Genomic DNA, 230,686 nt, shown 5'->3' with positions numbered 1-230,686 from the left:
AGCTCATGCGTCATATGGATCAGCACGTTGCGCTTGGCACCTATGCGCGCAATCAGGTCCAGCGATTCACTGACACTGACATGGGTGGGATGTGGCGTTTCGCGCAGGCAATCAATCAGCAATACATCCACGTCTTGCAGCCATTCATAAGAGGATTCCGGAATGGCGGAAACATCAGTCATATAGACCAGATTTCCGATGCGATAGGCGTAGATACGTATCTTGCCGTGCATGACCGGGATGGGGATGACCTGCACGCCTGCGGCTTCAAAAGGCGTTTCCACAACATGAGCGGCCAGCACAGGTAGGTCCCAGTAATGGCTGGGGTCGCGCAAGGTATAGCCAAATTTGTCCTGGATATGGCTGATGGCTTCCGGATAGCTGTAAAGCGGGATCTGGCAGCGATTGATCTGGCAGAAAGCCCGCAAGTCATCAATGCCATGCAGGTGATCGGCATGGGTGTGGGTGTAGAGCACGGCATCGACCCGGTGCATGTGCTCACGCAGCGCCTGCTGGCGTAGATCCGGCGAAGTATCGATCAGGATCACGCGACCATCGTCCAGCGTCAGCATGCTGGAACAACGGCTGCGTTTATTGCGCGTGTCACTGGAAACACAGGTAGCGCAGGTGCAGCCCAGGGCTGGCGTGCCTGCACTCGAACCGGCGCCCAGTATGGTCAGTTGCATGGCTGCGCGTGTTTAAACAGGGTGAAAAAGTTGCGGGTAGTGGCATCCATGACCGCTTGCAATGGAATATCCCGCAGACGCGCGATTTCTTCAGCCACATGCCGCACATAGGCCGGCTGGTTGGTTTTGCCACGGAAAGGGATAGGCGCCAGGTAAGGCGAATCGGTTTCCACCAGCATGGAGGCCAGCGGCACTTTCTGCGCGACTTCTTTTAATGCCACGGCATTCTTGAAAGTGACAATGCCTGAAAACGAGATGTAAAAACCCATGTCTATGGCCGCCTGCGCGACTTCCCAGCTTTCGGTAAAACAATGCATGACGCCGCCGACCTCAGCAGCGCCCTCTTCATGCATAATGCGTAGCGTATCTTCCGCCGCATTGCGGGTATGGATGATCAGCGGTTTCCCAGTGGCCTTGGCAGCGCGGATATGGGTACGGAAACGTTCACGCTGCCAATCCAGATTGCCGGTAAGCCGAAAATAATCCAGGCCTGTTTCGCCAATCGCGACCACGCGCGGGTTATCTGCCAGTGCAATCAATTGTGCCACGCCAGGCTCCTGGATATCTTCGTAATCCGGATGCACACCGACGGAGGCAAAAATATTCGGGTACTGTTCCGCAATCGCCAATACTTCAGGGAATTTGTCCAGCGTGACGGACACACATAGCGCATGTCCGACCTCATTGGTCAGCATGTCGGCCCGCAGTTGATCCATATTCTGGACCAGCTCGGGAAAGTTGATATGGCAATGCGAATCTACAAGCATAAAAGGTCCGTGAGTGGTGCTATCGAGGGCTGCTCTGTGTATGAAAGGCTAAATCGTATGCGTAGGCCGGCTGGACTTCAAAGCAGCGCCTAGGATAGTCTCGATACGCTTTTTCGCCTCCACACCGCCATCTTTATCGCTGAACTGTATGCCTATGCCTTGTGGTTTATTATTTACCGCTTGCGGCGTGATCCAGATCACCTTACCCACGATTTTCAGTTTGTGCGGGTCATCCAGCAAAGTCAGCAACATAAACACTTCTTCACCCATTTTAAAAGGCTTGCTGGTCGGGATAAACAAGCCGCCGCCTTTGACAAACGGCATATAAGCCGCAAACAAGGCTGCCTTTTCACGGATCGCCAATGACAGTACCCCGGGTTTGGCCGGTCCGGCAGGGCTAATCGTCGCTGGTGGTTGTGTGTCTGTCATGCATGGGCTCCTGGGGTCTCTCGGCCTGTCTGTTCGTCAGTGCCGGTTAGCCAAACATTTTCTTGTATTGGAGCAATAACTGCTCCAATTGCAGCTCCTGATTCAACGGGTGCTGTGCGGTCATTTTAAAACGATTCAATTGTTGTTGAAATGCCAGCAGGCGCGCTAACTCCAGTTTGGATGCAAGTGTTTGTAAAGTCGCAGATTCCGCCGGGTGGTAACGCAAAGGCAGCTGATGTCTGGAAAGCCATAAATCCAGCAACCATTTTTGTAACACCTGGATAGCGGCAGCCATGCCCTGCTTGATCAGCACACCCCCAGCCAGTGCAATATCCATCGCCGCTCCGCGCGCAAGATGCGGGCTCCATTGCTGATACCAGCCATACCAGTCAAGGTCATCCTGCAACACCGTGGTTGGCGCGCCCCCACTGTAGTGCCACACCCAGTCCGCCTGTGCGATTGACTGCGCTTGCAACCACTGCAAGCCTTGTTCATGGCTAGGTACCGGCATATCTACTTGCATGCAGCGGCTTAAAATGGTTGGCAACAAGGCCTGGCGCTGATGCGATACCAGCAAAAATTGTGTGCGCTGCGGCGGTTCTTCCAGCAGTTTCAATAAAGCGTTGGAAGCCGCCACGTTCATGGCTTCCAGCGGATGGATCAGCACCACGCGCATGCCGCCTACCTGGTGACTGGTCAGGGCCAGGTAATCATGCAAGGCACGAATCTGGTCAATGACGATCTGCTGCCGCTTGCGGGTTTTCTTTTTGGCGCTGTCTGCCACATCATCATCTTCGGGCGTGATTTCCCGGAAATCAGGATGCGCCCCCTCTGACAACCAGTGACACGACTGGCATTGCCCGCAGGCGATGCCGTTGTGTTGCGGCTGCGCGCACAGCAGGCCTGCCGCCAGCGTCTGCGCAAATGCAAGCTTTCCTATCCCGGTTTTGCCGTGAAACAGCAAGGCGTGATGGCGACCTTCACCTGCATGCACCCAATGGGCATACAGCGATTCCTGCCATGGATATATATTATTAATCATAGTGATAGAATAATTTCTTCAACTGATTTCTTCACTTCTTCCAGTGTCCGGTTTGCATCAATCACGCGGAAACGCTGGGGATATTCTGCCGCGCGCGCCAAATATTGGGCACGTAATTTGGCGAAGAATTCAGCACCTTGCGCTTCAAATTTGTCAGGCGTGCGCGCACCTGCCAGCCGTTGCAGGCTGACTTCTACCGGCACATCAAACAGCAGGGTGATATCCGGCTGCAAACTGCCTTGCACCCAGGTTTCCAGCGCCTGCATTTTGGCGAGTGGCAATCCGCGTGCACCACATTGATAAGCATAAGAAGCATCGGTAAAGCGGTCTGACAACACAATGGCGTCGCGTGCCAGTGCGGGCAAAATCACCTGCTGCAAATGCTCTGCCCGTGCAGCAAACATCAGCAGTGATTCTGTTTCTACATGCATCTCCTGATGCAATAGCAACTCGCGCAAAGCTTCGCCCAAAGGCGTGCCGCCGGGCTCGCGCGTAGAGACGATCTCACGACCGGAGGACGCCAGCAATGCCAGTATGGTGGGAATATGCGTGCTTTTTCCCGCTCCGTCCATGCCTTCCAGAGTGATAAACAAACCTGCCATTACTTACATTCCCGCATCATTGTTCTTGTGATCATTACCGTTGAGGTTTAATTAGTGTTTCTTTAATTGATAGGCGCGCACAGCCTTGTTGTGTTCTTCCAGCGTGCTGGTGAACACATGCCTGCCCTGCCCGTTGGCCACAAAATACAGCGCCTTGGTATTGGCGGGGTGCAACGCCGCCTGGATAGAAGCCAGACCAGGCAAGGCGATTGGTGTCGGCGGCAGACCACTGCGAGTATAAGTGTTATACGGCGTATCGGTGAGTAAATCGCGTCGCGTGATATTGCCATGATACCGGCTACCCATGCCATAAATCACGGTGGGATCGGTTTGCAGGCGCATGCCCAGCCGTAAACGATTCACAAACACCCCGGCTATTTGTGGGCGTTCGATTTCAACACCGGTTTCTTTTTCTACAATAGAAGCCATCACCAATGCCTCATACGGGGTTTTATAAGGCAAGCCAGACTGGCGGCTTTCCCACGCGGCTGCCAGGTATTTCTGCATCTTCTGGTAAGCGCGTTTATACATATCGACATCGCTGCTTTGGCTATCGATAAAATAGGTGTCGGGAAAAAACCAGCCCTCAGGCGCAGTCGCTTCACCACTGACCAGTTGCATTAACTCCAGGTCTGAAAGATTGAGGGTTTCGTGCCTGATCCCCGGCATCTGCGCCAGCTTCTGGCGGAAATCGGCAAAGGTTTTACCTTCTGTCAGCTGCAATTTGAACTGGTCAAACGTACCATGCTTCAACAAGTCTATCAGCCCCAGCACTTGCAGCGGTGCGTTGAAGGCATAATCGCCTGCCTGTAGCCGGCTGCCGCTACCCGTCAGTTTTACCACCAGCAAAAAACTGTAAGGTTCTTTTAATACGCCGGACGAAACCAGCTGGTCAGCGATCCCGCGCACACTGGCACCGGCCGGGATCTGCATGCCTATGGTTTCGGAAACCATGGGCAATGGCCTGATCATATAAATCACTATCCAGAGCGCCAGAGCCAGTCCGGATAACCCCAGAATCGCCAGCCCGTATTTAACACTTTTCTTGAACATCATGCCTGATCAACGATTTTCTAATGCGTCACATACTGCAACTGTGACCTGAGTTCTTTCGCCCAGTGATTGGTCGCAACTGCCTGGTCGTCAATGTGCGATATCTGCAACACGCCATAGACGCTGTTCACAATAACGATAGCCTCTGCATTCAGCACATCGTCCATCGTCAAGGTGGTCAGCAGGACTGTCTGGCGTTGCGTTTTATACCAATCCAGGATTTTTTGCCGCATCACACCGGCTACACCACAACTCTCCAGCACTGGCGTCATGACTACGCCCTCTTTGCGGATAAACAGGTTGCCGCTCACTGCCTCGATCACATGATCATCGTAATCGCGCAGCAAACCGTCAAAAAAACGCGGGTCTTTCAGTTCGGCGCGCGCGAGGACGTTTTCCAGGCGATTTAAATGCTTGATACCCGCCAGTAAAGGCTGATGCGCCAGACGCGTCTGGCAGGTATACAGCGCGACCCCGTTAGCATAAATCTCGGGCGGATACTTGGGTAACGGGCTTTGTATCAGCACCCGCGTGGGTTCGCTCACCGCCGGTGGCGCATAGCCTCTTGCACCTTCGCCACGCGTAATGATGATCTTGAGGATACTGAACTGCGTCTCCTCTTCGCTGGCCGAGGCCATAAAGTACTTGAATTCCTGCATCAGCAACTCGGCTGAGGGGCAAACGATCTGGATTTTGCTGCAGTCGGCCACCAGGGTTTGATAATGCAAAGGCCAATCCTGTAACTCGCCATTTAGCAAACGCAGGGTGCGGAAAACACCGTCGCCGTAGGCAAAGCCGCGATTCGTGGGGGCAATGCCGTTCACCAGTTTGCCGTTTACACAATAGCGGACAGTCGTCATGTTGAGAGAAGAAAATAGATGTGCCTGAACAAGGCTGAAACCTTACCATAAAACCGCTGCAACCACGCAGCCTAAGGCAGAAATCGGCCACAGAAAATCTGCGGGAAACCCTGGTTACAGATTTCGTACAAAGAATAAAACAATTTTCTAAAGTTTAATGTAAGGATGCCGTTAACAGGTTAAGCGGTATTGTATCTGCACTTTAACCGGAGGCATGCATGTCACTTCCCAGCATCCAGACAAACCTGGCGGCAATGATCAACAAGGCTTACAGCGCGGACAACAGTGCAGCCACGGCAACGGCCAGCACAGCGGCCGCTAAAAGTACGGAAAAAGAACCTGCGCTTGCCAAAACAGCCAAAGATGAGAATCCGGCTTCGTCCAGCGCACAAGTCACGCTAGGCCAATCCGGCAACACGACAGAGATCTATACCGCGCAAGGCCTGTTACAGCAAATGCGGCAAATCCAGCTGAGTAATTCCATGCTGCTGTTTGGTCATAATGCAGAAGACAATGAAGACAGCAATGGCTTACTGGGCATGATGAGCGGTGGTGCTGAAGGGGATAGTAGCAACGAAAACTGGACAGACACAATCAGCAAAAACCCTGAGCAAGCCGCGGTGATGATCGAAAAAGCCAAAAACGCTTCTATTAAAACCATGTTGGGTAATTAAGCCTGATAAAACTGGCCTGATAAAACCAGGTATTAAAACTTGGTAGTTAAACCAGATTTAAAGCAAAACCCTGAACCTAGCAAAACCTTTGTAAAAGCTTGTATTCCGGCGCCTACAGCCGCCCTACTCTGTCGCCTTCACAAAATCACCTTTTACCTTATCTGCCAGCAAAGCCAGTAAATCTGCCGATTTAACTGCCAGCGCATACCCAAGCACGCCGCTGCCGATCACCACTTTTTCATATTGTTCGACACTATTATCCACCAGTACGCGTAAATCCTCTGGCAAGGCAATCGGCGGCACCGCACCCACCACATAGCCGGTTGCCTCATGCACTTCGTCATACTCTGCCATACGGCATTTGCGCTCATTCAGATGTGAGCGCAATAAAGCCCAGTCTGCACGTCCGCCTCCGGCGACCGCCAGCAGGCTAAAACCGCTGTTTTCACCTTTGAATACCACGCTGCGTACCACAGAGTGTGGCTGCAAGCCTTGTGCGGCCAGCAACTCCTCCAGACTGCGGATGGTTTTTTTATCTTCACTCAAGGGGATTTCTATGACTTGATAATGATAGCCATGCTGTTTGAGTAGATCAGTGACAGGAGAGGTAATCTGTATTTGCATGTCAAACTCTTCGTGATGTAATGAATAGCAGAATCTGATTGATTATACAGCGCATCTTTGCACATGAAATAGCATTCCGGAGAGCAGGCCCGGTGCCTGGTTTAAAAGGCAGCAGCTTCTATCCATCATGATAGAAGCTGCGGATAGGCTGATTAAAACCAGGACTACCAGGTATACCTCAATGATGCACGAGCCGTGCGACTGACGCCGATATAGCAGCTATGCGCGGCAAAACAGGAAGCCACGTATTCTTTATCGAACAGGTTATTCACCGTGACATCAAACTTCCACCCTTTTAACGCCAGCGGGCTTTGGCCCAAGTCATAGCGCAAAGCCGCATCGAACAAGGTATAACCAGGCACTTCGAACACATTAGTTCCCGCGCGGTCACCCTGGGTCTCACCAATGTAGCGTGTACCTAACCCTAAACCGACACCGCTAAATGTACCAGTACGCACTGTGTAATCCGCCCACAAAGATGCGCTATGCCGCGGAATCTGAGCCCGACGCGTGCCTATACTGGTGTTATTGCTTTTGGTCACCTCATCATCAAGAAAAGTGTAGGCAGCGGTCAGGCTTAAGCCGTTATCAAAACTGGCTTTCTCTTCGATTTCCAGACCACGGGTACGCACCTCTCCCACCTGAACACTGAAGCCAAGGTTGTTAGGGTCATTGGTGGTCATGTTCTGTTGTGTCAGATCAAATACGGCTAATGTCAAAAGCTGGTTGCTATCGGCAGGCTGGTATTTAATACCCAACTCGTATTGTTCTCCTTCCATTGGAATAAAGCGGGCGCCACCGAAAGCTGTGCCACTGATAGGTTCAAAAGATTGCGCATAGCTGACATAGGGTGCGACACCATTAGAAAAGTTATAGATCGCGCCCAGGCGGCCCGTAAAGGCATGACTACGCTGGGTGGTGGTTGCGTTGGTTTGACGGTCATCAATCGTGCTTTGCGCATCGTCGTAGCGGCCACCGGCCAATAAAGAGAGCGCGCCTATCTTCATTTGATTTTGCAGATAAGTGCCGATCTGTTGTTCGACAGTATCATTATTCTGCGAGATGGCTTGCGTGGGTATTGCCCGGTGGTAGACCGGGTTAAATAAATCGATGGTCGGTACACCCACAGTGCCGAAACGTAGTAATGATTCTTTAGAGGTGCGGCGATAATCTACACCTGCAAGCAAGGTATGCTGAACCGGGCCTGTTTCTGTTTTCCATTGCAACTGGTTATCTATCGCCAGGTTACCGGCATCCTCTTTGGCACTGAAAGCACTCCGGTTCAACGTACGTCGATCAGCGTTCAGCGAGCGTCTGTATAACCATTCAGAGTCCAGCTGGTTATGCGTATAACGCAGGTTTTGCCGGACGGTTAATGCATCACTGAAGGCATGGCTGAACAAATAGCCGAATGACCATGTCTGCCTGTCCCAGAATTCATAGCCAGGATCGCCTATCCTGAGATTGGGGGAGACCCGGCCATTGGGATTACTAAACAAGCCACTGGCAGGGACAACACTCAGGATGGTGGCATTGATATCATCGCGTTGATAATGCGCCAACAACGTGAGTGACGTTTTATCATTTGCCCAGGTCAGTGATGGCGCCAGCAATTGGCGCTTGCGGTCGCTGTGGTCTTGCTGGCTATCGCCATCCAGCGCAAGTCCGGTGACGCGGACTAATACATTGTCTCCCCATGCCCCGCCAACATCGAAAGCGCCATTGATATGGTCGCGATTGCCGGTGCCAAGGCGCACTTCATTGAGCATGCCTTCTCGCGGGCGTTTGCTGACCATATTGACGATGCCACCAGGCTGGGTTTGACCAAACAGCACCGAGGCAGGCCCTTTCAACACCTCTACGCGCTCGAATAGATACGGGTCGAGATTACCGCCGGCAAACCCGGTACCGTTTAGCCTCAAACCATCCAGATATTCATTGAAAGACAGGCCAGCGGTACCATTGCCGCCAAACCCACGGATCTGGACCGCATTGCCGCCAAACAAGGTCGTTTCGCCTTGTGAGCCTGAAAACACGCCTGCGGTATACGCAGCCGCCTGCCCAATATCGCGCACACCACGCGCATCCATCTCATCATTGGTGACGACACTCATAGCCTGCGGTGTTTCTATGATAGGCGTATCGGTTTTGGTGGCTGTGGCATTGCGTTTGGCAACGAAACCTCGTACCGGGCTGGTAGCCGTCTCCTGTTCGGCTTGTGATTGAACCGCCACTTCGGGCAATACTGCTGGATGGTCACGTGATTCGATGGCTGGCTTTTCTATACTATAACCACCAACGGCGTTCCTCGCAGCCACCAGCCCTGAGCCGGAAAGCAATACAGCAAAGCCCTCTTCAACGGTGTAACTGCCTTTTAAGCCTTTGCTGGTTTTACCATCGGCTAATTCAGCATTGGCTGCTAACAAGATTCCCGACTCAGCGGCAAACTCACTCACGACCTTCGTCAGCGGCCCAGGCTGGATGTTATAAGCTCTTTTTGTATTCACTACCGTTTCAGCAAATGTGTTGGTGATCCCCGCATAGTTAAATGCGGTAAAAGTCAGCCCAATGAATAATGTGTGAATGATTTTTCTAATCGGTTTTAAAGCGTGTGCCTGCATGAGTTTCCCTTTGTTATAGATACAGTGTTTTTGTATTCAATAACTAAACCGACCGGATTTTAAAAAGGGGAACTAAAAAGAAGATTATTTTTTAATCAACTGTAATTCAGTGCTGCTGACCTGCTTGAGAGACACTGGCAGCGTCACTGTCAGTGAAGTGAGGATAAGGTCTGTATTATTGAGGGGAAAGGCCCCCATGATGCGTAAATGTGCCACCTCAGGGGCAACAGTCAACTGCCCGGTACGGTAGCGGGATAACTCGCGAACAAAATCATCCAGCCTGCGATCATCAACCAGCAGAATTCCCCGAGTCCAGGCTTCACGCGCTTTTTCGGCAGGCTGTACCGCTTTCAGGGTTTGTGCATCGAACTCAAACTGCTCTCCCGCTTTCAGGCCTTGTATCTGGCCCGACTTATCTGCCTCTATCGAAACCGCCCCTTCATATACCGCCACATGCGTTGTATATTCATCCAGCCTGACGGTAAACCGTGTACCAATCGCAGTGATGCGGCCATGTGGTGTATCAACGACCAACGGCCGATAAAATGTGGCGGACTCTTTGGCGGTGGCGACCAGCAGCTCGCCTTTGCGCAGCGTGATACGGCGTAATGCCAGGCTGTAACTGACGTCCGCCTGACTATTCGTATTCAGCCAAAGTTTACTGCCCTCTACCAGCGTGAATAGCCTGGTTTGACCAATGTCCACCTGATATTGCTCATGCGTAGCGGTGACATCGGTGAGCCAGTCTCGCCAGGGACTATAGCGTTTAACCATCCAGCCGGAAATGATCGCAGTCCCGGCAAAGCCTAATAACTTAAGCATTTGTCGACGGGAATGGCTAGCGCTTTCTAAAAGAGCGGATTTGGCCGCCTGTGAAGTCTGCGACTCAATCAGCCCTTTGAATGAAGCATCGATGGATTCAACTTCAGCCCAGGCCGCCTGGTGGGCTGGATCCGCACGTAACCATATTTGCCATTCCGCATGATCCGCTTGTTGAGCGCCCTCACTGCGCAGCACTGCATACCACTCTGCGGCCTGCTCTAGCGCTGTGTCTTCTATGTCTGGTAGATGTAATGCGCGCTTCACAATGAAAGGGATTTCAGTTGAACTTTATACTTTAAACACAGCAACATTGCGGTTGCCATGTATTTTTTCACCATACGCTCAGACACCGTCAGAGTCTCAGCGATCTGCTTATAGGTCAACCCATCGATCTGGGCCAGCAAGAAGGTTTTACGCACATTGAATGGCAATTTCTCCAGCATGGCATCGATTTCAATCAATGTTTCCAGCAGGATGGCCTGCACCTCAAGTGAAGGCGTTCCCTCACTATCTTGCGATATCAGTGCCTCAAGGTAATTTTTTTCTAGCGTGCGCCGGCGCCAATGGTCGATCAATAAGCCTTTAGCGATATGCAGCAAATAGAAACGCGGCGTTGTGAATTGTTGTTGCTCAACTTGTTTAATGAGCACACGTACAAAAGTGTCCTGGGCTAAATCAGCGGCCTGGAAATGACATCCGAGTCGTTTACAGAACCATTGATGCAACCATAGGTGATGCCCATGGTAAAGCCTGTCAAATTCAGCAGATTGCTCGGGATTGAGCATCTATTTACACCAGATTAAATGATAATGATTCTTAATTGTACACCAAACCCACAAGCAAATGATGCCCCTACCCAAGGCTGGCAGGCGTTCTTACACTTGTTTACTGGTAATCGGTGTACTTGGCGTTACTGCCCTTGCATTTATCTACCGGATATTTTTGTGCATTCAAATCAATTTTGGCATTCGCCGCAGCAATCAGGTCTATGCCACAGACTTCGGCGATACGCATTAAATACACCAGGGTATCGGCCAGTTCGTGCCCGACTTTTTCTTTGGTGGCTGCATCCAGCTGACGGCTTTCCTGTTCGGTCATCCACTGGAAATGCTCTACCACTTCAGCCGCTTCTACGATCATGGACATGGCCAGGTTTTTTGGCGAATGGAATTGCGCCCAGTCGCGCTCTTCAACAAAATTGTTTATCCGCGTACGCAGCTCATGAATGGAATCTGGCATGTTTCACCTATCGAAAAAGTTAAGCCTGCGCGTTGCAGGCCTGATACAACCTACTCTGGCTGTTTACCTGCTGCTGGTTCAGGTTTATCGCGGCGGTTACTGCCCGCCACCATTTTGATTTCAAATAAACGGCATTCCAGCGGGCCGTTAAACAAGGGCGTTTTTTTGCTGGGGCTCAGGCGCATCAATTTAGGCATGCGCAAGTCATTGGTCAGAAAATAAGTATTCCAGCCGCTGAACTGCTGCTTGAGTGTGACGGCCATTTGCGGGTATAGCTCGGCCAAGGTTTCATCTTCACCGATGCGCACGCCGTATGGTGGGTTAGCGACCAGCACGCCGCTGTCGGCTGGCGGGGTGAGTTTGGTAAATTCAATATGGCTAAGTTGCACGGCTTCGCTCCAGCCAGCCATTTCCAGGTTTTGCTTGGTCACGCGTACGGCGCGCAAATCCATATCTGAGCCATAAATCTTCTGGAAACTGACAGGTTTTACGGCTTTGTCTGCTGTATTACGGATTTTCTTGAAGGTGTCTGACTCGAAGTTTTTGAGTTTTTCAAAACCAAAATTGCGGTTCAGGCCAGGTGCGATATTCAGCGCCATCATGACGGCTTCCTGCAAAAAGGTACCGCTGCCACACATGGGGTCCAGCAAAGGCTGCCCTGGTTGCCAGCCTGCGAGTTTTAAAATCCCGGCGGCCAGGTTCTCGCGCAAAGGCGCTTCAATGGTGTTTTTACGGTTGCCACGCTGGTAGAGCGGGTTACCAGAAGTATCGACATACAGCAGAAAACGGTCGCTGGTTAAATAGACATGCACCCTGACATCCGGCTCGCGGGTATCGATATTGGGGCGGCTACCCACTGCCTGGCGGAATTTATCGCAGATCGCATCTTTTACCCTGAGCGTAATGAATTCCAGGCTTTTCAACGGGCTGCGCACAGCGGTGACTTTCACCATCATGCTGTATTTCACGTTAAACCAGTTTGGCCAGTTGACCTTGAGCGCGCCCTGGTAAATATCTTCTTCGATGGCGTATTGGCCATTGCCAACCTGCATGAGGACACGGGTCGCTACGCGCGAGTGCAGGTTGATCTGGTAACACACACCCAGGTCACCGCTAAAGCTGGCACCGCCATCAGTAGGTTTGATGTCATTGGCGCCGCTGAGCTTGAGCTCTTCGACGAGTAGTGTTTCCAACCCGCGCGGGCAGGTGGCAAAATAATGGTTACGCATGTTTTCTCTGATTTTCTAGTTGAATATCAACTTAAATAGTTGAGCAAAGTGGGCGGCTATTCGCCAGCCGCTGTATTAATCTCTGCCCAAGGTAAAACTTTTACCGTCATTTGGGTTTGCACCCTGCAGGCGGTCAATTAAATCCAGGAACTGGATCGCATGTGTTTGCATGGCTTCCTGCGCACGTTTGCGCAAGGTGATCAGATCTGGCATGGCCAGTTCAGGCTTAAAGCCAAAGACAATGATATTACCCGGCTTGCCGGTGGGCATCATCAGCACGCGCTGGTCAAAGGTTTGCTCTATGCGCTGCATGTAGATATCAAACTTTTTGTCCGAGCCCCATAAGTTAATGGCGAACAGGCCATCTGGCGTCAGCGCTTCTGCACAGTCATCAAAAAACGCCTGTGTGCAAAAATCAGGTGGCAAGCCGTTGCTGCCAAATGCATCCATCATCAGCCAGTCACACCCACCCAGATGTTGCTGGATATAGGCGATACCATCGCCTTCGACGATGGTCAGGCGCTCGTCATCGTCTGGCACAAAGAAATGACTGCGCGCGACCTGGATGACCTGCGGATTGAGTTCGATCACAGTCTGGTGTATCTGCGGGCAGGCTTTCCATACGTATTTGGCAATTGAGCCGCCGCCCAGCCCTACCAGTATGGTATTGCGGATATCCGGCTTGAACAACAAACTGCTCATCATGCCCCAGGAATAAGCCAGCACCAGCGCAAACGGGTCTTTTACCTTCATGCTGCTTTGTATCGTTGGCGAGCCCAGATGCATGGAGCGCACGCCATCGACTTCGGTGACTTCGACCATTTCCAGGTCAGAAATGGCTTTATGGATCTTACGGTTGAACTTGAACATTATGCGTTTTCCACCACATCCACCGGCGTATCGCCAATGTCTGCGTCTATTGCATCCGGCACGGTTTCTTCAATCACTCGCAGGAACTTGCATTCCAGTTCCATCAGCAATGTATCGATTTTTTGCACGGACAATTGCACCTTGCTGCCGGGCTTGAGGACTGGCAGGGCATGCACTTTAGTCATATACGGCAAGCCATTCAGGCGCACCAGGTTTTCACGCCAGACGGTCGCTTCTACTTCCTGGATGCTTTCCTGGACAAGGTATTGCAGGCACCAGTAGCGTTCCATGCGTGTCTGGAACTCGTTATAGGCATTATAGGTTTGATCAAAATGGCGCATATGGCCGACGATTTCATCGCCATGGGCGGCATATACCGGCGCTTGCATGGTCAGCACACTAATGATCTGGCGCTGGTTGATCAGATCCACCGCGCGGCGTAACGGCGAAGTACACCATGCATATTGCGCCACACCCAGGCCCTGATGGCCTTCGGCTTTGGTGGTCATATACACCTTGCCGCCGTTTTGTGCGCGGTAAATGCCCGACACCTCATGTTCGGCCAGCAATAAGCCCCACTGGCTATTGGCGGCGATCATCAGCTCGGCGACCAGTTTATCCATAGGGGAACCGCGCTGGCGGTTGATGATATTGACAATGCCATCAGTGACGTAGAAATTGTAATCCACCGGTTGCGGCTTGGTCGGGTCGTATTTGCCACGCGCCTTCTCCAGGCTTTCCGCAAAGTGGAACAGGAATACCAGCGGTTGCCACAACGGGTGGCCGCTATCTGTTTCCAGCGTGGTTTCGTTAAAGTAAGGCTCCAGCGTGTCGTGCCGCAGGTTATGCGCAATCTGCACGCGCTCTAAACGGCTATGCTGTTGCACGATACTCAAATCTGCCGCCACTTCAAGGTACAGTGATAAAGCAGGCTTGGTTTCACCGGCATCCAGGCTGAACGGGCGGATGGCGGTTTCCGGCAACATGGTGATTTTATGGCCGGGCATATACACGGTAGACAGCCGTTTCATCACTTCATCATCCAGCGCCTCGCGCGGCGTGATGCCCAGGGCAGGCGCGGCAATATGGATGCCGACCTGGGTATTGCCATTTGGCAGCGGCGTCACCGATAACGCATCATCGATTTCTGTGGTGGTACTGTCATCAATACTAAACGCCTGCACCTCAGATAACGGCAAATCGTCCGGCAATGCTGCCAGTGCAAACTCAGGGAAAGCCGTGCCATGCGCAAAATACTCACGCAAAAAAGCGCCCAGGTGATAATCATGGATGGAAGGAATCGCCCCTGCCTCATGCAGCACCTGCACTGGTAGCTTTTTCAGCTCGGCAGCAGCTTGCTCCAGCGCTTTCCACTCCATGGCATTTTTATCAGGTGCGTAGAGCAACTGGTCCAGTTTGGCTGACACACTGTCAGGCAATTGTTTAGCAGTGAGTTGCGCAGTCATCAGATGCATCAACTCGGTTTGCTGGCGTTTTTTTTCTACGCCTGCCAGTGCCGCTTTTAATGTTTCCTCCGGTGCGGCCTTGTACTGCCCTTTACCCTTGCGGTAAAAATACATGGGCGCGCCGTGTAGCTTGATGGCGATTGCCGCGGCTTGCTGCCGGCTGGGTTTGCCGCCGTAGTATTCTTCAGCCAGTGTTTCAAATCCAAACTCAGCCTCACCGCTGCATTCCCACAAGAAATCGGTGTCCAGCGTTTCCGCTTCGGCTTCTGCAGCTTCAAGAAACCCCGACAGGCTGCCTTCAAACCGCATCAGTACATTGGCGGTTTTGATTTTGCTGCGTTTGCCGCTGCTGGCCTCGACTTGCATGCTGCTGTCAGCCTCGGACATAATGGAAGCGACCTTGAAGCCACCGTCTTCTTCGTAAAAAACATTCATTGCGGGAGATTTGAGTGTGGATGACACACGGATAGAATTCAAAACGCTATTTTACCCGAGAAGCATGCACTTTTCTGGCAGAGATTGAACTTTAGCCCTGGCCATTGACTAAATGAAGCCTGACCCCAACTAAGCATAGCCATGCATACCAATTAAGCATGCCATAAACGCAGTAAGTCTCTAGAATACAAATGATGAAACCACTTGTTTTTGATAATCGCTTTATACGCGAGCTACCCGGTGACCGTATCACTGACAATTTCACGCGCCAGGTCAGTGACTGTTTGTGGTCAGCCGTCCAGCCAACGCCAGTTAAACAGCCCACCTTGCTTGCATATAGCCCGGAAGTCGCGGCCATGCTGGGCCTGAGCGATGCGGATATGCATGACCCGGAGATGATACAGACACTGGGCGGTAACGGAGCGCTGCAAGGCATGTTTACCTACGCCACGCGTTACGGTGGCCACCAGTTCGGGCACTGGGCTGGCCAGCTCGGCGATGGCCGTGCCATCTACCTGGGCGAACTCGTGCATCAGCAACAGCGCTTTGAACTGCAACTCAAAGGCGCTGGCGAAACACCCTACTCACGCACGGCAGATGGTCGCGCAGTGTTACGCTCCAGCCTGCGCGAGTTTCTGTGTTCCGAAGCCATGCATTACCTTGGCATCCCCACCACCAGGGCATTAAGCCTGGTGACTACCGGCGACCCTGTGGTACGCGATATGTTCTACGATGGCAACCCTGTGTTCGAGCCCGGTGCCATTGTTTGCCGGGTGGCGCCATCGTTTATCCGCTTTGGCCATTTTGAGATACTCGCCAGCCGCGACGAATTACCGTTACTCAAGCGCTTTATCGGCTTTACCATAGACAGGGATTATGCCGACTGGTGGCCCAGCACCGGCTTGCTGCTGGATGTAGACAATCCCGGACAAGGCATGATAGAAGCCTGGTTTAGTGAGGTGTGCGCGCGCACCGCCATCATGGTGGCGCACTGGATGCGCGTGGGTTTTGTGCATGGCGTGATGAATACCGACAATATGTCTATCCTGGGCCTGACCATCGATTATGGCCCTTATGGCTGGGTAGACAACTTTGACCCAAGCTGGACGCCGAACACCACCGATGCGCAAGGCCGCCGTTATTGCTATGGCCGCCAGCCGGATATCGCGCGCTGGAATCTTGAACGGCTGGCAGAAGCGTTGGCAACGGTACTCCCGGAAACCAATGGCTTGTCACAAGGATTAAGCCATTTTGATACGGTGTACTTTGACGCCCTGACAAGCGCATTAGCAGACAAATTTGGCCTGGATAGCTGGCAGGCAGGCGATGGCGAGTTGATCAACGATATTTTTGAGTTGATGCAGCGGGCCGAGGTCGATCAAACCCTGTTTTTCACCCATCTCAAGCAGCTGGATATTGCGCACCCGCAACTTTCGGTGCTGGAAGAAGCCTTTTACACCGAACAGGGTTTAAAACAGTTTGGCGAAGATATACAGACCTGGTTGCAGCGCTATAGCCAGCGTGTACAGCAATCTAACTTGTCTGCGGAACAACGTCAGCAGCGCATGGCCACCAGCAACCCGGTATATGTATTACGTAATTACCTGGCGCAGGAAGCGATTGACCTCGCCACGCAAGGCGACAACTCACGGCTGCTCACCCTGCTTGAAGTGTTGCGCCATCCATACACCGAGCAGGCCGGAATGGCCGCATTTGCAAAAAAACGTCCGGACTGGGCCCGCCATAAAGCCGGTTGCTCCATGCTGTCGTGTAGCTCATAATTAATACTATGCTGACCGCCGAACAATTAATGACTGACGCAGGCCTGCGTCCTACCAAAGCCAGAACTGCCGTTTTAAACACGCTGCTACACTCCACCACTGCACTGAGCCACACCGATATTCTCGCGGCGCTGCAAGGGGTAGAGATAGACCGTGTCACCGTCTATCGCGTGTTGGACTGGTTACTGGAAAACACCCTGATCCATAAAATATCCAGCGATGACCGTGCCTGGAAATTCCAGCTCAATGCACCCAAACGCAATTTCCGCAGCGTAGACACCGGGCGCAAGGACCACCTTGGCCTGTTAAATAACCACGGTCATGCACATCTGCACTGCCAGCAATGCGGCACCGTCTTGTGCATCCACGAGTTGGCGGCCCATATCCCACAATCACTGTTTGATACTTACCAGGTATCGAATATCGAGATCAGTCTCAAAGGACTGTGCCTGGATTGTCAGAAGTCTTAGTGTTATCAATTTGGTAATCCCCAATTTTTCACCCTCCTTGTTGAAATAACTATAAATTGCAACTTAGTTGCAATTAAAATAACATTCACTTAGAATGCAACAAAATTGCATTGCAACAAAGTTGCACCATAATGTTAACCACCGCTCAACTCCTCTCCATGCCAGAAGACGCCTATATGAACCAGGCGCAACTGGCATTTTTCAAACAACTGCTTGAATGGCAGCTGGACACACTACAAGCCAATCTGTTGCTGACCAGTGTGCACCTCCACGACCACCAGGAAACCCCGGACCCGGCCGACAGAGCCACCCAGGAAGAAACCCACGGCCTGGAACTGCGGGCGCGCGAGCGTGAACGCAAGCATATTAAAACCATACACGCAGCGCTGGTACGCATCGCCCAGGGCCAATACGGCTATTGCGAAGAAACCGGCGAGCCGATTGGCCTGGCGCGGCTGATCGCCAGGCCTTCCACCAGGTTATGCCTGGAAGCACAAGAACGTCACGAGCGCCGCGAACGCCAATTCAATCATTAAGCCAGCAAGAAGGAACATCCCATGAAAAAACTCCCTGTCACAGTCCTCTCCGGTTTTCTCGGTGCTGGCAAAACCACCCTGCTCAACCATATCCTCAATAACCGCGAAGGCAAACGGGTAGCAGTGATCGTCAATGATATGTCCGAGGTGAATATAGACGCGCAACTGGTGCGTAACGGTGGCGCCGAACTATCACGCCAGGAAGAAAAACTGGTGGAGATGAGCAATGGCTGCATCTGCTGCACCCTGCGTGAAGACCTGCTGGTCGAAATCACGCGGCTGGCAAAAGAAAACCGTTTTGATTACCTGCTGATAGAGACTACGGGTATTTCAGAGCCCTTACCTATTGCGGAAACATTCACTTTTGCCGATGAGGATGGCACGTCACTCGCAGATGTTGCACAGCTGGACACCATGGTCACCGTTGTCGATGGCTATAACTTCTTTAAAGACTATAGCTCACAGGCACTGCTCAGTGACCGTGGCGAATCCCTGGGGGATGAAGATGAACGCACTGTGGTTGATTTACTGGTAGAGCAGATCGAGTTTTGCGATGTATTGGTGCTGAATAAAACTGATCTGATGACGCTGGATGAGATATCTCAATTACAGGGCATCCTCAAAGCACTCAATCCGCGTGCACAGATTCTGCACAGCAGTTTTGGCAAAGTGCCGCTCAACCGCATCATGAATACCGGTCTGTTTGATTTTGACCAGGCCGCCGAAGCGCCAGGCTGGTTACAGGAACTGCGTGGTGAACATGTTCCCGAGACTGAAGAGTATGGCATTTCCAGCTTTGTGTACCGCGCGCGCCAGCCTTTCCATCCACAACGCTTATGGCAATGGCTGAATACCGAATGGCCAGGCGTGGTGCGTTCCAAAGGCCGTTACTGGATCGCTTCACAACCAGAATTCTGTGCCATGTGGTCGCAGGCAGGCGCCGTCACCAGAACCGATCTGGCGGGCATATGGTGGGCGGCAACGCCCAGCCATGACTGGCCACAAGATGCCGAAAGCCTGCAATACATACGCTCACGCATGCAAGCCCCGTATGGTGACCGTCAGCAGGAGTTAGTCATCATAGGCATGGGCATGGATCAGGCCGCACTGACGGCAAGATTCGATGCCTGCCTGTTGACCGAGGCTGAAGCTGGTATGGGTATGCAGGCATGGCGTACATTGCCTGACCCTTTTCCACGCTGGTCTGGCAGCCCGCAAGAAGCCGCACCCCTGCTAGCCGAGGCGACAGTTTAAGCCATGTTTATGACCGCGCAAATGCCTGCTGAAGTAACGACAAATATGGCAGCCATGTCTGTAGAAAAACTTAATTTCGACCCTATGGCGCTACTGTCTATCTTTGAGCCATCGCAACAAGTCACAATCGTTGCCAGGCCTGAGCAAGCGCAGTTAACCAGCTATTTGCAACAAGTTAGCCAGCGACTGGGCGCCGGGTACAGGATGACACTGCGACAAGCCCAGATCAGCCCCGCCCGGCTCGATGCGGAGATACGCTTGCCGGATGCCGCAGGTAAAGAGGCTTTGCTAACAGATATCAGTGCACTGGCCAACCTTTATGCGGAACTGATGGATTGCCCTAAGGTGGGTATCCGGCTGGAAGTATTATCACGCGCCATGTGCCCTAAATTCCATATTGACCGCACCGGCATCCGCCTGCTGTGTACCTATCTTGGGCCAGGCACCGAATGGCTGGAGGAAGCATTTTGTGATAGAAACGCACTCGCCAGCGCCTATTCAACCCAGGAGAATTTTAACCAGGCGCTGATCATGCACCCAAAAGGCATACGCCAGGCGCCCGAGCAGGCACTGGTGCTCCTCAAAGGCAGCTTGTGGCAAGGCAATCAACAGGCTGGTGCTATTCATCGATCGCCACATATGCCGGTCACTTCTACCCGCGTTGTTCTGGCATTAGATGCCATCTGGTAAATCTATGGTATGCATAACACCACAAAAAATGCTCACAAAAGTGACAGCAGACTTCATAAAAGCTTCACACGGTCCATGTGGTGTTTTTTTGTCTTTGAAATACAGGTTTTATAGTGAGAAAGCCAAATGGACACATTTATAATGATTATTAATCACTTTAAAAACTTGACCTTAAGAAATGACAATGCATCGCTTAGGCAAAACCAGAAAAGCCATGTCGCTCTAATTAAATAAATACTCATATACCCAGGGAAGAGAATCATGATGCAACAAAAAAAGATTGCCAGCCTGCTGGCACTCCTGTTGTTACCCGCTGTGTCGGCCTATGCCGAAGAAACAATCGCATTAGAAAAAGCCAGCGAAAGCAGCAAACAAAAGAATAAAGCAAAAGAAACCGTGAGTGTTGAGCTGGATAGCGTCATTATCATGGGCAAGAAAGAGCAAGTCTCCGCCACCGATAAAAGCCTGGCCGGCTCTGTCGATGTCATCACGCGTGATGAACTGGAATATGAGCATGTGACTGACACCCTGGAGTTGTTCAGCAAAACGCCGGGCGTAGTGCTGTCGCGCTACAGCCAGGGCATTGTGAATACTGAAATCTCTATCCGCGGCTTTAGTGGCGATGGCGAAACACCGAACGCCAAATTGCTGGTAGATGGTATTCCTTCCAACCTGTTTTCTGGCTTGAGCGAGCTGGATTACCTGTTTCCGACAAATATCCAGAACATACAGGTATTCAAAGGCACCAGTGATGCGACCACCGGCCTGTTTGCCACGGCTGGTAATTACAAGGTTGAAACGCGTAAAGATGCCGGCAGGCAATTGCAATTTGGCTATGGCAGCTTCAATACCCGTGAGATGCAGGGTTACTTTGGTGATAAGCAGCATAATTTCACCCAGAATTATGCGGTCGGCTATCGAAAAGGCAATGGTTTCCGTGACCATACCGAAAATGAAAAAATCGCCTTATCCGGCCGCTGGCAGCTGGATTTTGATCAATCCACCCTGGCTTTGAGTGCCAAATATGGCAAATACAACTCCCCTGAAGCGCCGGGCTATATGCCTAAGGCACAGGCGCGGACTAATCGTACAGGCGTCGCACCTAATGCATTAAATGACAGTGGTGAAAAAGAAACCAAGCACCTTAGCTTGCACTATGACTATTTCTTTAATGATGACGTGGACCTGAGCGTAAAAACCTATTGGCAGAATTTCGACCGTGAACGCAATGTACGTTTTGTCGGTTCGCCCAATGTAGAAAACCGCCTGGACGAGCAGACATCCACCGGGCTGATTGCAAAATTAAACTGGAAGATCAACCCGCAATGGGGCTTTGAAACGGGCTATGATATTGAACATCAGGCAGTCAGCCAGTTTAACCAAAGGGTGAATGCAGTCGGGGTGAACGTCATTCGTACCAAAGCTGATTACGATTTCACTGCGCAAGGCATTTATGCCAAATTGGAAAACACGCCAGTTGACTGGCTGCGGTGGAACTTTGCCCTGCGTGCAGACCGGCTGACTGCAAAAGCGAATGAGCCGATTATTATTGGCACGAATGCAAACCCGACCAGGCAGATCAATACAGACCTGTTTGACTCACCCACCATTGTGCAGCCCAAGTTTAATGCATTTGCCAACCTGAGCGCGCAGCAAACCCTGTTTGCCAATGCCGGCCGCAGTTTTCAGACCCTGACGGGGATTAACCTGAACCAGTTCGATGCTGCTACTGGTGCACGTACCCCTGTGGACGTTGCCGTCAATGATGGCTGGGAGCTTGGGCTGAAAAGTGCATGGCACAGCGCCTTGAATACCCGTGTTTCATACTGGCAGCAAAAGGCCAAAGATGAGTTTATCAATATTGATGGTTTCCGCCGTCCTTTAGGCTCCACCCTCAGACAAGGGCTGGATGCCAGCTTCGACTATCAGTTAAATGACTACTTCAGTTTCTGGGGCAATGTGTCTAAGGTGTATGCCAAGATCGAAGAGCCCAACCCCCAGAATCCAGGATTCAAAGGGCATAGCATACGCGGCATCCCGGACCATACTGCTTCGTTAGGATTGCAGTTTACGCCTCACTCCGACTGGATCGCCCGCTTGCATATCGACCGGCAAGGCGCGTATTACGTCAACGAAAGCAATAACGGCGGCAAATATGGCGCTTATACGCTGACCAGTGCCAATATCGATTACAAAACCAACTGGGGGCGCGTCAGCTTGCTGGCAAACAATATTTTCGATAAATACTATGAATATGTATATGACTTCACCAGCACCGGGGCTTTAAACCAGCTCAATTTCGCACCGGGTGCTGGCCGTAACTTTATGCTCACCGCAACAGTGGATTTCAAATGACCGCATTACTCTCGATACAACAACTCAGCCTGCGTTTTGCCGGGCGTGAAATACTTAATCAGCTTGATTTTAGTTTACCGGCGGGAGAAGTCGTCTCGGTACTGGGCAGTAACGGCGCAGGCAAGTCTACCCTGCTCAAAAGCATACTCGGCTTGCATACTGCTGCACATCAGACAGGCACTATCCAGATTGCAGGGGTAGACCTTGAACAGTCACGCCACCAGGCGCTCTCGCAGTTGGCTTATGTGCCTGAGCAACCGGCGGTCTATGGCCATTTGTCAGCGCTTGAAAATATCCGTTACTTCCTCAGCCTGGGGGCTATCAACCAAACTGCAGATATCGATATCTGCCTGACCATGGCGGGCTTGCCGCAGCATGCGTGGCATCGGCCTTGTAGTGAATACTCCAAAGGCATGAAGCAAAAAGTGATGCTGGCATTTGCACTGGCGAAACAGGCCAAACTGTTACTGCTGGATGAGCCTAACTCCGGGCTGGATCCGCAGGCCACAGAAGAATTGAACCAGCTGATCGTGCAATGCAAAGCACGCGGCATGGGCATACTGGTGGTGACGCACGACGTGTTATCCGCAATGGCGTTTTCAGATCGCTTGCTGATGCTGGCAAACGGGCAGTTACAGCCAGTCACCATAGATCAGTCGTCACTGACACTGGATAGCCTCAAGCGACTGTATCAGGGGCAGGCATGACTTCACTCGTCTGGAAAATCGCCTGCAACGAATGGCAACGGTTGTGGCGCGCGCGTATTCCGGCGCTATTGATGCTGATATTGCTTGCGCTATGGGCCATTGCGGCCCTCGCCGCCCATCACCACTGGCAAGACCATGCCAATACGGTGGCAGAAGTCACGCAACGCAGCCAGCAGGACTGGCAATCACAACCTGACCGCCACCCGCACCGGGTCTCCCATTATGGTGATTTCGTGCCCAAGCCCTTGCACCCGCTCAGCGTCATCGAACCTGGCATCCTTGATCAGTCAGGGCACCTGGTTTACCTGGAAGCACATCGGCTGAACAGCGCCAATTTCAACCCGGCCACCGAGGCAACCAGCCTGGGCCGCTTCCCGCTGATCACCCCGGCCATGATCGTGCAATGGTGGATGCCACTGTTTTTGATCATGATCGCCTATGCCACTATCACCGCCGAAAAAATCACCGGCATACTGGCATTCATGCGCGGCAACGGCACGCCGGTGTGGATGATTGCAGCAGGCAAATGGCTGTCGTTGTTCCTGCCACTGTTTACGCTGCTGTGCCTGCAAGCGGCGCTGACGCTGGCGTGGAGCTGGGGCAGTGAGCAGGCCTTGTTACGCTTATCGCTGATGCTATTGGCGCAGGCGATGTATATCGCGGGCTGGTGCCTGCTGGTGATTGTGGTGTCGTGGTTCAGCCGCCAATTGCATGGCGCCTTGCTGACCCTGCTGCTGTGCTGGGTATGCGTGTGTATTATTTTTCCGCGTGGATTGGCTAACCTGGCACAGATGACCTACCCGACCCAGCCACGCACCGAGGCTGAACATCACGCAGAAGTCAAACTGAAGACTCTGGGCGACAGCCACAACCCGGACGACCCGCATTTTGCGGCGTTTAAAGCCGGCATCCTCAAAAAATACCAAGTTACAAACGTTGAGGATCTACCAGTCAACTACCACGGCCTGCTGATGCAGGAAGGCGAACGCCTGACCACTGCCGTTTACCGCGAGCAGCAAGCCCTGCACGATGCACAACTCAACCGGCAAAATGCCAGCATACGGCACTGGCTGTGGCTCACACCGGCCCTGGCACTGCAATATGTGCAGATGGCCAGCAGTGGCAACGACCTGGCGCATCACCAGGCGTTTATCCGGCAAGCAGAAAGCCGTCGTTACCAGTTGATTCAATACCTGAACCAGATCCATACCTTGAAAGTCAGCCAGCACGACGATAAAAACACGCGCGTCTCTGCCGACTTCTGGAAGAAAGCCCCGCGCCCTGCCATTACCCTGGCGCCAGTAGCAGTCAGCCGCCACAGTATTGCAGCGGCGCTACTGGTATTGCTGGCCTGGATACTGATCCCGGGTGTATTGCTGATGAAAGTAGCCCAACGCACATGAAACAAGAAATCCTTTTATTACTCAAGCAACGCAGCATACTGATACTGCTATTGCTGAACCTGTTGCTGACCGGTTTTAGCTTATTGAATGGATGGCAGAATATCAGCCATATCCAGTCGCAAATCAATCACGCCAAACAGGAGGAAACACTGCGCAAGCAGGATTACCTCAAGCAGCACAGCCAGCATGACGCCATGGATGTAGGCGAAGTCGGCTACTACGTGTTCCATAATGTTTACCACACCCCGGACGAATGGAGTTTTATCGCACTGGGTAACCAGCTGGTGACACCTTATGTGCAACGCATACGTTTGCTAGGTTTGCAGGGGCAGCTTTATGATGGTGAATCGCACCATCCTGAATATGTCATGCTCGGCGGTTTCGATTATGCATTCTGGCTGGTGTTTTTTGCGCCCCTGCTGTGTATCGCGCTGCTGCATGACCTCAAAGCCAGTGAGCATCAGGCGCAAAGACTGCTGTTTTTACAAAGCCTGACCGCCCAGCCAGCACGCTTCTGGGCTCAGCGCGTGTTCTCACGCTGGCTGCTGATCGCATTGACCTTCTCGTTGCCAGTCATTCTGTTTACGGCCAGTCAGGGCCTTTCGCTGGCGCCATTGCTACAGGTGCTGGCCATTACGCTGCTGTATACCTTACTCTGGACAGCGCTTTGTGCGGCTTTCAGCCTGCGCAGGCGTGCACTCAATGCCAACCTGAACGCGCTTGCTTTAACCAGCCTCTGGTTACTGTCCTGTATCGTGCTACCTAACCTGGCGCAGCTATGGTTACATCATTGTTACCCGGTGCAGGACGGCAGCCAGATCGCCTTGCAGCACCGGCAGGCAGTACATGGTGCCTGGGATCTGCCTAAAACCGACACGTTGACACCGTTTTATGCGCTGTATCCGCAATGGAAAGATACACCGCCAGTCACCGAGCGCTTCCACTGGAAATGGTATTACGCGTTCCAGCATATGGCCGATGTGAAACTGGCGACACAAGTCGCCGCACGTGAAGAAGCGCTCAGGCAAAGAGACCGGTCGACCGGCTTGCTAGGCTACTTTTTGCCGGCAGTATGGGTGCAACGCAGCCTGGAAGACATCTCGCACAGCAATGTCTCCGACCTGCTAGCGCATAGACAACGCATCACGGCTTTCCACACACGATTGCGGCATGATGCCTACCCATATTTGTTTGAGGAAAAACCATTTACGGCTGAATCCTTTAGTCAGCTGCCTGCGTTTGAAGATGCAAGCGAAGAGCCGAAAAATCCATTCTAAGCCTGCACAAACTACGTAAAATCATGAGCCGTTTTTACGTGATCGCCTCAGGGTCATTTTGAAACACCGGCGTATAGTGGGAGTCATACAAGTACATCACTGAGATGCACTTAATCACCAAAAGGAGATCATCATGTGGACTAAACCAGCTGCTACTGAAATGCGTTTTGGCTTTGAAGTGACCATGTACGTCATGAACAAATAATTCAGCGCTTGTATTTGAAACAAGTTTAAGCTGAATAAAAAACCCGCCGATGGCGGGTTTTTTGTTGCATTCCATTACTGCGACTTTCAGCTTATGCGCCCTTTATTGCACCTCTTATTGCGTCTTTTGTTGAAACCTAGTGTGCAGGATAGACAGAGCATCCCCGGAACCTTATGTCAAACCGGCTTACTAAAAAACAATGGCTTGCCAATGCGATATTCGCTAGTACAATTTAACCAAGGCATTCCATCACCTGTTTATATTCACGGAGTCATCCATGCAAGTAAAAAAACTCTCTGTTACACCATTCATTACTTCTTCTGTCATGGCAGCACTGATCATGGCTACGCTGATGGTCGCAACCTATAGCCAATCAGCCTCTGCGCGTAGCATTTTGCCAGAACAAAACGATGCCGCTGCGGCGCGTGATGCGGTCGGCGATTCCATGAGCAAGCTGGAAGACCTGAATAAGCGCATCAAATCCCAAGAAGCAGTAGTCGCCAAAGAGCAGGAAAGACTGCAGCAATACCAGACTGAAAAAGCACAGACAGAACAAGACCTCGAATCGAGAAAAGCCATATTCGAGCAAAAATCAAAAGTACTGGATGAGGCCTGGAAAAGTCGCAGTAACTATTAAAAACTCAGCTTGGCTTTACCCTTGTGAGTCTTTCAAACCCACCCTAATCCAATCATCCATTCACCCTGGATAGACCCAAACCATTTATGTAAATTAATTGATTTGGGTCAATACCTGCTTTACCTGACGCTCCTACAATGCCATCAAGTTCAATGCACTAGATGGAGTGATCACAATGAAAAAAACCGCAATCAGTTTAATGCTGGCAGCCTTGTTGCCGGCCATGAATAGTCATGCCGAACAAGGCGACTGGGTCGTGCGCCTGCGCGCCACCAATATCAGCCCTAACGAAAGCAGCCGCTTGGGCAGCACCGTCAACAAGGCAGTGGGTGCCAGCGTAATGACGCCAAGTGCAGACCTGAAAGTCGACAGCAACACGATCCCGGAGCTAGATATTAGTTACTACTGGACTAAAAACATCGCTACCGAACTGATACTGGCGCTGGGCAGCAAACATGATGTGAAAATCAGTGGCGACAGCGCTGGCGTGGTTGGCAACCAGCATCTGGGTAGCATTGATGCGCTGCCGCCCACATTGACAGCACAATGGCACTTTAACCCCGACCAGACCTTTGATCCTTATGTAGGTGCCGGGATCAATGCGACATTTATGCTGGACCGCAATCTGCGTTTCACCTCTGGTGCAACTGCTGGCGAAAAAATAAAAATCGACCGTAGTAGCATTGGCCCTGCCCTGCAGGCGGGTATAGATATCAACCTCAAAGATGGTTGGTTATTGAATGCGGATGTGAAATACCTCTGGATTGATACCGACGTTGAAATGAAGAGTGCAACTACTGGTAACCGCTGGGCTAAAATCGACTCGCTGGATGTGAATCCATGGGTACTGAGTATCGGCGTCGGCAAACGCTTCTAATTCAAGTCTCTTCCCTGGGGCGTTGTAGCTCCATTTGGCCTCTGATACTTTGCGGTATCAGAGGTTTTTTTACGCAGCGCGCATCAGCTACTCAGGTTGAAGCGCGCGGCAAGGCTGGTCAGATTCAGCTGCTCAAGTAACTGCTGCCCGCGCTCCAGCGCACTGCGTTTACGCTGGCCGGTGAATTTGGCAATGATCAATTCGTTTTTCATGGAATGTTCCCAGCCCACCAGTTCTGTCACTGTCACCTGATAGCCATGCGCTTCCAGCTCCAGGCAGCGCAACACATTGGTGACATGGCTGCCGAATTCACGGGTATGGATAGGGTGCCGCCAGAGCTCACCCAACAGTGTTTTCGCCAGTGACTCGGCCTTGTGCGAGCGCATGGTCTCGGCGACCTCTGCTTGGCAGCAAGGCACCAGCACCATATATTGCGCCTGTTTTTGCAGGCCAAACTGGATAGCGTCGTCGGTAGCGGTATTACAGGCATGCAATGCGGTGACAATATCCACTTTGTCGGGCAGTTGCTGTGAATGCATGGCGTCCGCCACGCTCAAGGGCTCAAACTGCATGCGGTCAAAGCCGCACTCGCTGGCTAACTGCCGCGATTTTTCTATCAGCTCGGCGCGGTTTTCTATCCCTATCACCTGGCCGCCAGCATGCTGTTTCAGCAATAAATCATACAGAATAAAGCCCAGGTATGATTTACCGGCGCCATGATCCACCAGAACCGGATCAGGTTGCGAAGTCATCACAGTCTGCATCAACGGTTCTATGAAGTTGACCAGGTGATACACCTGCTTGAGTTTACGGCGGCTATCCTGATTGAGTTTACCGTCCCGTGTCAGGATATGCAGTGCTTGTAATAATGGAATGGATTGGCCCGGTTTTACCTCGGGCGGCAATATCGTTTTGACCATGCGTCCTACTGCTTTAAAATAGCAATATGCTAGTGTAGCAGCATAGACGTGTGGCTTGCATCTGTCGTTTACCGCTTTTACTTTTCGGGAACTCCTCCGTTTTTTTGCTGACTACCCTATCAGATAGCTGAATCTTAAGCGCTACGCGCTTTCAGGTTTTATTGAACCTTTTAGCAATGTATACAGTTTTTAATACGTCGAATGTTGTACGTATTCAAATTTAATAAGGGAGTATCAATGTTTTTCAATGTAGTGAGCAAGGCCCTTAATAAAAGTCGATTCAAACCCCTTCTGTACAGCTTAGCTGCGTTCATCACATGTTCTTCAGGCACCGCGTTTGCAGACAGTGTCTGGCTCAAAAATGGAGACAAGATCACCGGCACCCTGGTGGTCAAGATCACAGATAAAGTGGTGATAAATACCAGCTATGCCGGCGAAATCAAATTGAATTGGGCAGATATTCAAAGCATAGACGCCGAAAAATCCTACACCATGATGCTGTCTGACCAGACTGTCGTGACTGGTTACTTGAAACATGGCGAGAACGGGCAGGCCATTCTGGATGAAGATGGTAAAACAGAGTTAATCGATACCGAACTGGCAGAAATCCAATACATCAACCCGACCAAAGACCTGATAGGCGAAGGCTATGTCTGGACGGGTAACCTGAACCTGGGCGGCACTTTCAACAACGGCAATAGCAAAAACCGCAATATGCAGTTTAACGGCGAATCGATTACCCGTGGCCTGGAAGACAGGTATACGGTGCAAGGCTACGCCTATTGGGCGCAAGATAACGATGAGCAAACGCAGAATAACCTGCGCGTACGCGGCCAGTACGATCACTTCTTCACTAAAAAATGGTTTACTTACCTAAACACCATCCAGGAAAAAGACCGTTTCCGTGATATCAGATTGCGCAGCACCTACGGTGTCGGTACCGGTTACCAGATATTCGAAGGTGAAAAACTGAACCTGTCGCTGGAAGGCGGTGTGTCCTGGATCAAACAGGATTACTATGACGAAACCGACGAGAACCATGGCGCCTTGCGTTGGGCGGTCAACTATAACCAATACCTGTTTGATTCATTTGTGCAGGCCTTCCATAGACACGAGGTGTTATACACCCCGCGCGCGCCATCGCAAATCCTGCTTTATAGCTCTACCGGCTTACGCTTCCCCTTTATCCTGGGCCTGAGCGCGACCACCCAGCTTGATTACAACCTGGATAGTCGTCCGGCGGATGATAGAAGAAAAGGCGACACCCGCGCCCTGTTCACATTGGGATATACCTGGAAGTAAGTTTCAACACTATTGCTAAATTTAGCGCGTTAGGCGCTTGAATGTTAAAATGGCCAATCATCGCGTTGGCCATTGCAACATTCGCAATCAGAAAACATGTGCCGCAGCGATAGTTGAAGTACGGCACTGCACGTAAAACCGTATTTTTTTGATTGAAAGATGGAGCAAAAATATGGCGATACAATGGTACCCGGGACACATGACCTCAGCCCGCAAAAAGGCAGAGGAAACCCTGGAGCATATCGATATTGTGATTGAAGTACTGGATGCACGCGTGCCTGCGGCCAGCCACAACCCCATGATTGAAGACATGCGCAACTTCCGTCAGCGCCCCAACCTAAAAATACTAAACAAGGCTGATCTGGCCGACCCGCAGATCACCCAGGCCTGGCTGAATTATTTTAACAGCCAGCCCAATACCAAAGCAGTAGCGCTTTCATGCAAAAAAGCCGGTGACGCTAAAAAGATACCAGGCTTGTGTCGTCAACTGGCACCACACCGTGGCTCACCGCTCAAACCTTTACGCATGATGATCATGGGCATTCCCAACGTCGGCAAATCCACCCTGATGAACGCCCTGCTCAACCGTCGCGCGGCTAAAGTCGGTGATGAGCCCGCGGTGACAAAAAGCCAGCAACGCTTTGACCTCGGCGATAACCAGAGCATTACCGATACGCCAGGCATGATGTGGCCCAAGATAGAACATGAATCAGATGGTTATATGCTGGCAGCCAGCCATGCCATTGGCCGTAATGCCGTGATTGATGAAGATGTGGCGGAGTTCCTGGGTAATTTGCTGTTGAAACAATACCCGGCACTCATCAACACCCGTTATAAACTCGATGCCATGAAGCTGGATGTACAACAGATAGATGGTATAGACCTGTTGCAGGCGATCGCCAAGCGCAGGGCTTACAAGCGTAATGACGGGCAATGGGATATGGAGCGTACGGCGATGGCGTTTCTGACCGATTATCGCGGTGGCGCGATCGGCAGGGTGAGCCTGGAATCGCCGAAAAGCCGTGCAGAGATGATCGCCCTGGCAGCTGAAAAACCTAAAACTGCCAATGAACAGCCAGAAACGACCACAGAAGCAGATGCGCCCTAATCTGGCCTAAAACGTCTCACGATGAAAACTACTGCAGTTAAGCAATCACGCTCGCATTGCGTTTAGCCGGTTTACCAATCGCAGGCGGTTGCGTCATCAATAACTCAATATTGCTCGCTACCCGGTTACGTCCATTCTGTTTGGCTTTATAAAGATTCTGGTCCGCCGCAGCAAACATGGCGTCCAATACATAACCTACCGTTTCAGAGCTCACGGCACCGACACTGACCGTACATTTAATGGCATGGGTCTCATCACTCATGCTTTCTACGCCGGCGATGCTGACAGGCGTGACTTCAATCGTCCTGCGGATACGCTCGGCCAGCACCATGGCCTCCTGCTCACCGGTATTGGGCAGCAAAATACAAAACTCCTCACCGCCGTAACGCCCGATCACATCGCCACCGCGTAAAGCCCCGCGTATATTCCCGGCGCAGGACTTCAGCACCACGTCACCCACCAGATGGCCGTAGACATCATTGACCTTTTTAAAGTAATCCAGATCGACGATCAGCATGCCCATAGGCAAGCTGATCCGCTGTGAAACCGCTTGCATGCGATTGGCTGCTTCCTGCAAGCCACGACGGTTCAAGACACCGGTTAAGCCATCCAGGGTGGCGATTGCCTGCAATCCGGCCTGGGTGCGTACATTCATCACCAGCAACAGCAGGCTGGTGACCGTAGTGAGAACCAGCATAATCGCGGTGGTCAGATAAGCATGTACCGGCCAATGGATAAATGTGACCAGCGCCATCTCATCGGCTAGTGCGACTTCAATCGCAAAGACTGCCAGCATCAGGCTGATGCCGCCAAACAGGCTACAGCACAGCCAGAAGACTTGCGCGACAAAGTCTTTGCCATGGCCGGCCAGGCTACGACTGCCATAAGAGAACACCCAGACCAGCACAAGCAGATTAGAAAGAATGACCCATTTGTCGGCCGCATGCATATTCAGCATGACGGCATTACAGGCAAGCAATGTCGTCATCACCAGCAAGGTTCGATAGCGATAGACACGGTAGCCACGCAGCATGCGTATGCCATTGACATAGATGCTGACGCCCAAGGCAAACATAGTCATTGAAGTCGCGACATACACACTGCGCTGGCTATGATCAGACATAATCAGCGGGATAAAATAGATGCCAAGACCCAGGCCCATCATCAGCAGGCCGCGCACCCAATGCATAATCAATGATTTTTGCTGGTAAGCGCCAAAAATCAACAGGACCATAACCAAAGTAAAGGTGAGGCCGATTGATGATAGAATGACACTATTGAGATCTAGCACAGGGAAGGTCAATGTTTTAGTTTACCTGATAAGGCATAATACTATGGTATCGCGACTATACCCATATAAGTTAAGGGGTTAAATAGTCCATACAGGCTAATTCCCCTCCTTTAATTGTCTCCAGCAAACAGTAGAAGTTCCATGCAGCATCTCTTGAATCCTCCTCAGCGTGAAGCCATTCACTACCTCGACGGGCCATTATTGGTACTGGCAGGTGCTGGCAGTGGCAAAACCCGCGTCATTACGCAAAAAATCTCCTATCTGGTGAACGAAGCCAATTACAAGGCCAGCCAGATAGCTGCCATCACCTTCACCAATAAAGCCGCCAGAGAAATGCATGAGCGCGTGACGTCATTGCTGGAGGGCAAAGCGGGCAAAGGGCTGACTGTCACCACTTTTCACTCGCTGGGCCTGCAGATGCTGCGCCAGGAATCCGCCCTGCTCGGTTATAAACCGCAGTTCTCCATCCTCGACTCCTCTGACAGCTTCAAGATCCTCAGCGACATCCTGGCGACGACAGACAAGCAATTGTTACGCAAGACGCAATGGCAGATCTCCGGCTGGAAAAACGCCTTTATCAACCCCGACCAGGCAAAAGCGCAGGCCGATGAAGAGCTGACCCATGCCGCGGCACGCGTGTATCAGCTGTACCAGCAGACGCTGCGCGCTTACCAGGCAGTCGATTTTGATGACCTGATCAAAGTGCCGGTGGAGCTATTTGACCAGCACAGCGAAACGCTGGATAAATGGCAACGCAAACTGCAATATCTGCTGATCGATGAATATCAGGATACCAACGCCTGCCAGTACCGCCTGATCAAGCAACTGACCGGTGTACGAGGCCAGTTCACCGCCGTGGGCGACGATGACCAAGCCATTTACGGCTGGCGCGGCGCTGACGTAGAAAACCTGCGTCAGCTGACCAAAGATTTCTCCAAACTCAAAGTCATCAAACTGGAGCAGAACTACCGCTCCACCGTGCGCATACTGCGTGCAGCCAACAGCGTGATCGCCAACAACCCAAAATTGTTTGAGAAAAAACTCTGGAGCGACCTTGGTACCGGTGAGCTGATCCATGTAACCGCCACGCAAAGCGAAGAGCACGAAGCCGAAACCGTGTTGATGAAGCTACAAGCACACAAATTCGAACATAGAACCACCTACAAAGATTACGCCGTGCTTTACCGCAGTAACCACCAGGCACGCGTGATCGAAAAATTCCTGCGCAACCAGAAAATCCCCTATACGATTTCTGGCGGGCAATCATTTTTTGATAAAACCGAAATCAAGGACATCACCAGTTACTTACGCCTGATCGCCAACGAAGATGATGACCCGGCGTTTATCCGCGCCGCCACCACGCCGAAAAAAGGCATAGGCAACACCACCCTTGAAAGACTGGGCGAATACGCCAGCGCGCACAAACTGTCATTGTTCGCAGCTGCCTTTGAAGGGGGCTTCCAGCACGATGTCGGCGCCAAACAACTGGACGACCTGCTCACTTTTTGCCGTTATATCCAAAACCTGCAAGGCCGTGCCACCAAAGATCCGGCCAATGAAGTGCTGAACGACCTGCTGAACGCCATCCAGTACGAAACCTATCTGTACGACGGCGAAGAAGCACGCGCGGCAGAATCACGCTGGAGCAACGTCCTCGAGTTCGTCTCCTGGCTCAGCAAAAAAGGCGAAGCCTCGACTGAATTCGGCAACGAGTCTCCCGGCAAAAACCTGCTGGAGCTCACGCAATTGGTCGCCCTCATCACCATGCTGGAAGGTAAAGATGGCGAAGAACAGGACGCAGTCAAACTCTCCACCCTGCACGCCTCAAAAGGTCTTGAATACGGCCACGTATTCCTGATCGGCTGCGAAGACGGCATCTTGCCGCACCGTGAATCGATCGATAACGACCAGATCGAAGAAGAACGCCGACTCATGTACGTAGGCATCACCCGGGCACAAAAATCCCTGAATATCACCTGGTGCAAAAAACGTAAACGCGCCGGCGAAATGCAAGCCTGCGAACCTAGCCGTTTTATCGCAGAGCTGCCTAAGGACGACGTCAAACACTTCGGCAATCCGTTTAATAGCAACGGCGAACCAGCCAGCAAAGATTATGGCAAAAGCAAGATGGCGAATATCAAGGCGATGCTGAATAAAAGCCAGGCGAGTTAGCAAACTGCTGGCAGTGTAAAGTTATTTACATGAAGTGGCATCAACCTTATGTATAATTCCAGCTATCAGGCATTTGGTTAAGTTCAGATATCAATCCTTAACAGATTCTCCATTAATAATTATTAAAATGAACAAAATAGCAATCATTGGGCTGGGGTATGTCGGCCTTCCACTGGCGGTTGAGTTTGGTAAATTACGTCCTGTGGTGGGTTTTGATATTAACTCTCATAGAGTGGATGAATTAAGCAACGCAAAAGACAGCACGCTTGAAGTTTCCCCTGACCAATTAAAAGAAGCCACGCTGCTTGAGTACACGACCGATCAGTCCAGGCTGAAAGAATGCTCGATTTTCATCGTCACTGTCCCCACACCGATTGACAGTGCAAATCGGCCAGACCTGAGGCCGCTTGAGAAAGCCAGCGAGACGGTAGCAAAAGCTTTATCCAAAGGCAGTATCGTTATTTACGAATCTACTGTTTATCCTGGATGTACCGAAGAAGTCTGCGTGCCCATTTTGGAAAGATTTTCCGGGTTAACTTTTAACCAGGACTTTTACTGTGGTTACAGCCCTGAACGTATTAACCCGGGCGACAAGGTTAATACCCTTACAAAAATCAAAAAAATCACCAGTGGCTCAACGCCAGAGATATCAGAAAAGGTCGATGCGCTTTATCGCTCGATTATTACCGCTGGCACCTACCCTGCTACCTCTATTAAAGTAGCTGAAGCGGCCAAAGTGATTGAAAATACACAACGCGACTTAAATATCGCGCTGGTCAACGAGTTATCAGTCATTTTTAATCGCCTGGAAATAGATACCTTAGAAGTGCTTGAGGCTGCAGGCAGCAAATGGAATTTCTTGCCTTTTAAACCCGGTATGGTTGGCGGACACTGTATTGGTGTTGACCCTTATTATCTCACGCACAAAGCCGAGCAAATTGGTTATAACCCGCAAGTCATTCTTGCGGGCAGAAGAATCAATGACAATATGGCAAGATATGCTGCCAGAAATGTCATCAAACTGATGGTAAAGAATGGCATTGACGTTTCAAAAAGTAAAATAGCAGTATTAGGCATTACATTTAAAGAAAATTGCCCGGATATCCGCAATAGCAAAGTGATTGACCTGATCAGGGAACTGGAATCATGGGGCGTTGAAGTCATTGTGACTGATCCATGGGCAGACGCTCAAGAAGTAACCCATGAATATGGCATTCAGCTAACCGCGTACGATGAGCTCAAGGATGTCGACAGCGTGATTGTAGCGGTCGGCCACAACGAGTACCGTAAACTTGAGCCCGCTCAATTAAGAAACCTGTGCAGACAGGATAATCCGGTGTTAGGTGATATTAAAGGACTTTATTCGAAGGAACTGAGCCAGCGCTCAGGCTTCACTCTCTTCAGACTATAGTTAAAGCCAATATGCATACTCCCATCATTGATAGAAAAATCCGTTTTGCTTTAGTTGGCTGTGGCCGCATTTCAAAAAACCACTTTGATTCCATCAAGCAATTGTCAGCCCAAGCTGAATTAGTGGACATATGCGACATTGACCCGGTTGCACTCAAAGCTGCAGCTAAGCAAACAGGTGCGAACCCTCATCTCAACTTGCACGCCATGTTAGCAACTACAACGGCGGATATCGTTATATTGACTACGCCTAGCGGTTTGCATGCTGACCAGGCGGTCATATGCGCAGCAGCAGGCAAACATGTCATTACCGAAAAACCCATGGCTACCCGCTGGGAAGACGGCAAGCGCATGGTCAGAGCCTGCGATGAAGCTGGCGTTCGCCTGTTTGTTGTCAAACAGAACCGACGCAATGCGACCTTGCAGCTATTGAAAAAAGCATTAGAAAAGCAGCGTTTTGGCAAAATCTACATGGTGAATGTCAATGTGTTCTGGACACGTCCGCAATCTTATTATGACCAAGGCGGCTGGCGTGGCAAATGGGAATCTGATGGCGGTGCTTTTATGAACCAGGCCAGCCATTATGTCGACTTATTGCAATGGCTGATTGGCCCGCTCGAAAGCCTGCATGCGTACACGGCAACCCTTGAAAGAAAGATTGATGCAGAAGACACTGGCGTGCTCAGCCTGAAATGGCGCTCAGGCGCGATGGGGTCGATGAATGTGACCATGCTCACCTATCCTAAGAACTTTGAAGGTTCGATCACCATTCTGGGTGAAAAAGGTACCGTCCGTGTGGGTGGCGTTGCAGTCAATGAAATCCAGCATTGGGAGTTTGCCGAACCTGATCCTGAAGATGCAAAAACCCATGACAGCAACTATCAAACCACGTCAGTGTACGGCCTAGGTCATCCTATGTATTACGAGAATGTCGTCAAAGTCATGCGCGGTGAAGCAGCGCCGGAAACCGATGGCAGAGCTGGGTTGCAATCGCTTGAAGTGTTGATTGCTACTTACCTTTCAGCCCGTGACGGCAAACGTGTCGGCTTCCCTCTGGATTACTAAACCATGGCCGTTTCTATTCATGCAACAGCCATTGTTGATGAAGGTGCCAGCATAGGTGAAGGCACGTCCATCTGGCACTGGGTGCATATTTGTAGCCAGGCTCAGATTGGCAGTCACTGCTCATTAGGCCAAAACGTCTTTGTCGGCAATAAAGTAGTCATTGGCAACAATGTCAAAATCCAGAATAACGTCTCGGTATACGATAATGTCACGCTGGAAGATGACGTATTTTGTGGCCCAAGCATGGTCTTCACCAATGTCTACAACCCACGCTCATTTATTTCCAGAAAAGATGAATACCGCAACACTTTGGTCAAACGTGGCGCAACCATAGGTGCAAACGCGACTATTGTTTGTGGCGCCACCATAGGCGCTTACGCATTCATAGGCGCGGGTGCTGTCATTAAAGATAATGTCGCGGATTATGCATTGATGGTAGGCGTCCCCGCCAAACAAATCGGCTGGATGAGCAAACATGGCGAACGCATTCCCCTGCCCATGTCCGGCCATAGCGAATACACCTGCCCCCATACCGGTGAGCGATACAAGCTCAACGGCAACAACCTTGAATGTACTGAAAAATGACCATTCCGTTTATTGATCTCAAAACACAATATCGCGCGCTGGAAACTCAAATCCAGGCAAGGATCAACCGTGTTCTCGAGCATGGTCAATACATCATGGGCCCGGAAGTCCGCGAGCTGGAAGAAAAGCTGGAAGCATTCACAGGGGCCAAACACTGCATTACTGTCGCTTCTGGCACAGAAGCGTTGTTGATCAGCCTGATGGCATTGAATATTCAGCCAGGTGATGAAATCATCACCACCCCATTCACGTTTGTAGCAACCGCAGAAGTCATCGTGTTGCTTGGCGCCATACCCGTTTTCGTCGATATCGAACCAGACACCTGCAATATAAACGCATCCCTTATTGAAGCCCGCATCACGCCAAAAACCAAAGCCATCATGCCAGTTTCCCTGTATGGGCAACCAGCAGATATGGATGAGATCAATCAGATTGCCGAAAGATATCAACTACCTGTCATTGAAGACGCCGCACAAAGTTTCGGCGCTACATACAAAGGAAGAAAAAGCGGTAATCTATCAACCATAGGTTGCACCAGCTTCTTCCCGAGCAAACCATTGGGCTGCTACGGTGACGGTGGCGCGATTTTCACCAATGATGATGCACTTGCCCAGGCCATGCGTGAAATCCGCGTACACGGCCAATCCAAACGCTACGTGCATACCAGAGTCGGTGTGGGCGGCAGAATGGATACGTTGCAATGTGCGATAGTCCTCGCAAAACTGGAGCGATTTGATTGGGAGATCGAGCAACGCCAACAAATAGGCCAACGTTACAATGAACTCTTAAGTGACAAAGTCCGCCTGGTCACCCAGCGCCCTGACCGCACCACTGTTTATGCGCAATACACTGTGTTTACAGATGCAAGGGAGCAACTGCAGGCAACGCTGAACGAACAAGGCATACCAACCGCCGTGCATTACCCTATTCCCCTAAACGAACAGCCCGCCTATAAAAACCTGTGCTCTCAAGAGCCTACGCCAGTGGCGAATAAAGTGGCCCAGCAAGTGATGAGCCTGCCAATGTCGCCAGATCTGGACAGTGACACTCAGAACACCATTGCCAATGCGCTATTAAAAGCATTACCAGTTTTAAATGCTTAAAACCTTGTTCAGGTCGCGTGTATTTGGCAACACGGCAATTTATACACTAGCAAATGTGCTCAATGGTGCAATTCCATTCTTGCTTTTGCCAGTATTGACACGTGTGTTTACACCCGAGGAGTATGGATTAGTCACATTAATTAGCCTTTTGATTTCAATTTTGGGAGCATTTACAGGCTTAAGTATTCATGGTGCGGTGAGTGTCAATTTTTTCAACAAATCTATCGACCATCCGCGCTTTGTTGGCTCATGCGTACAGATTTTAATTGGTAGCACATCCCTAACCCTTTTAGTCGCCTATTTGTTTTCCAACCAAATATCACACTTTTTTCATATCCCGAAAAACTGGCTATTAATAGCAACCGTTGCTTCGGCAGCACAATTCATTATCAACATCAGATTAACCTTATGGCAAGTTAAAGAGAAAGCTTTGCATTACAGTGTTGCGCAGGTTTCGCAAACTGTTTTTAATATTTCACTTTCACTTGCATTAGTATTTTGGTTGTTCCTGGGTTGGGAGGGACGCGCCCTTGGCATAGTACTGTCATCATTGTTTTTTTGTTTTCTAGCATTATTGTCAATGCACAATGACAAAGCCATCATCTGGCAGGGTGATCGCTTATATACCAAGAAAGCATTGCTTTTTGGCGTACCTCTCATTCCCCATGTGATTGGCGGGTTAGTAATGGCGATGTCTGACAGATTTTTTATAGCGAAACTTTTGGATACGAGTCAGGTTGGAATTTTCACAGTGGCGCTTCAAGTATCATTGATTATTAATTTTATTGTTGACGGACTGCTTAAGTCTTACTCACCTGAGCTAATGAGACAATTACAAACGAATAATGAAACAGAAAAATTGGGTATCGTTAAAAAAACATATTTAATTTTTGGTTTTTTGTTTCTGATAAGCAGCATCTACATTTTTGCATTGCCTCTTGTATTACCATTTATCGTCGGTGACAAGTTCAATGCATCTATTACCTATGTACCATGGTTAGTCTATGCGGGCATGTTTTCAGGACTGTATTATTTGGTTGGACTTTATATTGTGTTCGTTGGAAAAACGCACCTATTATCAATCATAACGTTGACAGTAAGCCTGATACATTGCGTATTGCTGTATGTGTTGATTAACGTAAATGGTTTGATAGGTGCAGCTCAGGCAGCCTTAATATCCTCTGTATTAATGTTTGTTTTTACCTGGTTGTTTTCATCCCATGTTTATCCGATGAAATGGCTTTACTTTGTTCCGGCGAGGGTTAATCATGAATAAAGTACTTATCATAGGGGACTCGCTCTCTATGGTCAGGCCAGACCAAGATATCAAACATGAAGATATATATGCCTACCTTCTCCAGCAAGAGTTGAATAACGATGGCTATAACTATTTCGTCTTGAATGCTTCTTGCAGAGCAAACTCCTCTCAGAATGCAGTCTCAACAAACTTTTTATGTGAAACGCTAGATTCGATAAAGCCAGATTTGATTGTATATTTCCTAGGGATTGTCGATTGCATGCCTAGACTGTTTGGTCGTTACCAGCGACTCTTAATCCGCGCGATGATGTCGGTTAAATTGCTGAGAATTCTGGGGAAATTAATCATTTCATATCATTCCAGGAATAGGTATTTATTCACTCAACGGAAACTGATTCAATTTGTTCCTATAGATTCGTGGAAAGAGAATCTGGAGAAATTTGTTGAGAAAACCTCTTGTAAAATAGTTTTCGTCAATATTCCTCATCCAGGGAAGCAACTGCAAACAAGGAATTTTGAGATTGAAAAAATCATTAAAGACTACAACAATTGCCTGAACGTTATTGCCGAGAATAACAATGCTATAGTTTTAAACTTTTACAATGAAACATTCAAAAGACCCGATCTTCTTCTGGATGATGGATATCACATTACCAAGAATGCTCATCAATGGCTTACTAAAGAGTTACTAAACATAATCAAGCCAGAAACTAAAAATAATCTTAAAACACAAGCAGAAATCTAGAGATACTTATGATTCCATATGGCCGACAAAATATCAGTGAAGAAGACATCTCTGCTGTCGTAGAGGTGCTTCGCTCCGAATGGCTAACTCAAGGACCTGGAATTGCTCATTTTGAAGCAGCAGTGGCGAATCATTGCCAGGCTAAATATGCAATTGCAGTCAGCAATGCTACAGCAGCACTACATATTTCCTGCCTGGCACTGGATGTCAAAGCCGGAGATATCGTATGGACAAGTCCAAATACGTTTGTTGCTAGTGCAAACTGCGCAAGATACTGCGAGGCTGATGTCGATTTTGTCGATATTGACCCGATCACGCTCAACATGAGCGTCAGTGCGCTTCAAGCTAAACTTGAGGCTGCTGAGAAAACTGGCAAATTACCTAAAGTGGTCATCCCGGTACACTTTTCCGGTCTGCCTTGCGATATGAAAGCAATCCATGCATTATCAAAAAAATATGGCTTTCGTATTATTGAAGATGCATCTCATGCAATTGGTGCGCAATATGAAGGTAAACCTGTCGGCGCTAGCGAGTATAGCGACATTACCGTTTTCAGCTTTCACCCAGTCAAAATCATAACGACCGCTGAAGGCGGCATGGCTCTCACTAATCAACCAGAACTGGCTGACCGCCTGGCACGCTTGCGAAGCCATGGGATCGCCCAAAGAAAAGAGCATTTAATTAAACCGGCAGAAGGTGCTTGGGAATATCAGCAGTTAGAACTTGGTTTTAATTACAGGATGACAAATCTACAGGCGGCTCTAGGATATAGCCAGCTGCAAAGACTTACAGAGTTTGTATTAAAGAGAAGAGAGCTTGCTCGGCATTACCACACGCTTATTGAAGGCCTTCCAGTGACCAGGCCTGCGCAATCAGAGAACTCTTCCTGGCACCTTTATCCTATAAGAGTCGAAAAGAACAAAAGAAAGAACATGTTCGATGCTTTTAGACAAGCTGATATCTGGGTTCAGGTACATTACATACCAGTACATACACAACCCTATTATCAAGCGTTAGGTTTTAAGTGGGGAGACTTCCCCAATGCTGAAGAATACTTTCATCAAGCAATTAGCATTCCTCTATTTTTTGATTTGTCACATGATGACCAAGAGTTAATCGTGTCTTTCCTTAAAAACAACCTGTATTAAAGCTCAATCTGCTCTAGCGTTTTTAAATAGAAAATATATGAACAAAAAAACACTACCTCTGATTTTTGAATGTGCAAATGCACATGGCGGAGATTATGCATTATTGGAAAAAACCATTCACGAATTCGGTAATGTTAAATACGATGAAAAATACATAAAATTTCAACCATTCCATCCTGACAGAATAGCGACATCAGATTACGAATGGTACAACGTTTATCAAGAGCTATTACTGACAGCTGAAAAGTGGCGCGATCTCATTCAACTATCAAGCAAATACTTCACAGGGATTTTATTAGACATTTTTGACACCTATGGCGTAGAGATCTTTGCGAACAATACTGAACTGCTAAGAGGTATCAAGCTGCAGGCATCAGTATTAGATAATCAGGAAGTGATTTCATCCATTCAAGGGATTAACCTTTCAGGTAAGTTACTGATATTAAATATTTCAGGCTTTGAAATCTCTCAAATTGAATCAATCATCGAACAATTTAATTTAATTGCCCCAGATGCAGAGATTGTGCTTCAAATCGGATATCAGGCATATCCAACTAAAATAGAAGACTCGGGATTACAAAAAATATCCATCATCAAAGCGGCCTTTCCTCAATACAGGATTTGCCTTGCAGATCATGTCGATGCTGAAAGTGAGTGGGCTACGATTTTACCGCTATTAGGCATTTCTTCAGGATGCTCCATCATTGAGAAGCACATTACCCTGGATAGAAGCAGCGCTAAATATGATAAATTCTCTGCTCTGCATTTAGCAGAAATGCAAACGCTAGCTGATAGACTTACTTCGTCTGAAAGTATCTTGCACGGTTTATTTATCAGTGAAACTGAAGAAAACTATCTTAAAAAGACAGTTCAGATCCCTGTTTTGAAACACGATTTGGCAGCTGGTAGTCTTTTATCCAAAGCGGATATTATTTTCAGACGGACGCCTTTGACCGGTATCACATTTAAACAAATCACAGATATCCAATTTGATAAAAAAGTGACAAGTTTGAATTTAGAGGCTGGAGATGTCATTCAGTCATCTAATTTTAAACCGGCAAAAGTTGCGGCTATAGTCGCTTGCAGAATGAAATCTACGCGCTTGAAAGATAAAGCCATCTTGCCGATTCATGGCACTCCTTCGGTAGAACGCTGTTTAAAAAATGTCTCACGGATAAAAGATGTTCAGGAAGTCATACTCGCCACATCGACGATTGAAGAAGATAACGTCCTTTCCAACTACACTCTCGGTCAGAAAGTTAAATTCTGGCAAGGAGATCCTGACGATGTCATACACAGGTATCTAGGTGCATGCGACCTTTATGATATTGATGTCATCGTAAGGGTGACCGCAGATTGCCCTGTTGTCTCTTCAGAAATCGCAGAATACTTGCTAACACAGCACTTCCAGACCGGTGCCGACTATACGGCTGCCAAAAATTTTGCCGTGGGTACAGCGTGCGAGATTTATAATACGGAAGCACTGAGGCGAGTCATAAGCTATTTAGGCAGCGCGCAATACTCGGAATACATGACCTGGTATATGCAAAATAATCCGGATATTTTTAAAGTAGAATTGGTTGATTTACCTGAGCAACTGGTCAGGGATTACAGATTGACGCTGGACTACCCGGAAGATCTTGAGCTTTTTGAAAAACTATTTGAGCAGCTCGACTCTGAAAACAAGGAAGCAACCCTTGAGAACGTTTTCAGTATATTAGATAAAAATAAAGAATTAGCGGCATTAAATGCACATCTAGTTTTAAAATATAAGACTGATCAGGATTTAATCAACAAATTAAATCAGGTTACAAAAATACAAAAAACCTGAATCGGTACATTCAACTCCATTAAGCTAAATTAGGGATAACGATATTTAAATGAAAGAAAACGAAAAATTTTCGACAGAGCAAGAAGCGTTCTGGGCTGGCAGCTTCGGCTCCGATTACATATCTCGTAACCAGGGAGAAATGTTACTGGCGTCTAATCTGAAATTCTTTAGTAATGCACTTGCAAGAGTAGCCGACATCGGCACCTGTATCGAATTTGGTGCCAATATTGGCATGAATTTACGGGCGCTCAAGCTGCTCTACCCCAAAACACAGCTGAATGCGATTGAAATTAATCCGGATGCTGCTAAAGAGCTTTCGCAAGTGATAGGCGAATCAAATGTGTTTGAAGGATCTATATTTGAATATCCGGCAACGCAAAAATTTGACCTTGCTTTGATTAAAGGTGTGCTTATCCATATTAATCCAGAGATGTTAAGCAAGGTCTATCAAAAGCTATATGACGCTTCAAACAGATACATACTGGTATGCGAGTATTACAACCCATCACCCGTGAGCATTAACTACAGAGGCCATACAGACCGTCTGTTCAAGCGTGATTTTGCGGGGGAGATGCTAGACACTTTTAGTGACCTTAAACTCATTGATTACGGATTCTCGTATAAACGTGACCCATCCTTCCCGCAAGATGATATCACTTGGTTTTTGATGGAAAAAAAGGGTTGATATGCTGAAATACTGCGTACGTTGCGTGATGCCGCACACTAAGCCGGACCTTCATATTGATGAAGAAGGTATATGTAATGCATGTCGCTCAATTGAAAAAAGAAAAGAAGTTGACTGGGACCAAAGGCACCAGGAACTACTGACAGTACTCGAGAAATACCGCAAGAATGGTACTAACTGGGATTGTATCGTGCCGGTGAGCGGTGGCAAAGACAGCACTTATCAGGTTATCCGCATGCTTCAATTGGGGCTTAACCCATTGTGCGTGACCTCTACCACCTGTGACCTGTCAGAGATCGGTCGAAAAAACATAGAGAACATAAAAAAACTCGGCGTAGATTATGTGGAGTTCTCCCCTAACCCGCTGGTCAGGGCGAAACTGAATAAAATCGGGCTGGTTGAAGTGGGCGATATCTCCTGGCCTGAGCATGTAGGTATTTTCACCATTCCAGTTCGCGCAGCCGTTCAATACAACGTGCCATTCATTGTCTGGGGAGAAAACCCTCAAAATGAATACGGTGGCCCTGCCGCAGCATCGGATAACAATACCTTGACCAGACGCTGGCTTGAGGAGTTTGGCGGCCTGCTTGGCATGCGTGTGGCCGATCTGACTGAAAGCTATGGCATTGAAGCAAGACACCTACTGCCCTATCAATATCCTAGTGATGAAGAATTGCAACGCGTGGGCGTGACCGGGTTGTTCCTCGGGCACTATTTACCGTGGGATGGGTTATCCAACGCATTGATTGCCCAGGCCAATGGATTCGTCACTTTTGATCAGCCGGTTGAAGGCAGTATGGTTAATTACGAGAATTTAGATAATCACCAAACCGGTATCCATGACTATTTTAAATACCTGAAATTCGGTTTTTCACGCGCAACCGACATTGCCTGCCTGCATGTGAGGCGCAACCGGATCACCCGCCAGGATGCAATTGAGATTGTGAAAACTCGGGACGGTAAATTCCCATGGACATACCTCGGCAAGCCGATTGAGAAAATTCTGGAACCATTGGATATGTCGGTCGATGAATTCATCAAAATTTGTGACAAGTTCACAAACAAAAAGATTTTTAAGAAAGATGCTTCAGGCAGCTTGATTAAAGACAAATATGGCAACCTTGAGAAAATCAATTACGACAACGCATGAAAGTCGCGATTATAAATTACGGGATGGGCAATTTAGGTTCCGTACGCCGCTCTTTTGAGGAGGCTGGTGCAGACGTAGTCATTGCAAATCACCCATCTACCTTATACGAAGTGAATAGAATTGTTTTGCCTGGCGTGGGGGCTTTCCCTGAAGGAATGTCGCACCTGAATAAAGGGGGCTGGGTTGAAGCCTTGCAAGAAACGGTATTGCAACAAAAAAAACCTTTGCTGGGAATTTGCCTGGGCATGCAGATGCTGGCAGATAGTGGCGATGAAGGGGTAGAAACGCCAGGATTGGGCTTCATTGCAGGCTCAGTAAAAAGAATTGATCAGCTGGGCTGTGATCAACGCGTGCCTCATATGGGTTGGAATGAAGTGCACTATCATGATGCGAAGCATGCATTACTCCAGCATATTCCGGATAGCTCAGACTTTTACTTTGTGCATAGCTATGCTTTTGAAACCAAACATGCTGAAGATTTGTTGGCGACAACGCAATATGGCAGCGACCTGACAGCCATCGTCGCCAAAAACAATGTATTTGGCTGCCAGTTTCATCCTGAAAAGAGTTCCAAGGCTGGCAGGCAATTGCTTAAAAACTTTATGGCGTATGCATCATGTTAAAAGTAAGAGTCATCCCAACCTTGCTATGGAAGGATTTTGGCCTGGTAAAAGGCGTTGGCTTCGATAGCTGGCGCCGGGTGGGTTCGGTATTACCGGCTATCAAAGTTTACAACTCCAGAGATGTGGATGAGCTGATTGTGGTGGACATCACCGCATCCCATGAGAAAAATGCGCCTGACCACGAGTCAGTAGCAGATTTTGCTGAAGAATGTTTTGTACCCCTGACAGTTGGCGGAGGAATCACGCGGCTGGATGAAGTACTGCACTTACTGCATGCGGGGGCTGATAAAGTTTCAATGAATACAAGCGCTTATACAGACCCCAGCCTGATTGATCAAGTTGCAGGAAAGTTTGGTGCACAATGCGTGGTCGCAAGCATCGATGTCAAACTTGATGCGAATGGCGTTTACAAATGTTTTAGCCATGCCGGCTCCATTGATACAGGCAAAGACCCGGTGACCTGGGCGCGTGAACTGGTTGATCGTGGCGCAGGTGAGATACTGCTTACCTCGATTGACAGGGATGGCACAATGCAAGGGTATGACCTGGCGCTCACCGAACAGGTGACACGGGCGGTCAATGTGCCTGTGATCGCATCCGGCGGTGCTGGCAATTATCAGCATATGATTGATATCGTCACGCAGGCAGGTGCTTCAGCTGTGGCTGCTGCCAGCATTTTTCATTTCACTGAACAGACACCCGCTGGAGCAAAACAGGCAATGAAAGCAGCAGGTATTGCTATCAGAGAAAACTTTGTGAGCTACCCCTAAGTGAAGATCCTGTTTCGTACCGATGCATCTGCCGAGATAGGCACCGGGCATGTCATGCGCTGCAGCACATTGGCTGAAGAGCTGCATGCGCAAGGTGCTGCTGTACATTTTGTATGCCGGCGCTTGCCAGACGATCTGCAAAGCATGTTGCTGGACAAAGGCTTTACTGTCTCGCTATTGGACGAGATTCCAGAGAGCTCAGAAAAAGACGACGCGCTATTACCTCACTCTCATTGGCTTGATATCTCGCAATCTGCAGACGCCTCGGCTACTTTAAATGTCATTCAAGGTGATCATTTCGACTGGATTATTGTAGATCATTACGCGCTGGACAAGACTTGGGAAGCAGCGATGCGACCCGTGACCCATAAAATCATGGTCATTGATGACCTCGCAGACCGGGAACATGCGTGCAATCTCTTGTTTGACCAGAATTTCCATCTAGATCAACACCACAGGTATCAGCATTTGGTACCTAAAGATTGCCGCATGCTGATAGGCCCTGAATATGCACTGCTAAGAAATGAGTTTAAAACATGCAGAATGCAAGCAGGCATTCGCAGTGATAGCGTAAAATCCATATTGGTTTTTTTTGGTGGTGTCGATCAGTTCGACTTCACCAGTAAAGCGGTCTTGGCATTAGCAAACATACGTGATGCAGATTTAACGGTAGATGTTGTCATTGGTGCTCAGCATCCTGCGCGCGAAGCTTTAATCGCATCATGCGCCGCTCACGGCTTTAATCTGCACATACAGACCAGTCACATGGCAGAATTAATGCTTAAGGCTGACCTGTCGATTGGTGCAGGTGGTGGTGCAGTATGGGAGCGTGCATGTCTGAAGTTGCCAACGATCAGTATCGCAATTGCAGAGCACCAAGTCAGCCAATTAAATGATCTGTCTCAAACCGGTATGATTTATTCGTTTGACAGTCATGATGTGACACCACTTAAAATACAAAAACATGTGGAAGCCTTAATAGAAAACCAGGCGCTGCGTCACCTGCTTTCAGTCAACTCAGCCGCACTGGTAGATGGGGCAGGCGCAACAAAAGTAGCACGCATTTTACTCACAGCGACACATTTGGATATGCGTCTTGCGACGATTGCAGATGAGCAGGATTTGTACGAGTGGAGAAACCATCCAACAATCAGAGCAGTTTCTTTTAACCAACAAGCGATTACCCTGGAGCAGCATACACAATGGTTTAGAAGTACACTTTCTAACCCGCAAAGGCTATTACTGATTGGTGAGCTGAAAGAAAAGCCGGTCGGTGTTGTAAGATTCGATATTGATGGAGACTCAGCCGAAGTTTCCATTTATTTAATACAAGAAAATCATCATAAAGGCTTGGGGCAATCACTCCTGAGCAGCGCTGAGCAATGGTTGAAGGCAAACAAGAAAAATATTTCAGTGATCAAGGCCAACGTCATTGAAGAGAACAGCATTTCACAGCGATTTTTTACGCAAGCTGGTTACAAGCCTGTCTCCAGAAGCTATGAGAAAGTACTTTAAAACATGAAACAAGCTATTTCGATCGGCCATCACGCTATTGGAGCCGGGCACGCCCCATTTGTGATTGCAGAAATGTCAGGCAATCATAACCAGTCTTTGGATCGCGCCCTTCAGATCGTTGAAGCCGCCGCAAAAACCGGGGCACATGCGCTTAAAATCCAGACTTACACGCCTGACACCATGACGCTGGATTTAGATGAAAGAGAATTTCATATTGCGGATGCTGGCAGCTTATGGAATGGCACATCCTTATACAAGCTTTATGGTGAAGCTTATACGCCGTGGGAATGGCACAAGCCTATTTTTGACAAAGCAGCCGAGCTGGGCATGCTTGCCTTTAGCACACCGTTTGACGAGACCTCTGTAGATTTCCTCGAATCACTCAATGTGCCCTGCTACAAAATTGCTTCATTCGAAAATACTGACCTGCCCTTAATCCGCAAAGTGGCAGCGACCGGAAAACCGTTGATCATCTCGACAGGCATGGCCTCGATTGCCGAGTTAGACGACACGGTGCGCGCAGCACGAGAGTCTGGCTGCGAGCAATTGATCTTATTGAAGTGCACCAGTACTTATCCTGCCACACCTGAGAACACCAACATTCTTACCATTCCACATCTCAGAACACTGTTCGATTGTGAAATCGGGCTGTCAGACCATACCATGGGTGTCGGTGTATCAGTGGCCAGTGTCGCCCTCGGTGCCACGGTAGTTGAGAAGCATTTTACGCTCGACCGCTCAGAAGGCGGGGTCGACAGCGCTTTCTCGATGGAACCGGCTGAAATGGCGCAATTAGTGGTCGAAACTAAACGCGCCTGGCAAGCCCTTGGCAAAGTCAGTTATGGCGTCACGCATGCAGAAAAAAAATCGCTGCAATTCCGCCGTACACTTTATATTGTGGAAGACATGAAAGCTGGTGATGTGCTTTCCCCAACGAATTTAAGAGCTATCAGGCCGGGGCTGGGCCTGGCACCAAAATATTTATCTGTATTTTTAGGCAAGACATTAACCAAAGACTGTCCAAGAGGGACTCCGCTAAGCTGGGATCTTATCTAATCAGCCATGATAAGTTTGCAAGATATTCTTGAAGTCGAGAATGACTCGACCTTGCTTGATGTCAAGTGCCCTCAGACCGGGCTTTTATTATGGCCGCTAGTTCGCCAGGAAGTCATCCAATGGGTGATTTCCGAACAGGTATATAAAACCGCTGCTTTGATCAACCTGTCGCCACACGTACAGAGCCGGACAAAAGCCATGAGCGCACTACTGAAAGCCGCGTGGCACAACCTGACATCCCCTTCTAAACCCAGCCCTATCCTGTTGATGGCAACCGGTGCTGGCCTGATCACAAAAAATGGCCAGCTGTTTAATCGGCTTAGCGATTATTTTGCATTGCAACATCATGAAAGTACGCTGGTGATTGAAGATTTATTCAACTGGAACTGGCCCGAAAACAGGGCGAACAACAAGGTGATGTACCACACACCGACCCAGGTAAAAGTGTCCATATATTCAAACTTGAAAGTGACGCACAAGCATGTGTCGCTGGCAAAACAGTTGCTTGATATATTTACATTGAATCTCAAGCATCAACTTGGCATCATGTTGCCAGAAAACGTTTATCAGCTGGTACAACGCAGATTATCGAAAAAAATCGCCATTTTGCCTGTCAGAAAACAGTTTTACCAAAAACTCTTGGGTAAGCTGAAACCGACCTTGCTGGTAAAGGAGGAAGCTTGTTATGGCCATTCCGGTGTCATTAACCATACAGCAAGGGAAATGGGCATTTACGTGGCTGAATACCAGCATGGTGCCATCAATGCCGGACACGATGCCTATAACCATGCTGCCAGACTGATCACTGACAGGGACTATCAGTCGCTATTGCCAAACGCCCTGTTAAGTTATGGGGAATGGTGGCATCAATATATCAACCTGCCTGTTGAAAAGACAGTGATAGGCAATCCGCACAGATCAGAAAGACTTGCCGTAACCTCTGTCGGGCAAATGAATAAAAATGAAATCCTGGTGCTGGGTGATGGGGTCGAGACTGGAATGTACCTTGAGCTCGCGGTTTTTTTATCCAAAAACCTGCCCGCATTCAAAGTCGTTTTCAGACCGCACCCCTTAGAACGGCAGAAGCTGGCTGAAATATTGTCATCGACTAGCCTGGATAAACTCACAATAGACTCGCGTCTGGATATCTACGATTCGTTTAGAAGCGCACATGTAGTCATTAATGAAGTTTCAACCGGCCTGTTTGAGGCTGTTGGATTGGTAGACCGCGTATTGATCTGGGATACAGCAAAATCCAGATTCTACTTTCCGCATCATCCTTTTGAGTCGTTTACTGATAAAGAAGACCTGCTTTCAAAAATACGACAGCCGGATCAAGGGCTTGTCGCCCCGGCCCAGGCTGAAAAGATATGGGCAAGTGGCTGGAAAGAGAACTACCAGCACTTTGCCAGGGAGCACTTGATAAATGTATAGGGATTTCGTTTGATAGCCATCATAGATTACGGTATGGGCAATGTTGGCTCCGTATTTAATATGTTACGCAAACTGCGTAGCCAGGTCATTATTACCAGCAAGCCTGAAGAAATCGAGGCAGCTGACAAGCTGATTTTGCCTGGTGTAGGGCACTTTGACCGTGGCATGGCCAATTTAAAGGCTTCCGGTTTAATTGAACTGCTCAATGCGCAGGTATTAGAACAACAGAAACCGGTCATGGGAATTTGCCTCGGCATGCAGATGATGACCAGAGGAAGCGAAGAAGGCAGTTTACCTGGCCTGGGATGGGTGTCTGCTGATACGCGCAAGTTTTTACCTGTTGATAACCTCAAGATTCCGCACATGGGCTGGAACCATATCGCTGCCCAACCAGATCGAAAATTATTTGACTCTGCTACACCGGAACCAGCGCGTTTTTATTTTGTACACAGCTATTATGTGCAAGCCGACAGTCATCACGATGTGGCAGCTTATTGCCATTACAGCCATGACTTTGTCGCTGCATTTGAAGTCAATAATATTATGGGGGTGCAATTTCACCCTGAAAAAAGCCATATGTTCGGGATGAACCTGTTCAGAAAGTTTGTCGCGTTATGAACGGCTTGTTTAACCGTGTCATCCCTTGCCTGCTATTACAGGATGGCGGGCTGGTTAAAACCAGGCAATTTGGCCATCCCAAATATGTGGGCGACCCGATCAATGCGGTGCGGATATTTAATGATAAATATGTCGATGAATTGATATTCCTGGATATTCGTGCCTCCCGTTTAAATCTTGAACCTGATTACGACTTGATTGAACGCATCGCAGGTGAGTGCTTTATGCCACTTTGCTATGGTGGCGGTGTAAAAACTCTGGCGCAGGCAAAAAAACTGGTCGCACTCGGCGTTGAAAAAATTGCTGTGAACAGTGCGTTCATACACGATCCGCAATTGATTCAACAGCTAGTTTGTGAATTGGGTGCGCAAAGTGTAGTTGGCGCCATCGACATTAAACGTAACTTTTGGGGCCATGAGCGTGTCTATGACGCCAGCCGTCAACGCCTGACAGCACTTGAACCTGAAACACATCTCAAACAGCTCATCGCCGCAGGTGTTGGTGAGATTCTGATCAACGATGTTGAGCGTGACGGCATGTTCACTGGCTACAATATTGAACGACTGCAACACCTTTCCCAAATCAGCAGCGTGCCCCTAGTGGCTTGTGGCGGAGCGCAAAGCCTGGATGACATGCAACAAGCTTTTGACAACGGCGCATCTGCTGCGGCAGCGGGCAGTATGTTTGTATTTTATGGGCCACATCGTGCAGTGCTGATTACTTACCCGGAATACGCCCAGATCAAAAAACTGTTTGCAGGAAACGCTTTATGACTAGACCATTACAAGAATGCACCCGCTGTGTAATGGATGAAAGTGCTTCAGAGATCACTTTTGACCAGGCTGGCCAATGCAACTACTGCACCGAGACATTAATCAAGCTGAAAAACTTTCAGCCTGCCAGCAAAGAAGCACTGCAGGACAAATTTAACCAGCTGATCGCCGATATCAAACAGGCCGGCAAAGGCAAGCCTTATGACTGCATTATCGGTGTTAGCGGCGGCGCTGACAGTGCTTATGCTTTATACATCGCAAAACGCAATGGTTTGCGGCCGCTGGCAGTACATATGGATAACGGCTGGAACTCAGAACTAGCTGTCAATAACATCGAGAACCTGGTGAGAAAACTGGGCGTGGATTTATATACACACGTCATCAACTGGCATGAATACCGCGCCTTGCAACAGGCTTTTTTTGACGCAGATGTGATTGATATTGAATTGCTTTATGACAATGCCATGCTCGCAGTTAATTACCGTCTGGCAGCTAAATACGGAATTAAACACATCCTCGCGGGCACAAATACCACGACTGAAGGCATGAGAATGCCCAAAGGTTGGAACTGGTTCAAGTTTGATCAAACCAACATCAAAGCCATCGCCAAAAAATCCAATGCAAAACTAAACAGTATGCCTACTCTAAGCGTATTGAGTTACGCCTGGTATCGATTTGTGCGTGGCATCCAATGGCTGGATTTCCTGGATTATATTGATTACCACAAACCAACATGCCTAGCAGAGATACAAGAAGAAATCGGCTATCGGCCCTACCCTTATAAACATTATGAATCTATCTTCACCCGCTTCTACCAAGGCTACCTTTTGCCTCAGAAATTCGGGGTTGATAAAAGACGCTTGCATCTTTCCACCCTTATCTGCTCAGGGCAAATGACAAGGGCGAAGGCCACAGAGCTTCTTGCACACTCCCCCTATCCGGATGAAGATGATCTGAAATCAGATATCGATTATTTTCTGAAAAAAATGAAATGGTCTGAGCAAGATCTGGCAGACTATTTAACCAGGCCAGCGAAATCACACGCTGATTACGCTTCAGAATACCTGCAAGCTCAAAAATTAAAAAAAATATATCTAACTTTTACTAATGTACTTAAGGGAAAGAAATGAGTGAATCATCAATACTGCTTAAAAGCGATATCAAGTTTTTTATTAAAAATTTTCTGAAAAAAACACTGGGTATACAAATAAAAAAAGTACGCAAAGAGGATGCACGGATCAAAAGCAAAGTGTCAGTCAGCGCAATTAAAAAACTGATCAGGGACAAAGGATTCGCTGTTTCAGATGGGCAGGCTTCCTGGTTTTATACCGCTTACGAAAGAGGCGATCTGGATCCGCTAACAAACTTTGCCATGACATTCCTGGAAACAAACATCGATAAAAAATCGCCCATCCTGATCACAGGTTGCGGTACCGGGATCATGGCATTCCATCTCGCAGATGCTGGTTACACGAACATTGCAGGATTTGATTATCTGCATGAATGCGTCGAGGTCGCCCAGCAAGTTTCCATCATGGGCAATTACAACATCACTTTTTATCAGGATGATGGTTTTAATCCTAAAGACACTGGTCAAAAGTATGATGCCATCACGGCCTTGCATTGGGTGTTTTCTGCCTGGATGGGCAATTATGGCAATAAAAAGCTAGCTGCTGAAAAAGTAGCATCTGCCGACTTCAGAGAAGAGTTACTGACTGATTTCTTGCAAAAATATTCGACCTTATTAAATACAAATGGTGTCTTGATTCTGGAGTTGACCGATGCAGTGAGCGATTACCGCATTCCAACTGATCATTATTTGGGCGAATTATCAAAAGACATTTATCCGATAAGACACTCGCCAGAACAAGTTGAAAAATGTGCTGCGGTAGCCGGCTTGTCAGTCATATCGAAAAATCTGAGTGTTTTGTATGGCCATCACCCAAGAGCACAATACATTCTTAGAAAACTATAAGCTTTCGTAATGCGAGTTTTATATCTGCATCCCGCTGGCGCATTCGGAGGGGCTTCTAAAAGCCTGATCGAGTTGTATGTGGCGGCAAAAAAACTGGGGAATATCGAGGCCGTCGTACTGACACCAAGTGGAACGGCTGCAACCGCTTTTGAAAAGGCGGGTATGCAGGTGGTAGAAACCATAGGCTTATCGCAATTTGATCACACCAGATATGGATACTATCGCCATTTAAGATGGTTAATTCTACTGCGTGAATTACTTTATTTTCCAGTCACCTTGGTCGCTTTACTCAGGTTGAGCAGGACGCAAGCGAATTTCGACCTTATCCATGTGAACGAAATCACATTATTGCCAACAGCACTGCTGGCAAATTGGGTGTTTAAACTGCCTATGATTTTTCATGTACGTTCTGTACAACACCCGGATCAAACAAGCTGGCGTACACGCCAGGTATTCAAACTACTGAGCAAATTTGCCAGCACAGTGATTTGTATCGATGAAACCGTACGTGCATCTGTGCCCAACTGGCTGAAAACCACGGTCATTCATAACGGTATCAGCATTGACTCCGGGCTTGGTCAGCCTCGTACTCACACAGAGATTATCAACGTCGGTATGGCAGGTGTCTTGTTGCGCTCCAAAGGCGTGTATGAATTTTTACAGGCAGCAGATATTCTCGTTAACGATAGGCAAAGAAAAGTCCACTTTACGATTGCTGGTGAAAATGCAAGAGATACGTCCGGTTTAAAACAGTGGATGCTCAAAAAACTTGGCTTTTATGAAGATGTACTTGCACAAGCCAAAGAGTTTGTCAGGGAAAATGGCCTTGAACAGCACGTGACTTTCAAAGGCTTTCTGCCAGATATTCGAAAGTTTTACCCTGGTATGGATGTGATTTGCTTTCCTTCGCACTTGAATGCCTGTGGCAGGCCTGTGTTTGAAGCAGCGCTTTTTGGAATCCCGAGTATTGTAGCAATCCAGCATCCACTAGAAGATGCCATTATTCATGGTGTTACCGGTTTGGCAATTGATCATCCATCTCCAGTATTGTTAGCAGATGCAATTGATACCCTGGTGCTTGACCAGGACTTTAGAGATTCATTAGGCCAGCAGGCACGAGATTGGGCACTTACCCATTTTTCTATTGAAAGTAGCGCAGCGCATCTCCTTAACATCTATTATTATATTTTAAAAAAAATAAAATAACTTCCACTTCTCTTAGCGCTTACTTTGCCCCCCCCCCCTACTCTGCTAAAATATAATTGGCGGCAAAATAGTTTCTGAGCTGATCTCACAGCGATGCTCTGATAACAAAAAAAACAGGAAATCACGAAAAAGATGATCCTGCCAAAAAAAACCAATCAATCGCGATGCTAAAAACCTCTTACTTCCCACTCGCACTCATGTCCAGCAACCTGGCCATGACCGGCCTTTTAATTGTTTGCGGCCTTGCAGGCTTAAACGAACTTGCAGCGGACATTGCGATTACCCAAGCCGTTACCCTTGCGTTATTTAGTGCATTTTCAGCCAATGCCAGAAATCTGATTTTAAAAAGCAGCTCGCCATTAGCAGCAAACCAGTTACTTTACTATCGGCTTATTTTTTTACTGCCTCTGCTAGCCCTTGCCTACTGGCTTTCATCAATCTCCAATGTAAATGCGTTTATTGCGCTTATTTTGCTGTTACGCAGGTCAATTGAATGGTTGGATGAAATATTCCTTTCAGAAATGGAACGGCTCAATCATAAAAAAGTAGCTTTCCAATATTTTGTGATGCAATCGCTACTGCTGGCTTTCGCATTGGTTTGGTTACTTACCAACATGCCCTTCCCTTTATTTGGCATATTGCTTTGGGCAATTTCGCCACTTGGCTTAAGCGGGCGTTTTTATTTACGCATGCCAAATACCGGCCTGGATCAGCTGTACAGCATCGTCAGAAGAATCTCACCGCATATTGGTTCAACTGCCGTGATTGGCATCACTGTTTATGTCTTCCGGCTGCTGATGATTGATTTGCTAGGCAAGCCTGTCGCAGGTGATTTGTTTGTGGCATTTGCTATCGGGGGTATTTTGGGGTCCGTCATTGCCAACGCATTTGGCCCAACGATGGTCTTTGCGCAACAGGCAAACAATCATATTCAATACCCAACATTGTTAAAAATATTGATGACTGTATTTTTCATCATGGGTACATGCCTGATTTTCACATCGCCCATGCTCGTGCTTTTTAATAAAACACCATTATTCTGGCAAGCGGTAGGCTTATCCATGATAGGAGCCGTCCCTATGGTCATTGCACAGTTGACCAGACATCGGCTATTACAAACGCACGACGACCATGACTTATTTGGTCCGGACGTTTTAATGAACGTTTTTTTGGTCGCTATCATGCCACTGGTTTACTACCTGCTGGGTATTCAGTGCATGGCAGCCATGTACTTGTTCAGCTCGGTATTGGCCTGGTTGTTTTATAAAAGCTATGAGTCTTATGAGCTCGGCCATCTGGCACATTGGAGAAAAACCTTTGCGCAGATGACGCCGCTACTTGTGTGTTTACTGGTCTTGCCGGTTTTCTTTCAGTTTGGTTCCGGCATTTTCACTGCGCCAGATCTCTTTTTCGATAGCAATCGTTCCATCTCAAGGCTGCCATTTCCTTTTTCTATCATGGCTAACTTTGCGATTTTATTGGGTATTGGCGCTTTCTCGCGTGCCAGGGTCTCCCTGCTATTTATCTTTGTTTCTTTCGTGCTGATGACGGTTGCCGTTGTTATCAGCACGCCTGCAGCCACACTTGCTCAAGAATCCAAGTTTATTCAAATTGCACAGTTTACGTTGCCGATGTTTGCGCTTATTTCCGGTCAATTTTTTGAAGAGAACAAAAATCAGTCTGTATTCACTTTCGAAAAGATATTTTTTTACACAATCTTACTTGTGGTTTCTTTGCAGCTTGCATGCACTTTATTAGCAGGGTCAGCAACGTTATTGCCATCGCTGAAAATATTCAGTATCTATCAATACCTACACTATGTCCCTGTCATGTTCATTATCAGTTACACCTTTATTTTCGAACGGTTATGGCGTGATGCGTTCAAGCCTGTCTTGTTGCTGTTGTTATGGGCATTACTGGCACTATATTCGGTCATGACAGGCTCACTTTTCATTGTCGCGACCTATATCGTTTGCATGCTGTCTTATGTGGTTTTCTTCGGGAAATTGAAACAACACAAACCGTTAAAAGTATTTTTAGGCATGATTTTCATCACTATCACTGCTTTTACTTACCACCAGCATTCCAACTTGACGAAAAACGTTGATTTAGCCGCAGGCCCAGTAAGCATGATCACCAAAGTGCAGTATGGATGGGATCAGAAATCAGATGGATGGGGAAGTCATTTAGAGGCAATATATCAACATCCTCAAACATTTTTAGTAGGTCATTCACATATTTCAGCGCGCGGAAGCGCCGCCAGCCCTCACAACTACTACCTGGATTTCATTTATAATTTTGGCGTGGTGGGGCTATTGCCATTATTCGCGCTGATCGTATTTACCGTTTACAAAACGTGGACTGAATACAGGCAAGTCATTTGCAACTCACACCTCTTGTACCCGTTGTTATCGATTGTATTTCTTCTGTTTATTGAAAATACCTTCTACATGGGGTTAAAGCAACCTTACCCCGGTATACTCAGTTTTTTTCTGTGGGGCATTTACCTTAGTCGCATAGATCAACCTAAAAAAAGAATAAAATCAATCGTATGAACTTATCATTAATATTTAACAACTTTCAAAACACGTTTCAATACTTCCGTGAAGAAGTCACTGCACTTCAGCCTGACTTTAACAGACCATTATTTAACATTTCAAGATATTTCCAGTGAAGAAATTAATAGGGAAATATGTGAAAAAAACAAATAATAAAATTGTTTTGTATTTAGTAGCAATAGGATTGTTTTCGCCAATTTTCTTTCAATTGGCGAGTGGGGTCTTTTACTCGGATGACTATAATTATTCAAGTCTTGGGAAGTTAACATTACTACCAATTCCATTTTCAATAATTATTTGTTACAGCGCATTGATATACTTTAGAAAGTTCATTGAAGTAAGAGAGTCGTTATTAGTACTTTTTTTTACGGTAATTACAATGGTATTTGCGACGGTAATTTTATCCTTAAAAGAAGACAGCTATAACCTGTCTAAATTTGTGCTACTGCTACAATTTGTTTTACCTATGTTTGCACTAGTTGTGGGACAACAATATGGCAGTAAAGTCGAGGCAATGAATATTTTAGGAGTTGTATTTTTTTGTATACTTGCTGCAATTGTTCCGCTGCAGCTGCTATCAACTATCACTAGTAGTTCAGAAGTTCTGTCCCCATCCATATTTATCTTTAGTATTTATCAACACCTACAATATGTGCCGGTAATTTTTGTCAGCATGTTTTTGTTTGTTATTTTTATTAGCGATCAGATCCCAAAAATACGAAGATTAATTCCAGTTTTAGCAATTCTTATGGGGGTTTATGCAGGTCTGTCTGCATCATTGCTTGCGATTAGTTTATTGGTTACTTTACCACTTGGCTATATTCTCTATAAATGCATTAGAAATGATAAATGTTTTTTTGCAATAAATACTTTTTTTATGATCATATTAGGTTTATCCATATTTATTGCTTATACAACTGTCCCAGAGTTGTTACGAAGTAAATTTATTGATCCGAATGAGTCAGTTACTCAAGATGCTGGAGTACCCGTCAATGTAACTGCAAGAGTTTTTTATTGGAAGTTTTATTTTTCTAATATTTTTTCAAATACATCTTCCCTATTTTTAGGGCATTTGGAAACTCCTAATAGAAACATATACCCCAGCGCTCACAATTATTATTTAGACTTCATCTATAACTTTGGAGCTTTAGCGTTATTACCTTTACTTGGATTGATAAGTTACACCGCTTTAAAAACCATCCAAAAAATGCATTACATTTGGCAAAAGCCAGAGTTACTCTGTTTGGTATTAATTATTTTTTTTCTATTGTTTATAGACAACTCATTGAAGGTGGGCTTACGTCAACCGTATCCGGGTATCGTTTCTTTTTTTATGTGGGGTGTATTGTTAGCATTTATTACTGATAAAAAACGCCTCCCAAACTCATACCCTAATGCCGAAGATAACTTTCATCATATCGAAAACTAATTAAAAAGTTTTACTACTTAAGTTACTCAATTATAGTAAAAAATAAAATGAATCTCACCTACGCATCTTTAGCAGACAACAAATTATCAAAACCGCTTATTTATCTTTTTTGGGCGGCTATATTTCTACTCTATGTCATCAGTGCAGCCAAATACACAGGGCAAGCACATGTCTATTTGATATTTAGCATCACCTCTAACCTGTTGCTTTATTTTGGTTTTAGAAAGAATGCTGTTTTTTTCGATACTTTTATCGGGATTTTTTTCTGGATAGGGTTTTGGCTTAAATGCGCCATCAGGCTTATTTCTACCAACGGCGTGTTTTATGTGCCGGTTGGTAATTTTGATGGTTCAGCAGCGGCTTTCGATCAGGGACTACTTGTCAGCAGTGTCGCTTTTTTAGGGCTGCTGGTTGCAAGCCTGCTGAGAGAGCATTTTTTATTCAATTACCCGGAAAAAATCGATGCTGTAAAAACTGGTTTATTTGATTTTTACATTCGTTATCGCAAGTCAATCTGGGTTGCTTTTTTAGTACTGATTTTATTTATTGGAGCCAGTAATGTGTATCTTGGGATTTATCAGAGAGGGGGCATCACCAAAACAGTTTTGCCCTTTGGCCTGAATGGAGTATATAAATGGCTGCTTTTATTTGGCTTGGCATCTATTTCAGCAGTCATACTTTGGCTCGAATTCCAAATCAAAAAATCAACGTCTATCACCGTTATTTTGTTAGCCTTAATTGAAGCATTCATTTCAAATGTCTCTCTTTTAAGCAGAGGAATGATTTTAAATTCATCTGCATTATTATATGGCATTCTAAAATGCTTAAAATTTGACACCATTACATTTAAATTGCGCCATATCATTCTCACGTTTTTTGTTTTTTCATTTCTTTTCATTAGTTCTGTTTATCTAGTCAACTTCTTAAGGGCTTCTCTTTTTAATGACTCTTACACTGATGAAGAGGTCGTTCAAGAGATGCACTCCAGTACGACACCGCTGTTTATCGACAGATGGGTAGGTATGGAAGGAGTATTGTCAGTTTCTAGTTACCCCAAGCTAGGCTGGCCTTTATGGAAAGAAGCCGTGAATGAAGTTTATAACGAAAACCAGACCAGCTTTTATGACAACAACTTCATTGAGTCCTCTTACGTAAAAACCGATAAAAGCAAGCACCACTTTATCTCACTACCTGGCATCGTCGCCTTTTTCTTCTATCCAGGGTCATTTGTGTTTCTGTTCTTTGCCATGCTGACTGTCGGTTTTGGTGCTGCTCTGATTGAATATGCTACTTATCAGCTTGGCGGAAAAAATGTGATTCTTTGTTCACTGTTTGCGCAGGTGATCGCATTCCGGTTCGCAAGTTTTGGCTATGTGCCCAAGCAGTCCTATTTACTGTTTGGCTCATTAGCATTAAATATCCTGCTCATCTTCATTGCCAATAAATACCTCTCAACGAGAAGCAAAAGCCATTCAAAATGAAAGTGCTGATCGTCTCTCAATACTTCTGGCCTGAAAGCTTCAGAATCAATGAAGTAGCTCGCGATTTGCAGCAATCAGGCCATGAGGTTGAAGTACTGACAGGAAAGCCTAACTACCCTGAAGGGATTTTTTATCAGGGATATAGCGGTGCTAGGCCGGTGGAAGAGTTATGGAATGATATTCCTGTTCATCGGCTGCCTATGATTGCGAGGGGCAAAAATAACAAGTACAAACTTGTCCTGAATTATCTTTCGTTTATTTTCTCAGGCCTGTTGTTAGGCCCATTTATGCTGCGTAAAAAGCAGTTTGATGTCATTTTCGTTTACGCGCCCTCGCCTATTTTTCAGGTGATTCCTGCCTCATTTATCGGGTGGTTGAAAAAAATACCGGTGGTATTGTGGGTGCAGGATTTGTGGCCGCAAAGTGTCTCAGCCACCGGGCATATTGAATCGAAACTTGCCTTGAAATTGCTTGAGAAAGCAGTCTCGTTTGCTTATCAGCATACTGATTTATTGTTGGCGCAGTCCAAGGCATTTATTCCGCAAATCAAGCGGCTCAGCCCACCAGACCCACCGGTGAAGTATTTGCCTAACTCTGTCGACGACTCATTCCTAAGTCCTGTGGCTGAATATCAGGCATCCATCCAGGCACTGGAGACAGGCTTCAATGTGATGTTTGCAGGCAACATCGGTTCTGCACAGGCGATTGAAACCATTGTCGATGCCGCCGAGAAACTCAAATTAAATGCAGAGATCAAGTTTGTCATCCTTGGCCGTGGTAGCAAACTGGATTGGTTGCAAGCGCAGATTAGTAGCAGGAATCTGTATAACATTGTGCTTGCGGGCCATCATCCGGTGGAAGCCATGCCACATTTACTAAGGCAAGCCTCTGTCTTGCTGGTGACTCTGGCCAAACAGCCAATTTTTGAATTGACCATCCCCAGCAAGATACAGGCGTACCTAGCTTCTGGCAAACCGGTGATCGCCTGCCTGGATGGCGAAGGTGCGCGTGTCATCCGGGAAGCGCAAGCCGGGTTGACCGTGCCGGCAGAAAATGTAGATTTGCTGGTAGAGGCGATCATGCAACTGTATGAAACGCAGCAGAATGATTTAGAACAAATGGGGCTAAATGGGCAAAACTATTTTAAAATGCATTTTCAGCATCATTTAGTCATGAATTCGCTTATCAGTCATCTGCAAGAAGCGATACAACAAAAACAGGGGCGTTAACTTGAGAGTTTTAATACTCGGGATCAGTGGCATGTTGGGCAGTGCCATGTTCCGTTTTTTTTCTGAAAAAGACACGCATGAGGTCTGGGGTACAGTCCGTAACAAAAGCAGCCTGCGTTTCTTTCGTGAGAAAGACCACGCCAATATCATCAGCGATGTGGACGTGCTTAACCACCACACGCTGGTAACCATTTTAGCGCAGGTGAAACCAGACTATGTCATCAACTGTATCGGGCTGGTCAAACAATTAGCTGAAGTCGATGACCCGCTCATCACCTTACCGGTAAATGCTTTGCTACCTCATCATCTGGCAAAGTTATGTGCTTTGGGCGGCGCCAAGCTGCTACAGATCAGCACTGATTGTGTTTTTTCCGGAAGCAAAGGCAATTACTCTGAAAATGATGTTTCCGATGCCACTGACCTATACGGCAAGTCAAAATTCATAGGTGAACTGGCGTATGCGCATACCGTCACAGTCAGGACCTCTATCATAGGGCATGAGTTGCAAAGCAAGCATAGCCTAGTTGACTGGTTTTTATCCCAGAAGGAAACCTGCAAGGGCTACACAAAAGCCATTTTTTCTGGCTTGCCAACCATCACACTGGCTGAAATCATTCATGATGATATTCTGCCGAACACCCAACTCACCGGTGTGTATCATGTAGCTTCAAATCCTGTTTCAAAATTTGAGTTACTGTCACTTATCGCACTACAATATGATCAAAAAACGGCCATTGTCGAAGATAACAGTATCGTCATTGACCGCTCTTTAAACGCTGACAAGTTCAAGCTGGCGACAGGCTATGAGGCCCCTTCCTGGCCCATCCTCATAAAACAATTACATCAATACTATCAATCTTTAGGAAATCATCGTGTTTGATAACAAAGTGCTCATGATCACCGGTGGTACCGGCTCCTTTGGTAACACCGTACTGAAACGATTCTTGTCTACAGATGTACGCGAAATCCGTATCTTTAGCCGTGATGAGAAAAAACAGGAAGACATGCGCATTGCGTTGAACAACAGCAAGCTCAAGTTCTATATTGGCGATGTGCGTGACTACCACAGCATTTCGCAAGCCATGCAGGGCGTGGACTATGTATTTCATGCCGCAGCATTAAAACAAGTACCTTCTTGTGAGTTTTACCCGATGGAAGCGGTGAAAACCAATGTATTGGGGACTGAAAATGTGATGAATGCCGCGGTTGCCAATCACGTAAACCGCGTGGTGGTGTTAAGTACAGACAAGGCAGTCTACCCGATTAATGCCATGGGTATTTCCAAAGCGATGGCCGAGAAGCTGGTGGTTGCCAAGGCTCGCCTGCAGCCAGAAAATAGCACTGTATTTTGTTCAACGCGCTATGGTAATGTCATGGCCTCGCGTGGTTCGGTGATCCCGCTGTTCGTTTCACAGCTTAAATCCGGCCAGCCATTGACGATCACAGACCCGAATATGACGCGGTTCCTGATGTCACTGGAAGATTCTGTTGACTTGGTGTTATATGCATTTGAACATGGCACGCAGGGAGATATTTTTGTGCAAAAAGCACCTGCTTCTACAGTGCAAGATCTGGCCGTTGCATTAAAAGAAATATTCAATCAGGCGGGCGATATACGCCTGATAGGCACGCGTCACGGTGAAAAACTGTATGAGTCCCTGATCTCGAGGGAAGAAATGGCGCATGCGCAGGATATGGGTGGTTATTATCGCATCCCTGCTGATAACCGCGATCTGAACTATGCCAAATACTTTAGCGAGGGTGAAGAAAAGATCGCTGAATTTGACGACTATACCTCGCACAACACGCAAAGATTGAATGTTGAGCAAGTCAAAACACTATTGCTCAAGCTGGATTACATACAGGAAGAACTGAATGCTTAAGGTAATGACTATTGTTGGCACGCGCCCGGAACTCATCAAGATGAGCCGGGTGATTGCCACGTTTGACAAGCATACCAGGCATATTCTGGTACATACCGGCCAGAATTACGACTACGAGCTCAACCAGGTATTTTTTGATGACTTAAGCATACGCAAGCCAGACTACTTTTTAGAAGCGGTGGGTGAAAACGCAGCGCAAACGATTGCTCGCGTGATCGAAAAAGCCGATGAAGTGTTTGCGCTGGAACAGCCTGATGCCGTGATGTTATATGGCGACACCAACTCCTGCCTGGCCGTGATCGCAGCCAAGCGCCGTAAAATCCCGGTTTTTCATATGGAAGCAGGTAACCGCTGCTTTGACCAGCGCGTACCAGAAGAACTGAACCGTAAAGTACTCGATCACCTGAGCGATATCAATATGGTGCTCACAGAACACGCACGCAGGTATTTGCTGGCAGAAGGTATTCATCCGGAAACCATTATCAAAACCGGCTCACACATGCGTGAGGTGCTTGATCACTACATGCCCAAGATCGCAGCTTCTGATGTATTAACTACGATGAAATTGGCATCCAGGCGGTTTTTTATTGTCAGTGCCCATCGTGAAGAAAATGTGGATAGCACGCAGAACCTGACTGACTTGCTCGAAACACTGAATGCGGTTGCTGAAACGTATGATATTCCGGTGATCGTCTCCACCCATCCCAGAACGCAAAAACGCCTGGATGCCCTGGGCGAGCAAACGATACACCCTCACATACAGTTTATGAAACCGTTTGGTTTCTGTGACTACATCAAACTGCAAATGGAAGCTTTGTGCGTGATCTCCGACAGCGGTACGATTACCGAAGAAGCTTCGCTGCTCAACCTGCCAGCCATCACGATCAGAAATGCACACGAACGCCCCGAAGGCATGGATGTCGGTACCCTGATCATGAGTGGCCTGAAAAAAGAGCGCGTGCTGGATGCCATAAAAGTTACTATCGACCATCACGATGCCGGTCATCGCACCGTGCATCCGGTCACTGATTATGAAAACCAGTTCGTGTCCACGCAAGTGCTGAAAGTCGTGCTGAGTTACGTCGACTATATCAATAGAACCGTGTGGTCAAAACCCCAAGTCTGATACATGAAGTTATTGATCACAGGTACAAGTGGATTTGTTGGCCAGTTTTTACAAAAAACATTAGCCGGGCAAGCACATCATGCAGTTACGCTAAGCCGCGGAACCACTGAAGACTTGCTAAAAGCTGAATCTTACCCAGGCGTTTATCAGCAAGTGGACACCCTGATTCACCTGGCCGGTCGTGCGCATGTGATGCACGAGACAGCTGAAGATATTTACCAGGCATATGCTGCCGTGAATATTGATTACACGCTTAAAGTCGCTGAACTGGCAAGGCGCTTAAAGATCAAGCGCTTTGTGTTTCTGAGTTCGGTAAAAGTGAATGGCGAGGCCTCCAGCCAACCGTTTACTGAAGCAGATACGCCAGCGCCACTGGATGCTTATGGCCAGACAAAGCTGGAAGCGGAAACTGCGCTAAAAGCATTCTGTGCAGCGAATGATATGGAATTAGTGATCATTCGCCCTCCCCTGATTTACGGGCCAGGCGTGAAAGCCAACTTCAGGCAATTAATTAAACTCTGTTTGCTACCGCTGCCCTTGCCATTTGCTGCGGTCCATAACAAAAGAAGCTTTATCAGCCTGGATAATCTGGCCGACTTTATTGTTTTGTGTAGCTGGCACCCCAAGGCGGCTGGTCAGACCTTTCTCATTTCAGATGGCGAAGATCTGTCTACAGCGACATTGATTAAAACCATACGGCAGGCTAGCAAGAAACATTCACTGCTTATCCCTTTACCGGCTGGGCTGCTGACGGTGCTATTCAAACTGATAGGCAAATCCAGCCTGGCGCTGCGATTAATGGGTTCGTTGCAGGTGGATATCACTAAAGCGAAAACATTGCTAGGGTGGCAGCCAAAAATCAGTTTCCATGAAGGTATTGTGCGGACATTAAAAGAATAACCATGTTGAAGAGACTACTCGATATTGTTCTGACGCTTAGCGGAGTCATTGTGTTACTTCCGTTTATGATTATCACTTATCTGCTGGTGAAACTGACTTCTGCCGGACCGGCTTTGTACTGGAGCCAGCGTGTCGGTCGCCAAAACCAGCTGTTCCTGATGCCAAAATTCCGCTCCATGCGCATAGGCACACCTCAAATCGCCACACACTTAATGAATCAAATAGCCAACCCTGATGCGTTTTTGACGCCTGTCGGTAGTTTTATCCGCAAGACCAGCCTGGATGAATTGCCACAGCTATGGAGTGTGCTAAAAGGGGATATGTCTGTTGTCGGCCCACGTCCGGCCCTGTTTAACCAGGATGACTTGATCAGCCTGCGCACAGAAAAGAACGTGCATACCCTGAAACCAGGGATTACCGGCTGGGCACAAATCAATGGCCGTGACGAGATTCCTATCCCTGCAAAAGTGACGCTGGATGCTTATTATCTTACGCATCAATCCCTGTGGCTGGATTTTAAAATCATCCTGTTGACCATACTCAAAGTGTTAAGACGTGATAACATCACTCATTAATTTCTAATAATAAACGTTTAAATGCTCAAACTCCCTGTTCGATTTTTATCCGGGCTTGCCTACCTGCACGATGGGCTGGCATTGGCGTTGGCGTGGTGGATAGCGTTTTTATTTCGCTTTAACTTTGAAGTCCCGGGTGCGTACCAAGGCTATTTTTTAGAGAGCCTGCCTGGCGTCTTTCTTTTTTATAGCATCTGTTTTTATGTGCTGGGGCTTTACCGTGGCCTCTGGCGCTTTGCCAGCCTGCCTGATTTGAAGCGTATCGTGCGCGCGATTGCTTTTGGTGCCCTGCTCACGGCCAGTTTTGCTTTAGTGGCACATCCGTCTATCATCATTCCAAGATCAGTGCTGTTCATACACCCGATGTTACTGGTGATCATGATGGGCGGCAGTCGCTTCCTCTATCGCTCGTGGAAAGAAAGACGTTTATTCAACACTGTCGCCGCACAAGGTAAGCCAGTCATCGTCATTGGTGTGGAAGACAGCTCGCTTAATCTGATTAAAGAATTAAGCAAAAGCCCGGAATGGCGCGTGGTGGCGATGATAGACCCGAATGGCAAGCTGGTTGGCCGTGAGATCATGCATACCAAAGTGGAAGGCAGTTTGCAGGATATTCCACAAATTGCAGAACGCCATGGTTCATTGCATTGCATGATCGCGATGCCTGGCAGCCGCCACGAGAAACGCCGCCAGGCGGTCGAGGCAGCCCGTCAGGTCGAAGGCATGGAGGTGTTGACCTTGCCGGCGATGTCAGACCTGATCAGTGGCCGTGTCAGTTTGTCGCAGATCCGCAAGATCGATGTCGAGGATTTGCTGGGACGTGATGTCGTACAACTGGATACGCATGAGCTGAGCGCCATGCTGGCGAATAAAGTAGTGCTGGTTTCAGGGGCTGCGGGTTCTATCGGTTCAGAGCTATGTCGGCAGATTTTAAGCTTCCATCCGACACAGCTTGTATGCCTGGATATTTCAGAATATGCACTTTATACCTTGCAACAAGAATTCAGCCAGTGGACGACGGATACAGAGCTGGTTTATGTCGTCGCCGATGTAAAGAACCGCGTACGCATCCAGCGGGTCCTACAAAACCATCGGCCAGATGTGGTACTGCATGCCGGCGCATATAAACATGTGCCTATGATGGAGCATTTCAATGTGGTCGAAGCGTTACAGAACAATGCTTATGGCACCTATCAGATCGCATCAGCATGTCAGGCAGCCAGGGTGCCTACGTTCGTACAAGTTTCAACCGATAAGGCCGTTAACCCGACCAATGTGATGGGCGCTAGTAAACGCCTGGCCGAGCTGATTTGCCAGAGCTTGCAGCATAGTGAAAAATCGGTGACCCGCTTTATTACCGTGCGCTTTGGCAATGTGCTAGGTAGCAGTGGCAGTGTGATCCCTAAGTTCCGCGAACAGATCGCGCACGGCGGCCCAATTACCATTACTCATCCGGAAATCACGCGTTACTTCATGTCTATCCCTGAGGCGGCACAATTAGTGTTGCAAGCGGCCACCATGGGCAACGGCGGTGAAGTATTCGTGCTCGATATGGGCACGCCGGTCAAAATCATAGACCTGGCGCGCGACATGATTAAGTTGTCCGGACTGCAGGAGCATGATATCCGGATTGAGTTCACCGGTTTGCGCCCGGGCGAAAAACTATACGAAGAGCTGCTGGCGGACGATGAAAACACGTTGCCTACCAGTCACGAAAAATTGCGCATCGCGCAGGCGCGTACGGCTGATAGTGTTTGGTTAGCCAACCTGCTTGAATGGTTGACCAATAGCCCGCATTTAGCTGAATCACAGCTTAAACAGGATTTACAGCGCTGGGTAGAAGAGTATCAGCCTGATACACGTCCGGCACCAAGCATTTCCTTGCGCGGCGAAACCCTGTCTCTAGATACCCTGCCGTCCCCTTCGCAGCAGATTCACTGATAGCGCACACTCCCAACAGGTTAACCTGGCCGTTGGGAGATACTTGGTTGAGCCAAGCCTACTTTTGACAGCGAATAAACAAGACCGGCAATAACATCATTAAAGAATGGGTTAATGGCACATCAACCTAATCCCACCTGCCGATAAGCCGCGATTGCTTGCCTAAAAAGCATATCGAGCGCGCTATGCCCCCATATACTTTTTTATTTACGCATTAAGCGTAGTCTATGGTTTGATGTCGTTTACAATGTCGGACCCACTCAACAACCTCTGCACCAACGCCCTTTATGCCTCATATTACGCTTGATAATGCTAGCTTAGCATTCGGTCATCATGCCTTGCTTGCCCAAGCTTCATTTCAATTAGACCCCGGCGAACGCGTCGGTTTGATTGGCCGCAATGGTGCAGGTAAATCAAGTTTACTTAAAGCGATTGCGGGCACTATCAAACTGGATGAGGGAACCGTATGGCGGGCTCCTAGCGTACGCGTCGTCTATGTGCCGCAAGAACCCGAACTGGACGATAAGCACACCGTATTTGAAGCGGTCGCAGAAGGCCTGGGCAGCTTGCAGCAAACCATCATAGACTACCACCAGGTCACCCATGACATGGGTATGCCCGACGCAAACATTGAAGCGCTGATGGAACACATGCAAGCATTGCAGCATGAAATGGATGCGCAAAATGGCTGGGTAGCGCAATCACGTGTCGAGACCGTGCTCAGCCGCCTGAAACTGGATGCCGATGTATTGGTCTCCACACTGTCTGGTGGCTGGCGTAAACGCGTTGCACTCGGGCGTGCCCTGGTAGCAGAGCCAGAAGTGCTATTACTGGATGAACCGACCAACCACCTGGACCTGGAAGCCATCGAGTGGCTGGAAGATTTGTTATTGGGGTTTAATGGCAGTGTGTTGTTCATTACCCATGACCGCCGTTTCCTGGACAAGCTCGCCACACGCATCACCGAACTGGACCGTGGCAATCTGACCGACTTTGTCGGCAACTTTTCGCAATATCAGATTAAAAAAGAAGAGCTGCTCGCGGTTGAAGAAACCCATGCGGCTAAATTTGATAAGTTTCTGGCACAGGAAGAAGTCTGGATCCGCCAGGGGATCAAGGCGCGTCGTACACGTAATGAAGGCCGCGTGCGGAGACTGGAAGCGCTACGCCTGGACCGCGCAGCCAGACGTGAGCGTCAGGGCGATGTCAAACTCAACCTGGACGCGGGCGAACGTAGTGGAAAGCTGGTAGCAGAGCTTGATCGTGTTTATAAATCCTATGGCGATAAAGCATTGATCAAAGGCTTCAGCACCCGTATTTTACGTGGCGATAAAATTGGTTTACTCGGCCCGAACGGTATCGGTAAATCGACGCTATTGAAACTTATTCTGGGCGACATTGAAGCAGATAGTGGCGACATCCAGCGCGGCACAAAAGTGAATGTGGCCTATTTTGACCAGATGCGGGAGCAGCTGGATGAAGAAGCCACATTGGCTGACACCATCAGCCCGGGTTCAGACTTTGTGGAAATCGGTAATGAGCGTAAACATGTCATCAGCTACCTGGAAGACTTCCTGTTTCCACCACAACGCTCACGTTCACCAGTAAAATCCCTTTCCGGTGGCGAACGCAACCGTTTACTATTGGCACGCCTGTTTGCCCGCCCTGCCAACGTACTTGTGCTGGATGAGCCGACCAATGACCTGGATATTGATACCCTGGAGTTGCTGGAGAATCTGTTACAGGATTACACAGGCACCCTGTTCCTCGTCAGCCATGACCGTGCTTTCCTGGAAAACACCGTTACACAAGTGATTGCTTTTGAAGGACAAGGCAAGTTAACCGAATTCGGTGGTGGATACGATGACTGGTTAAGATTCAGCCAGGATAGGAGTAGCAAAACACCTCCTACGCCTAAAGCACCGGCCGCGCCCACATCACCGCCCCCTACGGCAACCACGCGGAAAACCTTGAGTTTCAAGGAGCAACGTGAACTGGAGACCTTGCCGGGAGAGATTGAAGTACTAGAACAGGAACAAGCCGCGATTCAAGCACAATTTGCGCAAGGCGATATTTATAAACAGGCGCCAGACCAGGCAAAAGTGTTGCAGGATAGACTCAGTGAGATTGAAGCATTGATATTGCAGAAACTGGAACGCTGGGAAGCGCTGGAAAAACAGCAGTAACCCAGCACGATACGCGCGAAATCCGCACGGAATCAATTGCTTAGCGGATCTAAACCACGCAATCTGTATTAAAAAAGCCGAATCGATTTGATTCGGCTTTTTTGATTAAACGGGAAACACTTACACAGAGAAGCTGGCGCGTGCGCTGTTGCCACCACGTGACTGGCCATTTTTGCCATACAGTTGTGTGCTATTCGTCGTATTGCCTTGCAACACATCTAGTTTTTCCTGGTTGCGCTGGAAGTGCTTATTGATCAGTACACCATTCAGGCGATTAAGCTCTTTTGCTTGCGCCAACTGTTTCTGGAAATTGATCCAGGCATCATCCATCACTGGGCTGGAACGTAATTCCAGCCATTTGGACATCCCGTTTTCATTTGCCTCAAAGCCTGCCGCCGCCAGCGCTGCATAGCGTTGGTTGGCAGCTTCGCCCAAGGATTGCAACAGTTCCACCCGTTTGTCTACCATCTGTTCAATGGTATCAAGGTCAGCAGAAACCAATGCCGTTTGCTCGTTATGCAAATCCTGAATCAACTCGGCCACAAGGGTGGCATCGGCTTCAAAACTAATGGCCGGAACTGAAGTGCGATTTGCATTACTCATAACGTCATCCTTTATTCGGTTGTATCAAATCTTTAACGGTTTGCAGTAAACCATCCGCCACTTTGGCAGTGTCTACCGAGAAATCACCACGCGCAATCGCTGCTTTAATCTCTTCCACTTTATTGGTGTCAAAGACTTCACCGTTAGCCAGACCGGCTTCCAGTGATTGCAACTGCACCGAAGCCGCTGACAAGGTCACATTATCTGACGATGCGTTGGACGAAGTAGCAGATGCTTTTTCGCTGCTTTTGCTGTTGCTGCTTTTATCTAATACCGGTTTATCAACGGTACCAAGTTTCTTAATGGAGTCTGAAATATTCATGCCGTGCCTCTGTCTCTGTCTATCTGGTTGTAAGGGTCTTTAAACCCTCAATTGTTAACAGTACTAACGACATAGTTTAAGCGAACTTTAGGGCTTAATATACTTTTTATCTCAAGTTTATGATCAATAAGCATTTTTCGACTCTAAAAACCCTGAATACTGTTGCTGGCTAAAAACGCACATCCACTTTACCGGAAGCTTGCGCCACGCCTTTAATCACCTGGCCACTGCTGACTTTCACATCGACCACCTGTCCGACATTCGCCGTTTGCATGGCGGTACCATCTGCCGAGATGACGAATCCCTCACCACGGCTGTTTAACTGCACCATCTGGCCCTGCATAATTACTGGCATCGCTTTGAGCAGCTCAGGTCTTAATACAGTGCCCAATGGCATATTCAACGAAGCTTTTTTACCTTCCAGCATAGCTAGGTCAGTGATGATGCCTGCGGGCAGTTTGGTTAAATCACCGGTCTGCATCACGATATCTGATGTCTGCACAGGTGAGCCCTGGCTGACAGGTAACGCGGTCACTGCAAATTCGCCCCAAACCTGCACATCAGCTTGTACGTATAAGGTCCATGGCTTGGTGGCTGATTGCAAACAGCGCACACCAATATGGGTTTTGCCCCATAAGCGCGCGCCTTGTACGGTAAACCCTTCCATCAAATCACACTCAGCAATGCGGATACGGTTATCTAACGGCTGGATTTCAATATTCACTTTGCCTGGATAGCCCTGCGTCTGACTCTGTACATACTGCATCACCGCCTGGTAGACACGCGATTGCATATCACTTGCAGCAGGCGCTACTACACGCTGGTTAGCCGCAACTGCATTGTTAGGCACACGATCAGCCGCCTGCACATGACAGGCAAAAAGCCAGATCAGGCATGGGATCACTGCAGCAAAAATGGTAGGCAGACGAGGTTTCATGGAGTCTTATTCTACGCATGGCAGGCAGAAGTCATTCATGAAATAAAGGCTATTTACCCCTCTTAATTCAAGAATCGTTATTGTCATCGCCGCGTACACTAAGCACAGCTAGTAAAAGTCATGTGTGCGTGAAAGCAGGCCCGCTTAACTGGGTTAACGACGGCAGATGGCAAAACTTTAAGAGTTTTTTCGGGAACACCCGGGAAAGGAAAGACGATGATCAACAAACTGGATGCCGCGCTGAGTTTTCACCAGACGGCGCTGCGCGTGCGCAATCAGCGTCAGGAATTGCTTGCTTCTAATATTGCCAATGCCGATACACCGCAATACAAGGCACGCGACATCGATTTTAAAGCGACCATGCAGTCGGCATTGCAGCAAAGCGCAGGCGGAAAGTCTGCGCAGCAACCTGCAGGCCTGTTACAACAAACCAACAGCGGGCATATGAATGCCGCTGGCGGCAACGGCAACCTGGGTTCTAGCGATGTGCTGTTCCGCTCTGTACTGCAAGGTTCAGTCGATGGGAACACGGTAGATATGGACGTCGAGCGTAATGCCTATGTAGATAATGGCATCCGTTATGAGGCCAGCCTCACCATGATGTCTGGCCAGATCAAGAAAATGCTGTCAGCGATCACCGGCCAGTAAGTTAAAGGAGCAAGCATATGTCTTTATTCAATGTATTCAAGATTTCCGGCTCGGCCATGAGTGCGCAATCGCTGCGACTCAATACCGTAGCCAGCAACCTGGCCAACGCGGATAGCGTAGTCAGCTCGGACGGCAAACCTTACCAGGCCAAACAAGTGGTGTTTAAAGCGGTGCAGGACGCAGCCAGCAACACCAGCACGGTACAGGTAGACCGTGTGATTGAAGATACCAAGCCTGGCAAGATGGTCTACGACCCCAAGAATCCGATGGCTAACAGCGATGGTTACCTGACCATGCCTAACGTGAATGTCACGGAAGAAATGGTGAACATGATTTCCGCATCCCGCGCTTACCAGAACAACGTGGAAACCATGAATGCTGCCAAGTCCATGCTGCTCAAAACACTCAATATCGGTCAATAACCTTATATAAGGATTTTTCAACATGACAACCGTCAATACAAACAATCAGGTATCGCAGGACATTCTTGATGCGGTCAACAAAAAAAGTAATTCTAAAGGCAGCAATGTCGATGAAGCACAAGACCGCTTCATGACACTACTGGTCACGCAGATGAAAAACCAGGACCCGCTCAACCCGATGGATAACGCGCAGGTGACCAGCCAGATGGCGCAACTGAACACGGTGACCGGTATTAACAAATTGAATGAAACCATGGGCAGCCTGATCAGCAGCGTACAGCTGGGCCAGTCTTACCAGGCGACCAGCATGATAGGCCATAGCGTATTGGTGTCAGGCAATAGCCTGAGCCATACCGACAAAGGCGGCTATTTTGGTGTGAATGTGCCTAATGGTGCAGACACGGTCTCGGTGAACATCAAAGATGGCGCAGGCCAGGTCGTGCGCACACTGAGCTTCGGCAAACAGGATGTAGGCGTGAATGCCCTGAGCTGGGATGGCAAGGCCACCGATGGCACTGTTGCACCAAGTGGCGACTACACCTATGAGATCACCGCCAAGATCGGCGATGCCACCACCACCGCCACCGCACTCAGCCTGGCGCAGGTACAAAGTGTGTCTAACAGCAGCAGCGGTATCAAACTGAATCTGAGTAACAACTCGGCAGTCGCAGTTTCTGACGTCGTCGAAATCTTCTAATCGATATTTTAATTTTTATTTGCAGCATACAGTCTTTCTCCAGGAGATCACATCATGAGTTTTCAACAAGGTCTAAGTGGTTTGAACGCAGCTTCCAAACAATTGGAAGTCATTGGTAACAACGTATCCAACGCCAACACCGTCGGTTTTAAACAGTCACGCGCCGAGTTTTCCGATATGTTCGCCGCTTCGCTGATCGGCAGTGGTGCGGCACAAATCGGTATTGGTACCAAGCTGGCCAATGTGGCGCAGCAATTTACGCAAGGCAACATCACTGCGACCAACAATACATTGGATATTGCGATCAACGGCGGCGGTTTCTTCCGTTTGAGCAACAACGGTGCGGTGTCTTATACCCGTAACGGCCAGTTCCAGCTCGATAAAAACGGCTTTATCCAGACCAGTGATGGCAACCGCCTGATGGGTAACCCTGCAGATAGCATGAATGGTTCATCCCCGGTCGAACTGCAAATCGATACCAGCGACTTGAAACCAGTGACGACCACCGAAATCACCGGCCAATTCAACCTGAACTCCGAAAGCCCGATCATCGATCAAACAGTGCGCCCTTTTGATCCGCAAGACCCGCAAAGCTATACCAACGCGACAGCCATTAAAGTCTATGATGACCTTGGCAATGCACATAACATCCAAAGTTATTTCGTGAAAACTGCAGCCAATAGCTGGCGTTTATACACCACTGCTGATGGCACCAATATCACCCCTAACCCTGTTCCGGTCATGAACTTCTCCGGTACCGGTGTGTATGACACTGCGACCTCCACTGTGGGCAACATCACTTTCACACCAACCACAGGTTCAGGCCCGGTCACTGTAGCCATGGATTATTCCAACAGCTCGCAATACGGTGCGACTTTCAGCGTGAACAAGCAAAGTCAGGATGGCTACACTTCTGGCCGTATCGCCAGCTTTAGCGTGGGCGATGACGGTGTGATCCTCGGCCGTTATACCAACAATGAAACCAAGCAACTGGGTCGTGTTGTGCTGGCTAACTTTGCCAACCCCAATGGATTGAAATCTTTGGGTGGTAACCAATGGCAAGCGACTAACGAATCCGGCGCTGAATTGATAGGCTCACCGGGCAGCAGCACCATGGGTGTCTTGCAATCGTCTGCCCTGGAAGACTCTAACGTCGACCTGACTGGCGAGCTGGTGAACATGATCACCGCCCAACGTATTTACCAGGCCAATGCGCAAACGATCAAGACCCAGGATCAGGTCTTACAGACCCTGGTCAACCTGAGATAACGCTTTAACTTGAGCTAGCTAGCGCACTAACTTGAGCTAGCTGGCTTAACCCTGAATCTTAATATTGAATGACTGAGGAGCTGGTATGGATCGCCTGATTTACACTGCAATGACAGGGGCCAAACATATTCTGGAACAACAGGCCACGACTGCCCATAACCTGGCAAACGCGACCACCACCGGCTTTAAGGCACAGGTAGACAGTTTCAGAGCGGTGCCGGTACTCGGCGACGGCCTGCCTACACGCGCTTTTGTCGTGGATGCCACGGTAGGCACCGACTACAAATCGGGTGCTATCCAGCAGACCGGACGTGATCTGGATGTCGCCATCACCGGCGAAGGCTGGATCGCGGTGCAGCGTGCCGATGGTTCCGAAGGTTACACCCGCAACGGTGCATTGAAGATCAATGAGAACGGCCAGCTGCAAACCTCTACCGGACTCAATGTCATGGGCGACGGTGGCCCGATCAGCATTCCGCCTGACTCGGCCATTGCGATAGGCAAAGACGGCACCATTTCAACCGTCAGCAATTTAACCACGCCTAGCCCAAGCACCATCATCGCCAGGATCAAACTGACCAACCCGCCGCCAGCCAGCATGAAGCGTGCTGACGATGGTGTATTTGTCACGGCAAATGGCCAGGCAGCGCCGGCTGACGCCAATGTCACCGTCGCCGGTGGCGCATTGGAGAGCAGCAATGTCAACGTGGTGGAAACCATGGTCAATATGATCAGCCTGGCACGTGGTTTTGAAATGCAAATGAAGATGCTGGAAAACGCTCAAAACAACGCCGGAAAAGCCGATCAACTCTTCAGTTTGAATGGCTAAGGTCTGTATTACTATTTAAGTATGAAAAAGGGGAATACCCGAAGGAGTAAAGCATGATACGTTCATTATGGATTTCAAAAACCGGTCTGGATGCGCAACAAACGCAGATGGATGTGATTTCACATAACCTGGCCAACGTCAGTACCAGCGGCTTCAAAAAATCACGCGCTGTCTTTGAAGACCTGCTCTACCAGAACATCCGCCAGCCTGGCGCGCAATCCTCACAGCAAACCCAGTTACCTAGCGGTTTGCAACTGGGTACCGGCGTTAAACCAGTGGCGACAGAACGTATTTTTACCCAGGGTAACCTGCAACAAACAGATAACAGTAAGGATGTCGCGATCCAGGGCAATGGCTTCTTCCAGATCCTGATGCCGGATGGCAGTACTGCGTATACGCGCGACGGCTCTTTCCAGATGGATAGCCAGGGTCAGCTGGTGACTTCCAGCGGTTTCCCTGTGCAACCTTCGATCACTATTCCTGCCAACGCGCAAACACTGTCGATAGGCCGTGACGGCGTGGTATCGATCACAACCGCGGATTCAACGGCATCGACACAGATCGGCCAAATCCAGCTGGCGACTTTCATTAACCCGACCGGTCTGCAATCAAAAGGTGAAAACCTGTATGTAGAGACTACGGCTTCTGGCAACCCGAATACCAATACGCCAGGCTCCAACGGCGCAGGCTTATTGCAACAGAACTATCTGGAAACATCCAACGTAAACGTTGTCGAAGAACTGGTGAGCATGATTCAAACCCAGCGTGCCTATGAGATCAACAGCAAGGCCATTACAACCTCGGACCAGATGCTGCAAAAACTGTCACAGATGTAATCTTTGTTTGAAGGCTATCATTATTATGAATAGATTGGTTACCAGCTTATTGTTTTGTTTAGCGCTCTCACAGTTGCTGGGCGGCTGCGCAGTCACGCCTTCTACCATCGTACAAAAACCGGAAACACCACGCACCACCCTGGGACGCCCTGACGCACGCACCGAAGGCGCCATTTTCAATACTGCTGGTTATCGCCCTTTGTTTGAAGACCGCAGACCACGTTATGTCGGTGATATCCTGACGGTGCGCATCACCGAAAACACCACGGCCAACAAGGCTTCTGACAATGGCCAGAGCAAGGATGGTTCAGTTGGCGCTTCCATCACCGGCCTGTTTGGTCATAACGTACCCAAATCAGCCTTTAACGCCAGCTCCGGCCTGTCATTCAAAGACAAAGCCAGTGCCGATGCCAGCAATAACTTCAGTGGTTCTGTCACCGCGACCGTGGTCGACGTATTACCTAACGGTTACCTGGTCATCAGTGGCGAAAAACAGATCGGCTTTGATAAAGCCACCGAGTATGTCAGGTTCTCCGGTGTGGTTAACCCGGATACCATCACCCTGGGCAACGAAGTGCTTTCTACCAAAGTGGCCGATACACGTGTCGAGTATAGATCCGCCAGCAAAATGGATGCTGCCGAGGCCTTCTCCATCTTCGCCCGCTTTTTTCTTAGCATGATCCCGTTATAGGAGAGTTGAACATGCCACGCCTGTTTAACACATTCACCCGCACTGCCACGCAGCTACTTAACCTGATACTGGTATCAGGTTTGGTGCTATCCGCGCCATTAGCGCACGCAGAGCGTATCAAAGATATCAGCAATATCCAGGGCGTACGCGCCAACCAGTTGATCGGTTATGGTTTAGTGGTAGGCCTGGATGGCACTGGTGACATGACCACGCAAACACCGTTTACCGTACAAAGTATCATCAGCATGATGAACCAGATGGGCATCACTTTGCCGCCTGGTACCAACCTGCAATTGAAAAACGTGGCTGCCGTCATGGTGACCAGCTCCCTGCCCGCTTTCGCACAACCAGGCCAAACCCTGGATGTGACGGTATCATCCATGGGTAACGCCAAGAGTTTGCGCGGCGGTACTTTACTGATGACACCACTAAAAGGTGCGGATGGACAAATTTATGCCATGGGCCAGGGCAACCTTGTGGTTGGCGGCGTAGGTGCTGCAGCCAATGGCAGTTCTACACAGATCAATCACCTGAGCGTAGGCCGTATTTCAGATGGTGCGACCGTTGAACGCGCCCTGCCCAACACCCTGCTCAACCAGGACCTGGTTAAACTCGAATTGAAAGAAAGTGACTTTTCCACTGCCAATAATGTGGTGGAAGCCATCAACAAGAAATTTGGCGCTATGACTGCACAGGCTGAAAGCGGCCGCGTGATCCAGGTGCGTCCACCGGAAACCATGAGCCGCGTCTCTTTCCTGGCTAACCTGGAAACCATTAACGTGGCACTGGCGGCAACACCTGCCAAGATCATCATGAATGCACGTACCGGTTCAGTCGTCATGAACAAGGCAGTGACACTGGATAGCTGCGCAGTTTCTCATGGCAACCTGTCTGTGGTGGTCAATACTTCACCAGTAATCAGCCAGCCTGGCCCATTCTCGAATGGCCAGACCGTATCCACTGCGATTTCTGAGATCAATATCAATAAGGAACCTGGCAAAGTACTCAAGTTGAACAATGGTGCCAACCTGGCAGATGTGGTGAAAGCGTTGAACTCGATTGGCACCACGCCACAAGATTTGCTGGCGATTCTGCAGGCGATGAAAGCAGCAGGTGCGCTGAACGCCGAGCTAGAGGTCATCTAAGCGAGATCGCCATGCAACCACGTGTCGATCCCAACAGCCTGGCCATTGATGGCAGCGCACTCAACGGCCTGAAGAACGCCAAAAGCGATTCCCCGGAAGCCATCCGTGCCGTCGCCCGCCAGTTTGAAGGCGTGCTGATGAACATGATGCTGAAAAGCATGCGCGACACCGTGCCGCAAGATGGCATCACTGATAATGAACAAAGCAAAATGTTCATGGGCATGCTCGATCAGCAGCTCACTACGCAACTCAGCCAGAAGGGCATGGGCCTGACCGAAGTATTGGTCAGGCAATTGAGCAAATTCAGCCCTAAACCCGCTGAAGAGGCTGACAAGGCAAAAACATCATTGCAAGACACAAAAAACAACCTGGTGAACGGCCTGTCATCAAGCAACCCATCTTCAGGCAAAGCGGTGCTCATGCAAGCCGCTCAAAAAATCCGCGAAGCTTACCAGCAATGGGAAGCGACTACCCCTGACAACACGACAACAGATAATGATACCGCCTGGGCGCGCGGCATCCCTGAATTGCCACCACTAATGGAAGAAGCGCAGGCAAATGTGAAGAATTTCACCTTGCCACAAGCTGCACCGTTAACGACAGCCATGAGTGAAGTCGCCAGCAAAACACAGCAGTTTATCCAGCGTATGCTGCCACATGCACAAGCAGCCAGTAGCGGTTCAGGCATTCCGGCCAAATTCATGATTGGTCAGGCAGCACTTGAAAGCGGCTGGGGAAAACATGAAATCAAGACCACCAACGGCGTGAATAGTCATAACCTGTTCGGCATCAAAGCGGATGCCAGCTGGAAAGGCAAAGTAGCGAATAGTGTCACCACCGAATACGTCAATGGCGTTAAAGAAACACGGGTAGAGAAATTCCGTGCCTATGACAGTTACAGCGATGCATTTAAAGATTATGCCAAGCTGATCTCACAAAACCCGCGCTATGAACAAGCCATGAACAATACCCACGACGCCAGTGCTTATGCGCATGCGCTGCAACGTGCCGGCTACGCCACTGACCCGCAATACGGCAAAAAACTGACCCAGGTGATCAAGAACCTGCAAAGTTAATATTAAAGTAATTTGAAAAACTGCCGTTAGGCTTATTAATTGTAACTTTACATTGGTGTCAACCGTTCTGCAGGACCAAGACACATAAGGGCTTTCACGTATGTCCAACATATTAAATATCGGCAAAAGTGCTTTAAATGCAGCCCAGATCGGGATTTCAACCACTGGGCACAACATTGCTAACGCATCCACCCCTGGCTATACCCGGCAGGTGATCGTGCAATCAGCCTCACAAGCGCAGAACTTTGGCTATGGCTTTGTCGGCCAGGGCACGGACATTACCGCCATTACGCGTGTATACAACGACACCTTAGCCAAACAATTACTGAGTACGACCTCTACCAGCAGCGCCAGCACAGCCTATTACAACAGTATTAATGAAATCAACGGCTTGCTGTCTGATTCCAATGCCGGTCTAAGCCCGGTCATGACCAAGTTTTTCAGCGCAATCAGCGCGGCAGCAGCCAACCCGTCAGATGTCGCCACACGGCAAACCGTCATTTCCTCGGCAAACTCACTGCTGAACCGCTTTTCAGCAGTCAACAGCCGCCTGGATGATATCCGCCAGAGCCTGAATACGCAGGTCTCGGCGAGCGTGAACACCATCAATAGCTATGCTACCCAGATCTCGCAATTGAACCTGGTGATTGACAAGGCGATGAGTACTACCGGCAATCCGCCTAATGACCTGATGGATCAGCGTGATCTCTTGCTTACCAAGCTGAGCGAACAAGTCAAAACGACAGTGGTGAAGCAAAGCAATGGTAACTACGATGTATTTATCGGCAATGGCATGCCTTTGGTGGTCGGTGACGACACTTATCCACTATATGCACAATCGAGCTATACCTCGCCAAACCGGCTTGAGATCGCTTATGGCGATAAAAGCAATCCAAAAATCATTGATAGCGCCACCCTGGCTGGCGGCGCATTGGGCGGCATTCTGGCTTTCAGGAATGAGACGCTGGATACAGTACAAAACCAGATAGGCCAGTTGGCGATCACGCTGGCGACACAGTTCAATGAAATGCAGCAAAATGGTTACGACCTGAACGGTAATGCCGGTGTTGCCATGTTCAACATCCCGCAACCGCAGACCACCAGCAGCACTAATAACGTAGATAAATCCAAACTGGCCAGCGCGACATTTGTGCCGGGACAATCGCAGCAGCTGACCAGTAGCGACTACACGCTGAAATATACCGGTGGTCAATACAATATTATCCGCAACAGCGATAAAACCGTGACCAGTTCGGCGACCCTGCCTGTCACTGTCGATGGTATTGAGTTTAATGTGAATACATCGACACCGGCTGAAGGTGACGAGTACATGATCCGCCCTACCCAGGGTGCGGCGGGCAGAATCACACTGGCATTTGATGATGTTGAAAAACTGGCACTGGCCGAACGCGTGGATGCCAATGGCAACGTGGTCGCTTTTAAAGGCCCGGGTGACAATACCAACGGTTTGCGGCTAGCCAAGCTACAAGACGCAGCAAGTGTGCGTTTGCTGGGCAGTAATGCCAACCGCTCCTACGCGCAGGCGTTTGCCTTGATGGTCAGCGCCGTCGGCACCAAAACCAACGAGATGATGGTCACCAGCAAAGCAGATGCTTCTGCGCTTGAAGGTGCTACCAGCGCGATGCAGTCTGAATCCGGCGTCAACATTGATGAAGAAGCCGCCAACTTGTTGCGCTACCAGCAAGCCTACCAGGCTGCTGGCAAAATGATGCAAATCGCCAGCCAGCTGTTTGATGTTCTGTTGCAGCTTGGCCAGTAATATTCTGAAGGATAGTGAATCATGAGAATCAGCACCAATTCAATTTACCAGACCGGCACCAATCGCCTGATGGATTTGCAGAACGACCTGAGCAAACTCAACGAGCAGATCTCTTCTGGCAAAAAAGTGCGTACCCCGGCAGATGATCCGGTCGCCGCAGCGCGTATTCTCGAACTGACGAACTCCCAGAACCTGAATGACACTTATGCCGCCACGCGCAATGTAGCCAAAACCTCGCTGGAAACCTACGAAACCAATATGACCAGTATTACCAATGTGATACTGGACGCACAGTCATCTCTAGTGGCTGCCGGTAACGGTGCCTACAACGACCAGCAGCGCTTGAATATCGCCAGTGAGCTGCAAGGCCGTCTGGATAGCTTGATCGGTCTGGCGAATACAAAGGATGCACAAGGTAATTATATGTACGCCGGTCACAAGACCAGCACAGTGCCATTTGTCTTGAACACCGTGACAGGTGATATGGATTATCAGGGTGATAGCTCAAAACGCGCCCTGCAAGTGGATGTACAACGGCAGATGCCGGTGACTTACACTGGCAATGAGCTGTTCCAGGCCAATGGCAATGATCTGTTTGCCACCCTGAAAGACATGGTCGCCTTGCTAAAAACACCTATTACCGACGCCACCACCCAAAAAACGTTTAGTGATGGGCTGGCGAGCACCATCACCAAAGTACAGGGCGTGCTGGACCAGGTATTGAACGTACGTGCAGACCTGGGCAGTAAATTGAATGAAGTCGACACCCTGGACGTGACGGGCAGTGACATGGATCTGCAATACACATCCTCCATCTCAAAACTGCAGGATCTGGATTACACCGAAGCACTCTCAGACTTGTCTAAGAGAAGCACGATTCTGGAAGCTGCACAAAAATCCTATGTGCAGACCTCGCAGCTTTCCTTATTCGCATTCATTTAAGACGCTGCTTTCACAAGTGCATCACAATAAAAAAGACCCTGACGGGTCTTTTTTACTTAGTGCTTTTTAACGTACTCTAGATTGCCTAGATTTTCTGGCTACCAAACCTGCAACCATGATCAAACCGCCAAACATCATGCCATAAGTACTTGGTTCTGGTACCGCTGTCACACTTACGTTATCCAACAATGCACCTATGTTATCACCACCACCATTTTGAAAGGCTAAGGTTGTTGCAGTCAGCGTGGTAAATGTAAACGATTTAGCAAGAAAACCATCACCACTAGCTACGGTATAGTTCCAGGTATTTCCACCAAAGCTAACGACAACGTCATTAGAATCGCCTCTTTGGCTTCCAGCCAAGTCAAAATTGATCACATAGCTGCCCGGACCAAAAATAATACTTGTCGCTATTTGACCACCACTATTAGTAGACCCGTCTAAATCAAGATACTTACCTTGAACACCAGAGAACCAGTCATAAGCAGTACCTGCGCCGATGATATCCACCGAACCACTAATGACATTCCAACCACCAAAACTAGCAGCGGCCGGAATTGCTTCGCCATAAGAATTAAAATCATCTGAAAAAACGACTGTTGCTGAGGCTGAACCAATGCCAATGGCATTGATAGCTGCAGCCAAGACTAACGTTGAAAGTACTTTCATCACATCTCCCCGAAAGAATACTACCTAGTGAAATACCAGCAGTCATCTTGCAAACACATCGCTGGTAGTACTGACAGGTGCCCCATTCTTAACTGAGCGATTGCCGAAACGGACTAATGCCTGACAGGTTGACTATATTGACACACATTATATTTGTTTGCTAGTACCCAAATTGACTACTACTGGCATCAGCATACGAGCAGGCTCCAAGCCTCAATAACAGCGCCATTCAGACAGGTTAATCCGGATCGGATAAGGGTTTGCTAAGGGAAGAAAATGCGAAGCAACGTGTGAGTTAAGAGCGCTAGCGTATCACTTGCAGCATCAGTTGCTGCGCATCTATCAGCCAGCGATTCACCGGGTTCACTAATGAAGGCAGGCTTAACAAAGTCATCACCAGGCCAACAGAAATAGTGATGGGAAAGCCGATACCAAAGATATTGAACTGCGGGGCGGCTTTGGTGAGTATGCCCAGCGCCATGTTGGTGATCAACAGGCTGGCCACTACAGGTAATGACAATAACAAGCCCTGCGAAAAGATATGTCCACCCAGTTCGGCGATCACCTGGCTATTCAGTTGCCAGTGATCCAGCAAAATAGGCATGGTTTCAAAACTCTGTAACATCACCGCCACCACAATCAAATGCCCATCCAGGCTCATAAACACCAGCAGCGCCAGCATGGTCACAAATTGCGCCACAGCCATGGTCTGCCCTTCGGTTTGTGGATCATAAAAGCTGGCAAAACCAAGCCCCATGCTCATGCCCATCATAAAACCTGCCAGCTCCACCGCCGTGAACATCAGCCGCATGACAAAGCCCATGCTGATGCCTATGACCACTTGCGCCAGTAATGAAAGCAGGCCTTGCCAGGACATGACATCTATCGCAGGGACTTGTATGGATGGCAGGATCGCCAGCGTAATCACAAAACCTATGCCCAACTTCATGCGGTTGGGAATGGAAGGATGGCTAAATAAGGGGACGACTGAAACACAGGCCAGGATGCGGGTCAACGGCCACAGCAACTGCACTATCCATTGTTGCAGGTCAGAAGCGTGAATGGTCAGCATGGTGTGATGCGATCGCGAGATAATGCGGCGATTAAACGGACAAAAGCTTAATTGACCAGCTGTGGGATCATGCTGAACACATGGTGCATGTAATCTACCAGTGTCATCAGCATCCAGTGACCAGCAAGTAACAGCATCGCCATCACACCCACCAGTTTTGGGATAAAAGACAGGGTTTGTTCGTTGATCTGTGTCGCAGCCTGGAAAATACTGACGATCAGGCCTATCGCCAGTGCAGTGCCTAAAATCGGCGCAGCGACCAACAGGGTGGTCTGCATGGCTTCACTGCCTATGGTTAATACTTGTTCCGGACTCATGGTTGCTCCTTTAATCTTAATCGGTGACAGTGTCAAAACGCATCATTAGTACGTCATCACATGACAAAACTCTGGGCCAATGACCCCAGGATCAGTTGCCAGCCATCCACCAGCACAAACAGCATCAGCTTGAAAGGCAAGGACACAATCGCCGGAGAAACCATCATCATGCCCATGGCCATCAGGATACTGGCTACCACCATATCAATGATCAGGAAGGGAATGTAAATGGCAAAACCAATCTGGAAAGCGGTTTTCAATTCACTGGTCATAAAAGCAGGTACCAGGATGCGCAATGGCACTTCATCCGGTGTATTGATTGCCTGCGTATGCGCCATATTGGCAAACATGGCGAGGTCACTTTCACGGGTTTGTTTGAGCATAAACCCTTTCAGAGGCAAGGCGCCACGATCGAGCGCTTCCTGCATGGTGATTTTGCTTTCAGACAAAGGCTGGTATGCATCGACATAAATTTTGTCGAATACCGGGCCCATGACAAAAAAGGTGATAAACAGGGCCAGCCCGATCAGTATCTGGTTAGACGGGGCTGACTGCGTGCCCAGAGCCTGGCGCAATAAAGACAGCACGATCACGATGCGGGTGAAACCGGTCATCATTAAAATCGCGGCCGGAATAAAGGTCAGCGAAGTCAGCAGGATCAGGGTTTGCAGGCTGAGGGTGTAATCCTGGCCACCGCCTGCCGCTGGGGTGACTGAGCCTATGGATAAGCCCTCTGCCGCCCAGGAATGCGCTGGCCAAAGCCAGATCAACCCGACCAGCAAGGGAAATAAAATGAATTTCAACACAGAGATTACACGCATTTATCAGCACACCCGGAGTTTAGTCATGCCGCCAATACCGGGCATGATTCAAAAGATGTAGATAGTGTACGCTGGACCAACCTGTTTCAAAGGTTGGAAATGAGCGACTCAAGGCTTGTTTTTGAAGGATTTGACCGTGTGTTGCATGGCTTGCTGTAATCGGACGGCGAAAGAAGCTTGCGGATCAACAGGCGAAGTTGCTGAAGAATGACTTTGATGTTCTGTCACAGTATTTGTCGCTAATGGCGTCACTTCGCCCAGTGCTGTCATTTGCCCCTGGCCGACACCAACTACCAGCCAGCGCCCTGCCACTTCCAGCACGACAACGCGCTCACGTGGCCCCAGCTGCACTCCGCCGACCTGTTTGATGACACCAGAATGCGACAAGCCCTGCCCTGGTAACACACGCCTTAATACCCAGGCAATGGCAGCAATCACCAGCAAGACAATGACGGTGCCGAATACCATACGGCCTAGGCTATCGCTGGCCGAAGGCGGTGGCACGGCTTTCACGGCTTCAGCTGAAAAGGCCAAGGCAGGCCAGCACAGGCTCACCGTGATAAATGCTGCTAGTTTGTAATACTTCATGTGTGCGTGGATTAACGATTCAATTTACGGATACGCTCGGCCGGGGTGATGATATCTGTCAGGCGGATACCAAACTTGTCATTCACCACCACTACTTCACCCTGGGCGATCAGGCAGCCATTCACCAGCACATCCATCGGTTCACCTGCCATGCCATCCAGCTCGACTACCGAGCCTTGTGCCAATTGCAGCAAGTTCTTGATAGAGATTTTGGTGCGGCCTAATTCTACCGTCAGTTGTACCGGAATATCCAGAATGAAATCAATATCATTCTGCGTGCCTTCCAGTTTATTGTTGGCGCTAAACTCGTTAAACACGGCTGTTTTACTGGTTTGCTCCTGCAGTGCTGAAGACTCGGCTTGCGTTTGCTCAGCCAATGCAGCCCCCCAGTCGTCTTCGGCGATGGTTTGCACATCACCGGTATCAGACACACCCATCGCAGCCATCGCCGCTTCCATATCATCATCAGCACTGTTACCAGTGGCGGGATCCATAGCCATTATGACTCTCCTTGCAATTGCTCTTGACTACCGTCAGCGCGAATTAATTTTTCAACTTTGAGGGCGTACTGCCCGTTAAATACCCCGTAGCGACATTCCATCACCGGGATATTATCAATCTGTCCTTCAATGGTGTCACTGATACTAATAGGAATCACATCGCCTGCTTTCAATTCAAGTAAATCTGCGACCGTCATCCTGCGCGTCGCCAGGTTGGCAACAATCTCAACTTCTGCCGCCTGGATCTGTTGCGTCATCATTTTGACCCAACGTTTGTCACCACCCAGGTTTTCACCCTGCAATGGCGAAGTCAGCAGATCTTTAATCGGCTCGACCATGGAATATGGCACGCAGAAATGCATTTCACCACTGTTCGGGCCCAGCTCGATATTAAATGTGATGGCTACTACCACCTCATTCGGCGTTGCAATATTGGCAAATTGCGTATTCATTTCTGAACGCAAATATTCAAATTGCACCGGGTAAACAGGCGCCCAGGCTTTGGCATAAGAATCAAACATCAAAGTCAGGATGCGCTGGATAATACGTTGTTCGGTCTGTGTAAAGTCGCGGCCTTCTACCCGGGTATGAAAGCGGCCATCGCCGCCAAACATATTATCGACCACCAGAAACACCAGTGTCGGGTCCAGTACCATCACGCCAGTGCCACGCAAAGGGCTCATATGGATCAGGTTTAAATTGGTAGGTACCACCAGGTTACGGATAAAGTCGGTGTACTTGATGATCCTGACCGGGCCGACTGATACTTCGACAGTACGGCGCAAAAAGTTAAACAACTCAACGCGCAACAGTCGTGCAAAACGCTCATTGATGATTTCCAGCGTCGCCATCCGGCCACGCACAATCCGTTCCTGCGTCGCCAGGTTGTAGTTGCGGATACTGGACTCGTCTGTATCCGACGCGTCACTATCGTCATCGCCCTCAACACCTTTGAGGAGCGCGTCAATTTCATCCTGTGATAGAAACTTGTCAGCTGACATGGTTACTCGCTATAAAACTGGTCTTAAAACGGCGGCTTAAACTTACTGGATCACAAAAGAAGTGAACAGTACCTGCGTTACCTTGAGTGGCTTGCCACTGGCGGTTAACGGTTTTTTCAATTCTGCCAGCAACTCTGCGCTTAATTGCGTTTTGCCTTCAGGCGTTGATATATCCGTGGCCTTTTTGCTGGTCAGCAATAACAGGATGCGGTTACGTAACACCGGCATCTGTGTTTTGAATTTTTCGGCCAGCTCGGCGCCTTTGACCTCTACGGTCAGGTCCAGCTGTAAAAACTTGTCATCAGGGTCTGGCAACAGATTGATGGTAAATGTTTCAAATTGCACATAAGTTAAAGCGGTTTTAGGGTCAGCGTGGCCTTCAGCCTCGGCTTCTTCTTCATGCTCGCCGGCTTCTGCTTCAGCCTCCTCACCTTCATGGGCAGCTTTAGCTTTGGCATGGTGCGGATCTTCTTTTTTCTGCATCAAAAAGAAAGCAGCACCGCCACCAACGGCAGCCAATGCCAGTACGATGGCAAGAATAACGATCAATTTTTTCTTGGACTTGGGTGCTGCTACTGCAGCTTCCGCTTTAGCGGGTTCTTGAGCCATTGCACAAAACCTTTCATGTGAACTTCAAAATAGCGTGAGAGTTTGTGACATTATGCCCATGGCGAGGGCTGAGAGATTGCTGAATAAAAGGGTGAATTCGGTGCTTAATCAGACTTTGTGCAACGCCAGCCACCAGGCTGGCGCGCTCATCAGGTGTAATGTGATCAGGCGAAGGTATCCACCAGGCCGCGTGCGACTCTGGTTTTTACCGCGGTTTGTGGGGCTGCAGCGGTTTCAGCTTCGGCAGAAGATGCTGCCGCCCTGCCGTTACCTTTGGCGGATTGTTGTTCAAAATGCTGTTCTGCCTGCTGGCCATTGCCGACAAAGGTATTACCCAGTTCCAGGCCTTGTGACTGCATACGGTCACGCAAATCCTGCAAACCATCTTCCAGTGCCTGGCGCACTAATGGGTTGTCGGTAATAAAACTGGTGTTCACTGACTGGTTGTCCACTTTCAATACGACCTGGATAGGTCCCAGATCTGGTGGTGACAACGTCAGGCTGGCCACATCATCGCCACTACCTGCCATGTTCAGCACATGCTGGTTTATCGCGGTTTGCCAGCGCTCATTGCCAAACGGAGTCGCTACTTGCGACATCATGACATTTGAAGTCTGCGACACGCCAGCCGCATTCAACCATGCGCTATTAGGCAAGGCCTGTGCCGCAGGCAGCGTGACGGTATTAGAAGTTTCAGACTGGATATCAATATTACCAGCCCTATCAACGGCTTTTTCAGTGGCTATGGTTTCCTGCACGGCTTCTGCAACCGATTTTGCGATGCCCAGGGTTTCAGAGAAATGCGCAGGTTTTTCAGCCGCCGGGCTTTCAGAGCTTATGCCGGTTGTTTTAGCCTCAGGGCTTACGCCTGCAGCCACATTGGTCGTCAGGGGGTTACCTGCTTGTTCGGGGGCAACTGTCGCTGATGCATCCAATAATAGTTCAGCAGATGGCAACGCTGTTTCATCAACCGTACTGGTGAATGCCGCCTGGTCACCAGTCGTGTTCTGAGCTGAAGGCTGGCGCATCGCCAGCATGGTTTGCATCCACGGCGTGAGACCTACCTCGGCTGGATCAGTGGCTTCCAGATTGGTGATCAGGCGTTTTTTGATATTCAGCGGCGTTTCATCCAGGGCAACAGTTTCTGTTGTCGCGGCTTTATCTTCGACAGTGGTGTTTTCAGCAGCCGGCTTGTCAGTTGCTTTCTGATCACCTGCTTTTGCAGAAGTCGTTTTCGCCGGCTCTTTAGAGACAGGCTGCTCTTTATTGGATTCGTTTTTGGCTAACTTGGCTGCTTCTTGCGCTGATTGCGCATGCATGGTCTCTTTCGCCGGCGGATTATTCTTGGCAACCGCGGGCGTCGCAGGGTTGCTGGCAGGTTTATTGGCCTGCTGCAATTGTTTACGTAAAGCCTGCGCGAACTCATCCGACTGATTCGCCTGAATTTCCTGCACTGGCGTATTGCTGGATGCTTTTTTAGCGGCATCCGCCGCACCCATGTTTAACAAGCTTGCAGAATTTAAAAATGCCATTTCATTCTCCCGTACGATGCAAGGTTACATAGTCGTGCGTTTGGCACGGCTGGCAAACTCATCCATCATTTTCTGATCACGCTTGCGCTCGACTTTCTCATGCAATGAGTTTGCACGCGATATCAGCACTTCATACGACTTTTGTTTACGCTGTTTTTCCTGCAGCATCTGTTGCCGCTGCAGAACAACTGACTGTAATTGTTCGATTTGAGCATTTTGACTCTGCACAGCAGTTTCCAATTGCGAGAAAAAGCCCTGAAAATTGCGGTATAAATCTGCTTTGAGTCCTTTTTGCACCACGTTTTGCCACTGTTGCTCATACTCTTGCTGATATTGCCCCAGCAAAGACTTCTGCTGCTGGCCTTGTTCCAGCTGCTTCATGGCCTGCGCCAGCGCTTGCATGGCAAGCTCTACTTCATCGCCAGCTAACTGGCTCAGCAGAGTTAAGGTCTGTGTCGATTGTGTCGCCATATTTCTTGTTCAATCCGCTTAAGACACGACTTGTGCCAAATGCTGCAGGCTGAACTGCATATCTGCACATTCATGAATATCCTGCTGCAGAAAGTCATTGATCTGGTCACGTTTTTTAATGGCAACATCCAGCAAGGGATCTGCTCCCGCCTGGTAAGCGCCCACGGCAATCAGATCCTGGTTACGCAAATAGCGCGAGTACAGTTGTTTGAGTAAACGCGCCTGCTGCTGGTGTTCACTGTTGGTGATGTTGTGCATGGCGCGGCTGATCGATTGCTCGATATCAATCGCCGGATAATGCCCGCTCTCCGCCAGTGTACGATTGAGCACGATATGGCCATCGAGAATGGCGCGGGCTGAATCGGCAATCGGGTCTTGCTGGTCATCGCCTTCGGTCAGCACAGTGTAGAAAGCAGTGATAGAGCCTTCGCCGCGTGCGCCGTTACCGGTGCGTTCGACCAGCGCCGGTAACTTGGCAAATACTGAAGGTGGATACCCTTTGGTGGCTGGTGGCTCGCCAATTGCCAAGGCAATTTCACGTTGCGCCATGGCATACCGCGTCAGTGAATCCATAATCAATAATACGTTTTTACCCTGCTTGCGAAAACCCTCGGCAATCGTGGTCGCATAGCTCGCACCTTGCAAACGCATCAATGCAGATACATCCGCCGGGGCAGCGACGACCACTGAACGTGCCAGGCCCTCAGGGCCTAAAATTTGTTCGATAAATTCCTGTACCTCACGGCCACGTTCACCGATCAGGCCGACCACAATCACATCGGCAGTCGTGTAACGCGCCATCATGCCCAGCAACACACTTTTACCGACGCCTGAACCGGCAAACAAACCCAGGCGCTGTCCGCGCCCGACTGTCAGCATGGCATTAATCGCGCGCACGCCAACATCCATGGTTTCTTCAATCGGCGCCCGCATCAGGGGGTTGATCACGCGTCCACCCAACGGCGCCGTGATATCGGTCGCAATCGGGCCTAAACCATCCAGCGGAATACCAGCGGCATCGACCACACGACCAAGCAAAGCATCCCCTATCGGGAAATGTCGCGCACGGTCTTGCGCTCTTCGACGTGGCGGACGGCCAAACTGTGGTTTAGGCAGCGTCTCGGTCACATCCATACTGAAGACCTTGGCGCCAGGCACGACGCCTTCCACCGCAGTTTGCGGCATCAACAACAGGTTTTCGCCATCAAAGCCGACGACTTCGGCTTCAACACGGCCACCATCTTGCAAGGGGATAAAACAGGCGCCGCCTATCGGCATTTTGATACCAGTGGCAACCATGACCAGGCCGGTGACCTTGATAATACGGCCAGCCACTTCAAGCGGTTCTACCAGGTTGATAATCTCGCGGCAGTCTTTCAGATAGCTTTGCCAGCGCTGGCTGTGGATATTGTCCGGATTGGAAGTTGCGGTTTTAGGTGTTTCGTCTACAGCCTGCACCTCAGGCGCGGCTGTGTGTGCTACTGAACCTGTATCCTGTTCAGCGGGGATAGCAGATGGCATGTCAGCATCGTGTGCAGTGGTCATGTGTTATATAACTCTCATACCGGAATAACGTCAGGGGTGGGTTGAATGCTTTTTTTACTCATTCGTTGCAGCAGGTTTGTGCCAGTCATCATAGCGGGACAAGCCTTGCACCAGGCGTTTCCAGCGCATCTCATTGGTCGCATCGATCTGGTTTTCAGCGGTTTCTACCAGACAGCCACCCCGTTCAATCTGGCTATCCTCCACCAGGTTCCAGCCTTGTTCTTTCATTTGCTCAGCGATGCTCGCGCGCAGGATCTTGGCATCCTCATGATGCACAATGACGCGGGCAGGCTGTTTCACCTGTGGCAGGTATTGCATGGCATCCAGCACCACCGGAATAATGCTTTGCGGATCTGCCTGCAGCTTGCTTTTCAGCATGGCTTTTGACAGCTCTAGTGCCAGTGTCAGTACCGATTCAGCAATCGCCACATCCTGCATGGAGAGCGCTTGTTGAAAATTACCGGACAATTGCAGCAATTGCGCACGTTCGGCTTCGATTTCACTTTGTACTTTGCTCAGGCCGTCGTTGTAGCCGCTCTTGAAGCCTGCTTCATAGGCTTCCTGCCTGACCTGCTTGAGAATGTGGCTGACCGTGCGTGCATTTTCCTCTGCCTGCACACGATCACGCCTGACACGCTCGCTGGAGGCGACATCGTCAAAACTGGCCATTTCCCAGCGTTGATAAGCGGTCAATTGTTCTTTAGGGGTTGCAGAGGCTACCATGCTGAATATTCCTTCAAAAATACTTTACACATACTGCTCGCTGTCACCTTTGCCAGCCAGCATGATCTGGCCTTCATCGGACAAGCGTCTAACAGTTTGCAGGATCGTTTTTTGTTGCGTTTCAACTTCGGATAATTTGACCGGGCCGCGGCTTTCGAGATCTTCGCGCATCATATCGGCGGCACGTGAAGACATATTGCGGAAGAATTTTTCGCGCATCTCTTCAGAGGTACCTTTCAGGGCGACGATCAGTACATCGGATTGCACTTCGCGTAGCAATACCTGTATGCCTCTGTCGTCGATGTCGATGATGTTGTCGAACACAAACATCTGGTCCATGATCTGCTGCGCCATGCCATCGTCATAACTCTTCAGGCCATCCATCAGCTTGGCTTCATTCTCACCGCTCAGGAAGTTCATGATTTCAGCAGCCGTTTTCACGCCGCCTATGGTCTGGCGTTTGAGGTTATCGTTACCGGCCAGCATTTTCAACATGCCTTCGTTGAGTTCTCGCAAAGCGGTCGGCTTCACGCTATCCAGGGTCGCGATCCGTAAAATCACATCCTGGCGCAGACGCTCGGTAAAATGGCCCAGGATCTCTGCGGATTGCTCTGCTTCGAGATGCGACAAAATCGTCGCAATGATCTGCGGGTGTTCATTCTTGATGAAATCAGCCACGCTGAATGCATCCATCCATTTCAGGCTTTCGATACCTGCCGCGTCCTGCGACTGCGGGATACGATTCAGCAGATTGGAAGCCTTGTCATCGCCAAAGGCTTTGACCAGCACCGAGCGGATATAACTATCTGAGTCCAGACCAAAGTCGCTGCTGCCAGCGAAATCGAGCATGAACTTTTCAAGTACTTCTTCCACTTCCTCTTTCGGCACCGGCTTCATCGAAGCCATGACGATACCCAGCCGTTGTACTTCCTTGGGCGACAAGTGCTTCATCACCTCGGCAGCTTCATCCTCACCGAGTGCCAACATCAGAATGGCGCTTTTTGTTAATCCATCAGTCGCCATTGCTATTTCTCCGCAGAAGTCCAGTTAGAAACAACATTTGCCACCATGCGCGGATTATCTTTCGCCACCTGTTTTGCTGCTTCCAGTGTCTGATTCAAAGAACTCGCACCGGGTAATGCAGGTGTTTCACCACTTAAGGTCACCAGTGCGTCTTCTTCACTACTGCCTTCTGCGCCAGGGAGCGCGGCAGCGCCTGCCACCAATTCGAGTTCTTTTTTGTCTTTGCCTGTCAGTTTATTGGACAAAGGCTTGAGCAATTTTTTGTAGATCATCATCAGGACAACGATACCAGCCAGGAAGCGCAAGGCATCCTTACCGTATTCAATCGCCATCGGGTCTTTCCATAATGGTGGTTCGACCAGTTTTTCCTGTGCTTCACTGATAAACGGCGTATTGACCACTGAGATAGTGTCGCCGCGCTCGCGGTTGAAACCCATGGCCTGCATGGCCAGGTCACTCACCTGTTGCTTCTCGGCCGTATTCAATGCGCGGTAAGTGGTTTTACCGGTGCTATCCACGACAGGGATATGGTTGACCACCACCGCAACATGCAGGCGTTTTACGCCACCTTTGGCTTGCTGGATATAACTGACTGTTTTATCCAGCTCATAGTTAGTGGTGGTGTCTTTTTGCGTGTTTTGTGGCGGTGCTGGCGGAGCAGCGGGTGGCGTTTCACCGTCTGCTTGTGCTGCACCCGGCGCATTGATAGGCGCGGTAGCCTCACCTGGGGGCTGGTTAGAGACCGCACCAGGCACTGCGCCGTTGGCGCCACTGCTGTTTTGCGACTCATGGTTCTGAGCGCTGCGGACAGCCATGTTTTCCGGCTTGCTATTAGGTTTGTAGCTTTCATTAGCCTGCTCAGTGTTTGAAAAATCAATTTCAGCACTGGCTTCAGCATGTACATTCTTGGCGCCTACGATAGGCGTGATAATAGATTCCACGCGACGGGCGATGTTGCTTTGCATGTTTTCGACATAAGCCATCTGCTCAGGATCAAGCCCGTTCTGTTTGGCCTTATTGGCATTGTCAGACAGCAGATTGCCATTCTGGTCGACCACAGTGACATGGTCTGCAGAAAGGTTAGGCACGCTGCTGGCAACCAGATGGACCACAGCAGCAACCTGCTGGCCATCCAGGCGGCGGCCATTATGCAGATTCAGTAATACAGAGGCAGTTGGGTATTGCTGCTCACGGACGAAAACACTGGGTTTTGGAATCGCCAGGTGGATACGCGCGGCCTGTACGGCTGAGATAGACTGGATGCTACGCTCGAGTTCGCCTTCCAGGCCACGCTGGAAGTTCACCTGCTCTACGAATTGCGATACGCCAAATTTCTGGTTCTCCAATAACTCAAAGCCGATATTGCCGCCTTTAGGCAGACCCTGTGCCGCCAGTTTCAAACGTACCTGGTGCACCTGGTCAGCAGGGATCATGATCGCACTGCCGCCTTCAGAAAACTTGTAAGGGATATTGAGTTTGTCGAGTTCAGCGACAATGGCACCGCCATCTTTGTCGGCAAAATTAGAGAACAGCACACGGTAATCCGGCTTCTGGCTCCATAGCCAGAACACCACCATCACCGCAACAATAGCGGCAATGCCGGCAACAAGCATCAATTTCTGGCCCAGTTGACCGAACATATTCGGTGCAACACTCCCGGGCTCTATATTTGTCGCAAGCGTGGCATCAGCAGCAGCCATTTAAATCTCCATGTTGATAACCTGCACGAGGCATGTCATAAAACTGAACAGAACACCAATACATTGGTATTCATACATGGAACACATTATGCGCCTTACACCCAAATTCAAATTGGCAAATAAGACGGCTTAATATCGCCTATCTTTCAGAGCGACTCATTTGTAGCAATGTTAAAGTGGCTCCATTGTCATTAAAGGGTGCATACACCCGATATAACGAAAGGAAACCACATGAGCGTAGGCGGTATAGATGCACAACGCATTTCGTCCATGCTGGCACAATTGCGTGCAGCAGCACAAAAACCCGAAGGCCTGGGCGCCAGCGCGACACAAGCACTGAACGCAGTACAGAAACCGACTGCCACCAGCCCGACCAGCCAGGTCAGCTTTAGCGACGCCCTGAAATCCTCTCTGGATTCTGTCAACAATATGCAACTGCAATCAGAAAAGCTGGGGCAGGACTTTGCCATGGGCAACGATAACGTCAGCCTGTCTGATGTCATGATCTCCGGCCAGAAAGCCAACATCGCTTTCCAGGCTACCGTGCAGGTGCGTAATAAACTGGTCAGTGCCTACCAGGATATGATGAATATGCAGGTATAACCCCCTGCATTTAGTTAGTTCCATCACACCAAATCTCTGTGCTCTCCGCTATTGATTAGCGGCGCCAGCTGCCTGTTAAACTAACGGCGCTTCACGCACAACGCCCTGCTCTAACTGATACAGCCAGGCCAGAATTTCGGCAATGGCCTGATATAACTGGGGCGGAATATGCGCATCCAGTTCGACTTGCATCAACAATCCCAATAACGCCTGCGACTCATGCACATACACATTGTGCTCTTTGGCAATCGCGATGATACGTTCGGCCAGCAGGCCGTTGCCTTTTGCCACCACGCGTGGCGCCAGGTCTCCTGCTTCATACGCCAGCGCGATGGCTGACTGGGTCAGAGGCTTATCCGGCAGCATACTGTTGCCTGTCTGCTTCATGCGTCTCGCTGGTGATTTGCAAGGACTCCAGGGTCAGCCCGACAGACTGCAAATTCATGGCCAGCTCACTACGGTTAGATTGCATGGTATTGAATGCATCTACCTCTTCAGGTTGCACACGTATTGAGAAACGGCCGTTAACCATGGTGATACGTACTGTGACTTCACCCAGCTGCGGGAGTTGCAATTTCAGGTTACTTTGTATTGCATTCAATGTAGGGTCGTCTGCTGACTGGGCGGATGACTCGCGCTCGCTGATCTCCCAGTGCATGTTTTGCCCGGGCCACACTTCGCCATGCCAGGCCAACCGTTGTTGTTCCAGCACCTGCAACTGCTGTGCCACCATTTCTGGTGGCATAAAATTGGGTTTATTTTGCGGTTCCTGCAAAAGCTGGTGCCAGGGACGGCTACCCAGCGCCGCATCTTTGAGGTGGGATTCGTAAAACAGGCCGGAGCTATCCAGGGCATGTTTCAGGTCCTGCGCCAACACCTGTGGTTTTTGCGGGCTATGGCTGACGATGGCTTGTGCCTGCAGGGTGCCCGCTTGCTGCTGGAACATGGGAGAACTTAACCAGCGCTGTAATTGTTGGGCCGGGTTGCTTAAATCGACCTGGCTGGCAGTCTGGCCAGCCATGGCACCTAATAGCTGAGGCAGGTAATCAGGGCTCTCGGCCTGTGATGTATCTGTGAGTAATCCGCTAGTCACCAGGCTGGTGGCAGGTTCAGCGCCTTTGCCCTGTGTTTGTATTCCCCAACGCACCTGCGGATATACGCTTTGAGCGTCTTTGCCAGTGGCAGCCTGGCCCAGGTATTGCATTTGCAAGGCTTGTTGCTGGGCAAGGTGGGCCGGTAATTGCATCTGGACCACGGCGGGTTGTTGGTTGGGTAACTGTACCTGGACTTTGAAATTGGCTAATTCTGAGCCATTGCCAGCATTGGATTCTTTTTGCAGGACCATGCCGGTGAACTGCATTCCCGGGCGTAAGCGGCTCCATAAAGGCGCTTCGGATTGTGCCCCTTCAACCGGCATGATCGATGAGACAGCACGCAAGCCCTCTGTTTCCTGTGCTACGAAACGATTAGCGAGAACTTGCGGGATAGGGAGCATCTATATGGCGTCCGGCGGGATGCGCGCATGTAATTGCGCATCAAAAATCATATCGGTAATTCTGTGCATGACCGGATACAGCAGGTTACGGATCTCGCCATCGTCGGCCAGGATCTTCTGCACCAGTTTTTGCTTGCGTGTATGGTCTTCTGCACTCAAGGTTTCAGATTGCAGGCGCAGGTTTTGTTCCAGGGTTTTAATCACCTCAATTTTGAGCATATAAGATTGCTCGAGCTCGGTGACTTTTTCCCAGGCACTTTGCCGGGCGGCGATCAGCATCTGCTCCATGATTTTCGCAGAAGATTCATAGGTATCAATAAGTGCTTTCGACATGATCTTATACTCCGGCAACAGCCAAGCGATTAGTGTTTATTGCAGGAATGGACTGCGCCTTTTGTGAAACCAGTGCATCAAACGGGACGCTGCTCGGGGCGGTTTTATTCGCGCCAGATTTTTCCACGGTTTCCCATGCACTCTTTAAATCCATCAGTAACTGCTGGATCTCACCTACTTTTCTGACATCCAGACGCAGGCTGGCCTGCATCAGGCTACGTGTCATATATAAGTACAGTTCATCCAGGTTGCTGGCGATCTGGCCACCGGAACGTTTGTCCAGGCTGGCACGTAATCCATTATCAATGATTGAAATCGCTTTGGTCAGGCACTCGCCTTTTTTGGTGATATCGCCCTGCCCCATGGCCTGTTGCGCATTGATACAAGCGGTGATCGCCCCCTCATACAACATCACGGTCAATTTCAGCGGGCTGGCATCTACCACGCCTGTTTCCAAGCCAACTTTTGCATAAGCATTAATGCCTGATTGTTTCATTCCAAACATAAAATTCTCCTGATTCCTAATTCCTGATGCTGTTAGCTATTATTCAATGCCGAAATTTGTTGGCTGAGGAAAGAACTGGTGCTTTGCATGCTGGAAAGCAATGCATCCAGCCTTGCATATTGCGCCCGGTATCTGGCCTCAATCGCTGGCAATTTAGCGCTTAAATCGGTTGATTTTTTGTTCAATGCCTTGATAGAAGTCTGGATGCCTTCTGTTTTTACAGTTAACGATCCTTCCGTATCTAGCCATCCGCCTATCAAGCTACTAAGCTCACCCGCCAGCCCTTTGCTAAAAGTCACGGTACCGCGACTACCGGTTGCAGAGCCATTGATGGACACCTTGAGACCCTGGGCTGCATTGTCAGCGCCACCAATCAGGCTGGCACCACTACCCAACGCTGTCACCCCGTTGATGCTGCCCGCAGCATCTTGCGAAGCACTGCCCAGTTGGCTCACGTTAATCGCATAAGTCCCAGATTGTGTTTTACCAGAGCTAGACACATAAGTGACTTGCGGGTCTGAAGTGGTCGCCGAGGGTGCAAACAGCTTGGCTACATCATTTAAATTGGTGTTTAACGCGGTGGTTAATTTGGCAGTATCCAGGGTTAACACACCATTTTCACCAGACTTCACCCCGATATCACTTAAAGTGCGGAAAGTGGTTGCCGTGGTTGAAGGGCGTGCCAGCATGGATTTCAACTTGACCATGATGTCGCGTGTGGTTGAATCACCGAGCAATGGCCCGTTGGAGGTAGAACCACCCTCTACAAACTTGGTCAGGTCACGCAAGCTGGAATTCAGCTTGTTGTAGGCATCGACGAAATTCTGTACCGACGCCTGTATCGCCTCAGTATCTGTCGCGATTTCAAGCGTGGTATTCACACTGGTGATCGATTTCAGGTTTAAAGTCACACCCTGGATCACATCATTCAGCGTATTGCTTGGCTTGCTGATACTCAGGCCATCCACTGTCAGTAGCGCATTTTGTGCACCCACCAACTGCGTCATGTTTTTGCCTGCGCCTACAGTACTTAATGGATCATAGGCCAGCGCAGATAACCCAGTCCCATCCGTGCTATTACCATCGGTATCGGTGACATCGATCTTCAGGCTGTTGACCGCGCCGGTGTCTTTTGAAGTGATCACCAGGCGATTACCAGTACCGTCATTCACAATCGAAGCCGATACTGACGCGTTTTTGGCATTGATGGCATCACGAATCCCGGACAGCGTATTGTTGGTACTGTCTATGGTGATACTCAGCGCATCCTTGTCAGCATTGGCAGTAAAACTGGCCGGGCTCGCAGTATAAGTGCCGAAAGAAATATTCAGTGTACCGGTGCCGATGATATCGGTGGCACTGGCATAGGCTGAGGTGGCAAGTTTCTGTGAGGTGGCAAGCTGGGTGACTGCAATGCTGTAGCTGCCGCTTGCCGCAGTGCCATCAGCAGTGGCCGCAAGGCTGCTACTGTCAGACAACTTGGCAGATTGAGAGGTGAATTTGGCAGCTGTTGCCAGTTTATCAACCGCGGCCTGAAAAGTACTTAAACCGCTTTTCAACGTGCCGTAAGCGGTGAGTTTGGTATTGTATGAGGTGACTTGTTTCTTGACTTGAGTGATGGGCTGTTGCTCAAGCGTCATCAACCCGGTGACTATCGAGTCAATTGCCAGTCCGGATGCACCGGTTGTTGATGTAATTGAAGCCATCTTTTAATCTCCAGACACTTTAAAACAGTTGCCCTAAACTGCCTGCCTGATCACCAGACCACGCAATTTATCCAGGGTTTTACTAATCGCAAGTACTTCTTCGTTCGGGATCTGGCGCAATACTTTTTGTGTTTCAGTATCCACCACCTTCACGATGATGCGATCAGACTCATCATCAATCGAAAACTCTATGGTTTGCAATGCAGGTGCAACATACTCATTCAGCTTGTTGACTGCCCCTGTCAAAGTTGCCTTGTCTAATACCTCAGCAGCTTTTTGCTCACCATTACCATACTTCACCAACTTAAGACTATTTACAGAAGCTAGTCCGTTCACCGGACGTCCGCCTATTCCATCTATAGATTGACTCATGATATTGCTCCTTCTGCTTAACCTAAATCCACAGAGACGGATCTCTGTGGATATGATTCAACTGGTTGGGGAATTAACCTCTTAACAGTGACATCACTTGGTTAGGCAGCTGGTTAGCTTGAGCCAACATCGCTGTACCTGCTTGTTGCAGAATCTGTGCACGTGTCATTTTCGCTGTTTCTGAAGCAAAGTCAGCATCCATGATACGAGACTTGGCAGCAGACATGTTCTCAGACGAAATCTGCAAGTTGCTGATCACAGATTCAAAACGGTTTTGGTAAGCACCCAATGTCGCACGGCTGGTGTTCACTGTAGTCAGTGCATCATCAATCGCTGAAATTGCAGCAGTTGCAGCAGCAGCATCTGATAGAGAGCCACTCATACTTACAGCATCGACTGAGCTTACGCTGATGGTGTCGGTAGCGTCAGCACCAACCTGGAACTGATAACCTTTGCCCAATGCAGCTTCGCCGTTAAACTTAGTCGCAGTTTTCAAGCGATCCAACTCTTCTGTCAGTTGTTTATATTCAGTATCCAGGTTTGCACGGTCACCAGAACTGTAAGTACCGTTAGCTGCCTGCACAGCCAATTCACGCATACGTTGCAGTGCATCTGTCCCTTTAGACAAACCACCTTCAGCAGTTTGCAGGAAAGAAATCGCGTCGTTAGAGTTACGAATCGCAACATCCATACCACGCACTTGAGCATCCATACGTGTTGCAATTGCCAAGCCAGCGGCGTCATCTTTAGAACTGTTGATACGCAGACCTGAAGACAAACGTTGAATCGATTGATTCATGCTTGACTGAGAAGTGCTCAGGTTACGTTGTGCGTTTAAAGATGCAATGTTTGTGTTAATTACTGCAGCCATGTTATTTCTCCTTGAGAGTCGTATATCCAGTTAAGTGTCAAATCGTCGTATTACTGTTTCCTCAACTTTGATTTGCTTACTACCAGTTTTCAATTTGCAAATTCATCGTTGTTATTTGTGTTATCGACCAGACCAGAAATTTCTTTAATGTTGCGTTTAAATTTCTTTTTTCTAATCAATCAAGCACTTGAAACTATTTACGACACACTGACTGGAAACTTTAATATCTCTTTCTCAAATAATTAGAAGTAATCACATCGCTAAAGCTATTACTACTGTAACAACCGCGGCTAGCCCTTATAAAACCTGTGTATAGCGTCAACCACACGCTCTACATCCGACTGTGCCAACTGTGGACCAATCGGTAAACTTAATACTTGCCTGGCATCATTCTCTGCTTGTGGCAGATGCATGCCCACAGAGTTTGAATAAGCCTGTTGCTGGTGCGGTGGCACCGGATAATGAATCAATGTCTGGATACCCTGGGCCTGCAAAGCACTCTGCAGCGCATCACGCTGCTCTGTTGCCACCACAAACAAATGCCAGACGGGAGTCGCCCAATCCGGCGCTTGCGGTAATCGCAAAGGCAAACCGGATAATGCATGCATATAATGCTGTGCGATTTGCCGGCGGCGCTGGTTCCATTCATCCAGATGCGTTAACTTGACAGATAATACTGCTGCCTGGATAGGGTCCAGGCGACTGTTCACGCCAAGCACCTCGTTGTAATATTTGACTGAAGAGCCATAATTGCCTAATCGGCGGATACGTTTAGCCAATTCCGCGTCATTCGTGGTCACGGCCCCGCCATCACCAAGTGCACCAAGGTTCTTGCCCGGGTAAAAACTCCAGGCAACCACATCACCATGCGCGCCTATGCGCTGCTGCCGCACTTCGGCGCCATGTGCTTGCGCGGCGTCTTCAACCACAAACAATCCATGCTTCCTGGCCAAAGCACAAATCGCATGCATATCCGCAGGTATGCCATGCAGATGTACTGGCATGATGACTTTTGTGCGCGGAGACAGCTTTTCTGCAATCGCCTCCGCATCTATCACACTGCTACCGAATGACGGTTCCACCGGAATAGGGGTGGCGCCAACGGCACTGACGGCCAGCCAAGTCGCGATAAAGGTATTGGAAGGGACGATGACCTCATCGCCCTCGCCCACTTCAAGCGCTCGTAAAGCCAGCGTTAATGCATCCAGCCCATTACCAACACCGACACAATATTGTGATTGCGTATAACGCGCAAAAGCTTGCTCAAACCGCTCAACCTCCGGCCCGCCGACATACCAGCCTGAGCGGGCAGCACGTAATACCGCTTCATCCAGCTCCGCGCCAAGCGCGTCATAAGCAGCTTTCAGGTCCAGAAATGGAATCATGCATTGGCCCATCTTGCACGCATAAAATCATCGTAACTACGGTGGTAGTCTGCTTCGCTATATTTTTCAGAGGCCAGACACATGAGGACCGAGCCTGAAGAGAAATTATCGATTTCCCGCCAGATCATAGGACACACATATAAGCCATAGTAGGAACGTGCCAGGTGAAATGTCTTTTTATCTTTGCCGTCGTCCAGGGTGATATCAAAACTACCGGACATGGCGACAATAAACTGATGCAGGTTTTTATGTGCATGGCCGCCACGTTCCGCGCCGCCCGGTACATCATAAACATAGTAGACGCGCTGCATGGTGAATGGCAGCGTGTCGTCATTCTGCACAAACGTTAAATTGCCATGCGGATCATGGATCTTGGGAAGCTCAATAATGCGGCAGTCTGCTAATGGCATAGATTCACCTGTAATGTCACAAACATCTTGAATACGATGTCTGACACTATAAGGGTAGCAATGTGTTTTTAATTTTGCTAACAAGCCTATAAAACACTTGCTTCTTTTAGCGTGAGGGTTTGCAGCGCGGAGATATCACCTGCATGGCGAACCATAGGCACTGATTTTCCAGTGATGCCTTTAATACCTCATAGCGCTGCCGCTAAACGTATTTTTAGCGGGCATACGAGGTGTTTAAAGATATTTCAGGTGTTTAAGCGGGTTTCTGCGTAATGCAACCCTTGAATGATCTGATCATTTAACGAGGTGACAAAAAACCCGCTGGACATGGCTAACAACTCAATCCCCGGGTGCAAGGCAGACACCGCCTGGTGATCATGGTCCCAGGCATCTCTGGCCTTGGCATCTGGCACCAGAAAGCCACCAGGCACAGACTTCACCGCGGCCAGCAATGGTTTGCTCTCTGCCGTCACCATGCCCATGGCCACCAGCTCAGCCAGTAACACGGCTACAATCTTCTCATCCTCTGGAGACTCGCCATATAACTGCTTGAAGTACGCCTGATTAAACTCGACCACGATATTCATGTCATCATTTGCATCATCAGCACATGCGGTCTGGTTAGTGATGCGATAAGCACATTTATCCATGTCCAGCACATGCAGCAATGTATAGGTTTTCCTGACATCTTCTTTTTTCAGACGCAAGAACAATATCGCAATCGACGCTTTGATCTCCTGCACCGTCGCGGGCTGTTTACCTGAGGCCTTTAACAACGCTGCCGGTGCACCCGTCCAAACTAATTTATCAGTCTTTAATACACTGTCAGGCAACTTTATCTGCCAGCCATCTGCAGTTTTTTCTACAGACTGTATCGGCTGTTGCAGGTAAGTGATATTAGGATGTGCCAATAGCTGCTGCCTGACCTGCTTGACCATGCCAGCAACGCCACCGCTTACAGGGTAATGCAATAGCGTAGGTGGCAATGACACCGGCTGCCCCTGAAAACTACTGAGTAGTGTTTCCGGGTAAAACAATGGTAACCAGGCGATACGGTGATAACGTGCCAGCACCTGATCCGCAGTCACGCCCAGCGCTTTGGTGAGATAAGGCGCGATGATGTGCTCATGCATACTTTTGCCGTGGTTGGCCAGCGAAGCCGTGAGAAAATCCAGTGTGTGGTAAGCATGACCACTGGCTTTTTGGCGTGCATGGATATCTGGCGCTACTGAGATATCTTGCAGCTCACTGATGCTTTCTTTTGCAAATGGCAGTTGGCTGAACGTGTGGTAGCTGTTGCTTAACATCACATCATCATAGGCTTGATTCTGTAACCACATTTTGGGCATATCGCACTGATGCAATGGCGTATATTGCAATGCCCACGCATGGACAATGTTCAAAAAACGGCCAACGTCATTCCGCGTGTGAGGGTCATAGGTGGATAATTGATTCACCTGATCCAGGTAACCATTCAGTTCAAGTACCACTAGCCCTGCATCAAACATCACGCCATCGATCTCAAACCCGGCAAAGTAGCCACCCAAAGGGCCACCGGGGTTGACCAGCGTGACTGGTTTACCCTGATTGGCTAATTCCAGCGCGGCGACCATACCCGCCAGCGCGTTGCCTACAATCACAGTGTCATGCGTACTCATCTTAATCCTCACGTTTGAGATTCACGTAGATTTCGGACCCATTTTCCGGAAAGTGTTTAGTCAATGCCCACAGGCCATCCAGCATTTGTGCGGTGATCTTGCCTTCATTCACCAGAGACATCATCTGCGCATGCGTAAACAGCTTCATAAAAAGTGATCCGCGATCAACCACTTTGAAGCCTATGCCAGTGACCAGACTTTCCAACTGATCCAGATCAAAGATGCGCGGTTGATTGAGGGATTTTTGCAGATCGGACTGCGTATAGACACTCTCGATCAAGCCCATTTCCAGGGCCAGCAATCGATGCATGGACTTTGCATTTGGCACATTAACATGCACCAGCGTGTCTGGCCCGCACAATGACCTGGTACTTTGCATCAGCAAAGCAGGATCAGGCACCTCATGCAACAAACCACTCAGTAATATCAAGTCATAAGAGTGTGTTTGAAGCGTCTCGGCAGCCTCCTCGACAAAGGCTTCCACCATACTGGCACCGGTAAGCGCTGCAACATCCTGCCGTGCTTTGGCAGCAAACTGTGCGCCGGGCTCTACAATCGTTAATTGTTCAAACCCGGACCAGTGATTGGCGATGGTATCCCAGCCACACCCGATCTCAAGCACGCGTTTGGGCTTCACGCTATCTAGTAGCTCCAGCAGCATTTTTTTGCGATAACTCGCCTGTACCACCTCAAAATTACTTTCGGTGTAAGCTTGTTCATATTCAGCGATTGCCTGTTGGCGGTTTACAGCACTCATACACACTCCATTTCCAACCATTGCATCATTGTCGTCCGGCCACCGAACATTTCTTTTTGTGCGCAAAGGCCTGCATTCAATTCTCTGCCACTGTCATAAGTAGATATGCCAAAATTGAAATAAGGCTTATCACTATATATTTCACTCACCAGGGTTTCCAGCAACAGGTCCAGCGCACCAGTCTCACGCGCGGCATCTGTCAATGCAATATATTGCGTATGCGCGACCTGGCTGTAAGCATATACCACGACCCCGGCTACCGGCTTGTCATCCAGATAGGCCATATACAATGCGATTTCAGGACAGCGACTGGCTAACAAGGTGATCTCTGACAAGGTATGGGTAGGTTTTACACCATGGCGATCTGCCAGATTGGCAGTCAGCATCTCCCAGCATGCAGCGTAATCCTCACTTTTTTTGATGACTACGCCTGCCTTGAGCGCTTTGCCTTGCAGACGTTTGCGCATTTTGGATACTGGCAGACGGTTGGTTTGATCTATGGTGGTAGACACATCGACGCGTACGGTTTTGGCTTGTAATCGATGCAGCGCATATAAATCCTCTTCACTTGGCGCCGTGTGATAAATGTGTGGCACAGGCTTGTAAATCAATTTACGGATACCATTGGCCGCCCAATACGCGCGTAATTGCGTAAATATCTCCAGCACTTCGGCAGCACCTGCTTTGTTGCCTAGTACAAGGCCACCAAACGTCAGGCCGCCATGGCTGATAATCGTGTCGCCATCCAGGCTGGCAGGGAGGATGGCAATCAGCTGCTCGTCTTTTTTGACACAAACAGAAGCATCCTGGAAACGATCCGCGTGATAATCCATGTAATCACGGTTGAATAAGAATGTGCCGTTACGGCTTTGCGCCAGAAACACATTCCATTCTGCGGCCTGTTCAGGCTGATATGGGAGACATTGCATCTGTGCTATATCCTTGTAATAGTTGTGCGCTAGTCCAGTCATCAAAAGCCATTAATGTTTCCCATGCCGCCAGGAAATCCTGCTCAAATGACGCGCTGGTGACACGCTGGGATGCAAATACGGCAATCAAGTCCTGCATATCACTGACATGAGCGTAACGGCTGACCAGCACCTTCTGTATCCTGTCAACGACACTCTGCAACCCTTCAACTGAGAGCTTGCCCAGTTTGCAAGCACCTAGCGCCAATGCCACCCAGGCAACAACGCCACACTTGAACACACGTGAGTCACCCTGAACGCTATGCTGGTTACCGTGTTGACGGAAAGCCCCCAGATACTCTTTGACCAGGATCACTTTCTGGTTCAACGCAATTTCCAGGAAAACCCCAATATCGCCTAAGCCATAATAAGGCACATCCGCCATCCGGTAGCGGCCATATAATTTAACCGCGTCTAATGTAAATACTGCATTTGAGAACTCGCCTAACCAGTTATTGCAATGCGGAATCGTTGAGCCAAACAACTGGTCTGCATCCAGCGAAACGTTGGCTGACTGGCTTGCATTGACAAAATCAGGCACGGGAGTCACCGCATACGGCTGCCCTTTTTCGTTGCAGAACCAGCGGTAGCTGACAGAAACGCCGACATTTTCTTCCAGATGCGCCTGTACATGTTTCTCGTAAAAGCGCGGATAAACCAAATCATCATCAAACAAGACGTGTATCAAATCATGTTCATCATCGCATTGTGCAAACAAGTGAACGATGTTGGTCATAGTACCTTTTCGTGGCCCCTGCACAACCTGGATATCAAGCGCTTGCACCAGGGGTAAAAACTCGGCAGTGGATAACAAATGCGTTACTTTTTGTTCTGGACTATCATCCGAAATAATGACCCTGAAATGCTTGTATGTCTGGGTAGTCAATGACATTAACAATTCTGCCAGATACTCGCACCTGTAAGCAGGCACCAATGTAGTGATGCGCGGCAAGCCTTTACCTTTTATTTTGCTGGCGTCATCTTTTTTCGCCTGCTTTTGTGCAGCAATATCACCGCGCAGCAAGGCAGCATTATCGGCAGACAAGGCATATTTCAATGCATGCGTGATGGCGGCTTCGGCCGTGGTAAAGTCTTCGAGCATGATAAAGGCATCAATATAAGTGACCCAGTATTGCTCGTTTTGCGGAGCAGAGGTCACTGCCGTTTCCAGATATGGCAAAGCATGCTCTACGCCCGCTGTATGCACTTTGATAAACCCAAGATGATGGTTCGCCTCCGCATGATGATTATCAATCTCCAGGATTTTCTGATAGAGAACCACGGCTTGTTCAATGTCCCCTGCCTCCTGATGCTGTGATGCAAGGCGTGCCCATCCAGAAATATCTTCTGGCTGATCGTCCACAATACTGCTATCACGCATAGTGACTCCTGTTGGTAGTTCATGAGTTTCCGAGATTGACATGGCAAAGCTTTGCGGCGGATTGCCTGCACACCAGCGTTGCCACATCAGGCGTAATGCATCAGCCAGAGTGGCTGATAATTTGGCAGGCTGTGACAACAATGACTGTTGCAGGCGGTCACGCATGCCGTTACGTACTTCTGCCAGCGCAGCAAGGTCAGCGCATAAAGCCGCTCCTTGTGCTACCCAGGCTTGTGCATCAGCAGCGATCCACTGTGTTAAACCTGCATGCTGCATCAATGCCATGGCACCACGGCTGGTCAGGCGATCACCGGTCTGGCAGAGCGTAGGCACGCCCATCCATAAGGCATGCGCAGTGGTGGTTAGCCCGTTCGATGGAAAAGTATCCAGGCAAATATCGACACGATGGTATTGCAGCAAATAATCAGCCATATGACTGCGGGCGACCAGCTCCAGGCGGTCGCTAGGAATGCCGGCCTGTTCAAACCAGCTGACGAGGTGACTGCCATTTTCTGAAGCGGCTATACCACCGATGATCATTCGGCTACCAGGTACGGCGAGCATCAGTTGTGCCCACAATTGCACAGTGGCCTGCGTGATTTTATTCGGGCGGTTAAAGCAGCCAAAGGTGATATAGCCATTGTGCAATGCTGGCAATGCCTCAACGTCAGACATACTTGCGTCTGGCATAAATGGCGCATTGACAGGCAGCTGGACCAGTTTTTCAGTGAATTGGGCATCAAATTCGCCCATAGGCGTCAATGCCTGGTCTGTCAGGTAATAATCCATGGCGCTCAGGCCAGTGGTGTTCATATAGCCCAGCCAGCTGATTTGTACAGGCGCAGGTTTTCTGGCGAATGTCAGCAGGCGGTTACCTGAGGTATGGCCAGACAAATCAATCAGGATATCAATCGCATCGTGACGGATGGTCTCAGCCAGCGATGCATCAGATAGCTCGGTCACGTCTTTCCAGTTAGCAAAGTATTCACGCATTTTTGCGGTGACTTCGTCGCTCAATGGATGGTTGTAATAAGCATACAATTCCAACTGCTGGTCGCTGGCCAAGCCTAACAATAATGGCTTGAGAAAATGTGGAATAGAATGCGCCCTGAGATCAGCCGACACAAACCCTACTCTCAAAGGCCTATCCAGGTCGCGGTTGTTGCCATGTGGCAGCCATTGCGCTTTTAACGGGGCTTCATACAATTCCGCATACGCCTGGTGCGCTTGTAACAATTCTGCGGGTGGCATGCCTTGCGCATGGCTCATGCAAAACAGCAGATTGCTGAAACAACCGGCATCATTAGGCTGTATTGTCAGTGCTTGTTTGAAGTGGCCTATGGCTTGATCCACTGCGCCCAGGTCTTTGAGCACAATGCCTAAATTGTTATAAGCAGCCGCATAATCCGGTTTTAGCGCAATCGCCTGTTCAAAAGCTAACACGGCCGCATTCAAATCACCCTGCGCCTTCAGCACCAGGCCGTAATAGCAATGCTCCACCGGGTCGGCCGCATTGAGCGCCAGGGCGCGCCTGGCTGGCTCGCGTGCATCCTCTTTCAGCAACATGCGTACGTCACTCAGCATTTTCCAGCCGTTCAACCAGTCCGGATGCAATTGCAGCAGGCTGTCCAGGCGTTGTTGCATCTCTGTGTATTTCGCTTGTGCGAACAATGCCAGTAAGGCGGCTTCTTCAGCTTCCAAGGTTGCAACACCACTCGCCTGCTCTGCCAAGCCCCATGAATTCAACAATGCTTGCAGCGCTGGCGTGTGATGGCCGCGCTCTAAGGCCTGTGTCAACACGGGCTCGAATTGGGGGTTGCCTGAGCTGTGTAAAGCATTCAGGTAATTGCACAGCAATGACCATTGCTCTGGTGCCAGCGCATGCGCCTGTTCAAACAGAGCAATCGCTTGCGCGTCTTGCTGTGCATGCCAGGCGATCAGGCCCAGGTTATGTATTGACAAAGCATGCTGCGGATATATCTGCAAGATTTCCTGGTACAAGGCACGCGCTGCTTCATGCTGTCCCTGTTGCTGTTGCTCCGCGGCCAGATCAAACACCTCGGCAATTGAAGCCTCCAGCGCTGTCGAAGGCATCTGCTGCGCGGGTTCCCACTTTTGCGCGTATTGCTGGTATTTATCACGCCAGCGCTGGGTACCAAACGCACCGCCGCTCTGGTGGGTCATGCGCAGTGGCCAAACCCCCAGCTGTAATCCGGCACTGGTGGCAGTACGGCAAAAATCCAGGTCATAAAAGTGAAAGTCAAACTGCGTATCAAAACGTACCTGCGATTCAACCAACCGCTGCTTGTAAGCAGCCAGGAATACGCCATCCATTAACTGGGTGGCGCCAGCAGGCTCGCCATAAGCGGAAGCCGGACCAAAGGCATGTTGACCATGGCCGACCGCGCCGCGCAAATAAGCCGTGTCATCCCAGGTGAATTGCGTATCCACAAAGCACCAGCCGGTTTGACCAGGCTGGATGCGCGCATTGCCAGCCACGCCTATCACGTCGTAATGTCGCAGGCCCTCAGAGATTGTCTGTACAAAGGTATTCTCATCGATCCAGACATCATCATGGATAAATACCAGTAAGGCATCTTCGGGTGCTGCAGCAATGGCGTCATTAAAAATCTCGGACAAGCCGCGTGTGTTTTCACAAGCGATGCTGGCCACCAGCCGTGCATCCTGGCGCATATGGCGTTTTAGAGATTTGCCCAGTGCCGCATCACGCCAGAAGGCTTCTTCAGTCATGCGTGTGGCACTGACCACCCATACTGGTTGTTCACCGCTAAATACGGATTGCACGGGCGCTTTCGCCAAGAGCTGATGTTCACCCAGGCCAGATTTGACCTGTTGCCACAGGCTGAACAGCAGTGTTTCAAAATCTTGTGCGAACTGTGCGGCATCCATCAATGGTGATTGCAAAACTTGCGCACGCAAGCCTGAGCGCGTGGCTGCCAATGCCGGCAAATCACTGGCGAAAGCTACTGCTTTATCTACATAATCGTCCGTGCTTGCTGCTACCCAGTTACCCAGGCCTGCGCATGTCAGCATGCTCGCGCCCTGGCGGCCTATCAAGGTATCACCCGGCAATGTCACTGTCGGCACGCCCATCCATAAGGCTTCGCAAGTAGTGGTACCGCCACTGAAAGGAAAGGTATCCAGGATCATATCCACTTCATGATGGCTTTTCAGGTAAGCCTCACGCGTGACCATGCCCAGTAACTCGCAACGTTCGGCGCTGATACCAACCTTAGCTAATCTTTCGACGGTTTCTGCCTTGGCAGCGGCGTCATTGAATGTCTTGCACTGCCAGCGTAATCGGGCACCTGGTTGCGCTGCAAAAATGCGTCCCCAAAGCGTTAATACCGCATCGGTCACCTTGGTGTAGTTTTGATAGCAGCCAAAAGTCACCACGCCAGATTGTGCTGCCGGCAAAGCATTCACGCCAATCTCGAACGGCGGTGGCGTAAAGCACAACCGGGTGTGTGGCAGATAGGCCATTTGTTCGGTAAAGCGTTGTGCCACCTGCGCGTTGGCAGTGATAGGGTCAGCAATCACGTAATCCATCACCGGCAAGCCAGTGGTGCCCCAATAACCCAACCAGGCCGCCTGCACCGGTGCCGGTTTCCAGGCGAATACCGGCAAGCGCGTGCCGCCGGTCAGTCCGGATAAATCCAGTAATACATGAATGCCATCACTGTGGATCAGGCGTGCAGCCTGCTCATCGGTCAAGCCAGCCAGAGAGCGCCATTCGTTGCAATAGCCTTTAAGTTCGTGCGTCAGTACATCTTCACGGCCATCGGTAGAATAGCCATACACTTCCAGTTGCCCGGGATGGAAATGCTTTAACCAGTTTTCAATAAAATAGCCAACCGGGTGACGTCTCAGGTCTGCCGAGACTATACCTATGCGCAAACGCTGGTCATTGTTGTGAATGTTCCATGCCTGGAATGGTGTTTTATCCTGCATCATTAACTGCCCTAGCCTGGCGACATAGTCAGCATGTTTTGCTTCAGTCAGGTAATTCACATAGCTGTCTGAAAACAACAGGTTTCTTAACGCCATGCTGTGTTCAGGGTCTTGTGCCAGTACTTTTTCCAGCGTTTCTATCGCCAGTTCTGCTTTACCTAAATCCAGGTAAATACTGCTCAGGTTGATATAAGCCGACAGATAGTCTGGTTTAAGGACGATAGCCTTTTCCAGGCTGGCAATCGCCTCCGGATAGCGACCCAGCAAGCGTAAACTGATGCTGTAATTGCTCAGTATCGCTTCTGAGTCCGGCAATAATTCCAGCGCCCGCTCAAAGCTGAGGCAGGCTTTGTCAAACGCCGAACGTGCATGTTCAATCAGCCCGAGGTTGCCGTAGATATAGGGATTACCCGGATCCTGTTCTAGGGCCTTTTTGCAATAGCGTTCAGCCTCTCCGAACAGGTTCTGGTTCAGCAACTCAGCCGCAACATTATTCAGTTGCACGGCATTAAAGTCCTGCAACTGCATGACCTGGTCAACATACTGTTGATACTCGCGTGTGCGTTGCGTGACGCGGTACAACTTGGTCAGATTTTTTAAAATAGATAATTCTTTTGCATTGACTGCGTATCCGGCGAGTAACCATTGTTCGGCTTCCTCAACATTGGCTTTTTTGAGGTAGAGCGCACCCAAATGGCTGTAAGCCTCGACATAGTCAGGCTGGTGCGCAATCGCGGTTTCATAAGCCTGAATGGCTTCGCTTTCATTGCCTAACAGCTCAAGCGCGGCTGCCATATTAAAAAAGATGATGGGATTGCCTGGCTCGATCGCGGCCGCTTCGCGGTAATACTGGATCGCTTCCAGTGGCTTGTCGGCTTCATGCAGCAAGGTGGCCAGTTCAAAGTTGACACGACCATCCTGCTGGTGAAGATTCAGGCCACGCCGCAGCAGCTTTTCAGCCTCTTTCAACTGGCCGATTTTTTTAAGCACACTCGCCCAGTTGGCATAGGCACGACTAAAAGCCGGGCTTAGCTTAAGCGTTTGGCGGTAATGTTTGATGGCTTGCGGATGCTCCTGCAACTGCGCATGCACATTGGCGAGGTTATAAAACACCTCGGCATCTTTTTTCAGCAGCTTGCCTGCTTGGGAAAAAGCCTCTACTGCTGCGTTTAATTGATCTTGTTGCTGGTACAGGCTGCCCAATAACTTCCAGGCCAGGCCTTCCTCAGGAAAATCAGTTGTGATCGTCTGGGCCAAGGTCAGGCACTTAGGCCAGTCGCCCTGTTTCCAGGCCTCGACCAGCTGTTGCATCCAATAGCTGCAATCCCTTTCCAGGGAGTGAGCAGACGGCAAGACATCGGGCGACAGACGCATAAAAAAGAAATTCCAAAAAATTTCTCTTATTATTGTGAGTTTGCGTCGATATAGATTGCCGAAAAAAAGCGGGAAAAGCCAGTCAACTTAAGTGTTTCAAACTGGTCATCTTGGCTGGAATGCCCTACCAGCCTTTGCCTGGCCTCAAAGTGACGAAAAATCTTGCGTCAGCAGATTTTATTGCTTGGCAGTGCCAGATTAAAGCTTATGGAAAAAACGCCGTAAACAATGCGTTTTTTGCAAACGTACTTGCGGATGAGTAAAGCGAGCTATTAGCGAATCAAAAGTAGAGCACTACTTAAGCTACATATTCCTGCAAGTTGGGGAGATCAGGCTCCCAGCGCACAAGGTCATATAACTCGCATTGCAGGTAAGCACACAGCTTATTGAGGTGATCAGTACTGGCGTTGTAACTCTGATCTTTGAGCATACGGTGCAAAGTCATGCGGCTAATACCGCTAGCATCCGCTATTTCTGTGATGGTAATGGTTCTACCCCACGCCAATTGTTTTTTGAGGATCACTGATTTTAATTCAACGTAAATCACACAACTTCTTTCACTTTAATACTCAGAACACATTAGCCGGCACTTTCAGCATACTTTTCCTGGACCACTCTTTGGTTGATAAAGATCAACCACACTTAGAAAAAGCATTGAAACCGGATAACATTCCTACATTATACAAGTTTATATAATATTAAAATGACAAAAAGAAATATTTAATCATGTGTGACTCTATATTCAAACAGCAACTAACTTGGCTTGGCAGGCTGTCTTCGAATTGATTTGGCTTTTTTAGCGCGTGCAGTTTTGGCAACTTCACTATCTGGCGCCAGCGCTTTGGCACCATTTTCGGTTAACGCACTTGTCAATTCAGGTGGCGTTTCCTTATGTTTGCGTGAGCCAAAAATATGCGAATACGCCCAGGTAAACTCAGCCCCCATCAGGAATATCTGTGCGGAGTAATAGATCCAGATCAACAACGCCAACAATGAACCGGCCGCTCCATAGCCGCTTGAAATCGCGCTTTTACCGATATATATACCGATCAGCCACTTGCCTACTGTAAACAAGGCCGCCGTCAGCGTAGCGCCTATCCATACCTCGCTCCAGCGTATGTTCACGCGCGGCATGATCTTGTAAATCATGGCGAACATGCCGGTGGTCAATAAAAAACTAAAAATAAAATTAAAAATACCGGCCACTACAATCCAGCCACCCAGCACCGGCGACCACCACTTACTCATGGCAGATAAACCCGCGCTGAACACCAGTGACACCATCAGCAGAAAGCCTATGCCCATGATCATGCCAAAGGATAGCAGCCTGACCCTGACCAGGTTCCACATGCCGCTGGTGACCATGGCAGGCGCTTTCCAGATGCGGTCCAGTGAATTCTGCAACTCACCAAATACCGTGGTCGCCCCAACCACTAGCAACACAACGCCAATGATTGTTGCAGCGATTCCCTCCGTTGGCTGACTGGTGCTTTCAAGCAGGGTTTGCACTGCCATTGCGCCCTGCTCGCCCATCAGGTTATTCAGCTGCCCGAAAATCTCGCCTCTAGCAGCCTCCTGGCCAAAAATAATGCCGGTGATGGAAATCACTATCAGCAATAATGGCGCAATCGAAAACATGGTGTAATAGGCCAGCGCTGCCCCCATGCTTTGCGCATAATCATCACTCCAGGCCGTGAATGCGCTTTTAATCAGTACCCAAATGTCTTTCATTGTCATCTCTGTATGTTCGCTTTTGTTATTTAGTGAGTTGATAGTTAAGTCAAAAAAAGCCTGCTGCCATCAGTCACGAGGTCGCAGGAGAAAAAGCTGCCTCTAAAACATCAAACAACGGCGTGGCTTATTCCGGACACATGCAACACACCTGCCATGAAAACAGAAACGGTGCCTATATGGCGCCGTTTGATGCCGCGCTCAACATGAGACAAACTCATGTGAACCAGCAAATTCAGGATAGCGATTTCAATACGCCTCCGGCATAAGCAATAAGCGCATTCTGTTGTCAGAAATGACTGACGTAGAGGGTTTTATTGAACGTATTTAAAATCAGGGTGAGTTTGAGGATATTTGATCGGGCGACTCAATCGCATATTTCATTTGTTATTTGAACGCTGACTGCATTTTTGCCAACAAGCTTGTGTTTGTCTTCAACACTGATGTCTCAGACTGATTAGCTTCGGGGTATAGGCTGACAATTTTTTAAGTGAGCTAAAGGCCTTAAAAAGTAAGTGTCACTGTTTGTTCATTTCCAACAAAGACCGTACAACGCACATCCGTCCAGCGATCGGTAACCGCGTAGCCTACGCATGAAGCACTGACCTTTTTGTCGCGGTAAGTACCGCCGCCAATTTCACCAGAAAAATTGTACCTGTCGACTGGCTTCCTGACGATCACCTTTTCGCTGCCAATTTGTACTGTCAAAAACGCCCCATGATAAGCCCAGTCATTCCCATACTTTTCCAGCAACCCGGTAATTTTGGTAGATGTATCATCTCCCTCAAAGTGATAACTTTGAACAGGCGAAACCTCACGGTTTTTGACCTCTGGTGTGCTGATGCAGGCAGGCAAACCAATGGCGATGAGCAGAACTAAAAAGTATTTCATGAGTACTCCTGTTTATGCCCTCATCATAGCAAGGAACCTGCTGTCATCACAAAGGTGGCTGGTAGCGATTTGGCTGGGGAATCTAAATAGACTGACCATTTACTCATCAATCATGACCCATCTATTTTCAACATATTGCTCAGGGTTTGAGCCATGCATTGATGAATAAATTCCCGTAAGATAATTCCTACACGGTTATCAGACATGTATGTATAGAAATTCAATGTAAACCACTTTAATTTATTTAGTTGGTTATCCGTTGACTGTGATTAAAAAGTGAAAGGAGCGCTTAATGACTTTGAATCACCATGAAAAAAATTGCAATGATCATTTAGATGATAATCAATCGGAATCAACCTCTAGTCAGTCACCCCGTTCAAATCGAAAGCTGACTGCCAAAACCAGCAAAAAAGCCAAATCCATCCATTCGCATGCTTTAGACCCAGACATCATCCCCCCCGCAGCGGTAGGTGAGGAAGAAGATATTGATTCAGAGTTTTATCCAGAAGTGTATATTCCTTGAACAGGGATTTTTAAGCTCACAGATACAGTGATTTCATTAACACCATCAATTCAGTTCACACACTAGCGCTACTGCACATACTTTCTCATCTCGTCTTCGTTCCTGATTGGCTTGGTAAAATCCAGTTTCATCGCTGAAGGATTAGTTTGCCAGTTGGGGGCCGAGAAAGTACGCAAGCATCCAAGCGCATTGGCGATATTTCCCGCACTGTCCTGCTTGCAAATCTCAGCAGCCGCAGTCATACAACGCGCGCCATATTCAAAACCAGCCCTGATCTTGTCCACACAAACCGATTCGCCTATCAAGGGACTGGTGGCTGGATCATCCATCTTTTGCTTGATCAGATCATAGGCATTCAATTTAGAGGTCACACAGTCTTTAAACGCAGGAATATTCCCGGCGTTCCTGTAATCATGACAAGTATTCAACTCTTTAAACAATAGGAGTTTGGATGATTTGTAGAACCACGTATTTTTTTCTGCACTCGCTACACAGGAGTAGATCAGGAAAGTCAGTGCCAAAATTAGAGGTTTCATCATATGCTTAAATGTTTTTCTTTCGAATGGACGTGCGCCTTGGTGCATGTATTTTCAATAGCATAAACCTAGTCCGCTCCTTTTGTCACCCGATTGCAAACACCAAACACCTGCCCTCACTGCCTTAAATTCTCTTATACCGTTTTGCAGCACGGAAATAACACGTCATCCAGGCCCTCATTCACTGCAAAAGTCTTTTGGCTTATTGGTTCCCGCAGATATGGATGACCAACCGTCGCGCAACTAGACACAGGCAAACTGAACGATAGAGATATGCGGTGAAGGCGGATGAAGCATTTAGGCACAAAAAAACCAGCTGACTAGCTGGTTTTAAAGTATTAATGATGTGGTGCCCGGAGCCGGAATCGAACCGGCACACCTTGCGGCGAGGGATTTTAAGTCCCTTGTGTCTACCAGTTTCACCATCCGGGCGGTAGGTCTGACAAGCTGCGTATTTTACCACCTTGAAAGGTTTTGCAAACCCTTGGGTGACGTGCTTGCTAGAAATTTGGAGCGGGAAACGAGTCTCGAACTCGCGACCTCAACCTTGGCAAGGTTGCGCTCTACCAACTGAGCTATTCCCGCATATCTGGAGGCGCGAGCCGGAGTCGAACCGGCCTAAACGGCTTTGCAGGCCGCGGCATAACCGCTTTGCTATCGCGCCAGAACCAACAACATAAAAACATCTTATGTTAAAAAGGGAAAGCTGTGCTTTCCCCTGAATTTGGAGCGGGAAACGAGTCTCGAACTCGCGACCTCAACCTTGGCAAGGTTGCGCTCTACCAACTGAGCTATTCCCGCGTATTTCCTTGCGCCATGCGTCGTAAGGAAGCTGGCATTTTAATGATTTTTGACCCTGTGTCAAGGAAGATTTATGAAAAAACCTGACTTTTCCCAGGAATGCTTTTTTACAGCGTTTCGCGAATGGCAGGCCAGGCTGCGCGCAGGTAATACCCCATGGAAATCAGGGTCAATAATGCAGCGATGACGATCAGCCATTCCCCTAGCCATTGAATGTTTAATCCGAATAGCGGGTCGTACCACAGCAATAAAGTAATGGCCAACATTTGTGCGGCGGTTTTTACTTTACCCACTACAGCGACGGCGACATTGGCACTTTTACCGATGCTGGCCATCCACTCACGCAAGGCGCTGATGGCGATTTCACGGCCTATGATGATCAAGGCGACCACAGCCCCTACCCGATTAAGTTCTACCAGCACGATGAGCGCTGCCGCCACCATTAATTTATCGGCTACCGGGTCTAGGAAAGCGCCAAATTTGGACATTTGATGATATTTGCGCGCCCAGTAGCCATCCAGCCAATCGGTAAAGGCGGCCAGCATGAATACTGCGGAGGCTGCGAGATTCACCCAGTGGGCGGGCAGCCCTTGGGCTGAAACGGCATTGGCTGGCAGGTAGAACATGCCGACGAACACCGGAATCATGGCGATACGCAGCAAGGTGAGCAGGTTGGGGATAGTCCACATAGATATCTGTTTCTGATGTATGTCGCGGGTAAGTACGTCGCTTTAAATTTTAATGCAGGCGCTCGTAAATGCTTTGCGCCAAGGCCAGACTAATGCCTTCCACTTGGGCAATTTCATCTATGCTAGCACTTTTTATCCCATCCAGGCCACCAAAACGCATGAGCAGGGCTTTGCGCCGCTTGGCACCGACACCTTCGATCTCCTCAAGACTGGAGGTAATACGCGCCTTGGCACGCTTGGCGCGGTGGCCGGTAATGGCGAACCGGTGTGCTTCGTCACGAATTTGTTGCAGCAGATGCAGGCCGATATTATCCGTCGGCAGATTCAGCATTTCACCGGTATCAGAAAAGATCATGGTTTCCAGTCCAGGCCTGCGCTCTTCGCCTTTGGCGATGCCGACCAGCAGGATATCGTCCAGGCCTACTTCCTGCATTACTTCGATGGCGACGCCTAACTGGCCTTTGCCACCATCAATAAATACCAGGTCCGGGCGTTTGCCCTCTCCTGCCGCGACTTTGCGGTAGCGCCTGGTCAATACATCGCGCATGGCTGCATAATCATCGCCTGGCGTGATGCCGGTGATGTTGTAGCGCCGGTATTCGCTGTTTTGCATATCGCCGCGGTCAAACACCACACAGCTGCCTACAGTCGCCTCGCCCATGGTGTGGCTGATATCGAAACATTCGATGCGCTCAGTGCCTTCTGTCAGGTGCAATGCTTCCCGCAAGGCGACCAGGCGTGCATGCTGGTTAGCGGAAGTGGCCATGCGTTGCTGCAAGGCCAGCTCGGCATTGGTTTGTGCCATTTTAAGCCAGACTTTTTTATCGCCGATGGCATTGGTCAGCACACGAATTTTGCGGCCAGCCTGGTCACTCAGCACTTCCTCAAACTCTTCTTTATCTACTTCAGCCCCGCACACCAGCAATGGCGGCGTGTTTTGCGAGATGTAATATTGCGTGAGAAATGCTTCCATGGTTTCCGTCAGCTCAGCATCCTGGCTGTTTTTGGGGAAAAAGCTTTTATCCCCCAGATGGCGTCCGCCGCGAATCATGACCAGGTTAATGCAGTGCTGCCCTTCTGTTGCGGCACAGGCGATGACATCCGCATCGCTAACGCTAAAGTCACTCACAAACTGCTTGGCCTGCACCTGTCGCAAAGCCTGCATGCGGTCACGTAAAATCGCTGCGTGCTCATACTCCATATCCTCAGCGGCCCGGTTCATTTCATCACCGATGGCATCGATCACTTCATTGGTTTTACCCAATAAAAACATCGCGGCATGCCGCACATCCTGTGCGTAATTTTCTTCAGAGATCAGGTCTACGCAAGGCGCTGTGCAACGCGCGATCTGGTATTGCAGGCATGGGCGTGAGCGATTGGCAAACACCGTATTTTCACAGGTGCGTAACTTAAACACCTTTTGCAATAACTGGATACTTTCACGCACCGCCAGGGTATTGGGGAAAGGTCCGAAATACTGGTGACCTTTGCGCTGTGTGCCTCTATGAAACGCCAGCCTGGGGAATGCGTCGCCAGTCAGGCTGATATAAGGGTAGGATTTATCATCGCGAAACAACACGTTGTAGCGCGGCATCAACCCTTTGATCATGTTATTTTCCAGCAGCAAGGCCTCGGCTTCAGAGCGCGTCACTGTGGTTTCTATGCCCATGATCTGCGACACCATCATTTTGGTGCGCGGGCTATTCAGGTTTTTATTAAAGTAGCTTGAAACCCGTTTCTTCAGGTCTTTGGCTTTACCTACATAAATCACCGTGCTTTCCGCATTCAGCATGCGGTAAACCCCTGGCAAATTGGGTAGGTTTTTGAGGATGGGCTTGGAATCAAACATGCGTGTATTTTACACGCATGTGCCTAGGTTTGAAGGCTCAGCTTTGAGGGCGTCAACCCAGCAATTCGCCACCAATCGCCCAATCTTCATACGCCACCTCTTCAAACACGATATAGGTGTAGTTGGCAGGTTTCTGGGCATGTTTGGTCAAGGTTTCGGTGATTTCCTTGGCGATTTGTTTTTTCTGTTCTTTAGTCACTGAACCTGCGAGTTTGATATTCACGTAAGGCATGATGTTTCTCCTTCAGATTAATGTCGGTGATGGCTAATGTGAGTGATTAATCGTACCGCGTCGTATGTCCTTGATTAAATTAAGGGTAACGGCAAATAATAATACTGAGATCACGATAGACAAGATCGGGTCTATCGTCACCCAGCCGGTAAAATAAATCACAACCCCTGCCACAACAGCAGTGACTGAACCTAACAGGTCGCCAAGCACATGTAAAAAAGCCGCCCTGTGGTTCAAGCTGGCGTCGCCGCCCTGGTGTTCATGCTGGTGATGCATATGTTTGGCAACAAAAATATTCACCAACAGGCCCAAAACGGCAATGATACTGACGTAGCCACCTGCTACAGGTACGGGATTTTTGAATCGCTCTACGGCCTCGATGATGATCCACACCGCAACCACTAGCATGGATACAGCATTTACCATAGAAACACGCAACTCCAATCGGCTAGGCCTTGGGCTTTTGCGGGCGTGGTGCGCAGCCCACATGGCTAAGCCCAAAGCCAGCACATCAAACAGCATATGCCAGGCATCACTCAACAGTGCCAGCGATTGCGTCCAGATGCCGCCTGCAAATTCGACCACCGCAAACAATGTGATGGCTAGAAAAGGAATTAAAAACGGGTTGCCATGAGCGTGGTCACTATGTGCATGATCATCATGCGTGTGAGCGTGTTTTTCATCATGCGCATGATGTCCTGAACCACAGCAATCGTGTGTATCAGTGTGTTTGGTATGCGATTTGTCCATGTCTGCATGCTAAAGCAATTTGGGCTGCTTCTACAATAGTCCGCAAGAAAAATGCAGAGGGTGACCGCAGCATTGTGATTTATAATGGCGTGTCTTCACGAGCCTTGCCATGTTAAGTTACCGCCACGCCTTTCACGCCGGCAATCATGCCGATGTCCTCAAGCATTGGGTTTATAGCCTGGTGCTGGATTACTTTAACCAGAAAGATAAAGCCTACTGGGCGATTGATACTCACGCGGGTGCAGGCATTTACCGCCTGGATACAGCCGTTGCCAATAAAACGGCTGAGTATTTAGGGGGAATTGCCAGGTTGCAAGCAACCGCCGCCCCCGAAGCCTTTGATAGCTACCTGCAGGCCATTGCCGCGACGCATGCCCAAAGCGGCCCGGATACTTATCCTGGCTCGCCCTGTATTGCAGACTATTTTTTGAGGGCAGATGACAAATTACGTTTGTTTGAGCTGCATCCTGCAGATGCGGCATTACTTGAGCAAACATTCGGGGCTCAGAAAAGACGGATTGCCATCCAGGCCAAAGATGGATTTGAGGGTATTAAAGCCTGTTTACCGCCGCCAAGCAAACGCGCCATGATTTTGGTCGACCCGCCCTATGAGGTGAAAGACGACTACATGCGCGTGGTGGATTGCATCAAAGATAGCCTGAAGCGCTTTGCCACTGGCACCTATCTGATCTGGTATCCGCGATCACAGCGGCCGGAACCACAACAAATGCTGGATAAATTGCGCAGCCTGAATACGGATTATTTGCATATCTGCCTGGATGTACAGCAAGCGAGTGCAGACGGCTTTGGCATGCATGGCAGTGGTATGTGGGTGATCAATCCGCCATGGACGTTAAGGCAAGCCATTGAACCTCACCTCACCTGGCTGGCGCAGACCCTGGCGCAAGACGCGCATGCGCGTGCATGGTGTGAAGGCCAGCAACGCTAAGCTTTAATAGCGTATGCGTACGCGGCGATTCACCTCTGAGGGCGTGCCGATACTGACACTAAAGGTACTCACCGCGATCGTTTGCCTGGTAGACGTTTGAATCTTTACCCGCCATTCGCCCGCCGTGACATTGCTTTTATAGGTATAGCCACGATAGCCATTATCCCGGCCTCCCGCCAGCGAAAAACCAGGCGTTGAGACACTGACCCATTGCCCAGCCACTTTCCTCTGCCAGTCATGCACGAGTTTGGTATGCAAACCCTGTGGCGCAAACACCGATGAAAAACAGACAAGCTTCTGTCCTGGTGCCAGGTAAAAATGATCATTATCCACGCGCCAGAAATTCCACCACGGCGACTTTTCCACTGTCATCCAGTAGCCCTGCGGTGATTTTTCCAGGTCATAAGCAACCACCACGGCCTGTTTAACCAACGGCACCGGCGGAATCATGTCGGCCCTGTAAGCCACCATCAACAAGCCTGCGATCACCCACACTGGCCAGATGCGCCCGGCATGGCGCGGCGCACGCTGGTAGAGCACATAGGTGATGGTGGCGCCTAACAAGGTGCTCAAATAAAACCACACGGCATGCACACTGCCAAACAGGAAAGGAAAGGCAAAGTTACACCATAAAATGGAACATAAACCAAACATGCTCCAGCATAAGCTTAAGCGCCGGTATTCACTTTCCATAAATTCATTTGCGACCAGTAATGCGCCTAATAGCAAGGTCAGCACCCAGGCCAGGCCATAACTGGAGCTTTTGAAATAAAGGATGAATAGCGCACTCAACACACTGCCAAACAGGAATTGCAGTATCCAGTAAGGCCAGTCATGCACTGCCCAGCTAGATGCCTTGTTTTGTACCCACTGCCACCCCAATAACCGCTCGCCCACGCGCCGCGCGCTCGAAGAAGGTTCTGCCAGCTGATACATCAAGATAGCCGCCACCAGCAAATACAAGGCAAAAATCACCATGTCCAGCATGGCGACTTTCTTGCCTATGGTGATGGCATCCCACAAGAATCCGCCAATAAAAAAGGATATCGGTAGCAATGCCCTGGTACGTACCAGGCAGCGGGAGATAAAAGAAGGTGGCGCGCAATCAGGCGTAGTGGGGGTGGGATCAGTCATTATCTGGGGTAAAAGTCAGCAAACCATGGGTTTTTTATCATATCTTGCAGTAAGTGTCACTGGTTAAGGCTCACAAAGGTAAACTTTCTTTGATTATCAAATCCAGCCTGTTAAACTTTAAGTTATCTTAAGAATCTGCCGTTATATATTCAAATGAAGATGACTAGACGATAGGCATCTGCCCCGATATGACATAATTCCGGCCGCCATGAAGCATGCGTGATTTACTCAGACAAATAATAAATAAGTTAATCGAGATCAAATCTGTCAGTAATGAGACTGAACAGGCATTGATTCGCGTAACGTTTGTCAGTTTCATCACACTTTACCTGCTATTTAATGGTAGCAGTTACCAACCCGTAGGCGTGTGCCTGATCTACCTGTGTTGCGGCTTCCTGATGCTGTTCAATATTCTGCGCAATCCGCAGAAGAATGAAAGACGGCAATGGATCGCTATGGTCATGGACATCACGGCCACTTCACTGGAACAAATGATTTCCGGTGCCATGGCAGGCGTGTTTATCGGTATCTATTTATGGCTGATTATTGGCTATGGGCTGCGCTATGGCACCAAGTTCTTCAAAGGTTGTTATGCGCTCAGCCTGATCGGCTTCAGCATAACGCTCTACCTGAATCCTTACTGGAACCAGCACCAGCATTTGGCATATGGTTTCCTGCTGACCTTATTGCTGATTCCTCCGCATACCCTGCGTCTGCAGATCAGCCTGGAAAAAGCCACCAAGCAGGCGGGTGAAGCCAATGAGGCCAAAACCAACTTCCTTTCCAATATCAGCCATGAAATGCGTACCCCGCTCAATGGCATTATTGGTGCCAGTGAGTTACTGGCACAATCCAAACTGGACAAAAAACAGTCCGAACTATTAAAAATGGTTGGTGCGTCCGCCAACAGCCTGAAAAAACTGATCAATGACGTGCTTGATATCAGCAAGATCGAGAAAGGTAAAATTGACCTGGAAGATATTCCATTCTATTTACCTGACCTGATCCAGCGGTTGCAACTGATGTTCCAGATCGAAGTAGAGCGCAAACAATTATGGTTACGTTTTAATCTGGAGCCGTCCGTTGAACGCCATTATGTCGGCAGCATGCACCATATCGAGCAGGTATTAATGAACCTGGTAGCGAACGCGATCAAGTTCACCCAGCACGGTGGTGTAGATGTCGTGGTCAATGTGACGCAACATTATGCCAATATGAGCATACTCAAATTCCATATCCGCGACACAGGGATCGGTATCAAGCCAGAGGCCCTACCCCATATTTTCGACAGTTTCACCCAGGCAGACAGCAGCATTACCAGACGTTACGGCGGCACGGGTCTAGGTACCTCGATTGCCAAGCAACTGGTTGAATTAATGGGCGGCAAGATTCAGGTCAGCAGTGATGAAACCAACGGCACTACCTTTGAGGTGATGTTGCCTATGGCCCACGGTGAGCCCTCCGCACAACATGTTTCAAATGAGGTCAATCTTGAAATGACCTCAAACGTGGTGCCGTTGAGCAGCCATACGCGCTTCCGCAAAAAAATTCGCGTGCTGATTGCAGATGACAATGTAGTGAACCGGATGATCCTCAATGAAACACTGCAGCGCATGCATTGCGTGGTGAAAGCCGCCGATAATGGCGATGAAGCGCTGGATGCACTGGAACATCATCAGTTTGACCTAATGATTCTGGATTACAACATGCCGGAAATGAATGGCCTGGAAGTGTTCAACATCTATCATGCCCTGCCCGGCAGCAAACCGCTACGCACTGTCATCCTCACCGCCGATGCCACCAAGGCGACGCAGGATCGCTGTCTGAATGCAGGCGTTTACCAAGTGCTGACCAAGCCAGTGATTTCACGGCAGATTCAAAGCCTGATAGAAGCCGTCGCACAAACCATAGAAACAGGTATTAGCAATCCGCCTGAGGTCAAACCGGCAACCCGTGTCTCTCGCGCAGCCACAGCCGCGCAAACGCTGATCAACACCAATATGCCGCGCACTGAACCGCCTATCGAAAAAGTAGCCAGCATGACACCCCACAGCGAGCCGCTGCTGGACAATGACCGCATGGAGCACTTATTGAAACTGGGTGGCAGCGAAGCCTTTTTATATCGCCTGATCACCGAGTTTATTGAAACCACCGATGACCTGATTCGCGCCCTGGGCACAGAATGCCTGGACCTGAAATTTGAACACGTACACAAGCTGGCACATACACTGGCCGGGGAATCCGCCAATATGGGGCTGATTCCACTCAGCAAGCGTAGCCGCCGCCTGTTAAGCTTAAGCATGGAAGATGCCCAAACGATTTCCGGCCTGTATCAAGCCGTGGTTGATGTCTACGAAGAGACCCGCACGCAACTGCACAAGTATCGCAGCAAGCTCTCTTCTAAACGATCAAACAAATGATTGGGCATCAGCGTGCTTAAGCATGATAGATAAGCTGCAATATCATTGATTGACAGCATGCTGCTGCATCATTTGAGCGTCCTGCTCATCCTGGCTCGCCGCTTCCTGGGCTGGAAACAAACGAGACTGTGCACGACAAAAGCGGTCCATCACTTTTAAATCGCGTTCAGTCAGTCGCAGTGCATTTTCCACCCATACATTGACGATATCCTCAAGCTCGCTATACGTTAACGGGTTGATTCTCGCCTTGGCTTTCTGCGCAGATAAAAAGCCCTCTGACTGACGGCTGTTTTTCTGGATAAAAGCCTGCACTGCCTGTTCGCCCTCGCCTTCATCCACGACCACATCAATCAGGCCCATTTCCAGGCATTGATCAGCGGTGAATCGCTCGCAACCGAGAATCATTTTATCGGCCACCGCCATGCCTGCTTTACGGGCGATAAAGCTGTAAGCACCCATGCCAGGAATCATGTTAAAAAATAATTCCGGGAAGCAAAACACCGATTGACGCTCTGCGATCAGCACATCGCTGGTTAACGCGGCTTCAATCCCCGCCCCTAATACTTCTCCCTGCAACAGCGAAATCTTGGTGACATGATCCAGGTTAAAGCGGAATGCGCGCTGCGCCACCACATCAATACTCAGCTTGGCATAAGCCTGCAACTGGGCACGGTCCTGATTGCGGATCGCTTCTGCCATCTTTTGCAAATCGCCACCCATATTGAAATAACCTGGCGTGGCTGAAGAAAATACGGAATATTTGATAGGCAGTACCTCTTCAGAATCCAGCTGTACATAGCCCCCGCTGCGCTGGATATCTTCATGATGCGCATGCAAGTTCAGCAACAATGCATGGTTAATACAAGGGATACGTTCTGGTTGATGCAAATAGCTCCATAAAGCCTGTTGCTTGGCATCAAAACGGCAAAATACCTGACCGTAATCATGCGCCAATAAACGATGTTGATAATTAACCAATCCTTGGTCAAACGGTTTCATGTGCTTCTCCTTGGCTATGAAAAAATGGTGATGGACTCAGCATAATCTGACGCGTGCGCATCTAAGGTTTTATGCCAGCAAATACATCATAATCAAAACTGGTGTCAGCAATGCAGGTTTTACAGTTGCAAGGATGCGTTCTGAATAAAAACAAAAAAGGGAGCCTAAGCTCCCCTTTGTCAGTCACACAAAAACGCTTATGCTGTTTCTTGAATCGGGATGACTTTTCTCACATTTTGCAGGGAGTCTGCATATTGTGTCATCTGGTCAAAATTAAGGTATTTGTAAATCTCGGCGGTGTTGGTCAAGCGCGTACCCAAGGTGTCCAGGTATTCTTGCACGGTTGGCATCCTGCCCAGCTTGGCGCACACGGCCGCCAGCTCAGCCGAGCCCAGATACACGCGCGCATCTTTACCCATGCGGTTATCAAAGTTACGGGTAGAGGTCGAGAATACCGTAGCCTTATCGGCGACACGCGCCTGGTTACCCATGCACAACGAACAACCCGGGATCTCGGTACGCGCCCCGGCAACGCCAAATGTGGAATACACCCCTTCGGCACGCAATTGCGCTTCGTCCATCCGTGTCGGTGGCGCGATCCACAAACGGGTTGGGATACCGCCCGCGCCTTCCAGCACTTTGCCAGCCGCACGATAATGCCCGATATTGGTCATGCAGCTACCAATAAACACTTCATCGATCTTGTCACCGACGACTTCAGACAACTGTTTGATATCGTCCGGGTCATTCGGGCAAGCGACCAAGGGTTCTGTGATGTCTTTGAGGTCGATTTCAATAATGTGTGCGTACTCGGCATCGCTATCCGGCTGCAACAGTTCCGGTTTTGCCAGCCAGGCTTTCATGCTGGCGATACGGCGCTCCAACGTGCGTGCATCGGCATAACCGTTTTCTATCATGTTCTGCATAAGCACGATATTGGAATTCAGGAATTCAATCACCGGTTCCTTGTTCAGCAACACGGTACAACCGTTAGCAGAACGTTCAGCCGAAGCATCCGCCAGTTCAAAAGCCTGCTCGACTTTCAGGTCTGGCAAGCCTTCGATCTCCAGCACGCGGCCATTGAAAACGTTTTTCTTGCCTTGTTTGCCTACGGTCAAGGTGCCTTCTTTAATCGCAGCGTATGGGATCGCATTCACCAGGTCACGCAAGGTGATGCCAGGCTGCATTTCGCCTTTAAAGCGCACCAGCACAGATTCCGGCATATCGAGTGGCATGGCACCGGTTGCAGCAGCAAATGCCACCAGTCCGGAACCGGCCGGGAAGCTGATGCCGATAGGGAAACGCGTATGCGAGTCGCCACCAGTGCCCACAGTATCAGGCAAAATCAGGCGGTTGAGCCAGGAGTGGATCACGCCATCCCCCGCGCGCAGGCTAACGCCGCCACGGCTGGACATAAACTCCGGTAAATCGTGTTGCAGCTTGATATCGACAGGCTTTGGATAAGCCGCAGTATGGCAGAAACTCTGCATGACCAGATCGGCGCTAAAGCCCAGGCACGCCAGTTCCTTCAGTTCATCACGCGTCATACCGCCGGTGGTATCCTGTGAGCCCACCGTGGTCGCTTTAGGTTCGCAATAAGTGCCTGGACGCACGCCAAAGCCTTCAGGCAGACCGCATGCACGGCCAACCATCTTCTGCGCCAGCGTATAGCCTTTGCCGGTATCTTTGGCTGGAATCGATTTAATGAACACATCAGTTTCTGGCAAGTTCAAAGCCTTGCGCGCATTCGAGGTCAGGCCGCGCCCGATAATCAGCGGAATACGGCCACCGGCACGTACTTCGTCCGGCAAGGTAATCGGGTTCATTTCAAAGGTAGACAGTAATGCCCCCACTTCGGACAATACTTTGCCTTCATAGGGTTTGATCACAATCACATCACCGGTATTCAGGCCGGAAACATCACACTGGATCGGCAAAGCGCCGGAATCTTCAGCGGTGTTGAAAAAGATAGGCGCGATTTTGCTACCGATGACTACACCACCGGTACGTTTGTTCGGGATAAACGGGATATCGTCACCCATCCACCACTGCACTGAGTTAATCGCTGATTTACGTGAAGACCCCGTGCCGACCACATCACCGACATAAGCCAGTGGCAAGCCTTTTTGCTTGAGGTTGGCAATGGTTGCCAGGCCGTCTGTCAGGCGGTTCACCAGCATGGCTTTGGCATGCAACGGAATATCTGGGCGGCTCCAGGCATCTTGTGCCGGGCTTAAGTCATCGGTATTGGTTTCACCTTCGAGCTTGAAAACCACCAGTTTGATTTCTTCAGCCAGGGCAGGCTTGCTGGTAAACCATTCGGCGTTGGCCCAGGAGTTAATCAAGGCCTTGGCATGCGGGTTGCCCGCCTTCATTTTTTCATCGACATCGTGAAACGCATCGAACAGCAGGATGGTGGTAGACAACGCTTTGACTGCAGGGGCTGCCATAGGCGTATCCAGCAAGGCTACCAGCGCCTGCACGTTATAACCGCCCAGCATGGTGCCTAGCAGTTCCACCGCTTTTTCGGCACTCACCAGGGGTGAGTGCGTTTTGCTATTGGCGATATCGGCCAAAAATGCCGCTTTGACATAGGCTGCCTGATCTACCCCGGCAGGAATGCGGTTTTGCAGCAGTTCAACTAATAAGGCTTCTTGTCCGGCAGGAGGATTTTTCAATAACTCAACCAACTCAGCCACTTGCTCGGCATTGAGCGGCAAGGGAGGCAGGTTTTGCGCGGCGCGTTCTTTTACGTGGATATCGTATGCTTGTAACATGATGTAGGCTCTATCAAAAAACAATGTCAGTAGTGGTGCAAAGGGTGATGCAAATAAGGCTGGATGCGCCTGTGTGCGAGGGGTTAGCTCACTTGATTATAAAGCAGTCCATTCTGCAGAATGTTAACTGGTTGTAACATTCAATATTATCCGCAAATTGACAGGCATCGACAGCAGGAAATACAACACTCTCCTAAAATTCAATACTATCGATTACTGTCGCTATATAGTTCTTTGGCAAATGGTGTGCTGCAGCTTTTTCCAGCGGCAGACGACTCCCATTTATCCAGCAATTCTTTCTGGTAACCTTTGCCATGCTGTTTTTCCAGATAGGCGCGGACTTCAAACACATCAGCAAAGCCGTTTCTATCGGTATCCATCAAGGCGACCTGGTCTTCCAGTGATGGCCCGTTATAGCGGCCATCCTTGTCAGTAAAATATTCCAGCGCGGATTCCGCATGCGCAACCAGGCTGACACTACACATCAGCCACGCACATGCCAATAAATAACCCACTTTCCCACGATTCATTTTTATCATACCGGCCTCATTTATGCCCTTAGTAGTATGACGTATCTTTCACCTATTCGTGCGCAAACTCTGTGATTTCAGGCACATGAATGCGTTTTAAAATCACACAGCGAGCAAGGCGATCTTTTTCTTCCAGAGCGCAGGCCCGGTATTGTGCACTGATTCACCATTCGCACTGACGGCTACCGTCACCGGCATATCCACTACGTCAAACTCATAGATCGCTTCCATGCCCAAGTCTTCAAAGGCCAGTACCCGGGATTTCTTGATCGCTTTACTCACCAGATAAGCCGCGCCACCCACAGCCATCAAATACACCGATCGATGTTTGGCAATCTCGACCAGTGCTTCTTCACCCCGCTCGGCTTTACCAATCGAACCTAGCAGGCCAGTGCCCAGCATCATGTCGGTATAACTATCCATCCGGGTTGCGGTGGTGGGGCCAGCCGGGCCGACGGCTTCATCGCGCACGGCATCGACCGGGCCTACGTAGTAAATAAAACGGTTATTAAAGTCCACCGGCAATGGCTCGCCTTTATCCAGCATGGTTTTAATGCGTTTGTGTGCCGCATCCCTTCCGGTCAATATTTTTCCAGTCAGCAGCAAGGTATCGCCATTTTTCCAGGTTTGCGTGTCTGCACGCGTCACTGTATCCAGGTTGATGCGTTTGGCTTGCGGGCTAGGTGCCCAGTGCACATCGGGATAGACATCAGCGCTGGGCGGCGTCAGCTCAGCCACACCTGAACCATCCAGTGTAAAGTGCACATGCCGTGTCGCAGCGCAATTGGGAATAATCGCCACCGGCAAACTGGCCGCATGGGTTGGGTAATCCAGGATCTTCACATCCAGCACGGTGGTCAGGCCACCCAGGCCTTGTGCGCCTATGCCTAGCTGATTGACCTTTTTATATAATTCCAGCCGCAGTTCTTCAATCCGGTTTTGCGGGCCGCGCGCCTGCAGTTCCTGGATATCTATCGGCTGCATCAATGATTCTTTCGCCAGCAGCATGGCTTTTTCTGCGCTGCCGCCTATGCCTATGCCCAGCATGCCGGGCGGGCACCAGCCAGCGCCCATTTGCGGCACGACTTCCATCACCCAATCGACAATACTATCGTTAGGGTTCAGCATCGCCAGCTTGGACTTATTCTCCGAACCGCCGCCTTTGGCTGCGATCTGGATATCGACAGTATCGCCCGCGACCATTTCAACATGCGTAATGGCGGGTGTATTGTCTTTGGTGTTTTTACGCGCACCGGCAGGATCATTGACGATAGAAGCGCGCAAAGTATTTTCCGAATGCAGGTAAGCACGGCGCACGCCTTCATTCACCATGTCTTCCAGCGTCATATCGCCTTCAAACTGCGCTTGCATGCCTACTTTCACAAACGCCACCACAATGCCGGTATCCTGGCATAAAGGACGCTTACCTTCTGCGCACATGCGCGAGTTGGTCAAAATCTGCGCAATCGCATCCTTGGCGGCTGGTGACGCTTCTTTTTCATAAGCCGCAGCCAACGCCCGGATATAGTCTTCCGGGTGGTAGTAAGAGATATATTGCAGGGCATCAGCAACACTCTCTATCACATCTTGCGTTTTAATCAGGGCCATGGCTTTTGAAAATTGGTGTTCTTGAAATGATTATTATCGTTAGCGGGCGCTGCTTTTCATGTAGGCAATCGCCGGTCCAACATCTTTACGTAGGATTTTACCATTTTTAGTGCGTGGGAATTCTTTAGCCAGGTAAACGGTTTTCGGTGTTTTGTAAGCAGCCAGGTGTTGTTTGCCAAAAGCGATCAACTCATCTGCCTGTACTTGGCTCTCCGGTTTTGGAATCACGTAGATCACCACCAGTAATTTGTCTTTCTCTATCTCTTCACCAATGGCAGCGCAATCCGCCACGCCTGGGTGGCCTTTGTAAACGCGCTCAATCTCGTAAGGCGAGACGCGGTAACCAAAACTCTTGATGATGTCATCCTTACGACCCAAGAACCAGATATAGCCATCGGCGTCATATTTGGCATAGTCACCGGTGAAGAAATAACCATCGTGTTTGTATTTGGCGCTTTCTTCTGGCAGGTTCCAATAGCTCAGGAATAAACCAGGATCAGCCTCCGGCACACAAATCATCCCCTCTTCACCTGCGGCCACTACATCCAGGGTTTCCGGATTCAGCAACAGCAAATCATGCCCTGGCTGCGGAAAACCGGCCGACCCGGCGCGTATGGGCCGGAAAATGCTTTGCGACAGGTAATAGGAAAACTCACTCATGCCCACGGCTTCATAAATATCCACGCCAAAACGCTCGCGCCATTGCGTAAGTACTTCATCAGACAAATGCTCACCGGCACTCATAAAATGGCGCACGCTAGGCACATCGGCTTGCGTGGCCGTGGTTTTTTGCAGCAACTGGCGGTAAATGGTCGGCACACCGATAAAAATAGTGGCCTCGTGTTTAGCGATGAGTTCCAACCATTTTTGCGCGTCGTTCTTGCCTTCATGCACAATCACGGTTTTACCCAGATACAACGGATCCATCAGGCCAGTGCCCAGGACGTAGGTCCAGTTAAACTTACCTGAATGCATGATGCGGTCCTGCAACTGATCACTGTAATTAAACCAGTACTCCGCCGCAGGCTGGCGCCCTAGCAAGGCCCGGTGCGCGTGTAACACCCCTTTTGGATACCCGGTCGTGCCTGAGGTATAGACCAGGTAAGCCGGATCTTCCGCCCGCGTGGCATAAGCAGCCTGTACTTTTGTGACATCAGCCAGTGCGGCTTGCAATGACAAGACATTGACCACCGATGACGCCACAACCTCACCCGCCAGTTGCGTGAGTAAAATATGCTTCAGGTTAGGCGTCTGTGCGATGTTTTCCTGCATTTTGGCAGACATGGCGTCCCAGGCAGCAGCATCGGTGACCAATACCACCGCGCCAGAGTCTTTCGCCAGATAAGCCACCTCTTCTGCCGTCAGCAAAGTGGATGTAGGCACCGAAATCGCCCCCGTTTTCATCGCGCCAAGAAACGCGATAGGGTAATCCAGGCTGTTTGGTAAACGAATCAGGATACGATCACCTGCGCTGACACCCAGATCACGCAACACTTGCGCGAATTTATCCGTCTGTTCGGCCAGTTCAGCAAAAGTGATCGTGCTGGTGCCAAAGCTGTCATCTTCCACAATCATGGCAATCTCATCTGCTTTTGCAGTGCCCAGATGGCGGTCGCTACACGCGACGCCAATATTGAACAGCTCGGGGATATCCCACTGCCATTGTGGATAAGGCGCTAACTTTGTCATCTTAAAACCTTTCCTGAATTTCTAAGCGTGCATAGTTGGTGTCACGCGTCACACGCATTTCTTTTGGAAATGCCTTTTAAAAATAATGATCATCAATCGCTATCAATGAGCGAGCGGGATGAAGCACAAGGCGCACGGCACGCAGAAACCGGAATGTACTCAAGTACATGAGGATTTCGAGTACCGCGCAACGCCGTGATTCGCCCGCGCAGCCATTGATCAAAGCAGAATGCCGTAGGGCCAGTTCTGGCGTACTACCTGCGCCGGCATCAACTGCAACACATGCAGGGCAAACTCCATATCACTGGTCTTTAACGCGCTCAGTGCATGCGCCCGCAACAATGTCTGCAATGCTTTACCAAACATGGGCGGATCCAGCATCTCACCTTCAAACTTGATCGCCCCACCCAATAGTGCATCCGCTTCGATCGCCGCTTTCAATATGGCGACCTTCTGATTAATTTCGGTCGGCGAAGGCGTATAAGCGGTTTTACACAAGTGGATATGGCCAGGATGAATGACTTGTTTACCGGTCAGCCCCATCGCGGCTTCCTGGCAGGCATGCTTGTACACCACGCGTGATTCATTATCGCCATGCAGATCCAGCCAGCGGCGCACGTCATGCGGCTCGACAAATTTGTCCGGCATGATATTGCTGCCTATCAGCGTTTCAACGCCGCCAATCACGCCTTTACCGGCGATCCGTGCTTCAAAAATCAGCTGGTTGATAAAGTAAAACAGTTCTTCTATCCAGTGCTCAGGCGTGATGTGTATGCCCAGCGCCTTAGAGAAGTCATGAATACCGAACACTACATGTTTCACCGTGTCGTACTGCATCAAATCCGGTGCGATCTTGAGCGACTTCGGGTGCTCGATAATCGGCTGTATCGTGATATGCGGGTTGATGCTGATTAAAAAACTGGATAAATCCCGCACTTCTGCCGCGCCATATGACTCACCCGCCTTCGCCAGCATCACGACATCGATATACTCGCCCATGTCGCGCACCAGCTTCATGTCTTCTTCGTACTCATCAGTACGGAAAGAATTGGCGCGAATCGCGATCGTCACGCGCTCGTTGACTTTACGCAGTTTAGGCAGCTCCTGGCGCAACAGCGTGCGGCTCATTTCCTTTTGCCTACAGCCATCTTCCAGGTCAAAAATCAGGGTGTGTGCATTGGTGAAATGGGCATGCTTGACCATGCGGTTGGCCGCCTGTTCCATATCCTCATAAATCCCCAGGCTAGGCGCATACTTCACCGGCGGGTAATACAGCTGTATCCCTGGCCAGTAATCACCCAAAGCGCTGGCATCCAGCGCAATTGGCTCTTCCCCCATATGCTGAATCATGCGATTTCCTGTTCTGCCGATGGTCGGCTCGCTCTTAATTTTTGCAATACCGCCGCGTGTGCTGTCGCCAGCGATTTTGTGGTTGATGCATTTATCTGTGCATCCTGTATCAATTCCCAGAACACGCCATCCGGCAATTCCAGCAAGGTGTCCAGCTGCGCCATTTCTGCCATGGTCAGCCCATTAAAATGCTCGCTGACAAAGCGCTGCAATACGATATCCAGTTCCAGCATGCCGCGGCGGCAGCGCCAGGCCAGTCGCCGTTGTTCTGCTTCACGTAAGATTTCTGCATTTAACATGGCGTCCCCTTAAAGCACTTTGATACCAAAGATTTTTTTGCCCGGCGCATCCTGCTTGTGCGCTTTGACACTCTCTATCTTTAAATCCTTGATGGCTGCGATCGCGGCATTTGGATTGAGTTTTTTCGGGCAGACATCGGTACAGTTCATAATGTTATGACAACGATATAAACGGTAAGGGTCTTCCAGGTTCTCCAACCGCGCTTCCTGCTCCTGGTCACGGCTGTCAGCGATAAAGCGGTAAGCCTGCATCAACCCGGCCGGGCCAACGAACTTGTCGGGGTTCCACCAGAAGCTGGGGCATGAGGTGGTACAGGCGCCACACAAAATACATTCGTACAGGCCATCCAGCTTGGCACGATCTTCCGGGCTTTGCAGACGCTCGGTTTCCGGCGGTGTATCGTGATTTTGCAGATATGGCATCACCGAATGGTAGTGATCAAAAAACTGCGTCATATCCACCACCAGGTCGCGGATCACCGGCAAGCCTGGCATGGGGCGCAACACCACTGGCTCTTCCAGCGTTTCCAGCTTGGTGATACAGGCCAGGCCATTTTTACCATTGATATTCATGGCATCTGAGCCGCACACACCTTCGCGGCAGGATTTACGCATGCTTAATGTGTCATCGAAGACTTTCAGGCGCATCAGCGCGTCCAGCAACATCTGGTCACTGTCTTCGAGGGCGATATCGTAATCCTGCATATAGGGCTTTTTGTCTACGTCCGGATTGAACCGGTAGATGGAAAAACGCATATCAATACACCCTTTTCTTCAACTCGAATGACTCAACACTCAGTGGTTTCAAACGGACCGGCTTATACACAAGTTTTTTCTCGCTGGCGAAGTACAGCGAATGCGTCAGCCACTTGGTGTCATCCCGCTCAGGATAATCTTCACGCGCATGTGCACCACGGCTTTCCTGGCGGGCATGCGCGGCATGCATGGTCGCCACCGCCACTTGCATCAGGTTATCCAGTTCCAGCGCCTCGACACGGGCAGTGTTGAACACTTTACTTTTATCGGTGATGCGTAAATGCTGCGCACGCTCAGCCACTTGCTCAATGGCGCTGACACCCGTTTCCAGCAGATCGGGGAAGCGGAACACGCCGCAATGTTTTTGCATGGTCTGACGCATGGCGTCACCTGTTGCCGCCACATTTTCACCGGCGTTGGTGCTTTCCAAACGATGGACGCGTGCCAGCGTGGCTTCAGCCGCATTGGCTGGCAGAGGCTTGTGCGCCTTTGCACTACCGATATCTGCAGCCATTTTGTCACCCGCGGCTTTGCCAAACACCACCAGGTCCAGCAGTGAGTTAGAACCCAATCGGTTGGCACCATGCACCGAGACACAGGCGCACTCACCCACTGCATACAACCCTTGAATGACTTTTTCAGACTGCCCGTCATGAATCACCACCTGGCCATCCAGATTAGTAGGGATACCACCCATCATGTAATGCGCTGTTGGCACCACAGGAATCGGGCTATTGATAGGGTCTACCCCGGCAAAGGTTTTGGCGATTTCGCGGATACCCGGCAGGCGCTTGCTGATAATGTCTTCGCCCAGATGATCCAGTTTGAGGTAAACCGCGTCCTTATGTTTGCCTATGCCACGACCTTGCTTGATTTCAGTCGCCATCGCGCGCGAAACAACGTCGCGGCTGGCAAGGTCTTTCGCGCTAGGCGCATAACGCTCCATAAAGCGCTCACCCTCGCTATTGACCAGGTAGCCACCTTCGCCACGCACGCCTTCGGTGATCAGCACGCCAGCATTGAGCACGCCGGTCGGGTGAAATTGCCAGAACTCCATATCCTGCAACGGCAGGCCGGCACGTGCTGCCATGCCCAGGCCGTCGCCGGTATTGATAAAAGCATTGGTGCTGGCCTGGAAAACGCGGCCACCACCGCCAGTGGCAAGCATGGTCGCCTTGGCATGAATGACATGGATATCGCCAGTTTCTATCTCCAGTGCGATCACCCCAAGCACATCGCCATCACTATCGCGGATTAAATCCAGCGCAAACCATTCGATCAAAAATTGCGTGTTGGCTTTGACATTACGCTGGTACAAGGTATGCAGCATGGCATGCCCGGTACGGTCGGCCACGGCACAGGTGCGTGAAATCGGTTGTTCGCCAAAATTGCGCGTCATGCCACCAAACGGACGCTGGAAGATACGGCCATTTTCAAGGCGGTCAAACGGCATACCGAAATGTTCCAGTTCGATAATCGCCTTGGCTGCGTTGCGGCACATATACTCGATGGCATCCTGGTCACCCAGGTAATCCGACCCTTTGATCGTGTCATACATATGCCACAGCCAGTTGTCGTCCGAGACATTGCCCAAAGCCGCGGCGATACCGCCTTGCGCGGCTACGGTATGCGAGCGGGTTGGAAACACTTTAGACAGCACCGCCACATCCGCGCCAGATTCCGCCAGCTGTAACGCCGCGCGCAAGCCAGCACCGCCACCACCGATGATGACGGCATCTACCTTGTGATACTGAATATCGCTTGCACCTGTCATATTGTTTAAACCGGCCATGCCACTCACCTTAATACTTCATTCCAAACAGAATCCACAAAATCGCCAGCGAATTACCCCACACAGCGAGGTTCACCAGCCATTGCAGCACATAGCGGCAACGTAAATTGGGGACGTAATCACGTAACACATCGCGTACACCTAACCATGCATGCATCAGCATGCAGATAAAAAACCACACACTGAGCACACGCCACCACAAGGGTGAAAATACGGCTAGCCACCCGGCATAATCATGTGGTGCCAGCCACCATATCCGCAGCCAGAACAGCAGCAAACCCACCGCCATTGAAAGCGCGCACAGCCGTTGCGTCAGCCATAACCGCATGCCTGGGTATTTTGCGGTCAGTAATTCAAAAAGCATGGCTGCAACTCATTTCCGGGACGTATCTACCAAATGCCATAAACAACAAACAGCATGGTAAAAGCCACCAGGCCAAGCACGACACGGCTGGAGAAACGTGCTTTCTGCAAGGTTGTCATCCAGTGCACATCCATCGCCAGATGCCGAATCCCGGCATAAAAATGATGAAAAAACGCCCAGGCAAGGCCGGTCAACAGCAGTTTCACAGGCCATTGCTGCAATTGCGTGGCAACGATCGAGTAACCTTGCGCATTGCGTAATGAAAGATAAAGCGCCCATAGCAATAATGGCTGGACCAGAAATAAAACCACGCCACTGGCCCTGTGCATGATCGATACCACTGCATTGACCGGTAACCGGATCGTGAACAGGTTCAGGTTTTTAGGCCGCTGTTTTTTTTGTTTCTTTACAATCATGTCTTGCTTCCAGCCTGGCCTTTAAACTTCTTTTGCCGCGCGTGTCACTGCGCCCGACACATAGGCCATCAGGCGCGGATCAAACGGTTTGGGAATAATATAATCCTTGCCAAAGCTGAGCGACTCCAGCTGATAAGCCTCCAATACTTGCTGCGGCACGGGTTCACGCGCCAATGCGCTTAATGCCTGGGCAGCTGCGACTTTCATTTCCTCGGTGATCTGCCTGGCCTGTGCATCCAGTGCACCGCGGAACAAATACGGGAAACACAAGGCATTGTTCACCTGATTGGGAAAGTCACTGCGGCCAGTCGCCATAATAGCGTCATCGCGTATGGCGAATACCTGGCTGGGCAAAATTTCAGGGTCCGGGTTGGCCAATGCAAAGATAACAGGCTTCGCAGCCATGCCAGCAACCAGTTCTGGTGGCAAACCGTTTTTGGCAGAGACGCCGATAAATACATCCGCACCGGGCATCGCATCCACCAGGGTTTTGATATCCCCGGGCGCAATCGCTAATTCGCGATTGTTGTCATGTAAATCGTCACGTGCAGTATCCAACACCCCTTTGCGGTCCACCATGGTGATGTTGGTCGCGCCCATCAACTTGAGCAACTTGGCGCATGAGCAACCCGCTGCACCCGCGCCTAAAAATACAATCTTCACACCCGGCAAGGTTTTGCCTTGCAACTCAAGCGCATTCAGCAGTGCTGCCGCGACAATCACCGCCGTGCCATGCTGATCATCGTGAAATACCGGGATATCCAATCGCTTCTTTAATTCATTTTCGATATAAAAACAGTGCGGCGCGGCAATATCTTCAAGGTTAATACCACCGAAGGTAGGCGAAATATTCACCACGGTTTGGATAAACTCATCCGGTGTCGCAGCACTCACCTCTATATCAAACACATCAATGTCGGCAAAACGCTTGAACAACACGGCCTTGCCCTCCATCACCGGCTTACCTGCCAGCGCACCCACATTACCCAGCCCCAGCACTGCCGTACCATCGGTAATCACGGCCACCAGATTGCCTTTGTTGGTGTATTTATAGGCATTGGCCGGGTCGGCCTCGATTTCACGCACAGGCGCAGCCACGCCCGGCGTATAAGCCAGCGACAGATCTTGCTGCGTAGCGCATGGCTTGGACGATTCAACGCTCAGTTTTCCCGGTTTGGGAAACTGGTGGTAATCCAGTGCGCGCTTCTTTAAATCGTCCATCGTTAAACCTCTTTTTTCTTTCGTGCCTTTATTGTCGGCAACAAGACTTTTCAAAATGTATTTTCAAAAGCCGCTCTACTTATAGAGAATGATTCAAAAACTTCAGTAGCAAGGCAGATGAGAGCAGACAGTGCGGATAGCACGGCAAGCGAAATCTAACGTCGCTGATGAAGGTTTTTCAATCATTCAAGTTCGCTCATGTAGTGGTGGTCGTCCGTCAGGCACAGCCCAAACCGCCATTCCATCGGCTTATCGCCATAAGTAAACGACACGCGCTCAATGCTTAATAGTGGATAGCCTTCTTTCAGGCCAAGCGCTTTAGCCACTTCCACATCCGCCGCCACGGCTTTGATACGCTCTTCAGCACGGATCATGCGGATACCAAACTGTGACTCGTACATGCTGTACATAGAGCCGTTGCTTTCTTCCACCTTGGCGCGATTCAGGCCTTTGAAGGGCGCAGCTGGCACCACGATATGGTCATAAATCAGGGGGCGGCCGGAGAAAGTGAGCAGGCGTTTTACTTCAATGGTAGTTGCACCAGCCTTGATTTCCAGCACTTTGCCAATGTGCGCATTGGCCTTGCTTTTGATACAGGAGAGAAACTCGTTTTGCAGTAATTCTTTCTGGCCATTTTCTGCCGTGAGCCGCAAAAAACGTAACTTCACATCATCCTGGTTATGCGTGGCGACAAAGGTCCCTTTGCCCTGGCGGCGAATCAGGATATTTTCAGTCGCCAGGCTATCAATGGCTTTGCGCACTGTGCCCTGGCTCACTTTATAGCGCTGCGCCAGGTCGATCTCACTGGGAATCATGTCACCAGGGCGCCATTCACCACCTATCAGGCTTTGCGTGATCAACACCTTGATCTGGTCATATAAAGGTCTGTAACTCGCCGATGCAAACTGCTTGTCCATGAGGTGAATGCTCCAGATAAACGCTTTATTCAATTCAATATGCGGGAAAAGGCTCCCGCCATGCTTAATTAATTTATACCACAGACAAAACTCAGATGTCCACTGTTTTATATCTTATATAAGACATAAGATATTCATTGACAGGCAAAATTTTATCATTAATAATTCAATTGAAGCTCCTTCAACAAGGGAAAAACAATGTCCTACCCACTCAGACCCAGACGCTCCATGCTGTATGTGCCAGGGTGTAATACACACTACCTGGAACGCGCACGCACATTGGCGGCAGATTCAGTCATTCTGGATCTGGGTGACCCGATATTGATCGATGCCAAACTGCTTTCGCGTGACAATGTGGTGCAGGCGGCCAAGCAAGGCGGCTACGGCAAACGCGAAGTCGTCATTCGCGTCAATGACCTCGATTCGATCTGGGGACACGACGACATTCAGGCCGTGGCCAATGTCGGTGCCGATGCCATCCTGTTCCCAAATATAGAGTCCCGCGAAGATGTACTGCGTGCGCAACAGCTACTGGACGATGCCGGTGGCAAAGATGTGCCCATGATGGTGATGATAGAAAGCCCGCTGGCGGTATTGAACGCCAAGGAGATCGCCGCCGCTTCCGAACGCGTGATCTGTATGGTGATGGCGACTTCTGACCTGATTTCGCAGCTGCATGCACGCGTGACGCATGAGCGTTCCGCTATCCTGACTTCATTATCCCTGGTCATACTAGCCGCGCGTGCCTATGGCAAAGGCGTGATCGACGGCATCACCAGCGATTTCAAGAATATGCATTCGTTTGAATATGCCTGTCGCATCGGCAGGGATATCGGCATGGATGGCAAATCACTGGTACACCCGGCGCAGATTGCTTACTGTAATGACGCTTATACACCGCAACGGACAGAAGTTGAACACGCACGCCTGATCATCAAGGCATTGAAAGAAGCCAATGATGCAGGCCGCGGCACCGTGGTAGTCAACGACAAACTGGTAGAACACCACCATATTAAAGCCGCACAACGATTGATCCAGCTGGCCGAGGCTATCAGCGAACTGGAAGAAGAGTTTATTTAATGACCCAGCCCTTATTCATCGCAATTAAAGGAGGACATTATGCAAAGTAAAATCCATGCAGGCCGTTTCTTCGAAGACTTCAAACTGCACGAAGTCATCCAGCACGCCACGCCACGCACCATCACAGCCGGCGACAGCGCGCTTTACATCGCACTCACTGGCGCACGCAACCCGCTCCATTGCAGCGAGCCGCTCGCGCAAGCCTTAGGTTACCCCAGCACGCCGATAGACGACCTGCTGGCGTTTCATATCGCCTTTGGTAAAACTGTGCCGGATGTGTCAGTGAATGCCGTTGCCAACCTGGGGTATGCCGATGTGCGTTTCCTGCAACCCGTCTTTGTCGGTGACACCCTCACCACTTCAAGTGAAGTGATAGGCCTTAAACAAAATTCCAGCGGCAAAAATGGTGTGGTCTGGGTGCGCTCGACTACGCTGAACCAACAACAGCAACCCGTACTCAGCTGGGTGCGCTGGGTGATGGTACAAAAAAGGAATCATGAAGCGCCGGCACCGGAAACCGTGGTGCCAGAACTGCCGGAATTCGTCGCGGCTGACTCATTAGCCTTACCCGCCAACTTCACGCCAACAAACGCCCTGGGCGTGGCTACCGGCGGCAAATACTGGTGGGATGATTACGAAGTGGGCGAATGCATGCGTCATCCGTCTGGCCTGACCATCAATGAAAGTGACCATACCCTGGCCACGCATTTATACCAGAACAATGCCCGCCTGCACTTTGACGCGCACCTGATGAAAAGCACGCCGCAAGGCAAGCGCCTGGTCTATGGTGGCGTGGTGATTTCAGCATGCCGGGCGCTCAGTTATGAAGGCCTGGAAAATGCGATCTCTATCCTGGCGATCAATGGCGGCACGCATGCCAACCCCAGTTATGCAGGCGACACCATTTACTGCCTGACCAAGGTGCTGGACAAATGGTCCCTGCCCCATCCTGAGTTGGGCGCCTTACGCTTGCGTATGGTCGGCGTGAAGAATATGCCTCCCACCACGCTGGAAAACATTAAAACCACACAGGGCTATCACCCGCATGTGGTGCTAGACCTAGATTACACGGTACTTATTCCACGAAAAGGAAATTGATGATGGCTGTACATCCAAATCAGGCATTGTTTGGCGGTGAAAAACCGTTCCCGGTGATTCCAGCCTGTGAACATTTTGCCGGCAGTGAAAAACTGATTTTAAAAGCATTGTCCTTGCAAGACCCGGCCAACCCTAATGGCGTCGGCCCGGTATTTGATATCACCTGCGACTGCGAAGATGGCGCTGCCAGCGGCCAGGAACAGGCACACGCAGAAATGATAGTCCGCATCCTGAATTCTGAAGCCAACCAGCACAAGATGGCGGGTGCGCGCATCCATGATTACACGCATGCGCACTGGAAAAAAGATATCGACATCCTGGTCGGCGGGGCTGGCCAGGTATTGAGTTATCTGACGATTCCCAAATGTACCGATATCGCGCAAGCGCGTGAAATGATCGCCTATATCCAGCAGGTTGCCCAACAGCACGACATTACGCGTGAGATTCCTGTGCATCTGCTGATCGAAACCCACGGCGCCTTGCGTCAGGTGCATGAAATCGCGCAACTGCCATGGTTGCAGGTGCTGGATTTCGGCCTGATGGATTTTGTCAGTGCGCATCACGGTGCTATTCCGGCCAGCGCCATGCGCAGCCCGGGGCAGTTTGACCATCAATTACTGGCGCGCGCCAAAAGTGAAGTCGTGTCTGCCGCGCTGGCAAATGGCGTAGTGCCTGCACATAACGTCACGCTGGATTTAAAAAATGCCGAAGTGACGTATAGCGACGCTTTCCGCGCACGCAATGAATTCGGGTTTATGCGCATGTGGAGCATTTACCCGACGCAGATCCAGGCCATTGTTGACGCCATGAAACCTAACTTCGACGAAGTCAGTGATGCCGCCAATATCCTGCTCACGGCGCAAGCGGCTGATTGGGGCCCGATCCAATACGCCGGCGAATTACATGACAGGGCCACCTATCGATATTTCTGGGAAGTGCTGCAAAAAGCAAAGCACACTGGCGTCACCATGCCTGCAGAAGCTGAAGCGGCTTTTTTCTAATACCGACTAACAGGAATACCCGACCATGACTCAATCGCTTACGCCAGGTGCGCGTTTCCGCGCTGCGCTGGCAGCAGAAAAACCCTTACAGATCATAGGTGCCATCAATGCCTATCACGCCATGCTGGCGACCCAAAGTGGCTTTAAAGCCATCTACCTGTCTGGCGGCGGCGTGGCGGCAGGCTCATTGGGTTTGCCAGACCTGGGCATTTCCTCACTGGAAGATGTGCTGATAGATGTGCGTCGTATCACAGATGCAGTGGATACGCCTTTGCTGGTGGATATCGATACCGGGTTTGGCGGTGCGTTTAATATCGCCCGTACCATCAAAAGCGTGGCTAAAGCAGGTGCGGCGGCGGTGCATATTGAAGACCAGGTAAGTGCCAAACGCTGCGGACACAGGCCGAACAAAGCGATTGTCAGCCTGGATGAAATGGTAGACCGCGTGAAAGCTGCCGTGGATGCCAAACCCTATGATGATTTTGTCGTGATGGCGCGCACCGATGCACTAGCGGTAGAAGGCCTGCAATCCGCCATAGACCGCGCGAGTGCCTGTGTGGAAGCGGGTGCCGACATGATATTCCCCGAAGCGATGACTGACTTGAAGATGTACCAGCAATTTGTTGAGGCGGTGAAAGTCCCGGTGCTGGCCAATATTACAGAGTTTGGCGCGACGCCCTTATTCACAGTCGACGAACTGGCGAAGGCAGATGTGAGCATGGTGTTATACCCGCTCTCCGCCTTCCGCGCCATGAACCAGGCGGCACTGAAGGTTTATGAAAGCGTGCGTAAGGATGGCACCCAGCAAAACGTACTCGACCTGATGCAAACGCGCGCCGATCTGTATACCCACCTCGGCTATCACGCTTTCGAAGAGAAACTTGACGCCCTGTTCAAGCAATAAGGGCATGCAGGAGATCACTATGAATACACCTACTGATTTGAACCCATCGGCAGAAGCCCCCAAACGCAAAAAAGGCGTTGCCCTGGCCGGTGTGGCTGCCGGCACCACCGCCATTTGTACCGTTGGCCATAGCGGTAATGACTTGCATTACCGCGGTTACGATATTATCGAACTGGCAAAACATGCCACGTTTGAAGAAGTCGCCTACTTGCTGATCTACGGCGAGCTGCCCACCCAGGCACAACTCACGCAATATCATCAAAAGCTCAAAAAGCTGCGCGGCCTGCCCAGTGCACTCAAAGCCGTACTGGAACAGATTCCAGCCAATGCGCATCCTATGGATGTGATGCGCACAGGTTGCTCCATGCTGGGCACGCTGGAACCAGAAGCCACTGACCGCAATATTGCGGGTGCGCAAGCACTGGGCGACAGGTTGATCGCCTGTTTCGGCTCGATCCTGGTGTACTGGTACCACTTCAGCCAGCGCGGTGTCCGTATAGACGTTGAAACTGACGATGACTCAATTGCCGCTCACTTCCTGCATATTCTGCATGGTAAAAAACCATCCGAACTGCATATCAAAGCCATGAATACTTCACTGGTGCTATATGCAGAACACGAATTCAATGCGTCTACATTCACGGCACGCGTCATTGCCGGCACCCTCTCCGACCTGTATTCGTGCATCACCGGTGCTATCGGCGCCTTGCGTGGCCCCAAACATGGCGGTGCCAATGAGGCGGCGATGGAAATCATAGAACGCTACAACAATCCGGATGCAGCAGAAGCGGACATCATGGCACGCATGGCACGCAAGGAAATCATCATTGGCTTCGGCCACCCGGTGTATACCATTGCCGACCCCAGAAATGAATCGATCAAAGCAGTCAGCCGCTCGTTGGGCGAAGACGCTGGCGACCTGAAACTGTTTGATATTTCTGCGCGCATTGAAGAAACCATGTGGCGGGAGAAAAAAATGTTCCCCAATCTGGATTGGTATAGCGCCTCCAGCTACCATCTGATGGGGATCCCCACCGGCATGTTTACGCCTATCTTTGTGATCTCACGCACCACTGGCTGGGTCGCGCATGCCATTGAGCAGCGTATCGATAACAAGATCATTCGTCCGAATGCGGAATATAACGGCCCGGATAACAGACCGTTTGTGCCGATTGAACAGCGTTAACCACGCATTTTTTGCCGCACCTTTAGCAATTTCCGTTGCTTTAAAACATAAAGCATCAAGAGCAAGGTACGTCTGAATTGAAATATTGAACGCATCACACAACGCAGTGATTCGCTTTTAAAACATTTGATAAAGGTATAAAAAAACATGTCAGCCCATATTTCTAATATCCGCCCGGATCCAGACCAAGTAATTGTTGATATTGCCAACTACGTGGCAGACTTTGAAATCAACTCCACAGAGGCTTATGACACTGCGCGTAATTGCCTGATGGATACCCTGGGCTGTGGCTTTGAGGCGCTCGATTACCCTGCCTGCACCAAACTGCTGGGGCCGGTGATTGCTGGCACAGTGGTGCCCAATGGCGCCAAAGTACCAGGTACGCCCTATCAGCTAGACCCTATCCTGGCGGCGTTTAATATCGGCGCAATGATACGCTGGCTGGATTTTAACGATACCTGGCTGGCTGCCGAGTGGGGGCATCCTTCAGATAACCTGGGCGGGATATTAGCTTCTGCCGATTATATTTCACGTAAAAACATCGCTGAAGGCAAAGCACCGCTCATCGTAAAAGATGTGCTGACTGCTATGATCAAGGCGCACGAGATCCAGGGTGTGCTGGCGCTGGAAAACAGCTTTAACCGCGTCGGGTTAGACCACGTCCTCCTGGTGAAAATCGCTTCTACCGCCGTGGTGACCAAGCTGCTGGGCGGTAACAAGCAAGATATCATCAACGCGGTTTCCAATGCCTTTGTCGATGGCCAGAGCCTGCGCACTTACCGTCATAGCCCTAATACCGGCTCGCGTAAATCCTGGGCGGCGGGTGATGCCACTTCACGCGCTGTACGCCTGGCCTGGATGACTTTGCAAGGTGAAATGGGCTATCCAAGTGCGCTCACCGCCAAAACCTGGGGCTTTTATGACGTGCTGTTTAAAGGCAATGCTTTTAAATTCCAGCGTGCTTACGGCAGTTACGTCATGGAACAAGTATTGTTCAAAATATCTTTCCCGGCCGAGTTCCATGCGCAAACCGCTGTAGAAAGCGCTTTTCAACTTAATCAGGAAGTCGGTCAGCGTTTACAGTCACTGGATGACATCGCCAACATCGATAAAATCGTCATCACCACGCATGAATCAGCCATCCGTATTATCGACAAAACCGGCCCTATGAATAACCCGGCAGACCGTGATCACTGCATTCAATACATGGCGGCCATCGGTCTGCTAAAAGGCAGTTTAACGGCGCTGGATTATGAAGACGAAGCAGCCGCTGACCCACGTATTGACGCCTTGCGCGACAAAATGAGCTGCGTGGAAAAGCCAGAATATACCCGCGATTACCTCGACCCGGCAAAACGCTCCATCGCCAATGCTATCCAGATATTCTTTAATGATGGTACGCAATCCAGCAATATCGCCGTCGAATACCCGATCGGCCATAGACGCCGCCGTGAAGAAGGCATCCCGGAACTGGTGAAGAAGTTTAAGGTAAACCTGGCACGCCGCTTTGATGCAAAAAAACAGGCCGATATCCTGGCGACCTGCCTGGATCAAGCCAGCCTCGAAGCGATGCCAGTCGATCAATTCGTTGATATGCTGTGTGTCTGATTTATTTATCTGATTGCTCAACATCATCACCAAACCCATGCTTTACATGAAAAACCCAAGTCTGAGGCTTGGGTTTTTTTAAGTCTTTTTAGTGATAGATAAATCAGCCCAAATGCATATCTCGATAACATTTACCTAATTAAAAACTCTCCCTTAAATAAATCACAGGCGATTTATAAATCCCGAATGTAGCCTTGCCCAAAGGCTCAGCGCCAAACCACGGCAAAGCGCCACTGGTGGCGCTGGTGACGGTGGTGCTTGAGCATGTTTGCTCACCTGATGCGACATTACCTGTATTGATTTCAACATCCACACTGCCGCCGTTAGGCCTGCCATCACTGCCTATGCCAGGTGCGCTCAGCTTGATATTAGAAAGCCCATTACTCAGATTGGCAGTGCCGCTGAGTTGTGTTTCACAAGCAGTCAAATTACCATTGGCATCCACCACGATAGCCATCCCCTGAACACTTTGAACAACACCAATCACTGTAGCCATTTTTTTGCCCCACTTAAAGTTGAGAGAAACTCAGATAGCGACTAATTAATCTGCAATGTGTCAATTTAATTTGCTTACAATTAAATTGACACATGTTAACTTAGTAAATTTATACTAACATGAATGTAAGCAGTTTAACTACGAGGGCATATTTGATACTGAAAAAAAACCATTGAAAAATGCGTTAGTTACCTTTTTTTAGATCAATACAATGTAAATAAATAATCAATCGGATGCCATGCTGCGTGTGAAAAATGATCCGTTGAAATATGCATTAACCCGCATAAATATTAGGTTTTCATGCGTATCAACTAAATTAGCAGCCATAAAAAAAGCGACCCGAAGGTCGCTTTTTTAACATCTACAGTGAGTATTAATCTGTGATGAGTTTTTGCTGTGACAGCAGGTTAGTAATGATTGCTGCATCGTTAGATTGACCAGTCACCAGGTCTACACCTGTTAAGACAATTTGTTGCGTTGTCTGGCCACTGCTAAAGGTACCTGCTGCATATCCACCACTAGAACTGATGTGGATCACAGTGTCGCTACCAGATTTCTCAAAGTGCAGGTAGTTCACCAGGTTAGTGCTGTTTTCGCCTTGCAGCAAATCACGTACATCCAGGATATCGCCACCTTGAGACACTGCTGCCTTGTTGAAATCAAGGATGGTGTCACGTGCAGGAGTACCTGCCACGCCATCATCACCTCTATCCCATTTGAAGACATCTACACCTGCGCCACCGGTCAAAGTATCGTTACCTTTGCCACCAATGAGGATGTCGTTACCAGCACCGCCATCCAGTTTGTCATCGCCTGCACCACCGCGCAAGATGTCATTACCAGCGCCACCGTTCAAGATATCATTACCGCCTAAACCGTAGATGATGTCATTGCCAGAAGTACCGTTCAGCGTAGTGTTAGCTGTATTATCGTTTCCATTAGTGCCGGTAATGATGGATGCATTGTTACTGTTGCTCAACAGATCAAGGCTGACCAGATTCGTTGAAGTCGCAGTGTCGCTCAGGCTAGTACTATCTGTCGCAGTGATAGTGAACCGCTCCAGTGCATTCACATTCACAGCGCTGTCTGTTCTGATGGTAGACAAGAACTCATTTAACTTCAGGTTATCGATCGTACCATTATCCAGCGCGCTGATAGACAACTCACCTTTGACACCGATCACGCCCAGCAAACCACTTTCGTTGTAGGACACTTTCAGGCCTAATTCAGCAGCCACTGCTTGAGAGTAAGTCAGCAAAGTACCACCCAGCGACACACTCAGCAATGCTCCGGCAGTCACCGTCACATTAGTAATGTTGTTGTTCACATCTCTCGCAGTAAATGCCTGACGGCTTGAGAAGTTCAGCAAATCAACATTCAACAGGCCAGGAATGGTCAACAACCCTGCTGCATTGATACCTGTGCTTACATCCGGTGCCACTTGTGGGATAGCCGTTACTTTGGCGACATTCACAGTCAGTGTCGCTGTGCTGGTATCACCATCTTTATCGCTTAATGTGTACTGGAACTGGCTTGAACCTGTCACAGTAGTATTTTTAGGCGTGAAAGTGAACAAACCGTCATCCATGTCTACCAGCAATGTCCCTTTTGAGGTGGTGATAGTCAGTTTATGGTTAGTCGCATCATAAGCATAAGTGTTGTTTGTACCACTCGTGGTGATTGCACCATTTGTCGCATTGAAAGTGTAGGTTGTACCATCGACAGTGATCGATTTCACAAAACCACCATCCGCACCAAAACCACCGCCTTCAACCAGGCTGCCAGAAATCGGGCTGCTCACAGTCTGGCTTAACACATTATCCAGCTGGTCAAATGAGGTGACTATTGTTCCATTGGTATTTGTGCCGGTCTGACCATCGTAAGCAATCGGATTCAGCTGAGCATCTGAGCTTATGCCTGACCCCATGCCGATCGCATAAGACTTGACCTGGTTAGCTTTCAGGAAGTCAGTCCATGTCTTCTCTTCAGCTGTTTGCAGGCCTCTATCATTGGTTGCACCACTTTCTGGACCAGTCAGGCTGTCGCTACCACCTGAACCGTGCGTAGGTTGACCATCGGTAAAGAAGTAAGACACATTTTGTGCATTATCCAGCTTGCCTGTGGTATTAAAGGCATCCATGGCTTTACTGATACCCGCATCATAGTTTGTGCTACCAGTGGTAGACAAGTTAGTCAGCAGCGCGTTAGCCTCTGCAACTGTCAACCAGGTTGTCCCTAATTGTCTTGTCTGACCTGCGCCAGCAAATACAACCAGAGCCACTTTTACATCACCCAACTCATCATAGCTGCTCAACAAGTTACGCACAGATTGAATCGCGCTTTCCAAACGTGTCTGGGTGGTATTGCCAACTTTCACACCATCTCTGTCATTCATACTGCCAGAAACGTCCAGCGTGATCAGCACGTTGGTGTTAGCAGTGTTGGTAGCAATCACAGTCTGGTTAGTTGCCACTGGTGAGTCATCTTCAATCGTCACTGGCAAGGTCGTAGTTTGTGTTACACCATTTACAACCGCTTTTACACCAACATTGGTCAGTACATTGTCTTCAGTCGTTTTATCTGGATGATCTACTGGAGCACTCAATGCGATTTTGTAGCTACCATTGTTATCAATAGTCACAGTCAACACTGTTTTATTGCCTGCTGAACCAGTCAGTGTCTTGCCATCTGTAGACAAGGCCCAGGTAACAGCCACGCCGCCCGAAGTGATTGCAGGGCCAGTTGGCGCTTCTAAAGTCCAGACTGCACCGGTATTCGTTGCACTGCCTCCAGTAGAAGCATTCAAGCTGAATGTGCCTGTGGCTTCCACTGAGTTTGTTGTATCAGTGTTACCGCCAGTATCTTTCAAACCACCAGCAAGACCTTCTTCAGACACAGCCGTTTTGCTACCAGTAACCAGCGTGAAACCACGATCGTTGTCCAGGATAGAACCAACAGCTGTCGCAGTGCCCACAGTCAGCGTCAGTGTTTCTGTTGGCTCAATCAGCTTGTCATCAATGGTCGGTACGCTTACATCAAACTTGGTCACACCAGCTGGCACTGAGATCTTGCCAGTCGTTGCGTTGTAAGTCACACCATTGCTGAAGGTCACTTTTGACGGATCATAGTCAAAGTTAGCGCCAGGTGTCGCAGTGCCGCCCAGGCTGAAGCTGTATTCAACCGCATGGTCAGCTACGTTGCTCAGGGTAACGTTGTAGGTCAGGGTATTGCCTTCAACGACGCTGTCGTCTTTCGTGTCTAACGTACCATTGACGGTGATCGTTGGCGTTGCACTGTCGTTATCTTTGACAAAACCAGTGGCTACGGCATTTTCGATAGTCAGCGTGATTGTTTCTGTCTTCTCAATCAGTGCGTCATCAATGGTCGGTACGCTCACATCAAACTTGGTCACACCAGCTGGCACTGAGATCTTGCCAGTCGTTGCGTTGTAAGTCACGCCATTGGTGAAGGTCACTTTTGACGGATCATAGTCAAAGTTAGCGCCAGGTGTCGCAGTGCCGCCCAGGCTGAAGCTATATTCAACCGCATGGTCAGCTACTTTGCTCAGGGTAACGCTGTATTCCAAAGTCTGACCTTCGGTCACGCTGTCACCAGCTGATTTCACGGTGATCGTTGGCGTTGCACTGTCGTTGTCTTTGACAAAACCAGTGGCTACGGCATTTTCGATAGTCAGCGTGATTGTTTCTGTCTTCTCAATCAGTGCGTCATCAATGGTCGGTACGCTCACATCAAACTTGGTCACACCAGCTGGCACTGAGATCTTGCCAGTCGTTGCGTTGTAAGTCACGCCATTGGTGAAGGTCACTTTTGACGGATCATAGTCAAAGTTAGCGCCAGGTGTCGCAGTGCCGCCCAGGCTGAAGCTGTATTCAACCGCATGGTCAGCTACGTTGCTCAGGGTAACGCTGTATTCCAAAGTCTGACCTTCGGTCACGCTGTCACCAGCTGATTTCACGATGATCGATGTCGTTGCACTATCGTTGTCTTTGACAAAACCAGTGGCTACGGCATTGTCGATAGTCAGCGTGATTGTTTCTGTCTTCTCGATCAATGCGTCATCAATCGTAGGGACACGCACATCAAACTTGGTCACACCAGCTGGCACTGAGATCTTGCCAGTCGTTGCGTTGTAAGTCACGCCATTGGTGAAGGTCACTTTTGACGGATCATAGTCAAAGTTAGCGCCAGGTGTCGCAGTGCCGCCCAGGCTGAAGCTGTATTCAACCGCATGGTCAGCTACGTTGCTCAGGGTAACGTTGTATACCAAAGTCTGACCTTCGGTCACGCTGTCATCATCTGCTGTCACAGTGCCATTGATGGTGATCGTTGGCGTTGCACTGTCGTTGTCTTTGACAAAACCAGTGGCTACGGCATTGTCGATAGTCAGCGTGATTGTTTCTGTCTTCTCGATCAATGCGTCATCAATCGTAGGGACACGCACATCAAACTTGGTCACACCAGCTGGCACTGAGATCTTGCCAGTCGTTGCGTTGTAAGTCACGCCATTGGTGAAGGTCACTTTTGACGGATCATAGTCAAAGTTAGCGCCAGGTGTCGCAGTGCCGCCCAGGCTGAAGCTGTATTCAACCGCATGGTCAGCTACGTTGCTCAGGGTAACGCTGTATTCCAAAGTCTGACCTTCGGTCACGCTGTCACCAGCTGATTTCACGATGATCGATGTCGTTGCACTATCGTTGTCTTTGACAAAACCAGTGGCTACGGCATTGTCGATAGTCAGCGTGATTGTTTCTGTCTTCTCGATCAATGCGTCATCAATCGTAGGGACACGCACATCAAACTTGGTCACACCAGCTGGCACTGAGATCTTGCCAGTCGTTGCGTTGTAAGTCACGCCATTGGTGAAGGTGATTTTTGACGGATCATAGTCAAAGTTAGCGCCAGGTGTCGCAGTGCCGCCCAGGCTGAAGCTGTATTCAACCGCATGGTCAGCTACGTTGCTCAGGGTAACGTTGTAGGTCAGGGTATTACCTTCAACGACGCTGTCGTCTTTCGTGTCCAACGTACCATTGACGGTGATCGTTGGCGTTGCACTGTCGTTGTCTTTGACAAAACCAGTGGCTACGGCATTTTCGATAGTCAGCGTGATTGTTTCTGTCTTCTCAATCAGTGCGTCATCAATGGTCGGTACGCTTACATCAAACTTGGTCACACCAGCTGGCACTGAGATCTTGCCAGTCGTTGCGTTGTAAGTCACACCATTGCTGAAGGTCACTTTTGACGGATCATAGTCAAAGTTAGCGCCAGGTGTCGCAGTGCCGCCCAGGCTGAAGCTGTATTCAACCGCATGGTCAGCTACGTTGCTCAGGGTAACGTTGTAGGTCAGGGTATTGCCTTCAACGACGCTGTCGTCTTTCGTGTCTAACGTACCATTGACGGTGATCGTTGGCGTTGCACTGTCGTTATCTTTGACAAAACCAGTGGCTACGGCATTTTCGATAGTCAGCGTGATTGTTTCTGTCTTCTCAATCAGTGCGTCATCAATGGTCGGTACGCTCACATCAAACTTGGTCACACCAGCTGGCACTGAGATCTTGCCAGTCGTTGCGTTGTAAGTCACGCCATTGGTGAAGGTCACTTTTGACGGATCATAGTCAAAGTTAGCGCCAGGTGTCGCAGTGCCGCCCAGGCTGAAGCTATATTCAACCGCATGGTCAGCTACTTTGCTCAGGGTAACGCTGTATTCCAAAGTCTGACCTTCGGTCACGCTGTCACCAGCTGATTTCACGGTGATCGTTGGCGTTGCACTGTCGTTGTCTTTGACAAAACCAGTGGCTACGGCATTTTCGATAGTCAGCGTGATTGTTTCTGTCTTCTCAATCAGTGCGTCATCAATGGTCGGTACGCTCACATCAAACTTGGTCACACCAGCTGGCACTGAGATCTTGCCAGTCGTTGCGTTGTAAGTCACGCCATTGGTGAAGGTCACTTTTGACGGATCATAGTCAAAGTTAGCGCCAGGTGTCGCAGTGCCGCCCAGGCTGAAGCTGTATTCAACCGCATGGTCAGCTACGTTGCTCAGGGTAACGCTGTATTCCAAAGTCTGACCTTCGGTCACGCTGTCACCAGCTGATTTCACGATGATCGATGTCGTTGCACTATCGTTGTCTTTGACAAAACCAGTGGCTACGGCATTGTCGATAGTCAGCGTGATTGTTTCTGTCTTCTCGATCAATGCGTCATCAATCGTAGGGACACGCACATCAAACTTGGTCACACCAGCTGGCACTGAGATCTTGCCAGTCGTTGCGTTGTAAGTCACGCCATTGGTGAAGGTCACTTTTGACGGATCATAGTCAAAGTTAGCGCCAGGTGTCGCAGTGCCGCCCAGGCTGAAGCTGTATTCAACCGCATGGTCAGCTACGTTGCTCAGGGTAACGTTGTATACCAAAGTCTGACCTTCGGTCACGCTGTCATCATCTGCTGTCACAGTGCCATTGATGGTGATCGTTGGCGTTGCACTGTCGTTGTCTTTGACAAAACCAGTGGCTACGGCATTGTCGATAGTCAGCGTGATTGTTTCTGTCTTCTCGATCAATGCGTCATCAATCGTAGGGACACGCACATCAAACTTGGTCACACCAGCTGGCACTGAGATCTTGCCAGTCGTTGCGTTGTAAGTCACGCCATTGGTGAAGGTCACTTTTGACGGATCATAGTCAAAGTTAGCGCCAGGTGTCGCAGTGCCGCCCAGGCTGAAGCTGTATTCAACCGCATGGTCAGCTACGTTGCTCAGGGTAACGCTGTATTCCAAAGTCTGACCTTCGGTCACGCTGTCACCAGCTGATTTCACGATGATCGATGTCGTTGCACTATCGTTGTCTTTGACAAAACCAGTGGCTACGGCATTGTCGATAGTCAGCGTGATTGTTTCTGTCTTCTCGATCAATGCGTCATCAATCGTAGGGACACGCACATCAAACTTGGTCACACCAGCTGGCACTGAGATCTTGCCAGTCGTTGCGTTGTAAGTCACGCCATTGGTGAAGGTGATTTTTGACGGATCATAGTCAAAGTTAGCGCCAGGTGTCGCAGTGCCGCCCAGGCTGAAGCTGTATTCAACCGCATGGTCAGCTACGTTGCTCAGGGTAACGTTGTAGGTCAGGGTATTACCTTCAACGACGCTGTCGTCTTTCGTGTCCAACGTACCATTGACGGTGATCGTTGGCGTTGCACTGTCGTTGTCTTTGACAAAACCAGTGGCTACGGCATTTTCGATAGTCAGCGTGATTGTTTCTGTCTTCTCAATCAGTGCGTCATCAATGGTCGGTACGCTCACATCAAACTTGGTCACACCAGCTGGCACTGAGATCTTGCCAGTCGTTGCGTTGTAAGTCACGCCATTGGTGAAGGTGATTTTTGACGGATCATAGTCAAAGTTAGCGCCAGGTGTCGCAGTGCCGCCCAGGCTGAAGCTGTATTCAACCGCATGGTCAGCTACGTTGCTCAGGGTAACGCTGTATTCCAAAGTCTGACCTTCGGTCACGCTGTCACCAGCTGATTTCACGGTGATCGTTGTCGTTGCACTATCGTTGTCTTTGATATAACCAACACCCACTGCATCACCCACTTTGAGTGGCAGGGTCTCGGTCAACTCAATGATAGCGTCATCCACTGTTGGTACTGTGACGGTGAAGCTGCTCACGCCAGCCGGTACAGTAATCGTGCCATCATTATTCAGCTTCACATTGTTGCTGAAGGTAGGTGTTCCATAATCAGCCGTAGAAGCAGTACCAGTAGCACCACCAAGTTCAAACTTGTAGGTTGCAGGTGCAGCGGTCGTTGAACTTAAAGTCACTGTGTACACCAGGTTATTGCCTTCGACGACGGTATCATCACCTGTACCCGGTTTACCTGGCTCAACTTCAGTGATTGTTGGTTGGCCGTTACCATTGAATTTAACGGTATTAGAAGCTGTATCACCATCATTATCAACCAAGGTGTAATTAAAGCTTGTGCTTTCACCAGCAGTTAATGGACGGCTACCGTAATAATCATACTTACCAGTCACCACGTTAACCGTGATGGTTTCACCTTTATCTGTTGTTACGCTTAATTGTTTACTAGTTGCGTCATACACATAACCAGTGACTGAAGGGGATGTACCGGTCACACTGATTGCGTTTGAACTTGCGCTGTAGGTATACGTTACATTACTAATCGTAATGCTTTGTACATGGCCACCATCTGCACCAAAGCTTCCCAAACTACCTGTGGCTGTTGAAGCTGCTGGATCAATAGCCAAGTGACCGCTCTCAACAAATTTGGCCAAGATGACTGCGCTATCATTGGTACCGTAAGCTGTTTCCAGGTTAACGCCTTGCAGAACAATCGTTTGATCTTCACCAACGCCATTGTTCAAGCCACCTGTGCTACTGATATGCAAGATTGTGTTTCCATTCACAACGGTCACACGGATGAAGTTGGATAAGTTACCCAAGTGCTCGCCTTGCAGTAAGCTTCTCAGGTCAATGACATCATCAGCCAACTTGAAGTCGTTGATGGTATCCACTGCTGGCGTTGTTGATGTACCCTGATCACCTTTTTCCCAACGGAAAATGTCACGGCCATCGCCGCCAATCAATGTATCATCACCAGCGCCACCGATCAGGATGTCATTACCAGCACCGCCATCCAGCTTGTCGTTGCCATCACCACCGCGCAAGATGTCGTTACCAGCATTCCCATTCAGGGTGTCATCACCACCATAACCGTACAGTTGGTCATCGCCAGAGGTACCAGTCAACGTATTACCGTTGCCATTGCCTTCTTGCAGATTAGCATTATTGGCAGGGCCACTCAGCACGCTAGCATCAGCCAGTGTTCCGATAGCGGCGGAAGAGGACGCACCTTGGGCATCGGTCACTGTGATGCTGGTTGCATTCAATACTTCAGCACTGATTGCACCGCCATTCAAGCGTGCGGTCGCTAATAATTCGTTAATGGCCAGGTTATCGATCGGGCCACCATCCAGTGAAGTGATCACTACGTGTGAAGATGGTCCAACAATGCCAAACAAGCCTGCACTATTAGTAATTTCTACTTTAAGACCTAACTCGGCGGCCAGATCTTGAGAAATCGTGAATTGACGTGGGCCGAGCAAACCACCCAGAGAAATCAATGCCTGGTAGTTCAGCTCAACTTTACTGATATTGTTGTTAGCATCAGTCGCACCAAATGCAGTACGTGTGCTCAAGTTGATCAGGTCCAATGCAGACAAACCAACCAGACCTAACAGGTTGCCACTGCTGGAAACGGTCGCAACAGGCGGTACGTTTGCTGTATTTGCATTATTCACAACCACTGAAGCGCCAGGTGCCACAGGAGCGTCATCTTCAATAGTGACCGGGATATTCGTTGTTTGCGTGACACCATTGACTACAACTTTAACACCTACATTTGCCAGCGCTGTGTCTTCGACATTGGCTGTCTGATGATCGATCTTGCCATTCAATACGATTTTGTATTCACCGCTATCGTTAATCGTTACGGTCAATACTTTTTCGTTACCTGCAAAACCTGTCAGTGTTTTACCACCGTCAGACAACGTCCAGATCACAGCCACGCCACCAGATTTCAGCGCTTCAGTTGGCACAGTCAGTGTCCAAACTGCACCGGCACTGCTGCCATTCAGCGTGAATCCACCAGTGGCTTCCACTGAATCTGTTGTGTCTGTGCTACCAGTATTGTCTTTGATACCGCCAGGCAAGCCTTCTTCAGACACATGGTCTTTGCTGCCATTGACTAAGGTGATACCTCTGTCATTGTCCAGAATAGTACCTATCGCAGATACATCCTCTACTTTCAGAGTCAGCGTCTCTGTCTGTTCGATCACGCTATCATCGATCGTTGGTATAGTGATAACAAAGTCTTTCACACCAGCTGGCACCTTGATCGTGCCTGTGAGTGCATCGTAAGTCACATTGTTGCTGAAGGTTACTTTTGCCGGATCATAGTCAGCGTTAGCGCCAGGAGTCGCTGTATCTGTAGCAGCTTTACCAAGCTCAAATTTATAAGTGGCCTCGGCATTGGTTGTTGTACTTAAAGTCACTTTGTAACTCAGGGAGCCACCTTCAACCACGGTGTCACCACCAAGGCCAGGCTTAGCTGGATCAACAGTCACCACTGTTGGTTTATCGTTGTCCAGAATATTGCCTGTACCAGTCTTAGGTGTACCGGTCACATTACCTGTGTTGTCCACGCTAGACACTGTCACAGACACTGTCTCGCTGTAATGCGCATCAACGACAGTGTCATCAATCGTCGGCAGGCTCACTGTGAAGCTTGTTACATTCGCTGGCACCTTGATCGTGCCTGTGGCTGCATCGTAAGTCACATTATTGCTGAAGGTGACTTTTGCCGGATCATAATCAGCACCAGAAGTCGCTGTATCTCCAGCTTTACCAAGTTCAAGTTTATAAGTGGTCTCGACATTGGTTGCAGCACTCAATGTCACTGTGTAAGTCAAGGTGCCGCCTTCAACCACGGTGTCACCACCAAGGCCAGGCGTACCTGGATCAACAGTCACGACTGTTGGTTTGTCATTGTCCAGGATATTACCGGTACCAGTCTTAGGTGTACCGGTCACATTACCTGTGCTGTCCACGCTAGACACTGTCACAGACACTGTCTCGCTGTAATGCGCATCAACGACAGTGTCATCAATCGTCGGCAGACTCACTGTGAAGCTTGTTACATTCGCTGGCACCTTGATCGTGCCTGTGGCTGCATCGTAAGTCACATTGTTGCTGAAGGTGACTTTTGCCGGATCATAGTCAGCACCAGAAGTCGCTGTATCTCCAGCTTTACCAAGGTCAAACTTATAAGTGGTTTCAATATTGGTCGCAGCACTCAAGGTCACTGTGTAAGTCAGCGTACCACCTTCAACCACGGTGTCACCGCCAGCGCCAGGCGTACCTGGATCAACAGTCACGACTGTTGGTTTATCGTTGTCCAGAATATTGCCTGTACCAGTCTTAGCCCCTGTCACATTACCATTGCTATCGAAACTACCCACTGTCACAGACACTGTCTCGCTGTAATGCGCATCAACGACAGTGTCATCAATCGTCGGCAGACTCACTGTGAAACTTGTTACATTCGCTGGCACCTTGATCGTGCCTGTGGCTGCATCGTAAGTCACATTGTTGCTGAAGGTGACTTTTGCCGGATCATAATCAGCACCAGAAGTTGCTGTATCACCAGCTTTACCAAGGTCAAACTTATAGGTGGTTAAAGTATTGGTCGCAGTACTCAATGTCACTGTGTAAGTCAGCGTGCCACCTTCAACCACGGTGTCACCACCAGCGCCAGGCGTACCTGGATCAACAGTCACAACTGTTGGTTTGTCATCGTCTTGAATGATGCCTGTACCTGTCACGCCACCGATGGTCAATGGCAGATCTTCATAGAGGGTCTCAACAATAGAGTCATTCACTGTAGGCACTGTCACTGTGAAGCTGGTCACACCAGCTGGCACTGTGATTGTTCCATTCGCAGGGTTGTAAACTACATTGTTACTAAAGGTTGGGGTATTGATATAGTCACTTGGTGTTTGCGCCGCGCCTCCACCAAGTGCAAAAGTGTATGTAACAGGTGCTTGTGTGGTGGCACTAAGCGTGACCGTAAATACAAGATTTTGACCTTCAATCACAGAATTACCGGCTGGGCCAGGCACGCCTCCCGATACAATACCGGTAATTGTTGGATCCTCTGGGAAATACATGTAGTTTTGCAAACCGTTTTCAGCCGCTGAACCTACACCGCCAGTGCCACCATCAAAGGTTGAACCGGTAACGCTTTCCGAAATACGGTCAAGGTTAACAAAGCTTGCATTACCATCACTGCCAGCCTCACCAGCCGCAGGGCCGTCGAGTACTTCAGTGATATCACGGCCTTCATTCAATGCAGTCAGCACGGCATCAAAAACGGCCTGATTCACTGCATTTTCAGTGACATCTGACACATCTACCTGTGCCAGGTTGTCAGTGATCTTAACTGTTTGTGCTTCAGCGAAGTTAACGGTTTCGCCGTTCGCAAGTTTTACGGAGACCGTTGCACCGCTCGCAGTGATGACTTTATCACCGGCATGCAAAACCTCACCTACTTGTAACATATGACGGTTGCCATTGGCATCCACCACGATAGCCATACCTTGAACACTTGTAACAGTACCAATCACTGTAGCCATTTTATTGCCTCACTTAAAATTGAGATAAATTAGTTAGTGATGCATTAAACGACAATACAATATGAAAATCTATTGTACTGAAGTACAGTATTGGCAACTTGTGGGGAAGGGTTCAGCCTGGATGGCTAAGAGATGGTGCACTAAACAGGAATGGTAAAGCTCAAGTTCTGAATACAAAGGTGCTGCATATTAAAAAGCGAAGCTGTTTCCAGCTTCGCTTTTTATTCATCACCTGCAATCAATCAGGTGAAACAATCAATACTGATTACTCAGCAACTGACTGAAAACGGATCACTTCAACGCGGCGGTTTGCGTCATTACCGTTGATTGGGTCATTCTCAGCAATTGGCTGTGAGAAGCCATAACCTTTCACTACGATACGGCTGCCATCCAGGCCTTTTTTGACCAGGTAATCAGCAACTGCTTTCGCACGCTTTTCTGACAGCAACAGGTTGTATTTCTCTTTTGAAGTATTACGCTTGTCTGTGTGGCCTGCGATTTCAACCTTATCGGTACCCCACTCTTTGACTACGTCATAAACGATGTCCAGGTCAGCGTACGATTCTGGCAAGATGATGGCGCTATTTGCCTGGAACAGAATACGCGGCGTGAATTTCATCGTCGCTTTTTCTGGACCTTTAGGTTTAAAGGCTTCGCCTTCCCATGGTTTTGCATTAGCCAGCAAAGCTGCTTTATCGCTTACCAGTTGTGTTGGTGCCAGAGCCTGACACACATTCTCGCGGTCCAGGTATTCTTCACGGGCATACTCACCCACATCAGCACGCGTGACACCCAGTTTACGCAACAACAGACCTTGGCCAGCATAGGTCCTTGCATAAGAAGTGCTCAAGTCCATTTCAGCATTGGTGAAGTTACGACGTGACTGGAAGTATTCGTTTTCGGTATCCAGCAAGTCAAGCAATGTACGTTGGCCAATGTCGTATTGCTTACGATAAGCCAGACGTGCATTCTCAATGGAGTCTTGGTGCTGTTTACGATAAGCCACTTGCTCGTTCAACTGTTTGATGTTGTTGTAAGCAATCGCAACCAGCTGGCGTGTATCGATACAAGCCTTGTCACGCAGATCATGTGAACGATTCAGTTCTTGCGAAGCAGAATCAAGATTGTTTTTATCAGTGAAGCCGTTGAAAATGTTCCAGCTAGCTGTCACTTCCAAGGTGTCTGCAGCCAATGTGCTGTTTCTGCTGGCGTCGTTGACATCCAAAACTTTACGACCTTGCAAATCCAGGCGAGGCATGAAAGGTGCCTTGCGGCCTGACACAGATTTTTCAACAGCAATGATATTTTCAATCGCGGCCAGGATGTTAGGGTTTTGCTTGTAAGCAGCGTCTAGCACTTGGTCAGCACTGTCAGACAAGCCTTCACCTGTCATTTGCACTTCAACCACATTTGCAGGAGGCAATTCACCTACCAGGCGTTGGAAACGTGCAGAAACATCATACAGATTAGTAGTTTCTGTCAGCAGGTTAGCTTCTGCTAACGCTAAACGACCAGTTGCCTGTTCGAGGTCAACTTTTTTACCTACACCCGCGTCAACGCGGGATTTGATTTTTTCGTGCACTTGCTTGTGCACTACAAAGTTATCTTCTGCATAAGAAACTAAACGGCGATAACGCAACAAATCAAAGTAGGCAGTCGCGGTATCTAGTGCAATGCCTTGCATCTGGCCTTGCAACTCATAGAAACGGGATTTGGCTACGTGATCCAGACGACCCACTTCTGAAGGTGTCGCCAGGCCATCAAAAATCATTTGTCGCAACGTCAGCGTTGATTGTTGATTAGGCGTGAATGTGTTGTTGATGTTTGGGGTCAGGCGCTCCTGGTTACGGAATGTCTGATCCACTGTCAGGTTAGGCAAATAACGGCCTTTTGCAGCTGACTCATCAAACTCAGCGCCCTTAAAAGCATGAAAGCGGGCCTGAACCTCAGGGTTCTCGGACACCGCTTTTTCGATTATCTTCTCCAAAGTTTCTGGACTTGCAGCCCAAGACACGGAGGAGCAGGCGAACACTCCCATGATTAGTGCAGAGGCAATTTTTTTTAGTTTCATGTGCAGACTCTTAACAAGTTATTAAAGATTCATCCTGAAGTTAGTATAACGACAGTATTGTTAAGGCACAAGTGTTACCCACCCTATTAAAGTGGGTTTAATAGGGGGTTTTAGGGGAAAAAGTCACAAATCCACTCTTGTGACTCTATGAACCTATATAAAAATCCCTTAAATCCTATTATTTTAAATATTATTTATGTAAATGCAGGTATGCATTTATGAATTCAGGTGTGCTTTATTTGAAGCACCAGCCTTGACACTTTTATCGAGGCCAAAGTGCCCTTGCGGAGACTGACCTTGTAATACCAATGCCAGATGCAAACGATCCCTTACTTTCAGGGTATCAAATACGGATGTCAGATGCGCTTTAACCGTGCGTTCTGAGATAGAAAGTGTTCTGGCGATTTCTTTATTGCTGTTGCCTTTGGCAGCTTCCAGCGCAACTTCACGCTCGCGCTTGGTTAAGGCTTCCAGCACCTCTTCTAGCACATCGACTGTTTGACGTGAGCCACGAGCTGTTAACGTTATCAAGTGCTTTAACAAGTCACGGCCTAACCAGATACCACCATGCGATACCACGCTGTAGACTTCTTTTAATACCTGGTGGTGCGCATAAGCGTGCAGGTAACCAACCACACCAAGTTCCAGCGCCTGCATGGCTTCAGCCTGCTCAGGATTATTTGACAATACAATGACTTTTGCTGATGGAATAAGTGACAACACTTGTTGCACCTGTGTGCGCCACTGGTTGCTACTCTCTAATTGCGCATGCACCCAGACCACGGTCGCGCCGGCAACATCAGCAGAAACCACTTCTGCACTGGAAACCAGATTAGGAAAGGCATTCAGCCAGGCTTCAACAGGCTGCTTTAATGATGTGATAAAAATATGTTTCATAGTGATTAGCGCTCGGTTAATGCATACGATTTAGCCTTCAGCACAGGTTTCAGCAAATAAGACATCACAGTTTTCTTGCCGGTCAAAATATCTACCTGTGCCACCATACCAGGAATAATTGGCAGATGGTCGCCGATATTATTCTTTATTGTCCTTACTTTAACGACATAAAAAGCATTTCCTTTATCGTCTATCGTCGAATCTGCTGCAATATCTTCAACTTCCCCGTCCAGACTGCCATAAATGCTGTAATCATAAGCCGTCAGTTTGACAATTGCGGGCTGCTTGGGGCGGATAAACGCAATATCCTTGGTTTGCACTTTGGCTTCTATCACCAGCGCATCGTCAGAAGGCACTACTTCCATGACTTCTTTCCCTGCCTGGATCACACCGCCAACGGTGTTGTAATACAGCTTGCTGATTTTGCCGTTCACCGGCGATAGCAGCGTCGATTGCTTTACCTTATCCGACAATGCCAGGCTAGACTGAGTCAGGCTGTTTATTTTTGCCGTTGTCTCGTTCAGCTCGGTACGCACCTTGCTCGTAAAGGTTTGTTGCGCCTCTGAAATCTTGCGCCGCGCTTCTGAAATAGACGCAGTGATACGCCCCATCTGTGCCGAAGCCTGATCAATATCGCCTTTTGCCCTGTTGGCCTCACGCTCCAGGCGCAGGATTTCAATCTCAGACACAGCGCCACTATTGAGCAAGGGACGGTTCGCTGCCAGTTCACGGCTGTTCGAATCATAAGTCTTGATTGCGACTTCTTTTTTAAACTGCACTTCTGAAAGCTCACGCTCACGCTGTGACAATTGATCCCTGGCGATATTCACTTGCGAATCCAGCTCTGCACGTCCCGCATTAAACAATTGCAGTTCTTGCAAATAGGTATCCGGCACTTTCAGCTGCACTTCACTAGGCGGGTTAAAAGCGCTGCCATTAGCCAGCGCTTTCAGGCGCGCCTCTTTGGCTGTCAATGATAGATACTGGCTTTCATTTTCTTTCAGGGAAGAAATCGCCCTCGTCTCATCAATTTTGATCAACGGCTGACCACGTTTCACCGTGTCACCCAACTTAACCATGATATCAGTCACAATACCGCCATCCAGCGATTGCACCAGCTGTATCTGCCCGGAAGGGATCACGCGACCTTCGCCACGTGTCACTTCATCGACTTCAGCCAGGTTCGCCCACACGAGCAACACGATCAAAATCACAAAGATGGCATACATGATCAGCTTGGCGTGCAGCATGCTGTCTTCAACCATCACATCATGTGCCTGCTCTGTCCATGAACGGTTTTCTGCGGTGTCGGTCTTGATGATTTTGTCGACTAATAGATGTACCGGCTTGCCAAGGCGCATCCAGATGCTATCGTTTTTGGTAATGTCACCATATTTATCGAATATTTTTTTTGCCATGATGCTTACCTTGCCTTACCGACTTTACCCGCACGCAGTGCAGCGGTAACGTCTTCTTTAGAACCATCAGCCACAATCTGCCCGGAATCAATCACGATTAAACGTTCAGCCAGTTCCAGCATGCCATTCCTGTGACTGATGACAATCAGGGTTTTGTTGACTGTCGCTTCAGCAATTTTATTTTTAACATTCTCTTCGCCTGAGTGATCCATGGCACTGGTAGGCTCATCCAGCAGCACGATCTGCGGGCTGGTCACAAAGGCACGCGCTATGCCGACGCCTTGTCGCTGGCCACCGGACAAAGTATCGCCACGCTCGCCCACTTCCAGGTCAAAGCCTTTGGGATGTGCATTCACAAACTCGGCAATGCCACCTACCTGGGCCGCATTCAGCACAGCGTGATCATCGGCGTGTTGGTGGCGCAAAGTGATGTTGTCGCGCAGCGTGCCATAAAACAGATGGTTATCCTGCTGCACATAGCCAATACTGCGACGCAATTCGGCCGGGTCAATCTGGCGTGCGTCAATCCCGTCAATCAGGATCGCACCCTCACTTGGCTGGTACAAGCCAAGAATTAATTTGTTAATCGTTGTTTTGCCAGACCCCATACGCCCGATAAGCCCCACATGCTCACCTGGACGAATCCTGAAAGAAATGCCATTTAATGCCAGCTCATCTGTGCCAGGATATTTAAAAGACACATTCTTGAATTCGATTTCGCCTTTAAAGGCGGGGCGGGAGAGAAAACTCACATCCTTACCGCGCTCTACCGGCTTTTCCATAATGGCTTCTAACGACTTTAATGAAGTCGCGGCAGTATGGTATTGCGTAAACAGGCTGGCAATTTGTGAAATCGGCGCTAATGCACGGCTGGTCAATTGCGAACACGCGATCAGGCCACCCATGGTCAAATCGCCATTCGAAATCAGGTATACACCGAGGATAATGATTGCAACGCTGATGATTTGCTGCAAGGCGTAAGAGCCATTGGTAATCGAAGAGGATAGCAGCTTGAGCTTGCTGCCGACTTCAGACAAAAATATCGCACTACGTTCCCACTTGCCTTGCATCTGCCCTTCAATACCCATGGACTTGACCGTCTCCAGGCCTACTAGGCTCTCGATCAGTGTGGCATTACGTTGCGCACTGGCCCGGTACATGGTCTCGGACAAGTCGTGCATTTTGCTTTGTACACTGAGTGAATAGATGAGTACGACCGCGCCGCCTATCAAGGCCGGCAACACCATAAACGGGCTGATCCAGGCAATCACTATCAGGAAAATAATACCGAATGGCAAATCGATAAGGGTCACGACAGTGGCGGAAGTAATAAAATCACGCACGCTCTCGAATGAACGCAGATTGGAAGCAAAAGAACCTACAGAAGAAGGTTTCGCATCATAGCGCGTACCCAGTACCTTCTCCATGATCTGGCCACTGAGTTTCACATCGATACGTGCACTGGCCCAATCCAGGAAATAGGCGCGCATGGATCGTAACAGCAGGTCACCCAGCACAATCAGGCCTACACCAATCCCCAATACCCATAATGTTTCCACTGCCTTGTTAGGCACTACACGGTCATACACATTCATGGTGAACAGTGGCATGGCCAGCGCAAAGATATTGATCAGAAAGGCTGCGACCATCACATCGCGATAAATACCTTTGTTCTCAGCGATGGTGCCCCAGAACCAGTGCCGGATCTTCACTCTGCCGACTTCTGGCGTACGTGCATCAAAAATATAGTTCTGCTTGGTGACCAGCGCATAGCCGGTATACTCTGCGACCAGATCGGCCACGCTCATGGTGACCGGTTCTGGTGACAAATCGGGGAAAACCACCTGCGCAAAATGGTGGCTGTCATCGACCTTTAATAGCTGGCACGCCCGGTGATTATTCAGCAACAAGGTGATATCTGTTTGTGGCTGATTGAGGGCAGTGATTGCGCTTTGCTTAACGATGACGTCGAGACGCAAGCGTTCGGCAGAGCGTTTGAACAAGTCGGGGTTGAGCTTGCCATCTTCAAGTGGCAAGCCAGAGGTTAACGCATCCCGAGTAGTTGCCAGCCGGTTATGGCGGCAGATATAAAGCAGACACTCGAGTAAAACGTCTTTGTCAGTTTGGTTAAAATATTGCGTCGTTTCCATGGCAGGTTTGTTATTGTCCTTATCAACGGCTCAAATACTTATGTTTAAGTATTTATATTATTTGTATCCCTATTATAGGTAATCACCACCCCATCCAAAACGCTGAGTATATGGCAAAAATCCCGTGAATTACAAAGATTGACAACTTTTACTACTCCCCAAATTGCAGGGTTTCCTGCACAAACGGCCCTGTCACAGCTTCGATACCTACCGAATTCAGGCTATCCAGCTCCTGCTGATCCTGCACGCCTTCGGCAATCGGCATGATGCCCATGGTGCGGACCATCATACACAAACCGCGCAGCAATGACTGCTGCTGTGGCCGCATGTGGATGTCGCGAATCAGTGAAGCATCAAATTTAACAAAATCCAATCCTAGCTCATGCAAGTCACCCAGCTGGGCAAGGCGCGTGGCCACATGTTCCATGCCGACGATACATCCCAGTGATTTCACCAGGTGCACAAAGTTTTTGAACTGCACAAAATCGCTAAATGCCGCCTCTTCCGAAATTTCAAAGCTCAATCTCGAAGGCTGGGCAACGGTCAGGATCAGGGCTTGCAGCTTGTCGCGGTATTCGTCACTGCGCATTGCGGCGGCAGACACATTCACGCTCAGGTTGGCGTTATTTTTGTCCAGCATATCGACGGCGTATTCCAGCGCCAGTCCATCCAGCGTCTTGATCATATCCAGCTGGCTGGCCCAATCGATAAAGGCTCCCGCAGCCAGCCACTGATCGCCTTCATCAATATGCAAACGCAACGGGCACTCGTAATGCAGCAACTGCTGCTCCTTGAGCATGACCGGGTAGCAGGCAAGTTTGATCTGCTTGTGCTCAATCGCGTGCAAGAATTGCTCTTTCCATTGATTAAGGTAATTTTTTCTCGATGTGACTATGCTATTGGCATTCATCACCCGCATAGGCACTGCCGTCTGATCACCCGCCAGGTCGAGAATAAATTGCATGACCCGGTGAATATCCACGAAGTCATCGCCTTTTTTGGTTTTGGTATGTGTCACCACAAACTGGAACTGGACGATTTGCTGCGCTGCATTGAGCTTTTCCAGCACCAGCTTGAGTTCTGAGGCAACGATAAAGTCATCCAACGGCTGACGGCTGAAAATCCCGAATTCACTGCCAGAGAGCCTGCCGCAAACCACATCAGGATAATGCGACATTTGTTTTTCAAGCGCATCGCCGACTTTTTTAATCAACTGGTTGGTGACGCTGTAGCCCAGCTGCTTGTCAATATCAGACAGGTTGCGCAATTGCACCAGCGTCAGCATGCCTTCGACAAAGCTTTCATTCTTGAGGGCGACCGACGCGGTATTGGTAAAGTGTGACTGGTTCATCAAACCAGTGACCTCGTCGTAGTTGATCTGCTGGTTAAACACATTGAGGCGTTCAGACTCAGCCGTGACCATGGATTTAACCCGGTCAGACAACGTATTCATGGTGCGCACCAGCTTCTTGAACTCTTCAGTCTGCGGCTCTTCAATGGTGATGTATTTGCGCTCACCCAAGGCTTCTGCCTGAGCGATCACGTCATCCAGTGGTTTCAGTATTTTCTTCAGCCAGAAACCGGAAACCACATAACTCAGGAATGCCACGATCAAGGTCCACAGCACCGCATGGCGTGAAGTTTCCCACAACTGGTCATACGCCAGCGAAGGTTCGCTTTCAAGCACCAGGGTGCCATATTGTTGCCAGCCTGACTGAATATTGGCAATACCAGGATGGATGCTGACGGAAAAAAGCGACTGGAACCAGGCCGGCGCCACTGAGTGCGGGTTGCGGTTGATGCGCTCTATCATGGGCTTGTTATCAGGCGAGATAATGGCAATGCGGCGATAGTTACCCATATCAAACTGGGCACTGATGATCAGCTCTACCGTGACACTATCTTTCTGGATATTGGAAAGTGTGATGGCCAAACCATTGGCGTTGTCATTATTTTTTTTCTGCAACTGCTCGGCCATAAAGCGGTGGTCATCATAAACCCCTAAAAACAGGCAACCCGCCGCCACCATTAAAATAATGACAGAAATCGCAATGCGTATTTGTTTTATTAATGACATGTTCTAAGCCCTCTTTTTTTCTTGGGGTAAAATCATCCACAACCCGGCGTTCATGCAGGCTTTATCTATAAGCCTAGCATTAACTTTCCCCGTTAACCATATCTTAGCCAAGGTTTTCAAAGATTCCGCGTGATTCAGGTAATTCAATGTGTGCATTTATTCCAACCCGTCCTGGCGCATACGCGTCAACACATCGCGCCACTTGGAAATATTGTTTGGAGAACCGGCCCGCATATTCGGGTTATTCGCCACGAACAGGCCTTTATCATTAAAGCTGAACACCGGGAACAGGTCACTGCGCCTGGACGCGGGCAATATCTCAAAGTTGAGGTTATCCAGAATGAGCGGGTCGCTGGCTGGCATCGCATAATACGCAAGCACCATGTGCGGACGGATGTTACCGCTGGCCATGCGCGCCCGGACATAGGTCAAGCGTAGTTTGTCCTGCGGGATACCGAGTTTTTTGAGTAAGGTGTATTTGGCGATACTAAAGTCTTCACAGTCGCCCGCCCCTTTGCCAAAGGTTTCCAGCGGGCTGGCCCAATAGTCTTCCATACCCCATAAATTAATATCATCGACAAACAGCACATGCTGATTGGTAAAGTCATTAACCATGCCGATCTTGGTCATTTCGCTGGCGCCGCCCAACTGGTTGAACAGTTCATTCAGGCGCATCACATTCTGGTAGGCTTCTTCACCATACCGTTGCCTGACCTTTTCCAGCATCGCCAGCACGTAATCATCCGCCAGTATCTGCGACCATAGCAGACACAGCGTCAGGCATAAGCCTGTCGCAAAACTAATAAAGGATGGAGAAACGGGGCGTCTCATGTGCAATAGATTTCCAGTGAGCGATTATGTCACGGCACCAGCAAGCCTCATTTGCCAAACAAAGCGGTTTTCATCTGCAAACTCGGCGATCTTGAAGAATACTATATATTGACAACAAGGTATCGTGGATACAGCACCATAACAAGAATAGAAAAACACAAGCGGTGCCGGATTGGGTAAAATGTCGACTTTCAAATCCACACCGCTTTATATTCATGACGTCTCTTACCCCGCTCAATGCACTCTCTCCTTTAGATGGCCGTTATCACGCCAAACTCGACCCTTTGCGCCCTTTCTTTAGTGAATACGCGCTGATCAAATACCGCGCACTGGTCGAAGTGGCCTGGTTAAAAGCACTGAGTGCCGAACCGCAACTGGCAGAAATCGCACCATTCAGTGCAGATACCATTGCTGAACTGGATACAGCCATCCACGCTTTCAGCGAAGATGATGCCATGCAGGTAAAAGCGATTGAAGCGCGTACCAATCATGATGTGAAAGCGCTTGAATACTGGCTTAAAGAAAAATTCGATGGCAATGCCGAGATCAAAAAAGCCAGTGAATTCATCCATTTCGCCTGTACTTCAGAAGATATCAACAACCTGTCACATGCCCTGATGCTGAAATCTGCACGTGACAGTGTGGTATTGCCTGACCTGGCTGCCGTGGTCGCCAGGCTCACCGAGTTATCACACGCACTGGCCGAACAACCCATGCTGTCACGCACCCACGGCCAGACCGCCAGCCCGACTACCATGGGTAAAGAACTGGCCAATGTGGTCTATCGCCTGCAACGCCAGCTCAAACAACTGCAAGCCAATGAAATCTTAGGCAAGATCAACGGTGCCGTTGGCAACTTCAACGCACATTTGTCCGCCTACCCGGATATTGACTGGGAAAACTTCGCGAAAACCTTTGTGCAATCATTGGGCCTGACTTACAACCCGATGACTATCCAGATCGAGCCGCATGACTACATGGCTGAACTATACGATACGCTGTCACGCATCAATACCATTTTGATCGACCTTAACCGTGATATCTGGGGCTATATCTCGGTCGGTTACTTCAAGCAAAAGGTCAAAGCCGGTGAAATTGGTTCTTCTACCATGCCGCATAAAGTCAACCCGATTGATTTTGAGAACTCCGAAGGCAATTTAGGCCTGGCCAATGCCATCTTGCGCCACCTGGCTGAAAAACTGCCTATCTCCCGCTGGCAACGCGACCTGACTGACTCTACTGTATTGCGCAACATGGGTGTGGCACTGGGCTATTCCCTGCTGGCTTATGATTCCTGCCTGCGCGGCCTGAACAAACTCGAGATCAATCCACAACGTTTGCAGGAAGACCTGAACAATAGCTGGGAAGTGCTGGCTGAGCCTATCCAGACTGTGATGCGTCGCTACGGCATCGAAAATCCGTATGAGCAGCTGAAAGAACTGACGCGTGGCAAAGGCGGTATCAATCAGCAATCATTGCATGCCTTTATTGAAACCCTGCCTATCACGGCCGAAGCCAAACAAACCTTGCTGGCGATGACGCCTGCAACTTATACCGGCAAGGCAAGTCAATTGGTAAAACATATTTAGTGACTTGTTCAGGGATTGTTCTGTTTTTAACTTCGCACTCAACGCTTTAAGGCAAACAACCGCTGGTTCGATTGCCTGTTTCTCACTCGCCTGGCCTGATTGCCGGGCGAGGTGCTATCGCAAGCATAGCGCCTTGCTGTTAGCGTGGTTAAAGTACTTTTTGCCGTTGCGTTTTAAGCAGATCACTGTCAGCCTGGCCGCGCACAACCTCACTACTTTCGTTTTCCTCGCGTCTTTGCTTATGCATATACCTTCTGCACAAGCGCAGGAGGCCGAGTGGTTCCAGGTCAAACAAGGCACTTACCAGACGCGTTTTTCGCTCAATAGCGAAACATCTCCCGAAAACAAACAGCAACTGCATGAGTTACTTGAAAAACACCTGACGCTGCACGAATCCATGCAAAACCCGCGCATGAACGAGGGTGAATGGCGGCGGCTGATCCAGAAAACCCCGCAGGAAATCGCTGACCTGCTGGCCACCGAAGGCTATTTCAAAGTAAAAACAGTGGCCTACCAGCCTGTCGCAAATGTGATTGAGTTTCACGTGAATTTGCCGCCGCAGGCAAAAGTGAACAAGGTTGTGCTGACCCTCAACGGGGAAATACAGCAGCCCGCACACCAGGAAATACTGGCAGAAGCCAATAAAAGCTGGTCATTACAAATCAACAACGTGTTTACCCAGCCCGCCTGGGCGGCCGCCAAGCGTGATTTGCTGGCTGCATTGCTGCGCGCAGAATTCCCCAATGCCAGAATCACGCAATCACAAGCCATCGTGCAACCGCAAACCCAGGAAGTCTCCATCAATATCGCGGTGGAATCCGGCCCGGCAGTGCATTTTGGCAAGGTCAATATTCATGGCTTGCAACATTACCCGGAAGCCTTGATCCGCCCGTTGAACACCCTGAAACCCGGCGCGCCTTACCGGCAATCAGATTTATTGCTATTGCAAAACAGTTTCATGAGTACCGGCAAGTTCAGCCAGGTAGATGTGGTGGCAAACACACACGCGCTGAACCCAGACCGCACCGCTGATGTCGATGTGACCGTGCGTGAAATGGAAGAAAAATCCTTCCGCATAGGCGTGGGTGCCAGCACCAATACCGGCGCGCGCATTGTGTTTAATTACACTGATCGTAATTTATTTGAGCGCGGATTACTGTGGGATAGCAGCATACGCCTGGAACAGCGGTTACAGGCGGCCACCTCCAACATTACCTTTCTCACAGATGACAAGGGTTACCGCGACAGCATACAGAACAGCCTGACCCGCACCGACCTTGAAGGGCAAGTGACCACCGCCTTTCAAAACGGGGTGCGGCGCTACTGGGGCCAGCCGCGCAAGTTTGAGCAATTTGTAGGCGCTAACTTGTTGTATGAATTTCTGGAGGTGGATGACGTCACTTCGCAGTTCAATAAAGCCGCCACAGTCACTTATGGTTTGAATATGCGCGAGCTGGATCACCAGCAGGCGCCGACCAAAGGCTGGATATTGAATACGCAATTTCAGCTTTCGCCGTTTGAACGTATTTCTGATGGCCGTTTTTTGCAGTCGCAAGCCAGGTTGCAGGCGTTTTACCCGCTGACCAGCTCGACCCAATGGCTGGGCAGGATTGAAGTAGGCAGTGTCAATGGCTCCGCCAGCAAGGTACCTGCGACTTATTTATTCCGTGCCGGTGGTGACCAGTCTGTGCGTGGCTATGCTTTCCAATCATTAGGTGTAAATGAAGGCGGCGCGACAGTCGGTGGTCGCGTATTGCTCACTGGCAGTAGTGAAGTGGTGCAATGGCTGACGCCTTCGTGGGGCGCAGCGGTGTTTGTGGATTTTGGTAATGCTGCCAACAGCTGGAAAGATTATGACCCGGTGCTCGGCTATGGCCTGGGCGCGCGTTTCCGCAGCCCGATCGGGCCGGTAGGCGTCGATATCGCCTATGGTGAAGAAACCAAGGAATATCGTTTGCACTTTAACCTGGGAGTGAATTTTTAATGTCATTTGTTCATTTACTCTCACACCTATGCAGATTAAGCCTGGTGACCACGCTTTGCCTGAGCCTGATCATCACGCCACAAATGGTCTGGGCCGCCAATGTCATGGTGGTGACCAGCCTGAAAGAATTTGAAACTGACCTCGGCAATGCCACGCTCAAGGTTGAAGGCATTGCTTCGGATATGCGGCTGGGGGTCACACCCCGCGGCGAACTGACTGTATCGAGCTTTACCGCCAGGCAGGTGACTTTACAGTTCAAAACGCCTGCGGAGACGCCGCCTGCCAGCCCTAAAACAGCAAGCGGCCCTTTGCCAAAGCGCATCAATATCCCACTCCCCTTTCATCTGCTGTCAGGCAATATTGAACGCCTGACCATTATCCAGGGGCAAAGCACTTACCATATCGAACAGATCCGCTTTGACCTAGATGCCGACAACCAGGCCATGCAGTTCCGTATCGCGCAGGCGCATAGCCCGTGGGGCGAAATCAGTACCCATTTCCAGATGCAGAATTCGGCACCGTTTCCTTTAACTGGCTGGATAGATGTGCAGCAGCCACAAGGCAGCCTGCCCTATCATCTGCGTACAGAGTTACACGGTGACCTGACCAAACTGGAGATTGCCGCCAGCCACCATTACCAGCCTGATGCCAAACCATTTGTGATTGTGCCTGTCACGCAAGACGGAGAGGACGTAGTGGCGCTCAAAGCCACTATCGGCCTGGATGAGGCGCGTAACAGCCACTTTCTTTTCCATTTGCAGCAACTCCAGGCCAGGCATGTGCATCCACAGCTGGCAGGGCATATGGATTTAAAAGTTGTGGCTGATGGCAGCCTCACCGACCAGGGTACGATACAAGTCACGGTAGATGCCGGAGACAGCCGTTTGCAGTCGCAACCCCTGATTGTACGCGGCACGGCGACCCTGCAAGCTCAGCAACTCACCCAGCTGGATTTGCTGGCACAACTGGATAAAAACACGTTCAGCATCCGCGGCGCCCAGCCTGCGCCACCCGCAGGCACCCAGTTGAACTGGCAGGCCGATCTACCCAACCTGGCGCAGTTTATGCCGGGATTCTCAGGCCAGGTCAAAGGGGATGGTACGGTTCAGCATCTTGCTGATGGCTTTTATGCCAGCTACCGTTTGTCTGGCCAGCAACTGCAATTACCTAAAGGCCTGGTCATCGCCGGGTTTGAGGTAAAAGGGCAAGCGTCGGACAATCTGCAGGCCGCCATAGACCAGCAGATCAAACTGCACGGCCTGTCGCAACAGAACAGCCAGGGCACTGACAGCCCGCCGATTGAGGCAGAACTGAATTTAAAAGGCACACTGGCGCAGCACCAGCTCACACTGCAAATCAAGGATTCTGATCCATCATTGCAACGTAATATCCAGCTCGCACTGAATGGTGCCTGGCAGAACGACAGCTGGCAGGCCCAGCTGACACAATTGCAGGACGCCAGCGGTAAAGTTTTCCGGCTGGCAAGTCCGGCAACCATGTCGTGGAGCGCTGCTCAAGGATTCGACCTGCAACAGATGGCACTGAATGTGTTTGCCGGTCAACTGCAACTGGAAAAATTACACTACCGCCCTGCCCAGACTGAGAATGCTATGTCTGGCCAACCGTCACAGATGATGCAATTACAATCGCGCGGTGCACTTAAGGATTTTCCCGTACAAGCACTAATGGCCTGGCTGGTGCCTGAACAATCAGCGCCGTTACCGGCAGACCATCTGCAATTATCCGCACAGTGGGATATGCAGCTGGACCAAAGCCTGAACGGTTTCTTGCAACTGCAGCGCAGCCAGGGCGACTGGCAGGTGTATGACATCAACAATGCCAAATGGCAGGGCTTGGGGTTGCAGACGCTCTCGGCGGATATCAAAGCTGCAAATAACAACGTGAGTGTTGCCAGCACCATCAGCTCCGCCGAAGCCATCAACCTGCAATTGACGGGAAACACCGTGGTTACACCAACACTGGCCGGATTTGTCATCAAGAATTCGGCCCCGGTTTCCGCCAGCCTGAAAGCGGATATCAAACAACTGAACTGGTTCGCCAAACTGTTCACCGACATACAGCCTGCGGGCAGCCTGGCGGTAGACGCACAGATCAGTGGTGTGATGGCAGATCCGCAACTGAAAGGGTCTATTCAAGGTGAATCACTTGCCTTGCAAGTACCTTCACAAGGGGTATGGCTGGAACAAGGGCGCTTGAACGCGACCATGGCAGGCGATCAGGTGACTTTCAACCAGCTGCATTTTGCAGGCAAGAGCGGTGAACTGAATGCCACCGGGGTGTTAGCCTTGAAGCAACCTGGCTGGCAACTGGATCTCTCCGCGCAACTGAACAAGCTGCAGGCACTCTCGCGGGTTGACCGCTGGGTGCAACTCAGCGGGGAGACCAAATTGCGGCTGAATAGTGAAAACACCAATATCAGCGGCAATCTTAAAATCCATAAAGGCTTATTTGAATTACCTAAGGCGGATAAGCCACAACTGGATGAAGATGTCATTATTGAATCGCCGGAAAATGCCGTAGCCAAGCAACAATCACGCGTGACCTTCCAGGATTTCGGGCTGGATTTTGGCGATAAACCACTGGTACTACCCTTCAAGGAATCTGAACAGTTCATGCTGCGCGGCCAAGGTTTGAATGCCGCCCTGAGCGGGAAAATGCGGCTGGATGGTGCACTGGATGACCTGGGGGCGACCGGGACGCTGGATTTGACCGGCACCTACCTGGCTTATGGACAATCGTTGAATATAGAAACCGGCCGGCTGATTTTCAGTGGCAAGATCCCGAATATCGGCCTGGATATCTTGGCCACGCGGCAAGTAGAAAATACCAAAGTCGGCATACAGATCAACGGCAGCCTGCAAACACCAGAACTCAAACTGGTTTCCACGCCGGAAACCAGCAATGAGAACAAAATCTCGCTACTGGTGCTGGGGCAACCGATGTCGGCGGTCGGCAGCAATGATTTGGCCATGCTATCGGTAGCAGCCAGTGCATTATTGTCACAGGGCGATTCCGTCTCCCTGCAAACCAAAATCGCGCAGACCATAGGCCTGGACAGCATTGATGTACGTGGCTCAGGTTCTACCAACTATGCGGTCAGCGTAGGCAAACGCATCAATAACAAACTGGTGGTCGGCTATGAAAAAAGCATTGTCGGGCTACTAAATGTTGGTAAACTCACCTACCAATTAACCAACCGCATCTCGATTGAAACCAGGACCGGTTCGGATAATGCGCTGGATGTGTTCTACGGTTTCAGCTTTGATTAATCCAGGAGGATGGCATGCATCAGGACAATAAGAATCCACGACTGGCAGTCTTGATAGATGCTGACAACACGTTCAAAGTCATTCCTATCATTGATGAACTGTTTGAAGAAATGTCCAAATTCGGCGACATCAGTGTCAGGCGTATTTATGCCGACTGGACTTCTGACCACGTCAAACAGTGGAAGCCGGTATTACCCAAACACGCTATCCAGCCGATACAGCAATACGCCAATACCAAAGGCAAAAATGCCACCGATAGCGCCCTGATCATTGATGCCATGGACTTGCTCTATACCGCCCCACTCGATGGTTTCTGTATCGTCTCCAGCGATAGCGACTTTACGCGGCTGGCGATACGCTTGCGCGAAGCCGGCAAATTTGTGTATGGTTTCGGCGAGAATAAAACGCCGGAATCATTAAGAGCCGCCTGTAACCAGTTTGTGTATTTTGAGATACTGCTGCAGGAGAAAAGCGTAGAGGAATCTTCTGCGCCAGTGGAAGCCACGACCAAACCCAAGCCGGATGACGAGCAAATCACGCTGGTCCCGATTGGCAAAAAAACCAAACAACAATTAGCGAACGATGCCAAATTGGTTTCACTGATCCGCTCAGCGATTGAAGGATTATCTGACGAAAGCGGTTTTGCCGCCATGGGCGCGGTGAAAAACCACATCGTCAAAAACTTTTCCGCCTTCGACTCACGCAATTACGGTTATACCAAATTCAGTGAACTGGTCAACGCCATCGGCTTGTTTGAATTAGACGACCAAAAACAGAAATTACGCGACAAACGAAAAAAATGACTGAAATCCTGATTCTTTATTATTCCCAGGGCGGCGCTGTCAAAGAGATGGCGCAACTGATCGCACGCGGTGTGGAAAGCGTGCAGGGCGCCAACGCAAGGCTGCGTACCGTGCCAAAAATCTCCGCCAACCACGAAGCGACAGAGCCGGATATCCCGGCTGCGGGCGCGCCTTATGCCACTTTGCAGGACCTGGAAGAATGTGCCGGACTGGCTTTGGGCAGCCCTACCCGTTTTGGCAATATGGCTGCACCGATGAAATATTTTCTGGATGGCAGCACCAGCCTGTGGCTGAAAGGCGCGTTGATCGGCAAACCGGCAGCGGTGTTCACTTCCACCGGGTCCATGCATGGCGGTAACGAAATAACACTGATGACCATGATGATCCCCTTGATGCATCACGGCATGCTGATGGTGGGCCTGCCGTACTCGGAACCGCAACTGGGCACGACCAAAACTGGCGGCACGCCGTATGGCGCCAGCCATATTGGCGGCGCGAAAGATGACCAGCCGATATCAGACGATGAAAAAAAATTATGCATGGCGTTAGGGAAACGCCTGGCCGAAACCGCACTCAAATTGCAATAACTGTTTACTGAGGAAAACTCGTATGTCCGCCGCTCTCACCCGCGAAGCCCGCCAATTTCTATTCGCCACACGCCATGCCGTGTTGTCCACCTACTCGATGAAATATCCAGGCTATCCGTTTGGCGCCATCGCGCCGTTTGTGTGTAACCAGCAAGCCGAGCCTGTGATCCTGGTCAACGCCAATGCCGAACATGCAAAAAATATGCATGAAAATGCCAAAGTCTCATTGCTGGTATTCTCTGAAGCAGGCAACCAGCAGGCGCAACTGACATTGATAGGGGAAGCGCTGCCCTGTGAAAAAAATGACGCGGATTTCCGTGCCCGTTACCTGCGTTATTTTCCCGATGCAGTGACTTATTATGACCTGGATGAATTCCATCTCTACCGTATCCGGGTGGAACATGTGCGCTTTATTGCCGGGCTTGGCCGGGTGGACTGGTTTGAGGGCGACAGCCTGAATGAAGATTTAGCAGCCAGCATGCTGGCTGCACAGGAAGCAGGCATCGTTACACATATGAATGATGACCATATCAACAGCATGCTGGAATACTGCCAGCATATTCACGGCATCACCGCCGACCAGGCCGAAATGACCGGGTTGGATGCCGAAGGTTTTGACGTCAAATATACGCAAGGCGAAGAAAACTACGGCCAGTTACGCTTTCAGTTTGAGCACCCGGTGTTAAACGCGATGGATGCCCGCAAAGCCCTGGTCGCGCTCGCACAAGCCTGCCGATCATGATAGCGACGATTTTGAAACGGAGTCGCCTGGCTGCCAGTATCAGCCTGCTGGGTTTGATCCTGTTATGCCTGGGCTGGGAGATTTTCTGGTCACCCCTGCGCAGTGGTGGCAGTTTGCTGTTTTTAAAAACCCTGCCTTTGCTGGCACCATTATTCGGCATTTTGCGCGGCAAACGCTATACCTACCAATGGGCTGGCATGCTGATCCTGCTTTACTTTACCGAAGGCGTGGTCAGGGCCTGGTCTGAATCTGGCGTCACGCGTGCACTGGCATGGACGGAAATCGTATTGAGCCTGGTTTTCTTTGCCAGCGTGGTGGCATATGCCAAATATACCGGAAAGCGTTACCAGGTTGCCTGATGCTGCCATTTGGCAATCGCTGATCCGAATCTGAATACCCTAAATTCTTTCATGTACCGGCATAAACAAGCGCACTAAACCTTATATAATATCCGGCATGAAAATCCTGTTATCCAACGACGATGGCTACCTGGCTCCAGGCCTGGCTGCCCTGGCACAACACCTGAGTAAAATTGCCGATATTACGGTGGTCGCGCCAGAACGCAACCGCAGCGGCGCCAGTAATTCCCTCACGCTGGATAGACCCTTGAGTGTCAAACAGGCCGCCAATGGCTTTTTTTATGTGAACGGCACCCCCACCGACTGTGTACATATTGCCCTGACGGGGTTGATGCAGGAAATGCCGGATATGGTGATCAGTGGCATTAATGACGGTGCCAATATGGGTGATGACACCATTTACTCTGGCACGGTAGCGGCAGCGACTGAAGGTTATCTGCTGGGCATCCCCTCTTTTGCCGTTTCGATGTCGCAGCATGCGCCAAGCCACTTTGAAACTGCTGCCAAGGTGATGGTAGATCTGGTCCAGCGTTTTAACCGCAGTGAAATCCTTGAGCCTACCCTATTAAATGTCAACGTGCCAGATGTCCCAATGCAAGAGATCAAAGGCCAGAAAATCACCCGCCTGGGCAAGCGCCACAAAGCTGAACCGGTGATTCAACTTAAAACCCCGCGTGGCGAGACCGTGTATTGGGTCGGCGCGGCTGGTCAGCCGAATGACGGCGGCGAAGGCACTGATTTCCATGCAGTTTCACAAGGGTTTGTGTCGATCTCACCCATACAGGTTGACCTGACCAAACACTCCCAAATCAACACCATGCAACAATGGTTACAAGCCAAGAATTAAGCACCATGGCAATTCCGAGAACAACCAATAAAACCGGCATAGGCATGACCTCTTCGCGCACGCGGGAGCGCATGCTTACGCGTTTGCGCGAGCAAGGCATACAGGACGAAGTCGTTATCAATGTCATGGCCGAGATTCCGCGCCATATCTTTGTCGATGAAGCACTGTCTATCCGTGCCTATGAAGATGTTTCTTTGCCGATAGGCTATGGCCAGACCATTTCGCAGCCCTATATCGTGGCGAAAATGACGCAGATTCTGCGCAATGGCAAACAGCTGAACAAGGTGCTGGAAATCGGCACCGGCTGTGGTTACCAGACCGCCGTGTTATCGCGCGTGAGTAATGAAGTATTTTCGCTGGAGCGTATCCGGCCACTGGTCATGAAAGCCAGGACTCATTTGCGGGCATTGAAGTGTACCAATGTAAAACTTGACCACGCAGATGGCAGCATAGGCCTGAAAGATTACGGCCCGTTTGATGCCATCATGGTCACGGCAGCCTCCAGCCATGTGCCGCAAGAGCTGGTGGACCAGTTGGCTGTGGGTGGCCGCATGGTGATCCCGGTCGGCACCTCGGAACAGGTGTTGCACCTGATTGAAAGGACCGCGCAAGGCGTACAGAAAACCGCCCTGGAACCGGTCAAATTTGTACCATTATTAGGGGGAACCGCTTTATCATGAGATTACGCTCGCTGCTGATCACCGCATTCACTGCCACGACTTTGGCAGCGTGTGCGCTTAACTCCCCCATGCCGCGCGCACCGGTGAGCAGCGCCTCCAAAACCCCAGAAAACAAAACAGCGGCCCCAGTCTCAGTCGGCGCTAACCAGTATCTGGTGCAAAAAGGCGATAACCTGTTCAATATCGGCAGGAAATTCGGCATCCCTCACCTGAAACTCGCTGAAATCAACCAGTTGCAAGCGCCTTACGAGATTCATGTCGGCCAGGTATTGAATATTAAAGCGCCAGCAGCTGTGGCAAACAATAAAGCCAATGATACATCCGGCGCAGACGACGCTGAAGTCGTGACTTCCGCCATCACGCGTCCTGAACTTGCGCCTGCTGGTGAAACTGCCAATTCAACTGTAACCAGCCCTGGCACTGCAACAGATGGTACAAAACCAGCGGCTGAAGGACAGGATATTGAAGCTGTTGCCGATAGTGATATTCAATGGCAATGGCCAGTTTCCGGCAAAGTCAGTGCCGGGTTTGACCCGCAACTGAATAAAGGTTTGAATATCACAGGCGCCGCCGGGCAAGCAATTAACGCTGCCGCTGCTGGAAAAGTCATATACAGTGGCATGGATGTGCGCGGTTATGGCAAGCTGATCATCATCAAGCACAACAGTAATTTGCTGTCTGTATATGCGCACCAGGGAAACTCCCTGGTCAAAGAAGGTGTCTTTGTGACACAAGGTGAAAAACTGGCGATACTGCCCGCCGCAAGCAATAACAAACCACCCACGTTGCATTTTGAGATTCGGCAAAAAGGCAAACCGGTTGACCCGGTCAGCTACTTGCCTGGCAGCCCAGGTACCAACTCAAGCGCGGCAGGCAGCAACAGCAATAGCTAACTTTACGACGGCGGATGTAGTATCCGCTTGATAGTAGAGGTGTATCAAACGGTCAATCGCACAGTGTGCAGGATGTTTGGGAAAGGAATTGCTGTATGGATCCTGATCAATTCAACAAGAATCGCGACATTCGCCCGGATGGTGCCTGGCAGGTATTGCAGGCCATCATCACCGTCGCCCTCATTATCTGCGGACTGATAGGCATTGCCGTCCACATGTTTGGCTCCGGTATCACGCCCTATGACTGGTGGTATTGGCTGACCGCCTCGCCGCTCAATAGCGCGATCGCGGTGCTGGCGATTGTGGTGATCATAGTTTTCCACCGTTACAACTCTCATATCAGCAACCAGAAGCGGCGTTACGCCAGCAACCTGCCAGTCTATTTCATGATGCTGGTGGGCGTGTATTTCATCTATCGCTTGCTGACCACCGGGCACTGGTAAACGGTAGCATCAGCCATGCGCTGGCATGACTGACCCCCTAAGTTATAAGGCAGACTTGGTTATCAAGCAGACTTGGCCATAGCCCCTGACACCATGCCTTCTGGAACCAGATCATCTGCAGCAAGACCAGAGCGATTGATACCACTGATGATCGCCTGGATGGAGGCAGTCACAATATCCGGGTGTATGCCTACGCCGTAATACACTTTACCGCCGCAAACAACCTCAACAAAAGCACACGCCGACGCCTCCCCAGCCGAAGCACTGGCGCCGATAGAGCGTTCCTCGAAACTACGCACCTGGGCAAATACACCTATCCCTTGCAGTGCATGAATCGCGGCATCTACCGGTCCATTGCCCTGCCCGCTCAGTATCGTCGACACGCCATTGACATCCACGGTCAGCCGGATGGCCTGGCCGCCTTCTTGCGATTGCAGTTGATACTCATGAAAACTCAGCGATGAGGCGGGTTCGGTATAAGTGCGGTTAAACAGTTGCCAGATATCCTTCGCCGTCACCTCACTGCCATGCGTATCCGTGTATTGCTGCACGACACCGGAAAACTCCACTTGCAGGCGACGCGGCATCACCACGCCATACTGGCTTTCCATCAGGTAGGCGACGCCGCCTTTGCCGGACTGGCTGTTGACGCGAATGATAGAGTCATAACTACGGCCCAGGTCTTTAGGATCAATCGGCAGGTAAGGCACATTCCAGCGCGCATCTTCCTGCTGGCTGGCGAAGCCTTTTTTGATCGCATCCTGGTGTGAGCCGGAAAACGCCGTAAATACCAGGTCACCGGCATATGGATGGCGCGGGTGAATATCAATCTGCGTACACTCTTCGACCGTACGCCCTACCGCATTCATATCCGAGAAATCCAGGCCAGGATGCACGCCTTGCGTATACATATTCAGGGCGACCGTGACCAGATCGACATTGCCGGTACGCTCGCCATGCCCGAACAGGCAACCTTCTACCCGGTCAGCACCCGCCATGATACCAAGCTCAGTCGCGGCCACTGCCGTACCCCTGTCATTATGCGGGTGCAGGCTCAGGATCACGCTGTCACGTCGCGCAAGGTGACGGTGCATCCACTCAATCTGGTCTGCATAAATATTGGGGGTGGCGACCTCCACTGTCGCCGGGCAATTGATGATCACCTGGCGATCAGGCGTCGCGCCCCAAGCCTCTGTCACCGCATCACAGACTTCTTTAGCAAACTCAAGCTCAGTCGCAGTAAAGGTTTCCGGGCTGTATTGCAGAATCACCTCTGTTTCTGGCATATCGGCCGCCATCGCTTTGACCAGTTTGACAGAGTCAACCGCCATCGCTTTCACTTCAGCTTTGCTCATGTTGAACACCACTTCGCGAAAAGTCGGCGAAATCGCATTGTAAATATGCACGATCACACGTCGCGCACCGCGCACCGACTCCATGGTGCGGCGAATCAGGTGCTCACGCGCCTGCGTCAGCACTTCTATCGTCACATCTTCAGGAATATGGTTTTGCTCGATCAATGAACGGACAAAATTGAAATCCGTTTGCGAGGCAGAAGGGAAAGCTACTTCAATTTCTTTAAAGCCGATCTGGCACAGCATATTGAACATACGCATCTTCTTGTCCGCATCCATAGGCTCGAACAGCGATTGATTACCATCACGCAGATCGGTACTCATCCACACCGGCGGCTTGGTGATCACGGCACTTGGCCACTGGCGGTCCTTGAGTTGCACAGCAGGAAACGGCTGATATTTTTGTGAAGGTTGTGCGTGCATGTTGTCATTCCTGAATAGTGATTCGATAGAAGACATGATAGTGATTTTATAAAAAATATTATTGCTTATTTTGTTTAAAATAGCTTAATATTGAAATTCAATTTCAATTTATAAATAATAAATGTAATATTATTTCAATTTAAAATCTAATGCGCAAAAAAAATGAAACTAGACCGTTTTGATAAGCTTATTCTGGATATCCTGCAAACAGATGGACACATCAGTAACCAGGAACTCGCTGAGCGCATAGGACTCTCTCCTGCCCCTTGTTTGCGCCGCGTAAAAGCACTGGAACTGGCAGGCCTGATTAGCGGCTACCAGGCCTTGGTCGATGCCAAAAAACTGGGATTGAGCCTGATGGCGTTAATCGGTATTTCTATGGACCAGCATACGCCGGAGCGATTCGCCAATTTTGAAGCGAGTATCGTCAATGTGCCGGAAGTGCTGGAATGTTTGTTGATTACCGGGCAGCAATCAGATTACTTATTGAAAGTGGTGGTGAAGGATATGGATGACTACCAGCATTTATTACTGCACAAGATTACCAGGATCGCTGGGGTGACTGGTGTGCATACCAGCTTTGTCTTGCGCAATGTGATTGCACGTGCCAGATTGCCTATCGTGTAAAAAACAAAAGGCCATGCAATGCATGGCCTTTTATACACGCATTATTTAAGCCTTGTTTTTCTTCGCATCTTCTTCAGCATAATGCTTGCGGATCTGTGTCATGTCATAGTCACGCGCCCATTTGATGATCTCTTCCAAAGCGGGGGCACCAATCTCGCCCACTTGCGCATTGATCCCTGCACGCTCGCGAATCACCAGCAGGCCCGGGATCTGTTTCACATCAAAATATTCGGAGATTTCCGGGTCGGCTTCCGTATTGACCATACCAAACACGATGTCTGTATGCTTGGCAGCGGCGGCTTCAAAGGTTGGTGTGAATGCCACACATGGATCACACCACGGCGCCCAGAAATCTACGATAACAAAATCATTGCTTTCAATGGTTTCTTTAAAATTCGCTTTAGTCAGCGTTAATACTGCCATGATATTTCCTGTTCCAATGGATTAATTTTTGTGTCGTTATTGTAGCAGAGGATACGACTGCTATTACCAACCCGCAGACCAAACTATACCTCCGGCGCTCTCTCTGCGCTATGTCACATAAAGCGGCAACACTTGAATAACATTTCACCTGAGGTATGATGAAGCCAGGAAGTGAGGACAACCCCACCGCTCCATTTGCTCCAGGGACGACCCTGATTTAACCTGAAAGGAATGTAGTATGGCTTGGTTTATTCTTGTGATTGCAGGATTGTTTGAGGTGGGTTGGGCGATTGGCTTGAAGTATACCGATGGTTTCAGCAAATTATGGCCTACCGTAGGCACCGTGTTAGCCATGGTCATCAGCCTGGGTTTGCTGGGGTTAGCGATGAAAACCCTACCTGTAGGCACGGCCTATGCCATCTGGGTAGGCGTTGGCGCCATAGGCACCGTGATATTAGGCATGATATTGTTTGGTGAACCGGCAACGCCATTGCGTATAGGCAGCCTGGTGTTGATTGTGGCAGGCATTATTGGCCTTAAAATAGCAGCCCTGGTTTAATCTTTCCAGGGCATTTCAAACGAAGTGGGTGCAGCCGCGGCCACTTCATTGAGAATCTAAACCCTTTACCATAAAGATAAGGATGACAGATGATACTTTACGTCGATGCCGACTATCTCTCGCCCTACGCCATGTCGGCTTTTGTCGCGCTGCGTGAAAAAGGCCTCACCTTTGAACTGCGTCTGTTAGATCTGCAACAATCCGAACAGTCCGCACCCGCCTACGCCGAGATTTCAAGCACGCAACGGGTGCCCGCCATCGTCGATGATGACTTCAGCCTGTCCGAATCTTCCGCAATCAGTGAATATATTGATGAATGCTATATCGGCCCTAAACTGTATCCCATCGACCTGTTAGCGAGAGCGCGCGCAAGAGCATTGCAGGCCTGGCTAAGGAGTGACTTGCTCCCTATCCGCGAAGAACGCTCGACAGAAGTCGTGTTCCTGAGCCGCTCACCACAGCCATTATCAGCAAAAGCACAGGCGGCGGCCAACAAGCTGTTTCACGCAGCAGCGCAGTTATTGCAACCTGGCCAGCTACATTTGTTTGAACAATGGTCTATTGCCGATACCGACCTGGCACTCATGATTAACCGCCTGGTATTGGCCGGCGACCCCGTGCCTGAATACCTGGCCGATTACGCGACGTTACAGTGGCAACGCGCCAGCGTGCAGGATTGGGTCAACCTGCCCAGAAAAATCACGTAATCTATGGACATAAAAAAGTGCGATAGGCCATTAGCCATCGCACTTTTACATTAGCGCTGCAAATACATTCGTGCAGTGAAACTTGGCTACACTACACGCTTGCTGATAAGGCTATCCCAATTTAGATAATTGGATTTTCCCAAGCGCCATCAAAAAACAACTCACCCAGTGGCTGACGATTACGCGCGGCCAGTTCCCGTTCCTTCACATCGTCAGGCAAGGCCTCTACTGCAGCCTGGTAACCGACAGTCACCATAGGCAAAATCTGGAAGCGTTCCGGCACTTTAAACGTGGCGCGCGCTTTATCGGCATCAAAGCCCCCCATCTGGTGCGCCATCAAGCCTAATGCAGTGGCCTGCAAACACAAGTTTTCTGTTGCAGCACCGGTGTCATAAGGAGCCCATTTGTTTGGTTTGCCATTCGCCCTGAATACGGTGTCTGCGCAAATCAGCAGCAATACCGGCGCATTGACCGCCCAGCCCTGGTTACCTGGCACCAGGCAATCAAAGGCCGCTTGCCAGGCCTGCATATTATCGGCCTTGTTACACACCACATAACGCCACGGTTCATCCCCAAAACAGGAAGGTGCCCAACGGGCGGCCTCTAACAGGCTGATGACTTGCTCTTTGGCCACCGGCTTGCTGGCATCATAGGCTCGGCCGCTCCAGCGGTTGGCGATGACTTCATGAACAGGTTGTTGGGTGATTGCTGGTTTTTGTATGGTCATAAATCCTCACGATTGTTTTCTAAAGTCTCACAGTTGTTTTTTTAAAGCATAGAGCAGTTCTAAAGCCTGCTTGGGCGTTAAGTCGTCTGGTTGTATGCTTTCCAATGCTGCGACCACCGCATGCAGTGGCGGTTCCTCAGGTTCAGCATTGGCGGCAAACAAATCATTTTGCGGTGTGGTGGCCATGCTCTGGTTTTCCAGTTGCTGCAACTTGCGCTTGGCCAGTTGCACCACTGATCTTGGGATACCAGCCAGTTGTGCCACCTGTATGCCGTAGCTCATGGTTGCAGCGCCCTCTTCTACCTTATGCAGGAACACAATACCCTGACCATGTTCAACCGCGTCCAGATGCACATTGGCCGCGTGTTTGGCTTCATCGACGATGCGCGTCAGCTCAAAATAATGTGTGGCAAACAAGGTCAGTGATTTGTTTTTTTCCAGCAATTGCTTGGCGACAGCCCAGGCCAGGCTCAGGCCATCAAAAGTACTGGTACCACGGCCAATCTCATCCAGCAACACCAGGCTATTGGCGCTGGCATTATTCAAGATGTTGGCGGTTTCAGTCATTTCCACCATAAAAGTAGAGCGACCGCCGGCCAGGTCATCCGACGCGCCTATGCGGGTGAAGATGCGGTCAATCTCTCCAATGACTGCCGTCTGTGCCGGCACAAAGCTGCCACAATAAGCCAGCAGTACAATCAGTGCAGTCTGGCGCATAAAGGTAGATTTACCGCCCATGTTAGGGCCGGTGATCAGCAACAACTGGCGATAAGGATTCAGCACCACATCATTTGCCACATAAGGCTGGGCGATGCTCTCTACCACCGGATGGCGACCTAGCTGGATATCTAGGCCAATATCGGCACGGAATTGCGGTTGTACATAATTCAACGCCCGCGCGCGCTCGGCAAAACAGGCGAGTACATCCAGGGTGGCGACTGCGGTGGCAATCCGTTGCAAGGCCGTGATATGCGGCAACATGGCATCCAGCACCTGTTCATACAGCATTTTTTCACGCGCAAGTGCCCGCTCGTTGGCGCTGAGCACCTTATCCTCAAACGTCTTGAGTTCCGGCGTGATAAAGCGCTCCACATTTTTCAATGTCTGGCGGCGACGGTATTCTGCTGGCGCACTCTCCGCCTGCAAACGGCTGATCTCGATATAAAAGCCATGCACGCTGTTATATTCGACCTTGAGGTTGGCAATGCCGGTCCTGGCCTTTTCTGCCGCTTCAAACTGCAATAAAAAGTCGCCGTGGTCAGTTTGCAAAGCACGTAGCTCATCCAGCTCTGCATCATAGCCGTTGGCAATCACGCCGCCTTCACGCAGGATGGCTGAAGGCTCGGCCTGAATCGCTTGTGCCAATAACTGTAAAGCGTCCGACGGGATCTGCAACTCCGCCAACAGGCCGAGAAATAAACTGGATTGCACATGCGGCAATGCCTGGGTGAGGGATGGCAATTGCAACAAACTATCACGCAGGCCGGACAAATCACGTGGCCGCGCACTTCGGAGTGCCACGCGCGCAGTCATGCGTTCAATATCACCGATAGGATGCAAAGCCTGCTGCAAGACGCTCTCTAAAGATTGCGCCAATAACTCAGCCACCGCCAAATGGCGCTGCTGGATCACATGCTGGTTGCGCAAAGGATGGTGCAACCAGTGCCGCAACAAACGTGCGCCCATCGCCGTTTGCGTTGAATTCAACAAAGAATATAAAGTGGGGCTAGACTCACCGCGAATGGTGGTGTCTATTTCCAGATTGCGGCGGGTGGCAGCATCCAGTTGCAGATAATGGTTAGTCTGTTCTACCCGTAAACCGGTGATATGCGGCAATGCCGTGCGCTGGGTATGCTTGACGTAATCCAGCAAAGCACCTGCCGCGGCCACCGCTACCGGCATCTCGCCACAACCAAACCCGGCCAGGTCATGCGTATTAAACTGTTGGGAAAGACTACGTTGCGCTGATTCCTGATCAAACTGCCAGGGCGCCAGCCGCTTCTTCGCACAACGCGCCTGCTGCAACACCTCTGACACATGATCATCACCCGTGATCAATTCGGCAGGATGAATACGTTCCAGCTCCTGTGACAAATGACCGGGCGCAATCTCGCTCAATACAAATTCACCGGAAGCAAGATTCAGGCGTGCCAGCCCCAGCACGCCATCGCCTTTGGCAATACAGAGCAAAGTATTGTCGCGGGTTTCATCCAGCAGCGCTGCATCCGTCAAAGTGCCAGGCGTTAAAATGCGCGTCACTTCACGCGCCACCGGCCCCTTGGAAGTCGCCGGATCACCCACCTGCTCGCAAATGGCGACCGCCTCCCCCATTTTTGCCAGCTTGGCCAGATACTGCTCGGCAGCATGATAGGGCAACCCTGCCATTTTAATCGGCTCGCCATTACTGGCGCCGCGGCGGGTGAGCGTGATCCCTAACAACCGTGACGCTTTTTCGGCATCTTCAAAAAACAGTTCGTAAAAATCGCCCATGCGGTAAAACAGCAGCATGTCTGGATACTGTGCTTTAAGCGCCAGGTATTGACGCATCATTGGGGTGTGGTTTTCGAAGGCCATGCGGGAGGATAGATTTATAAAGATGATGAGTATAAAAAGCTGTTGTATCTTACAACAAAAGCGGCATTTTTCAGTGGGAGATTGCTTGAATAACTTTTAGCAGGATATTCGCCGTAGCAGATCATTATTCAGGCGCTGGCGGTCAAGGTATTGGCTTGATTCGAATAGAGAACGATTGTTGCATTTCCTGCGAAGTTCTAAATGGTATTTCTTTGGATAGTTCTGTGCTCTATTTCACCATTTTCTTTCGCCTCTAGGCGAGTGACTTTTCTTTGCTTGCCCAAAGAATAAGTCACCAAAAGAAAAGGCACCCTAGCTTCCGCTTGTTTCCTCCGTTGCTCGCCAAAATAAGCGGTCACGAAACTCAACCTGGTAGCTCACACAAACCGTGAGCTACTGCGGGATTCGGACAGTCGCTCCCTTCCTCCTTATTTTGCCTGCGCTACTCGGCGCGTCAGATAGGGGCCCGGTTAAAACCACCACGATGAGATGTTGGTTAAACGTATAGCACTCAGGGCGCTAAGTGACTTTTTTATAAGACCTAAAGCAAATGACCAACAAACTACTTTGTTGGTCATTTTGTCCGTTTGCTTTGTTCTATTTCAATGGTTGTACGGGACGCAATGTAAGAAATCTCACTTAAGTAACCGCGTGGTGCTTTTCACGGGCCCCTATCTGACGCGCCGAGTAGCGCAGTCAGCGTGGGAGTTGTCGGCCAGCGCTTGTTTGAGCTCCGCGGTGGCTTGCGTTCTTTGCAAGCCGCTAGGGCGAGTTCCGCTGGACGCCCACGTTGACGAGCAACGCAGGAAATAAGCGGAAGCTAGGGTGCCCTTTCTTTTGGTGACTTATTCTTTGGGCAAGCAAAGAAAAGTCACTCGCCGAGTGGCGAAAAGCATCCGTCCAACAGAGGAACAATAGCAAACTACTCCCCTACAGGCGATAAGCAACCGTGAAATCATCTAAAGAATTACCGTTTAAAACTTCACCGCAAATGCATACTTCGCGCATACGCCACCCACAAAAAAACCCGGCTATCACTACCCGGTTTTTTTCCCAACACTGACCAGACCTACGCCTCTAACGTCGGCGTCTTAATCCGCTCCGTCAAATGCGGTGCAATCACCTGCAACATCTGCCCGAACACCTTCGGGTTCGCCGCCACAATATTCCCGGTCCGTAACCAGCTCTCATTACCTTCAAAGTCACCAATGATGCCGCCTGCTTCCTGCACTAACAACGCACCGGCAGCGATATCCCAAGGTGACAAATTGATTTCAAAGAATCCATCCGAGAAGCCTGCCGCAACATAAGCCAGGTCAAGTGCCGCTGACCCTGGACGGCGCAAACCAGAGGTTTTCTTCGCCATGTCACGGAAAATATTGATGTAGGTTTCAAGGTAGCTGAAATCCTTGAACGGAAAACCGGTAGAGATCAGGCTTTCTTGCAAACGGGTGCGTTGCGTGACGCGGATACGGCGATTATTCAAGAATGCACCGCTGCCCCTGGTGGCTGTGAACAGGTCATTGCGTACCGGGTCATAGATCACCGCTTGTGTGAGTACGCCTTTTTCCTGCAAGGCAATCGAGATACAGTACGCCGGGAATCCATGCAAAAAGTTGGTGGTGCCATCCAGTGGATCAATGATCCAGATGCTTTCTGCTTCAGCATTGGATTTACCGCTTTCTTCCCCCAAAAAGCCGTGTTTTGGATAGGCATCTTTCAAGATATCGATGATCGCTTGTTCAGCACCGCGGTCGACTTCGCTGACAAAGTCGTTAGTATCCTTTTGCTCGATTTTTAAGGCGCCAATATCCTGGGCGGCACGGTTAATGATTTTGCCTGCTTCACGCGCGGCGCGAATGGCGACATTTAGGGTAGGATGCATGCTGTATTTGGGAGGATCAACTGATAAAATAGCATTTTAACGTTTTATCATGCGTTCACAAAATGAATTGCAGTTTAAATTGAATAAGTGATTCATTAAGTACGCGCCAGTTCTATCACCTCAACCAGCCAGGCCATGACTATCCACTTCAATAATATCCGCGTTGTACTCTGCCAGACCAGCCATCCCGGCAACATTGGCTCCACTGCCCGCGCCATGAAAACCATGGGGCTGGACCGTCTTTACCTGGTCAGGCCCAAGCACTTCCCTGATCCTGAGGCAACGTCACTCGCTGTGAATGCCGCGGGTGTACTTGAGGAGGCAGTGGTCACACAAACACTGGAAGAAGCACTGGCTGACTGCCAGTTTGTGATCGGGGTCAGCGGTAAAGAGCGCTCACTGTCACAGCAGGTGATGACTGTGCGTGAAGCGGCGCAAGTAGTGAAAACGACTTCTGAACATAGCCAGGTGGCTTTGGTATTTGGGACTGAGATGAGCGGGCTGAGTAATGCCGAGGCTGATCTCTGCCATGTATTAGCCACTATTCCGGCTAACCCGGAATACACTTCACTGAACCTGGCACAAGCGGTGCAAATCATGAGTTATGAAGTGCGTATGGCGGTGACCACTGGTGAACTGCACTACCAGGAAAAACCATCTGAGCTGGCGACGCAAGATGACCTGGAACGCTTTTATGAGCATATGCGTGAGGTGCTGGAACATATAGGTTATATCAACCCACGCGCACCGAAAAAGCTGTTTGAGCGCCTGCGCCGTTTATATGGCCGCACCCGGCTGGAAAAAGAAGAAGTGAATTTGCTGCGTGGGATACTGACATTATCGGTGAACCCTAAAAAGCATAATAAGTATTAAGCATGACAAGTTGAGAACAACCCCATCGAAAGTTGCTCGCTGCCAAAAGTTGCCTTTGCGGCTGTCGCAACAACTTATGGCATAATGCGCGCATGTTTGATCACCTCAAAGAAGATATCTCAATTGTGTTCGACCGCGATCCGGCGGCACGTACACACTTTGAAATCCTCACTACCTATCCTGGCGTACACGCACTCATTCTCCACCGGGTTAGCCACTGGTTATGGACGCACCGTTTGTACTGGCTAGGCCGTTTGCTTTCTCATTTCGGGCGCTGGATCACTGGTATTGAAATCCACCCCGGTGCGGTGATTGGTCATCGCGTCTTTATCGATCATGGCATGGGCGTGGTGATTGGCGAAACAGCCATTATTGGTGATGACTGTACTTTGTATCACGGTGTCACGCTTGGCGGGACAAGCTGGAATAAAGGCAAACGTCACCCTACGCTGGAAACCGGCGTGGTGATAGGTGCGGGCGCCAAAGTGTTAGGCCCAATCACCATAGGTAAAAATGCCAAAATCGGCTCGAATGCGGTGGTGGTGAAAGATGTGCCTGAGGGCGCGACCGCTGTCGGCATCCCTGCCCGCATCCTCGAAGAAGAAAAGAATAAACAACGGCAAAGCGCTGCGCAAAAAATGGGTTTCAGTGCCTATGCGGTGGGCAATGATGAAAATGATCCCATGATCAATGCCATCAACAGCTTGCTCGACCATGCGCATAAGCAGGAAACCGATATTGCGGAACTAAAAGCGCAGTTAGCCAAGCTCAGTGACGCTGAAACCGAGTCTGGCGTCGGTGAAGCGTTCGCCAAAAAACCGGAATAAGAACCGTTCTCAACACCAATATCTATGCGGCATTCAGCCCCTTTTAAGCATTGAACTTTTCGCCCATAATAATTGACTAAATTAGTAGGTTATTATACAATTTCAGTCTGTTTTAAAAGGTGTTACATAGATGCGATTAACCACTAAAGGACGTTTTGCAGTCACAGCCATGCTGGACATAGCGCTTTATGAGGCTGACAAACCGATCACATTGGCTGGTATCAGTGAACGTCAAAGCATTTCCCTTTCTTACCTGGAGCAGCTGTTCAGCAGGTTGCGCAAGCAAGGCCTGGTTTCCAGTGTACGTGGGCCTGGTGGCGGTTACCGAATTGCCAAGGCACATGCCGAAATTTCAGTCTCTGACATTATCACCGCGGTGGATGAGCAGATTGATGCTACTCAATGTGGCGGCAATGAAGACTGTCATGATGAGGGCCGTTGCATGACGCATGAGTTATGGGCATCACTGAATGGCAAAATCCTTGATTATTTGTCTGGCGTGAGTTTGGCTGACATGGTTGAAATGCAAAAGAAAAAAGGCGCTGGCACAGTGCATTTTTCACCGCGCAAATGTAACTCTGACGCTACGCTTGCAGCTTAAGGCTGATTAAATTCGCATGAATACGGTTTACTTTGACCATAACAGCACCACCGCTTTAAAACCTCAGGTTTTGCAAGCAATGCTGCCCTGGTTAACTGAAACGACCGGTAACGCAACTAGCCGCCATGTATATGGGCGCAATGCGCGCGATGCCGTTGAATCGGCCAGAAAACAAATTGCTGCCTGCCTTGGTGTGCAAGCGTCGCAAGTGGTGTTTACCTCTGGTGGTACTGAAGCGAATAACTTCGCTGTTAAAGGCATCACTGCCAATCTGGCGCCTGCGCAATTACTGGTCAGTGCCATCGAGCATCCTTGTGTATCGCGCCCTGCGCAATCGCTAGCCTGGCATTCTTGGCAGGTGCAAACGATACAAGTAGATGCCCAAGGTGTGATTGACCTGGCAGATGCCGAGCAAAAGTTAAGCACGCGCACCGGCCTGGTTTCAGCCATGCTGGCAAATAATGAAACCGGTGCCATACAGCCCATTGCAGAATTGGCAGCACTGGCCAAAGCCCACGGTGCCTTATGTCATACCGATGCAGTACAGGCGTTTGGCAAGTTAGCAGTAGATTTTAATGCACTTGGCGTCAACGCCATGACGATTTCCAGCCACAAAATAGGCGGGCCGGTGGGTGTAGGTGCCCTGATACTGGATAAGCGTGTGGATATTGCACCGCTGTTACATGGCGGTGGCCAGGAACGCGGCCTGCGTAGCGGCACCGAAAACGTCGCAGGCATTGTCGGGTTTGCTGAAGCCTGCAAGCTGGCAGCCCAGACATTGAAATCGCGTAGCGAGGCCCAATCTAAGTTACGTGCGCAGCTTGAAGTCGGCTTGCAAACGCTGGGTGTTACTTTATTTGGCCAGCAGGCCAACAGGCTGCCAAATACCAGTTTTTTTGCTATCCCCAATATTGAAGGGGAAACACTGGTAACCGCGCTGGACAAAGCCGGTTTTGCTGTAGCAAGTGGCTCAGCGTGTTCCAGCGACAGCACAGAGCCCAGCCATGTGTTACTGGCGATGGGTGTCGAACCCGATCTGGCACGTGGCGCAGTGCGCGTCAGTGTCAGTGACAGCAATACTGAAGTTGAAATACAAGGATTTTTGAAAGCGTTGCAGCAGGAAGTAAAACGCTTAAAAGGATTAAGTGCCGTTGCGGTATAAGATTTTTATTGAAAGAGCTGAAACATGTCTGATAGAAAGCCGATTTACCTGGATTACTCTGCGACCACACCGGTAGACCCGCGTGTTGCGCAAAAAATGATCCCTTTTTTGACTGAAGATTATGGCAATCCTGCTTCACGCAGCCATCCATACGGTTGGACTGCTGAAAAAGCAGTTGAGGACGCACGTGAAGAAGTGGCCAAACTGGTGAATGCCGATCCACGTGAAATCGTGTGGACCTCAGGTGCGACAGAATCGAACAACCTGGCCATTAAAGGTGCGGCGCACTTTTATGCAGAGGGCAAAGGCAAGCACATCATCACGGCGGCAACTGAACATAAAGCTGTGCTGGACACCTTCCGCGAATTAGAACGCGAAGGTTACGAAGCGACTTATCTGCAACCAGAAGCAGATGGCCTGATTAATATCGAGACCTTCAAGGCAGCCATTCGCCCGGATACCGTGCTGGCTTCCATCATGCTGGTCAACAACGAAATCGGTGTCATTCAGGATATTGAAGCACTGGGCAATATTTGCCGTGAAAACAATGTGATTTTTCATGTGGATGCGGCACAAGCGACCGGTAAAGTCGTAATCGACCTGGAAAAACTGCCAGTCGATTTAATGAGCTTCTCAGCGCATAAAACCTACGGCCCTAAAGGCGTTGGTGCATTGTATGTGCGTCGTAAACCACGTATCCGCATCGAGGCGCAAATGCACGGTGGCGGCCATGAGCGCGGCATGCGTTCCGGCACACTGGCCACACACCAGATCGCGGGCATGGGCGAAGCCTTCCGCATCGCACGTGAAGAAATGGCAAGTGAGAATGAACGTATCCGCATCTTGCGTGACCGCTTGCTTCACGGCCTGCTGGATATCGAAGAAACTTATGTAAACGGCGACCTGGATCATCGCGTGCCGCATAACCTGAACGTCAGCTTCAACTTTGTTGAAGGTGAATCACTGATTATGGCGATTAAAGGCATTGCAGTTTCTTCCGGCTCTGCATGTACTTCAGCCAGCCTGGAACCAAGCTATGTACTGCGCGCACTGGGCCGTTCAGATGAACTGGCACACAGCTCTATCCGTTTCAGCATTGGCCGTTTTACCACTGAAGCCGATGTGGATTACACGATAGACCTGCTGAAAAGCAAGATCGACAAGTTGCGTGAACTCTCTCCATTGTGGGAGATGTTTAAAGACGGCATTGATCTGTCCAAAGTAGAATGGGCAGAGCATTAAAAATTGATCTTTGACCGCCTGGTGGCGTAGTCGGATAGCTTGTTTAGAAAAACTAAACGGCGCTACCCTCTGCCTTGCCAGACAGTCAAATCTTCAATTTTTTAAAGAATGGAAGTTTAACTAAAAATTAAAAGGCGAAACAAAATCAAGGCGGTGAGGCGCAGACAGTATGTTTAGTACGGCAAACCGATCCAACGCAGAGTTTGTGAAGCATTTTAATTTTCGAGGAGTATAGAGATGGCATATAGCGATAAAGTTTTGGACCACTACGAAAATCCACGTAACGTTGGTTCCCTGGATAAAAATGATCCTACAGTAGGCACCGGCATGGTGGGCGCGCCTGCTTGTGGTGACGTGATGAAACTGCAAATCAAGGTCAACACAGCTGGCGTGATTGAAGATGCCAAGTTCAAGACTTATGGTTGCGGCTCAGCGATTGCTTCTAGCTCACTGGTCACAGAATGGCTAAAAGGCAAGACGCTGGACCAGGCGCAGGAAATCAAGAATTCAGCGATTGCTGAAGAATTGGCCCTGCCGCCAGTGAAGATCCACTGCTCTGTACTGGCAGAAGATGCGATTAAATCTGCCATTGCTGACCTGAAATCCAAACAAGGCAAATAAGATGGCGATTACCCTGACAGAAACTGCGGCTCAACGCGTAGAGAAATTCCTGGCCAACCGTGGCAAAGGGATTGGTCTGCGCCTGGGCGTGAAAACCACCGGCTGTTCCGGCATGGCTTACACGCTGGAATTTGTCGATGACATGCAACCTGAAGACAGCATGTTTGAAAGCTATGGGGTGAAAGTGATTGTAGACCCGAAAAGCCTGGTGTATATCGATGGTACCGAGCTGGATTTCACCAAAGAAGGCTTAAACGAAGGGTTCAAGTTTAACAACCCGAATGTGAAAGATGAGTGTGGCTGCGGCGAGTCATTCACGGTTTAGGCCGGAGAATGATTTGCTTCAACCACCTTACTCACTCTGGTTGACCGTTAGGTAGATTTTGCATCCTCTTTTTTGTTTTTGCTGCTAACCATGCAAAATTATTTCGCCTTATTTCAGCTCCCGCAGCAGTTCAATATTGAACCAGCAACGCTGGATGCTAATTACCGCACCTTGCTGGCTGAAGTGCATCCGGATAAATTTGTGAATGCCTCACCGGCTGCGCGCATGCAGTCCATGCAACAAGCCACACTGGCAAATGAGGCTTACCGAACGCTTAAACAGCCGACCGCGCGGGCGAGATACCTATTACAGCTCGCTGGCGTCGCCACCGACGAAGAGAACAATACCGCCATGCCTGCTGATTTCCTGATGGCGCAGATGGAATGGCGTGAAGCGATGGATGATGCCAGATCTGCCAAAGATATCGCCGCGCTGGATGCACTGCTGAAAGAAATGAAGTCACAGGCCGCTGCCTTGCAACAGCAAGTGGCAGATGAAATCACCCAGGCACCTGCCGAAGCAGCCAAGACAGTCCGCAAACTGCAGTTTATTGATAAAGTGAGCGAAGATGTGAATGCATTGATCGCTCAGTTGGAAGATTAAGTTTCATGGCGTTATTACAGATTTCAGAACCAGGCATGTCCCCTGCCCCACACCAGCACAAACTGGCTGTGGGTATTGATCTAGGTACCACCAACTCGCTGGTGGCGACGGTACGCAGTGGCATGAGCACAGTATTACATGATGAACATGGCCATGCTTTGCTGCCTTCCGTGGTGCGTTATCTGGCGGATGCCGTGATTGTCGGCCATGAGGCGCAAGCAGCGCAAAGCCTGGACCCGGTCAATACCATCGTCTCTGTCAAACGCTTTATGGGACGTGCCTTAAACGATATCACCGACCGTGCGCATATTCCCTATCACTTTGTCGAAAATGCAACGTCTGAAGGCATACTGGAACTGAAAACCCGCGCTGGCCTTAAAAGCCCGGTCGAAATCTCCGCTGACATATTGAAAACATTAAAAATCCGCGCCGAGAAAGCGCTGGGTGGTGAACTCACCGGCGTGGTTGTGACCGTGCCTGCCTATTTTGACGATGCCCAACGCCAGGCCACCAAAGATGCCGCTAGGCTAGCTGGCCTGAACGTATTGCGCTTATTGAATGAGCCAACCGCCGCCGCAGTCGCCTATGGCCTGGATAATGCCGCTGAAGGTATTTATGTGATTTATGACCTGGGCGGTGGCACCTTTGATATCTCGATCCTGCGCCTGAGCAAAGGCATCTTTGAAGTATTGGCGACCAATGGTGATTCCGCACTCGGCGGCGATGATTTCGATCACCGCATCTATTGCTGGGTACTGGACCAGGTGCGCAGTAAAACGACAGATTTCAAGCCACTGACTGAAGCCGACACGCGCTTGCTGTTGACCAAATCACGCCAGGCAAAAGAATGGCTGACCGATAACCATGAAGCGAATATCTTGTGCAAACTCAGCAATGGCGCACTGGTGGATGAAACGCTGACAGTAAACCAATTTATCAGCTTGACCGAAAACCTGGTCAGCAAGACTTTAAGCCCAACCCGCAAAGCCATGCGCGATGCTGGTTTGAGTATGGAAGAAATCAACGGAGTCGTGCTGGTAGGTGGTGCGACGCGTATGCCGCATATCCGCCATGCGGTGCAGGCGTTCTTCCAGCAGGAACCGCTGACCAACCTGGACCCTGACAAAGTGGTCGCACTGGGCGCTGCCATTCAGGCCAATGTGCTGGCTGGTAATCGTAGTGACGAAGATTTATTGCTACTGGATGTCACCCCCTTGTCATTGGGCCTGGAAACCATGGGTGGGCTGGTAGAAAAAGTCATTCCTCGTAACTCGACTTTACCGATTGCACGTGCGCAGGATTTCACCACCTATAAAGATGGCCAGACTGCGATGGCGATACAAGTGGTACAAGGCGAACGTGAACTGGTAGCCGACTGTCGATCGCTGGCCCGCTTTGAGTTGCGTGGCATTCCGGCCATGGCCGCGGGCGCTGCACGTATCCGGGTGACCTTTCAAGTCGATGCTGACGGCCTGCTTTCCGTGAGTGCACGCGAGCAAGCCAGCGGTGTAGAAGCCAATATCACCGTCAAGCCATCTTATGGCCTGAACGAAGACCAGATCACCAGCATGCTGAAAGATTCATTTGGTGCGGCCGAAAGTGACAAAGCAGCGCGTATGCTGCGTGAAGCGACGGTCGATGCGCAACGCCTGATCGAAGCGATTCAGGCTGCCCTGGCTGAAGACGGCGCGACCTTACTCGAACAAGACGAACGTGACACCATACAAGCGCACCTGGACGCCTTGCACACCTTGTGCCAGGGCACGGATAGCCTGGCCATTAAACAAGGCACTGAAGCATTGAACCATGCGACAGAAAACTTTGCTGCCAAACGCATGGATGTGTCTGTACAAAAAGCCCTCGCGGGTAAAAACCTGGACTCTTTGGAACTGTAATATGCCTAAAATCACTATTCTCCCGCATGCTGAACTTTGCCCGAAAGGCGCTGTGATCGAAGCAGAAAAAGGGACCTCTATTTGTGATGCACTACACAATCATGATATTGATATTGATAGTGCCTGCGGCGGTGTCTGTGCCTGTACCACTTGCCATGTAGTCGTGCGCGAAGGGTTTAAAACCCTGAACGAGATCGAGGAAGACGAAGAGGATATGCTGGACCGTGCCTGGGGCTTACAGCCTTTCTCACGGCTCTCGTGCCAGGCCATTTTGCAAGAGGCCGATGTGACGGTGGAAATCCCCAAATACAGTATTAACCTGGCCAAAGAAGGCCATCAATAATCAAAAAAGCCGATGTCAACATCGGCTTTTTTGTTTGGTAGTGCTGAGTGACTCATTCTGCTTAGTCGCCAAGCACGTAGTCATTAGCCTACATACGTATCATCCAGGAAGTTCACCTTACCTGTCGAAATATCATAGATCGCACCAACAATCGCAATTTGCTTGCTTTGTATCATGTCATCCACGATATCGCTGCTGCGGATAATCGTATCTATCTGGTACCTGACGCTTAATTCATTGATCTTTTCCACAAAATCAGGATTTTTGGAATTACGTTGTGCCGGGTCAGCCACCGTTTTTTCATGACGGATCGCAGGTTTGATCAGGTTGATGATTTCACCGATATGGCCATCTTTAAAGTCATCACACGCAGCTTTGACTGCGCCACAGGAAGTATGCCCCATCACCACAATCAATTTGCTGCCCAGGTATTTGCTGGCGAATTCCAGGCTGCCCATGGCTTTGTCTGACGCAATGTTACCTGCCAGGCGCACACTGAAAATATCACCTAGTGCCTGATCGAATAACAACTCGACCGGTGCGCGCGAATCACTGCAACTGAGGAAAGAGGCAAACGGATGCTGTTTGTCTTTAGTGATCTGAATCAGCGCCTTGAAATCCTTTTCTTCCTCGATATCTGAAGTAAAACGACGGTTACCTTCTATCAAGATATCCAGCGCCTCGCGCGGCGTCATATTTTCACGGTCCAGTAAGGGGTGTTTATACATGCTATATCCTCTAATAAATTATTGTATTTGCAGGGCGCAAGGCCCTGCTTTTCATTAATGCCCCAGCAAATGCTTGGGCGGGTTGAAGGCGATCGTTTCTACCGTAATATTTTTCAGCTTGGCGTGCTGCTGATAGCCATGGATAAACTCCACCACATCATAGGCAATCGCTTTGCTGTTAGTGCAATCGATGATGACTTTACTGTTGGGTGGAATGGCTTCCAGCACTTCCAGAATGCTGGCCTTGTTAAAGAAAGACACTTCTTCTGCCAACGCCAGTTCGTACACATCCTGCCCATCTTTAGTGGTGCGGGTCTGCTTGATGTAGTGCGAGTTGCGATAGCTGTGATGCAAAGTAAAAAAGATCGCGACCACTAAACCCAGGCCTATCCCGGTCAGCAGATCAGTAAAGACAATGGCGACGATAGTGACAATAAACGGGATAAACTGTTCCCAACCCAAGGCGTAAAGCTGTTTGAACAAACTGGGTTTAGCCAATTTGTAACCCACCATGATCAGGATAGTCGCCAGGCTGGCAAGCGGGATCAGGTTCAGGAAACTGGCAATGGTAATCGCGCTGAGCAGCAACCAGAAGCCATGCAAAATGGCGGATATTTTAGTTTGCGCGCCAAAAGTGATATTGGCACTACTGCGCACGATCACCTGGGTGACGGGCAACCCACCAATCAAACCAGAAACGACATTACCCAGGCCTTGCGCTTTAAGCTCACGGTTGGTCGGCGTCACGCGTTTCAAGACGTCCAGCTTATCGGTTGCCTCTACACATAACAATGTTTCCAGGCTGGCGACAATCGCCATCACCAAGGCTGTTTTAATCACTGCAGGATTTGCAATCTGGCTGAAATCAGGGTGGGTAAAGAAGCTGGTGAATTCACCCAGGCTACCTGCTACCGGCAATCGTACAATCTGATCTTCAGCCAGCGTGAAATTTAACCAGCCGCGCATAAAGGCAATATTGAACAATATCCCGACCAATACTACTACAATCGGGCCTTGCAGCAACTGAAAGATCCTGTGTTTTTTGGTTAATACGGTATCCCACAGAATCAGGATTGCGAAAGACACCGCGGCGATTAACACAGCCCCTGGCGTCAACAAGTCCCATGCTTGCAAAATATCGCTGAAGGTATTGTGCCCATCAAACGCATCAAAGGACTCATCGCCTTCGTAATCAGCGTCGTAACCGAAGGCATGTGGGATCTGTTTCAGGATGATCAGTAAGCCGATACCGGTCAGCATGCCGGTAATTACCGAAGAAGGCACAAAATAGGCGATAAATCCGGCCTTGAACTGACCCAGTAAAAACTGGAACACACCCGCCAACACCACGGCAGCTAAAAACACTTCATAAGAACCAAGGTTGCCGATCGCAGCCATCACGATCACGGCCAAACCAGCAGCCGGACCACTGACACCCAGTTGTGAGCCACTGGCCAGGCCAACCACGATACCGCCGACGATGCCTGCGATCACGCCTGAGAATAATGGAGCACCAGAAGCAAGTGCAATCCCCAGGCAAAGCGGGAGTGCGACAAAGAACACAACAATTGAAGCCGGTAGATCCCGGTTAAAATGCTTAAACAGGTCGAAAAAATTCGACCTTGATGATGCAGCGGACATAGTGTTTTTCCTTCACAAATGAAACAATTATTTATTATATTATTATCGTTAATTATAATTAAATTTTCTAATTACGCCACATACACAAAACCCCGCACGCATGCGGGGTGATTAGAACTTAAACACAATACTCAGTTCGCACTTAGTCTCTAGGCGTATCAGCAACGTATGGACGCTTGCCAATAAAGTTTAAACGCAGTTGCTGGTGCTTATCAAAGCCTTTGTCTGGTTTGTCAGTCACGATACCTGCGCCTTCCCATTTATCTTCAGCATTTTGCTGTTTAGCGACCGGTGTTTTACTGTATGGACGCTGGCTGCTGAAGTTTTTGTGATGCAAGGTACGTACATCATTATCCTGCGTTTGTGTTTCATCTGCATGAACATTCGCTAACAAACCGAATGAAACCAATACTACCAATAATAATTTACTCATTTCATACTCCTTTATCATTTAATCCGTCACGCAGCCTTCATGCATCCTACATAAGGCCTGGCAGCATTATCTGCCAGCAACCTTACGCGACTCTGACTACAGCGGGCGTTTACCGATAGAATGCATTCTCAGCAATTGCAGGTGTTTTTCTTTCTGTTCCTGGCCGGCAGTCATAGAAGCACCGACCCAGCCTTGTTCAGCATCGGCCTTATTCGCCACCACGACTGGTGCCTGATAAGGACGCTTGCTCAAAAATTGTTGATGATGCACTTTAGATTCCACAGCCACTTCTTCATCCTGTGCATGTACTGGCAACACAGCTACCAGACCAAATACCATTACTACTGCAGCATATACGTTACGCATGTTGTTACTCCTTTTCATTGTTTGTTGGACACTCATTGTTCGGTTGGGTTTTAACTGATTCATCATGGTTTGCATTTTGCACCGTGCATGACAACAAAAAATCTACCGATATAGGTAGTTCGGTATATACTTAACGGCATATGCCGAATGACAGCCCCACCCCAGAAGCCGAGAGCGCGTTTGCCCTGCGTAGCACCCTGAAACAAAGCCAGGCGCAAATGGCGCAGGACAAACTGTTTGAAAAATTCGGCCAGCAATTATTCGTTTCCGGCTGGTCTACCGAACTGTTGCAATGGTTGCTGGATGAAATTTGCCTGCAATTTGGTGCCCAGCATGGCCTGATCAGCCAGCAGCACGGTGGCGCATTAAAAATACTGGCCCAGCGTGGCAAGAGCTTTCCTGTCGGTGCGCGCATCCCCATGCTTGGTGCATTGGGTCAATGGTTGAAAGAACCTATCCGATTTGAAGTACATACCCACTATGTGCCCAGCTTATGGACACTGCCTACCCCAATAGATGTCAATCTGCATTCCTATCACCTGCCTATCGCCTGCCAGCAACGTGCAGTCGGCTTACTGGCGCTGGTTACCGGCAACCCTTTAAGCCATAGCAGTTTGCAGATTCTGTATAGTCTGTGCGGCATGCTGGGTTTTTCCTTGTATGGCCAGGCCCAGGCCACCAGTGTGGTGGATGACAGTTATGTGCAAAAACTCACGCCGCGCGAGCGCGAAGTATTCGCTTTATTGCCTTCTGGCGCCAGCAATGCCTTGCTAGCCAGCAAGCTCGGCATCTCTCCCGGCACGGTTAAAATCCACATTGAACGCATCCTCAGCAAGCTGGACCTGAATGACCGCACACAAGCCGCTGTCAAAGCGGTGGAAGCCGGATTTAAAAGCGATGGATTGTGATCACTGATATGGCTTTCCGTCATTTAAAAGCATTCAGTTACTTGAACCAGCGTTGGCAGGATGCGCCGTTGACCATCAAGGGCATTATCTTAAATACCCTGCCACTGACCGTGTTGCTGGCTTCCCTGGCCCTGATCTTTGAAAGTGAACAACAGGCAGCCTTGCTCGAGCGACGCGTGCAAAATGCCTTGCAGATCCAGCAAGACATTCAAACCCTGCAAACGCAATTGCTGGAAGCCTCCACCGGCGTGCGTGATTACCTGCTGACCGGCAATCACCAGTTCTTGTCCGGTTATGAAAGCGCCAAACAGGCCATGCCACAGCTGCTCACTTCGCTGGAACTGCGGCTGGATGACCAGGCACAGCAGAAACTGCTATTGGTAATACACCCGCTGGTACAAAAAAACCTCAACGACCTGGCCGCGCTGGCCAGCAATACCGAGAAGGAAGCGAATGAAGAACTGATACGCAAATTCAGCTCACAGGGCGCAGCGCTGAATCAGCTCCGTACGCATCTGGACCAGATGAGTTTGCGCGAGTCACGTATCGTCGACCAGGATAAAAACGAAGTCATTTATGAGCGCAAGCGTAACTTGCGCATCACTCTGATGGCGGTGATTGCCGGTGTATGTGGCTCGCTGATAGGCGTATGGGTGTTCACACAAACCATCGTCGCACGCGTGAGGACCATACGCGACAGCGCCATCCACCTGGTCAAAAGCGAGCCACTGGCACTGCCCAGCATCAGCCAGGACGAGCTCGGCGAGCTGACCATGGAACTGGAACATGCATCACAATTACTGAAGAAAAGTGCGCAGGAAGCCCACCTGGCGCGCGTCGAGGCCGAAGAAGCCAGTGCCGCCAAAAGTAACTTCCTGTCGCGCACCAGCCACGAACTGCGCACCCCGCTCAATGCGATTCTAGGCTTTGCGCAGATTCTGGAAAATGATCTGCCTGACGGCCGCCAGAAAGACAGCGCGACCCTGATCCATAATGCCGGCCAACATCTGCTCAAACTCATTAACGAGGTGCTGGATATTTCGCGTATCGAGAGCGGCGATATCGGCATGTCTATGGAAGTCATCGCGCTCAACCCTTTGCTGGAAGAAGCCTACCACTATCTCAAACCGCTGGAAAAAGTACGCGACATGAGCATGGAAACCCTTTTTGAACCTGGGTTGAAAGTGCGTGCCGACCGCCAACGTCTGTTGCAAGTGATTTTGAATCTGCTGGCAAATGCGCTGAAATATGGCCCTGAAAACACATCAGTTAAAGTCAGCGCCTATCGCCAGCATGGCCAGATCCGCGTCGAAGTGCTTGATCAGGGCAAAGGCATTCCGGGGGAACTGCGCTCACGCCTGTTTACGCCATTTGACCGCCTGGGCGCAGAACGCACAGTGACCGAAGGCACCGGGCTGGGGCTGGTTCTCAGCAAACAGTTGATGGACGCCATGGGCGGGCAGATTGGCGTGGCTGAAGATCAAAGCATGTTCTGGTTCAGCCTGCCAGCCTGCGAGGATGAACTGCAGGCACAGGCATCGCCAGAGTCTGCCACTGAGCTTAATGTGCAGGGCTCAGTCACCACATCCTCCCGTAAACGCCATATCCTGTACGTGGAAGATAACCCGAGCAACCAGGCATTGATGCAAGCCATCATGACCAAACATCGCCATATCAAGCTGCACATTGCCGCCAGCCTGCAAGAAAGCATGGTCTGGCTGCGCGACATGACGCCGGATATGCTGTTGCTGGATTTAAACCTGCCGGACGGCTCCGGTGAATCGCTGATTCAACATATCCAGTCTACCCGCGATAACCTGCGCGATGTCCCGCTGGTGATTTTGAGCGCCGATGCCTTGCCTGAAACCATGCAACGCCTCAATGCACTCGGCATCACCCATTACTTTACCAAGCCGTTAAACGTTGCCACTTTTAACCAGCTACTGCTAAAAATACTGCCTGAACCGACACCATGAATATTGAACAACCATAAGTATTGAACGCTATGAACATAGAACAATTGCGCGCCTCCAAAATCCTGATCATCGATGATGCCGAAGCCAACCTGCGCTTGCTGGAAGAGCTGCTGACCAAAGAAGGCTTTGAGCAGGTCATCAGCACTACTGACCCGACCAAAACCATGGACCTGGTCAATGCCTTCCTGCCAGACCTGATCCTGCTGGATTTGATGATGCCGGTGCTGGATGGTTTTGCCGTACTGGACCAGCTCTCTCACCATGTCGGCCCGCATGATTTCTTGCCTGTATTGGTATTGACCGCTGACGCCACCATCGCTACCCGCCGCAAGGCACTGGCATTGGGCGCCAAAGATTTCCTGACCAAGCCGTTTGACCATATGGAAGCCATGCTGCGGGTGTGGAACCTGCTGGAAACACGCTGGCTGTTTAATCAGCTCAAAATGCACCAACCCAATCTGCATTTACCAGGCATGAATACGCAAACACCTTAAACCCCCTGCAAAATTCAGCGTGAATTAAGGCACACAGACTATCGTGATCATTCAACCCCTTTAATTTGGAGATCACGATGAACAACTTTATTCAAACATCCAGCCGCGTCCTGATGCTCAGCCTGCTTTGCGGCATACTGGCAAGCCAACCTGCCATGGCAGACGATGATGGCGACGATATTCAGAAAATGACCGAAATGGCAAAAGCGTTCGGCTTTATTTCGTGGGAAGAGGCACAAGCCAAAGCCCTGGCAGCTAAACCTGGCGTGGTGAAAGAAGTCGAACTGGAACGCCGTAAATTCAAATCTGGCTACGATTACGAAGTGGAGATCGTCGATGCCAATGGCGCGGAATGGGAAGTCTATATCGATGCGAAAACCGGCAAGGTGAATAGCATTAACCGCGACTGGTTTTAAGCCTTGGCGGCTGGGTTCAATCTTGGGTCAGCGGCTGACCTGATGCCTGTGTCATGCAGGCATCAGGCTTAATTGAATACGCAAACCACCCAGCCGTGCAGAATGGTCCAGCGCAATGCTGCCATGATAATGCTGCACAATATCCTGCACGATGGCCAGACCCAAACCACTGCCCGGTTTGGATTCATCCATGCGCATGCCGCGTTGCAGCAGTGTTTCCAGTGCTGGCGCGCTACTGCCCGGGCCGTCATCTTCCACCACGATTTGAATGTCACGCTGTCCGGAAGTATTCAGTTGTACCTGTATATTCAACTGCACCTGGCCACGACACCATTTAAACGCGTTATCCAGTACATTACCCAGCAGTTCCAGCATGTCTTCCCTGTCTATCATCAGCTTGGTCTGCGCAGTGTGCTGCCAGGCAAAAGCCACCTGCTTTTCACTATAGATCTTTTGCAGGGTCGCCACTAGTTTCGGCACTTCTATTTCGAGGTCGGTCTGCTGGCTGGTATACACATCCCCCATGAGCCGGGCGCGCTTGAGCTCACGTTCTACATCCTGGTGGATTTCTTCTGCGCAGACTTTCATCGACGCTCGCAGTTGCGAGATGCCTATCCTGGCGTCGCTATCAAATAGCAGATTCAAATGCGCCAGCCGGGTTTTAAGTGCGTGGGCAAGATTGCCGATCGACAGGCGCGAACGCTTGGTTTTCTGGCTGGCACTTTTCAGGATGCGGTTGAATTCATTGACCAATGGCATCACCTCTGCCGGGCCATTGGCATTGATCTGCTGCAACTCGCCGCTAGCAACGCGCGCCAGATTGTCTTTGATCTCATGTAGCGGGTTTAAGCTATTCAGCACGATCCAGCGCTGCAAGGCTAACAATGCCAGCAGCCCTAACAGGGATAATGCGCCATAAATACCATGAAACACCCGCAAACTATGCTGCAACTCGAACAGGCTTTCAGCGATATAGATGGTGATATTGTGCTGCTGTTTACGGTAGCCGTGCCCTAAAAACAGCAAAGGCTGGTCTTCAGGGCCGGTGATGCGCGTCACTTGCTGTTCGCCCACCGCCAGCTGCGTCACGGGCAAGGTGACATCCCAGGCGGAACGTGACTGGAGCTTATGCGCTTCATCCGTCATCACCACAAAATAGCGGCCGGAAAAAGGTCGCTGGTAGCCACTGGTGATCAAGCGCTGTTCTACCACTGGCTGGCCGCGGCTGTTGATCGTCACGCCCGCCAGCAGGCCTTCTGCCTCTTGCTGCATGCGCTCTGTCATCTGCGACTGCACCAGGTGGTCTATGGTAAAGGTCACCACTGCCCACTGCAACGTGAGCAGCCCGACCAGGCTGAGCGTCAGGCCCAGTGTCAGCTGTCTGCGTAGCGATTTCATGATGAATGACTTTCAGCAGCAGCGTTGCCGAATACATAGCCTTGCCCGCGTCTGGTCTGGATCTTGTCGACACCGATCTTCTGCCGCAAGCGGTTCACGTACACTTCGATCACATTGCTGTCTTTATCTGCATCATAGGCATACACATGCTCGGTAAGCTCACTTTTGGAGAGTATCTGCCCCGGATGCAGCATGAGATAGCGCAACAGGCGGAACTCGGTCCCGGTTAATGCGTAAGATTCAGCGCCCTGCCAGACCGTTTGCGTATGCTCATCCAGCCGCAAACCTTCCATGGCAAGGTCACCACTAACCAGGCCTATGCTACGTTTATGTACGGCACTGATACGCGCCAACAGCTCCTCGATATGAAAAGGTTTGGTGACATAGTCATCGGCACCCAGGTTAAAAGCTTCTACTTTTTCCTGCCAGCTACTGCGGGCAGTCAGTACAATCACCGGCATGCTCAGCCCTTCCGCACGCCAGGCTTGCAGTATTTGCAGGCCGCTTAGCCCCGGCAAGCCAAGGTCAAGGATAGCCACATCATACGGTTCCAGACTGCCCTGGACTCTGGCTTCATTGCCCTGCTGAAACCAGTCGCTGGCGTACCCGGCCGCTTTCAGGGCCTGTTGCACATTGGCGCCCAGCAAAGCATCATCTTCCGCCAGCAGCAAGCGCATCAGTCATCCAGTTCCATTTTGAGCAGCTGGCCGGTTCTGGCGTCCAGCTTCAGTTCCCACACCTGGCTACGCGTGTCGAGGATCTCCACCTCATACAGGTAGCGCCCATGTTTTTTTTCAAGTTCCACCTCCAGGATTTCGCCAGGTTTGTGAGCCTTCGCCAGTTTGGATATCTTCTCCAGGCTTAAAATCTGGCCTTTGGCAGAAAGCTGCCCGGCGCTGGCCGGGCTCTCTCCCGAGCCGGCCTGTGGCAGCAACCAGCCGCCTACAACCATACTCAACACCACTAAACCCGCCATCATCACCATGCGGGAGATGGTCAAAAACTTGTGCATATCACTCCTCGAGCTCTGATAGTCAGCATGCATATTGGCTAAAAGTGTAACAGCAATAAGATTAAATCAAGCTGAATAGTCATATGCGTCCGGCTATTCTGTGTTTCTGGCAGTCACGTTTTTACAGCAAAAAATACATACGAACATGCATGTAAACGTTACAATAACGCATTGAAGATTGAAACGATTCCACCAGTTAAAAACATGCAATTCCTTACCCATAGTTCCAGCGCCAAGCTGCCTACGCAGTATGGTGATTTTGATCTGCACGTGTTCCAGGACAACCGTACCAACGTTGAACATATTGCACTGACCTGCGGCGACATCACGCGTTCACAGAATCCGCTGGTACGTGTGCATTCCGAATGCCTGACCGGGGATGTGTTTTCTTCTACCCGTTGTGATTGCGGCGAGCAACTACACCATGCCCAACGACTCATCCAGGAACACGGCCACGGGCTGGTGTTATACCTGAAAAACCACGAGGGCCGCGGCATAGGCCTGAGCAATAAAATGCGCGCTTATGCCTTGCAGGATCAAGGGCTGGATACGGTAGAAGCCAATGAAGCGCTCGGGCTGCCGGTTGATAGCCGCAGCTATGAAGCCGCTTCTGAAATGCTGGCTTTTTTTGAGATCAATTCTGTACGCCTACTGACCAATAACCTGGGTAAAAAGTCTGCCCTGGAAGCGCTGGGCGTCACCGTGCATCAGCAAGTGCCCTTGCTGACAGAACCTACGGCTGAAAACCTCAAATACCTGCAAACCAAATCCATCAAGCTCGGTCATATTATTCCTGACCTGATGGGATAACCCGCGCAAACGCGCTGGGCGCGGTTGATTTATATGCTGCGCATGCCGCCTCAATTGCAGTTATAAGCATTCAATTAAATGTTATAAACGCGATCAAACGCCAGGTTTATACTGCTTTCTTGTCGCCTACAAAACAAGGAGCAAGCGAAATGAAACCTGAAACCATCTCCATCCATGGCGGCTACTCGCCAGAAGCCACCACCAAAGCCGTGGCAGTGCCCATCTACCAGACCACTTCTTACGCATTCGACAATACCCAGCACGGCGCCGACCTGTTTGACCTCAAAGTACAGGGCAATATTTACACGCGTATCATGAACCCGACCACCGCAGTGCTCGAGGAGCGCATCACGCAACTTGAAGGCGGCATAGGCGGCCTGGCAGTGGCTTCGGGTATGGCCGCCATCACCTACGCGATTCAAACTATTGCCGAAGCCGGCGACAATATTGTCTCGGTTTCCACCCTGTATGGCGGCACTTATAACCTGTTTGCACACACCTTGCCCAAGCAAGGCATTGAGGTGCGGTTTTTTGATTACCGCGACCCGTCCTCGCTGGAGAAGCTCATCGATAGCCGCACCAAACTGGTATTCGCCGAAACCATAGGCAATCCGCTGGGCAATGTAGTGGATTTGGCCGCGATCAGCGCAGCCGCGCACAAACATGGCGTGCCGGTGATCGTAGACAATACCGTGGCAACGCCTATCCTGGTAAAACCGTTTGAACATGGCGTAGATATTGTCGTCCACTCGCTCACAAAATACATAGGTGGGCATGGCAACTCCATAGGCGGCATGATTGTGGATAGCGGTAAATTCCCGTGGGCAGCGCACGCAGCACGCTTCCCCAGCCTGAATACGCCAGACCCCAGCTACCACGGCGTCAACTATGTCGAGGCCCTGGGCCCGGCTGCGTTTATCGCCCGTGCGCGCGTGGTGCCCTTGCGCAATACCGGCTCGGCCATCAGCCCGTTTAACAGCTTTCTTATCCTGCAAGGGCTGGAGACATTATCATTACGCATGGAACGGCACAGCAGCAATGCGCTGGCGATTGCGCATTACCTGAAACAGCACCCGAAAGTGAAATGGGTCAACTATGCCGGCCTGGAAGACCATAGCGATTACCCGCTAGTTAAAAAATACCTGAATGGCCTGGCGTCCGGCATCCTGTCTTTTGGCGTGCAAGGCGGAAAAGAAGGTGGCACCAGGTTTATTGATGCATTGCAATTATTCACCCGCCTGGTCAATATCGGCGATGCCAAAAGCCTGGCCTGCCACCCGGCCACCACCACGCACAGACAACTCAATCCCGAAGAGCTGGCAAAGGCAGGCGTAAGCGAAGACTTGGTCAGACTTTCGGCTGGCCTTGAGCATATTGACGATTTGATCAGCGACCTGGAACAAGCGCTGGCAAAGGTTTAAGGTTTTTTAACAGCTAGCCCCTTTGATGCAAATTCAAATCTGGCATACTGTTCCCACTCACTTAGCCATAGGAAAACACGTGAAGTATCTTTGCTTATTCATCCTGAGTTTTTTCATTTCCACTTTTTCCGGCGCGGCGCTTGCGCAAGACGCATACATCGGCCAATTCCTCTTCAAATATGAGGGTGGCAGTGTGTATCGGGTGACGGTCAATCACGCGAAGTCCATGTCATGGGAATGCATACAGGGCCCCGAAAAAGGTGCGAATGGCATTGAAAAACCTGATCGATTGAAAGTAGCAGATAAGATTTACTTTGTCAGCTGGGTGGAGAAAACCGGGATCCACGTGTCGCAAGTCATCAATTTAAACACCCTGAAAGTTTACTCTACGATTATTGACGGTAAAGAACGCTATGTGGTCTCTGGCGATATCGTGCGCGAGAAATAACTGAAACTTGATCGCCAAGAACTTTTCATGTGTAGCTGACATCAGACTGGCAGACAGTTTTTTTGTTTGCCCGGATTTTGAGCCACAATAAAAACGATACGCGCCAACGTTTCCTACTAATAAACCTTCCTCTTAAGGAGAAAATATGAAAAGTATCATTGCATTTACCCTGGTGCTTGCTTCAAGTGCGGCATTGGCAGATATCGTAGTGCCATTAAATGTAGTAGATGAAAAAAGGGCAGGTGCCAGCGCGGGCAAAGTCACTATTTCTGAAACCAGATATGGCCTGGTGTTTACACCTGAGCTGCAAGGCTTGCCTGCGGGGACGCATGGGTTTCATATCCACCAGAACCCAAGCTGCGAGCCTAAAGAGAAAGATGGTAAAGTCGCGGCCGCTGGTGCTGCCGGTGGTCACTATGACCCTGACAATCGCAATAAGCACGATGCACCCTGGGGCGATGGCCACCTGGGGGATCTGCCAGCGCTGTATGTGAACGCCAATGGCACTGCCACTCAACCGGTATTGGCACCACGCCTGAAACTGAGTGATGCCAGTGGCCGTGCGCTGATGGTGCATGTAGGCGGCGACAACCACTCCGACCATCCTGCCACGCTGGGCGGTGGCGGTGCACGGTTTGCCTGTGGCGTGATTAAATAAAGCTAACCAGAGATCATCTCATTGCATGACTCACACTAAAACCAAGGCAAAGCATGTCAGACGCAGATAAAATCAAAGGCCCTGCTTCCTACTTTCCGTCGATAGAACAAAAGTATGGCCAACCGGTTGAACACTGGTTTGATATATTGCGCCACGCGGGCGACCTCAAACATATGGAACTGGTAACGCTGCTTAAATCAGCGCATGGCTTGGGGCACGGTCATGCCAATGCCCTAGTGGCGCACCATCTGGCAAAAAATAAAGCCTAGGCTATAGAATCAGATTTTAAGTGGTACTGAGAGTTAAACTTTAAGTGGTACTGAAAACAAAAAAGGCGTAACGATCACCGTTACGCCTTTTTCATTTTAGTGCTGATTAAAACACGCGCAATTGCGTAGGCTTGAGGTATACCGTCTCGCCCTGTTTGAAGTTCAGCTGATTGAATACGTCACGGCCTAATTCAACATCTACATACTGCTCGTTATCGCTACGCTTGATCTCCAGGCGTACCAATGAACCGACTGAGTGTACATAGGTCAGCGCACCGGCAATGCTGTTCAATGCCGGCTCGCGGCTGACTGCGATCTCGTATGGACGCACAAAGCCTTTGCCCTGTGGCGTCTCAAATGCGTTCACATTGCCGAGGAACTCATACACAAATGGCGTAGACGGGTTGTCGTACACAGATTGCGGTGAACCCACCTGCTCGACTTGTCCGTGGTTCATGACGACGATGGTATCCGCCACTTCCAGCGCTTCTTCCTGATCGTGGGTGACAAAAACGCTGGTGACATGCAGCTCGTCATGCAGGCGACGCAACCAGCGGCGCAGGTCTTTACGCACTTTCGCATCCAGCGCGCCGAATGGCTCATCCAGCAATAATACTTTTGGTTCTACCGCCAATGCACGTGCCAGGGCGATACGCTGACGCTGGCCACCGGAAAGTTGTGGCGGGTAGCGGTCTGCCAGCCAGTCCAGTTGCACCAGTTTCAGCAGATCATGCACGCGTTTTTTGATTTCGGCGTTGGAAGGGCGGGTTTCCTTAGGACGCACGCGCAGGCCAAATGCCACGTTTTCAAATACAGTCATGTGCCTGAACAGCGCATAGTGCTGGAATACAAAACCCACCTGGCGGTCACGTACATCCGCATGTGTGGTATCTACGCCATCAAACAGCACCTGGCCACTATCAGGTGTTTCCAGGCCTGCGATAATGCGCAGCAGTGTGGTTTTACCGCAACCTGATGGCCCGAGCAATGCGACCAGTTCACCACTTGGCACTTCGAGGTGAATATCACGCAGCGCGCTGAATTGACCAAAACCTTTACTAATTTGTTGTATGGTGATGCCCATATTAAACCGTCACTTCCTTTTCCTGAGTAGCGGCATCATGTGATGCCCGCCATTCGACATAGGTTTTCAAAACCAGCGTTACCAGTGCCAGCAAGGTCAGCAGTGAAGCCACTGCAAACGCTGCCGCATAGTTATATTCGTTATACAAGATCTCGACATGCAGTGGCATGGTATTGGTCATGCCACGGATATGGCCGGATACAACGGATACCGCACCGAACTCACCCATGGCCCTGGCGTTGGTGAGGATCACACCGTAGATCAACCCCCATTTCACGTTTGGCAAAGTCACATGCCAGAGTATCTTCCAGCCGGAAGCCCCCAGCACCAGTGCCGCTTCTTCCTCTTCCTTACCTTGTGCTTCCATCAAGGGGATCAGCTCGCGGGCCACAAACGGGAAAGTGATGAAAATGGTCGCCAATATAATGCCCGGCACGGCGAAGATCACTTTGTAATCATGATCGATCAGCCACTCGCCAAACCAGCCTTGCAGGCCGAATATCAGCACAAAGATCAAACCGGCAATCACCGGTGACACGGCAAATGGCAAGTCAATCAGCGTGATCAGGAAGCTTTTGCCACGGAAATCAAACTTGGTGATTGCCCAGGCAGCGGCCACACCGAACACCAGGTTCAGCGGCACAGCAACCAAGGAGGCGATCAGTGTCAGCTTCATGGCAGACAAGGCATCTGAATCGGTAATGGCTGCCAGGTAAACACCCCAGCCTTTACGCAACGCCTCTGAAAAAACCGCTGCCAGCGGGATCAGCAGGAATAAGCCCAGGAACACCAAGGCGGTGGTGATCAGCGCCCAGCGCACCCAGGCAGGTTCTGAAGTGGCACGTTTATAAGCCACTTTGCCCTGGTATTGTTCAAATTGTGTTTTATGCATAGTTGTTATCGTTTAATTAAAACATTCAAGCGGCGGAATCATGCGCTAGCCATATCACAGAAACCGGGAGTGGCTGTGTTGTCATCGTCTGCGCAGTCACTATTTACCGCCATGGCGATGGCTGCTCCACCATTGCAACAGATTGATCAACAGCAGCAAGGCGAAGGAGATGACCAGCATGACCACCGCAATCGCGGTGGCACCAGCGTAATCATATTGCTCCAGCTTGGTGATGATCATCAATGGCGTGATTTCTGAAATCATGGGCATGTTGCCAGCGATAAAAATCACCGAGCCATACTCACCTACCGCACGGGCAAAAGCTAATGAAAAACCGGTGAGTAGCGCAGGCCAGATGGCAGGCAGAATGACTTTAAAAAAGGTCTGCCAGCGATTAGCACCCAGGCTGGCCGCAGCTTCTTCCAGTTCGGTACTGAAGTCTTCCAGCACGGGTTGCACGGTACGCACCACAAACGGCAAGCCGATAAACGTCAAGGCAACCACAACACCCAGTGGCGTGAAAGCGACTTTGATACCGTGTGGTTCCAGCCATTGGCCTAGCCAGCCATTGGGCGCATAGATCGCAGTCAGAGAGATACCTGCCACGGCTGTGGGCAAGGCAAATGGTAGATCGACCAGCGCATCAAGGATTTTTTTGCCGTAAAACTGGTAGCGCACCAGCACCCAGGCCGTGAGTAAGCCAAACACCAGGTTGATCAGGGCTGCAAGCAATGAGGCACCAAAGGTTAAACGGTAAGTGGCCAATACCCGCGGTGTGGTCACTACTGCCCAGAACTCGCTAAAGCTCAATTCTGTGGTGCGCAGGAAAACGGCTGCCAGCGGGATTAATACGATCAGGCTTAAATAGACAAGGGTGTAGCCTAATGAAAGGCCAAAGCCGGGCAATAAATGTTTTTTTCTAGTTGTCATATTGACTCGTGACCGGTTTGAACAGGGGCTAATGTAGCCGGATTCTTATTATTCACAAAAGAATGTTTAATCATTAATTTATAATTGACTGTTATATCAACACTGCCGGATGACCTGGTAGGTATTTTTCAGTCATTCCAGCAGTGCAGCATTATAGTATTTAACGCATGTGCATGATTAACCACACCAGCGTTTAAGCCACTTTAGGGGCGCGATGCTGGAACTGGTCATTCAACACCTTGGCAACCACTGGCTCAGCCAGGAAGTTGCCTTGCAGTATGGTCGCACCGGAAGCAATAGCGATATCCAGTTGCTGTTGTGTTTCCACACCTACAATCACGGGTGTACTGCCAAGATCCTGCACCGCATGCACCAGCCCGCCTAGCGCTTTGGCCAATGAAGGTTGTTGTGCGGCCTGGTGGATGACGGAGATATCAAATTTGATAAAGTCGTGCTGCGCACCCCACAAACGATACAGTTTGCTTTGGTGGTTGCCGACATGGTCAAACGCGATCCTGTAGCCCAGTGAACGGTAGTTCTCAATCGCTGCAATCAGGTGCTTATCCTGATCGATCAGTGACTCATTGATTTCCAGAACGACTCTGTCTGTCGGCACCGAATACTGGTGCAATATCTGTTCAAACACCTTGCCGTGCGCGCTGACTTCCAGCAACAATTTAGGATGCACATTGAGGAACAGCAAGCCGTTTTCCTGGTGAATGGCGCGGAAGTTGAGCACATGCTGCGAGCGGCATACGCGGTCAAACTGCACCAGCTTGCCAGACTGTTCGGCATAGGTGAATGCGAATTCCGGCGTGCTACCCAAGGTGCCAAACAATGAAGGACGGATCAGGGCTTCATAGCCGTAGATATCGCCCTGCTTGGCGTCGTAGATAGGCTGAAAAGCCGTTTTCAGATGCACGCCGATAAAGGTACTTTCATACTCACCGGTATTGGCTTCAATTAGCCCTAACTCTTCCAGATCCAGCGCCAGCACTTGCTTTAGCTCGGCGCGTAACTGCACTACATGTTCTGGTTCCTGATGTTGTTGTCGCTGGGTCATCATCCCCTCCTTATACGATGCTGCATTATTACTATTGCGTTTATTTCTGGTAGATCTGGTCGAAAATGCCGCCATCACTAAAGTGTGTGTTTTCAGCGTCAGTCCAGCTACCGAATGCTTCTTTTACCGTGAAGGTATGAATCTTTTTAAAGGCTGGCTGCGCGGCTTCACTCACTTGCGGACGCAAATAATGTTTTGCTGCGATCGCCTGGCCTTGTGGTGAGAAATGGTATTCAAGGTAAGCTTGTGCCTGCTTGCGTGTGCCTTTTTTATCGACCACTTTATCCACCACAGACACCGGGTTTTCAGCCAGCACAGTCACTGAAGGATAAACGACTTCATACTTGTCTTCGCCCAGCTCTTTTTGCAGCAGATACACTTCGTTCTCAAACGTCACCAGTACATCACCGATTTCGCGTTGTGCAAAAGTGGTCGTAGCACCACGGCCACCGGTATCCAGCACTGGCACATGCTTGAATAATTCCGTCACGAATTGACGGGCTTTAGCGGCGTCACCACCTTTTTGTGTGACATAGCCCCAGGCAGCCAGGTAGCTGTATTTGCCGTTACCGGATGTTTTCGGGTTAGGGATCACAGAAGTCACACCTGGGCGGATCAGGTCATCCCAGTCTTTGACATGCTTGGGGTTACCCTTGCGCACCAGGAAAACCGTAGGAGACGCGCTAGGTACGCTATTGTTAGGCAGGCGTGTTTGCCAGTTAGCCGGGATCAATTTACCTTTTTGCGCCAGGATATCGATATCCGCACTGCGGTTCATGGTGATCACATCAGCTGGCAGGCCATCTACGACTGAGCGTGCCTGTTTGGTAGAGCCGCCATGCGATTGATTGATCGTCAGCGTCTCACCGGTTTTTTCTTTCCAGTATTGTACAAACGCCGGGTTGAAATCTTTGTAAAACTCGCGAGTCACATCATAAGAAGCATTTAATAACTCGGCGGCTTGCAGTGACACACTGCTAAACAATACGGCCAGAACGGCACTGCGTAACAAAGATGACATACCCTACTCCTGAGATGAATTGGTCTGCACTATACAGACCTATTTATATTTTTAAAAAGAATAAAAAATAATATATTTATAATCTAAAAATATATTAAAAAAGCTCACTTATTTTACTTCTATTTTATTGCAAACCGCCACGCAGAAGAGTAGCTTTATAGCCTCGATAGATTTATACCAATGTCTTATAAAGAGACTTTTGAATATTTCTTTACTAATAACCAAATGGAATAAGCAAATAATTAATAATTATTTGACTTAAACCCTGTTCAATTACAGAAGTTTATTTTATAGTGAGCGCACAATTAGCTGTCTAGACCACTGGAAGCCAGTTTGCACTCATGATGCAACTGGCTTTTTTGTTTTTGAACAGCCACCAAAGCATACTGACAGGACGAATTGACGATGCAAGAAATCGCGATCGAACACATCGTGCAGCAACTGGCCAACATCAGGGAAAGCGCATTGCAGCAACGGCAGCGACTATCGCAACCACCCAAACTGCCTTCACGCAAGGCGCTGGGACAGTGCGTAGAATGGCTGGCAGCAGCGCTGTTCCCCAACCGCCTGGGCGACCCGGATATTCAGGCGAATGCCATTAATTTCTACGTGGGCACCACGCTGGATAAAGCGCTGCGTGAATTGCAACACCAGATCCGCCTGGAACTGGCGTTTAAATCGCCCAGTGAACCTGCCAACCAGTTCAGAGCTCAGGCACATACACTCACCGGCCAGTTCTCCGAACAATTACCGCGTATCCGTTTGCAGCTGGATACTGACCTGGAAGCCGCTTACCAGGGTGACCCGGCGGCTGACAGTGTGGATGAGATACTGGTCAGCTACCCAGGTATCCTGGCATTGATCCATTACCGTATCGCCCATGTGTTGCATGGGCTGGGATTAACCATTATTGCGCGTTTGATCACCGAAATCGCCCACTCGCAGACTGGTATTGATATCCACCCCGGCGCGCGCATTGGGGACCATTTTTTCATTGATCATGGCACGGGCGTGGTGATCGGTGAAACAGCGATCATCGGCAACCATGTGCGCCTGTACCAGGCAGTCACACTGGGCGCAAAAAACTTTCCTAAAGATGCCAATGGCCATCTGGTGAAGAAATTCGAACGTCATCCCATCCTCGAGGATTACGTGGTGGCTTATGCCGGCGCGACTATTTTAGGTCGTGTCACCATAGGCAAACATTCAGTGATAGGTGGTAACGTGTGGGTGACCCGCAACGTGCCCGCCAATAGTCACGTTACACAAGCGCATTCAGATGCTAAGCCCATTCCGGCCGCTGCTTGATTTTTTTGTAGTATTTTAAAGCCATACCAAATAAGGAGAACACATGTCACAACAGCCAACACAGAGTGCATTAGGCGATGTCGCCGCACGGACGCTTGCCAATGCGACCAAATCGGTCCCTATGCTCAGTACCATCAGCCCACGCTGGCTGGTGCATTTATTGAACTGGGTACCGGTAGAAGCAGGTATTTACCGTGTTAACAAGGCGAAAGACCCGGCTGCGATTACGGTTGATTGTTCAAGCAAGGACGAAAAAGACCTGCCAGCGACCTTTGTGGATTACGAAGAATGGGGCCGTGAATATGTGTTGAATGCAGTGAACACGGTGGTTGATGTACATACCCGTGTGTCTGACCTGTACAGCAGCCCGCATAACCAGATCAAAGAACAGTTACGCCTGACCATTGAAGTTGTCAAAGAGCGCCAGGAAAGCGAACTGATCAATAACAAAGAATATGGTTTACTGAACAACGTGGCTAAATCACAAATCGTGAAAACACGTAATGGCCAGCCTACACCGGACGACCTGGATGAGTTGCTGAGCAAAGTATGGAAAGAACCTGCGTTTTTCCTGGCTCACCCGAAAGCGATTGCCGCATTTGGCCGTGAATGCACCCGTCGTGGCGTGCCTCCACCAACCGTGTCATTGTTTGGTTCACAGTTCATCACCTGGCGCGGCATCCCGCTGATCCCAAGTGACAAATTGCCTATCGTCAATGGCAAATCAAAGATCCTGCTGTTACGCGTGGGCGAAAGCAAACAAGGCGTGATCGGCCTGTATCAACCTAACTTGCCTGGTCAACAAAGCATGGGCTTGTCTGTGCGCTTCATGGGCATTAACCATAAAGCGATCGCTTCTTATCTGGTTTCACTCTATTGCTCACTGGCAGTGTTGACTGAAGATGCGATTGCCGTACTGGAAGATGTCGGAGTTGACCACTACTATGACTACAAGTAATCCAAACACACATCAGGCACTGGATTTGGCCGGGTTTGACCCGGAGGCCATTTTGGCCTCGCTGCCGGGCGAACATCCGAAAATGACGGCTGCGCTGGGTGTAGGCCGTGAGCTGGAGCAAACCGGATCACTGGATATCGACACACTCAATCAGCTGGTCAATGAGTTATACGCGGAAGGGTTTCCCGCGACCGCGCCATTTGCGGCGGCACAGTTTGCGCAAACGCTGGTAACGCCGGCACAGGTGCAAGCCAAGGTACCGGCGACAGATTCATTGACGACGCAAGTCGGCGTGGTCACTGGCGGCAACGCCAGAGACATCACCTCGCCGAGTTTTGCACAATCGTTTGTACAGCCGGTACTGCTTGAATCCCAAGGGCAGCAGCTGACACATGCGCCTGGCACGGAGACGCTGGCCAGTGACCATACGCATCTGGACGTGCTGCATACAGATCCCGCTTACCTGGTACCAGGGCAATTAGCAAGCCTGGGCATTGATATCCCATATCAGCAGGAATTAAACCGCTGGCTTGGGCAGTCAAATCCGTCGATTCCAACGACTCAAACCCAGGCATTGAGTCATGGATCTCCTGGCTTAGGATCGCCAGGCAATGTACCGCCTGCCAAGACGTCTTCAGGCGGGCAGTCATTCTACTTTCTGCAAGCTGAGCAACCTGCACTGCACAATAGCCTGCCTGCTTCAGCACATCCGGCATTTGATGTGTTGAGCGTTCGCCGGGATTTTCCTATCCTGAACGAAAAAGTGAATGGCAGGCCACTGGTCTGGTTTGACAACGCGGCGACCACGCAGAAACCACAAGTGGTGATTGATAGAGTCAGCTATTTCTACGCGCATGAAAACTCCAATATTCACCGTGCTGCGCATGAACTGGCAGCGCGTGCGACTGATGCCTATGAAGATGCCCGCGAAACCGTGCGCCGCTTTATCAATGCACCTTCGGTGAATCAGGTCATTTTTGTGCGTGGCACTACTGAAGGCATCAACCTGGTCGCTAAAACCTGGGGTAAAAAACACCTGAGTGCTGGCGATGAGATCGTGGTTTCCAACCTGGAACATCACGCCAATATCGTGCCCTGGCAGCAACTGTGCCAGGAAACAGGTGCGGTGCTGAAGGTCATTCCTGTGGATGATAGTGGCCAGATCTTGCTGGAAGAGTATCAGCGACTGCTGACACCAAGAACCAAGCTGGTTTCGTTTACGCAAGTGTCCAATGCGCTAGGTACCGTCACGCCTGCGAAGGAAATGATCGCCATGGCGCACAGAGCCGGTGCGAAAGTGTTGCTGGACGGCGCGCAATCCATCTCGCACATGCGTATCGATATCCAGACGCTGGATGCAGATTTTTTTGTATTCTCAGGCCACAAGATATTTGGCCCTACCGGCATAGGCGTGGTGTATGGCAAAGCAGATGTGTTGCAAGACATGCCTGCCTGGCAAGGCGGTGGCAATATGATTCAGGACGTGACGTTTGAAAAAACCGTCTATCATGCAGCCCCGGCCAAATTTGAGGCAGGTACCGGCAATATCGCAGATGCGGTCGGGCTGGGTGCAGCACTCAAATATGTCGAGCGCATTGGCATTGAAAACATTGCCAGTTACGAACATGCCCTGCTGGAATACGCCACCGCAGCCATGCGTGATATTCCGCACTTGCGGCTGATCGGCACTGCCAAAAACAAAGCCAGCGTACTGTCTTTTGCACTTAAAGGCTACCAGAGTGAAGAAGTAGGTGCTGCACTCAACGAGGAAGGCATCGCCGTGCGATCCGGCCATCATTGTGCACAACCTATCTTGCGTCGTTTTGGGGTAGAAACGACCGTGCGACCTTCAGTGGCGTTTTATAACACCTATGAAGAAATTGATCGCATGATCGTTATCTTGCAACGCCTTTCATCGCGTCAGCCTTGATATCAATGCCGCAATGATCAATGCAGCCAGGCAACTGGCTGCATTTTTTCTTTGCAGCCACGGCACTCTTCTGTTGTGACATTCTCTGCAACCCTCTGTAAAATCCTTTTCATCCCGACAACATACTGATTCATCTGCTTTGAGATGAACCGCCCCCTACAGATGAAATTTGACCCGCGCAATAATAAATTCACCGCTATTTTCACCGGCGAGATCCTGGGCGCCATGCTGCCATCTATCCTGCTGATCTGCCTGGCGCTGTTTGTCGCCTATAAATTTATTGACCCTGCCCCACCGCGCAAAATCGTGATCGCGACTGGCAATAACGATATCAATTACAAGGCGTTTGCTTCTATCTATGGCGTGTTCCTGCAACAGGAAGGCATTACGCTGGAGACCCGCACGACCTCTGGTGACAAAGAAAATCTGCGCCTGCTCAAAGACCCGGATTCCGACGTAGACATCGCGTTTATACAGGATGGCGAAGCGCATGCCGAAGGCGCGGGTACACTGTTATCCCTGGGCAGCCTGTATTACCAGCCGGTATGGATTTTCTGTCGCTGCAAGCTGGAAACCACGCACCTCTCAGCGCTAAAAGGCAAAAAAATCGCCGTCGGCTATGCCGGCAATGGTACCAACACACTGGTGAGCACCCTGCTGGCTGAAAGCGGTGTCACCGCCGAAAACAGCAAGCTGGTTGAAACCGGTGGCGAAGAAGCGGCGGAGGCGTTGCGCAATGGCAAGCTGGATGCTGCGTTTTTTGTAGATGTGCCGACTTCTTATGTGATTCGCAGCATGGTGGAAGATAAACGATTGAGCATGCTGAGTATGGATACTGCAGAAGCTTTCTCCCGCAAGTTTTCCTTTCTGCACCACCTGGTATTGCCAGAAGGGGCCATGGACCTGGTGCATAACGTACCGCCCCATGATGTGCACATGGTGGCACCAACGGCCACCCTGGTGGTGAAAGAGAACATGCATCCGGCGCTGGTTTACCTGATGATGAAGGTGATTGCGCAAGTGCATGGCAGCCCTGGCATGTTCAATACCAAGGATGAGTTTCCTTCTGCCAAGGATACGGACTTCCCCTTGAGTACCCAGGCACTTAACTTTTATAAATCCGGCCTGCCATTTATCGACAAATACCTGCCGTTCTGGGCTGCCACGTTTGTGAACCGGACCTTGATAGTGATCCTGCCATTGCTGGCGTTGTTGATCCCGCTGACCAAGATCATCCCTATGATTTATGTCTGGCTGGTCAAACGCAAACTATTCCGTTATTACGGCGAATTGCGTTATCTGGATACGCAACTGCGGGAAATTAAAACCGCCGAAGACCAGCGGCTGTTTGTAGAAAAACTCAATGAAATTGAATCCAAGGTGATTAACGTGCAGCTACCGGTGCCTTTCTCGCAATATGCCTACGAGTTACGCGCACACATCGAGCTGGTCAGGTCTAAGCTACAGCATGAAAAGTATAACGCTGCTGCAGAGTGAGCCTCAGGCTAGCTTTATTAGCTGAGCGCGCGTATTAACCCCGCGCTTGCACCCATTGCTGCAACGCGCGCTCAGTCATGGGTTTAGCATATAAAAAGCCCTGCACAAAATCACAGCCCAGCCCCTTGAGGTAATTGGCCTGTGCTTCCGTTTCTACCCCTTCGGCCACAATCTGGTAATGCAGGTTTTTGCCCAACACGACAATCGCACTGGTCACCGCTTCTGACCGCTCTTTGCCCGGCACATCGTTGACAAAAGAACGATCCACTTTCAGGTAGTCCCCGGGAATATCCCGCAAATACGCCAGGCAGGAATAGCCGGTGCCAAAATCATCAATCGCCAGTTTCACGCCTATGTGTTTCAAGGCCTTGAGATTCTCCATGCTTTTGCAATCAGAATGCACAAAGGCGCTCTCGGTGAGCTCAATCACCAGCCGCTCGGCAGCGAGGCCCGTTTCACGCAACACCTGCGCCACATACTCAGTGAATCCTTCAGACTGGAGTTGCAGGGGCGAAACGTTCACCGATACTTTGGCATTCGCCAGCTCGTGATTTCGCCAGTTGGCGACTCGCTGGCAGGCGGCTTTAAGCACCCATGCGCCCATAGGCACGATCAGCCCGGTCAACTCTGCCACGCCAATAAACCTGTTTGGCGGAATAACGCCATGTTGTGGATGCTGCCAGCGAATAAGCGCTTCTACACCCACCATCTTGCCGCTCTGGAAATCAATTTGCGGCTGATACACCAGATAGAATTCCTCATGTGCAATCGCGGCTTCCAGCTCACTGGCAAAAGCCAGGTCTTCAGGCGGTAATACTTGTTCGTGGACGACACCTTTACGGTAATAAGTGGTGGTCATGATGCTGACAATGGCCATCAGCGCCACCGTGATAATCATGGGGGTGACGCGCGGGTCATGCTTGAAGTAGACACCCACGCCACCCAGGACAATAGAGCAGAGAAATAAAATACAGACGATCCAGCGCAAATGTTTGCCGGAGTCATCCAACAATAACAGATAGCTCATGGAAGTTTGCGAGATTTGCTTGGCCAGCAATGCAGCAGCGCATAGCAGCCCACCCAGGCTCGCCAGCGGCGAAAGTTGCCCATAGGCATCAGGAATGCCATACAAGGAAGCCAGCAAGCCGTTGACTGGCATCAGTATCACAATGCACAGCAATGCCTGGCTGCTCTTGCTCCATTGAATATGGCACAGCACAGATGCCACCATGACTAAAGCCGCCATGACTAAATCTGTGGTCAATTGATCAAGGCTGGCGGCATCAGGATACGCGCTGGCAAGGTCAAAATCGATATGCCTGTGGCTGCTGACCACCAGAAATATTTCAGCCAGGAACAACAATACGACCGAAGCTGCAATGCCTTTGGTCAGTCGATCCTTACGCCATGTTTCGAGCAGCGTACGCAAACTGACCGTGATAAAAATCAGGTAGCCCAGGCTCAGGGCGATACAAAAACCGTATTCGTTGGGAAAAGTAATAAAAGGAAACGTCAGGAACACCGTGACAATACTGGCAATCGCCAGCCATGGTGCCTGCTTCTGCACACTACGCAAAAAACGGTGGCGCATATACTGCCGTTGCGTGCCACACTCTTGAACATTCACAGCTAACCAGTCGATACTGGAAACTGACATATGACGCCCCCTGTCACTGACGATTATTATCACCGGCCTGGCCAGTGGTTTTTTTATACTATAGGGGCTGCGGCAACCGGATTATCGAGGAAGTAACACTGGATTAATCTTCCTTTTCATTTGATTAGTTTGATATAAATCAAAACGTTCACCAAACATCATGGCTACACACCATCTGTTCTGAAAAGCATATGTATTAAATAAGGACACGGCATGGCAGATTGCAATACCGAAGTTGGCCATGACCAATCAGGCGAGCTGATAGCCACAGTAGATAATGTTTACTTGGGGATGGTGGCAGGCAGGCTTTCGGTTGCCCAACGCTCTAACGCTTCGGCTTCCAGCGGACGTGAAAACAAGAAGCCTTGTATGATGTCGCCGCCTATGGCCTTGATAAATGTCGCCTGTTCCTGGGTTTCAACACCTTCGGCAATAATGCGGTAATCCAGGCTCTTACCCAGGCTGACAATAGCCTGAATCACAGCTTCCGCTTTATTATGGCCAGGGAGCTCCATCACAAATGAACGGTCTATCTTGAGATAGTCACCAGGGATATCGCGCAGGTAAGATAGACACGAATAACCAGTGCCAAAATCATCGATCGCCAGCTTGATGCCAGCTTGTTTTAACTTGTGCATCATGCTGGCGTTCTGGCCATCATCCTGCACAAAAGCGCTTTCTGTCAGCTCAACCACCAGCCGCTGTGGCGCTAAACCGCTTTCTTCGAGTATCTGCAAAATATCTTCTACCAGCGTGCCAGACTTTAGCTGCAATGCCGAGACATTCACAGCCACTTCTATATTGCCCAGCACCGGGTGATTATTCCATTGGGCAGCCTGCGTACACGCGGTGCGCATCACCCACTTGCCCAAAGGCACGATCAGGCCGGTCAGCTCGGCCACACGAATAAATTTTTCTGGTGAGATAATGCCTTTTTCGGGATGTCGCCAGCGTATCAGTGCCTCTACCCCTTTTAACTGGCCAGTATTAAAATCAATCTGCGGTTGATACACCATGTAAAACTGATGGTTATCTAATGCACTCTCGACCTGGCTGGCGAAATCCATATCGGCAGCTGGCAACACGACTTGTTCGCTGGTTTGCCCTTTACGGTAATAAGTGGCTGTCATAGTGTAGATAATGGCCAGAATAGACACCACTACCACGACTGGCAGCGCGCGCAACATGCTGTCACCAAACTCTACGCCAGCCCGCGCCAGCATGATGGCAAAGAAACTCAGGAACACGATACTGAAACGTATCTGCTTGCCATTATCGTCCATCAGCAATAAATAGGTCATGGGCGGGTGCGAAGCATGTTTTGCCAGCAAACTGAATGCGCACAGCAGGCCGCTCAACGTGGTGAGTGGTGACATGATGCCGTAAGGCTGTGCCACGCCGCAGAAAAAGCCTAATAAAGGGATCAGTGGGATCATGACGGCGACATACAGGATCGCCTGGCTAGTCGCTAACCAACCCGAGCGCTGGAATAAGTAAGAAGTGGCGATAAGGCAAGCCAGCAAAGCTCCGGCAGCATATTCAAGCACCTGCGTGAAATGATGCACTTGTATATCACTGCTCATGCGTAACAAATGCGCAGTGTCATTGAAATCGGCCGCGTAGGGAGAAAGCTGGACAACGAATAAACTCACGGTCACCAGCGACATGGTCAGCATGGCCAGGTTAGTGCGTCCGTTTTCAAGCAGCAGGTTGTAACTCACCAGGATGAAGGTGAGATAAGTGAGTAATTGTGCCAACCAGACATTGTTATCCACGTCCAGCAGATAATGAGGAAAGCCCAATAAGCCGCATACCATGCTGGTCATGGCCAGGAAATGCGTATTGTCCTGTACTTTGCGTACAAGACGATGGCGCATGAACTGGCGCTGCGTGGCATTTTCATTGAGTGGCGCTGTTTTCTCGCCAATCCCGTTTTGACTCATTATTTACCCTTGTAAACCCATACACTGCAATTTTGTGCGTGATGCACAAAAGACTGATGAGTAATGCCATTTAACCTTAAAACCCTAACTGTTTATCGGCTGATAAGGAGGATAAATTTATACTAAATCAAAGATAAATGTAAAAAATATTTAAATATGACACCAAAGCATGATCAGGCGGCTTCCAGCACACGTTGCATGCCATCTGCGCTGTTGCGTGTGTAGACCACTTTCAGGCCACGTTTTTGTGCGACATGCTTGATACGGTACATCATGGAGTGATTCAACCAGCCGGTCACCAGTACGATCACATTCACATTGGCAGGCAGTTCACGTTTGACATCGCCAGGTTTGCGGCCTGTCCAGTGATCGATTTTGTCTATGCCTTGCGCGTGTAATACCTGTTTAATACCTTCGATACGGTCACCACCAATGACTAATGCTTTTGACATACATACTCTCCTTATAAGAGAAAAAGAAAAAGGCATTGGATAAATGCCTTTTTCTAGAATCACAGCTTATTTTTGGTAAATCTCATCAAACACGCCGCCGTCGGCAAAATGTGTTTTTTGCGCTTTCTGCCAGCCGCCAAATGTTTCATCGATCTTGATCAGATTCACTTTTGGGAACTGCTTTTCGTACTTTTTAGCGACAGCTTCCAGGGTTGGGCGATAGTAGTTTTTCGCTGCAATCTCCTGGCCTTCTTCACTGTATAAATACTGCAAATAGGCTTCGGCTACTGCTTGTGTATTGTGGCGTTTAACATTCTTATCCACCACAGCTACTGGCGGTTCAGCCAGGATAGACAGTGAAGGCACCACGATATCGAACTTGTCCGGGCCCAGCTCTTTTTGCGCCAGGAAAGCTTCGTTCTCCCATGCCAGCAACACATCACCGATACCGCGTTCAACAAAAGTGGTCGTTGATCCACGCGCACCGCTATCCAGCACCGGCACATTCTTGAACAACTTCTTCAGGTAGTCTTTGGCTTTGGTTTCGTCCTGATTGTTTTGCTTGAGTGCGTAAGCATAAGCAGCCAGGTAATTCCAGCGTGCGCCGCCTGATGTTTTAGGGTTAGGCGTGATCACAGAAGTACCAGGTTTCACTAGGTCGCCCCAGTCCTTGATGTTTTTCGGGTTGCCTTTACGCACCAGGAAAACAATCGTAGACGTGTATGGAGAACTGTTGTGCGGCAAACGTTTCTGCCAATCGGCCGGGAACAGCTTGCCTTTGCTGCCGACTTCGTCAATGTCATAAGACAAAGCCAAGGTCACCACATCTGCCTGCAAGCCATCAATCACCGAACGTGCCTGCTTGCCGGAACCACCGTGCGATTGCTTGATGATCACGTTGTCACCGGTTTTGGCTTTCCAGTAATTGGCAAAGGCGACGTTGTAATCCTGATATAACTCACGCGTCGGATCGTATGACACATTCAGCAGGTTAACATCCGCTGCCCAGGCCGCGAACGGCGAGGCCAGAGCGGCAATCAACACTGCCTTTTTAAATGTTTGGTTCAGTTTCATATCTATCCTCTATTTAGAAGCCGTACAGGGTTAATTCTGTGTAGAAAAAGTCAGAGCTCTTGGAACGGTTTTGATCGAATGTGTTAGGGTTAGTCCCAGTTTTTACTGCATCCTGAACAAAATCACCGGCCCAGAAGTGCGCATAACCCAGGTTAAGTGCTGCATATTGATTGATTGGGAAACGTACGCGCAGATCGTACTCTTTACCCAGATCTCGGCCAGAACTGCCTGTCCGGTCACGTAGGTTGGCACCGGCAGCCCAACGGTCACTTGCATCATCGAGCTGATACCAGCTAAAGCCTGTATCCACTTTCACATTGTCCAGGAAAGGCACTTTCGGATCGAATTCCACGCGCACTTTAGCAGCACGGATGTTTTCCATCTGAATGTAATCGTTGTTAGACCATGGACGGGCAAAGCCGAACAAGCGGTCAAAACGGCCGTTATCAGTTAAATCATTGCCTGTCGCTGGACTCTTATCGCCGGAAGCAACACCATACGAAGTACTGAATCGTGGTTTCCATGAAAGTTTATTAAAGGTGTAACCCACTTCTGCGTTATAGGCAAAAGCATCGTGGTCAACCTTCACATAACCAATGGTATTACTGATGAAACGTTGCTGGTCACCCCATTGCTTGACATAGCTGGCGTCATAATCCCACTGCGTGCCTGGCAGCACACCGAATACGCGGATACCACCGGTGTGAATTTCACGGTCGATTCTGGCTTGGCTCTGTGCAGCGGCAGTAATAAAGCGGCGATCACTGAGTGAATTACCGTTAGTGTCGTACACCACATCGTCGCCATTTTGTCTTAGCAAGAAGTAATAAGGCTGAATGGTCACGTATTCTGACCAACGGCGCCAATCACCGATCACACCATAGAAATTCTGTGAGTGATCCACTTCATCCAGTTTGTCTGTAAAACGTTGTACAGGTTGTACTGCAAACGCTTCTAATTGCCAGTCGTTCTTTTTCTCACCGATATTGGCACGTACACCCTGGAACGTATTAGTGGTGTTACGCCATTCGTTACGCGCAATCAGGCGACGATCCAGACTTTCCCAGGCCAGGCGTCCGCCACGAACCCAGAATGGACGGCTGTTACCCAGATCATCCTTGCCAAAGATACTGTCTTTGAAATACAGCTCTAAATAAGCTTGTACAAAATCTGCCTTGTCCACATCACGTGTATCGTTGCTACGGGTGTAGTCACTGTTGTTACGGCGTGAATCCTGTGCTTCAACCGCAAAACGGAACGGATCCAGAATGTTTTTTAAACCAACATAGGCACGTGTACGCAACAAGAGTGGCTCATCCAGGTTTTCTCTTGGGCGGCGGAAATCATTGTCACGATATTCGTAACGTGCGCGGTATTCCAGGCCTACATCCAGCCAGTCAACATCCGCAAACGCGTCATAGTCTTTCAACCATGTTTTGTTCAGCTGTTTGACGTAACGTGGTGGCTCGGTCTCTTTTTGTGTACCGTAGCTGCGACGCTCTACGTAATAACCATTAGCTGCTTTGGCAGCTGCTTTTTCCTCGGCTTTGATTTCAGCCAGGCGTGCTTCAACTTTTTTCTTTTGTTCAGTATCTTCTACTTGTGTGGATGTAGTATCTTCCGCAGCATAAGCTTGCGAAATCCCCGCGATACCAGTTGCCCACCATAACCCGGTCGCAGCCATTGCGAGCGTTATTTTTTTTAAATGCATTTAAATCTCCCTAGTGATATAAAACTTCCAGCGGACTGGTCAGCGCCATAAAAATCATGAATTACTTTTTCGGTTTGCTTGGTTCGAAACGCACTTTTTCGCGTCGCTCGATTTGAGTCACGCGCCCATCATGCACAGTGACTTCTATAGAACCGTAACCAGTGTCGCGCTGCACCGCGATAATCGCGGCATTCACAGCAGCCAGTACAGCTTCGTCATATTGAGTATCCGGCTTGGTCAGAGTTGACGACATGATGCATCTCGCTTGAATGAATGAGCGGCATTATTTCAGACTATGTATATTTTAAAAAATAATTATTTATTATTTTTATATTATTAATAGTTATATATGAGATAAAAAAATCCCGCCAGGTGGCGGGATTTGATTTAAAGCAGTTAAATCAACAGTTAGAAGTTGTATTGCAGTTGTACGCGCAATGCTTCTGCTTTGAAGTTCTCGTAATCCTCTCGTGCCGGTAAGTTGTTACTCGTACTCGCTGCGTTACGGGCACCCGTCACCAAGTTAGTGCGGTTCATACGGTGGTACACCATCGCAATTTCAACCTCTGGTGCCAATTGCCATTCCACACCCAATTCCCAGTCATTCACATGGTTTTCTGGTGAGTTAGTTTCGGCTTTGTTGTAACCATCAAAGTATTGCCATTTAACAAAAGGAATCAACGTGCCGTTGGTACTCAAGAATTGGAAAT

General features: G+C 49.8%; 206 protein-coding genes and 4 tRNA genes (2 of these 210 running past the window's edge). 105 read left to right on the top strand and 105 right to left on the bottom strand.

What is annotated here, in order from left to right:
* The 7 genes in view from ACTS9Y_RS12475 to pabC are tightly spaced (at most 51 nt apart) and all read right to left on the bottom strand, a layout consistent with a single transcriptional unit that may run on beyond the window.
* Positions 1–686, bottom strand: partial view of an MBL fold metallo-hydrolase gene (locus tag ACTS9Y_RS12475; protein ID WP_442586251.1) — the 5' portion only. 76 nt of this gene lie to the left of the window's left edge; 686 of the gene's 762 nt are visible here — the first part of the coding sequence; the start codon lies at positions 684–686; the stop codon falls past the left edge of the window.
* A complete protein-coding gene (locus ACTS9Y_RS12470; RefSeq protein ID WP_442586250.1) occupies positions 677–1,453 on the bottom strand; it encodes a TatD family hydrolase in 777 nt (258 codons plus the stop codon). The genes ACTS9Y_RS12475 and ACTS9Y_RS12470 overlap by 10 nt, the downstream gene beginning before the upstream one ends.
* A gap of 48 nt (positions 1,454–1,501) precedes the next feature.
* Positions 1,502–1,882, bottom strand: a complete 381-nt coding sequence (locus ACTS9Y_RS12465) for a PilZ domain-containing protein (RefSeq protein WP_442586249.1) — start codon at positions 1,880–1,882, stop codon at positions 1,502–1,504.
* A 46-nt stretch (positions 1,883–1,928) separates the two neighbouring features.
* Positions 1,929–2,924 (bottom strand): DNA polymerase III subunit delta', encoded by a 996-nt coding sequence (holB, locus tag ACTS9Y_RS12460; protein WP_442586248.1) that lies wholly within the window; start codon positions 2,922–2,924, stop codon positions 1,929–1,931.
* Positions 2,921–3,526, bottom strand: a complete 606-nt coding sequence (gene tmk / locus ACTS9Y_RS12455; protein WP_442586247.1) for a dTMP kinase — start codon at positions 3,524–3,526, stop codon at positions 2,921–2,923. The genes holB and tmk overlap by 4 nt, the downstream gene beginning before the upstream one ends.
* 51 nt (positions 3,527–3,577) lie before the next feature.
* Positions 3,578–4,582, bottom strand: coding sequence for an endolytic transglycosylase MltG (mltG, locus tag ACTS9Y_RS12450; RefSeq protein ID WP_442586246.1), 1,005 nt, complete (start codon positions 4,580–4,582; stop codon positions 3,578–3,580).
* 17 nt (positions 4,583–4,599) lie between these two features.
* Positions 4,600–5,439, bottom strand: coding sequence for an aminodeoxychorismate lyase (gene pabC, locus ACTS9Y_RS12445; RefSeq protein WP_442586245.1), 840 nt, complete (start codon positions 5,437–5,439; stop codon positions 4,600–4,602).
* Positions 5,440–5,657: 218 nt separating this feature from the next.
* Between pabC and ACTS9Y_RS12440 the strand changes: the two genes are divergently transcribed.
* Positions 5,658–6,113, top strand: coding sequence for a hypothetical protein (locus ACTS9Y_RS12440; RefSeq protein WP_442586244.1), 456 nt, complete (start codon positions 5,658–5,660; stop codon positions 6,111–6,113).
* Positions 6,114–6,236: 123 nt separating this feature from the next.
* Here the strand turns inward: ACTS9Y_RS12440 and ACTS9Y_RS12435 are convergent, their stop codons facing one another.
* The 8 genes from ACTS9Y_RS12435 to ACTS9Y_RS12400 all read right to left on the bottom strand — a co-directional run bounded on the left by ACTS9Y_RS12435 (position 6,237) and on the right by ACTS9Y_RS12400 (position 15,419).
* A complete protein-coding gene (locus tag ACTS9Y_RS12435) occupies positions 6,237–6,737 on the bottom strand; it encodes an aminoacyl-tRNA deacylase (protein WP_442586243.1) in 501 nt (166 codons plus the stop codon).
* A gap of 164 nt (positions 6,738–6,901) precedes the next feature.
* Entirely contained in the window at positions 6,902–9,358 is a 2,457-nt protein-coding gene (locus ACTS9Y_RS12430; protein WP_442586242.1) for a TonB-dependent siderophore receptor, read from the bottom strand.
* Positions 9,359–9,442: 84 nt separating this feature from the next.
* Positions 9,443–10,444 (bottom strand): FecR domain-containing protein, encoded by a 1,002-nt coding sequence (locus ACTS9Y_RS12425; protein WP_442586241.1) that lies wholly within the window; start codon positions 10,442–10,444, stop codon positions 9,443–9,445.
* A complete protein-coding gene (locus ACTS9Y_RS12420) occupies positions 10,441–10,965 on the bottom strand; it encodes a sigma-70 family RNA polymerase sigma factor (protein WP_442586240.1) in 525 nt (174 codons plus the stop codon). The genes ACTS9Y_RS12425 and ACTS9Y_RS12420 overlap by 4 nt, the downstream gene beginning before the upstream one ends.
* 100 nt (positions 10,966–11,065) lie before the next feature.
* Positions 11,066–11,419: a nucleotide pyrophosphohydrolase gene (locus ACTS9Y_RS12415; protein ID WP_442586239.1), complete on the bottom strand. Its 354-nt coding sequence runs from the start codon at positions 11,417–11,419 to the stop codon at positions 11,066–11,068.
* Positions 11,420–11,469: 50 nt separating this feature from the next.
* A complete protein-coding gene (locus ACTS9Y_RS12410) occupies positions 11,470–12,648 on the bottom strand; it encodes a THUMP domain-containing class I SAM-dependent RNA methyltransferase (protein WP_442586238.1) in 1,179 nt (392 codons plus the stop codon).
* A gap of 75 nt (positions 12,649–12,723) precedes the next feature.
* Complete coding sequence (locus ACTS9Y_RS12405) at positions 12,724–13,518, bottom strand: polyamine aminopropyltransferase (RefSeq protein WP_442586237.1); 795 nt, start codon at positions 13,516–13,518, stop codon at positions 12,724–12,726.
* Entirely contained in the window at positions 13,518–15,419 is a 1,902-nt protein-coding gene (locus ACTS9Y_RS12400; protein WP_442586236.1) for a ribonuclease catalytic domain-containing protein, read from the bottom strand. Before ACTS9Y_RS12400 ends, ACTS9Y_RS12405 begins: the two co-directional genes overlap by 1 nt.
* Positions 15,420–15,610: 191 nt before the next feature.
* On the opposite strand from ACTS9Y_RS12400, the gene ACTS9Y_RS12395 reads away from it, so the two are divergent.
* The 12 genes from ACTS9Y_RS12395 to ACTS9Y_RS12340 all read left to right on the top strand — a co-directional run bounded on the left by ACTS9Y_RS12395 (position 15,611) and on the right by ACTS9Y_RS12340 (position 27,611).
* The gene (locus ACTS9Y_RS12395) at positions 15,611–17,200 is read left to right on the top strand and encodes a protein adenylyltransferase SelO (RefSeq protein ID WP_442586235.1); all 1,590 of its coding nucleotides are present in this window, start codon (positions 15,611–15,613) and stop codon (positions 17,198–17,200) included.
* 8 nt (positions 17,201–17,208) lie between these two features.
* Positions 17,209–17,670, top strand: coding sequence for a Fur family transcriptional regulator (locus tag ACTS9Y_RS12390; RefSeq protein ID WP_442586234.1), 462 nt, complete (start codon positions 17,209–17,211; stop codon positions 17,668–17,670).
* 131 nt (positions 17,671–17,801) lie between these two features.
* Positions 17,802–18,206: an RNA polymerase-binding protein DksA gene (gene dksA / locus ACTS9Y_RS12385; protein ID WP_442586233.1), complete on the top strand. Its 405-nt coding sequence runs from the start codon at positions 17,802–17,804 to the stop codon at positions 18,204–18,206.
* A gap of 21 nt (positions 18,207–18,227) precedes the next feature.
* Positions 18,228–19,460, top strand: coding sequence for a zinc metallochaperone GTPase ZigA (gene zigA, locus ACTS9Y_RS12380; RefSeq protein ID WP_442586232.1), 1,233 nt, complete (start codon positions 18,228–18,230; stop codon positions 19,458–19,460).
* A gap of 9 nt (positions 19,461–19,469) precedes the next feature.
* Positions 19,470–20,150 (top strand): DUF1826 domain-containing protein, encoded by a 681-nt coding sequence (locus ACTS9Y_RS12375; RefSeq protein WP_442586231.1) that lies wholly within the window; start codon positions 19,470–19,472, stop codon positions 20,148–20,150.
* 261 nt (positions 20,151–20,411) lie between these two features.
* Complete coding sequence (locus tag ACTS9Y_RS12370) at positions 20,412–22,505, top strand: TonB-dependent receptor (protein ID WP_442586230.1); 2,094 nt, start codon at positions 20,412–20,414, stop codon at positions 22,503–22,505.
* Positions 22,502–23,212: an ABC transporter ATP-binding protein gene (locus tag ACTS9Y_RS12365; RefSeq protein WP_442586229.1), complete on the top strand. Its 711-nt coding sequence runs from the start codon at positions 22,502–22,504 to the stop codon at positions 23,210–23,212. The genes ACTS9Y_RS12370 and ACTS9Y_RS12365 overlap by 4 nt, the downstream gene beginning before the upstream one ends.
* Positions 23,209–24,615 carry a DUF3526 domain-containing protein gene (locus ACTS9Y_RS12360; protein WP_442586228.1) on the top strand — a complete coding sequence of 469 codons (1,407 nt, stop codon included), beginning with the start codon at positions 23,209–23,211 and terminating at the stop codon, positions 24,613–24,615. Before ACTS9Y_RS12365 ends, ACTS9Y_RS12360 begins: the two co-directional genes overlap by 4 nt.
* Positions 24,612–25,892, top strand: coding sequence for a DUF3526 domain-containing protein (locus ACTS9Y_RS12355; RefSeq protein WP_442586227.1), 1,281 nt, complete (start codon positions 24,612–24,614; stop codon positions 25,890–25,892). Before ACTS9Y_RS12360 ends, ACTS9Y_RS12355 begins: the two co-directional genes overlap by 4 nt.
* A 133-nt stretch (positions 25,893–26,025) precedes the next feature.
* Positions 26,026–26,097, top strand: coding sequence for a pyrroloquinoline quinone precursor peptide PqqA (pqqA, locus tag ACTS9Y_RS12350; RefSeq protein WP_081624291.1), 72 nt, complete (start codon positions 26,026–26,028; stop codon positions 26,095–26,097).
* A 277-nt stretch (positions 26,098–26,374) separates the two neighbouring features.
* Positions 26,375–26,734: a hypothetical protein gene (locus tag ACTS9Y_RS12345; protein WP_442586226.1), complete on the top strand. Its 360-nt coding sequence runs from the start codon at positions 26,375–26,377 to the stop codon at positions 26,732–26,734.
* Positions 26,735–26,909: 175 nt separating this feature from the next.
* On the top strand, positions 26,910–27,611 hold the full coding sequence (locus ACTS9Y_RS12340; protein WP_442586225.1) for an OmpW/AlkL family protein: 702 nt from the start codon (positions 26,910–26,912) through the stop codon (positions 27,609–27,611).
* Between the two features lie 83 nt (positions 27,612–27,694).
* On the opposite strand, the gene ACTS9Y_RS12335 is transcribed toward ACTS9Y_RS12340, so the two are convergent.
* On the bottom strand, positions 27,695–28,531 hold the full coding sequence (locus ACTS9Y_RS12335) for a class I SAM-dependent methyltransferase (RefSeq protein WP_442586224.1): 837 nt from the start codon (positions 28,529–28,531) through the stop codon (positions 27,695–27,697).
* A gap of 237 nt (positions 28,532–28,768) precedes the next feature.
* On the opposite strand from ACTS9Y_RS12335, the gene ACTS9Y_RS12330 reads away from it, so the two are divergent.
* Both ACTS9Y_RS12330 and ylqF read left to right on the top strand, forming a co-directional pair.
* Complete coding sequence (locus tag ACTS9Y_RS12330; RefSeq protein ID WP_442586223.1) at positions 28,769–29,833, top strand: DUF481 domain-containing protein; 1,065 nt, start codon at positions 28,769–28,771, stop codon at positions 29,831–29,833.
* A 172-nt stretch (positions 29,834–30,005) separates the two neighbouring features.
* Complete coding sequence (gene ylqF / locus ACTS9Y_RS12325; RefSeq protein WP_442586222.1) at positions 30,006–30,941, top strand: ribosome biogenesis GTPase YlqF; 936 nt, start codon at positions 30,006–30,008, stop codon at positions 30,939–30,941.
* A 37-nt stretch (positions 30,942–30,978) separates the two neighbouring features.
* Here the strand turns inward: ylqF and ACTS9Y_RS12320 are convergent, their stop codons facing one another.
* Complete coding sequence (locus tag ACTS9Y_RS12320) at positions 30,979–32,175, bottom strand: GGDEF domain-containing protein (protein WP_442586221.1); 1,197 nt, start codon at positions 32,173–32,175, stop codon at positions 30,979–30,981.
* A gap of 198 nt (positions 32,176–32,373) precedes the next feature.
* Here ACTS9Y_RS12320 and ACTS9Y_RS12315 point away from each other — a divergent pair, with 198 nt between their 5' ends.
* The 32 genes from ACTS9Y_RS12315 to ACTS9Y_RS12160 all read left to right on the top strand — a co-directional run bounded on the left by ACTS9Y_RS12315 (position 32,374) and on the right by ACTS9Y_RS12160 (position 70,662).
* Positions 32,374–34,404, top strand: coding sequence for a UvrD-helicase domain-containing protein (locus tag ACTS9Y_RS12315; protein WP_442586220.1), 2,031 nt, complete (start codon positions 32,374–32,376; stop codon positions 34,402–34,404).
* Positions 34,405–34,531: 127 nt separating this feature from the next.
* Complete coding sequence (gene tviB, locus ACTS9Y_RS12310) at positions 34,532–35,815, top strand: Vi polysaccharide biosynthesis UDP-N-acetylglucosamine C-6 dehydrogenase TviB (RefSeq protein WP_442586219.1); 1,284 nt, start codon at positions 34,532–34,534, stop codon at positions 35,813–35,815.
* Positions 35,816–35,826: 11 nt separating this feature from the next.
* On the top strand, positions 35,827–36,879 hold the full coding sequence (locus ACTS9Y_RS12305) for a Gfo/Idh/MocA family protein (protein ID WP_442586218.1): 1,053 nt from the start codon (positions 35,827–35,829) through the stop codon (positions 36,877–36,879).
* Positions 36,880–36,882: 3 nt separating this feature from the next.
* Positions 36,883–37,464: an N-acetyltransferase gene (locus ACTS9Y_RS12300; RefSeq protein ID WP_442586217.1), complete on the top strand. Its 582-nt coding sequence runs from the start codon at positions 36,883–36,885 to the stop codon at positions 37,462–37,464.
* Positions 37,461–38,567, top strand: a complete 1,107-nt coding sequence (locus ACTS9Y_RS12295; RefSeq protein ID WP_442586216.1) for a DegT/DnrJ/EryC1/StrS family aminotransferase — start codon at positions 37,461–37,463, stop codon at positions 38,565–38,567. Before ACTS9Y_RS12300 ends, ACTS9Y_RS12295 begins: the two co-directional genes overlap by 4 nt.
* The gene (locus ACTS9Y_RS12290) at positions 38,560–39,843 is read left to right on the top strand and encodes a lipopolysaccharide biosynthesis protein (protein WP_442586215.1); all 1,284 of its coding nucleotides are present in this window, start codon (positions 38,560–38,562) and stop codon (positions 39,841–39,843) included. The genes ACTS9Y_RS12295 and ACTS9Y_RS12290 overlap by 8 nt, the downstream gene beginning before the upstream one ends.
* On the top strand, positions 39,836–40,570 hold the full coding sequence (locus ACTS9Y_RS12285) for an SGNH/GDSL hydrolase family protein (RefSeq protein ID WP_442586214.1): 735 nt from the start codon (positions 39,836–39,838) through the stop codon (positions 40,568–40,570). The genes ACTS9Y_RS12290 and ACTS9Y_RS12285 overlap by 8 nt, the downstream gene beginning before the upstream one ends.
* A gap of 8 nt (positions 40,571–40,578) precedes the next feature.
* On the top strand, positions 40,579–41,718 hold the full coding sequence (gene pseC, locus ACTS9Y_RS12280; protein ID WP_442586213.1) for a UDP-4-amino-4,6-dideoxy-N-acetyl-beta-L-altrosamine transaminase: 1,140 nt from the start codon (positions 40,579–40,581) through the stop codon (positions 41,716–41,718).
* A gap of 37 nt (positions 41,719–41,755) precedes the next feature.
* Positions 41,756–43,549 (top strand): cytidylyltransferase domain-containing protein, encoded by a 1,794-nt coding sequence (locus tag ACTS9Y_RS12275; RefSeq protein WP_442586212.1) that lies wholly within the window; start codon positions 41,756–41,758, stop codon positions 43,547–43,549.
* 49 nt (positions 43,550–43,598) lie between these two features.
* Complete coding sequence (locus tag ACTS9Y_RS12270) at positions 43,599–44,234, top strand: pseudaminic acid biosynthesis-associated methylase (protein ID WP_442586211.1); 636 nt, start codon at positions 43,599–43,601, stop codon at positions 44,232–44,234.
* 1 nt (position 44,235) lies between these two features.
* The gene (locus ACTS9Y_RS12265; RefSeq protein ID WP_442586210.1) at positions 44,236–45,384 is read left to right on the top strand and encodes an N-acetyl sugar amidotransferase; all 1,149 of its coding nucleotides are present in this window, start codon (positions 44,236–44,238) and stop codon (positions 45,382–45,384) included.
* The gene (gene hisH / locus ACTS9Y_RS12260) at positions 45,381–46,007 is read left to right on the top strand and encodes an imidazole glycerol phosphate synthase subunit HisH (RefSeq protein WP_442586209.1); all 627 of its coding nucleotides are present in this window, start codon (positions 45,381–45,383) and stop codon (positions 46,005–46,007) included. The genes ACTS9Y_RS12265 and hisH (ACTS9Y_RS12260) overlap by 4 nt, the downstream gene beginning before the upstream one ends.
* Positions 46,001–46,777: an imidazole glycerol phosphate synthase subunit HisF gene (gene hisF / locus ACTS9Y_RS12255; protein WP_442586208.1), complete on the top strand. Its 777-nt coding sequence runs from the start codon at positions 46,001–46,003 to the stop codon at positions 46,775–46,777. The genes hisH (ACTS9Y_RS12260) and hisF overlap by 7 nt, the downstream gene beginning before the upstream one ends.
* Complete coding sequence (gene pseG / locus ACTS9Y_RS12250; protein WP_442586207.1) at positions 46,778–48,292, top strand: UDP-2,4-diacetamido-2,4,6-trideoxy-beta-L-altropyranose hydrolase; 1,515 nt, start codon at positions 46,778–46,780, stop codon at positions 48,290–48,292.
* A gap of 3 nt (positions 48,293–48,295) precedes the next feature.
* Positions 48,296–49,348, top strand: a complete 1,053-nt coding sequence (gene pseI, locus ACTS9Y_RS12245; RefSeq protein ID WP_442586206.1) for a pseudaminic acid synthase — start codon at positions 48,296–48,298, stop codon at positions 49,346–49,348.
* A gap of 6 nt (positions 49,349–49,354) precedes the next feature.
* Positions 49,355–50,782: a hypothetical protein gene (locus tag ACTS9Y_RS12240; RefSeq protein WP_442586205.1), complete on the top strand. Its 1,428-nt coding sequence runs from the start codon at positions 49,355–49,357 to the stop codon at positions 50,780–50,782.
* A gap of 9 nt (positions 50,783–50,791) precedes the next feature.
* On the top strand, positions 50,792–51,400 hold the full coding sequence (gene hisH / locus ACTS9Y_RS12235; protein WP_442586204.1) for an imidazole glycerol phosphate synthase subunit HisH: 609 nt from the start codon (positions 50,792–50,794) through the stop codon (positions 51,398–51,400).
* The gene (locus tag ACTS9Y_RS12230) at positions 51,397–52,173 is read left to right on the top strand and encodes an AglZ/HisF2 family acetamidino modification protein (RefSeq protein WP_442586203.1); all 777 of its coding nucleotides are present in this window, start codon (positions 51,397–51,399) and stop codon (positions 52,171–52,173) included. The genes hisH (ACTS9Y_RS12235) and ACTS9Y_RS12230 overlap by 4 nt, the downstream gene beginning before the upstream one ends.
* Entirely contained in the window at positions 52,170–53,303 is a 1,134-nt protein-coding gene (locus ACTS9Y_RS12225) for an N-acetyl sugar amidotransferase (RefSeq protein WP_442586202.1), read from the top strand. The genes ACTS9Y_RS12230 and ACTS9Y_RS12225 overlap by 4 nt, the downstream gene beginning before the upstream one ends.
* Entirely contained in the window at positions 53,300–54,148 is an 849-nt protein-coding gene (locus ACTS9Y_RS12220) for a class I SAM-dependent methyltransferase (protein WP_442586201.1), read from the top strand. Before ACTS9Y_RS12225 ends, ACTS9Y_RS12220 begins: the two co-directional genes overlap by 4 nt.
* 9 nt (positions 54,149–54,157) lie before the next feature.
* Positions 54,158–55,354 (top strand): glycosyltransferase family 4 protein, encoded by a 1,197-nt coding sequence (locus tag ACTS9Y_RS12215; protein ID WP_442586200.1) that lies wholly within the window; start codon positions 54,158–54,160, stop codon positions 55,352–55,354.
* Positions 55,355–55,569: 215 nt separating this feature from the next.
* Positions 55,570–57,909 (top strand): hypothetical protein, encoded by a 2,340-nt coding sequence (locus ACTS9Y_RS12210; RefSeq protein ID WP_442586199.1) that lies wholly within the window; start codon positions 55,570–55,572, stop codon positions 57,907–57,909.
* Between the two features lie 139 nt (positions 57,910–58,048).
* Positions 58,049–59,341, top strand: coding sequence for a hypothetical protein (locus tag ACTS9Y_RS12205; protein ID WP_442586198.1), 1,293 nt, complete (start codon positions 58,049–58,051; stop codon positions 59,339–59,341).
* A 47-nt stretch (positions 59,342–59,388) separates the two neighbouring features.
* Positions 59,389–60,822, top strand: coding sequence for a hypothetical protein (locus tag ACTS9Y_RS12200; RefSeq protein ID WP_442586197.1), 1,434 nt, complete (start codon positions 59,389–59,391; stop codon positions 60,820–60,822).
* A complete protein-coding gene (locus tag ACTS9Y_RS12195) occupies positions 60,819–62,051 on the top strand; it encodes a glycosyltransferase family 4 protein (protein WP_442586196.1) in 1,233 nt (410 codons plus the stop codon). Before ACTS9Y_RS12200 ends, ACTS9Y_RS12195 begins: the two co-directional genes overlap by 4 nt.
* Position 62,052: 1 nt before the next feature.
* Positions 62,053–62,931: a dTDP-4-dehydrorhamnose reductase family protein gene (locus ACTS9Y_RS12190; protein WP_442586195.1), complete on the top strand. Its 879-nt coding sequence runs from the start codon at positions 62,053–62,055 to the stop codon at positions 62,929–62,931.
* Positions 62,924–63,934 carry a polysaccharide biosynthesis protein gene (locus ACTS9Y_RS12185; RefSeq protein WP_442586194.1) on the top strand — a complete coding sequence of 337 codons (1,011 nt, stop codon included), beginning with the start codon at positions 62,924–62,926 and terminating at the stop codon, positions 63,932–63,934. Before ACTS9Y_RS12190 ends, ACTS9Y_RS12185 begins: the two co-directional genes overlap by 8 nt.
* The gene (gene wecB, locus ACTS9Y_RS12180) at positions 63,927–65,060 is read left to right on the top strand and encodes a non-hydrolyzing UDP-N-acetylglucosamine 2-epimerase (protein WP_442586193.1); all 1,134 of its coding nucleotides are present in this window, start codon (positions 63,927–63,929) and stop codon (positions 65,058–65,060) included. Before ACTS9Y_RS12185 ends, wecB begins: the two co-directional genes overlap by 8 nt.
* Before the next feature lie 3 nt (positions 65,061–65,063).
* The gene (locus ACTS9Y_RS12175) at positions 65,064–65,960 is read left to right on the top strand and encodes an NAD-dependent epimerase/dehydratase family protein (protein ID WP_442586192.1); all 897 of its coding nucleotides are present in this window, start codon (positions 65,064–65,066) and stop codon (positions 65,958–65,960) included.
* Positions 65,961–65,962: 2 nt separating this feature from the next.
* A complete protein-coding gene (locus ACTS9Y_RS12170; RefSeq protein ID WP_442586191.1) occupies positions 65,963–66,535 on the top strand; it encodes a sugar transferase in 573 nt (190 codons plus the stop codon).
* Positions 66,536–66,556: 21 nt separating this feature from the next.
* Positions 66,557–68,476: a polysaccharide biosynthesis protein gene (locus tag ACTS9Y_RS12165; RefSeq protein ID WP_442586190.1), complete on the top strand. Its 1,920-nt coding sequence runs from the start codon at positions 66,557–66,559 to the stop codon at positions 68,474–68,476.
* Between the two features lie 287 nt (positions 68,477–68,763).
* On the top strand, positions 68,764–70,662 hold the full coding sequence (locus tag ACTS9Y_RS12160; protein ID WP_442586189.1) for an ATP-binding cassette domain-containing protein: 1,899 nt from the start codon (positions 68,764–68,766) through the stop codon (positions 70,660–70,662).
* A 120-nt stretch (positions 70,663–70,782) separates the two neighbouring features.
* On the opposite strand, the gene ACTS9Y_RS12155 is transcribed toward ACTS9Y_RS12160, so the two are convergent.
* The 3 genes from ACTS9Y_RS12155 to flgA form a co-directional block, all read right to left on the bottom strand.
* Positions 70,783–71,265 (bottom strand): flagella synthesis protein FlgN, encoded by a 483-nt coding sequence (locus ACTS9Y_RS12155; RefSeq protein ID WP_442586188.1) that lies wholly within the window; start codon positions 71,263–71,265, stop codon positions 70,783–70,785.
* A 4-nt stretch (positions 71,266–71,269) separates the two neighbouring features.
* A complete protein-coding gene (gene flgM, locus ACTS9Y_RS12150) occupies positions 71,270–71,587 on the bottom strand; it encodes a flagellar biosynthesis anti-sigma factor FlgM (RefSeq protein ID WP_442586187.1) in 318 nt (105 codons plus the stop codon).
* Between the two features lie 169 nt (positions 71,588–71,756).
* Complete coding sequence (flgA, locus tag ACTS9Y_RS12145) at positions 71,757–72,524, bottom strand: flagellar basal body P-ring formation chaperone FlgA (protein WP_442586186.1); 768 nt, start codon at positions 72,522–72,524, stop codon at positions 71,757–71,759.
* 216 nt (positions 72,525–72,740) lie between these two features.
* Here flgA and flgB point away from each other — a divergent pair, with 216 nt between their 5' ends.
* The 11 genes from flgB to flgL all read left to right on the top strand — a co-directional run bounded on the left by flgB (position 72,741) and on the right by flgL (position 82,859).
* Positions 72,741–73,172 (top strand): flagellar basal body rod protein FlgB, encoded by a 432-nt coding sequence (flgB, locus tag ACTS9Y_RS12140; RefSeq protein WP_442586185.1) that lies wholly within the window; start codon positions 72,741–72,743, stop codon positions 73,170–73,172.
* Between the two features lie 17 nt (positions 73,173–73,189).
* Positions 73,190–73,594 carry a flagellar basal body rod protein FlgC gene (gene flgC / locus ACTS9Y_RS12135; RefSeq protein WP_442586184.1) on the top strand — a complete coding sequence of 135 codons (405 nt, stop codon included), beginning with the start codon at positions 73,190–73,192 and terminating at the stop codon, positions 73,592–73,594.
* 22 nt (positions 73,595–73,616) lie between these two features.
* A complete protein-coding gene (locus ACTS9Y_RS12130) occupies positions 73,617–74,291 on the top strand; it encodes a flagellar hook assembly protein FlgD (protein WP_442586183.1) in 675 nt (224 codons plus the stop codon).
* 54 nt (positions 74,292–74,345) lie between these two features.
* The gene (gene flgE / locus ACTS9Y_RS12125) at positions 74,346–75,560 is read left to right on the top strand and encodes a flagellar hook protein FlgE (protein WP_442586182.1); all 1,215 of its coding nucleotides are present in this window, start codon (positions 74,346–74,348) and stop codon (positions 75,558–75,560) included.
* Between the two features lie 85 nt (positions 75,561–75,645).
* On the top strand, positions 75,646–76,389 hold the full coding sequence (flgF, locus tag ACTS9Y_RS12120; RefSeq protein WP_442586181.1) for a flagellar basal-body rod protein FlgF: 744 nt from the start codon (positions 75,646–75,648) through the stop codon (positions 76,387–76,389).
* Between the two features lie 53 nt (positions 76,390–76,442).
* Positions 76,443–77,225 carry a flagellar basal-body rod protein FlgG gene (flgG, locus tag ACTS9Y_RS12115; protein ID WP_379055212.1) on the top strand — a complete coding sequence of 261 codons (783 nt, stop codon included), beginning with the start codon at positions 76,443–76,445 and terminating at the stop codon, positions 77,223–77,225.
* A gap of 25 nt (positions 77,226–77,250) precedes the next feature.
* Positions 77,251–77,916 carry a flagellar basal body L-ring protein FlgH gene (locus ACTS9Y_RS12110; RefSeq protein WP_442586180.1) on the top strand — a complete coding sequence of 222 codons (666 nt, stop codon included), beginning with the start codon at positions 77,251–77,253 and terminating at the stop codon, positions 77,914–77,916.
* An 11-nt stretch (positions 77,917–77,927) separates the two neighbouring features.
* Positions 77,928–79,061 carry a flagellar basal body P-ring protein FlgI gene (locus tag ACTS9Y_RS12105; RefSeq protein WP_442586179.1) on the top strand — a complete coding sequence of 378 codons (1,134 nt, stop codon included), beginning with the start codon at positions 77,928–77,930 and terminating at the stop codon, positions 79,059–79,061.
* 11 nt (positions 79,062–79,072) lie between these two features.
* Positions 79,073–80,137 (top strand): flagellar assembly peptidoglycan hydrolase FlgJ, encoded by a 1,065-nt coding sequence (gene flgJ / locus ACTS9Y_RS12100; protein ID WP_442586178.1) that lies wholly within the window; start codon positions 79,073–79,075, stop codon positions 80,135–80,137.
* A gap of 100 nt (positions 80,138–80,237) precedes the next feature.
* Entirely contained in the window at positions 80,238–81,917 is a 1,680-nt protein-coding gene (flgK, locus tag ACTS9Y_RS12095; protein WP_442586177.1) for a flagellar hook-associated protein FlgK, read from the top strand.
* 21 nt (positions 81,918–81,938) lie between these two features.
* Positions 81,939–82,859, top strand: coding sequence for a flagellar hook-associated protein FlgL (gene flgL / locus ACTS9Y_RS12090; RefSeq protein WP_442586176.1), 921 nt, complete (start codon positions 81,939–81,941; stop codon positions 82,857–82,859).
* 66 nt (positions 82,860–82,925) lie between these two features.
* On the opposite strand, the gene ACTS9Y_RS12085 is transcribed toward flgL, so the two are convergent.
* The 14 genes from ACTS9Y_RS12085 to fliF all read right to left on the bottom strand — a co-directional run bounded on the left by ACTS9Y_RS12085 (position 82,926) and on the right by fliF (position 95,430).
* Positions 82,926–83,528, bottom strand: a complete 603-nt coding sequence (locus ACTS9Y_RS12085) for a PEP-CTERM sorting domain-containing protein (RefSeq protein WP_442586175.1) — start codon at positions 83,526–83,528, stop codon at positions 82,926–82,928.
* 304 nt (positions 83,529–83,832) lie between these two features.
* On the bottom strand, positions 83,833–84,600 hold the full coding sequence (fliR, locus tag ACTS9Y_RS12080) for a flagellar biosynthetic protein FliR (protein WP_442586174.1): 768 nt from the start codon (positions 84,598–84,600) through the stop codon (positions 83,833–83,835).
* A 47-nt stretch (positions 84,601–84,647) separates the two neighbouring features.
* A complete protein-coding gene (gene fliQ / locus ACTS9Y_RS12075; RefSeq protein WP_442586173.1) occupies positions 84,648–84,917 on the bottom strand; it encodes a flagellar biosynthesis protein FliQ in 270 nt (89 codons plus the stop codon).
* Between the two features lie 56 nt (positions 84,918–84,973).
* On the bottom strand, positions 84,974–85,738 hold the full coding sequence (gene fliP, locus ACTS9Y_RS12070) for a flagellar type III secretion system pore protein FliP (protein ID WP_442586172.1): 765 nt from the start codon (positions 85,736–85,738) through the stop codon (positions 84,974–84,976).
* Positions 85,739–85,846: 108 nt separating this feature from the next.
* The gene (fliO, locus tag ACTS9Y_RS12065) at positions 85,847–86,326 is read right to left on the bottom strand and encodes a flagellar biosynthetic protein FliO (RefSeq protein ID WP_442586171.1); all 480 of its coding nucleotides are present in this window, start codon (positions 86,324–86,326) and stop codon (positions 85,847–85,849) included.
* An 11-nt stretch (positions 86,327–86,337) separates the two neighbouring features.
* Entirely contained in the window at positions 86,338–86,826 is a 489-nt protein-coding gene (gene fliN / locus ACTS9Y_RS12060) for a flagellar motor switch protein FliN (protein WP_442586170.1), read from the bottom strand.
* Positions 86,826–87,827 carry a flagellar motor switch protein FliM gene (gene fliM, locus ACTS9Y_RS12055; RefSeq protein ID WP_442586169.1) on the bottom strand — a complete coding sequence of 334 codons (1,002 nt, stop codon included), beginning with the start codon at positions 87,825–87,827 and terminating at the stop codon, positions 86,826–86,828. The genes fliN and fliM overlap by 1 nt, the downstream gene beginning before the upstream one ends.
* A 42-nt stretch (positions 87,828–87,869) precedes the next feature.
* Positions 87,870–88,436: a flagellar basal body-associated FliL family protein gene (locus tag ACTS9Y_RS12050; RefSeq protein ID WP_442586168.1), complete on the bottom strand. Its 567-nt coding sequence runs from the start codon at positions 88,434–88,436 to the stop codon at positions 87,870–87,872.
* A gap of 164 nt (positions 88,437–88,600) precedes the next feature.
* Positions 88,601–89,968 carry a flagellar hook-length control protein FliK gene (locus tag ACTS9Y_RS12045; RefSeq protein WP_442586167.1) on the bottom strand — a complete coding sequence of 456 codons (1,368 nt, stop codon included), beginning with the start codon at positions 89,966–89,968 and terminating at the stop codon, positions 88,601–88,603.
* A 24-nt stretch (positions 89,969–89,992) separates the two neighbouring features.
* A complete protein-coding gene (fliJ, locus tag ACTS9Y_RS12040) occupies positions 89,993–90,439 on the bottom strand; it encodes a flagellar export protein FliJ (protein WP_442586166.1) in 447 nt (148 codons plus the stop codon).
* 18 nt (positions 90,440–90,457) lie between these two features.
* Entirely contained in the window at positions 90,458–91,984 is a 1,527-nt protein-coding gene (fliI, locus tag ACTS9Y_RS12035) for a flagellar protein export ATPase FliI (protein ID WP_442586165.1), read from the bottom strand.
* 54 nt (positions 91,985–92,038) lie between these two features.
* Complete coding sequence (locus ACTS9Y_RS12030; protein WP_442586164.1) at positions 92,039–92,707, bottom strand: FliH/SctL family protein; 669 nt, start codon at positions 92,705–92,707, stop codon at positions 92,039–92,041.
* A 24-nt stretch (positions 92,708–92,731) separates the two neighbouring features.
* Positions 92,732–93,730 carry a flagellar motor switch protein FliG gene (gene fliG, locus ACTS9Y_RS12025; protein ID WP_442586163.1) on the bottom strand — a complete coding sequence of 333 codons (999 nt, stop codon included), beginning with the start codon at positions 93,728–93,730 and terminating at the stop codon, positions 92,732–92,734.
* Positions 93,731–93,732: 2 nt separating this feature from the next.
* Entirely contained in the window at positions 93,733–95,430 is a 1,698-nt protein-coding gene (gene fliF / locus ACTS9Y_RS12020) for a flagellar basal-body MS-ring/collar protein FliF (protein WP_442586162.1), read from the bottom strand.
* Between the two features lie 231 nt (positions 95,431–95,661).
* On the opposite strand from fliF, the gene fliE reads away from it, so the two are divergent.
* Positions 95,662–96,033, top strand: coding sequence for a flagellar hook-basal body complex protein FliE (fliE, locus tag ACTS9Y_RS12015; RefSeq protein WP_442586161.1), 372 nt, complete (start codon positions 95,662–95,664; stop codon positions 96,031–96,033).
* A gap of 75 nt (positions 96,034–96,108) precedes the next feature.
* Here the strand turns inward: fliE and ACTS9Y_RS12010 are convergent, their stop codons facing one another.
* From ACTS9Y_RS12010 to ACTS9Y_RS11935, 16 genes are all read right to left on the bottom strand, one after another.
* Positions 96,109–96,399: an EscU/YscU/HrcU family type III secretion system export apparatus switch protein gene (locus ACTS9Y_RS12010; protein ID WP_442586948.1), complete on the bottom strand. Its 291-nt coding sequence runs from the start codon at positions 96,397–96,399 to the stop codon at positions 96,109–96,111.
* Positions 96,386–97,471 carry a flagellar hook-length control protein FliK gene (gene fliK, locus ACTS9Y_RS12005; RefSeq protein ID WP_442586160.1) on the bottom strand — a complete coding sequence of 362 codons (1,086 nt, stop codon included), beginning with the start codon at positions 97,469–97,471 and terminating at the stop codon, positions 96,386–96,388. The genes ACTS9Y_RS12010 and fliK overlap by 14 nt, the downstream gene beginning before the upstream one ends.
* Positions 97,472–97,528: 57 nt before the next feature.
* Entirely contained in the window at positions 97,529–97,861 is a 333-nt protein-coding gene (locus tag ACTS9Y_RS12000; RefSeq protein WP_442586159.1) for a flagellar protein FliT, read from the bottom strand.
* A gap of 4 nt (positions 97,862–97,865) precedes the next feature.
* Positions 97,866–98,366 carry a flagellar export chaperone FliS gene (fliS, locus tag ACTS9Y_RS11995; RefSeq protein WP_442586158.1) on the bottom strand — a complete coding sequence of 167 codons (501 nt, stop codon included), beginning with the start codon at positions 98,364–98,366 and terminating at the stop codon, positions 97,866–97,868.
* A gap of 32 nt (positions 98,367–98,398) precedes the next feature.
* Positions 98,399–100,072 carry a flagellar filament capping protein FliD gene (fliD, locus tag ACTS9Y_RS11990; RefSeq protein ID WP_442586157.1) on the bottom strand — a complete coding sequence of 558 codons (1,674 nt, stop codon included), beginning with the start codon at positions 100,070–100,072 and terminating at the stop codon, positions 98,399–98,401.
* Positions 100,073–100,105: 33 nt separating this feature from the next.
* Entirely contained in the window at positions 100,106–100,447 is a 342-nt protein-coding gene (locus ACTS9Y_RS11985; RefSeq protein WP_442586947.1) for a flagellar protein FlaG, read from the bottom strand.
* Positions 100,448–100,517: 70 nt separating this feature from the next.
* The gene (locus tag ACTS9Y_RS11980) at positions 100,518–101,315 is read right to left on the bottom strand and encodes a flagellin N-terminal helical domain-containing protein (protein WP_442586156.1); all 798 of its coding nucleotides are present in this window, start codon (positions 101,313–101,315) and stop codon (positions 100,518–100,520) included.
* Between the two features lie 290 nt (positions 101,316–101,605).
* Complete coding sequence (locus ACTS9Y_RS11975; RefSeq protein WP_442586155.1) at positions 101,606–102,700, bottom strand: DegT/DnrJ/EryC1/StrS family aminotransferase; 1,095 nt, start codon at positions 102,698–102,700, stop codon at positions 101,606–101,608.
* Positions 102,697–103,110, bottom strand: a complete 414-nt coding sequence (locus ACTS9Y_RS11970) for a sugar 3,4-ketoisomerase (RefSeq protein WP_442586154.1) — start codon at positions 103,108–103,110, stop codon at positions 102,697–102,699. The genes ACTS9Y_RS11975 and ACTS9Y_RS11970 overlap by 4 nt, the downstream gene beginning before the upstream one ends.
* A 245-nt stretch (positions 103,111–103,355) precedes the next feature.
* Positions 103,356–104,768 (bottom strand): NAD(P)-binding protein, encoded by a 1,413-nt coding sequence (locus tag ACTS9Y_RS11965; RefSeq protein ID WP_442586153.1) that lies wholly within the window; start codon positions 104,766–104,768, stop codon positions 103,356–103,358.
* A 1-nt stretch (position 104,769) separates the two neighbouring features.
* Positions 104,770–105,525 carry a class I SAM-dependent methyltransferase gene (locus ACTS9Y_RS11960; protein WP_442586152.1) on the bottom strand — a complete coding sequence of 252 codons (756 nt, stop codon included), beginning with the start codon at positions 105,523–105,525 and terminating at the stop codon, positions 104,770–104,772.
* On the bottom strand, positions 105,522–106,454 hold the full coding sequence (locus ACTS9Y_RS11955; RefSeq protein ID WP_442586151.1) for a GNAT family N-acetyltransferase: 933 nt from the start codon (positions 106,452–106,454) through the stop codon (positions 105,522–105,524). The genes ACTS9Y_RS11960 and ACTS9Y_RS11955 overlap by 4 nt, the downstream gene beginning before the upstream one ends.
* Positions 106,429–113,220 carry an O-linked N-acetylglucosamine transferase family protein gene (locus ACTS9Y_RS11950; protein WP_442586150.1) on the bottom strand — a complete coding sequence of 2,264 codons (6,792 nt, stop codon included), beginning with the start codon at positions 113,218–113,220 and terminating at the stop codon, positions 106,429–106,431. The genes ACTS9Y_RS11955 and ACTS9Y_RS11950 overlap by 26 nt, the downstream gene beginning before the upstream one ends.
* Before the next feature lie 298 nt (positions 113,221–113,518).
* A complete protein-coding gene (locus ACTS9Y_RS11945; RefSeq protein WP_442586149.1) occupies positions 113,519–113,767 on the bottom strand; it encodes a helix-turn-helix domain-containing protein in 249 nt (82 codons plus the stop codon).
* A 206-nt stretch (positions 113,768–113,973) separates the two neighbouring features.
* Entirely contained in the window at positions 113,974–114,951 is a 978-nt protein-coding gene (locus tag ACTS9Y_RS11940; protein WP_442586148.1) for a YihY/virulence factor BrkB family protein, read from the bottom strand.
* Between the two features lie 504 nt (positions 114,952–115,455).
* Entirely contained in the window at positions 115,456–115,842 is a 387-nt protein-coding gene (locus tag ACTS9Y_RS11935) for a hypothetical protein (protein ID WP_442586147.1), read from the bottom strand.
* A gap of 292 nt (positions 115,843–116,134) precedes the next feature.
* Here ACTS9Y_RS11935 and ACTS9Y_RS11930 point away from each other — a divergent pair, with 292 nt between their 5' ends.
* Positions 116,135–116,365, top strand: coding sequence for a hypothetical protein (locus ACTS9Y_RS11930; protein ID WP_442586146.1), 231 nt, complete (start codon positions 116,135–116,137; stop codon positions 116,363–116,365).
* 68 nt (positions 116,366–116,433) lie between these two features.
* Here ACTS9Y_RS11930 and ACTS9Y_RS11925 read toward each other — a convergent pair whose 3' ends face one another.
* From ACTS9Y_RS11925 to ACTS9Y_RS11885, 9 genes are all read right to left on the bottom strand, one after another.
* Entirely contained in the window at positions 116,434–116,949 is a 516-nt protein-coding gene (locus ACTS9Y_RS11925) for a hypothetical protein (protein ID WP_442586145.1), read from the bottom strand.
* A 299-nt stretch (positions 116,950–117,248) separates the two neighbouring features.
* Positions 117,249–117,333, bottom strand: a tRNA-Leu gene (locus tag ACTS9Y_RS11920).
* 77 nt (positions 117,334–117,410) lie between these two features.
* A tRNA-Gly gene (locus ACTS9Y_RS11915) sits at positions 117,411–117,486 on the bottom strand.
* A gap of 5 nt (positions 117,487–117,491) precedes the next feature.
* Positions 117,492–117,565, bottom strand: a tRNA-Cys gene (locus ACTS9Y_RS11910).
* Between the two features lie 61 nt (positions 117,566–117,626).
* Positions 117,627–117,702, bottom strand: a tRNA-Gly gene (locus ACTS9Y_RS11905).
* A 107-nt stretch (positions 117,703–117,809) separates the two neighbouring features.
* Complete coding sequence (pgsA, locus tag ACTS9Y_RS11900; protein ID WP_442586144.1) at positions 117,810–118,391, bottom strand: CDP-diacylglycerol--glycerol-3-phosphate 3-phosphatidyltransferase; 582 nt, start codon at positions 118,389–118,391, stop codon at positions 117,810–117,812.
* Positions 118,392–118,440: 49 nt separating this feature from the next.
* Positions 118,441–120,240, bottom strand: coding sequence for an excinuclease ABC subunit UvrC (gene uvrC, locus ACTS9Y_RS11895; RefSeq protein WP_442586143.1), 1,800 nt, complete (start codon positions 120,238–120,240; stop codon positions 118,441–118,443).
* 52 nt (positions 120,241–120,292) lie between these two features.
* Positions 120,293–120,472: a tautomerase family protein gene (locus ACTS9Y_RS11890; protein WP_442586142.1), complete on the bottom strand. Its 180-nt coding sequence runs from the start codon at positions 120,470–120,472 to the stop codon at positions 120,293–120,295.
* A gap of 33 nt (positions 120,473–120,505) precedes the next feature.
* Positions 120,506–121,222 (bottom strand): cation diffusion facilitator family transporter, encoded by a 717-nt coding sequence (locus ACTS9Y_RS11885; RefSeq protein ID WP_442586141.1) that lies wholly within the window; start codon positions 121,220–121,222, stop codon positions 120,506–120,508.
* A gap of 109 nt (positions 121,223–121,331) precedes the next feature.
* Here ACTS9Y_RS11885 and ACTS9Y_RS11880 point away from each other — a divergent pair, with 109 nt between their 5' ends.
* The gene (locus tag ACTS9Y_RS11880) at positions 121,332–122,171 is read left to right on the top strand and encodes a 23S rRNA (adenine(2030)-N(6))-methyltransferase RlmJ (RefSeq protein WP_442586140.1); all 840 of its coding nucleotides are present in this window, start codon (positions 121,332–121,334) and stop codon (positions 122,169–122,171) included.
* A 3-nt stretch (positions 122,172–122,174) separates the two neighbouring features.
* Here ACTS9Y_RS11880 and ACTS9Y_RS11875 read toward each other — a convergent pair whose 3' ends face one another.
* Positions 122,175–123,305, bottom strand: a complete 1,131-nt coding sequence (locus tag ACTS9Y_RS11875; protein WP_442586139.1) for a DUF2914 domain-containing protein — start codon at positions 123,303–123,305, stop codon at positions 122,175–122,177.
* Positions 123,306–123,520: 215 nt separating this feature from the next.
* Here ACTS9Y_RS11875 and ACTS9Y_RS11870 point away from each other — a divergent pair, with 215 nt between their 5' ends.
* Positions 123,521–125,725: an ATP-binding protein gene (locus ACTS9Y_RS11870; RefSeq protein WP_442586138.1), complete on the top strand. Its 2,205-nt coding sequence runs from the start codon at positions 123,521–123,523 to the stop codon at positions 125,723–125,725.
* A 42-nt stretch (positions 125,726–125,767) separates the two neighbouring features.
* Here ACTS9Y_RS11870 and ACTS9Y_RS11865 read toward each other — a convergent pair whose 3' ends face one another.
* The 13 genes from ACTS9Y_RS11865 to ACTS9Y_RS11805 form a co-directional block, all read right to left on the bottom strand.
* Positions 125,768–126,724 carry a crotonase/enoyl-CoA hydratase family protein gene (locus ACTS9Y_RS11865; protein ID WP_442586137.1) on the bottom strand — a complete coding sequence of 319 codons (957 nt, stop codon included), beginning with the start codon at positions 126,722–126,724 and terminating at the stop codon, positions 125,768–125,770.
* 197 nt (positions 126,725–126,921) lie between these two features.
* Complete coding sequence (gene acnB / locus ACTS9Y_RS11860; RefSeq protein ID WP_442586136.1) at positions 126,922–129,501, bottom strand: bifunctional aconitate hydratase 2/2-methylisocitrate dehydratase; 2,580 nt, start codon at positions 129,499–129,501, stop codon at positions 126,922–126,924.
* A 206-nt stretch (positions 129,502–129,707) separates the two neighbouring features.
* The gene (locus ACTS9Y_RS11855) at positions 129,708–130,040 is read right to left on the bottom strand and encodes a hypothetical protein (RefSeq protein WP_442586135.1); all 333 of its coding nucleotides are present in this window, start codon (positions 130,038–130,040) and stop codon (positions 129,708–129,710) included.
* 93 nt (positions 130,041–130,133) lie between these two features.
* Positions 130,134–131,639, bottom strand: a complete 1,506-nt coding sequence (locus ACTS9Y_RS11850; protein ID WP_442586134.1) for a fumarate hydratase — start codon at positions 131,637–131,639, stop codon at positions 130,134–130,136.
* A gap of 39 nt (positions 131,640–131,678) precedes the next feature.
* The gene (locus tag ACTS9Y_RS11845; RefSeq protein WP_442586133.1) at positions 131,679–133,328 is read right to left on the bottom strand and encodes an acyl-CoA synthetase; all 1,650 of its coding nucleotides are present in this window, start codon (positions 133,326–133,328) and stop codon (positions 131,679–131,681) included.
* Between the two features lie 219 nt (positions 133,329–133,547).
* The gene (locus tag ACTS9Y_RS11840; RefSeq protein ID WP_442586132.1) at positions 133,548–134,678 is read right to left on the bottom strand and encodes an HpcH/HpaI aldolase/citrate lyase family protein; all 1,131 of its coding nucleotides are present in this window, start codon (positions 134,676–134,678) and stop codon (positions 133,548–133,550) included.
* Positions 134,675–134,977 carry an FAD assembly factor SdhE gene (locus tag ACTS9Y_RS11835; RefSeq protein WP_442586131.1) on the bottom strand — a complete coding sequence of 101 codons (303 nt, stop codon included), beginning with the start codon at positions 134,975–134,977 and terminating at the stop codon, positions 134,675–134,677. The genes ACTS9Y_RS11840 and ACTS9Y_RS11835 overlap by 4 nt, the downstream gene beginning before the upstream one ends.
* 9 nt (positions 134,978–134,986) lie before the next feature.
* The gene (locus ACTS9Y_RS11830; RefSeq protein WP_442586130.1) at positions 134,987–135,733 is read right to left on the bottom strand and encodes a succinate dehydrogenase iron-sulfur subunit; all 747 of its coding nucleotides are present in this window, start codon (positions 135,731–135,733) and stop codon (positions 134,987–134,989) included.
* A gap of 1 nt (position 135,734) precedes the next feature.
* Positions 135,735–137,525, bottom strand: coding sequence for a succinate dehydrogenase flavoprotein subunit (gene sdhA, locus ACTS9Y_RS11825; RefSeq protein ID WP_442586129.1), 1,791 nt, complete (start codon positions 137,523–137,525; stop codon positions 135,735–135,737).
* Between the two features lie 10 nt (positions 137,526–137,535).
* Positions 137,536–137,889 carry a succinate dehydrogenase, hydrophobic membrane anchor protein gene (sdhD, locus tag ACTS9Y_RS11820; protein WP_442586128.1) on the bottom strand — a complete coding sequence of 118 codons (354 nt, stop codon included), beginning with the start codon at positions 137,887–137,889 and terminating at the stop codon, positions 137,536–137,538.
* A gap of 26 nt (positions 137,890–137,915) precedes the next feature.
* Positions 137,916–138,305 carry a succinate dehydrogenase, cytochrome b556 subunit gene (gene sdhC / locus ACTS9Y_RS11815; protein ID WP_442586127.1) on the bottom strand — a complete coding sequence of 130 codons (390 nt, stop codon included), beginning with the start codon at positions 138,303–138,305 and terminating at the stop codon, positions 137,916–137,918.
* A 21-nt stretch (positions 138,306–138,326) separates the two neighbouring features.
* Positions 138,327–139,526, bottom strand: coding sequence for a malic enzyme-like NAD(P)-binding protein (locus tag ACTS9Y_RS11810; RefSeq protein ID WP_442586126.1), 1,200 nt, complete (start codon positions 139,524–139,526; stop codon positions 138,327–138,329).
* A gap of 182 nt (positions 139,527–139,708) precedes the next feature.
* Positions 139,709–140,443 carry a GntR family transcriptional regulator gene (locus ACTS9Y_RS11805; RefSeq protein WP_442586125.1) on the bottom strand — a complete coding sequence of 245 codons (735 nt, stop codon included), beginning with the start codon at positions 140,441–140,443 and terminating at the stop codon, positions 139,709–139,711.
* Between the two features lie 198 nt (positions 140,444–140,641).
* On the opposite strand from ACTS9Y_RS11805, the gene ACTS9Y_RS11800 reads away from it, so the two are divergent.
* From ACTS9Y_RS11800 to ACTS9Y_RS11775, 6 genes are all read left to right on the top strand, one after another.
* Entirely contained in the window at positions 140,642–141,523 is an 882-nt protein-coding gene (locus ACTS9Y_RS11800) for an HpcH/HpaI aldolase/citrate lyase family protein (protein WP_442586124.1), read from the top strand.
* Positions 141,524–141,562: 39 nt separating this feature from the next.
* A complete protein-coding gene (locus tag ACTS9Y_RS11795; RefSeq protein ID WP_442586123.1) occupies positions 141,563–142,621 on the top strand; it encodes a MaoC family dehydratase in 1,059 nt (352 codons plus the stop codon).
* A 2-nt stretch (positions 142,622–142,623) separates the two neighbouring features.
* The gene (locus ACTS9Y_RS11790) at positions 142,624–143,622 is read left to right on the top strand and encodes an HpcH/HpaI aldolase/citrate lyase family protein (RefSeq protein ID WP_442586122.1); all 999 of its coding nucleotides are present in this window, start codon (positions 142,624–142,626) and stop codon (positions 143,620–143,622) included.
* Positions 143,623–143,647: 25 nt separating this feature from the next.
* A complete protein-coding gene (gene prpB / locus ACTS9Y_RS11785) occupies positions 143,648–144,526 on the top strand; it encodes a methylisocitrate lyase (RefSeq protein WP_442586121.1) in 879 nt (292 codons plus the stop codon).
* Positions 144,527–144,545: 19 nt separating this feature from the next.
* On the top strand, positions 144,546–145,712 hold the full coding sequence (prpC, locus tag ACTS9Y_RS11780; protein WP_442586120.1) for a bifunctional 2-methylcitrate synthase/citrate synthase: 1,167 nt from the start codon (positions 144,546–144,548) through the stop codon (positions 145,710–145,712).
* A gap of 147 nt (positions 145,713–145,859) precedes the next feature.
* On the top strand, positions 145,860–147,320 hold the full coding sequence (locus tag ACTS9Y_RS11775; RefSeq protein WP_442586119.1) for a bifunctional 2-methylcitrate dehydratase/aconitate hydratase: 1,461 nt from the start codon (positions 145,860–145,862) through the stop codon (positions 147,318–147,320).
* Positions 147,321–147,459: 139 nt separating this feature from the next.
* Here the strand turns inward: ACTS9Y_RS11775 and ACTS9Y_RS11770 are convergent, their stop codons facing one another.
* The 8 genes from ACTS9Y_RS11770 to ACTS9Y_RS11735 form a co-directional block, all read right to left on the bottom strand.
* Entirely contained in the window at positions 147,460–147,816 is a 357-nt protein-coding gene (locus ACTS9Y_RS11770) for a DUF6701 domain-containing protein (protein WP_442586118.1), read from the bottom strand.
* 373 nt (positions 147,817–148,189) lie between these two features.
* Entirely contained in the window at positions 148,190–160,045 is an 11,856-nt protein-coding gene (locus ACTS9Y_RS11765; RefSeq protein WP_442586117.1) for a retention module-containing protein, read from the bottom strand.
* A gap of 265 nt (positions 160,046–160,310) precedes the next feature.
* Positions 160,311–162,116, bottom strand: a complete 1,806-nt coding sequence (locus tag ACTS9Y_RS11760) for a TolC family outer membrane protein (protein WP_442586116.1) — start codon at positions 162,114–162,116, stop codon at positions 160,311–160,313.
* 216 nt (positions 162,117–162,332) lie between these two features.
* Positions 162,333–163,013 carry a LuxR C-terminal-related transcriptional regulator gene (locus ACTS9Y_RS11755; protein ID WP_442586115.1) on the bottom strand — a complete coding sequence of 227 codons (681 nt, stop codon included), beginning with the start codon at positions 163,011–163,013 and terminating at the stop codon, positions 162,333–162,335.
* Between the two features lie 5 nt (positions 163,014–163,018).
* Positions 163,019–164,431, bottom strand: a complete 1,413-nt coding sequence (locus ACTS9Y_RS11750) for an HlyD family type I secretion periplasmic adaptor subunit (protein WP_442586114.1) — start codon at positions 164,429–164,431, stop codon at positions 163,019–163,021.
* 5 nt (positions 164,432–164,436) lie between these two features.
* Positions 164,437–166,581, bottom strand: a complete 2,145-nt coding sequence (locus tag ACTS9Y_RS11745; RefSeq protein WP_442586113.1) for a type I secretion system permease/ATPase — start codon at positions 166,579–166,581, stop codon at positions 164,437–164,439.
* A gap of 151 nt (positions 166,582–166,732) precedes the next feature.
* Complete coding sequence (locus tag ACTS9Y_RS11740) at positions 166,733–168,658, bottom strand: EAL domain-containing protein (protein ID WP_442586112.1); 1,926 nt, start codon at positions 168,656–168,658, stop codon at positions 166,733–166,735.
* Positions 168,659–168,814: 156 nt separating this feature from the next.
* Positions 168,815–169,489, bottom strand: a complete 675-nt coding sequence (locus ACTS9Y_RS11735; protein ID WP_442586111.1) for a transglutaminase-like cysteine peptidase — start codon at positions 169,487–169,489, stop codon at positions 168,815–168,817.
* 215 nt (positions 169,490–169,704) lie between these two features.
* Here ACTS9Y_RS11735 and purB point away from each other — a divergent pair, with 215 nt between their 5' ends.
* From purB to ACTS9Y_RS11680, 11 genes are all read left to right on the top strand, one after another.
* Entirely contained in the window at positions 169,705–171,078 is a 1,374-nt protein-coding gene (gene purB, locus ACTS9Y_RS11730; protein WP_442586110.1) for an adenylosuccinate lyase, read from the top strand.
* A 133-nt stretch (positions 171,079–171,211) separates the two neighbouring features.
* Entirely contained in the window at positions 171,212–173,062 is a 1,851-nt protein-coding gene (locus ACTS9Y_RS11725; protein ID WP_442586109.1) for an autotransporter assembly complex protein TamA, read from the top strand.
* Positions 173,062–176,352, top strand: a complete 3,291-nt coding sequence (locus ACTS9Y_RS11720) for a translocation/assembly module TamB domain-containing protein (RefSeq protein WP_442586108.1) — start codon at positions 173,062–173,064, stop codon at positions 176,350–176,352. The genes ACTS9Y_RS11725 and ACTS9Y_RS11720 overlap by 1 nt, the downstream gene beginning before the upstream one ends.
* Before the next feature lie 14 nt (positions 176,353–176,366).
* The gene (locus tag ACTS9Y_RS11715) at positions 176,367–177,155 is read left to right on the top strand and encodes an NYN domain-containing protein (protein ID WP_442586107.1); all 789 of its coding nucleotides are present in this window, start codon (positions 176,367–176,369) and stop codon (positions 177,153–177,155) included.
* Positions 177,152–177,742 (top strand): NAD(P)H:quinone oxidoreductase, encoded by a 591-nt coding sequence (gene wrbA, locus ACTS9Y_RS11710; protein ID WP_442586106.1) that lies wholly within the window; start codon positions 177,152–177,154, stop codon positions 177,740–177,742. Before ACTS9Y_RS11715 ends, wrbA begins: the two co-directional genes overlap by 4 nt.
* A 22-nt stretch (positions 177,743–177,764) precedes the next feature.
* Entirely contained in the window at positions 177,765–178,484 is a 720-nt protein-coding gene (locus ACTS9Y_RS11705; RefSeq protein WP_442586105.1) for a HugZ family pyridoxamine 5'-phosphate oxidase, read from the top strand.
* A complete protein-coding gene (locus ACTS9Y_RS11700; protein ID WP_442586104.1) occupies positions 178,481–178,843 on the top strand; it encodes a DUF2069 domain-containing protein in 363 nt (120 codons plus the stop codon). Before ACTS9Y_RS11705 ends, ACTS9Y_RS11700 begins: the two co-directional genes overlap by 4 nt.
* A 97-nt stretch (positions 178,844–178,940) precedes the next feature.
* A complete protein-coding gene (gene surE / locus ACTS9Y_RS11695) occupies positions 178,941–179,690 on the top strand; it encodes a 5'/3'-nucleotidase SurE (RefSeq protein ID WP_442586103.1) in 750 nt (249 codons plus the stop codon).
* A 5-nt stretch (positions 179,691–179,695) separates the two neighbouring features.
* Positions 179,696–180,370 (top strand): protein-L-isoaspartate(D-aspartate) O-methyltransferase, encoded by a 675-nt coding sequence (locus ACTS9Y_RS11690; RefSeq protein ID WP_442586102.1) that lies wholly within the window; start codon positions 179,696–179,698, stop codon positions 180,368–180,370.
* Complete coding sequence (locus ACTS9Y_RS11685; protein WP_442586101.1) at positions 180,367–181,263, top strand: peptidoglycan DD-metalloendopeptidase family protein; 897 nt, start codon at positions 180,367–180,369, stop codon at positions 181,261–181,263. Before ACTS9Y_RS11690 ends, ACTS9Y_RS11685 begins: the two co-directional genes overlap by 4 nt.
* A gap of 95 nt (positions 181,264–181,358) precedes the next feature.
* On the top strand, positions 181,359–181,706 hold the full coding sequence (locus tag ACTS9Y_RS11680; RefSeq protein WP_442586100.1) for a hypothetical protein: 348 nt from the start codon (positions 181,359–181,361) through the stop codon (positions 181,704–181,706).
* Between the two features lie 62 nt (positions 181,707–181,768).
* Here ACTS9Y_RS11680 and leuA read toward each other — a convergent pair whose 3' ends face one another.
* Complete coding sequence (gene leuA / locus ACTS9Y_RS11675) at positions 181,769–183,484, bottom strand: 2-isopropylmalate synthase (RefSeq protein ID WP_442586099.1); 1,716 nt, start codon at positions 183,482–183,484, stop codon at positions 181,769–181,771.
* A 162-nt stretch (positions 183,485–183,646) separates the two neighbouring features.
* On the opposite strand from leuA, the gene ACTS9Y_RS11670 reads away from it, so the two are divergent.
* On the top strand, positions 183,647–184,111 hold the full coding sequence (locus ACTS9Y_RS11670) for an Lrp/AsnC family transcriptional regulator (RefSeq protein ID WP_442586098.1): 465 nt from the start codon (positions 183,647–183,649) through the stop codon (positions 184,109–184,111).
* A 45-nt stretch (positions 184,112–184,156) separates the two neighbouring features.
* On the opposite strand, the gene ACTS9Y_RS11665 is transcribed toward ACTS9Y_RS11670, so the two are convergent.
* Positions 184,157–184,534: a thioredoxin family protein gene (locus ACTS9Y_RS11665; RefSeq protein ID WP_442586097.1), complete on the bottom strand. Its 378-nt coding sequence runs from the start codon at positions 184,532–184,534 to the stop codon at positions 184,157–184,159.
* A gap of 238 nt (positions 184,535–184,772) precedes the next feature.
* On the opposite strand from ACTS9Y_RS11665, the gene sugE reads away from it, so the two are divergent.
* Both sugE and yfcF read left to right on the top strand, forming a co-directional pair.
* A complete protein-coding gene (gene sugE / locus ACTS9Y_RS11660) occupies positions 184,773–185,093 on the top strand; it encodes a quaternary ammonium compound efflux SMR transporter SugE (protein WP_442586096.1) in 321 nt (106 codons plus the stop codon).
* Between the two features lie 89 nt (positions 185,094–185,182).
* Positions 185,183–185,800, top strand: a complete 618-nt coding sequence (gene yfcF, locus ACTS9Y_RS11655) for a glutathione transferase (protein WP_442586095.1) — start codon at positions 185,183–185,185, stop codon at positions 185,798–185,800.
* Positions 185,801–185,921: 121 nt separating this feature from the next.
* On the opposite strand, the gene ACTS9Y_RS11650 is transcribed toward yfcF, so the two are convergent.
* The 3 genes from ACTS9Y_RS11650 to ACTS9Y_RS11640 all read right to left on the bottom strand — a co-directional run bounded on the left by ACTS9Y_RS11650 (position 185,922) and on the right by ACTS9Y_RS11640 (position 190,986).
* Positions 185,922–186,521, bottom strand: a complete 600-nt coding sequence (locus tag ACTS9Y_RS11650) for a nitroreductase family protein (protein ID WP_442586946.1) — start codon at positions 186,519–186,521, stop codon at positions 185,922–185,924.
* 33 nt (positions 186,522–186,554) lie between these two features.
* Positions 186,555–189,077: a DNA mismatch repair protein MutS gene (gene mutS, locus ACTS9Y_RS11645; RefSeq protein ID WP_442586094.1), complete on the bottom strand. Its 2,523-nt coding sequence runs from the start codon at positions 189,075–189,077 to the stop codon at positions 186,555–186,557.
* A gap of 1,093 nt (positions 189,078–190,170) precedes the next feature.
* The gene (locus ACTS9Y_RS11640) at positions 190,171–190,986 is read right to left on the bottom strand and encodes an inositol monophosphatase family protein (RefSeq protein WP_442586093.1); all 816 of its coding nucleotides are present in this window, start codon (positions 190,984–190,986) and stop codon (positions 190,171–190,173) included.
* A 135-nt stretch (positions 190,987–191,121) separates the two neighbouring features.
* On the opposite strand from ACTS9Y_RS11640, the gene ACTS9Y_RS11635 reads away from it, so the two are divergent.
* The 10 genes from ACTS9Y_RS11635 to fdx all read left to right on the top strand — a co-directional run bounded on the left by ACTS9Y_RS11635 (position 191,122) and on the right by fdx (position 199,478).
* Positions 191,122–191,859: an RNA methyltransferase gene (locus ACTS9Y_RS11635; protein ID WP_442586092.1), complete on the top strand. Its 738-nt coding sequence runs from the start codon at positions 191,122–191,124 to the stop codon at positions 191,857–191,859.
* Positions 191,860–191,951: 92 nt separating this feature from the next.
* A complete protein-coding gene (gene cysE, locus ACTS9Y_RS11630) occupies positions 191,952–192,686 on the top strand; it encodes a serine O-acetyltransferase (protein WP_442586091.1) in 735 nt (244 codons plus the stop codon).
* Between the two features lie 130 nt (positions 192,687–192,816).
* Positions 192,817–193,287, top strand: coding sequence for an Rrf2 family transcriptional regulator (locus ACTS9Y_RS11625; protein WP_442586090.1), 471 nt, complete (start codon positions 192,817–192,819; stop codon positions 193,285–193,287).
* Positions 193,288–193,303: 16 nt separating this feature from the next.
* The gene (locus tag ACTS9Y_RS11620) at positions 193,304–194,449 is read left to right on the top strand and encodes a cysteine desulfurase family protein (RefSeq protein ID WP_442586089.1); all 1,146 of its coding nucleotides are present in this window, start codon (positions 193,304–193,306) and stop codon (positions 194,447–194,449) included.
* Between the two features lie 24 nt (positions 194,450–194,473).
* The gene (locus tag ACTS9Y_RS11615; RefSeq protein ID WP_442586088.1) at positions 194,474–195,691 is read left to right on the top strand and encodes an IscS subfamily cysteine desulfurase; all 1,218 of its coding nucleotides are present in this window, start codon (positions 194,474–194,476) and stop codon (positions 195,689–195,691) included.
* Between the two features lie 237 nt (positions 195,692–195,928).
* Positions 195,929–196,312 carry a Fe-S cluster assembly scaffold IscU gene (gene iscU, locus ACTS9Y_RS11610; RefSeq protein WP_379055018.1) on the top strand — a complete coding sequence of 128 codons (384 nt, stop codon included), beginning with the start codon at positions 195,929–195,931 and terminating at the stop codon, positions 196,310–196,312.
* A gap of 1 nt (position 196,313) precedes the next feature.
* Positions 196,314–196,637 carry an iron-sulfur cluster assembly protein IscA gene (iscA, locus tag ACTS9Y_RS11605; protein ID WP_379055016.1) on the top strand — a complete coding sequence of 108 codons (324 nt, stop codon included), beginning with the start codon at positions 196,314–196,316 and terminating at the stop codon, positions 196,635–196,637.
* A 90-nt stretch (positions 196,638–196,727) separates the two neighbouring features.
* Positions 196,728–197,240: a Fe-S protein assembly co-chaperone HscB gene (gene hscB, locus ACTS9Y_RS11600; RefSeq protein ID WP_442586087.1), complete on the top strand. Its 513-nt coding sequence runs from the start codon at positions 196,728–196,730 to the stop codon at positions 197,238–197,240.
* Between the two features lie 5 nt (positions 197,241–197,245).
* Positions 197,246–199,135 carry a Fe-S protein assembly chaperone HscA gene (gene hscA, locus ACTS9Y_RS11595; protein ID WP_442586086.1) on the top strand — a complete coding sequence of 630 codons (1,890 nt, stop codon included), beginning with the start codon at positions 197,246–197,248 and terminating at the stop codon, positions 199,133–199,135.
* A gap of 1 nt (position 199,136) precedes the next feature.
* Complete coding sequence (gene fdx, locus ACTS9Y_RS11590) at positions 199,137–199,478, top strand: ISC system 2Fe-2S type ferredoxin (RefSeq protein ID WP_442586085.1); 342 nt, start codon at positions 199,137–199,139, stop codon at positions 199,476–199,478.
* A gap of 83 nt (positions 199,479–199,561) precedes the next feature.
* Here fdx and ACTS9Y_RS11585 read toward each other — a convergent pair whose 3' ends face one another.
* The 4 genes from ACTS9Y_RS11585 to ACTS9Y_RS11570 form a co-directional block, all read right to left on the bottom strand.
* Complete coding sequence (locus ACTS9Y_RS11585) at positions 199,562–200,206, bottom strand: carbonic anhydrase (RefSeq protein ID WP_442586084.1); 645 nt, start codon at positions 200,204–200,206, stop codon at positions 199,562–199,564.
* Positions 200,207–200,260: 54 nt separating this feature from the next.
* Positions 200,261–201,847, bottom strand: coding sequence for a SulP family inorganic anion transporter (locus tag ACTS9Y_RS11580; protein WP_442586083.1), 1,587 nt, complete (start codon positions 201,845–201,847; stop codon positions 200,261–200,263).
* A gap of 142 nt (positions 201,848–201,989) precedes the next feature.
* Positions 201,990–202,280: a hypothetical protein gene (locus ACTS9Y_RS11575; protein ID WP_442586082.1), complete on the bottom strand. Its 291-nt coding sequence runs from the start codon at positions 202,278–202,280 to the stop codon at positions 201,990–201,992.
* 96 nt (positions 202,281–202,376) lie between these two features.
* Positions 202,377–202,646, bottom strand: coding sequence for a hypothetical protein (locus tag ACTS9Y_RS11570; RefSeq protein ID WP_442586081.1), 270 nt, complete (start codon positions 202,644–202,646; stop codon positions 202,377–202,379).
* Positions 202,647–202,786: 140 nt separating this feature from the next.
* Here ACTS9Y_RS11570 and ACTS9Y_RS11565 point away from each other — a divergent pair, with 140 nt between their 5' ends.
* The 4 genes from ACTS9Y_RS11565 to ACTS9Y_RS11550 all read left to right on the top strand — a co-directional run bounded on the left by ACTS9Y_RS11565 (position 202,787) and on the right by ACTS9Y_RS11550 (position 206,440).
* Positions 202,787–203,554: a LuxR C-terminal-related transcriptional regulator gene (locus ACTS9Y_RS11565; RefSeq protein WP_442586080.1), complete on the top strand. Its 768-nt coding sequence runs from the start codon at positions 202,787–202,789 to the stop codon at positions 203,552–203,554.
* An 8-nt stretch (positions 203,555–203,562) separates the two neighbouring features.
* Complete coding sequence (locus ACTS9Y_RS11560; protein WP_442586945.1) at positions 203,563–205,530, top strand: ATP-binding protein; 1,968 nt, start codon at positions 203,563–203,565, stop codon at positions 205,528–205,530.
* A 29-nt stretch (positions 205,531–205,559) separates the two neighbouring features.
* Positions 205,560–206,024, top strand: a complete 465-nt coding sequence (locus ACTS9Y_RS11555) for a response regulator (protein WP_442586079.1) — start codon at positions 205,560–205,562, stop codon at positions 206,022–206,024.
* A 77-nt stretch (positions 206,025–206,101) separates the two neighbouring features.
* Positions 206,102–206,440 (top strand): PepSY domain-containing protein, encoded by a 339-nt coding sequence (locus tag ACTS9Y_RS11550; RefSeq protein ID WP_442586078.1) that lies wholly within the window; start codon positions 206,102–206,104, stop codon positions 206,438–206,440.
* A gap of 51 nt (positions 206,441–206,491) precedes the next feature.
* Here the strand turns inward: ACTS9Y_RS11550 and ACTS9Y_RS11545 are convergent, their stop codons facing one another.
* The 3 genes from ACTS9Y_RS11545 to ACTS9Y_RS11535 are packed head-to-tail and all read right to left on the bottom strand — an operon-like array spanning position 206,492 to position 208,790.
* Entirely contained in the window at positions 206,492–207,838 is a 1,347-nt protein-coding gene (locus ACTS9Y_RS11545) for a sensor histidine kinase (protein WP_442586077.1), read from the bottom strand.
* Positions 207,835–208,515 (bottom strand): response regulator transcription factor, encoded by a 681-nt coding sequence (locus tag ACTS9Y_RS11540; RefSeq protein WP_442586076.1) that lies wholly within the window; start codon positions 208,513–208,515, stop codon positions 207,835–207,837. Before ACTS9Y_RS11540 ends, ACTS9Y_RS11545 begins: the two co-directional genes overlap by 4 nt.
* The gene (locus ACTS9Y_RS11535) at positions 208,515–208,790 is read right to left on the bottom strand and encodes a PepSY domain-containing protein (RefSeq protein WP_442586944.1); all 276 of its coding nucleotides are present in this window, start codon (positions 208,788–208,790) and stop codon (positions 208,515–208,517) included. The genes ACTS9Y_RS11540 and ACTS9Y_RS11535 overlap by 1 nt, the downstream gene beginning before the upstream one ends.
* A 264-nt stretch (positions 208,791–209,054) precedes the next feature.
* Between ACTS9Y_RS11535 and ribA the strand changes: the two genes are divergently transcribed.
* From ribA to ACTS9Y_RS11510, 5 genes are all read left to right on the top strand, one after another.
* On the top strand, positions 209,055–209,660 hold the full coding sequence (gene ribA / locus ACTS9Y_RS11530; RefSeq protein WP_442586075.1) for a GTP cyclohydrolase II: 606 nt from the start codon (positions 209,055–209,057) through the stop codon (positions 209,658–209,660).
* Between the two features lie 149 nt (positions 209,661–209,809).
* Positions 209,810–211,081, top strand: coding sequence for an O-acetylhomoserine aminocarboxypropyltransferase/cysteine synthase family protein (locus ACTS9Y_RS11525; protein ID WP_442586074.1), 1,272 nt, complete (start codon positions 209,810–209,812; stop codon positions 211,079–211,081).
* A 79-nt stretch (positions 211,082–211,160) separates the two neighbouring features.
* A complete protein-coding gene (locus tag ACTS9Y_RS11520) occupies positions 211,161–211,529 on the top strand; it encodes a MoaF-related domain-containing protein (RefSeq protein ID WP_442586073.1) in 369 nt (122 codons plus the stop codon).
* A gap of 145 nt (positions 211,530–211,674) precedes the next feature.
* Entirely contained in the window at positions 211,675–212,187 is a 513-nt protein-coding gene (gene sodC / locus ACTS9Y_RS11515) for a superoxide dismutase [Cu-Zn] SodC (protein ID WP_442586072.1), read from the top strand.
* A 53-nt stretch (positions 212,188–212,240) separates the two neighbouring features.
* Positions 212,241–212,456: a DUF4287 domain-containing protein gene (locus ACTS9Y_RS11510; protein WP_442586071.1), complete on the top strand. Its 216-nt coding sequence runs from the start codon at positions 212,241–212,243 to the stop codon at positions 212,454–212,456.
* 106 nt (positions 212,457–212,562) lie between these two features.
* On the opposite strand, the gene ACTS9Y_RS11505 is transcribed toward ACTS9Y_RS11510, so the two are convergent.
* The 5 genes from ACTS9Y_RS11505 to ACTS9Y_RS11485 all read right to left on the bottom strand — a co-directional run bounded on the left by ACTS9Y_RS11505 (position 212,563) and on the right by ACTS9Y_RS11485 (position 217,446).
* Positions 212,563–213,540, bottom strand: a complete 978-nt coding sequence (locus tag ACTS9Y_RS11505; protein ID WP_442586070.1) for a sulfate/molybdate ABC transporter ATP-binding protein — start codon at positions 213,538–213,540, stop codon at positions 212,563–212,565.
* 1 nt (position 213,541) lies between these two features.
* Positions 213,542–214,432, bottom strand: a complete 891-nt coding sequence (gene cysW, locus ACTS9Y_RS11500) for a sulfate ABC transporter permease subunit CysW (protein WP_442586069.1) — start codon at positions 214,430–214,432, stop codon at positions 213,542–213,544.
* 99 nt (positions 214,433–214,531) lie between these two features.
* Positions 214,532–215,362, bottom strand: coding sequence for a sulfate ABC transporter permease subunit CysT (cysT, locus tag ACTS9Y_RS11495; RefSeq protein ID WP_379054976.1), 831 nt, complete (start codon positions 215,360–215,362; stop codon positions 214,532–214,534).
* A gap of 193 nt (positions 215,363–215,555) precedes the next feature.
* Complete coding sequence (locus ACTS9Y_RS11490) at positions 215,556–216,425, bottom strand: EAL domain-containing protein (RefSeq protein WP_442586068.1); 870 nt, start codon at positions 216,423–216,425, stop codon at positions 215,556–215,558.
* A 40-nt stretch (positions 216,426–216,465) separates the two neighbouring features.
* Positions 216,466–217,446: a sulfate ABC transporter substrate-binding protein gene (locus tag ACTS9Y_RS11485; protein ID WP_442586067.1), complete on the bottom strand. Its 981-nt coding sequence runs from the start codon at positions 217,444–217,446 to the stop codon at positions 216,466–216,468.
* 405 nt (positions 217,447–217,851) lie between these two features.
* Here ACTS9Y_RS11485 and epsC point away from each other — a divergent pair, with 405 nt between their 5' ends.
* The 4 genes from epsC (at position 217,852) to ACTS9Y_RS11465 (ending at position 223,139) form a co-directional block, all read left to right on the top strand.
* Positions 217,852–218,754 (top strand): serine O-acetyltransferase EpsC, encoded by a 903-nt coding sequence (epsC, locus tag ACTS9Y_RS11480; protein ID WP_442586066.1) that lies wholly within the window; start codon positions 217,852–217,854, stop codon positions 218,752–218,754.
* A gap of 43 nt (positions 218,755–218,797) precedes the next feature.
* Positions 218,798–219,712 carry a family 2A encapsulin nanocompartment shell protein gene (locus tag ACTS9Y_RS11475; RefSeq protein WP_442586065.1) on the top strand — a complete coding sequence of 305 codons (915 nt, stop codon included), beginning with the start codon at positions 218,798–218,800 and terminating at the stop codon, positions 219,710–219,712.
* Positions 219,699–221,642, top strand: a complete 1,944-nt coding sequence (locus ACTS9Y_RS11470) for a family 2A encapsulin nanocompartment cargo protein cysteine desulfurase (protein WP_442586064.1) — start codon at positions 219,699–219,701, stop codon at positions 221,640–221,642. The genes ACTS9Y_RS11475 and ACTS9Y_RS11470 overlap by 14 nt, the downstream gene beginning before the upstream one ends.
* A gap of 144 nt (positions 221,643–221,786) precedes the next feature.
* Positions 221,787–223,139 (top strand): TAXI family TRAP transporter solute-binding subunit, encoded by a 1,353-nt coding sequence (locus ACTS9Y_RS11465; protein ID WP_442586063.1) that lies wholly within the window; start codon positions 221,787–221,789, stop codon positions 223,137–223,139.
* 34 nt (positions 223,140–223,173) lie between these two features.
* Here the strand turns inward: ACTS9Y_RS11465 and ACTS9Y_RS11460 are convergent, their stop codons facing one another.
* The 7 genes from ACTS9Y_RS11460 to ACTS9Y_RS11430 form a co-directional block, all read right to left on the bottom strand.
* Positions 223,174–224,796, bottom strand: a complete 1,623-nt coding sequence (locus ACTS9Y_RS11460; RefSeq protein WP_442586062.1) for a putative bifunctional diguanylate cyclase/phosphodiesterase — start codon at positions 224,794–224,796, stop codon at positions 223,174–223,176.
* Between the two features lie 281 nt (positions 224,797–225,077).
* Positions 225,078–226,739 carry a putative bifunctional diguanylate cyclase/phosphodiesterase gene (locus ACTS9Y_RS11455; RefSeq protein WP_442586061.1) on the bottom strand — a complete coding sequence of 554 codons (1,662 nt, stop codon included), beginning with the start codon at positions 226,737–226,739 and terminating at the stop codon, positions 225,078–225,080.
* A gap of 173 nt (positions 226,740–226,912) precedes the next feature.
* The gene (locus ACTS9Y_RS11450) at positions 226,913–227,191 is read right to left on the bottom strand and encodes a DUF2325 domain-containing protein (RefSeq protein ID WP_442586060.1); all 279 of its coding nucleotides are present in this window, start codon (positions 227,189–227,191) and stop codon (positions 226,913–226,915) included.
* 66 nt (positions 227,192–227,257) lie between these two features.
* Entirely contained in the window at positions 227,258–228,265 is a 1,008-nt protein-coding gene (locus ACTS9Y_RS11445; protein WP_442586059.1) for a sulfate ABC transporter substrate-binding protein, read from the bottom strand.
* A gap of 13 nt (positions 228,266–228,278) precedes the next feature.
* Positions 228,279–229,976, bottom strand: coding sequence for an alginate export family protein (locus ACTS9Y_RS11440; protein WP_442586058.1), 1,698 nt, complete (start codon positions 229,974–229,976; stop codon positions 228,279–228,281).
* Between the two features lie 61 nt (positions 229,977–230,037).
* Positions 230,038–230,229 carry a YezD family protein gene (locus ACTS9Y_RS11435; RefSeq protein ID WP_442586057.1) on the bottom strand — a complete coding sequence of 64 codons (192 nt, stop codon included), beginning with the start codon at positions 230,227–230,229 and terminating at the stop codon, positions 230,038–230,040.
* Positions 230,230–230,384: 155 nt separating this feature from the next.
* On the bottom strand, positions 230,385–230,686 hold the 3' portion of the coding sequence (locus ACTS9Y_RS11430) for a porin (RefSeq protein WP_442586056.1). 1,138 nt of this gene lie beyond the right edge of the window; the window shows 302 of its 1,440 coding nt (coding positions 1,139–1,440); the start codon falls outside the window, past its right edge — the gene reads right to left on this strand; its stop codon occupies positions 230,385–230,387.

This window comes from Methylophilus sp., assembly GCF_052173275.1.
GTDB lineage: Bacteria > Pseudomonadota > Gammaproteobacteria > Burkholderiales > Methylophilaceae > Methylophilus.
This window is presented reverse-complemented; position numbering and strand designations above follow the sequence as displayed.

What these genes read in the sequence shown, in the direction of transcription:
- ACTS9Y_RS12085 (WP_442586175.1), bottom strand. Translation starts at nt 83,528, where the DNA reads ATGAAAGTACTTTCAACGTTAGTCTTGGCTGCAGCTATCAATGCCATT.
- ACTS9Y_RS11925 (WP_442586145.1), bottom strand. Translation starts at nt 116,949, where the DNA reads ATGCACCAAGGCGCACGTCCATTCGAAAGAAAAACATTTAAGCATATG.
- ACTS9Y_RS12170 (WP_442586191.1), top strand. Translation starts at nt 65,963, where the DNA reads ATGTTGAAGAGACTACTCGATATTGTTCTGACGCTTAGCGGAGTCATT.
- fliG (WP_442586163.1), bottom strand. Translation starts at nt 93,730, where the DNA reads ATGGCGACTGATGGATTAACAAAAAGCGCCATTCTGATGTTGGCACTC.
- tmk (WP_442586247.1), bottom strand. Translation starts at nt 3,526, where the DNA reads ATGGCAGGTTTGTTTATCACTCTGGAAGGCATGGACGGAGCGGGAAAA.
- iscU (WP_379055018.1), top strand. Translation starts at nt 195,929, where the DNA reads ATGGCATATAGCGATAAAGTTTTGGACCACTACGAAAATCCACGTAAC.
- zigA (WP_442586232.1), top strand. Translation starts at nt 18,228, where the DNA reads ATGAAAAAACTCCCTGTCACAGTCCTCTCCGGTTTTCTCGGTGCTGGC.
- ACTS9Y_RS11560 (WP_442586945.1), top strand. Translation starts at nt 203,563, where the DNA reads ATGGCTTTCCGTCATTTAAAAGCATTCAGTTACTTGAACCAGCGTTGG.
- mutS (WP_442586094.1), bottom strand. Translation starts at nt 189,077, where the DNA reads ATGATGCGTCAATACCTGGCGCTTAAAGCACAGTATCCAGACATGCTG.
- ACTS9Y_RS12175 (WP_442586192.1), top strand. Translation starts at nt 65,064, where the DNA reads ATGAAGTTATTGATCACAGGTACAAGTGGATTTGTTGGCCAGTTTTTA.
- prpB (WP_442586121.1), top strand. Translation starts at nt 143,648, where the DNA reads ATGACTCAATCGCTTACGCCAGGTGCGCGTTTCCGCGCTGCGCTGGCA.
- ACTS9Y_RS11930 (WP_442586146.1), top strand. Translation starts at nt 116,135, where the DNA reads ATGACTTTGAATCACCATGAAAAAAATTGCAATGATCATTTAGATGAT.
- ACTS9Y_RS12195 (WP_442586196.1), top strand. Translation starts at nt 60,819, where the DNA reads ATGAAAGTGCTGATCGTCTCTCAATACTTCTGGCCTGAAAGCTTCAGA.
- ACTS9Y_RS11575 (WP_442586082.1), bottom strand. Translation starts at nt 202,280, where the DNA reads ATGAGTAAATTATTATTGGTAGTATTGGTTTCATTCGGTTTGTTAGCG.
- flgJ (WP_442586178.1), top strand. Translation starts at nt 79,073, where the DNA reads ATGCAACCACGTGTCGATCCCAACAGCCTGGCCATTGATGGCAGCGCA.
- ACTS9Y_RS11640 (WP_442586093.1), bottom strand. Translation starts at nt 190,986, where the DNA reads ATGCATCCTACCCTAAATGTCGCCATTCGCGCCGCGCGTGAAGCAGGC.
- ACTS9Y_RS11850 (WP_442586134.1), bottom strand. Translation starts at nt 131,639, where the DNA reads ATGGCCCTGATTAAAACGCAAGATGTGATAGAGAGTGTTGCTGATGCC.
- ACTS9Y_RS11705 (WP_442586105.1), top strand. Translation starts at nt 177,765, where the DNA reads ATGTCCGCCGCTCTCACCCGCGAAGCCCGCCAATTTCTATTCGCCACA.
- epsC (WP_442586066.1), top strand. Translation starts at nt 217,852, where the DNA reads ATGCAAGAAATCGCGATCGAACACATCGTGCAGCAACTGGCCAACATC.
- ACTS9Y_RS11735 (WP_442586111.1), bottom strand. Translation starts at nt 169,489, where the DNA reads ATGAGACGCCCCGTTTCTCCATCCTTTATTAGTTTTGCGACAGGCTTA.
- flgK (WP_442586177.1), top strand. Translation starts at nt 80,238, where the DNA reads ATGTCCAACATATTAAATATCGGCAAAAGTGCTTTAAATGCAGCCCAG.
- ACTS9Y_RS12370 (WP_442586230.1), top strand. Translation starts at nt 20,412, where the DNA reads ATGATGCAACAAAAAAAGATTGCCAGCCTGCTGGCACTCCTGTTGTTA.
- ACTS9Y_RS11885 (WP_442586141.1), bottom strand. Translation starts at nt 121,222, where the DNA reads ATGGACAAATCGCATACCAAACACACTGATACACACGATTGCTGTGGT.
- ACTS9Y_RS12285 (WP_442586214.1), top strand. Translation starts at nt 39,836, where the DNA reads ATGAATAAAGTACTTATCATAGGGGACTCGCTCTCTATGGTCAGGCCA.
- ACTS9Y_RS11755 (WP_442586115.1), bottom strand. Translation starts at nt 163,013, where the DNA reads ATGAAACATATTTTTATCACATCATTAAAGCAGCCTGTTGAAGCCTGG.
- ACTS9Y_RS11950 (WP_442586150.1), bottom strand. Translation starts at nt 113,220, where the DNA reads ATGCGTCTGTCGCCCGATGTCTTGCCGTCTGCTCACTCCCTGGAAAGG.
- ACTS9Y_RS12400 (WP_442586236.1), bottom strand. Translation starts at nt 15,419, where the DNA reads ATGAATGTTTTTTACGAAGAAGACGGTGGCTTCAAGGTCGCTTCCATT.
- ACTS9Y_RS12215 (WP_442586200.1), top strand. Translation starts at nt 54,158, where the DNA reads ATGCGAGTTTTATATCTGCATCCCGCTGGCGCATTCGGAGGGGCTTCT.
- ACTS9Y_RS11455 (WP_442586061.1), bottom strand. Translation starts at nt 226,739, where the DNA reads ATGAGTCAAAACGGGATTGGCGAGAAAACAGCGCCACTCAATGAAAAT.
- ACTS9Y_RS11720 (WP_442586108.1), top strand. Translation starts at nt 173,062, where the DNA reads ATGTCATTTGTTCATTTACTCTCACACCTATGCAGATTAAGCCTGGTG.
- ACTS9Y_RS11540 (WP_442586076.1), bottom strand. Translation starts at nt 208,515, where the DNA reads ATGCGCTTGCTGCTGGCGGAAGATGATGCTTTGCTGGGCGCCAATGTG.
- ACTS9Y_RS12130 (WP_442586183.1), top strand. Translation starts at nt 73,617, where the DNA reads ATGACAACCGTCAATACAAACAATCAGGTATCGCAGGACATTCTTGAT.
- ACTS9Y_RS11970 (WP_442586154.1), bottom strand. Translation starts at nt 103,110, where the DNA reads ATGCCATTAGCAGACTGCCGCATTATTGAGCTTCCCAAGATCCATGAT.
- ACTS9Y_RS11810 (WP_442586126.1), bottom strand. Translation starts at nt 139,526, where the DNA reads ATGGACGATTTAAAGAAGCGCGCACTGGATTACCACCAGTTTCCCAAA.
- uvrC (WP_442586143.1), bottom strand. Translation starts at nt 120,240, where the DNA reads ATGTTTGATTCCAAGCCCATCCTCAAAAACCTACCCAATTTGCCAGGG.
- ACTS9Y_RS12105 (WP_442586179.1), top strand. Translation starts at nt 77,928, where the DNA reads ATGCCACGCCTGTTTAACACATTCACCCGCACTGCCACGCAGCTACTT.
- ACTS9Y_RS11680 (WP_442586100.1), top strand. Translation starts at nt 181,359, where the DNA reads ATGGATCCTGATCAATTCAACAAGAATCGCGACATTCGCCCGGATGGT.
- flgC (WP_442586184.1), top strand. Translation starts at nt 73,190, where the DNA reads ATGTCTTTATTCAATGTATTCAAGATTTCCGGCTCGGCCATGAGTGCG.
- ACTS9Y_RS11890 (WP_442586142.1), bottom strand. Translation starts at nt 120,472, where the DNA reads ATGCCTTACGTGAATATCAAACTCGCAGGTTCAGTGACTAAAGAACAG.
- mltG (WP_442586246.1), bottom strand. Translation starts at nt 4,582, where the DNA reads ATGATGTTCAAGAAAAGTGTTAAATACGGGCTGGCGATTCTGGGGTTA.
- ACTS9Y_RS11585 (WP_442586084.1), bottom strand. Translation starts at nt 200,206, where the DNA reads ATGTATAAACACCCCTTACTGGACCGTGAAAATATGACGCCGCGCGAG.
- ACTS9Y_RS11795 (WP_442586123.1), top strand. Translation starts at nt 141,563, where the DNA reads ATGCAAAGTAAAATCCATGCAGGCCGTTTCTTCGAAGACTTCAAACTG.
- fliQ (WP_442586173.1), bottom strand. Translation starts at nt 84,917, where the DNA reads ATGAGTCCGGAACAAGTATTAACCATAGGCAGTGAAGCCATGCAGACC.
- cysE (WP_442586091.1), top strand. Translation starts at nt 191,952, where the DNA reads ATGTTTGATCACCTCAAAGAAGATATCTCAATTGTGTTCGACCGCGAT.
- hscB (WP_442586087.1), top strand. Translation starts at nt 196,728, where the DNA reads ATGCAAAATTATTTCGCCTTATTTCAGCTCCCGCAGCAGTTCAATATT.
- fliF (WP_442586162.1), bottom strand. Translation starts at nt 95,430, where the DNA reads ATGGCTGCTGCTGATGCCACGCTTGCGACAAATATAGAGCCCGGGAGT.
- wecB (WP_442586193.1), top strand. Translation starts at nt 63,927, where the DNA reads ATGCTTAAGGTAATGACTATTGTTGGCACGCGCCCGGAACTCATCAAG.
- fliN (WP_442586170.1), bottom strand. Translation starts at nt 86,826, where the DNA reads ATGGCTATGGATCCCGCCACTGGTAACAGTGCTGATGATGATATGGAA.
- ACTS9Y_RS11965 (WP_442586153.1), bottom strand. Translation starts at nt 104,768, where the DNA reads ATGAGTACGCATGACACTGTGATTGTAGGCAACGCGCTGGCGGGTATG.
- ACTS9Y_RS11685 (WP_442586101.1), top strand. Translation starts at nt 180,367, where the DNA reads ATGAGATTACGCTCGCTGCTGATCACCGCATTCACTGCCACGACTTTG.
- ACTS9Y_RS12230 (WP_442586203.1), top strand. Translation starts at nt 51,397, where the DNA reads ATGAACGGCTTGTTTAACCGTGTCATCCCTTGCCTGCTATTACAGGAT.
- ACTS9Y_RS12435 (WP_442586243.1), bottom strand. Translation starts at nt 6,737, where the DNA reads ATGCAAATACAGATTACCTCTCCTGTCACTGATCTACTCAAACAGCAT.
- flgM (WP_442586187.1), bottom strand. Translation starts at nt 71,587, where the DNA reads ATGAATATTTCAGACTCCATTAAGAAACTTGGTACCGTTGATAAACCG.
- fliJ (WP_442586166.1), bottom strand. Translation starts at nt 90,439, where the DNA reads ATGGCGACACAATCGACACAGACCTTAACTCTGCTGAGCCAGTTAGCT.
- ACTS9Y_RS11475 (WP_442586065.1), top strand. Translation starts at nt 218,798, where the DNA reads ATGTCACAACAGCCAACACAGAGTGCATTAGGCGATGTCGCCGCACGG.
- pseI (WP_442586206.1), top strand. Translation starts at nt 48,296, where the DNA reads ATGAAACAAGCTATTTCGATCGGCCATCACGCTATTGGAGCCGGGCAC.
- ACTS9Y_RS12270 (WP_442586211.1), top strand. Translation starts at nt 43,599, where the DNA reads ATGAAAGAAAACGAAAAATTTTCGACAGAGCAAGAAGCGTTCTGGGCT.
- ACTS9Y_RS11545 (WP_442586077.1), bottom strand. Translation starts at nt 207,838, where the DNA reads ATGAAATCGCTACGCAGACAGCTGACACTGGGCCTGACGCTCAGCCTG.
- hisH (WP_442586209.1), top strand. Translation starts at nt 45,381, where the DNA reads ATGAAAGTCGCGATTATAAATTACGGGATGGGCAATTTAGGTTCCGTA.
- ACTS9Y_RS11940 (WP_442586148.1), bottom strand. Translation starts at nt 114,951, where the DNA reads ATGAAAGACATTTGGGTACTGATTAAAAGCGCATTCACGGCCTGGAGT.
- ACTS9Y_RS12320 (WP_442586221.1), bottom strand. Translation starts at nt 32,175, where the DNA reads ATGGTCCTGTTGATTTTTGGCGCTTACCAGCAAAAATCATTGATTATG.
- ACTS9Y_RS12300 (WP_442586217.1), top strand. Translation starts at nt 36,883, where the DNA reads ATGGCCGTTTCTATTCATGCAACAGCCATTGTTGATGAAGGTGCCAGC.
- ACTS9Y_RS11440 (WP_442586058.1), bottom strand. Translation starts at nt 229,976, where the DNA reads ATGCATTTAAAAAAAATAACGCTCGCAATGGCTGCGACCGGGTTATGG.
- ACTS9Y_RS11845 (WP_442586133.1), bottom strand. Translation starts at nt 133,328, where the DNA reads ATGACAAAGTTAGCGCCTTATCCACAATGGCAGTGGGATATCCCCGAG.
- flgE (WP_442586182.1), top strand. Translation starts at nt 74,346, where the DNA reads ATGAGTTTTCAACAAGGTCTAAGTGGTTTGAACGCAGCTTCCAAACAA.
- pabC (WP_442586245.1), bottom strand. Translation starts at nt 5,439, where the DNA reads ATGACGACTGTCCGCTATTGTGTAAACGGCAAACTGGTGAACGGCATT.
- ACTS9Y_RS11450 (WP_442586060.1), bottom strand. Translation starts at nt 227,191, where the DNA reads ATGTCAAAAGCATTAGTCATTGGTGGTGACCGTATCGAAGGTATTAAA.
- ACTS9Y_RS11840 (WP_442586132.1), bottom strand. Translation starts at nt 134,678, where the DNA reads ATGATTCAGCATATGGGGGAAGAGCCAATTGCGCTGGATGCCAGCGCT.
- flgB (WP_442586185.1), top strand. Translation starts at nt 72,741, where the DNA reads ATGATCAACAAACTGGATGCCGCGCTGAGTTTTCACCAGACGGCGCTG.
- purB (WP_442586110.1), top strand. Translation starts at nt 169,705, where the DNA reads ATGACGTCTCTTACCCCGCTCAATGCACTCTCTCCTTTAGATGGCCGT.
- ACTS9Y_RS12360 (WP_442586228.1), top strand. Translation starts at nt 23,209, where the DNA reads ATGACTTCACTCGTCTGGAAAATCGCCTGCAACGAATGGCAACGGTTG.
- ACTS9Y_RS12010 (WP_442586948.1), bottom strand. Translation starts at nt 96,399, where the DNA reads ATGCTGCCGGATAAGCCTCTGACCCAGTCAGCCATCGCGCTGGCGTAT.
- fliE (WP_442586161.1), top strand. Translation starts at nt 95,662, where the DNA reads ATGAGCGTAGGCGGTATAGATGCACAACGCATTTCGTCCATGCTGGCA.
- ACTS9Y_RS11460 (WP_442586062.1), bottom strand. Translation starts at nt 224,796, where the DNA reads ATGTCAGTTTCCAGTATCGACTGGTTAGCTGTGAATGTTCAAGAGTGT.
- ACTS9Y_RS11745 (WP_442586113.1), bottom strand. Translation starts at nt 166,581, where the DNA reads ATGGAAACGACGCAATATTTTAACCAAACTGACAAAGACGTTTTACTC.
- ACTS9Y_RS12335 (WP_442586224.1), bottom strand. Translation starts at nt 28,531, where the DNA reads ATGGTCAAAACGATATTGCCGCCCGAGGTAAAACCGGGCCAATCCATT.
- ribA (WP_442586075.1), top strand. Translation starts at nt 209,055, where the DNA reads ATGCAATTCCTTACCCATAGTTCCAGCGCCAAGCTGCCTACGCAGTAT.
- sodC (WP_442586072.1), top strand. Translation starts at nt 211,675, where the DNA reads ATGAAAAGTATCATTGCATTTACCCTGGTGCTTGCTTCAAGTGCGGCA.
- leuA (WP_442586099.1), bottom strand. Translation starts at nt 183,484, where the DNA reads ATGCACGCACAACCTTCACAAAAATATCAGCCGTTTCCTGCTGTGCAA.
- ACTS9Y_RS12200 (WP_442586197.1), top strand. Translation starts at nt 59,389, where the DNA reads ATGAATCTCACCTACGCATCTTTAGCAGACAACAAATTATCAAAACCG.
- ACTS9Y_RS11665 (WP_442586097.1), bottom strand. Translation starts at nt 184,534, where the DNA reads ATGGCAGTATTAACGCTGACTAAAGCGAATTTTAAAGAAACCATTGAA.
- ACTS9Y_RS11875 (WP_442586139.1), bottom strand. Translation starts at nt 123,305, where the DNA reads ATGACTGATCCCACCCCCACTACGCCTGATTGCGCGCCACCTTCTTTT.
- ACTS9Y_RS12390 (WP_442586234.1), top strand. Translation starts at nt 17,209, where the DNA reads ATGCTGACCGCCGAACAATTAATGACTGACGCAGGCCTGCGTCCTACC.
- ACTS9Y_RS12160 (WP_442586189.1), top strand. Translation starts at nt 68,764, where the DNA reads ATGCCTCATATTACGCTTGATAATGCTAGCTTAGCATTCGGTCATCAT.
- sdhD (WP_442586128.1), bottom strand. Translation starts at nt 137,889, where the DNA reads ATGCTTTTTGAATTACTGACCGCAAAATACCCAGGCATGCGGTTATGG.
- ACTS9Y_RS11775 (WP_442586119.1), top strand. Translation starts at nt 145,860, where the DNA reads ATGTCAGCCCATATTTCTAATATCCGCCCGGATCCAGACCAAGTAATT.
- ACTS9Y_RS11535 (WP_442586944.1), bottom strand. Translation starts at nt 208,790, where the DNA reads ATGGTTGTAGGCGGCTGGTTGCTGCCACAGGCCGGCTCGGGAGAGAGC.
- sdhC (WP_442586127.1), bottom strand. Translation starts at nt 138,305, where the DNA reads ATGATTGTAAAGAAACAAAAAAAACAGCGGCCTAAAAACCTGAACCTG.
- ACTS9Y_RS12465 (WP_442586249.1), bottom strand. Translation starts at nt 1,882, where the DNA reads ATGACAGACACACAACCACCAGCGACGATTAGCCCTGCCGGACCGGCC.
- ACTS9Y_RS11800 (WP_442586124.1), top strand. Translation starts at nt 140,642, where the DNA reads ATGTCCTACCCACTCAGACCCAGACGCTCCATGCTGTATGTGCCAGGG.
- ACTS9Y_RS11570 (WP_442586081.1), bottom strand. Translation starts at nt 202,646, where the DNA reads ATGCGTAACGTATATGCTGCAGTAGTAATGGTATTTGGTCTGGTAGCT.
- surE (WP_442586103.1), top strand. Translation starts at nt 178,941, where the DNA reads ATGAAAATCCTGTTATCCAACGACGATGGCTACCTGGCTCCAGGCCTG.
- ACTS9Y_RS12045 (WP_442586167.1), bottom strand. Translation starts at nt 89,968, where the DNA reads ATGGCATTTTTAAATTCTGCAAGCTTGTTAAACATGGGTGCGGCGGAT.
- ACTS9Y_RS12110 (WP_442586180.1), top strand. Translation starts at nt 77,251, where the DNA reads ATGAATAGATTGGTTACCAGCTTATTGTTTTGTTTAGCGCTCTCACAG.
- pgsA (WP_442586144.1), bottom strand. Translation starts at nt 118,391, where the DNA reads ATGTGGACTATCCCCAACCTGCTCACCTTGCTGCGTATCGCCATGATT.
- ACTS9Y_RS12155 (WP_442586188.1), bottom strand. Translation starts at nt 71,265, where the DNA reads ATGAGTAATGCAAATCGCACTTCAGTTCCGGCCATTAGTTTTGAAGCC.
- ACTS9Y_RS12305 (WP_442586218.1), top strand. Translation starts at nt 35,827, where the DNA reads ATGCATACTCCCATCATTGATAGAAAAATCCGTTTTGCTTTAGTTGGC.
- ACTS9Y_RS11830 (WP_442586130.1), bottom strand. Translation starts at nt 135,733, where the DNA reads ATGCGTTTTTCCATCTACCGGTTCAATCCGGACGTAGACAAAAAGCCC.
- fliP (WP_442586172.1), bottom strand. Translation starts at nt 85,738, where the DNA reads ATGCGTGTAATCTCTGTGTTGAAATTCATTTTATTTCCCTTGCTGGTC.
- ACTS9Y_RS11935 (WP_442586147.1), bottom strand. Translation starts at nt 115,842, where the DNA reads ATGAAATACTTTTTAGTTCTGCTCATCGCCATTGGTTTGCCTGCCTGC.
- ACTS9Y_RS11790 (WP_442586122.1), top strand. Translation starts at nt 142,624, where the DNA reads ATGGCTGTACATCCAAATCAGGCATTGTTTGGCGGTGAAAAACCGTTC.
- ACTS9Y_RS11880 (WP_442586140.1), top strand. Translation starts at nt 121,332, where the DNA reads ATGTTAAGTTACCGCCACGCCTTTCACGCCGGCAATCATGCCGATGTC.
- ACTS9Y_RS11740 (WP_442586112.1), bottom strand. Translation starts at nt 168,658, where the DNA reads ATGTCATTAATAAAACAAATACGCATTGCGATTTCTGTCATTATTTTA.
- ACTS9Y_RS11805 (WP_442586125.1), bottom strand. Translation starts at nt 140,443, where the DNA reads ATGGACAAGCAGTTTGCATCGGCGAGTTACAGACCTTTATATGACCAG.
- iscA (WP_379055016.1), top strand. Translation starts at nt 196,314, where the DNA reads ATGGCGATTACCCTGACAGAAACTGCGGCTCAACGCGTAGAGAAATTC.
- wrbA (WP_442586106.1), top strand. Translation starts at nt 177,152, where the DNA reads ATGACTGAAATCCTGATTCTTTATTATTCCCAGGGCGGCGCTGTCAAA.
- ACTS9Y_RS12220 (WP_442586201.1), top strand. Translation starts at nt 53,300, where the DNA reads ATGAGTGAATCATCAATACTGCTTAAAAGCGATATCAAGTTTTTTATT.
- ACTS9Y_RS11690 (WP_442586102.1), top strand. Translation starts at nt 179,696, where the DNA reads ATGGCAATTCCGAGAACAACCAATAAAACCGGCATAGGCATGACCTCT.
- ACTS9Y_RS12395 (WP_442586235.1), top strand. Translation starts at nt 15,611, where the DNA reads ATGATGAAACCACTTGTTTTTGATAATCGCTTTATACGCGAGCTACCC.
- dksA (WP_442586233.1), top strand. Translation starts at nt 17,802, where the DNA reads ATGTTAACCACCGCTCAACTCCTCTCCATGCCAGAAGACGCCTATATG.
- ACTS9Y_RS11670 (WP_442586098.1), top strand. Translation starts at nt 183,647, where the DNA reads ATGAAACTAGACCGTTTTGATAAGCTTATTCTGGATATCCTGCAAACA.
- ACTS9Y_RS12275 (WP_442586212.1), top strand. Translation starts at nt 41,756, where the DNA reads ATGAACAAAAAAACACTACCTCTGATTTTTGAATGTGCAAATGCACAT.
- ACTS9Y_RS11625 (WP_442586090.1), top strand. Translation starts at nt 192,817, where the DNA reads ATGCGATTAACCACTAAAGGACGTTTTGCAGTCACAGCCATGCTGGAC.
- yfcF (WP_442586095.1), top strand. Translation starts at nt 185,183, where the DNA reads ATGATACTTTACGTCGATGCCGACTATCTCTCGCCCTACGCCATGTCG.
- fliD (WP_442586157.1), bottom strand. Translation starts at nt 100,072, where the DNA reads ATGGCTTCAATTACATCAACAACCGGTGCATCCGGACTGGCAATTGAC.
- ACTS9Y_RS12210 (WP_442586199.1), top strand. Translation starts at nt 55,570, where the DNA reads ATGACCGGCCTTTTAATTGTTTGCGGCCTTGCAGGCTTAAACGAACTT.
- ACTS9Y_RS12355 (WP_442586227.1), top strand. Translation starts at nt 24,612, where the DNA reads ATGAAACAAGAAATCCTTTTATTACTCAAGCAACGCAGCATACTGATA.
- flgL (WP_442586176.1), top strand. Translation starts at nt 81,939, where the DNA reads ATGAGAATCAGCACCAATTCAATTTACCAGACCGGCACCAATCGCCTG.
- ACTS9Y_RS12440 (WP_442586244.1), top strand. Translation starts at nt 5,658, where the DNA reads ATGTCACTTCCCAGCATCCAGACAAACCTGGCGGCAATGATCAACAAG.
- ACTS9Y_RS11960 (WP_442586152.1), bottom strand. Translation starts at nt 105,525, where the DNA reads ATGAGTGCTGTAAACCGCCAACAGGCAATCGCTGAATATGAACAAGCT.
- flgA (WP_442586186.1), bottom strand. Translation starts at nt 72,524, where the DNA reads ATGAAACCTCGTCTGCCTACCATTTTTGCTGCAGTGATCCCATGCCTG.
- ACTS9Y_RS12375 (WP_442586231.1), top strand. Translation starts at nt 19,470, where the DNA reads ATGACCGCGCAAATGCCTGCTGAAGTAACGACAAATATGGCAGCCATG.
- sugE (WP_442586096.1), top strand. Translation starts at nt 184,773, where the DNA reads ATGGCTTGGTTTATTCTTGTGATTGCAGGATTGTTTGAGGTGGGTTGG.
- ACTS9Y_RS11550 (WP_442586078.1), top strand. Translation starts at nt 206,102, where the DNA reads ATGAACAACTTTATTCAAACATCCAGCCGCGTCCTGATGCTCAGCCTG.
- ACTS9Y_RS12315 (WP_442586220.1), top strand. Translation starts at nt 32,374, where the DNA reads ATGCAGCATCTCTTGAATCCTCCTCAGCGTGAAGCCATTCACTACCTC.
- ACTS9Y_RS12265 (WP_442586210.1), top strand. Translation starts at nt 44,236, where the DNA reads ATGCTGAAATACTGCGTACGTTGCGTGATGCCGCACACTAAGCCGGAC.
- acnB (WP_442586136.1), bottom strand. Translation starts at nt 129,501, where the DNA reads ATGTTACAAGCATACGATATCCACGTAAAAGAACGCGCCGCGCAAAAC.
- ACTS9Y_RS11445 (WP_442586059.1), bottom strand. Translation starts at nt 228,265, where the DNA reads ATGAAACTGAACCAAACATTTAAAAAGGCAGTGTTGATTGCCGCTCTG.
- ACTS9Y_RS12050 (WP_442586168.1), bottom strand. Translation starts at nt 88,436, where the DNA reads ATGGCTCAAGAACCCGCTAAAGCGGAAGCTGCAGTAGCAGCACCCAAG.
- ACTS9Y_RS11715 (WP_442586107.1), top strand. Translation starts at nt 176,367, where the DNA reads ATGCATCAGGACAATAAGAATCCACGACTGGCAGTCTTGATAGATGCT.
- fdx (WP_442586085.1), top strand. Translation starts at nt 199,137, where the DNA reads ATGCCTAAAATCACTATTCTCCCGCATGCTGAACTTTGCCCGAAAGGC.
- fliO (WP_442586171.1), bottom strand. Translation starts at nt 86,326, where the DNA reads ATGAAGTATTACAAACTAGCAGCATTTATCACGGTGAGCCTGTGCTGG.
- ACTS9Y_RS12240 (WP_442586205.1), top strand. Translation starts at nt 49,355, where the DNA reads ATGATAAGTTTGCAAGATATTCTTGAAGTCGAGAATGACTCGACCTTG.
- ACTS9Y_RS11485 (WP_442586067.1), bottom strand. Translation starts at nt 217,446, where the DNA reads ATGTCATCTTTGTTACGCAGTGCCGTTCTGGCCGTATTGTTTAGCAGT.
- tviB (WP_442586219.1), top strand. Translation starts at nt 34,532, where the DNA reads ATGAACAAAATAGCAATCATTGGGCTGGGGTATGTCGGCCTTCCACTG.
- ACTS9Y_RS12330 (WP_442586223.1), top strand. Translation starts at nt 28,769, where the DNA reads ATGTTTTTCAATGTAGTGAGCAAGGCCCTTAATAAAAGTCGATTCAAA.
- flgG (WP_379055212.1), top strand. Translation starts at nt 76,443, where the DNA reads ATGATACGTTCATTATGGATTTCAAAAACCGGTCTGGATGCGCAACAA.
- ACTS9Y_RS11465 (WP_442586063.1), top strand. Translation starts at nt 221,787, where the DNA reads ATGAACCGCCCCCTACAGATGAAATTTGACCCGCGCAATAATAAATTC.
- ACTS9Y_RS11555 (WP_442586079.1), top strand. Translation starts at nt 205,560, where the DNA reads ATGAACATAGAACAATTGCGCGCCTCCAAAATCCTGATCATCGATGAT.
- holB (WP_442586248.1), bottom strand. Translation starts at nt 2,924, where the DNA reads ATGATTAATAATATATATCCATGGCAGGAATCGCTGTATGCCCATTGG.
- ACTS9Y_RS11750 (WP_442586114.1), bottom strand. Translation starts at nt 164,431, where the DNA reads ATGGCAAAAAAAATATTCGATAAATATGGTGACATTACCAAAAACGAT.
- ACTS9Y_RS11490 (WP_442586068.1), bottom strand. Translation starts at nt 216,425, where the DNA reads ATGACCCAGCGACAACAACATCAGGAACCAGAACATGTAGTGCAGTTA.
- ACTS9Y_RS12000 (WP_442586159.1), bottom strand. Translation starts at nt 97,861, where the DNA reads ATGTCGAAAGCACTTATTGATACCTATGAATCTTCTGCGAAAATCATG.
- ACTS9Y_RS11865 (WP_442586137.1), bottom strand. Translation starts at nt 126,724, where the DNA reads ATGAAACCGTTTGACCAAGGATTGGTTAATTATCAACATCGTTTATTG.
- ACTS9Y_RS11700 (WP_442586104.1), top strand. Translation starts at nt 178,481, where the DNA reads ATGATAGCGACGATTTTGAAACGGAGTCGCCTGGCTGCCAGTATCAGC.
- fliS (WP_442586158.1), bottom strand. Translation starts at nt 98,366, where the DNA reads ATGTTTGGAATGAAACAATCAGGCATTAATGCTTATGCAAAAGTTGGC.
- flgF (WP_442586181.1), top strand. Translation starts at nt 75,646, where the DNA reads ATGGATCGCCTGATTTACACTGCAATGACAGGGGCCAAACATATTCTG.
- ACTS9Y_RS11510 (WP_442586071.1), top strand. Translation starts at nt 212,241, where the DNA reads ATGTCAGACGCAGATAAAATCAAAGGCCCTGCTTCCTACTTTCCGTCG.
- ACTS9Y_RS12165 (WP_442586190.1), top strand. Translation starts at nt 66,557, where the DNA reads ATGCTCAAACTCCCTGTTCGATTTTTATCCGGGCTTGCCTACCTGCAC.
- ACTS9Y_RS12295 (WP_442586216.1), top strand. Translation starts at nt 37,461, where the DNA reads ATGACCATTCCGTTTATTGATCTCAAAACACAATATCGCGCGCTGGAA.
- ACTS9Y_RS11980 (WP_442586156.1), bottom strand. Translation starts at nt 101,315, where the DNA reads ATGGCTGCAGTAATTAACACAAACATTGCATCTTTAAACGCACAACGT.
- ACTS9Y_RS11770 (WP_442586118.1), bottom strand. Translation starts at nt 147,816, where the DNA reads ATGGCTACAGTGATTGGTGTTGTTCAAAGTGTTCAGGGGATGGCTATC.
- ylqF (WP_442586222.1), top strand. Translation starts at nt 30,006, where the DNA reads ATGGCGATACAATGGTACCCGGGACACATGACCTCAGCCCGCAAAAAG.
- fliI (WP_442586165.1), bottom strand. Translation starts at nt 91,984, where the DNA reads ATGACCACTGCACACGATGCTGACATGCCATCTGCTATCCCCGCTGAA.
- ACTS9Y_RS12365 (WP_442586229.1), top strand. Translation starts at nt 22,502, where the DNA reads ATGACCGCATTACTCTCGATACAACAACTCAGCCTGCGTTTTGCCGGG.
- ACTS9Y_RS12410 (WP_442586238.1), bottom strand. Translation starts at nt 12,648, where the DNA reads ATGCGTAACCATTATTTTGCCACCTGCCCGCGCGGGTTGGAAACACTA.
- ACTS9Y_RS11525 (WP_442586074.1), top strand. Translation starts at nt 209,810, where the DNA reads ATGAAACCTGAAACCATCTCCATCCATGGCGGCTACTCGCCAGAAGCC.
- ACTS9Y_RS12290 (WP_442586215.1), top strand. Translation starts at nt 38,560, where the DNA reads ATGCTTAAAACCTTGTTCAGGTCGCGTGTATTTGGCAACACGGCAATT.
- ACTS9Y_RS11955 (WP_442586151.1), bottom strand. Translation starts at nt 106,454, where the DNA reads ATGCAATGTCTCCCATATCAGCCTGAACAGGCCGCAGAATGGAATGTG.
- ACTS9Y_RS11615 (WP_442586088.1), top strand. Translation starts at nt 194,474, where the DNA reads ATGTCTGATAGAAAGCCGATTTACCTGGATTACTCTGCGACCACACCG.
- hscA (WP_442586086.1), top strand. Translation starts at nt 197,246, where the DNA reads ATGGCGTTATTACAGATTTCAGAACCAGGCATGTCCCCTGCCCCACAC.
- ACTS9Y_RS11635 (WP_442586092.1), top strand. Translation starts at nt 191,122, where the DNA reads ATGACTATCCACTTCAATAATATCCGCGTTGTACTCTGCCAGACCAGC.
- hisF (WP_442586208.1), top strand. Translation starts at nt 46,001, where the DNA reads ATGTTAAAAGTAAGAGTCATCCCAACCTTGCTATGGAAGGATTTTGGC.
- ACTS9Y_RS11565 (WP_442586080.1), top strand. Translation starts at nt 202,787, where the DNA reads ATGCCGAATGACAGCCCCACCCCAGAAGCCGAGAGCGCGTTTGCCCTG.
- ACTS9Y_RS11435 (WP_442586057.1), bottom strand. Translation starts at nt 230,229, where the DNA reads ATGTCGTCAACTCTGACCAAGCCGGATACTCAATATGACGAAGCTGTA.
- ACTS9Y_RS12405 (WP_442586237.1), bottom strand. Translation starts at nt 13,518, where the DNA reads ATGTTCAAGTTCAACCGTAAGATCCATAAAGCCATTTCTGACCTGGAA.
- ACTS9Y_RS11765 (WP_442586117.1), bottom strand. Translation starts at nt 160,045, where the DNA reads ATGGCTACAGTGATTGGTACTGTTACAAGTGTTCAAGGTATGGCTATC.
- ACTS9Y_RS11975 (WP_442586155.1), bottom strand. Translation starts at nt 102,700, where the DNA reads ATGATTCCATTTCTGGACCTGAAAGCTGCTTATGACGCGCTTGGCGCG.
- cysT (WP_379054976.1), bottom strand. Translation starts at nt 215,362, where the DNA reads ATGACAACTAGAAAAAAACATTTATTGCCCGGCTTTGGCCTTTCATTA.
- ACTS9Y_RS11855 (WP_442586135.1), bottom strand. Translation starts at nt 130,040, where the DNA reads ATGATAAAAATGAATCGTGGGAAAGTGGGTTATTTATTGGCATGTGCG.
- pseC (WP_442586213.1), top strand. Translation starts at nt 40,579, where the DNA reads ATGATTCCATATGGCCGACAAAATATCAGTGAAGAAGACATCTCTGCT.
- fliR (WP_442586174.1), bottom strand. Translation starts at nt 84,600, where the DNA reads ATGCTGACCATTCACGCTTCTGACCTGCAACAATGGATAGTGCAGTTG.
- prpC (WP_442586120.1), top strand. Translation starts at nt 144,546, where the DNA reads ATGAATACACCTACTGATTTGAACCCATCGGCAGAAGCCCCCAAACGC.
- ACTS9Y_RS11470 (WP_442586064.1), top strand. Translation starts at nt 219,699, where the DNA reads ATGACTACAAGTAATCCAAACACACATCAGGCACTGGATTTGGCCGGG.
- ACTS9Y_RS11505 (WP_442586070.1), bottom strand. Translation starts at nt 213,540, where the DNA reads ATGGGCATCACCATACAACAAATTAGTAAAGGTTTTGGTCAATTCAGC.
- ACTS9Y_RS12415 (WP_442586239.1), bottom strand. Translation starts at nt 11,419, where the DNA reads ATGCCAGATTCCATTCATGAGCTGCGTACGCGGATAAACAATTTTGTT.
- ACTS9Y_RS11760 (WP_442586116.1), bottom strand. Translation starts at nt 162,116, where the DNA reads ATGAAACTAAAAAAAATTGCCTCTGCACTAATCATGGGAGTGTTCGCC.
- ACTS9Y_RS11620 (WP_442586089.1), top strand. Translation starts at nt 193,304, where the DNA reads ATGAATACGGTTTACTTTGACCATAACAGCACCACCGCTTTAAAACCT.
- fliM (WP_442586169.1), bottom strand. Translation starts at nt 87,827, where the DNA reads ATGTCAGCTGACAAGTTTCTATCACAGGATGAAATTGACGCGCTCCTC.
- ACTS9Y_RS12225 (WP_442586202.1), top strand. Translation starts at nt 52,170, where the DNA reads ATGACTAGACCATTACAAGAATGCACCCGCTGTGTAATGGATGAAAGT.
- ACTS9Y_RS12470 (WP_442586250.1), bottom strand. Translation starts at nt 1,453, where the DNA reads ATGCTTGTAGATTCGCATTGCCATATCAACTTTCCCGAGCTGGTCCAG.
- ACTS9Y_RS12340 (WP_442586225.1), top strand. Translation starts at nt 26,910, where the DNA reads ATGAAAAAAACCGCAATCAGTTTAATGCTGGCAGCCTTGTTGCCGGCC.
- ACTS9Y_RS11580 (WP_442586083.1), bottom strand. Translation starts at nt 201,847, where the DNA reads ATGTCCGCTGCATCATCAAGGTCGAATTTTTTCGACCTGTTTAAGCAT.
- ACTS9Y_RS12345 (WP_442586226.1), top strand. Translation starts at nt 26,375, where the DNA reads ATGCAAGTAAAAAAACTCTCTGTTACACCATTCATTACTTCTTCTGTC.
- sdhA (WP_442586129.1), bottom strand. Translation starts at nt 137,525, where the DNA reads ATGGCCGGTTTAAACAATATGACAGGTGCAAGCGATATTCAGTATCAC.
- ACTS9Y_RS12430 (WP_442586242.1), bottom strand. Translation starts at nt 9,358, where the DNA reads ATGCAGGCACACGCTTTAAAACCGATTAGAAAAATCATTCACACATTA.
- ACTS9Y_RS12420 (WP_442586240.1), bottom strand. Translation starts at nt 10,965, where the DNA reads ATGCTCAATCCCGAGCAATCTGCTGAATTTGACAGGCTTTACCATGGG.
- ACTS9Y_RS12030 (WP_442586164.1), bottom strand. Translation starts at nt 92,707, where the DNA reads ATGGTAGCCTCTGCAACCCCTAAAGAACAATTGACCGCTTATCAACGC.
- ACTS9Y_RS11835 (WP_442586131.1), bottom strand. Translation starts at nt 134,977, where the DNA reads ATGTTAAATGCAGAAATCTTACGTGAAGCAGAACAACGGCGACTGGCC.
- cysW (WP_442586069.1), bottom strand. Translation starts at nt 214,432, where the DNA reads ATGCATAAAACACAATTTGAACAATACCAGGGCAAAGTGGCTTATAAA.
- ACTS9Y_RS11870 (WP_442586138.1), top strand. Translation starts at nt 123,521, where the DNA reads ATGCGTGATTTACTCAGACAAATAATAAATAAGTTAATCGAGATCAAA.